This window comes from Halosimplex halophilum (genome assembly GCF_004698125.1).
GTDB lineage: Archaea > Halobacteriota > Halobacteria > Halobacteriales > Haloarculaceae > Halosimplex > Halosimplex halophilum.
The window spans coordinates 168,396-399,081 of the sequence record NZ_ML214298.1 but is presented as its reverse complement, the minus strand read 5'-3'; the positions used below and the strand labels follow the sequence as shown (position 1 = coordinate 399,081).

Here is a 230,686-nt window from a genome sequence, read left to right as displayed (position 1 = left end):
CGCGCGCTCGCCCAGCCGGTCGAGCCGGCCCGGCCGGTAGCGGTCGAGGCTCGACAGCGTCACGGGGACCACCCCCGGGTCGGGGGTCGCGTCGCCGACCGAACCCTGTTCGTCGTCGCTGGAGGGGACAGTTCGCTCAGGTGATCGACTCGGACCGGCATCAGGATAGGCGATGCCCCTCATCTGTGACCTGAATTTATATTGTGTGGGGCGTGCGGACTGGCCCGGGCGCGTCGGAACCCTTTTGTCCTGGGAACGCGGCCGGTCGCTCGTGTCACGGAACGCCGGACGGAGCCCGGAGAGCCGCGGGGGACGCGGCGAGGATGGCGGCGACGCGGGTGGCGGGCAGCCGGTCGCGCTCGTCACGGGCGCGGGCAGCGGGATCGGTGCAGCCATCGCGCTGGCGTTCGCCGACCGCGGCTGGCGGGTGTACGCGACCGACGTGGCGGCGCCGCTGCCCGAGCGGGTCCGCGCCGACTGCGAGACCCGCGCGCTGGACGTGACCGACGACGAGCAGTGCGAGGCCGTCGTCGACGCGGTGGTCGCGGAGACCGGGCGGCTGGACTGCCTGGTGAACAACGCCGGCTACGCCGAGGCCGGGCCGGTCGAGGACGTGCCCGTCGACGCGGCCCGCGCCGAGTTCGACGTGCTCGTCCACGGCCCCCACCGGCTCGTCCGCGCGGCGCTCCCGCACATGCGCGAGCGCGGCCGGGGCCGGATCGTCACCGTCTCCAGCGTCATGGGGTTGGCCTCCTCGCCGGGACTGGGCGCCTACGCCGCGGGGAAGGCCGCCGTCGAGTCGCTGCACGACGCGCTCCGGGTCGAGCTGCGCGGGACGGGCGTCGACGTGAGCCTGGTCGAGCCGGCGTGGGTCGACACCGACTTCGCCGACGCGGCCCGCGAGCGGCTGGCCGGCCGCGAGCGGACGCCCGCCTACGCGCGCACCTACGCCGCGCTCGACGACGGCTGGGTCCTCGACGGCAACCCGCTGGCGGCCACGCCGGAGCGCGTCGCCGCCGCGGTGGTCAGGGCCGCCGAGGCCGACGACCCGCGCGCCCGCTACCCGGTCGGGGCCTTTGCCCGGTTCGTCCGGTGGACGACCTGGCTCCCCGCCCCCGTGATCGATGCCGTCCAGGCCGGCTACGAGCGAGCGACGACCGCCCTCGGCCGCTGGCTGGGCTAGGGTGGACCACCGGGGACACCGGGCCGTCCGACCGGCACCGCGACGGGGCGCCGCCGGGCACGTTCCCCCTTGGACTTTCCGTTCTGATACTGGTGCCCGTAGCTATTTCAGGATCCGTTGCCAGGGGCGCGTATGGAGCAGTCGATCCGTGTGCTCCTCGTCGACGACGACCGGGCGTTCACGGAGACGGCCGCCGAGCGACTCGCAGCCGCGGCCGAGTCGTTCGACGTGACCGCGGTCGGGCGGGCCGACGAGGCGCTCGACGCACTCGACGGACGGCGGGTCGACTGCGTCGTCAGCGGCTACCGGCTGCCCGAGCGGGACGGGCTGTGGCTCCTCGACGCCGTCCGCGAGCGCGACCCGGGCCTCCCGGTGATCCTCGCGGCGCCGGCCGACGAGTCCGTCGCCGAGCGGGCGCTCGACGCCGGCGCGGCCGAGTTCCTCCGGAAGGACGAGCCGGGGCAGTACGCCCTCCTGACCGGCCGGGTCACCGCCGTAGTCGAGCGGGCCGGGGACGCCGGCGACGGCCCGACCGGGGACGCTACCGGGTGCGACGGTGGCGGCGCGGACGCCGACGGCGACGGGACGGGCGACGCCGGCGGCGGCGAGCCCGACTGGCCGCGGGTGGTGGTCGAGCACATGAGCGAGGGGGTCTACGTCGTCGACGGCGACTACCGGTTCCGGTTCGCCGACCACCGGATGGCCGAGCCGCCGGCGCCGATCGCCGACGGCCTGGCGGGGCGGCGACTCCCGGTACTGGCCGAGACGGGCGTCCTCGACCCGGCCGACGTGCGGCGCGTGACCGAGGCCGTCGACGCCGTGGTCGGGGGCGAGGCCGCCGAACGGCACGTCGAGTTCGAGTCGCCCGTCGAGTCGCCGACGACGGCGGTCGACCTCAGGGCGGTCCCGGTCGACCCCGGCGGGTCCGAGCGGTTCGCGCTGCTGACGACCCGCGACGTGACAGAGCGCCGCGAGCGCGAGCGCGAGCTGGCCCGCTACGAGACGCTGGTCGAGGAGGTCACCGACATCGTCACGGTCCTCGACGAGACGGGGGTGATCGAGTATCAGAGCCCCGCTGTCGAGCACGTGCTGGGCTACGAGCCCGACGAGCTGGTCGGCGAGACGGCGTTCGAGCACGTCCACCCCGAGGACCGCGAGCGGGTCGTCGATCGGTTCGCGGAGCTGGTCGAGCGACCGGGGGCGACGGAGGGCATCGAGTTCCGGATGCGGACCGCCGACGGCGACTGGCGCTGGGTCGAGTCGAAGGCGACCAACCGGACGGGGACGGCCTTCGAGGGGTACGTCGTCACCTCGCGGGACGTGACCGGGCGCAAGCGCCGCGAGCAGCGGCTGAGCGCGCTCCACGAGGCGACGCGGGCGTTCATGGAGGCGCCCGACCGCGAGTCGGTTGCCGAGCGGGCCGTCGAGACGGCGCGAGACGTGCTGGACATGCCCGTCAACGGCCTGTGGTTCTACGAGTCGGACGCCGACGCCCTCGAACCCGCGGCGATCACCGACGAGGCCGCGGCCCTGCTCGGCGAGGCGCCGACCTACGACAGCGGCGAGGGCCTCTCCTGGGAGGCCTTCCGCTCGGGCGAGATACAGGTCCACGACGACCTCTCGGCGGCCGAGGGGCTGTTGAACCCCGACACGCCGATCCGCAGCGAGCTGATCCTCCCGCTGGGGGAGTACGGGGTGATGAACCTCGGGGCGACCTCCGAGCAGGCCTTCGACGAGGTGGACGTGTCGCTGGCCCGCATCCTCGCCAACACCACCGAGGCCGCCCTGGCGCGGGCCGACCGCGAGGAGGAGCTGCGCCGGCGGCGGCGCGAGCTGTCCCGCCAGAACGACCGGCTGGAGGAGTTCGCGAGCATCGTCTCCCACGACCTCCGGAACCCGCTGAACGTCCTCGCGGGGTCGCTGGAGATGGTCGACGCCGACGACGACGACCACCTCGACCTGTGCGAGCGGGCGGTCGAGCGGATGGAACAGCTCGTCGAGGACATCCTGACGCTGACCCGCGAGGGCGAGCGCGTCGAGTCGACCGACCCCGTCGACCTCGAACGGGTCGCGCGGACCAGCTGGGCGACCGTCGCCACCGGCGACGCGACGCTGCGCGTCGCCGGCGCGAGAGTGATCGCGGCCGACGAGTCGCGGCTCCGCCAGCTGTTCGAGAACCTCTTCCGCAACGCGGTCGAACACGCCGGCGACGACGCGACCGTCCGCGTCGGCGTCCTCGACGACGAACCCGGCTTCTTCGTCGCGGACGACGGCCCCGGTATCCCGCCGGACCGACGGGACCGGGTCTTCGAGAGCGGCTTCTCGACGGCCTCGGGTGGCACCGGACTCGGCCTCTCGATCGTCGCGCAGACGGCCGACGCCCACGGCTGGGACGTTCGCGTGACCGACGCCGACCGCGACGGCGACGCCGGTGACGGCTCCGACGCCAACCAGTCCACCGACAGCACTGGTGACGGCGCCGACGGGGAGCGTCCGGGCGCCCGGTTCGAGGTCGTCGGCGTCGACGAGCCCTGACGGTCGAGCGTCGACGAGCCCTGGCGGTCACTCCTCGACGACGACCGTCCCGACCATCCCCTGGCCGGCGTGGGGGATGCAGACGTAGGTGTACTCGCCGGCCGTCTCGAAGGTGTGTTCGTAGGTCTCGCCCTGGGGGACCGTCCCTCCCACGTTCCCGTCCTCGTAGCTGGCGAACGGCTCGGCGCCGTCCGGCAGGGCGACCTGCGGGCTGTCGCCGGGGCGACAGCCGACGTTGTGGGTCGGGCTGTCGAAGTACCAGGTGACCGTCTCGCCGACCGAGGCGGTGTAGGACTCGGGCTCGAAGACGTAGGCGCCGTCCGGTCCGGCGACGATGTCGCCCGAGTTGGGCGTCCCGGTCGGCCCGTCGGTGTCGTCGTTCGTGCAACCGGCGACGGCGCCGGCGGCCGCGAGACCCGTCGCGCGAAGGAGCGAGCGGCGCGAACAGCGTGGCATCGTCGGGGCTGGGACCGGACGGGCCTTCAGTGACCCGGTCCCGGGACCCGGACCAGATCCGGCTCGGTCCCGCTCCCGGTCCCGCTCAGCCGAGCCGCTCGACGACGGCCGCCCCCTCGACGTAGACGAGCCCCTCGCGGTCGGCGTAGGCGCGGGCAGCGGCCGGCGAGCGGGCGCCGCCGCCCTCGTCGTCGAGCATCTCGCAGACGACCATCGCCGGCGGCAGGTCGGCGGCGCCGGCCAGCGCGACGGCCAGCTCGGTGTGACCCTCTCGGTCCGCGAGGAGGCCCGGCGCCGCCCGGAGGACGTGGACGTGGCCGGGCGCGCGGAACTCGGCGGCGAAGTCGACGTTCTCGGGATCGGCCGCGGCCGCCGCGAGTTCGGTGATCGTCAGCGCGCGGTCCTCGTCGGTGATCCCGGTGTAGGTGTCGCGGTGGTTGACCGTCAGCGAGAACGAGGACCGCTCGTCGTAGCCCAGGTCGTGGTCGGCCGCGGCGGGGTGGTCGAGCGTCTCCTGCAGGTAGGGGAGTTCGAAGGCGTCGGCCACTTCGTCGCCGAGCGCGACGCAGACCAGCCCGCCGGCGTCGTTGCGCATGCGGGCGACCGCGTCGGGCGTGACCGCCCCCGCGGGGTAGACGAGGTCCACTTCGCCCTCGCGGTCGGCCGCGTCGTGGACGAGGATCGGGTCGCCGCGGCGGACGGCGTCGACCGCCCGGTCGACGGTCGCCGCGGCGGTCGATGCGTCGCCGGTCACGCTATCGCTGTTCGGTGACATAGATGGTGAGCGAGGAGCCGTCGTCGAGGCCCAGTTCGTCGCGGAGTTTCACCGGCGCGATCACTTCCAGCTGGTCGTCGCCGTGGTGGGTGCGCTCGGGCGTGATGACGTGGGCGTCCTCGAAACGACCGGCGTCGCCGTCGTCCGAGGCGGCCGTCTCGCCCCCGTCGGCCTCGACGGCGGCGGGGTAGCAGTAGGCGGGCCCGTAGGTGCGCTCGTCGTCCTCCCAGCCCTCGATGGTGACTGGCTCGAACGACGAGAGCCGGCCGCGCTCGCGGACGCTCTCCTCGTCGAGTTCGACGTTGAGCGTCCCGAGGAACGGCTCGTAGCCGAGCTTGTCCTCGAACTGGCGCATGTAGCCCGGCAGCGAGATGTAGTGACGACCCTCGCCCATCCCGCTGGTGATCGTCCCGCGCAGTTCGACGCTGGCGTCGCGCTCGAAGATGCGGCGGTAGTCGGCGTACTCGCGCTGGAGGGCGCGCTCGCCGGCCGCCGTCACGGTCACCCACTGGCCGTCGCTGACGATCTCGCGTTCGACCAGGTCGGCCTCCTCCAGCCGCTGGAGCCGCCGGGAGGCCGTCTGCGTCGAGGCGTCGAGGCGCTCGGCCAGCGCCGAGCAGGACACCTTCTGGTCGCCGTCGAGCCCCCCCGACAGCGCCAGCGCCTTCAGCGTCGCCAGCTCCGCGTGGCCGGCCGACGACGCCGTGATTCCTGACATATCTCCCACTAGCGGTCACTCCCCGATAAGTATACCGAATACGGAACGCATCTCAGAAGTGGAACGGAATAAGGCGAGTCTCGAGCCGTCACGAGTCGCCGCCGGAACACCGGAAATTTGGGGTGGGTCGCAATAACGGCACCGGAGTCTCCCACGGCGTGATATCCGGGCGCGAACGGGCGAGGAAGCGCGAGGGATGGCCCAAGAGGGTTTGAAAGAGGGAATATCGGAGGGGAGCCAGCGCGCGTCAGTCGCCGGCGTCGGCGTAGGGGTCCCGCTCCCAGAACTCGCTGTCCTTCTGCAATTTGGGGACTTAGGTGTCCTCGTCTTTCGAGGGGAGGGTAACGTGCGAGACCGGCACGTCGTTAATGGAGTCGTGCTCGGGCATGTGTTCTTTCACGTCCTCGGTGAACGCCCGTACATCCACATGGTCGGGCATAGCCTCGCGGCCCAGCCGGCTGTGCGGGCCGACGATGCCTCGGAGCAAGAACCCTAGTTGGGGACTGTATATCTCGATCAGGGCCAGAATAGTAAATTTTCATAGTATTAGTAGAAACATATAGGTAATATAAATAGAACATCCACGGATCGTCATCTGCAGTCGCGATCCGCTGCAGATTCGATCTCAGCGGTCGTTTTCTCCATCCTACCGGCCAAAAGCGTGAGACCGAACCGAACCGCGAAATTCACGTCTACGCCGCACGATCTAGACGAGAATTGCAAGTATATTCATTATCTGTAGAAAATAAAAAATGTATTCTTGATATATGGGCAGAAAAATCCAGTATTTACCGATAAAGCCAATATATTCTAAAAGGAAAAGGTTCCGCACGGTATAAACTATCATAAGACAGTAACTATAATAATCCATACTGTTGTGGGTTTCCAACATTTAGATTATAATTAACCGCTAGAGAACTCCCTAAGCAGTGGAGCGGGGGGATTACAATCATACACGTGTTATATACCTGTTTTATCTCTATGTTCTACTACATAGTAGAACGATCCGGCGAGATAGTGGACTGTCGTCATCGGGATTCGAACTCACAGCGTCGGCTACCGGATTTGTCCCGAGCGGGCCTGAGCTCGCTATTTCTTCTTCGGATACACAATATATTTATGCTAGGTCAGACAACCGGTGTCCATGGCGACACGCGTATTCGGGGATCCAGAGCCGTTTATCCAACGCAAAGCAGCGACGGGACGACTCGTGATACCGACGCTCATCGTGACCACGGTGTCGGTCGCGATGAGTCTGCAAGCGGCAGCGGTGTTCCTCACGCTTGGTCCCGCCGTGTCGGAAGTCATCAACGCCGTCATTCTGCTAGGCGGGTACTACTTCCTCGAGGGCTTTCTCCTCTGGCTGGCCTTCTCGTTTGCGCTGTACGTCCTGGCGCTGGTAGCGGGCGGCCATCCCCTCTTCGGGCACATCACTCGGATCGTCGGCTGGGGAATGGCGCCGCTCGTCGGGACGGGGTTAGTCTGGACGGCTGGACGCTACTACGCGTTGCGGGATGCCACGCCCCCGGAACTGGCTATCAACAGCCGGATCGAACACGAGACGAACGGGCTGGCGGAGTTCATGAGTCACGCAGCGGGAGAACCGGCGTTCATCGCTGCGATGGTCGTCGGGGGTCTCTTTCTGGTCGTGAGCGGGTACCTCTGGACGCTCGGCCTCACGAAAGCGGGAGAACTCAGTAAGGCACGGGCGGCGGTCGTGTCGGCGATACCGCTGCTCGTCTTCTTCGGTTGGCGGTTTCTCAACAGCGCCGTCTGACGGACAGGACGAGCGGTCCGTGTCTCGACGACCGCGTGTTCCGAACGACGTTTCCGCCCCACGCCCGACGGAAGCAGCGGGCGAGTTCGGCCGCCGGCCGGTTGTTCACCGATGACAACCGTTAACCGAGTGTTATTCGTATTCCCGGCATGGGCCTCGTCCGACAGGTGTCGCGGATCGTCCTCACGCTGGACGTTCTGTTCGTCCTGCTGCTTGGGTTCTCGTACGCGTTCGGTACGTTCGACGCCGAAACGCGTGTCGTGACGACGCTCGCAGCGATCCCGATCGTGCTCTCGTTCGTTGCCGCGGCGGTCGTCGTCGCGGTCGACTGGGACCCGTTTTGACCGGAAAGAAAGCCGAGAAACGCCTTCTGGGGGCAGTGCGATCTATCGCGCCGAAGTCCCCGTCGAACTATCTCGATCCGATTCGAGGAAACAGGCGACGCCGCGTGCGGAACCGTTCTCGGTGACTGACACCGTCTCCGGGCGCCGGGTCTGACACACCGTCTCGAACTCGGTTCTGAACAGCTCGTCCGCGGCATCGGTCCGGCCCTCGGTGATGTGTTCGAGCGCCGTCGACAGCACCCGTTCGGCGTCGGGGTCGCTCAGTTGGTCGGGGATACCGAAGTGATCCCGCATCGCTGCTGGAAGGGGGTCGGCCGACCCGTCGGCAGTCAGTTCGCCGTTCGCGTCCTCGAGAATCCGTGTTTCGGCCTCCGCGCGGTCGAACCCCTCCCGCTCGACAGCGACTTTGAGGTCCATCACCGCGTTCCACGCCGATTGCTCGAAGTCGTACTCCGCCGGGGGGATCACCTCCGAACATCTGGTGTGATACCGACACCCGCGGGGTGGGTCGGTAGGATCGGGAACGTCGATACGGCGCATCGGTCCGTCGCCAGCCTCGACCGACTCCCGTGACCCGAGATCCAATTCCGGCGTTGCCCACCGCAGCGCCCGCGTGTAGGGATGTCTCGGGTCGTTCATGATCTGGTCGACGGTCCCGACCTCGACGATCTCGCCGAGGTACATGACCGCGATCCGCCCGTCGGTCTTGCCGGCGATGTACCGTGCGTTCGAGAGGTCGTGCGAGACGAAGAGATACGACGTGTCGAACCGCTCCTGCAGCTCTATCATCAGGTCCATGATCTCCACCCGCAGGCTCACGTCGAGGGCGCTGACCGGCTCGTCGGCGAGGATGACCTCCGGGTTCATCAGGAGCGCACGGACCAGCGCGACCCGCTGTTTCTCGCCGCCGGAAAGCTGGTGGGGGTACCGATCAACGTAGTCTTCGGGAGGCGCCATGCCGACGTATTCGAGCATCGAGAGGATGAGTTCCCGCCGCTCCTGTTCGGACTTGTCACGCTGCCAGCGTTTCAGCGGCGCTTCCAACATCGAACTCACCCGTCGCATGGAGTTGAGCGAACTGCCCGGGTCCTGGTGGACGATCTGGAGCGACCGGCGGATCTGTCGGTACGGCGTCTCGATCTCGCCGAGGCGCTTTTTCGCCCGCCAGATGTCTTGTCCCCTGTACTCCACGCGTCCGCCGGTCGGCTCCTGCAGCGCGACGCCGACTTTCCCGAGCGTCGTCTTCCCACAGCCGCTCTCGCCGACCAGCACCAGCACGTCGTTCTCGAAGATGTCGATGTCGACGCCGTCGACCGCCCGGACGACCTCCGGGTCCGAGAGGATCGACCCCAGCGGGCCGTCGTCCTCGAAGTGGACCTCGACGTCCCGCATCGAAACGACTGGGTCCGCCGACGGTTCGCGTCCGGGTCCCCCGTCGTCGCGTTCGATAGGCGTGCGCTCGTTCGCGTGATCGCTGGCATCGCCGTCATCGGTCGGCATGGAGACTGCATCCGCCGCGTCCTCCCAGTGATGACAGGCGACCACGTGATCCTCGGACACCCGGTTCCCACCGGGGTCCTCCCGTTCACACCGCTCGTCGGCGAGCGGACACCGCGGGTGATACGAACACCCCGTCGGCGGGTCGACCGGGTCCGGGCTCGACCCCACGATCGGTTCCATCGCGTCGAGCGGCATCGACGGGTTGGGCGTCGACTTCAACAGCGACCGGGTGTACGGATGGGACGCGTCCCGCAAGAGCGTCTCGAGCGGCGCGGTCTCGACGAACTCGAAGCCGTACATGACCGCCAGCCGGTCGACGAGCCCCGCGACCAGCGGGAGGTCGTGCGTGATGAACACGATCGCGAGGTCGTACTTGTCCTTCAGCTCCTCGATCATGGAGATGATAGAGCGCTGCATCAACAGATCCAGCGCGGCGGTCGGCTCGTCCATCACGAGCACTTCGGGTTCGAGTACGAGCGACAGCGCGATGAGCGCGCGCTGTTTCATCCCGCCCGACAGCTCGTGCGGGTAGGCGTCGAGCACCCGGTCGGGGTCGAGATAGAGATCCGAGAGCAGCTGGCGCGCCCGCTCCATCCCCTCCGAGACGGGCTCGTCGTGAGCGCTCAGCGTCTCGACGAAGTGGGTCCTGATCTCCCGGACGGGGTTGAAGGAACTCATCGCCCCCTGGAACACCATCGAGACCTCCTCCCAGCGGTATCGATTGCGCTCCTGTTTGTCGAACTCGAGCACGTCGACCGGTTCGCCGGAGTCGGGATAGTACGTGACGTCGCCGGTCACCACGCCCGGGTCGACGACCGCATCGAGCAGCGAATCGGCGAACATCGACTTCCCGCTCCCGGACTCACCGACGACACCGAGGATCTCGTTTCGCCCGATCTCGAGGTTCACATCGTCGAGGACGCGCGACACGCCCCGGTCCATATTGAACCGGACCGTCAGGTCGCTGACCGTCAGGATCGGGTCGGACACCGACGGCGACTCGTCGGGGTCCGTCTGGGAGACCGTCATAGCGACCCCCGCTGGGCGTCGCCACGGGCGGTCCGCGGATCGATCCACCGACGCGACGGAACGACCGCGCGCGTCCGGCACGGGCGTCCGCTTCCCGTCCCGAGACGCCGCCCCGGGAACCGGCCGCGGCTCGACCGCACTGGGCGCAGATGACACTTGGCCGTAGTACGCTGTCGGCGCTCGTTCATTCGTAACGTGCGAGTGGTAACTTGGACACGGTTTAACGGTTTCGGGACCCCACGGTCGTCGCTCCGCCGCGACCGGCGGACCGCTACCGGGGAGCCGCAGTCAGAACCACGAGGACGCGGACGTGTCCGTCTGGTCGACATCCTCGGTCGATCCCTCGTCGGCCGTCTCGGCGTGGCTCGCCCTGACACGGGGGTTGAACACGCGGTCCAACGACTGTGAGAGGAGGATCATCCCCATCGAGAGCCCGGTGACGGCCACGATGGGCACGATCAGCCAGTGGACGGCCTCCATCCGGTAGTGGGCGCCGTACTGGTAGGCGAGGTTCATCGTGACCCCCCAGTTGGGGTCCGAGAACGGGAGGACGCCAATGAAGTACAGGCCGACCGCGCCGAAGATCACGTTCCGGCTCGCGTGGACGAGGTTGACCGAAATGTACGTCATGAGGTGTGGCAGGATGTCCTTCGTGATGATGGCGCTCGTCGGGATCCCCATCGCCCGCGACGCTTCGGCGTAGGACTCCTCGCGGATCGTGAGCACCTGCGACCGGATCGAGCGGGCGAGGCCGGCCCAGGACGCGACCGAGAGGAGCAGTCCGATCAGCCACGGGCTCTTCGGGGAGAAGATGGCCGCGAGCACGATCACCAGCGGGAGACCCGGAAGGTTGATGAATACGTCGGTGACCGTGCTCAGCAACGTGTCGACCAGCCCGCCCTTGTACCCCGCGACGGTGCCGAAGAGCGTGCCCACCGTCACCGTGAACAGCCCGCCGGCCGTCATCATCTTCAGGATCGGCGCCGTCGAGTAGACGGTCAGCGACAGGAGGTCCGACCCCGTGTTGTCAGTGCCGAGCGGGTGCTCCCAGCTCTCGAACGGCCCAAGCAGCGGCTCACCGTCCATGACGGTCGTCGGTTCGACGACTAGCGGGCCGAAGACCCCCATGGCGAGATAGAAGAGGATCAGCGTGCATCCGATACGAGCGCGCCAGTCGTCCCACAGCACCGAGACGGGCGCGTAGACGTAGTACCGGTAGAGTGTCTCCAGTTGGTCTCGTCGCGTGTTCTCGACGGTGTGGTCCGACGCCTCGCCGAGCGCATCGAGCGGCGAAGCCGTCCGTTGTCCGCCGTCGCTCCGGGGACTCGCAGCGCTCGTCGTTTCCGCTCGGTGCGACTCGCCCGTCGTTTCGTCAGTACGTGTCACTGTTCGTGCCCTCCACGCGGGGGTCGATCTTGCTGTAGGTGAGGTCGGCGACGAAAAGCGCCACCACGACCGCGATCGTGATCACCATGAAACAGCCCAACATGACCGGATAGTCGCGGTGGTCGACGCTCTGGACCAGGATGAACCCCATCCCGTAGTAACTGAAGACCGTCTCGAGTATCACCGCACCGCTGAACATGCTCCCGAGGGAGATCATGAAGCCGGTGTACATCGGGAGCAGCGCGTTCCGAGCGACGTACTGGACGGCGATCGTCCTGTCGGAGAGGCCCCGCAGTCGAGCCACCCGCAGGTAGTCCTCGCCCAACACGCGGATGCTGTTCCCGCGCATCGAGAGTGACGCGATCCCGCCCGAGAGAACCAGCGAGAATACCGGGAGTACCGCGTGGTTGATCACCCCGGAGATGTACGGCCAGGTGAACCCCGGTGTCATCCCGTCCGGGGCGCGTCCGCTGGTGGGGAATATCTGGTACCGGTAGGAGAGGAACAACACCAGCAGGACGGCGAAGACGTAGTAGGGGATCGACCCGGCGACCATCGCGTACGACGTGAGCCCGAGGTCGAGCCGTCCGCCCTCGTAGTACGCCATGAGCGCCCCGAGCGCGATCCCGACGAAGAAGCTCAGGAACGTCGCCCAGCTCAACAGAAAGACCGTCCAGGGGAGCGTGTCCGCGATCATCACGCTCACTTCCTTCCCCGACCACAGCGAGGTTCCGAGGTCGCCCCGCAACACGTCTGTCACGTAGTCGATGTAGGCGATGTGGATCGGGTCCTCGGGGTTGATCCCCGCGAGGTTCGCCACCTGCGCCTGAATCTGGCTCGCCTCCACCCCCTCCGTCTCCAGCTGTGCGATGAGCGCATCGACGACGTTCCCGGGCATCAGCCGGATCAAAACGAACGACAGGGTGATCACCACGTAGATGGTTATCACCACCTGTCCGAGCCGCTTGAGCAACCATCTCATGTACCGACAGTCCAGAGCAATACTATTTGAAGGTTACGCTAGACGCCCGGGTGCTGCCGATCGATCACCTCGTTAGCAGTCGAGCGGCGGCTGTGTGCGATCGACCGTCCCGAGATGCGGGCTGCTGTGGGTTCGCGCCGTGGCCGACAGCCGAGGCTCGGGACCGGAAATTCGGCTCACGGGTCCCCTATTGGGTCGTCGCGATGTGACCCTCTCGGAGGAGCCACCAGTTGGCACTCGGGCTGTCGCGGGGCGCCGGCTCGTCGGTCGTGATCTCGAACCCGTCGTTGTGCAGCGCACCCATCCAGGGCCGCGAGCAGACCCAGGTGGCCATCTGATACTGGTTCCAGACCCACCCGAGCTGGGTGAGCACCTCCTGCTGTGTCGCCGTGTCCGTCGTCGACTCCATCGTCCCGATCACCTCCGAGAGGTCGACTGTCTGCAGGGAGCCGTTCTCGGGGTCGAGTACCGCTTCGCCGACGCTCGGAACCTCCACTTCCGTCGGGTAGTGGAACCGTCGCTGGTCGTACCCCAGCATGGCTCCGGACTTCCAGTTCTCGAGCGAGTCGTCGATGCTGCTCGGGTCGATGTACGTGTCGAACTCGCCGTTCCTGCGCCGGTCGACGAAGGTCGGGTCGTCGACGATGTCGAGGGTCACGTCCCAGCCGAACGAGTTGAGGTCCGAGGCCATCGACCGCGCCGCGGGCACGCGCGACGGGAAGTCCGCGGTCAGCAGCACTAGTTCGGCCTGCTCACCGTTCTCGTTGAGAACCGTCCCTCCCTCGTAGGAGTACCCCTCGGAGGCGCGGACCATCTCCTCGGCGCGGTTGAGCTTGGGTTCGCCGTTGTCGTCCGAGTGGGCGGTGAACTGGTCGGCCGGGAACCAGTCGCTCTCGATGTCGTTGAAGTGCAGGTTCGAATCGACGTGCGTCCAGGGCTCCCAGATGCCCTGCCCCTGTGCCGCCGCGGCGTTGGCGCGGTTGATGGTGAACGAGATGGCGTGCCGGATCTCCCGCTCGAAGGTCGGCCGGTTCTGGCTCTCGGGGAGGTTCGCGCCGGAGTTCATGACGAGCCGCAACAGTCGGTTGTTGTCGCGACTGTAGTTCTGGTACCCGTCGTCGGCGGGCATCTGGTTCTGCAGGTCCTGGCCGAACGGGAGCCCGGTGTCGACCATGTCGACCTGTTCCTCGAGCCACGCGAGCCGCTCGTCCTCGTGGGTGTTCCACTCGATGCGGTCGTACTCGATGTCGTCCGCGAAGCGGTGGTCCTCGTACACCGAGAGTTCGAGGTAGGTCGGTTCCACGGTCTCGAACTTGTACGGACCGTAGCCGACGAACTGCTCGCCGTCGACGGTCACGTCGGTGTGTTCGCCCAGCTCGGAGAGGACCTCGCCGAACTCGTCGGTCCCGGGACCGGCGCTGTCGAGGCGGTCGCGCCACTCGTTCCAGTGCGACGGGTGGAACGGGTAGAGGTACTCGTCGAGCAGGGCCTTCGCGAACCACCGGGGGTTCCACTGCTGGGTCAGGTCGAACCGGATGGTGTAGTCGTTCTCGACCTCCCAGTCGGTGAAAAACCGGTCCATGTTCGTCTCCTGGTCGTTGTGCTCGTTGATCATGCTCTGGATGTCGTATCGCAGAGCGATCGACTCGGCCGTGTAGGGGTCCCCGTTGTGCCAGGTCTGCTCGCGCAACTCGACGTACGCCGTCTGGCCGTCGATCTCGAAGTTATGCGCGTGGACCGGATGGATCTCGCCGGTGTTCACCGAGTACTTCACTAGCGGGTCGAACAGGATGCGCCCGAACCGAGCGCTGTTCGTGATAGCGTTCGCCGGGCCGAACGCCCCGTTCATGTGGAACTGGTCCATCTGGTTCGTCCCGACTCTCACGATAGCCGTCGATTCGTCCGTCTCGGCACTCCCGCCACCGCTGCTACCGTCCTCGTTAGACCCATCGCTACTGCTATCGCCGGAGCCGCCGCCACCGCCACCGGACCCCGCGTCACCGTCGCCGCCGTCGCCGGACGTGCCCGCACCTGAACTGTCGTTGCCACAACCCGCGAGGAGCCCCGCCGCAGCCGCCCCGGTACCCTGAAGCATCCGCCGCCGGGTCAGATACTCGTTGATCTCTGCAACTCTCGGATCGTCGGACTCGGGAGCCACAGCCGGGTCTTTCCCCCGTTAGTATATAAAAATTTCTAACTAATAAATACATAACTAGCAGGAATGAACCGGTGACGATCCGACAAGCAGTTCGTCCGCACTCGCGCCGGGAGGGCGGCGAGTGCGGCGGCGCCGGTCCCAGCGACACTCCCGACGATTACCGTCTCGTCCGCCAGATTAGCGCGTAGCCGACAGTCCCGACCAACAGAAGACCGACTCCCCAGATCGGGAGAAGCGCCGCGTAGACGCCGGTTTGAAGGTGAAACCCCGACAGAACGAAACAGAGGCCGGCAATCGCGAGTTTGAGCGAGAGCGACCGCCGGACGGCCCCCACCACTGCGGTCGTCGCTTCGACGGCACGGTTCGACGAGTTCGCGTCTGGTACTGCCATCTCTCGATCGGGCGTCGAATACTAAATATAAATAAGTTTCCCCGACGATCCCTCGCAGTCCTCCGGGTTCGATCCACTTTCCGGACCTGACAGCAGAAGGCGATCGGATGGACTCTCGGCGGGCTGGCGAATCGCCCCCTAACCGACGGGCGCTGCAAGTCCGGGTGACAGGGGCGTTTCCGATCGACTCCGCCGGCTGTCGAGGGTACACGATCGCATGGGATCTCCGGGAAGCGTCCGTCGCAACGCCGCGGGTCAGTCGGACACACACGACGCCGGCACCGAATGACACCCCCTGATTACACTCCTACGACTGTTATGTAGCGCTATAGGGAGGTGGTGACGAGAAAGTCCGGGACATATAAAGGACGGAGGGGCGGTTCGTCGCACGAGGCCCGGTCGAAGTCGGTCAGGTCTGACGCCGTCGCGACCCAGTTGGGAACCGTCTGCCCACGAGAGTAGCGTGCACCGCTCGAACGCCGGTCGTAGCCGCTCGTCGATCCCTCGACGACACGGCGAAGCGCGCCGTTGACCGTCGTCGCCCCAGATCGTGACATATACCATATATAAACCGACACACTTTTCAGTATTGCTTTCGGACCCACGACTTCATGATCGGACAGCAGTCGAACGGAGAGATCAGAGAGGGCTGTACAGTCGTCCACGAGTTAGTCACGGGTTCACCGGAGCTCTCGTCACTCGTCGACGGTGTCGACGCGGCCGAAGAGGTAGTTCTCCTCGGGTGCGGGTCGTCGTTCTGGACCGGGGTCGTCGGGAAACACGTCCTCGCCGATGCCGGCGTCCCGGCGCGGGCGGAGTACGCGTCGGAGTTTCTCTTCGGGAACCACCAGGTCGACGAGGGGACGTTGGTCGTCGGCCTTTCGCAGTCCGGGGAGACGACCGAAACGGTCCGGGCACTGGAGCGGGCCGAGCGACTAGGAGCGGAAACCACGGCGCTGACGAACACGGCGGGATCGGCGCTACCCGAACTCGCGGACCGGACGTACGTGACCCCCGCGGGCCGGGAGCGGGCAGTCATGGCGACGAAGTCGGTCGACGCGGCGGTCGCGGCGCTGTATCTTCTGGCGGACGCCGTCGGCGACGACGGGCCGGCGCTGTCGGGGGTCGGCGATCGGTGTCGCAACGCCCTGGCCCCGGACCTCTCCGGAGCGCTGTCCGTGCTGACGGGGACCGACTGCCTCTACACGCTCGGGACAGGGCCGTTCCACGGCCTCGCTGGGGAGGCAGCGACGAAGTTCACCGAGGCGACCCGCCACCACTCGACACCGCTGTCCACCCTGGAGATCGGTCACGGCCCGCTCGCGAACTGCGACGGCGACGCCGCGGTGGTGTTCGCCCTCGACGGCGAAGCTGCCATCTATCGACACGTCCTGGCGCGGCTCACCGATGCCGGCGCGGAGACGGTCGCGGTCTGTCCAGCAGGTGCCGAGTACGACGCGACGGCGACGGTCGAGGTCCCACGTCCGGTCGAGACCGTGTTGCCGGCGCTGAAACTCGTCCAGCGGCTCGCCCGCGAGGGCGCCGTCGAACTGGGATACGACCCCGACGACCCGCCGGCGCTGTCGAAACACGTCGAGGTGCCCGCGATCGATGAGCGGACGCTCCCGTGAACGGGACTGTCGACGTACACGTCGGCACCATCCTCTCGCCGGCGGACCGCTATCGGGACGCCGTACTCAGCGTCGTCGACGGCGAGATCGTCGATATCGGACCGCCGGAGGGAGCCTCCCCCGACCTGTCGTTCCCGGACGGAACCGCGATCCCTGGCCTGGTCGACGCGCACACACACGGCTACGGCGGGCACAGCGTGACATCGGGCGACCCCGCCGATATCCTCGGAATGGCCGAATCCGTGACGGCACACGGCGTGACGGCCGTGGCCCCCACAACGATGTCGGCGACCCGCGGGCGCCTCCTGGAGGTCGCGGGGGCGTTCGCCGACGCGAAGGCGGCGACATCCGAGGGGGCGGCCCTGACCGGGCTCCACCTCGAGGGCCCCTACTTCGCCGACAGCAGACAGAGCGGGGCGCAGGATCCGAGCACGTTTCGCACGCCAGATACCGACGAACTCGACAAACTCGTCGAGCGATCCGACGGTGGCGTCGCCAGGATCACGATGGCGCCGGAGGTCGACGGCGCTCTCAAGTTCGTCCGGGAAGCGAGACGGCGAGGGATCGCCGTCTCCGTCGGGCACACGGACGCGGACTACGAGCGCGTCCGGGCGGCGTTCGACAGCGGCGTCGCCGCCGTGACGCATCTGTACAACGGCATGGCTCAGTTCCACCATCGCGATCCCGGTCCCGTCGGCGCCGCACTGGTCACCGACGGCGTCTCTGTCGAGCTGATCGCGGACGGGGTCCACCTCCATCCGGCCGCCCTGGAGCTCGCGATCCGCGCCAAGGGCGTCGAATCGGTCGTCCTCGTCTCAGACTCCGCTCCCTGTGGCGGCTGCCCGGACGGCGAATACGACTGCGCCGGACATCGCGTTCTCGTCAGCGACGACGCGTGCCGGACCGTCGACGGTGGGGATCTTGTCGGCAGCGCGGTCACACTAGACGAAGCGATCAGGACGCTCGTCGGTGAGCTCGGCGTCGATCTCGCCGACGCAGTGCGAATGGCGGCGACGAACCCGGCCCGGGAGCTATCGCTCGACGATCGCGGCCGGCTAACGGAAGGGTACCGCGGAGACATCACCGTTCTCGACCGGGACCTCCGTGTGGTGGCGACGGTCGTCGCCGGGACGGTCCGCTACCGTCGGTGACTCGCTCCGCCACCACGCGGCGGCGTATCGTTCCGTTCTTCCAGGCGTCGACGCAGGTTCCCGGTGGACAAATCGAGCGGGACTGGTCCCCCGACCGCACCCGAAACCCGGGCTAGCCCATCACCGTCGTCCGGCCAATATCCCGCTCGACGATACAAAACCGACGACTGCGGTTCGAAACCGGAGGGGCCACGAACAGTCGATACAGGGAGCTGACGCTCGAACGATGGCGGTCCTGCGAAGACCCGGAACTGTCCGTCTCCGACACCCCGGATTACAATATTATGGGTGTTATGTATCGCTATAGCGATCTGGGTAGGTGGGGTGTCCCCGGTTATAAAGGCGCCACTCACATGACACCGTGGTTGCGACAGGCGGATAGCCGCGGCCGACGAGCGAGAGCGCAGCTACGCTACGTTCGGAGAACCGAGAACGGGTCAGCGCGATCGGTACCGTGATGGCCGGACGCGTCGGGAGCGGCCGTCGGTCAGGCGAACGGGGTGAACCGGGAGTACTCGATCAGGTCGACGGGTGACCGCGACTCTGCCCACGGTACGCCGATCTCGGAGGGGAGCGCTCGCTCGGCGAACGCGTCGCTCAGGAGGTCGACGATCCCGTCGGCGACGTGATTGACGGCGCCGCCGTCCGTGGTCTCCGTGTGGACCGCGTCGTCCGGGAGGGAGACGACGGACCCCGACGACTCGAAGGAGCCGTCGACGGCGACGACGAACTCCCGGGTGTTGTCCGGCGTGCAGTACAGCTCGTCTCTCAGACCCTGCTCGTATCGGGCGGCCGTCCGGAAGACCTCCTTCCCGAGGTCAACCCCCTCGTCGTCGAACTCGAACCGGTTACCGTCGGCCGTCCGGACCGTCGCCGTCCCATCGTAGTGCCACTCCGCGGTCCCGTCGGTACCGGTGATCTGTATGCTGGGATCGTGTCGCTCGGCCGATGCGTGGGTGACGTACAGGCCAATCTCGACGTCGCGCTCCGTCGTCGCGTGGACACACGCGATGTCGGCAGCCCGGATCGCCGGGTTCGCGCGGTATCGCTCGGCGGTGATCTCGGTCAGCGAAGCGGTCTCGTGGACCCCGTCGCCCGCGAGGAACAGCATGTTCTGCAGGAAGTGCGCGAAGGCGTTGTTGACGGGGCCGTCCAGCACCACGTCGCCCTCATGCAGGAGTTGCCCGGCCCAGGGGTTTCGCTCGTAGTACGCGTCGGCCCGCGGCCAGCAGCCCTTGCAGGCGATGGATTCCAGTTCCCCCAGGCTCCCGTCGAGGATCGTCCGCTTCAGTCGTCGGATCGACGGGGCGTGGAGGTGCTGGAACCCGATCGAACAGAAGTTACCGGTCCGGTCGGCGGTCCGGCGGATCGCGTCGAGTTCGTCGATGGTGGGAGCCGGCGGTTTCTCCAGCAGGATGTCGTATCCGTGAGTCATTCCGGCGATGCTGAGATCCGCGTGCGCGGGTATCGAGACGGGGAGCCCGATCACGTCCACGTGGTCGTGTCCGGTGCGGAGCAACTCCTCGTAGGAGTCGTAGATCCGGAACCCCTCGGACCTGAGCTCCCGGGCGCGCTCGGCTTCGCCTTTCCCGTCGGCCACGACGACACCCGTCAGCCGAAGGCCTTCGTCTCGGAGCGAGCGAACGCGCGAGATGTACTCCGCGGCGAAGTTCTGTGCGCCGACGACCGCAAAACCGGTTCGGTCCATTGGTTGGGTCCCAGTGGGACGATCCGCGGGTACCGGTATCAAGATTCCGGCTGCGCGACCCGAACGAGTTCCGGCCGGGGGCACCGCTCGCACCTCACGACGAATTCAGAAAGTCGGTCCCGCCGCGGAGGTTCCCGTTCGTGGCAACGATGTCACCGTCCAGGAGCGTCTGTTCGGTCGCGTTCCCGTCGAAGTCGGTGACGGTCCCGCCGGCCTCTTCGACGATGAGCGTCCCCGCTGCGACATCCCAAGCGCTCAGATTTCGGTGGAGGAACCCCTCGAAGGTCCCGTCGGCCGTGTAACACAGCTGGAGCGCGGCCGACCCGTACCGGCGCACGCCCAGCGTTTCGTCGAGGAGGTATTCGAACGCGGACCGGAGCGTTCGGTCACCGGTGTCCTTCCGCGAGAAGCCGATGCCGAACAGCGACCGGTCGAGTGCCGTCTCCGTCGAAACGGAGATCGGGTCGCCGTCACGGTACGCGCCTTCCCCCCGCACTGCCGCGTACGTCGTGTCGGACTGGAGGTGGTGGACGATGCCGACCTTCCGGGTGCCGTCGACGACAAGCGCGAGCGAGATCGACGAGTGGGGCAGCCCGTAGACGAAATCCGTCGTCCCGTCGATGGGATCGATATACCAGACCGCGTCGGAGTTCCCGACGACCCCCTCCTCTTCGCCCACGAACGCGTGCGTCGAGAACTGCTCCGAGACGTGTTCCTTGATGCGTTGCTCGACCTCGAAGTCGACCTTGGTCACGAGCTGCTGTGGGGATTTCAGGTCGGCGCTGTCCCACTCTAGGTCCCGATGGAGGACAGCCGCCTGCTCCACTGCTTCCAGTCCAACACGTAGCGGATCGCTACTCTGCCGAAGCGACTCCATGAGGGGTAGATACCGTGAGGTGTTTAAATAACCTGTGACTTGGTACTTTTGTGTTGTCCTTCGAGTTGGGGAACCGATAGCGAGGATCCCACCGGAGCCGTCGGTTCACCCAGATTCGACGGCACAGAGTGGCTGGGGTCTCGCGTCGAGCGGCCCGCTCTCGCAGATCCTGTCCGGATCGCGAGCGACTGTCGACCCTGCCCGTCGAGCGGTCAGGGCTGGTCGGAAGCGAAAGTGACCCCGGATATATTCTCTCAGTACCCGAAGGAAGTGTATCGACGTATCGTGTCTACAATTTATAAATATTATAAAATAACTTCACCAAAACCGGAAACCCTGACATGCGGACAACGCATGACAGACAGCACTGAAACGACGGTTACCAGGCGAACAGCTCTGAAAGCGGGAGCCGGCGCCCTCGGCGGCGGCGCCATCGGGATCGCGGGATCGAACGGGACCGTCCGGGCGGCCTCGGAGTCGTGTCAGTTTCTGTGGGTGAACTCGTGGCTGACCGACGGGATCGAAGGCGTCCTCGGGCTCCCCTCCGACGTGGCCGCGAAACCGGCGTACCAACAGCGGGCGGAAGAACTCGGGACGCGCCTCGGCGAGGACGGGTACGACATCGTCGGCCTGGCCGAGGTGTTCAACGACGAGCAGGACACCGTCGCGGACAACTACATCGCCGCCGCGGGCTCCGGGGAGTCCGTTCCGGGACCGGAAGCGGACGGCGGTGAGAAGGGCGCCGGCCTCCTGGACCTCGTCTCCGGGGCGAGCGTGACCGACCAGGCGACCCTCGAGTACGCGGCGGAGCCGTCGGACAACCTGACGTACGTCGACGCCCACGTCGGTAAGGGCGTGAACTACGCCGAGGTGGACCTCGGACCGGGGAAGATCGACCTGTTCTCGACACACCTCGTCACCGGGTCGCTGCTCCCCTGGGCCGACAGCGGTGACGAGGACATCCCGGCCCTGCGGGAGGACCAGGTCGACGAGCTTGGCGACTTCATCTCCGAGCAGGCCAGCGACGAGAACGTGACTGTCGTGGCCGGGGACTTCAACATCGAGCCGACCGAGGACGCGTTCGACGCGGTCGCGGACCTCAAGTCGACGGTCGGCCTCTACGACGCCTGGGAAACCCACGGGACCGGACACGGCGGCACCCAGGACAGCGCCATCTTCAACGGCTGTGACTTCCAGCCCAGCGAGGCGCCGCCGGCGTACTGCCCGAACGACGACGCCGGCGATCGGATCGACTACGTCTTCATCGAGGAGGCGACGTCCGCACACGCGATGTCGCTGACCATCGACGACATCCGACGGCGCGTCTTCTGGCGGGAGCTGGCCCCGCCGGAGCAGTTCTACGTCGACGACGACGAGACCGAACCGAACTACCTGACGGACCACGTCGGTCTCGACCTCTCGCTGAGCGTCGCCGCCGACTGAGTCCCGGTCCCCTCCGTTCCCCCTTCTTTCGAGACCCCGGAGCCCGGTGTACTGAGTGGCCGGACGGGGCCACCCCGCGGTGTCGGGCGGAAGAGCGCTTTACAGCGGGTCTACTGATAGCTCTATACCGCACATAGCAATTTAATTACGCGAGAGTCGACCGATCCCGCGTATGGTCGAGCCGAAAAACGGGGTTCTGTGGACGGGCGTTCGGGCCGCGCGTCTGGCTGGCGACTTGCTGTCCGAGGAGTTCTTCGACCGGGGGAACCCGTCGACCGTCGAGACGGACGACCGGGATATCGACCGCTGGATCGAAGAGCGAGTCATCGCGGTCATCAACCGGGAGTTTCCCGACCACAACATCGTGTCCGAGGAGAGCAACCCGGAGTTCGCGGTCCAGCCGCGGTGGATCATCGACCCGCTCGACGGGTCGATCAACCTCAGGAACGGGATCCCCCACTTCGCCATCTCGATCGCGTTTCAGGGCGCCCGGGAGCCGGATGTCGGGATCGTCTATCACGTCCCCAGCGACACGATGTACACGGCGGTCGAGGGCGAAGGCGCCTACGCGAACGGCCGGCCGCTTTCCACGTCTGACACCGCCGACGTGTCCGAAGCGGTGGTCGTGACCGGGTTCGACCCGGCCACTATGCGTGCAAGTGACTTCCAGCAGTTCCAGTCCCTACTGGCCGAGACGGGCGGCGTGCGTCGGTTCGGGTCGGCGGCCAGCGAGCTCTCGATGGTCGCGGCCGGGCAGTTCGACGCCTTTTTCGAACGGATGCTCTCGATGTGGGACACGGCCGCCGGGACGATGATCGTCGAGGAAGCCGGCGGGAAGGTGACGAGGGTCGATCTCGTCAACGACAACAACGAAATGATACTCGCGTCGAACGAGGAGCTCCACCGGGACCTCATCGTCCTCATCTCCTCGAAGGCGAAATCGAAGCAGTGAGGCGCCATCCCGATGGAACGAGCTACGCAGCCAGGTGGGAGACCTCCGTGGGATTCGCTGAGAGGACTCGTGTCCACCGCTCTCGACCGGACTCGGCGACCGACTCCGAAACGGGTGCGGCTGAGATAGATTTATTTGGGAACCGGATTTCTGGGAACACATGGGATCCGAGCCAGACTCCCCTGGAACCAGCGCCAGCAGTGCGCGGATAACGTGCAAAACGATCACCGATGAAGCCGGCCGCAAGGCCGCTCACGACAAGCAGAACCCACAGGGCGTCTACAGAGCCGAACGGGACACGACCTACGTCGTGTTCCGCGGCGACGACGCCGACCCGTTCGCGACCGAGTACGACCACGCGGCCGGCGATTTCGGGCCGCTGACGCGGATCGGCCGGAACCCGATCCCCGACGACGACACGCACGGCGCTCCCGCCCTGACCGTCGACGACGACGGCTACCTCCACGTCTTCTACGGCGTCCACAACGACCCCATCTCGTACGCGAGAAGCGCCTGCCCCTACGAGACGACCGAGTGGGAGGTGCGCGGCGACCCGGTCGACCGCGAGGCCGACGAGGTGCTCGCCTCGCCTGGGTGGGACACGGACCGGGCCCTCCTCTCCGTCCCCGGTGGCACGTACACGTTTCCCCTTACCTATCAGAACAATATATATCTTCTATTCCGAACAGGAACCGAGCCAAACGCCCACGGAGTGGACCCGGAACAGGACGGGGACCGAACAACCTACCCCTCCCACGAGTTCGCGACGATACTCAGGAGCACCGACCGCGGAGAGACCTGGGAGGACCTCGGCCCGGTCATCGACACGCGCGGGGCGCGCGATCGCCCGGAAACAGACGCGTACGTCGAAGACTTCGACGAGCGAGACGGGAAGCTCCACATCACCTGGACGGTCGCGACCGGCGATGCCGGATCGCAACCCCCTCGCGGACACGACGGGCCACGAAAAGGCGGGTTCCACGTCTACTACGACGTATCCGGCGACGAACTGTACGATCTAGCGGGGAACAGGTACACGACACCGATCACGTGGGAAGACCACAACCGCGGTGCCGTTCGCATCGCGAACGACGAACACGTCACTGAAAGCGGGTGGGTGTACAAGCACCTACTCGCGGATAGCGAAGTATACGTAGTCTTTCAGTCACAGAGTAACATCGGAAATTCGATAGACGATCCACAGCACGTGATCGCCACCTACGACGACGGCTGGCAGTTCGAACCGATCCCGGGCGGGAAGACTGCGAGCAGTCACGGCCACATTCGGATCAGCGACGCCGGGGACCTGGAGGCACACCTCGTCGAACGGAACACCGAGCGGGGCGACGGGGCGAACTACACGCGTTTCGTCCGTCGCGACGGCTCCTGGGAGCATACGCGCGTCATCGAGAACGAGGCCATCGAGGGCATCAACACGGTCCGCGACGGGACCGACGAGTTCGCCGCCATCGCGAACGAGTGCTCGGGCGAGAACGACGAGTTCTCCGAGCGACTGTGGGGCGTGGGAAGCTTCGAGACCTGAGACGGGGTCGCCCGTCTCGCGGACAGCGGGCTCGGAGAGACCTCGGGGGAACGCATCACGGCGGTTCGCAGGGGTCGTCGTGGCGGACGGGGCCCCGCTCGACGAGCGGTGGTCCGCGGGCGATCAGTTCACGGTCGCGTCGATGGGCGACCGGAACGTGCTAGAACCGTCGTTCCGATAGAGAGCGCCGATGAACAGGAGAGTCGGCGCCTCGACAGCGGGTGCGGAGTAGTCGATGCCGTCGACCTGCGCGACCGGTCCCGCCGGAATGGTCGACACCGGTGCACGATGCTTTCAGCCCGACGGGCGCCCGCCACTGGGACGGCGCCGACGAGTTCGCCGAGACACACGAGCGCATGGATCAGGTCTAGAACGTGTTGCGCGACCCCGACCGGACCGAATTCCGGGTCGTGACGACCCCCGAGACGATGGCCGTCCACGAGAGCGAGCGTCTGGGCGCGAAACTGCGGGAGTTCGACGTGCCGGTAGCGACGCTGGTCGTCAACAGGGTGATCGACGACTGCGACTACGACCGGGCACAAGAAAACGAGCCGTCCAGACGGAAATGCTCGCGGCGCTGGGCGGGTCGCTCCTTGACCTCGATCTGTGGACAGTCCCCGACGAACCGGACGAGGTGACCGGTCTCGCCGCGCTCGAACGAGTCGGCGAACATCCGCCGGTCGAAGGGTGACATGAGCGAAGACGGCCGCGGAACGGTCGCCGCCGGTCAGTCGCCGGCGTCGGCGTAGGGGTCCCGTTCCCAGAACTCGCTGTCCTTCTGCAGTTTGGGGACCCAGGTGTCTTCGGTCTTCGACAGCAGTGTGACGTGGGAGACGGGCACCTCGTTCATGTAGTCGTGCTCGGGCATGTGCTCTTTCACGTCCTCGGTGAACGCGCGCACGTCCTCGTGGTCGGGCATGGAATCCCGATCGAGGCGGCCCCGCGAGTGGCCGACGTGCATGTACGCCTTCAGCTCGATGAAGTCGGGGTCGGCCCGCTGGTACATCGACGCGTACCACTCGGGGTGGTGCATGTTGTTGCCGTCGACGAGCGTGGTGCGGAGGACAGTTCGGGTCTCGTCTTTCTCGGCGAGCACGTCCAGCGTGTCGATCAGCCGCTCCCAGGCGTCGTCCTCCACCGCTTTGACGGTCTCGTCGAACGTCCAGCGGTCTGGCGCGTCGACGCTGACGTACAGCTGCGTCGGATCACACTCCGCGAGCACCTCGGGTTTCGTCCCGTTGGAGACGAGGAACGTGGTGATGTCGCGCTCGCGGAACTCCTCGATGAGTTCCGGGAGATAGGGATAGAGGGAGGGCTCGCCGTCCAGCGAGATGGCGACGTGGCGAGGCTCCATCGCCTCCTCGAAGCGCTCGCGGGGGACCTCGTCGTTGCCGCCGAAGCCCGAGAGCAGCTTCTTCTGGAGTTCGAGGGAGGCGTCGGCGACCGCGGACGGGTCGTCCCACTCGACATCTCCGAGCTCGTACGCATGACCAGCGTGATCCCGCCAGCAGAACACGCAGCGCTCGTTGCACTTGACGACCGGCGTCATCTGAATACAGCGGTGAGACTCTATCCCATAGAACGCATATTTATAACAGCGGCCTTCCCCGCGCAAGGCATTTGCCGTCCAGCCACAAGTCTGGGCGGCTGTGTGATTCTCGCTGTGGTACTCCGGGTCCGACACCTGCTTTGGACCGTCCGATTCGCTCATTAGAGGAAGGGATGGTAGCCGCTCGTATACATCCTTTCCTCCGACCGATGACTCCCCGTACAGCTACCGAGTGATCTGATCGCCCACATCGGGCTGCGTGACCGGGAGCCTACGGTCCGTATGCCACCCCACAGACGGGGCAATGAGTCCAATGGGACTCGAGTGTTTCATCGCAGTTATCGCACTGGTCGGGTGTAAGCGGTTTCGCGATACGGCCGTCTTGCTCCCCGAGCTTTCGGAGCGCATTCTCCCGGACCGTCTCGTCTGTCGCGTGATTGTAGACCCGGTTGAGACCGTTCCATTCTCGCTTGTGACCAAGGAGCATCTTCAGTTCTTCATCATTCAGCCCATAGTGCTGTTTCATCGTTGTCGTCCAGAAGTGCCGGAAGCTGTGGGGATTCACCGGTTTGTCGACGCCCGCGAGATCAGCGGTCGTTTCGAGCATCCGCCGGATCGTTCCCTGGCACAGCGGTTCGTCGAGATTCGTGTAGTGATGAGATGGGTCGCCGACGAAGACGTATGCATCGGGATCATCAGCGAGCGGATGAACGTCCAACCGCTCGGAGAGGTACTGCTGCGCTCCCAGAAGTGGACGCCGTTGGCCCCGTGCATCCGCACCTTTCAGTGCGCCACGGTCAGTATTGAGAGAGAACCATCCGTTGTCCGTGTCGATATCCTTGATCCGCAGGCCCTGGATCGCGCTAATGCGCTGTCCGGTGTGAAGCAGCATTTCGAGCAAGGCACGGTTTCGAGGCCCATCGACGTGTGCCCTGAGAGCCTGGATATCGTCTCTCGTGAAGACATCGCTCTCGTCGTGAGACGACTCTGCAGGGGCGTTGTATATTCGAATCGCCTCGGGGTCTGCGATGTCGAAGTACCAGACGAATGTTCTGGCCGCGGACTGTGTTACGGTGAGAGTGCGCTTTGCGAGACCATCCGATTTCACATTCGGATTCTCGCCGCTGTGCATCGCGTCTATTTCAGCATTGAACCGCTTTGGATCGAGCTCCAGGAGATTTGAAATGGCACGTTCGGCCACTTTTCGCATCTCTCGAAGATATGTCTCGACAGTTCCGATGGCAAATGTGGTTGCCTCACCGTCCGGTGAGACGTATTGCACCGCCGTCTCTTCCGGATGGAGTGCTGCAGACCACTCAAGTAGTGCCTTCGTCGTTTCTTCGGGCAGCGTGCCGTCAGTACCGTAGCGCTCGATCCGGTCTCGCTCGCTGCGTAGCTTCTTCACGGGCCCTTGGGCCATCAGATTTCACCCCCGTTTAGGTCGTTCTGGTATCTGAACTGTTGTCCTGCTTCTTTTCGGCTATCCCGTCCGGACCACGTATCTCGAATTGTACTCATTTTGTCTTCCAGAGAACGCTGTTAAATGCGCCCTCACCTCTCAGGGGGCGATAAAAACACGTGCGGAACCACTATCCGGTCCAAGCAGCTCTGTAGCCGCTAAGTCCTCGACGAGGCCGGCCAGCACACTCGTCTCGATTGATTTGCTTGGCCTGCTTGAGGCTTGCCCAGTATGGTGACCGACAGCGACGTCGTCTAGTGAGGTTTGGTGATGGTGGATGTCTTCAGAATCCATCTATACGCGAGATATTCGAATCAAATCGCTGTACGCAAGCGGGAGTAATTGACGACAATCTCTGATGTACGTTGTAAGTACACTCAAGATGGCCTCTATTGAGCATGCCACCAGAGGATACTGATGTTTCGTGATCAGTCACTATTTGAATACATACACAGCGCGTGGACTGTCGGTATCCAGTCTGGCGATCTTCCCAGTATTCTCGGCCTTTGGATCGTCGTGCAGGTAGTCCGCTGTCCGATGGTCTACTGGTCTCCCGATATCGCTCGGTGGATTAGACGACTTCGGCGAAAAATCCGCTCAGAAACGACTTCAGGCACTTCTGATATGCACTCGAGTTTGACGGACGTTGGGCCACTCACAACGGCTACGCTCAAAGAATTGGAACAGCGAGATACGGCTAGCAGCTACGAGATGATTCGCCGGGTCGCCAGACTATTCTTTTTTGTCCTCTTCGAGGAGTTGATCTTTCGGGGTCTGCCCTTCTACGTGTCCACTCACTATTTCGGGTATACGCTCGTCTGTATGGTCCTCGCGACGCTGCTGTGGGCACAGCTGCACGTGTCTGTTGGTCGATCCCGAACACTGCTTCCCTACCTCCCCAGCGGCTTCTTTTACATGTACCTCTGGTTGAACGGATTGGGATTGCTCGCTATCGGATTTCACGCCCTGAACAACCTCGTGGCAGTGAATATCCCAACGCTCCGTCGGCTCTATCGAACGGTGAATCCGAACCTGTTCACACCCGGAGAAGAACACTTCGTGACCGTGAGATCTTCCTCCTCAACGAATCCTCGGAGATGCACCGCAGAGACGGGGGATGGGAGATGGGTAGTGGTTACCGACGTACGTCCTGAAACGGTTTGCCGTGTCCGCATCGTCAAAGGAGGCAATCCAGGATATGGATATCCGCTTGCCGTTGCCGAGACGACTGACTGGACGGAGATTGAATGGTAGTCTTAGTCAACAAACTACTGGATAGTTCTTGACGAGTTCGGCCAGCGCACCTGCCTCAATCGATTCACTTGGCTTGGTCGAGGTTTGCCCGGTGCCGTGGTCGACGGCGAGATCGTCCAGTGAGGCTTGGTGATGGTCTGTGTCTTCAGAATCCATCTAGCCAGGGTTCCCCTGTCTCCATATTTGAATCTAGCCAGGGTGCGATCTTGTACAGCGGAGTATCCGGGTAGTCTACCATGGGTTCAAGAACAGCAGATAATTTTCTCACGAAACTATTTATTCGTCGGAAACGTAGCCGGAAACATGCCTGCTGAAGAATGGGACGACATCAACGAACACGTAGAGGAGGAGTGGAAGGCTGAGACGACGCCGTTCGAGCGGGTGTATGAAATCATCGAGCAAACACACGAGGGACAATCAGCAGCGGAGCTCGCCGAGCGAGCGCTCGTTAGCGAGCCAACCGCCCGGCGCCACTGTAAATCCCTCGTGAACACGGGTTTTGCCGAAACCGAGCAGGACGGCCAGACGACACTCTACAAACGCAATTCGGATCGCGTGCTCATGACTCGGATTCGCGAGCTCAGAGAGGAAGCCGATCGCGAGGAACTCCTCGAGGGGATCGAACGGATGAAAACCGAGATCCGTGGCTATGAGGATGACTACGGTGTTCTTTCACCTGAAGAACTCGCTCGAGAACTCGACCCCGACGATACTGAAGGCTGGGACGACCTGACTGCCTGGAAGACGACACGGCAGAACCTCGCGATCGCCCAGGCCGCACTCGCGTACGACGAAGCCAACCACCAGCTCGTTGCATGACTGAGGGCGATCGCGCTGGTGAGTTCGGGCCGATCTATCTTCCTGCACTTCGTCGGATCCGGTCTCTCTGGGTCGAACTCGAACCGCTAGTCGAAGATACTCGATACGACGACTCTGTCTCGCCAACGGAATTGCAGATACAACTCAGCGATGGGGTAGCTGCCGCAGACATGGCTCGCCTGGATGTCCAGTGGAGCGAACTCGATATGTACTCGTTCCATTACACGGATAGTGAAGACGTTAATTGGCGATTCGACCGGCATCCGAATACACATTCCCCAGAGCGTCACTTCCATCCACCATCGCCGGGGACAGCTGCTACTGCTGAACCATCCTGTATCGAGGTTGTGGAGGTTTCACTCGTGACTCGGGCGGTCCACGCAATGTGGCGAGCGGCTTACGAAGCTAGAGACTTCGAACGGTTGAATACGATGTCGAATCCGCCGTAGTACTTCGACTCAGTAAACACCAAGTCAGTCCTGAGGAGTAGGGGAATTCAGGTTGCTATCTAGAAATAGTAGCATCCTGAGGAACGATCAGGGGGTCAAGTCCGTTGTATTCCCGGACAACAGAGTAACTGAAGTAGGTGAAGAGATAGAGAAACTTCCATCTCCAAGACAAAGTCAGCTATTCCGAGTTAGAACCATTAGGCCATCTCTCACGGATTTCACGCAAAATTTGCTGTTCTCGGACATCGATCCGATCAACATTCCAATCATCCTTGTCGAAAATCTCTTCAAGCATCCTGAATTTCGAGCCATCAAAGTTCTGTTTCTTTACACTGAATGGATCATTCCCTTTCGCAGCATTATCCTCCCGAGTCATAAGCGCGAGATTCCCTAACCGGTGCTTGTGTTCTTCAATCTGTGCCTTCGTCTCTTCCTCAAATTCATCACTTGGTGTCTGCGGCCAGACGTGTTCAATAGATATTCGGCCGTTATCAGATTTAACGACTTTCTCTGCATCAAACTGAAGATCTTCTTTTGCTCGTTCAAGAGATGCTTCATAGGCGTATAGCAAGAGCCGTAGCTCTTTCAAGCGATTAGAGCCACTGTAATATTTGTAGACGTTAGACTTAGCGAGAGTTGATTCAAGCTGGTCATCGTCGCAGTAATTGTCAATGTAGCTCTCTAGTTTGCCAATCACCTCCTCAATGCCGAGCGGATCGATTGATTCAGGAACTGCTTCTGTAGAACTATAATATAGTCTTCTAGAGAGAGGATATGCCCTTGATCGACCAGTATCCGCACTTTTCTGCTGGATGATGTATGTTCTTACAATAAACGTCTCAATCCGCCGTAACAGTCTACAGAACTGGTCTTCAGTCACTTGATCTTTCTTAAATTGGTCGTATGCGACCATCAATAGCGGGTAAAAGTTACCCAAGCGGCCCGCGATAAATAGACTTTCAAGCCGATCTTTTACTCGACTGCTTTCAACCTTGGTTTCGAAATTAATCAGAGTATCTAGGCGACCAAACATCGTCTCAAGTTCATAGACATAGTCCATCACCTCCTCCGCGCTCGATACCGATCGGAAGTGCTCCTTGACGTGATCTAGATGATTCTGATAGTACCGGTTATCCCAGCCAGTCGTCCACTCCGGATTCCACATAATAAAGTGGTATCGCTGGATCTGGTCTTCGCTTGGCCCACTAATATTCTCGATACTATCGTAAATCTCACTGAATTCCTGTTGTATCTTCCCGATGAGGTCATCTGCTTTCGCTCCGTCTTCAAGCAGGGATACGCGATGCATAAGATAGCTCTTCGTAATCTCAAGTGCAGTGAGATCTTTACCTCGATCGTTGACCGTCTGGAAGATCCGTGCGGCCTCGCTCCGTGATTCAACCGAATACTCAAGTAAGGGTAACGATTTCACCGTCTCATATAGATCGCGGTAAAACACTGACGGCTCGTCATGAGGGATCTGATCAGGGACCCCCTCTTCAAGTCGGGACCGTAACATTTGCTTGGCTTCCAATAGACGCTCTTGGGACGGGCTATCGGTGTCAACATCTGAAACGGAAACCTCATTCTGACCAGACCGGTCGTCATCGGCCATATTCTCAAGGATTTTGCGCTCGTAAAACGTCTCGTCGTCTCCTGCGAGGGTTAGCTTTTGGGTCCCGTAGCGGGCGATGTACTCGCCTCGGATCTTTCGGGCAGTAATTTCTTCTCCGAATTCGTCAAGCCGTTCTTGCAGCTCAAACAGGAGGATTATCAGTGTGGTAATGCGCTGTTGGCCGTCAATAATCTGGAGGACTGTTTCATCGTCGCGTTCCTCTTCCATGAGGAGGAAGGTTCCAATGTAATGGTCACGGTCCATTTCTACAGCCTCAATCAAGTCGGACCAAAGGTCATCGACCTGTTCACTCTCCCATGAATAGTTCCGTTGGTACGGTGGGATCTCGAATCGTTTGTCACCCGTGACGAGCCCACTGAGAGTCTGAGAATCAGTATTTGCCATGTTATCAAACAGGAAACGGGAGACAAATAAGAATAACGTTCCAGAGAATAATCCTCAAATTATACTATTTCAAAAATTCACTATCGCCAAATTTCTGATTTAGTCTCTATCGTTTCTCCCTCTACGACGGAGTGACGAAGCCTATGAGTGCCGTGACCGCACAATTACGGATATTTCATTTCTCTCATGTACCACAGAACGGTAAAGTGTGGCCGTAGCGCGTAGCCACACTCCCAAATTGATGTGCAATGCAGAATCTGTGCCAGTATGAGCGTCTTCCTCACCCAGACGAACGGGCGCGAAATCAGTGACGCTGCGGAGCCCGAATAGAAGGACCGATCACTGGAAGACGCGGTACTGGGATTGATCGCATAACCGTGTGGAATCTACGTCCGGATTCGTGAGGGACTACAATGTCGCGAGATCCGCAGCGAGTGTTCGGAGTTCGTCGTCGTGGGACAGCTCGGAGCACCACCGTTCCGGGAGGCCAGCCACACCGAAGCGCGCACCGGCGACTGCGCCAACTACGGCACCCACGGTGTCCGTGTCGTTGCCCATGTTGACTGCCCTAATGATCGCGTCCTCGGCGCTGTCGGCCGTCAGCCCGTGATAGAGGCCGGTCTGCAGCGTGTGGACGACTAGCCGCTCGACTGGAGGGCCGACGGGTCGATACCGCCGGGGATGGCTTCGAGCGCGGTGACGAGTTCGTCGGGTGCCTCGCTCCCGAGGGCATCGAGTGCGGCTTCGAGCGGTCGAGACTCGCCGGTGAGCAACCCTGCGAGCGTCCGGTTGAAGATCGCACAGCCGGACGTGCATCGCGGGTCGGCGTGGGTGATCGCCGACGACTGGCGACTCACGTCGGCGAGTCGGTCGGGCTGGTCGGCAAACGCGATGGCGTAGGGTGCACACCGCATCACGCTACCGTTGCCAGCGTTCTGGCCTTCGGGCCGTGCTTCCCAGATGGCCTGGCCGGCCTCGTCCCAGCTGGCGCCATCGCGGATCTGACGAAGGGCGTCCATCGTCATCAGGCCGATGTCGAAGGGATCGCTCTCGTACCACTCGACGAACCGGGCGGCGACGTCTTCGGCGACGAACTCGCCGTGCTCGGCGAGACTGCGAGCGATACAGAGGGCCATCTCCGTGTCGTCGGTGATCCGGCCAGCCGGCTGGCCGTGGGTTCCGTCGGCCAGCATCTCCGTGACGCGGCCGTGGGTTCGTTCGATCTGAGCGGCCGACTGGAACTCGACCGGGCGCCCGAGGGCGTCGCCACAGGCGAGTCCGAGCAACAGACCGAGTCCGCGCTCTCTTTCAGTCACACAATCACCATCGTACAGCATCGACGTGTTTCTTGCCCTACTGCAGAATCATTTGCTCGATCGGTCTTCAGTAGCGAGTTCCCGGTGTAAGTCTTCATCCAGGATCTGGGACAGCATCTCTGTGCCACCGACCGGATCCTCGGCGGTATAACTCCCGAAGAGTCCAACCATTCCACCGAACAGTCCACCGAGATGTCGGTCTCCACCATGGGCAGCGGCAAAGGACGCCCCATGCTCGATCCCGGCCATCATTGCCTCGTGGTCGGCTTCAACGACCCACTCCGCATATTCTTCCGGAGCGAGTACCTCGCCTAGATACGAAGTAGCTCCAAGGAACATACCAACGGCTTCACCGTCGATTTCCTCGAGTTCTGCACCGACGCCGGCTATCGCGCTGGCGTGCCGCTGCAATTCCGTCGGATCGATCCTGTCGAGAATATCGCTATCACCGGTATTTGCAAACACACCAACCCCACCGCCGACAAATAGACTTCCGAGCAAGAGAAGCGTTGTCGATGGATTTGCGGAGGCGGCAAACGGCCGAGCGATTCTCGCGGTCGAGAGAGCGTAGTTAGCAACAGCCCCACGATCAGCACGTCCGATTCGATCCTTCATTTGTTCAGCACCAGTAGCTGCTGTCGTCTTCGCTTCGCCGACTTTCTGTTCCATCGGGCTTCGGACCTCTTCACGGAGGTCTTCGACCGATTCTGCTTCGGCTACGACATCGTCGATGGTCTCCTCAGTGTTCTGGCCCTCGTACTCCTCTATCAATTCGTTCAGTTTCCGAAGTAGACGGTCGGCATTTTCTTCGGCCGCGATCAGTTCGTTGGCTTCATCGATAGCAGCAGGCGGGAGTTCGTCTATCACCGCTCGGACAGTCTCCCGATCAGGTTCGTTCCGTTCTACGCCACCAAGAGTGAATCCACCGGCATCAGGATCAAGTGGAGCCGCCCGCGGTCGAGCGTCCGCAGTTTTACGGAGATATCCGAGAAGTACAACGAGATCTCCCTCTTCGTACTCGTTGGATATCGGAATCTCGTAGTACAGCGACTCGGTCTGAAGGACGATACGATTGTTAGTGAGCTTATCTGGGATCTTGGACGAGAGTTCGCTCTCTGTATCGTAATTTGTCGCTTCGATCTCGGAAAGTTCGATCTCTAACTTTTCTTCACCATCAGCCGTTCCAACCAGTGTAAGCCACCGCTCATCCGTTACTATATGAAAGATATCGCTCAGTCTCGACCGTTCTGGAACGAGGGGTTTGTCCTCTCCATAGACGTTCGGAGTTTCCTTTTCGGCAATAAAGATGAAGTGGGGTTGTTCATCCTCTCGAATGTAATAGTCGACCGTCCTGCCGTCTCCTCGGCCGATTTTTGACGATAGTCCTGAACTGGGACGACTGTCGAGTCGCTCGACCGTTACAGAATCGTGAGTTGCATCCTCGACCATCCGGCGAAGGACCGCCTGTCGCGAGTCTTCCATTTTCCCCACAACTGGACCAACATTACTAATATATTTTCGTAGACGAAAAACGGCGTCAGCTGATCAGGTGGGAACAAGGAAACACCCAATAGACCCCATTTAGTCCAAACTTACAAACGCGTTCATGCGGTGTATGTGCTGTGTCACTCGCGACTGCGAAGTCGATCGACGACCTCGCCACGGAGGTCGCCGACGCCGACGTGACGATCTCCGCCGACGCCCCGCTGACGCTGGCGCTGGACCGTCGGGCGACCGAACCCCGGATCGGTCGGATGGCCGCCACGCCCCGCAGCCAGGCGACCGGCGAGTTCGCACCCGACGACCGGCGCGACTTGTTCGCCGCGTTCGTCAGCGGGACCGACCTGTCCTGGAAGACGGCGACGCGCGCACTGGAGTTGACCCTCGACTGCTGGGACCGGACGGGCGAACGGGACGGGATCTGCAACTACCCCAGCTTCGATACGCCCCCGATCCGGGCTGCCGTGGATCTGCTCGAATCGACGCCGAACAGCCACCGCACGCTCGCCGAGACAACGCTCGACCCGGGCCGGGAGATCGCCGTCATCGACGAGGGGTCGCTGAGCCCGCTCGACCGACGACTCCTCCCCGACGACGACGCGGCCTACCGCTCGGTCGATCCCTTCGCGGCGGGAACAACGCCGCTCCCCCGGACTCACCTTTATCCGTCCGCGACCGCGGTCGTCGAGGCGGTCTGTGACCACATCGACCCGGCGACCGCCGACCACGTCGGGGTCGTCCTCGACGAGGGAACGATCTACAGTTCCCTCCTGGAGGCGAAGCTCGAAGCCGCGAACGTCCCCTACCAGGGCGGTCCGGGCTTCGTCGACGACGACGAGATCCGGCTCTTTCTCCGGCTGCTCCAGACGAGTTTCGCCGGCGACGGCTTGACCGTTGGCGAGGTCCGCCCGCTTCTCGTCGCGGCCGGACTCGACGTGTCGCGGGAGTACGACGACCGTCGAGTGGCGACTGTCGACCTCGGCGACGACGAGGTATGGAGCCGGATCGAACGGTTCCGGCGTGCCGTACAGGAGGGGACGTTCGCCGACACACTTGACGCGTTCGAGGACCTGGTCGGGACGCGACGCGACCAGTTGCGGACGGAACTCCGGTCGCTCGGCCGGCTGGACGCCCGCGTGACCGAGCCCGCCGTGAACGAACTCGTCTACTATCTCCAGTCGTTCGAGGTGCCCGTCGACCGGGAGAGCGAGGGCGTGTTGCTGGTTGACGCCGGTGCGACCGCGACCGTCGACCGCGAGATCGTCTTCTATCTCGGCCTCGGCGAGGGGTGGGCCCGAACGCCGCCCGAGTACCCCTGGGTCGACGCCGAAGCCTTCGTCGACCGCGACTTCCGGCGCTTCCAGCGACTCCTGCAGAACGGCGACCAGCGATTTATGCTCGCCCAGGCGACGATGGCCGGCGACGAAGTCACGCCCTGTCCCTATCTCCGGGAACTGTTCGACGACCGGACCGTCGACGGGTTTGACGACCTCCCGGACGTGACCGACCACACGGGCCAGGCGCACGACGGCGGCCGGGACCGGCGCTGTTTCGAGGCGCCCACCGACGCGGCCGAACCGGAGCCCGACCCGGTCGAGACCGTGAGCCAGTCGACGCTGAAGCAACTCGTCAACGCGCCGCGGGAGTACTACTTCGACGAACTGCTGGCGTCGCCGACCAACCTGGCGATGGAGCGCGGGCAGGTACTCCACGACGCCGCCGAAGTCTACGTCAACGCCCCCGCAGTCGTCCGCGAGGAACGCGAGCGCGTCCTCGACGCGATGTGCGACCGGCTGGCCCCCTTCGTCACCGAGCCGCGCCTGCGGGCGCTCAGGACGCGCCTGGACGTTGGACTGGACGTACTCGTCGCGTACCTGGACGACTGCCCGTCGCCGCCCGCCGACGGCGCGTTCACCACCTACGACGACCCCGCCCACGACAACGACCTCGCCGAGACCCTCGGTGTGGCGCTGGACGCGCACCACTGCGAGCGGTGGTTCACCGCGACGGACCTCGGCCTCCACGGGGTCGTCGACTTCCTGCAGGACGAGGGGACACTCGTCGACTACAAGTCCGGGAGCGTTCGCGACGCGAGCACCGTCCAGCGGAAGGCGGCGCTGGACCCCGTCCACGACCGGCCCGACTTCCAGGCGAAGGCGTATCTCGCACAGCACCGCCGGGAACGGCCGGGAGAACGTCTCGAGTTGCGCTTCGTCTACGTGCTCGGCGCCGTCGACGAGATGGTGAAAGGCGCCGACCCCGACCTGGACGAGCTGGTGACGCCCATCACCTACGTCCCGAGCACGTTCGCCGAGTTCGTCGCCAGCCGTGCGATGTTCGACCAGGTGACCGACTACGCCGACTCGAACGACCGTTGCAAGGTCCTCGACACGCTCGGCTACGAGCAGTACCGGACGTTCTTCGAAGCCCACGAGCTCCCGCGGGAGGGCGACGACCCCGAGCGCCGGGCGGCGATCAGAGAGTCGTTCGCGGCGCTCGCCGAATCGGAGGTCGGCTCTTACAAGTACGTCGCCAACGGGGTCGACAAGATCTTCGGCGACCTGACCGAACCGACGGGCTACTTCCTCGAAGACGACCTGGATGCCTTCGAGTCGTTCGTCGACGACCGGATCGCGGAACTCGAGCGGTATCACGACGACCGCTTCCCCGTCGCATTTGACGACGACGGGCCGAACTGGGACCGGGTGGACCACCGGGATCTCATCCTGACAGGGGGGACGACCGATGCTTGAGCCCAACCCCCGCCAGCGCGACCTGATCGAGAGTCTCGACGGGCCACACCTCGTCGACGCCGGCGCCGGCACGGGCAAGACGTTCGCCGTCACCCGCCGCTACGCGAACATCCTCGACTCGACCGCCGCCGACCCCGACGACATCCTGCTGGTCACCTTCACGCGCAACGCCGCCGCGGAGATGCGAGACCGGATCGTCGCCCGGACCGACTACGACCTGACGCAACTGCAGGACGCCCCCATCAGCACGTTCCACGCCTACGCCTACCAGATTCTGCGCCGGTACGGCCACGAGGCGCCGACGCATCTCGGGCTCGACGAGCGGATCCCCCAGTCGCTGGATCTCGTCGAAGACGAGGTCCAGGAGCGAACGCGCTTCCGGACGTTCGTCTCGCAGTTCGAGGACCGCCATCCCGAACACGAAGACGTGTTCGCGGCGCTGTCTGACCCGGCGTCGCTGCGGTCGCTGATCGCGGAGCTGGCCGCGAAAGGGGTGATCCCGACGACCGACGGCTGGTTCCGCGGGTCAGGGGCCCTGCTCAATGGCGACCGCGACGCGTTCCTGGAGGCGTTTCGCGAGGCCAACGAACCCATCGAGGGGGCGAACGGCTACAACCAGTCGGACGCCCGGAAGGGGATCGCCAGCCGCCTCGACTCGGAGATGGGGCCATACGGACCGGACGCGCCGGCCTACGACGACATCGTCGACTACCCGCAGGTGGACGAACAGTGGGTCGCGACGGCGTTCGACGAGGACCGCTCGGCACTCCGGTCGTTCGTCCACGACCTGTACGTCGAGTACCTGGCGTTCGCACTCGGGCGCAACTACCTCACCCAGAGCCTGTTGCTCGTGCTCACCTTCGTCCTGCTCTGCGAGGACGACCGGGCCCGGGCGGAGGTCCGCCACGAGTACGTGATGATCGACGAGTTCCAGGACACCAACGAACTGCAGTTCAAGCTGGCGTTGCTGCTGTCGGGGACCGACAACATCTGCGTCGTCGGCGACTGGAAACAGAGCATCTACGGGTTCCAGTACACGACCGTCGAGAACATCCAGCGGTTCGGGGAGCGGATCGATCGCTACCGGGCGGCGCTGAATCGCGACCGCGAGCGCGTCCCCTACGAGGTCGGGGACATCGAGCGGATCTCGCTCACGGAGAACTACCGCTCGACGGCGTCGGTCCTCGAGTTCGCCGAGGACAGTCTCACGATCCCCGCGACCGACGGCGAGGACCTCGATGTCGAGGCGATCGAAGCCGAGATGACGGAACTCGACGCGACCAACCACGTCGACAACTCCCGGATCGAGCTGGTCACCCACGAGCGGGAGCTGGAACTGGTCCTCGACCGGGTGCAACACGTCGTCGACAACCCCGACTACGCCGTCGAGAAACACGACGAGCCGACGGTCGAGGACGATGCATCGGAGGAGGCCAAGGCCGAAGCCGAACGGGCACGTCTGGACACGCCCGACTACGGCGATATCGCAGTGTTCACGCGCAAGCGAGCGTTCGCACGCGACCTGATCGAGGCCGCCGAGGACCACGACGTGCCGGTCGGCTACGAGGGCGGGATCGAACTGTTCGACACCGACCAGGCGAAGCTCCTGCTGGCCTGGCTGCGGATCGTCGAATCCGACGACGACCGCGGCTGGGCGGTCGTCCTCGAAGAAGCGGGCTACACACTCGCCCACGCCGAGGAGCTGCTCGACAGCGGGGCCTACCCCGAGGCGATGGTCACCTTCCGGGAGGAGCTTCGCGCGACCGAGACGCTCGGTGGCCTGGTGCGTCGCGTGTTCGACCGCTACGGCTTCGACGGTCCCTACGCCGACGGCCTCGTCGAGGAGCTGACGAACCTGCACGGGACGACCGTCTACACGCGCGGCGAAGCCATCGAGTTCCTCGAGGCGAACCTCGACGCCGGTACGACGCCGGAGATCGACGCCAACCCCGGCGAGGACGCGGTGACGCTCCAGACGATCCACAGCGCGAAGGGGCTGGAGTATCCGATCGTCGTCCTCGCGAACCTCAACGAACGGGCGTTCCCCCACTACGGGCACCCCGACGCGAGCCGGATCCGGTTCGACGATACCGTCGGGCTGCGACAGACGCAGGTGCTCGATACGTCGCTTGATCGGCCGCACGTCTTCGACAGCTGGCAGTACGACGTGCTCTCGGGTGCGCTCCCGTCCAGCTACGACGAGGAACGACGACTGCTCTACGTCGCGATGACCCGCGCCAAGCGCCACCTCCTGTGTACCGCCGGCGACGAACCGAGCAACTTCTTCACCGAACTGGACCGGGAGCCGACGACGGTCGACCCCGAGGTGACGCCAGTCGAACGGGATCCGCCGACGGAGACTGGGCTGTCTGTTTCACCACCGAGCAGGGAGGGGCCGGTGCAGGCGGGCGTCCACGACATCATGGACGACAGCGTCTACGAGGAGATTACCGAGGGCGAAGGCACCGAGTTCGGGACCGCCGTCCACGACTTCGCCGAGGCGTACGCGCTGGGCGAGGACGTGGACCCGTCCGGTCCCGGTGAGGACGAACAGGCTGGGATCGCAGCGTTCATCGATGAGCTGTCGGGGACGCTGTCGCCCGAACAGACCGTCATCTGTCCACTCGACGGCGACCCGCGGATCGTCCTGTCCGGGATCGTCGACCTGCTGCACGTGACGCCCGAGCGAGTCGACATCGTCGACTACAAGACCGACCGCCAGCGGGTCGCCCACGCGGAGTACCGGACACAGTTGAGTGTCTATCACCACGTGCTCTCGGCGGAATATCCCCGCCGGGAGATCCGGCCGATCATCTACTACACGGCCGACGACGAACGGGTCGAGATCGAGCCGCTGTCGGAGGCCGAACTGCGGGAATGTGCTGAACGGGCGCTGCTTCTGTGACGGCTGACTGTCTGTCAGGTGGCGTATGGATTAATTGCCAGGCCCATTTCTTGGCAGAAAGACATCCGATGTTCCGTCACCGACTCCGATGACAGATCTATTTGGCTGAATGGGATCCGCTAATTTTGTATTCAGTCATCGGAAACGGCTTCATCGGCACCGGCGGAATCCGCTTCCATCACCGGTGATTCTACAGCATCAACTACAGCGTTAAGCGTCTTCCCGATCTGTTTTCCTGCAACGGGAGGGACCGCGTTGCCGATCTGTCTAAACCAGCTCGTGAACGTTCCGAGGAAGATGTAGTCATCAGGGAACGACTGTAACCTGGCAGCCTCCCGCGGGGTAATTCCCCGGTTTCGCTCCGGGTCGGCGCGGGCAGGATCGGGTCGGGCGTGCTCATAATAATCGGGTAGCACGTAGCCGTTCGCGTCTTTGGCCAGATGGGCCACAATCGTCGGCGAGGGCTCTGACCATTCAAGCATCCGGTACTTGTCACCAAATCGCTGGTTATCAGCGGTTCCGACATCGTATTCGACATATTCTGCATATTCTCCATCGGAATCGTATTTGACATCCCAGCCAGTATCACCAGGGCTCAGCGCCTCGTCAAACAGGATCCGATCTTTCTCCATCGGGTGTTCCCGTGCTTTGTGGTTGAAGCAGAGATCGGTGTCTGAATCGAGATCGTGTTCGTAGACGTAGTCGCTCTTTTGCCCCCTAACTGACTTCGTCAGTACTCGCCCTCCTGCTCCACGTCGAAGGCGAAGGAGCCCAGACAGTCCCTGTTGGATGGTCCGCGAATTGTCTGCTACTGGAAGGTCGGTAAGCACCTCTTCAGCAGTCGATGAACCCTCTACAAGATCCTCTCGGATTCCGATCAGAAGGACTCGTTCCCGTTTTTGTGGGATACCGAGTTCTGTCATGTCCTGTAACCGATACTCAACATCGTACCCGGGCCCCGTTTCACTGAGTAATTCAAGATCTTCGAGCACCCAGTCAATTACGCGTATATCAGTATCTCCTACCTCGTTGACCATGCCCTCAACGTTCTCCATTACAATGGCTTTCGGGCGAAGCTCATCAACGGCGTTCACATACTGGGTATAGAGGTTCGTCCGGTCATCGTCGAGGATGCTATATTCATCGTCGTTCGATCGGCGTGATCGATACCCTGCCTTCGAAAGGGACTGACATGGTGGTCCCCCGACGAGCAAGTCGGGTTCACCGGCGGCTTCCTGAATCCGTTTAGCAAGCTCGATTTCACGGACATCCTCACAGACGACATTTTCGTGGGGGATTCCTGGATGATTCAATCGGTAGGTAGCTACCGCGTCAGAGTCGATATCGATTGCCCACTGGACGTTATATCCTGCCTCTTCTAGCCCGCATGAGAGTCCACCAGCACCTGCAAACACGTCCACTGCTGTCGGTCCTGTCGGTTCTCCCTGCTGTTGTCGAAGTCGATGGGTTAGTAGGAATTTTTTGATCTCACAATCTTCACCGCAGACATCTGTCTTGGCAGCGACGGCATGTGTTGCAAGTGCTCGGAACAGGGGGGCAATAAGCCGGTCTATCAGTTCATTCTCAAGGTCATGCCGGCGACCAGCATCATCGTGAAGATCGGCTGGTTTGATGAGGCCGAGTGAACAGAGCAACTCGTCGATCTTGGGGTCTGCGGGCCATACCGGCTTGTCGAAAGCCGTCTGGAGCAACCACCAGCCGTCACCCTCCTGAATTCCTGGTAGAGTAGCAAGGAAATCTACATAGGTCTGATACTTCACTCGGGAGAAATCTCGAAGCGTAACCCCATCTGTGTAGTGTGTTTCCCCAACAACTTCAAGAAGATCTTGGAGCCGAGCGGCACGCGTCCGTCCTTTGCCCCTGCCACGGGTCATCTCCTTAAGAGAATCAGCGAGTTGCTCCTGATCCATCGAGGCGATCTCTTCCCAGCTCCCGTGTTGATCTCGCAGCGCCTGGACAATTTCTCGAGGATATCGCTCGAAGAATCGTCTCGCTGGATATTCGACGGCCCCACTGAGTACAGCTGCAGCTACCCCATCAAGCGGGTCGTCACTCCCACAGAGGGGATCATTGCATGGGCATGGAGAGTCACTGTCGACAGTATATTCGCGGTTGATCAGTGCGTAACGGCAGTTTGCTTCCTGCGTACTCCGTTTTCGTGCGATCTGTTCCGGCGTTGCACCTGGACATCCGACCGGCGTTATTCGTTGTCTCCGCGAATGGGCAGCAGTCAGTGTATCAATGAGAAAATCAACATTCTCGAAGAGCAACTTTCGATGGATATTCCGCTCCGTATTCGACGCTGAACGAATTAGGCCCAGTGGTAGATCGGAAGACGTGACCGGGTCAGGCATACCACCTGTTAAACCGCCACCAGGGATAAACTCCAGGGTGAGGGATCACTCTTTCTTCCGGATACTCCGTACAGCCACTCAACCACCTCTCTTGATAGTAGGATCGGATTAACACACATATTATCCTTCATTTGAGCAGATAACTGAAGGGGATAGCCATGTGATTTCGAACCCGATGGTCGATCCCCTGTTCCCATTCGGACGGACTCAGGTTACTTCCGAAGAACTTCGGGACCACGTAGACGAACACGCCGCACTTGACGTGCTTCAGGAGGTCGGCGTTGACTCGGCCGGCGAGAAGGTCGATGAGTTTCTGACGACATTACCTCAACTCCTCAGCTGGCTCGAGACCTATGGACGAGAGTATCCATGGCGGTATGCGACGGATCCCTGGCGGATTTACGCGACCGAGATACTGCTACAGCGAACCCGTGCCGATGCGGTGGAGGAGATCTATGAGGAGTTTTTCTCAACTTTTTCGCGACCAGGAGCAGTCCTCGAAAAGAGCGAAACAGAGCTTCGAGAGTGTATCAGATCCCTTGGATTCGTCAATCACCGTGTCCGTTCGATTCAGGAAGCTGCGGAACTTTGCGTTGTCAATCATGATGGAGCAGTCCCGACTGACTTGGAGGCACTACAGCAACCGTGGCGAGTTGGGCCCTACACCGCCCGGGCATGCATGCTCTTTGCGTTCCAGGAACCGCTCGCACTCGTTGATGCGAATACTGCACGCATTACGGGGCGGGTGTTCGAATATCCACTACCAGATCAACCCCACAAGAGCGAGGTCGTCTACCGATTCCTCGACTCCCTTGTTCCTGCTGACGGAGCCATGGCACGAGCATTCAATCTCGCACTCCTCGATCTTGGCGCGCTTCGCTGTACACACGCGCACCCTATCTGTGAGGAGTGTCCACTCAATAGCGGATGTACGTATTCCTCGGTATAGTCGGTTATCGCGGCTGGTTAGCAGTTTTGGGGCCCGAAACGTCCCGTAGTGTTCCGTAGCTGCTGCACGCGAGCGCGCGCGTTGCGCGCGAGCGCTCACGCGCAACGGGCGCCCGCGAGCGCGTTATGCTACTACAGATGCCCGTCCGAAGTTTTATGAGGACGGGCATCTGTGTTGACAGGTATGGCCACCATTCCCAACGGCCACCACAGCGCCGCAAGACCGTCGCACAGCCGATTGACCGACAGTTCCGGCCTCCGGCCCATGGAGCGTGGGGTCGCATGAGCCAGCCTGCACGCCTGTCTGGGGCCACTTCCAAGAGGTACGCTGAACGGCTACTCACCGCAGATAGCCCAGACGAGGTCTGGGAGATTCTCGCTGAGCTGGAAGAGACTCTCCTCAAGCTGGGGGCACACGAAATGAACTGGGTGCCCCTTGGTGAGGACGAGAACAACTACTCCGATGTCTACACGCAGGCGAGTTCTCCGATGGCGGCGTTCTCGGAGCTGCCACTGAATGCGGAGGACTCGCTCACCCTTCGCTTCTACGAGGAGGCTTGCGCGGTCGGTGACGATCCGACTGCTTCCTCGATGAAGAAGGCCGCACAGTCGGGCTGGGTCGACCTCGACGATGCAGAACTCGAGATCATCGCCGACGGCTATGCGCCCCAAGAGGGGAACCTGCTCAACCTCACGGTCCGTGACAACGGAAAGGGGAAGTCTCGCCCGGAATTCGACGACTTCGTCGGGCTACACGCACCCGGGCTAAAGAAGCAGGAGTACGACTTCCTGCAGGGACAGTACGGCATGGGGAGCACAGCCGTGATGAAGTTCGCTGGGAACGTCGAGGAGGAGTACAACGAGCGGGCGTTCAAGTTCATCGCCAGTGCCTCCGTCCACGAGCCGGGCGAGTGGTCGTGGACGCTGATTCACGACAAGCCGCACAAGAGTCAGGTGGAATACCTTACGGTGAACGGCGAGTTCCCCATCTTCGACGGGACGTTCGGAGGGGCTCTCACGGAGAAGTTCCGTGAAAGCTACCCTGAGAAGTACGACTTCGAGAAGAACACGACGACGCCAGATCCCCAGAGCCACGGCGCTTTCGTCAAGGTGTACGACTACCAGACGAACGCCTCGCGAACGATGATCAGTGGCGACGAGGGATTCCGCCACAAGCTTGAGCGATCGGTCGTCGACTCGCCGTACCCCATCCAGCTGACCGATCTCCGGTACAACTCGAAGTTCCCGCAGAGCTACACGCGGGGGTTCCGCCAAGAACTGGAGGATGGCAACGAGCATCTCCTCGTGGACAAAGAGCACCTCACCGTCGACACGGGCTCGGAGACGTTGGGCGAGCGCGACATCACCGTGTTGCTGTTCAAGGACGACGACGAACTCGAGGAGGCCAGTGAGAAGCAAAAATTTGTCTCCGGTACCTCGGCACACAAGGACGCTCATGGACGCACGGGGGTCCAGAAGGACCACGCCGTGATGCTTACCATCAACGGCCAGACCCATGCAAGCAAGGGAGAGTACTTCCTGAAGTCGCTGGGGTACTCGAAGATCGCCTCTGACACCGTTGTCATCGCGGAGTTCGACGACCTCGCGAACCTCGGGATGGTGAGCATGTTCAGCCCGTCCCGAGATACACTGGAGGATTCACCGCAGGCCAACAAGTTCCTCAGTGCGCTGGAGGACGCTCTCGAGGGAAGCGACCTGCTTACCGCGGAAGAGGAACGCCGACGAGCGCAGCGTGGAAACGCCGAACCGGCGACCGACACCGAAACGTTCGCCGAGTTCATCGAGCGGAACCCGGAGGTCGGTAACTTCATGGCCACTGGTGAGCGGATCCGCGCACCGCGCATCCGCCCGAGTGGCAATGGGAGCGAGTCCCCACCAGAGTCCGCCGACGGCGATCTCTCCGACCACACGGATACCTCGGCTGGTGACGAGAGCGGAAGCGACAGGCCCCACGCACCGAAGCTCCCGACGTTTCTCACACCGATCGAAGAGTACAACCCCGGGAGTGAGGAGCACGTCCTCTGGGACGATGACGAGCCTCTGCCCGTCGAAATACCCGTCAGCGGGGCGACGACGATTCGGTTTGCAACCGATGCCCAGAGCGACTACCTCGCCCGGGACGTTCTCTCCGGCTCGCTGGAAGTCTCTAGCCCGGACCAGCTACGCGCGGTCGAGCTCCAGAACGGTCTACTCACGCTGACCATCGACCCTGCTGACGACGCCGACCCGGGGGACGAAACAACGCTCTCGGTCGATCTGACCCGTCCGGACCCACGCGATTGTCCGGAGATCGACGATCCAGCCGACGCCTATCCGGGACACGCAGAGACTGACCTCGCAACCGATGGTGGCGTGGATGTCGATACCGGCACGCTCACCGCACGCTGCCAGCTCGAATACGTGGAGGGGACAGACAGCCATTCTTCAACCGGGAACGAGAGCGACGGCGACACTGATACCGCCGATGCGTCTGGTGACGACGAAGCCAGCGCGAGCGACCGTGATGGAGACACAGGCGACGACGGCGGGACCGACGACTGGGGCTTCGAGATGCCCGACATCGGGTACGTTCACGAGGAGAACTGGCGAACCGACGATGACAGTGACCCGGTCGACCCTGAGAAGTTCAATGTAGCCGATGCGAGGCACTTCGACGAACACACGCTGATCCACCTCGATCCGAGTCAGGACGGAACCATCAGTGGCCTCTCGCTTACGATCAACATGGACGCCGCTGCGCTCCGGTCGTTCATCGTCGAGCGCAACGTCAAGGACAACTGGAAAGAGTTCGTCGAACAGCACTACGAACTCGCGATGGTGTTCTACACCATCACCATGTACCGCGACTACGTCGATGAGTACGGCACGAGTTTCGAGGACACGGGCCTTATCACAGCCGAGGTTGTAGCTCGCAGCATCAACGCCCTCGCCCCCACGATCATGCCGACCATCATCCCGGACGATCAGCTCGACCGAATTACAGAGTGAGCAGGATGTCCACAGGAAATACCACCGGGACTGAAACCCCGGCCGACGACGAACGCATCGCCCGGCACCTCCGCGAGACGGTGCTGAAACAGGCCCGTGGCGACATTGACAGGCGGGTCCAGCGGGACTTCCCTAGCGAGCGGTTCTTCGCGGGCGCGCTGGCGCCTGAAAGCGAAGAGCAACTTGACGACCCGGATGACGACCTGCAGTCGAAGATGGAGCCGACCGGCCTCGGTGCCACCGTCCGCGTCCGGGGAGGCACCGACGACGACGACGCGCTGGTCCTCTCGGTCAACGCGAGCGTATGGGTGCGCGTCAACCCCACGTACGACGAGATGGTGAACCGGGATTCCTTCGTCGCACTGGGTGACCGCGACGAGGATGACGAGGGCGATACCCTGCTCCCGGTCTTCGAGCGGATCGAGCTCGACATCCCCCCGATCGAGATCCCGGCGCAGGTCCTCAAGACACCGAGTCGGACCACCCCGGATGTCGTCCAAGAACGTGCCCGCGATGCGTTCCAGACAGCCTTCGCTGACGCGCGCGAGCACGCCCAGGAGAACTACGACCTCTACGCCGAGACGGAGGGTGACGACAAAGTCCCGACGGCTGCCCTGGAGGACAAAGAGAGCTTCCGTGGTTACCTGGCTGAACGCGCTGCCGAGGGGGATCCGGTACTCCCCGACTGGCACGCCACCCTGACCGTCGAAGTGATGGCTGACCAGGAAAACGATGACGACAGTACCATCGTTGATCTTGAAGTCGCGAACGAGGCAATACAGTCGCGTGACGACGCTATCTACACAATTCGCGACCCAACTCTGTTCGAGGTGGGACTCGAACTGGAGACGACAGGCGATCTCGAGTTCGTCCCCTTCACTTTCGACCCACTTCCCGAGGACTTCCGGTATAACCGTGACCTCTGGGGCCATGGGCGCAACTGTACGGTGACTGCACCCGAGCGCAACGATCAGCAGGTGGATGAAAACGGTGTCCCGCCGGGCCGCCGTGCACCTGCTGCAGCACCGACGGCCAATCGGCTGGAGACGCAGTTCATCCCACAGTACCGCCAGCTCGTCTACGAATCCGCAGATCGAAATGTCGACGCGACGTTCGAGGTGCTTGCGGATCTAGAAGACGGTGGCCTCGATACCCTCGACGACATTGCTGCCGAGATGCGGCAGTACCTCCGCGAGGAGTACGATGCCGCGCTCGAACAGTATCGAGAGCGCGAAGACTGGGATGACGACCCCAAAACTGGCGATCTCGCCGACTTTAACGACGATCGCGACGCGTTCGAGCGCGAGATCAAGCGCTTCGAGCGCGGGATCGAATGTCTCCGTCAGCACCCCGAGACAGTCGGACGCGCGTTCGAGTTGATGAACGAGGCGATGGATAGGATGCACGAGTTCCCAGGCTGGCGCCTTTTCCAGCTCGTGTTCATCGTCATGGAAGTCCCCGACGTTGCGAGCCGAGAGTACGAGGAGTGGTCGGAGGTCAGCTGGCGCGATGGATCGACTGAAGATCGAGCCGAGGGCGCTGATTCTCCCCTCGATGTCGTCGATGTGCTCTGGTTCCCGACAGGCGGTGGCAAGACCGAGGCGTTCCTCGGTGTCGCAGTCTGGAGCATGTTCTTCGACCGGCTTCGCGGGAAGAACTTCGGGGTTACGGCCTGGACAAAGTTCCCGCTTCGGCTCCTCTCGCTCCAGCAATTCCAGCGGATGACAGAGACGGTGATGTATGCCGACCTCGTCCGCCGCGAACAGTCGGATATCGGGACCCATCCGTCCCGTCCATTTTCCATGGGCTACCTCGTCGGCAAGGGAAACACGCCGAACGCCCTCACCGGGTATGACAATAACAACCACCAGCGGTACCAGGGCCCATCTGGAGAGAGTCTCCGCCGTGAGGCAAAGGTCGTTCCCAACTGCCCGGCCTGCGGTGCGGATATTGAGGTCCGGATCACCGAGGACGACCATCGGCTAACGCACTGCTGTACAGGCAGTAGCTTCGAATGCCCGTGGCAGTCGCGCTCGCTTGACTCCAGCGAGACCTACGCGGAGGAGGAACTCCCGGTCCACGTCGTCGACAACGAGCTCTACCGGTACGCGCCGACGATCATTGCCGGGACGATCGACAAGATCACCGCTGTCGGCTACCAGCGCAAGTTCGCCCACCTCATCACGGGCGAGATGGACCTCGAGTGTCCGATCCATGGGTTCGCCAGTCTCGGTGAATGCACCGAGAAATACGGCTGCCCGATCGATAAAGACGATTTCTCGGATATGGCGCGTCCGGTCGAGCCCTACGACCCTGCGCCATCGCTGATGGTTCCAGACGAACTCCACCTGCTCGAAGAGAGCATGGGGAGCTTCGACGGTCACTACGAGACGGGAGTTGCCGAGTTGCAGGAGCTCGTCGAGGCCGGGAAAACGAAGGTCATCGCTCCGACGGCGACGATCACCGGATTCGAAGATCAGGTGCATAACCTGTTCATGCGGCCGGCTGAGCGCTTCCCCTCCCCGGGCCCCTATCTGCGCGAGAACTTCTACGCACAGGAGCGCGCAGAGACCCAGCGCTACTACATCGGGCTGGTCCCCCACGGGAAGACCCACATCAACTCCATCATCGATCTCCTGTTCTACTACCATCGGGAGATCCAGAACCTGTTCCGCAAGTCCCTGAACGAGCCGACTCAGGTGCTAACAGGTGCTGCACTCGAAGGAACAGACACGACGGCTCCGCTCGAAGCTGACTCGATCGACGAGGTGCTGGCGCTGCTCAGCTACTACAGTACCAGTATCACCTATCTACTGTCGAAGAAAGACGGCGACCGGCTGGACCAGTCCATCGTCTCACAGCTCGACGCCTACCTCCAGGAAGATGGGCGACCCCCGCTGGCCTCCGAGCGGATGACCGGAGGGACCGGCTTCGAGACAATCATGGAAGTGCTGGATATTGTGGAGGACCCCTGGGACGAGGAGGCTGACAAACAGATCCTCAACCGGCTGATTGATCGAGGGGTGCTCGAAGAGGAGGTAACAGATTCCGTTCTCTCACTCCGAAGCACACTCGAGAACAGTCTCGACGAGGAGAACGAGGTCGTCGACAGCGATCAGTTTGATGTCGAGCGCGCCCGAGCAAGCGAGGACACGCGTGAGGCGCTCGCCTGGCTGCTGGCGAGTCGGCTCAACACCATCACGGCGACGAACATGATCGCACATGGGGTCGACGTCGACCGGTTCAACATGATGACGTTCTTCGGAATGCCCCGCGGGACCGCTGAATACATCCAGGCGAGTTCCCGGGCAGGTCGGTCGCGCCCTGGCCTCGTGTTCAACGTAGCACATCCCATCCGGGAACGCGACCTGAGTCACTACCACTTCTTCGAGAAGTACCATGCATTCCTCGACCGACTGGTGGAGCCGGTCCCGATCAACCGCTGGGCGAAAAACAGCGTCAAACAGACCCATCCAGGGCTATTCATGGGGCTTCTCCTGAACCACTACATGTACCGCGAAGGCGCCGGGAACCTCTACTTCGGAGACAACGCCGAGGAGTTCGCCGACTCTGTCGACGAGGGAGAACTACGCCAGCAGATGCTGAGAATGTTCGGCAATCCAGACGACCACGAGGAGTTCCGGGGCGACATCGAAGCCCTCACGAAAGAAGCACTCTCGCAGCTCCGCCTCGACGACGATCAGTGGACAAGCGAGCGGATCAAGCGTTCGCCGATGCAGAGCTTGCGGGACGTCGATGAGCAGCTCCCGATCCGATCTGAGTACCGTTACCGAGAGATCTTCGAGACGATGGACAACCGGTGATCAACAATGAGCATGGAACGTAGCCGTCAGCAGATCCTGTATCAGTTCCTTCCCGGGAACACGTTCGATTACAGCGACAAGCGCGGCATCTGGCAGGTGAACCGCCTCGAAACAACTGACGCAAGCGGCCAGGTCGACCGGGAATACATCGTCGACCGCGTGTTCGCTCGGGCGAAGAACTGGGATGGTGGTGAACAGGGCTTCACGTCAAACAAACCCAGCCATTACGACTTCGCTGCCCCCAAGGAGGTGCGCGCCCGCCCCTTCCCAACCACCTTCTATTGCAGCAGCTGCCAGAAGGCCCACGAGTACTACTCCGCGGATGACCTCAGCGGAAAAAACCAGGCACTGAAGTGCCAGCGCTCGGGCTGCAACGGCGATCTGAAGCAGTATCAGTTCGCCAGCGTCCACAGCTGCGGTGAAATCAGGCGACTCTACACACAGAAGTGTCCTGAGCACGGCGATCAGCACATCGTTCTCGATACGCAGGACAGCCAGCGTGCACAGAACTTCAAATGGCGCTGTAAGATCTGTGGATGGAATACCCGGGTGAGCTACTACCAGAGCTGTGGCTGTGACTACGTTCCGCCGGCCTATGAGGACAACCCAGACGACGACAGTATGTACACCACGGTCCACCGTGCCGGCTCGACGTACTACCCGCATTACCTGACGACGGTAAATCTACACACTTCCGGAATTGGACACCTCCGCGGGAGCGAGGACGGGTCCCGGAAAGCACTCGCCAAACATCTCGGACTCACCGACTCCCCGCTCCAAGCCGTCGATATGAATGAGGGGATCGAGGGGGCCGAAATCGATGACGACCGGAAGATCGAGATCTACCAGAGCGAACCCGAGGTCGAGTCACTGGCCGAGGCTGAAGAGTGGCTCCGCGAGCATGGCGAAATCGACAGCCAGACTATCGGTGAAGTCATCAGAGACCTGATCGACCTGAACGCTGGCGAGAACGCTACAGAGATGACCGACGCTGGCGACGAACTCCTCCAGTATGTGCTCAGCCTCGAGGAACTCACCGCCCACACGATCGACGAACTGGAAAAAGACGCTCGTGCCGAGGGGTTCCCACAGAAGGCTGACAAGATTTCGACCTACTTCGATGACCTCGAGCGTCTCGGGTTCAGAGACGTTCGCGTCATCGAGGACTTCCCGGTCCAGACGTTCGTCTACGGTTACACGCGAGGGGGGCGTGAGGAGGATGAGGCCCGGCTGAACGCTTTCTCACAGAACGCAAGCAGTGGCGACGGGACTCCGATCTTCGTCGATACCTCGGAAACCGAGGCGACGCAGTTCGACCTCGACCCGGCCGCGGTGTTGCTCTGGCTCGCCGTCAACATTCCGGGAACCAGCAACGAAGATGCAGTTCGGGGGAGTATCACGCTTCCCGAGATCCCGGAGAATCCGGGAGAGGCCGATATCGAGCGGGCCCGGGCCGCTATCGAAGATCTCTCAGAGGGCGAACAGTGGGCGTTCCTGCTGAATCACCTCGACCCCGTCGACCAGTATGGTCGGTTCGACACCACCACCGACGACACCGTCGAGGGGCAGGTGACGAAGTACGTCTTCGAGATGCTGCACACGCTCTCGCACATCCTCCTGAAGCAGGCAAGCACCATCAGTGGATTCGACCGGACGAACCTGAGCGAGTTCCTCTTCCCGCGTGCCCTCTCGCTGGTAATCTACACCAACAACCGCGAGGAGTTCAACATCGGTGGGATGACTACCATGGTCGAACAGCAGCTTGACGATCTCCTCGGGCAGGCGAAAGCACACGGGAACGAGTGCATGATGGACCCGGTGTGCTCACAGCGCGATGGGGCCTGTCTGTCCTGCCTTCACGTGAGCGAGATCAGCTGTTCGTACTTCAACCAGGTCCTCTGTCGGGACTACCTGTTCGGCAGTCGGCCAAACACTGACCGGTCTATCGAGGGCTTCTGGCGACTGTAACGGGCGGCAAGACACTCCCTCTTTCATACGATGGCTGAACACCGATCGACGACTGACCGACTGCTCGCAATCGCGGACATCGTCGACCAGGAAGAAGACCTCATCGACGAACTGGAAGGTCTGCTTCTCCTTGCCGCTGGTCGATCGCAATGGCTATCTCCTGCTGCGGTGGCACGGGATACACATCTGAGCCGTGAATCCGCGACTGACCTGTTTCGGCAGCTCCACGAATGTGGCGCCGTCCAGCGAGAAAGCTATGATACTGGACTCGTGGAGGCGCGCTTTACTGTCCACGGCACTCAGACGCGGGAGATCTTTGACCGGACCCGTGAGGCGATCAAGATAGTAGCTGCTCACCGCGACCGTGTGCCCACCACGACGGTGACGCCGCTGGTCACGTTTCCCGACGATCCAGCATTCAATGATGCGACCGCAGCCTCGTTCGGGATGGACGGCCTGCTCTCGACGCTCGCAAGCCAGGTGAAACGCTGTGAGAGTGAGATCGTTCTGCTTTCCCCGTTCTTCGAGGGCGAGGGATTCGGTCGGCTCGCGGATGTCCTGCTCGATGCTCTCGAACGAGGAGTCGACCTGACGATTGTGACACGGTACCTCACAGACACGGACTCACACAACCACAGTGTGATCAAGTCGTTCGTCGACCGTGCTGTTGAGCGCGGTGTCTCCGCAGAAGTTTCACTCGTCGATTACACGGTCTGGGATGAGACCGTGCCAGTCGATGAGCGGACGCAGAACGGATCGAATCCTCGGTTCACTCTTCACGCAAAAGTGATGCTGTTTGATTCGGATGCAGCATACGTCGGAAGCGCCAACGTCACTGACTACGGCTTCGACCGGTACCTCGAACTGGGCGTCTTACTGGAGGGCGCGAAAGTGGCTCCCTACCGCGATCTCTGCAGGTTCTTGCTTGACTCAGAGGGTGCGGTTTCAGTCTCTCTGTGAAGCGCTACGGTCTTCAGAACCCGGTAGTGCGCTAGATGTTTGTTCTCTGGAATCGCCTGAAGCAAGTCTGGTCGGCATTCGGTGGGAAAGTACTAATTACGTGGAAGGTACCCGGTACAGTATAGCTGCCGTACCCCGTCTGACGGGGCCTCGCTAACCATCAATGACAGACGCAACCATCTACCGGACTAACCGTGACCTGTTCTCGAACCATTACCTCAACGATCATCTCCGTGAAACCGAACCCTGGAACGAGGTTCCTGACGCGGAGGTAGAAGCGGCCTTCGAGGAGATCAGCGACCTCCTCGACGAAAAACGCGATCGTGTCGAGGACTACAACGAGGCCCAGCTTGAGCGAAACCTCATCCGTCCGATTTTCGAGATCCTCGACATCTCCTTCGAGATCGAGGAGACGGTCATGCGCAATGCTCGGCGGCCGGACTACGGGTTCTTCCCGGGCGAGGAGGCCGCCGATACCGCGTTCGACCGTGAAAACTTCTATGAGGAGGCCATCGCAGTCGCGGACGCGAAACGATGGGGTCGAAAGCTCGACACCCGGGGTGAGGAAAAGCGCGACTTCGAAAATCCGAGCTACCAGATCCACCGCTATCTCCAGGAAACCCCGGCCCAGTGGGCAGTCCTTACGAACGGAGAGAAGTGGCGACTGTACTACGGGCCGACGAGCCACCGTCTGGACTCTTTCTACGAGATCGACCTCCCGAAGCTCCTCGACATCGTCGACGAGAATGGAGACCTTGAGGCGTTCAAGGAGTTCTACCTCTTCTTCCGGCAGGACGCGTTCCTCCCGGACCAGTCGGGTGACTGCTTCCTCGACGACGTGTATGACGAATCGAGCGTTTTTGCCGAGGAACTCGGTGAGGACCTGCAGGAGAATATCTACGAGGCAATTCGCGTCCTCGCAGAGGGGTTTCTCGATACCAACGAGGACTTGGACGAAGCGGACCTCGACCTGATTCACGACAGTTCGCTCATCTATCTCTACCGGCTCATCTTCGTGCTCTACGCCGAGAGTGAAGGTCGGAACCTCCTTCCAACGGACAACGAGATCTACAGCGCGAGCTACAGCCTGAACGAGCTCAAACAGATCGTTGTCGAGAACCGGAGCAAGACCCAGCAGGAGTACCAGTCGTGGCAGACGGATCTCTGGGACCGGCTCGAGGAACTGTTCGTCCTCATCGACCAGGGGAGCCAGGGGCAGGGCATCCCGAAGCAGGACCTCTACATTCCCGCGTACAACGGGGGGCTCTTCCGCACGGATCCGGACGAGGACGACAGCGTCGAATCACAGTTCCTCTCGGAGTACGAGGTTGGCGACGCCTATATCGCGGAGGTCATCGAACTCCTCACGCGACACGAGGCCTCGGAGGGCGATGGCAAGGTCTTCGTTGACTACTCCTCGCTAGACGAGCGGAATCTCGGCTCTATCTACGAAGGGCTGCTCGAGTATAAACTGTCCGTCGCTGACGAACCCCTGGCCATTGATGACGGTGAGTACGTCGCTGCTGGTGACGACGACACAGTTACCGTCGAGACGGGAGAGGTCTATCTCCGCACTGACGACGGAGAGCGAAAGGCGACGGGGTCGTACTACACCCCCGAGTACGTCGTCGAATACATCGTCGACGAGACGCTCGGGCCACTCGTGGAGGAGATCCGGCAGGATCTCATGTCACAGGGGGCGGACACAACTCACAGCCGTGAGGGCGGGTTCGCCGAAGAGTTCGCCGAGCGAATTTTCGACCTCACTGTACTAGATCCGGCAATGGGAAGCGGCCATTTCCCGGTCAATGCTGTCGACTATCTTGCCCGCGAGATCATCGACGCCCAGGAACGCCAGGACCGACAGGCGCTCGACACCGAGGGCGAAGATGTCCGTTCCCCGAGGACGGAGGAGGGGGAGCTACGGGACATCAACTGGGCGCGCCGGAAGGTTGCCCAGCGCTGTATCTACGGTGTCGACGTCAATCCGCTCGCGACCGAGCTGGCCAAGGTCTCTCTCTGGCTACGGACGCTCGCGGCAGAGCAACCGCTCGCATTCCTCGACCACCACCTCAAAACAGGCAACTCACTGGTCGGAAGCGACATTGAGGATGTGCTGTCCAACGGCGATGACGAAACCACAGAGGACGGCCAGCTAACACTCCAGGAGTCGCTCGACCACACGCGAAAGCGCGCAATGGAGCACGTCACCGACCGCTTCCAAGACCTGCTCGATATCGACAATGAGACTCTGGAGGACGCAAAGGAGATGGAGGCGGTCTACGACGAGGTACGTGACGACCCTCTCTATCAGAAGCTCCTCGCGATGGCTAACGTCCACACTGCCGGCACATTTGGGCTCGATATACCTGACGACGCTGACGAGCGGATGGCTAGAGCGCTCCACAGTGACGCGTGGGAGAACATTAAGGAACAAGACTGGTTCAAGAGCGCGCAGGCTATGGCTGAGGAGGAGCGCTTCTTCCACTGGGAACTTGAGTTCCCGATGGCGTTTTACAATCAGGATGGGGAGCGGAAGGCGGATGCTGGATTCGATGCGATAATTGGGAATCCTCCGTATGTGCGCCAAGAACAATTATCAAGATCCAAGGATTTCCTTTCACTCTCGTACGAGGGTTACGACAGCGCTGCAGATCTTTATGTGTACTTTCTTGAAATCGGACACTTAATTCTTCGAGATGGTGGTAGACTAGGATATATTGTCTCAAACAAGTTCGTGCACGCAGACTATGGCCAGAAAATCAGAGAGATTCTTTCGAAGGAGAACCGTATCGAGAAGTTAATTGACTTCCACTCTTTGCCAGTTTTCTCAAGCGAAGTGAGCGCATATCCTTTGATAATGCTGGCAGAGGGCGTAACGCCAAGTGAAAGCCAGAAAATAGATATAGCAGTGCTGGAAGATCTAGATTTTACAACTCTCCGCTCTGAGATTAAGAGCCATTCTTACGAAATACCCCAGTCATCGCTGGACGAGGAGTCGTGGAACCTCCAGTCGAACGAAGTCCGAAAAGTTCTACTTAAATTGGAGGAGCTGTCCAGGCCATTGGTTGATTATTTGCAGGATCCCCTGTACAGAGGAATTTTGACCGGTCTGAATGATGCATTTATTCTATCAAAGGAAGAGAAAGAGCAAGTGGGGTATGAAGGAGAACATATCAAGCCTTTGTTGCGGGGGAAAGACGTGCATCGGTATCAGATTAGCTATGAAAATAGATATCTGATCCGTATACCCTCTGGGTGGACAAGAAAACATTCCGGCGCTCAAAACGAGGAAGAAGCGTGGAAGTGGTTTAAATCAGAGTTTCCTAAACTAGCGGAGCATCTTATTCAATTCCGAGACGATGCGCAAGAACGTTATGATCGTGGGGATTTCTGGTGGGAACTCCGGCCCTGTGATTATTATAATGTGTTTTCCGAGCCAAAGATAGTCTACCCTGTAATATCGAAAGGGCCCAATTTTGCGTATGACCGAGACGGCCACTATATAAATGATAAATTGTATGCAATTTCCGGAGAAAACCTTCCTCTCTTAGGAATACTCAACTCGGATTTAATTCATTTTTGGATTCAAGCAGAACTGTCTGGGCTACGGGGCGGGTATCAAGAATTCCGTGCCACACACGTAGAAGACGTTCCAATACCTTACAATATATCTGGGAACGACGAACTTGGGGAACTTGTATCTAAAGCAACCGACCTGAGAGAGGAGTTGGCTAATCTCAATCTCGATCTACTCGACTACCTTGGCAACTACTGCGGAGGCCCCAGTCTCCCCGACATCGGTCTCTTCCAGCCTACAGGTTCAAATATCCTCAATGAGACTATAGAAAACTACGAGAAACTCCAGATCGAACGCGCCCGCACGAAGCGGGACGGCCAAGCAGTCACTATCGAGGCGACGGCACGCTACAAGCCCGAAGACGAGGACGAGTTCGAGACCGATACCTACGGCTACACAGAGACGGAGTTCTACGAAGCGTTCACGCTCACAGACTTGGCCGACGAGGAGGCCACACTCGTCGAGGAATTCGTCCCTGTCGCCGTCGAGGAAGAAATCGGCGACTTCCATGACAACGCTACGAAAAATATCTCCCTGATCGACCGTCTGAAGGCGATGACCCTGCCCGACCCCGACGACGTGGCTGACGATCTCCGGCGCTACATCGAGACGAAGGAACGCGCTGACGAACTCGATGAGAAGATCGAGAGGACGGATCAGCTCATCGACGAGATCGTTTACGACCTCTACGACTTGACTGAGGAGGAGATCGAGATTGTAGAGGAAGCTGTTAAAGAGGAGTAAGACAGATCAGGCCCTCTCAGAGAATTCCCGTAACATATCGTGGAGATCAGTCTTCGAACTCTTCTCGCATGCTTCTCCGTGTATAGATGGGGTCCGGGGTGCCAGGGTGATGCTCTTCGAGGAATTCCTCATACTCGAGGGCATCGCCCCATAATTCGTCTTCAGACAGCCCCGGATCCAGTCGGATAATCAGCGTTCCCAGAGAGATACTTTCCCTGTTCTGCTTCCCATAGGTCAGTTCAAATTCAGTCACCAGATACTGGAAAGGGAGCGTGCTTGCCAGCTCACGTAGTTCGTCTTCGGTATACCCGATCGAGCTATCCTCTCCAAGTGACCGTTCTCTGAATATCTCTCCGTAGCTCCGGTATTTGCTGAATTCCGAGTAGTGCTTCTCGTCTTCCCCGACGCGTTTGTCGTATACGGCTGCCTCGATAATGTCACTCGCAGGGTAGCGGCCGATCGGATGATCCTGTTTGAAATTGCTGTTTTTTGCTGGTTCGAATTCCACGACAAAGTCGAAATCCTGGTTGGTTTCGCCCTCCTCAAGATACCGTCCTTGAGAGATGAGCGTGGAGTCATCATCAAGACTTTCTCGCCGACTCAGGGAGGTGGGTCGAGATTCGATTTTCCACTCCTGACTTTCCTTTTCGACTATTTGAGGGTTTTCTTCGGTTCCTTCCTTCTCAAAGCCAGTTAATAACTTCGAGCGAGTGGCCAGTTCGAGGTCAGTCGCAGCGTCCGACCCCAGATTTGAGAGAGATACGGTGAACTTCGGTCGGCGGGGAGTGTCGGTCCCTGTATATCTCAGTTCCTTGAGGTAGACGTCTGGGGAATTGAGATCTTGCAGGAATTCATGTTGTTCGTCCTGCGCCTGACTCATATCGATATACACCACTAACAGGAGTAGACTGAGGAGTAACCCCCCTATGGTGCCCAGCGCCTGGATCTGTTTATCAACTACTGAATTTGGGTCATAGGCAACGTATCCTAGTAACAGAAACAATAGGACAATTGCTGCGAATGATCCGAGAAACAGCTGGTTAATCCGCTTTTTGGAAATGAAGCCGATTCGCTCTCCGATCATGCGTCCCCTGATACATCCACCCCAGTTAACTCTACTTTTTCAACGTTTCTTCAAACCGTTTCGGCCGTAGACGGTATTAAATATCAGAACCCATCTACATCCACGACAACCCAGCGTTCAATTCTTCCAAGAACTCCGGGTGTATCTGAGCGTTAGTGGGGAACGAAAGCTGGTTGCCCTCCCGTTCGACGATCGTCTCGCGAAGGAAGGGATGTGCAGGCTCGAACGATGGGCTCGTCCGAATCCGATACTCACTATCGACTGTGAACAGCGCGGCATCGAACGCCCGGTGATGGAGTGAGTTCAGTACGAGTACGTTCTCCGCGTGCTCTGCGAGATCGGGATGCTGGCTCCGCGGCAGGATGTGTGCCAGATCGAGTAGCGCCCCCTCACGAATACCGGTCATCGCGCAGGCATGCCCGTACCGTTCAAACGTCTTTTCCCGGAATGCTTCACTCACCGTCGTCTCGGTCGTTTCGTAGCGTCGAATCTCTCCTTCCGTATCGAGGAGTTCGCCAGTCGGCCACTGGGAGACCTTTCCTTCCCTGACCCACTGCTTCCAGACTTCGGGCGCCTGGTCGTCATCGTTCGCCTGCGCACGCCTGTGGAGCCACGAGACCGGGACCGCCTGTGTGTTGAGGATAGAAAAGTGAAAATGGTAGTTCGGTATCTGTTCTCCTGAATGGTCCTGATAGGCACGCACCTCTAGGTGGTCGGGAACACAGAGCCCACAGAACTCGACGACACCGCTCTCGGGTTTTCGGAACACCAGCACGGGAGGCACCTCCTCACGTCGTCCCGAGGCTGCCCTGTCGAACGCATCCTTGATTTTCCGATTCTGTGCCGACTCGTCATACCGGAGATCCTTTTTCGCATCGCCCCAGTAGCTCACGTAACCAGCGTTGACCGCAAGCGTGTCCTCCCAGGGATCGTCGTGCTGGGAGATTCCGGCATCGTTCGAGATGAGGAAGAGGGCTGCGGGTATCTCCGAGCGATTTGCACCAAGGTCACGGATTCCGCCTGTGTTTCTGATCCCGCTACTCAGCGGACCGCGGATCCACCGCAGAAACTGGTCTTCCGCGTTCCTGAAGCTTCCCGTGTCCCGATAAGTCTCACCGACGCGGAAGGCTCGCTGCATACCATCTCTCTGATGACCAGCCTTTGAAATACATTTGCCTGGTAGCTAGTCAAGATCCTTGGAGTTGCAGTTCGAATATTACCACTAAGTCTGGTCTGTAACCCATAAATACATTATATGCGACAGTACTATATCCGGCAATGAGTTCAGATCCCCAGAATCTCGCGGCATTTCTCGAACAGTACGCCTTTGAGCCGTCTGTGGACTATACGTTAGAAAGTGCGGAGAGGGGGGTAGAAAAGCTCGAATCAGGTTGCACAACTTTTCTCGAGAAAGTGGGTTATGATCCGGATCGAATTGAGCACCGAGTGTATCTGGACCCAGGAAAGTCTTCGGGACTCGATCAGTTTGTCGCTGATTTCGTGATCCGGCAACGAACGACCGAATCAATCCGTATCCTCGCAAGCACGGGGATGGGTGAGAGGCATGATATTAACCACGAGAGGAACTCTGTAACTTCAATGGATATTTCTTCTCGGTATTTCGATTATTTCGATGCTCTCGATTACCGCTTTTTCATCATATTCACAAACCAGTATCTACTCATAGCAGAGCCGGACGGGTCTCTTGATGCATACGCCTATGACCGATTGACGGAGTCAGAAGCTGAAGAAATAAAGACACAGATCAGTCCTCTTCGAGAGCACGGTGACTAGTTTGCCGAGAAGTTAAGTTGGGCCACTACATCTTGATGTAGCAGTGTCTGGTTGCGCATGCGGCTTCGATATCGGGGACCGCGTCAGCTTCGCGGGCGGTGAAGGCGAACTCGTCAAGGCCAATCATCGTCCATCGGGTCAGTGTCTGCTCCACATCTTGACTGATGACGATAACTCGAAGAAGCTTCCTGCTGCAGTTGTTGACCTGATAGACAGCAGCGACGCGCTGCTTGAGAAGGGTGAGTTCGATGAGCCTGAGCGGTTCCACCTTCGTGCCCGGGCAGCCGAACTCGATCTCGCCCATCGCCAGGACCGATTCGTCGCGCTGGAGAACAACCGCATCGACATCGCCCCCCACCAGGTGAAGGCTGCACACGAGATTCTCACCTCTTACGACCATCGCTACCTCATCGGCGACGAGGTGGGGCTGGGGAAGACGATCGAGGCAGCGATCGTCATCGAGGAACTTGCCGCCCGGGGGCAGGCCGACCGTGTGCTCATCGTCGCCCCGGCGCCGCTTACCACCCAGTGGCAGGAAGAACTCCGCGAGAAGTTCGACACGAACTATGTCATCTACGACCGCGATTACGTCGAGGCCAAGAAGGACGCCTACCCTGCCGAGAATGTCTGGTCGCACGAAGACCGAATCATCACCTCCATCGACTTCGCCAAGCAGGAGGACATGCTCTCCGCCCTGAAGAACGTCCAGGACGACTGGGACATCGCACTCTTCGACGAATCCCACCATCTCACCGCACGCCGTGAGGGAAAGCGCGGCATCGATAAAACTGACCGATACCGGGTCGGAGAGGCGGTTTCTGAAACCTCTGATGGGTTGCTGTTCCTCACCGGAACTCCGCACAACGGGAAGCGCGACCAGTTCTACTTCATGATCTCGCTACTCGACCCCTATCGGTTCCGCGACGAGCACGATGTCGACAAAGAAGGACTGCGAGACCTGATGATCCGTCGACTGAAGGACGAGATGTACGAGGCGGACGGGTCGCCGATGTTCCCCGAGAAGAACATTCAGACGCTCCCAGTCGAGTTCACGGAGGAGGAACGGCAGCTTTACGACGACATCACGGAGTACATTACCGAGCACTACAACCTCGCCAGCCGGGAAGAGAACGATGCTGCGGGGTTCGCCATGGTCCTCTACCAGAAACGCCTCGTCTCCTCGATCTACGCGATTCAGCAATCCCTCCGGAACCGGATGGAGTCGATCAAGGCAGGCGGTGCCGACCCGGGCGACCTCTCTCCAGTTACGAAGAGCCTGCTCGACGAGTACCGAGAGGACCCCGAGATGCTCACGGAGGCACAGCGCGAGCACGTCGAAGAGGAGCTTGGTGGTGCCGTAGTCTCTAATGATCCGGACAGGATCGAAGAAGAGCTCTCGATAGTCCGTGACCTCTACAACCAAGCGAAGGCCATCCCAGTGGACTCGAAGGCAGAACGGCTGCGAGAGTACGTCAATGGGATTCTGGAAGAGGATCCGGACGAGAAAATCCTCATCTTTACCGAATATACAGACACACTCGAGTACCTCAAGGGGCGAGTGTTCGGAGACAGGGATATCGCGGAAATTTATGGCGACCTCTCCCAGTCGCAGCGCCAACAACAGTTCAAGAAGTTCGAAGGCCCCGCCAATGTGATGCTGGCAACAGACGCCGCCCGGGAGGGACTGAACCTCCAGTTCGCCCACATCATGGTGAACTACGACCTGCCCTGGAACCCGACACGGATCGACCAGCGTATTGGACGTCTCCACCGCTACGGACAGGAGGAGACTGTCGAGATTCGAAACCTGTTCTTCAAGGACACCCGGGAGAGCATCATCCTCGAGCGACTCCTCGAGAAGATCGACGAGATCGAGGAAACGCTTGGGATGAGCTCGGATGTCCTTGGGCTCGTACTCGAAGACGTCGACCTGGAGGAGCAGATCATGTCCGCACTCGCGACCGGCCAGAGTCCAGATGCCGTGGTCGACGACCTTGAGGCCATCGTCGAGGACCAGGAAGAGGCTGTCCGTCGCGTCGACGAAGAACTCCTCATCCGGGATAAATTTGACCTGAGTGAGGAAGACAGAGATATCCTCGACATCGTCGAGGAGAGCGCTACTGATACGGTCAGCGACGAAGACATCGAATATCTCGTCAGAACAGTCTGTCAGGAGTTCGGTGGTGGCCTCGAAAACGTTCGTCCTGGTCCCGCCGAAGACGGTGCTGACGTGTTTGATCTGGTCGTTCCTGACCCGGTTACCAGTGAGGATGTCGCGAGGCGATATGACGGTGCAACCTTCGACCGGGAAAACGCGCTTGCAGACGAGACTCTCGAATTCATCACACTTGACCACCCAGCTGTCCAGGCAATGATGGCGTACTGTCTGGACACAGACGCTGTTGGTGGACAGACAGCTGTTCTCACTGGAGGGGCGGAACTGAAGACACCGGGACTTCTCTGCCACTACCGGATTGGCTATCTCTCGGGATCAGGTGATACAGTGACTGAAAAACTCGCGCAAGTCTACGTCACTCCTGATGGTACGACTCAAACCGAGAACATCCACATCACGGGTGGGCTGCCCCCGTCAGCGATCGACGAGTATCCCTCGATTGGCGCTGTAACCGCGCAAGCTGAAGAACTCGTCTCGAAAGCAGACGACGTGGCATGGAAACTCATTGACGACCTTGCCCAAGAAGCACGCGCAGACCGAGAGCGGGAGGTCCGTATTCGCCGAGAGCACGCCAAGAACTATTTCGAGTACCGGATGGAAGACCTCGAAGAACGAATCGAGCAGTTCGAAGAGCGTGACCGTGCGGGCGAAGATATGAGCGCAGTACTCGCGAAACACCGCAGTGAGCTTGCCGAATTACGAGAGCAGAAAAATGCAGAGATGGCCCGGCTTGACGGGGAAGAACAGGTCGTTCCCGATGAACCCGACCTCGTGAATATGGCCGTTGTCATCGACGCCTTTAAGAACTGATCACGGTTCCGAACGACTTTCATCATTCCCACCCATCCGTTCGCACAATGGATTCGGGACCATCTGCGATCGATCTCTTCTGTGGCGCTGGGGGGCTTACTGAAGGGCTCCGACGGGCCGGCTATGACGTACGCTGGGCAATCGATTATGACGAGTCAGCAGTTGAAACCTACCGCGAGAACCACGATGACCACGCCATTCGGGCGGATATTCGTGATACGGACCCTGCCGAAGATGGACCCGATATCGACCCGGGCGACCTTGACCTCGTGGCGGGTGGCCCACCCTGTCCATCGTTCTCCACGATTGGTCGTTCAAAGCTAGGCTCTCTTGAAGATCGCTCCGTTGACGAAGACGATCGAAACGTTCTGTATCTCGATTTCCTTCGGTACGTCAGGTATTTCCAGCCACAGGCGTTCGTTATGGAGAACGTTCCCGGGATGCTGACTGATACAGTCACTGTCGAGTCGGATACAGTCCAAGAATCTCTTCCGACGGAGACAGAACAGGAGGTCGAGCAGTCGCCGGTTGGTGAGGATGTCCCTGTCACAGATGTCATCCTTGAAGAAATGGAGGGGCTGGATTATACTACAGACTGGTTTCTCGTTGACGCAGCGGACTTTGGCGTTCCACAGCATCGAGAACGGCTCTTCTTCATCGGCCGGCGAACTGGAGAGACTCTACCGGAACTCACCCAGTGGTTCACCCATCGAGAGCCGACCGACCGAGAGAAAGACCAGCGGATGCAGATTCGTCCTGAACTGAGGGACGACAGTGATGAATCCCAGGAGACGCTCAAAACTGGATCGTCCGCTGTCTTTCCTTCCTTAGAGCCCAACCGAGAATACAGGCATCCCTATCTCACCGTTGCAGACGCGATTATGGACTTGCCGCCGATCTCCCCTGATGGGGAGATGCCACCGAGCCAGGCGACTGAGTACACGCTTCCTCCCGTCTCCCCGTATCAGGAATGGGCCCGAAATCTCTCAGATGGCGAGGACTGGGAAGAGCAGACACTCCGTAACCATGACGCACGCTGGCACAATCACCTTGACCTCTCCATATACAAGCTGCTTGGTCACGGCGTCGGGTGGAACATCGGTCAGGTAAGTACTCGACTCCAACCATACCGCGACGACGTGTTTCCCGATAAGTACAAGAAGCAGAATCCTGCAGAACCAGCGTCAACGATTCTCGCACACATCCAGAAGGATGGGCACATGTTCATCCACCCGACAGAGGCACGATCGCTCTCTCCTCGAGAAGCGGCTCGTCTGCAGTCATTCAAAGACACATACTGGTTCCCAGAGAGCCGTACAAGCGCATATCGCTTGATTGGAAATGCAGTGCCGCCTCGGCTGGGGGAGGCAGTCGGTGTTGCGGTTCGGGAGACAATTCTTTCAGGTAAACACGTTACTGATTGAGGGCCTGTACTACAGTACTCATTTCCGCCCGTACTAGAGGACCTTGCTTAGATGCGTGGATGGTCGATTTGACGGTCCTGTCGAAAACTTCCGGTATAGCGGTTCGTCACAACGGCTCACTAAATCGCATATCCGAAGAATTGCTGGATAGCCTCGGAACCTTCGGACGGGAGGTCTGTAAGAAACGGCCCGGACGCTTTACTACTCTCGACGTGTGGCGCCCCATAGACTGACCAGGTGTGGATCGGGTCTGGCGCGAGCAGGTCCATCACCACATATTCAATAGGTGCTGCGTGGGTGACTGATCAGCGGTCACCTGTAGAAGAGGTGTTTGTCCCATTGTTCACCGCGAATGCTGCCTGTGTGACTGCTATCACTGAGTTGCGTGGCTAATTGCTTTACAGGCTTTCACCGGGGTTATTATCTCATTGTATGTTGTGTCGAGTTAGGCCGCTGTTTGGATATCGATGTGATTTCATGCCGTGATTTTTCGCTGTTATTCAAAGGGAAGTTTCTTGGGCAGTCCAAGGTACAGGTTCAGGGTATGCCGCAATCGTGGAGTATTGCGCAGGCTGTTGATCGGGTGAATCGCTCGATTTTGTTGCCTGCGATTCAGCGGGAGTTTGTTTGGGATGCGGATCAGATTATTCGGCTGTTTGATTCGTTGATGCAGGAATACCCGATTGGGGCGTTCTTAGTCTGGCATTTGAATGGGGAGGCGGCACAGGATGAGATGAAATATCAATTCATACAACATTATATTGAGGATAGTGTCCACCCGGATGAGCCAGAGTTTGAGCAGATGCGGTATCACAATAAAAAGATACGGGAGGAAGATGAGATTGATTTGCCGAGTGAGCAGGATCTTATTTTGGACGGGCAGCAACGGTTGACGGCGTTTTATATCGGGTTGAAGGGGACGTTCACGGAGAAGCAGAAATATGCACAGCGAAAGAACGCAGATGCGTGGAATCAGAAGCGGCTGTATCTGAATTTGTTGTCGGGTGACGATGAGACAGTTGATGATGAGCTCGGGCTGCAGTACGAGTTTTCGTTCCGGGAGCCGGACCCATCGAATTCGGAAGGGACGTACTGGTATCGTGTCGGTGAGGTCCTGAACATCGACCAGTCGGATGATGTGATGGATATCGCGTCGGAATTGGATGTACCGGATGAACAGCGATGGTCTGCTGGGACGACATTGAAGAAGCTGTTCGATGCGGTGCATAATGACGATCTGATCCAGTATCATGAAGAGAATACGACTGATCGGGAGCGGGTACTGGATATTTTCATCCGGATGAACGACGGTGGGACGCCGTTGAGTAAGTCTGAGATTCTATTGTCGATGGCGACAGCACGGTGGGGTGAAGGGGAGGATTCAGTAGATGCGCGCGAGCAGATTACATCGTTCGTTGACAATCTGAATCGACGACATCCGGATAAAAACTTCAAATTCGGGATTGACTTCATTCTGAAGGCGTTGTTGATGTACGGGACGGAATCCATCCCGCAGTACCGCATTGGGAATTTTTCGAATGAGAATCTCGATCGGATGCAGACCGTGTGGGAAAACGGGACCTTCCAAGACTCAATTGAGCGAGCGATCGACCTGATCGTTGAGTTCGGCATCGACAATCGCAGCCTCACCAGTCACAATGCGTTGATCCCGATTTCGTACTACATTTACCGGCATAACCCGTCGCTGGATTGGACGTCACAGGACGGGTTGGAGACGCGGAAACGGATTCATTACTGGTTGACCTCAGCGTTGCTGAATGGGACATTCAATTCACGGCCGGACGAAGTCTTGGACGATGCGCGGACCGCAATCGATGAGGCCGACAGCGGGTACCCGTTAGAAGAGATTCACAGTCGAATGCGTGGCCGCGGAAAAGTCGTTGGGTTCAGCGCGGAGGTCCTTGACACGCTATTGGAAGAAACGACATACAGGTCCAAGAAGTCGTTCCTGTTGTTGTCACTGCTGCATTTCGGTGACGCGGTCAGAGAGGGTGTCGAGTACCAGCAAGATCATATTTTCCCGCAAAATCGGCTTGACGCCGAGGAGTTGGTCAAGGAACATGAATTCCCTCGCCCCCAGGCGGAACAGTTAGAAGACGCCTGTGACCGTGTAGCGAATCTGCAGTTATTGACTGATGAGGAGAACGCGCGAAAACAAGAACTCCCATTCGAAGAATGGATCCGGACGCGGACCGACGATTACCGAGACCGTCATTGCATCCCCCAGAATGATTCACTGTACCAGATCGAGAACTTCTTGCAGTTCTTGGATGCCCGAGATCAACTGATTCGAGAGCGCGTCGTAGAGACGTTCCAGGACTTCACACAGGAACGAACAGAGATCACTCAAGATTGAGTTCTGGAGAATCCGTTTTCTGTCAGCCAGACAGAATCAAATTCTCATGAAAGGTTGGGCCCCCCTCATTTCAGTGTGTTCCTAGGTGCAAAAGCCGAGTGTCTAATCTCGAGACACGCTCTTCCAAGGGGTAGGCTAGTCTTCTCGGTTTCACTCCGGGAGGCGGCATACCCTTCTCGGTTTACATGCCGGAACGACAACCCCCGTAGGAACCCCTCCGTTCCGCCTATCGACCCATCGCGCTAACGGGGGTGAGCGCGGTTGCAGCTGGTAGAGAGCGCGCCCCACGAGTTCGCCGCGCACTTCCTGTTCGCGGAGCACGGGCTGTCCCCGTTCTTCGCGTGCGACCGGCGGATCAAGGAGGGCGGTGGAAGCCAGCGCGCGACCTTCCAGTACGAGAGCGAGGAGTGGGAGGCATCGCTCTCCTATCGAGACTCTGGACTCGCTCACCCCGGCGCGACCCTCCCAACGGGCACCTCCTTCGAGTTGGACGAGATGCGCGAGTTCGATCTCCACATCCACAGCTGCGACGACCAGGTAGGCCAGCGCTCGATGCATGCCCACATCGCACCCCGCTGGCAGGGGATGGAGAGCAAAAGCGGGAAATCGATCTCCGTCCCCGACGATCTCGACGAGGGAGTGAATCTCCACGTCCAGGGTTCGAACATCGAGTTCGAGCGCTACCAGCCTCTCATTCGGAAGGCGGCCGCATCCGTCGGAATCAGTCTCAGCTACTTCCAGGAACTTCACGAGTTCTCGACGATACTCGATGCGGAGCGGTACGTCCGTCTCCACGAGGACGTGAGCGGGTCAGTCCACGCCCGCGACGGTCCGATAGCACAGTTAGGACACCTGCTCGAAAACGACCGTCAGGGCCGTCGGAAGCTCGTCCAGTACGACAGCGACGAGCGGGGTCGGAACCAACCCGGATACTATCACACGGCCACACTCGGCCCGAGACGCATCCGCGAGGCGTTCCCCGAACACGAACTCCCGAAAGAGATCAAGCACTACTACGCGAGAGAAGCGGCCGGATTGGATAGCAACCGCTCGCTCTCACATCCAAAGGTCGGCGTGTCTTACCAGAAGTCGTTCTGGGATGACCAGCTTGGAGCAACAGACGGCGCTCTTGAGCAACTCACCGTCGAGTTAGAGGAGACGCTGTTCAGCGTTCTCTCGGAGGCGAACGTCCCGCTCCGCCCGGGCATGGGAACCTACGTCAGTGACGAATACTTCACGCCCACAGAATCGGAGCGAGACCGCGACATCGTGGACCCGGACTTCACGCAGATTAAGCACAGGCAAGAGTCGGTCGTCATCAAGCACATCGCGGACGGACTGGCACCGACGGCCTAGGACGCTCTCCGAGTGCTCGTGACCGATGGGGGCGAGATCAGCCCGCAGGAGATCGCCGAAGAGACCGATCGGCACCCGGGAAGTGTCCGACGGGCGCTCGACCGCATCCCAGAGCTGGTAGAGCGGGAATACGGGAGCGTTTCCTTGCGCTCGAAGTACATCGCGGATCTCGTCCACGATGCTGTAAAGGAGGCGAAGGAAGCGACGAGACGAGCGGCAGAAGCGGGCGCCAAGGCCATGGAAGCGGCCGAACGTGGCGTCGACGAATCAACGAGCGCGTTCATTGCCTGGGCGGCAAAGCACGACATCGATGTGCAAGACCGAGGCGGCGGTGATCTAAAACTCGAATTCGGCAAGGTCGACGACATCAGGAAGAAGCTACGCGAGGGCTTCGATCTCTGGACTTCCGCGGACATGCCGGAAGAGCGGTACCGGATGGCGAAGGTCCGCTACAGAGAAGACGTTGGTTCGAAGGGCAACTATCTCTCGACATCCGAGGTGAAATCGTTTGCAACGAGGGCTTGGCGACTCCTTGACTGAAGCGGCCCGAGTAGTGGCAACACTATCGACCGGGGCTAATTCCCAGTAATATTCGCTGTTTTCACCCTCGATCTCAAGCCGACAACTCCCTGTGGGGGGTTGCGAGAAGGTGTGTTGTGTTTTGATTTCGTCCCCTTAGGGACACGCCTAATGAGGAATCGAACTGTACCTGATCATCATACATGTGATGTGGCTAATTAATCGACGTACTAAGTGTATTTCCGGATTGAATTGGCGTTATAAGGGTTCTTGGAATAGTGCACGATATAATTGGCGCCGATTCCCTTCCGTGTCTTTGTACCCATTACGGCCATGAGATATCTTATGATTCGCAACAATTAGCATATCACCTGGAGCTAGTCTGAATTCCGTGTAGAAATCGCTATCAAGAGAGAGTCTATTTTCCATCCAATCAAGTGCTTCTTGCAGGTGCTCAACTTCGTCTAAATTCCACTCAGAGGTATTATCCAAGGAGAATCTGGTTACAAGCCCCGATTCATTAATATCAAATACGGGTCCAGTTTTTGAGTTCCCTGACCGATCAACATCACTCCGTGTAAGCGTTTTAGTTGAACAGAGCGCGTTTGCAAGTTCAGGATGTTCCTCTACAAGTTGAGTGAAAGCCCCCACAGAATTGAAAACTCGGCTTTCGCCACCGCTTTGTGCCTGAGACTGGCACAACATTATCGTTGTTGGGACCGATCCAATCGGTTCTAAAGTGCCGTCAACGTGTACTGACTGTTCTTCGTTAGAAAGGAAGCCTTCGTGATCCGATTCTGATCCACCATCGTGTGAGATCTCATTGATGCCAAAATCGTTGTGGAGTCCATCACTATCAGAATATTGGGGAGGTACAAATGCAGAATCAAATCCAAATCCTCGCGCGACTTGTTCAAGCAGTTCAAAAGGTTGAGAGAGGTCCTCGAATTGCAAACGGACAAGCCCCGACTCTTTATAGTACTCCTTGGCAGTTTGGTAGAATTCACTCGAAAAAACCTCTACTCCATCAACCGTGATATCTTCCGGAAGAGAGCTATCATAAACGGTGTCACAGATAGCGTCTAATTCCGCATCCGTCACGTCCGCAGCTGTAATACTCATGACTCACTAATTTCTAGCGCTTGCAATGCATTAGCTCTTGATGCTACCGCCAAAGCACGCACAGATATCTCATCGTCTTTATCTACAAACGCATCGATCCGGTCAGAAGTTATCGCGAGGACGCCAATTCGGCCTGGCAGGGGAATAGCGAGGACACTATCGTAATATTCGCCCAAATTCTTTTCTTGTACGTGTTTCGGCTGACTATCCTCTAAAGCTTGCCAAACAATCGATGGATTCCCACGGGCTTTGACCCAACTACTTCCTCGAGGCCGATCACTGGCCGCAGGATATTTTGTAAAACTAGTCAGAACTTCTATATTTTCATCACCGCACACTTCCATTTTCGTCCGGAGATAGAGTTTTGCGGTGAAATTTCCTCCCGTGAATATGTAGGGACACAGATCTACAATCTCCTTTGTCGCTCTATTAAGCCGCTCCGCAGATTCATTGCTTATTTCTAAGTCGTCTAGCGCGATATTCGTTTCTCGGGAATCCTCAAATATCCGGTCATCGTCCAAACAATTCTTGATTGTACTCTTATCCTCTTCAGATAATGAGTCGTATGGTGGGAGATTCTTAGATAAACTGTCGATGATTCGCTCTTCATCCTCATTTTTGAATTCTTCATCATATATCAGATCAAAGAGGGCCAGTTGACCAGCAAGCCTCTCACAAAGGTTGACTAACCGAATCCGGGTTACCTTTTCATTTAATAATCTTAGCTCGCTCGGAACCAGACGGAGCGTTAATCCAACAAAAAATAGAAGTGTCAAATAGAACACCCAGACTAACACCTTAGTCGATGTGTCGATGAATTTGAACGATAATGCAAATCCCAGAAGCGCGCCCACTGCTAATAATGAGATCTCAATTACTTTGAGGCCAGCTTGAATTTGGCCAAAACGTTCTCCTCCTATTTCTTGCCGGACATCTAAGAGAAGACTCTGATATCTCTGGAGGACAGATGAATCGAATTCGTGGGAGACATCATCTGATTGAGATGCTCCGGAGAGTATCTCTTGTACCTTGTCGCTCATTACCGGCTCAATCATTCCCAGACCACAATTATATTGGGAATCTTGCTCCGGAAGGCATTCCACTTAGCCAAGCGGTTGTTTAGCTAATGTTGCTCAATGAAAGAGGGGATCGGAGTTGTTGAAGAACTACGATATGGGTCCGGCGGTCTCGGGCCAATGACCACTGCATTTTGCCAGCCGATCGCATGATCTGTCTTAGTTATCATAGAGAACTATATGCACGACCTATCCCGAGCCCCTGATCTCTGTACTGGGGCCTAGTAACAAGAGATACAGTCCGTTATATTGGTACACAACGGAGTTAACTCCCGTCTCTGCACCCATTGAACGGCCCTCACCGAAGATCCGAGAATCGACGACTCCGTAGGCCCCTCATCATCGGCTGATCGAGCCTCAGGAACGACTCACCGGATCGTACGTTCGAGGAACTGCTGGATGGCCTCGGGCCCCGCGGGTGGAAGATCCGCGAGAAGCGGCTTGGGTGACTCGCCCGCTTCGACGTGTGTCGTCTCGTAGACTGACTGGGCGTGGGTCGGGTCCGCCGCGAGCAGGTCCATCGCCACACGTTCGGACTCGATATCGTCGACATCGTCGACCCAGACGTGATTCAGGTCGTGTAACTCGTAGAAGACCGCGTTCACACCCGCGTCCTCAAGCGCATCGAAAAAGCGGCGACTGTGTTCTACATCCACCACTTCGTCTTGGCGACCGTGCATCAACAGCGTCGGTGGACTCTCGGGCGTGACGTGCGTGACGGGACTGGCCTGTGCCCACCGCTCGGGGATTTCGGACTGGGGACCGCCCATCAGCAGTGGGATGAGCCCCTCAACGTCATCCTCGACGAGCGTGAAGTCGGCGGCGCCGTACCAGCTGACGACAGCCTGGACGGCACCGGATTCCTCTGGGGCGACGGTCTGCTCAAGTTCGTCGGCGAAAGCATCCCCGAGGTCAGTGACATCGTCGACGACACCCGCAAGCAAGGCGAGATGCCCACCCGCCGAGGAGCCCCACGCGGCGATCCGCTCGGCGTCGTAGCCGTACTCGCCGGCGTGGGCGCGAAGCCATCGGATCGCGGCTTTCACGTCGACGAAGTGGTCAGGGAAGCTCCCACGTGGAGTGGGGTTTGCTGGGTCGTACATCTCCTTGACGGCCGCCCCATTGGGAGCTTCCTGGAGGCGGTAGCTGACGCTGGCGATTGCACAGTCCCACTCGGCAGCGTACTGCTCGGGATCGGGGATATTCGAGCGCGTCTCCGCGATCCACCCGCCGCCGTGGACGTAGACGACGAGTGGTGGATCCTCCCTCTCCGGGAGATAGAGATCGAGTTTCAGCTCGCCAGTCTCGCGATCGGCGTACGTGACCCCCTCGTGGACGGAGCTATCGCTCGTCATGATATCCGAAAGGGTGGAGCAGTCGGTATAGAGCTACGGTTTCCGGAACGTGCCTCGGTTGCGGTGGGCCCACTCAGCCCCGATGAGCCGCCGCGCGAGCAACAACGCCCCTCTCTGAACCAGCAACATCCGGTCGGCCACTTTAGAACGGTTGGAGAGACACAGCGGAGACAGCCATTCCAGAACAGCGAATCGAACGCCCTGGCCCACAGAGACACACACCACTGTCGCGGATGTAAGGGTCTGTAGAGGTAACAGATGAACAAAATATAAATAATTCCATACCACACGCGAATACATTCGCGACGGTGGTGTGTCTCCCAAGCAAATTCACAATTCTGGCAGCTGATTTCGAGTGGGGATGGTTCTCGGACACACCCCGTGTGCAAAGTGAAATTCGGTCTTGAGGTTCAGTACGGAAGCCACGTGAACCTATCGCGACATCGACCGTTCAGCGAGGCGACTCTGGTGTGCGGTCCGAGAGATATGCGGGCGTCCTTTTCCTTCGCTGACCGTCAGTGTGCTTGACCCCTCCCGATCAACGTGCCGTAGCATCGCCAATCGGACCCAATTCTGGGTAGTATTGGCCTCTATCATACAGACTGCCACTTGAGACTCCCCGTCTGCGAGATGAATTACCGAGCCAGCCAGTACCTCACCCAGACAAACAAATTGAACGATTCAGGAGACGCCAATCAATCCCCGAATCAGCCAGAACCCCCCGTTTGCGAAATGAAATTAGCGCTGGTTGTGCGGACCCCCCGCATGCAAGATGAAATCAGCTGCAAGAGCAAGGCCGTTCAGGATCTCGCTTTGGTCACAACAGAGAAGCACGAAGGTTACAGTGAATCTGCGATAGATTCCCGTCGAAATGACATCGTCCCGGCCGCGGATTAATCAGAATACATACCTTTTCAAACTCAATGATAGCTACTGTATTACGGACTAATTTTAACTATTCATATATAAATACCACTGGTTTCAGAACAGATTGTACAGAGCCAGTATAGTACCCGTTTGGTGGAGATCAGGTGGTTGGTGGCAGCGATGGCCACTATTCTGGCCACCTGTCCCTCTCCTCATTCGCGATTTCATATCGCAAACGGGGGGAGGGTGTCCAGCTGAGCCTCGATCTGCTGGACAACAGAGAAGCAGGTATCGCCACGATTTCTGAGCAAGCGTGCTCCCAAGAATCGACATCGAATCCCATCTTCTAGAATCGATTCCGCTACTCGGGCAGTTCTTTGCGGCCAGTTCGAACACACTCCCAGCACGGGAACTCACCGATGCATTCCGAGCACTCCTCCTCGTCACGAACGTCTCTCCCGTCCTGCAACGGGTCTGTATCGGGTTTCTCCCCTGCCTGCGTGGTAACGCGCCCACCGTCCGGCGCGACCGGCTGTGCGCCATCTGCTGTGCCAGCGGCATTGAGCACTGGCCGGCGAATCGCGACCGCGACCCGATGTTTGCACGCGCCCTCGTAGTGCTCGTCAGCTGGGCAGTCACAGACCACAGGAATGCCATCCTCGATTCGGACGAGATATTCGTGCTCACTCGGGTTGGCGTGACTGCCGTTGCGAACGGTGATGCCACCTGGAGACAGGGAAAACTCGAAGGCTTCGTACTGTGCGCGCTTTGCGACGCGGGTCGAAACGTCCAGTTGTTGCAGTGGATGCATGGATTGCTGGAGCACCCGAACGCGAGCGCCCCGCCCCTCGGGGCGCCAATAAACGAACGTGCGGAGCGTCTATCCGACCTCGTAGGTCGCAATGCCTGCCCGTCCACAGACTGGACACGAGTCGACCATCGAGTCCACGGTTTCTCCACAGTGGCGACACTCGTGGATGCACTCGCCGCTCGATCCGAACTTTGAGAGGAACGCACGAACACCGGAGAGCCGCATCAACACCACCCACCGCGCGCTGCCTCGATGCGGTCGCGTTGGGCACGCACGGTTACCGGTGTCACGTCCGCGGCTTCGGCGAGAGCCAACTGCGTGATGTCCACGCCGTGGTCCCGACAGGCGACTTCGAGACAGCCCGCTGCGAACCCCGCAGGATGGACACCGATGCTCTCACCGGCGTCCCGCGCACGTTCGGCGAGCGAGCGCGCAACCCCCTCGGTTTCCGGTGGAACGTCCATCGCCGACGCGAGCGCTGGGATGTACTCCCGTGGTCGCTGTGGGGGTGTCGGCAGGTTCAGTTGCTCGTTGAGCACGTCGTAGGCGTTGATCACTCGCTCATGGCCGACCTGAGCGACTGACACCACCTCACCGCGTGTTCGAGTCGCGGCCGTACATCGACACACCGCGTAAATCGAGGCTGCCGCGAATGCCTCAATCGACCGACCGGGCAGGAGGCCTTCATCTTGTGCCGACCGGAACAGCGCACTCGCCTGCTCGCGGTGCGCACGATCGAGGTCGAGTGCCCCGACCAGCCGCGCGATCTCCGTACAGCCGTGGGCGAGATTCCGCTCGGCTTTGGATTGCCATTTTGCCCGGGTGTGCTCGCGACGCAAGCGGGTGAGCTGCCGTCGTTTCTGTCCGGAGAGCGCGTTGCCGTTCCCATCGAATTTGTATCCGATCTCCGTCGACAGCCCGCGGTCGTGTCGCGCTTCAGTTATCGGTGCGCCTGTGCGTTCTCGGTTGGTGTCGTCTTCGGCGAAGGTACGTGGGCCGCGTCGATCGACACGGCAGCCCTCGACGACCAGTCCACAGTCGGTACAGCGAGTTTCCCCACTGTCAGTGGTGAGTCGCCCGTCGCATTCGGGACACTCGGTCGTCTGGATCGTTTGGCCGATCTCCTCGTCGAACGTTCGCTCGAAGTGTTCTGTCGTAGCCATCGAAGGTCAGCGCGAGGCCTTGTAGTGCCCCCCGCACCCCTCAGGGGGCAATAAACACACGCAGCGACGCACACCGGAGTTCGAGCGAATCCCGATGGATCACTCGACGACGTGCGGTCGTCTGACGATGAGTTCTTGATCTTCGCCGACCCACTCGTCGAGTTTCTGCTCGATGTATTCGATGGCCTCAGAGTGCGTGAAGAACCCCCGATCGATGAGGTCGCCGGCGACGGCTTTCAGCGCGCGGAACTCACCCTGTGCGAACCCGTCGCCGACTGGTTCGCCGTCATACCACCGGACGGTTCTGAGCGCCCCGTTGCCGACTGTGGGTGCAGTTTCGATTGCAGCACAGTCGTACTGGAGTCCGAACCAGTGCGTTCGGTAGGCAGTCACCGCAAAGTCACGATCGACGACATAGAACGCTTCGTGGTGTAGGAAGTCCAGCTGCTCGGTGATGATCTCCTCGAGCGTGCAACGCGTCGCCCACGGATCGATATCAACCGGGAGCGACGGTGATTGACGGCTGTCCAGGGCGTACTGAATTGCTGTCTCGGTCGTTGCTTCGAGGAGTTGCGTACAGATGGATTGACTCGTTTCGTTCGGTTGCTCGCCACCGAAGGGCGTCTCGCTGGTAATGGCTTGCTTGAGCCTGAGATGCATCCCACCCCAGTGGGTGTAATGGCAATTGTAGGTACTGTCCGACCGTTCGTAGGCGATGAGTGCACGATGTCCCATTGTACTCGCGGAGGACTCAGTAGGTACCCCCGCGCCCCTCAGGGGGCGATAAAATCACCCAGTATCGCTATCAGATAGTTGTTGAACTGTCTTCGATTCGCCCATCAGCGGTCGTAATTTCGGGCTGTTGAGGACGAATCCTCTGCTCAGTATACGAGCGAAAAGACCATCGGCTGGAACCAGGCTGGTGCTGAAAAGGATTAAATCAAGGCTGCTGTTCGTCTATCGTATGTCCATCGAGGTAGTCGCTGTCACCGGAGGGAACGGCCGTATCGGCGAGCGCGTGCTGGTCGAGCTGAACGAGCACGGCTACCGAACGGTCAACCTCGAACGAGCGGAGCGACGAGAGGCGGTCGCCGATCAGTACATCGCGATCGATCTCGAGGACGCCGGCCAGGTGTACGGGGCGCTCGCCCGGAGCGATGCGGACGCAGTGATACACATGGGGACGGTTCCCTCGCCGCGCCACCAACCGGGGTACGTCACCTACCGGAACAACGTGATGAGCACATATCACGTCCTGGAGGCCGCCACCCAACTCGGGCTCGAGGCCGTCTGCCTGCCATCCAGTATCAACGCTATGGGAGCGTCGTTTCAGGACGTTCCCATCGAAGTCGAGTATCTCCCGGTAGACGAGGACCACCCCACGACTCCCCGGGATCCATACGCGATTGCGAAACGCGTGATCGAGGTGACCGCGGATGGATTCGGTCGGGACGCGAACGCATCCCCGAGCATCGGGTCGCTCCGTTACCCGTGGGTCGCCGACGGCGAGGAACTCGACTCCTCATTCGTCCGGAGCGACCGGACACTCGAGGCCGGGGTTCCGGACGCCCCCGGCGGCAGGCAGGAACTCTTCGCGTACGTCCACGTCGACGACGCCGCAGCGGCCGCCCGTTGCGTCATCGAGGCGGACTTCGACGGTCACGAGACGTTTTGGATCGTCGCCGACGACACGACCATGGAGACTTCGACCGACGAGCTCATCGAAGAGTGTTACCCGGACGCGGCACTCAGACGGGACTTTTCGGACCATGAGAGTCTCGTCGAGAACACAAAGGCCAAGGACCGACTCGGTTGGGAACCAGACCACTCCTGGCGAATGGGCTGACGGTCTCGTCGCCCGTACTCACCCGAGCAGGCCACACCGCACTCACTACCGGTATGCGAGCCTGCCGTCACGACATTCGCTACCAATCCGTAATACTGCCGTCCCGTCGCGTTACGATCGGTGCGTCCCACGCGTCTTCGGTGGTCATCTCGCGGACGTACCCCTCGTCGACGTCGATTCCTAATCCCGGTCCCTCCGGGATGTCGATGTACCCTTCGTCGTCGTGGTCGAAGACGCTCATATCGGCAAGGTAGTTCGGCACTCGGTCCTCGTGAACGATCTGTTCCTGGATGATCGCGTTCTGCGTGCAGGCGTCGACCTGCACACACGCGGCCAGCGCAACTGCACTGAGTGGCGAGTGGGGTGCGACGGCGACATCATACGCTTCTGCCATGGTAGCGATCTTGCGCAGCTCGGTGATGCCCCCCGCGTGTGAAACGTCCGGCTGAATGACATCCACGGCCCCGGCTTCGAGGAGCGGCTTGAAATCGAACCGGCTGTACATCCGTTCACCGGTCGCGAGGGGAATATCCGTGTGGGCCGCGATTCCCGGGAGGACGTCATTCTTCTCCGGGACGACCAGTTCTTCGTAGAACATCGGATCGAACTCCTCCAGGGCAGTGGCGAGTCGCTTGGCCATTGGTTTGGACGGGCACCCATGGAAGTCGAACATAAGGTCAATCTCGTCACCGACTGCGTCTCGAACGGCGCCCACGTGAGCCCGTGCCTCATCGAGCACGGCCGGGGTATCGAGATGTTCCCAGTCTCTGCTCCCGGGAGCCCCTTTCAGTGCCGTAAATCCCTCCTCGACTCGCTCGACCGCGTACTCTGCCGCTTCCGTCGGCGTCTCGCCTCTGATGTGCGCATACAGTCGGATCTGGTCACGCGCTTTCCCACCGAGGAGCTCGTACACGGGAACCCCCAAAGATTTCCCCTTGAGATCCCAGAGCGCCTGATCGATCCCCGACAATGCGCTCATCAGGATCGGGCCCCCGCGATAGAAGCCGCTGCGGTACATCTTCTGCCACAGCCGTTCGATCTCGTATGCCTCTTCGCCCACGACGTAGGTGTCCAGCAGTTCCCGAACTGCCGCGGCGGCAGTCTGTGCTCGTCCTTCGAGGATCGGTTCGCCCCACCCGATGAGGCCGTCCGACGTTTCGACTTTCAGTAACAGTGACCGAGGTGGCACTTCGAAGAGTTCGTAGTCACGGATCTCCATATCCACCGTTCGATAGAATGCGTCATAATGTCTCGGGACCCCTTCGCTTTACTCGAGATGCCTATGGAGGCCACATCCACCCTGTTCTCGGTAACTCTGCCTCGATTCTATACTGCCACTGCCGAAGAAGAGACGTGCGGTAGCGTACAGCGCGCTGCTCGCTCAGTAGTGGGGCGTTCGCGCGTGTCACCTCCGATTCTCTAGGAGGTCTCGGATCGCGTCGTACGCGGGCTTGGGGTTGAAATTCTCGTCGAAGAGCAGTGGGTCGCTCGTCACGTCGTAGCGATTCTGGAGCCAGGTTCCCGCGTCGTGGACGCCCCAGGTGATAAGCGTGTCACAGCCGTTGTCGAGGCACGCCTCGAGGACATCTCGATAGTACTGTGCTTGGTGTTCGAGACGATCGTCGAACTCCTCGTCGGGACCGTACGCCACGTCCATCTCGGTGACCTGGACATCCAAGCCCAGATCTTTGAAGCGACGGATGTTCGCGCCGACCGCTTCGGGATCCTCCCGGCTGTGCTGATACGACGGAAGGGAGTGCATCTGGATCCCGACGCCGTCGATCGGCACGCCACGGTCGAGCAGGCGCTGCAGAAGGTCGTATACAGCGTCGGCCTTGTCGTTGTCTGACGCGATCTCGTAATCGTTGTAATAGAGATCGGCGTTCGGTGCGACGTCGTTTGCCCACTCGAAGGCCTTGTCGAGATACTCTTCGCCCATCGCCTCGTACCACATCGTCTCGCGCATCGACCCGTCATCGGCCACCGCTTCGTTCACGACATCCCAGACATCTACCTTGTCGTGATAGCGGCCGGCCACCGTGTGAATATGATCCCGGACAAACGCTTCTAACTGGTCGTCGGTATAGTCCCAAGCGAGGAACCACTCCGGGGTCTGCTTGTGCCAGAGTAACGTGTGTCCCCGGACGGTCATGTCGTTCTTGACACCGAAGTTCACGATCGCGTCGGCGTCATCGAAATCGTAGACCTTGCGTTCGGGGCGCAACGGCCCCATTTTCAGCGCGTTCGCTGTCGTAACCGCGTTGAACTCCCGCTTGAGCGTCTGTGCGAGCGTCGGGTCGTCGGGATACTGTCTGAACGATCGAGCGGGAACGCCTGCCCCGATCGTCACGCCTTGTTCGTCGGCCAGTTCGCGGAGTGTCTTGTCACTGGACATTCGCAAATACGGGAGCGCGAGGCGAGAAAGTCATACCGATCCCGGAAACATTCTGTTGAGTGAGCGGACACAGATACCGCCGAATTCAGAGCGATTCACCGTGCGAGATACGCGCCCTGTACTGAGCAAAGCGAAAGAGAGGGGATGGGATGAGAACCGTTTATGACACCCCTGTTGCTGGAGGTTGTGGCTGCGCGCGCAGCGACTGGCTGAGAGCGAGCACGGAGCGGTGGGTGGGGAGGCGGGGTCGGGCCGGTCTGGCGTTAAAAAAGAGAGAGAGTTCGCGCCCTACTCGGTCCACCACCGGTCTTTCTCCGGGAACTCCACCTCTGACCAGCCCGTCACGGCCACCGAGACGCGCCCTTGATACCAGCTCTTCTCGACGTTTCGCAACCGCACGCGTTCGCCTTCACTCACCCACGGCTGCCCACTTCGCTCCCAGATGGTGAACTTCGTCCGTCCCGACTCGTCCTCGATGAGTCCGACCGACTGAATCTTCGCGTTATCCGGCTCCCACAACTGCACGATTTCGCCCTCGATGTCCACCGCCGAGCGAGGCACGGTTTCGAGCGTCTCGATCGGGACTGGCACGCCCGGAGATGCGTGCAATTCCTCTTTGACCAGCAACGCCGCGTTCAACATATCCACGCCTTCGCGCACCTTCTTGGCGAGTCGATACGCTGCCCCTGCCCTGGAACGGTCTTCGAGGTCATCCGCGATCTGCGCCGCGCGCTTGTTTACTTCCGCCAGTTGCTCGCTACTGAGACGTTCACGCGGATCTTCAGGGGGTTCTTCCGTCGCATAGCGCGTCTGTCCGGTCACCACGTCGCGCGTTCGTTCTTCACGATCGGAGGACTGCCTTCGATCCATCCGCTGGCGCGTTCGTCGAATTTCATCCTCCCGCGCTCGGAACTTCTCCTCGCCTTTCAGGGTCATGCCCTCTGGCCTGGCATTCGGATGATTCGTATCGACCTTCCCCTGTATCTCCTGGTCGACCGACCGCCGCAGTTCCGGCCCCTCATCGAATGCCGCATCGACTTCCTGGTCATCCGCCTGTGCGTCCGAAACTTTACTACCGAATCGCGTTTCACTAGACATTGGAATCACACTGGTTCCAGAAGGCGCTCACGCGCCGCCACCGCGATGCTACTACATCGCGGTTTTCCGACGACACGTCCGACGAGACACAGCTGCGCGCGCTCGCTCGCGCCTTCGTTCGCGCCCTCCGGGCGCGACGAGCGCGCGCTTCCGAGGATCCCACAACCAGCACCGCGCGCCGACCCGCCCTGAGCGCGCGTCCAGCACACAAGCCGGTTTCGTGTCCGTCGGCCTGTGGCCGACGCAACCGAAAGCGCGCTTGGTGCTGGCGCGAGGGCACATTCACTGTAGCCCGGTACGGGCGCTCGCGGTGCGGAGAGCGCCCGCACGCCCGGAATGGTCAGTCGCGAGCGGCGCTCCGGGCGGTACGCGGCGAGCGGGGCGGGCCGTCACGACACACCGGCCGGTCGATAGCGAAAACTGATGACACACTCGTGGCAGACGAAAGGACGAGGCGCACCCACCCTGCCGCCTTCACTGGCTTGTGAGTACTCAATCGAACGCGCAGATTCCACAGAGGAAGCTTCCAATTGGTGGTATCTGAACGTGTCGAAAGGAAATAAATAGTCGGGAAATTCAGTGACGCCCGATTTTATGCATCAGACAGACAATCGTGGAGTAATGGGTCGGGAGCGGATCGACTCGTATCTCGATACGATCAGCAGTGACGGGTTTGAATACCTCGTTGCTGAGATCTGGCAGCAACTGGGGTACGAGACGGAGGTTACCCAGGGGTCGCACGACAGAGGCGTCGATGTAATTGCAAAGAAGGACATCCCGGTCACGGAGACGATACTGATTCAGGCAAAGTACTACTCTGGAGGGAATACGGTCGGGAGCAGTCAAATACAGCAGTATTCAGCGCTCAAACATCAAAATGAAGGTGCCGATCGGGTCATACTCGTCACCACCTCCTCGTTTACCGCACCCGCCATCGATCTTGCAGAAGAGCTCGGAGTAGATCTGATCGATAGAGCGGATCTGATATCGCTGATTGAGGACGCTGAGATCGAGATTAGCTCAGAATCCTCCTCAGGGACTTCGAAGGGCCGAACGAAACACCAGTCACAAGCCGACGAATCTATCAAAGCTATCGAAGAGGAACTGTCTGGAACGTGTTCGGCCTGTGGCGCTTCTGATGTTGTTACTGCCACGTGCGCCGCCTGTGGCGAGGACTACTGCACTGACTGTCGAAAGCCGTTCCAGCATGGCTGCCGGGATGAGCCGAAAACGCACCAAGGCGACCGTGTTGGCACCAACGGAGATGCAGGTGAGTACACGATAGACGAGTCTGCGGAAATGCAGTCCGGTGGTGGCGGCCTGAAAGATCTCACCGCGAACGCCGGAGACGCTGATTCCAACCCGTTACGAACCCAAGCGAAAGTCGCCACCCTGGTCCCGATGTGGGTCGGTCTCGTGATTGGCCTGGCCTCTGATATCCGAGTCGCGGTTGTGAGCATCCCAGTGGGGCTACTGACTGGATACGTCTGGGCAGCAGTCCACGACGTTGAGTACTCTGACCTGTGGTTTTGAGTTGAAACCGGAGGAATCTCAGACCACAGGTAACTGGCGGCATCCAACCATCACCCTGGCGGACTGAAAGGGCGAGGCGGGCTCGCGTCGTGAGTCGCCTGAGCGGGCCACTATCCGCGCGGGCGGTGCGGAGAGCGCGGATATCCTGCTCAGCGACCGCGAGCGCGCCGAGGGCTTTCACCGCTTGCTGTCGAGTACAACCTCTTCCCCCAAATGAACCACCCGGAGTGATCACACCAAGACATGCCCACAGACCGGACACACCAACGCAGCCACAAACAAAATCGGTACCCAACCGTAGGCACCTCGCAACAAGATTCAGGCGGCCCCTCCCGGTCCAGTACATCACTCACTAATGGCATCTGACCGGGACGCACCCGAAACTAATTCAACACCAACTTATTCTCCGCTCGATCTCGAACCGAACTCCGAAAACAACCCAGAGACAGACCTACCCGTCGCACTCGATATCGACACCGAAGAACTCCCCGAACCGCGCGACCCGCCCGAGCCGCGGACGTATATCGAGATTCGCCCGACGACCGACTCGCTCCAACACCGCAACGTCTCGCGGGCGATGAACCGGCTGTATGCTGCACTCGACCGAGCGACCAAAACCGGGCTTCGCCACCGCCTCACCGGCTCGACACAGACGCCGCTGGTCGAATGGCTCGTCGTCTCCGATGGCCGAGCCGACCCCACAGTCCGCTATCTCGTCGGCACGACACACGAAGAACTCCGCGAGACGCTCGTCGAAGTGCTGCGGACGGCACTGCCACGAACCTACGAACTGAACGAAGTGTCCTACCACCCACGCTTCGTCGAGGATCACTTACCCGTCCAAGCGGAAACGACCGCCGACGACGAACCCACAGGCGGAGACCCGTCCCCATCCGAGACATCGACCACGCCTTCCGAAACCCTCACCCAACGAAACGACGCCGACCGGCAGGCACCACCGGTCGACCCGGACTATCTCACCCACCCGTACGTCGCCGGCGTCGAATACGAGGCCACGGCGACCTACCGACAGGACTGGCTGACGCCGCTCTCAGCACCAATCTCATCCACCTCACGAACGAACGGCCGACGCGACCGCCCGAACACACGTCGCGGGACACAGTCACGCGACGACGGGGCCACCCAGACCACACTCACGGGCGTGCTGGAGGCGATGAGCGATGCAGAGGTGCCGGTCGTCTACCAGGCGGTCTGTCGATTCAATGGGAGCGCCCGCGACGCCGCCGAGGAATACATCTACGACCTCGAACACGGGAACGGCAACATCGCCGATATGCTCCTGCGAGAACTCGTGCCGGAACTCGGCGACGATCCCTCGGAGTACGTCCCACCGCCCGCAGACCAGGCACGTATCGACGACATCAAAGAGCGCAATTGCCACCAGACGATGACCGTCTCGGCACGGGCAGTTGCACTCACTCGCCACACCCCTGACCAGGCCGACCGCGTCGCCCGCCGTCTGGCGAGCGCCCTCAGCCCAGCCAGCGGGCCTGATCACGAAGTGACCGGCCGCGTCCACACTGACGAAGCCAACGGCTGGCTGCAGACAGACGACGCCGGGACGCAAGTCTACGAGGACCTCTGTGAGCGGATGATCCATGATCCCGCCTACGAAGCCACCAGCTCGCGCCTCCCCTGGCGCTCGAATTCGAGTCGCGGCATCGTCCTCACACCCGAAGAACTCCCGGCGGTGTGCCTCCTCGACGGCGCAGGATTAACCGTCCAGGGCGAGCGCGCACTCGCGACGCGGCCAGCCGAACAGACGGCGCTGGCGCTCCCGTCACCGAGCATCCTCTTGCAGTATCGACCACCGGGCATGGCACTGGGGATGCCGCTGACGAACGACCGCCAGCCATCGGGCGATCCGATCTATCTCCCGCCGGACGTCCAGCCCACCCACCAGTTCATCATCGGCGGGACCGGCAGCGGGAAGACCGTCGCGATGCAGACGGCCGCGCTCACGAATCACGGTGCCACCGACGGCCCCGATCTCCACTTCTATCACAAAGCCGGCGCGGCCGAGGACTACCTTCGCGCCCACTACGCGACCCACGGCACTCTCGAGAACGTCCAGTATTTCGACCTCACGCAGGTCCTCCCAGCACTCTCGTTTTTCGACATCCGACCCCTGCTCGAGGCGGGCATTCCCCGCGAGGAAGCCCGCTCGCGCAAGGCCGGCCACTACGCCGAGATCCTCGAAGGGCTCATGGGCAGCGAACGCTACAACCAGGCCCAGGAATCGACAAAGCTCATCTCAAACATGGTCCGTGCGCTCTTCGACCCGATCCACGGCGCGGACAGCTACTCCCACAAGGACCTCCACGAACGGCTCGAACGGATCCAGACACACGAGGAACCGCCGGCGACGACGACCGAGGGGCTCACGCGGTCGTTCAACGGCCTGGTCGAGCGCGACCGCGATGTCTTCACGCGCATCGTCGGCGGCGCACTCGGGCGTATCGAGACCATCGCCACGGACGGCCGGCTCGCACCGCTGTTTAACCACACCACGGGACAGTCCCCGACCACAGACCGCACTCGTAACGACGATGGCGCGAGCAATCCATCGACAGCACCCACAGGCGCGCCTGCTGGCGATGGGGCGGCACACGAGAGCCATTCCCCATCCGCTGGCCCGTCTCCGTCTGAAGGCACGCAGGGCGCCCAGACTGACGAGGGGGCGGACCCGAGCAGGGACGGCGAACCCACGCAGGGCCAAGAGAGTGCGCCCCGGTTTTCGTTCACCGATATCGTCGATGACGACCAGGTGGTCATCTTCGACTTCGGTGGGATGGACGAGCGCGTCAAGCGGGCGTTGACGCTCGTCCTCTTCTCCGATCTCTGGAGTGCGCTCAAGGCACGCGAAGAAGACGAGCGGATCGAGGAGTCGCCACTGGTCAACTGCTACGTGGACGAGGCAGGCGGGGTCGCCGATTCGAGTCTCGTCGATACGTTCCTCTCGGAGGGGCGGTCGTTCGGCCTCGCGATGTGTCTGGGCGTCCAGTATCCCAAACAGCTGGATTCGCCCGACCCGGAGGACGATACGTATCTCGAAGCGCTCAACGAGATCGCGACCGTCGTCGCCGGCCAGGTCCGCGTCGACGACGACCTCGCCAGCGTCTTCACGACCGCCGAACGCTCGCAGGCCGATATCGAAGCCCGACTCGCGAGTATGCCAAGCGGTGAGTGGCTCGTCCGGCCGGGAGCGGGCTTCGGCCAGCCGATTCCGCGGCCGTTCCTCGCCAAATCACTCCCCGCGCTTCCCGGCCACCCCGCGGGCGAGCAGCCACTCGATGGCGCCACGAAATCGGCGTATCGAGCCGCGCGAACGCTCATGGTCGACACGACGCGAAACCAGCACGGCCTGTCGGTGTCGTCACTGACACACGTCGATTCCGGTCGGACCGACAAGACCCAGCCCGGAGATGCCCACAGCGACCCGGAACCCGATGGGGAGCACCGAGCGGATGAACCACACGAACCAACCCAGACAGAACCCGCTGGGCGGACGGATTCGCTGTTGCCCTACACCGCACGGCTGCCCGACTGTCTCGACTACGACGCCGAGCGCCACGCCATCGAGTGTACGACCTGTACGACCCGATACGACCCCGATATCGACGGCGTGCAAGCGGCGATCGAGTGCTGTCACTCACTTGAGGAGGTCGACCGCGACGACATCCCCGTCTGTTCACCCTCGCTCAAGCGCTCCGCAGCAGAGATCGCCGAGTCTGAATGGTCGGTCGAAGAGCTGCTGTTCGTCCAGGCAGTGTGGGACGCTCAGCAACGTCGCACACACGACCTCGAATACGACCTGCAGCGTGATTCGATGATCCGCCTGCGAGAGTACGCCGGCCTCGACGCCTCGGCGATGGTCGACCTCATCGATGCCGACATTCTCCGCAAGGATACGACCCACCCCCACTTACTCTACAGCGTCAGCGCCGAGGGACGGGCGGTAATCGGCGAGCACAACCGCGAAGGGATCGACCACGGGGCCGGCAAGGGCGATCTGGGTGAGTCGTCCCATCACGTCATGCTCGTCGCCTTCGCCGAAGACATCGCCCACACCTATCGCCAGGATCCGGACTCGGCAGTCGACACCGTCGAATCCTATTACGAACGCGACGATGGTCATCGCCTGGACGTCGTCGGCCTCGATAGCGAGGGCGATATCGTGCTGACGATCGAAGCCGAGCGCGTCAACCACGATGTCGCCGAGGCCGCCGTCACCGATTTCGACAAGATGGCTGCCTGCGACCCCGACGATGCGCTGTGGGTCGTCACTAGCCAGTCCGACGCCGTCGATATCATGGAGGCGCTGCACGACCCCAGCGACGGCGACCCCCGGATCGACCGCACCTACAGCCACACGACGCCGACAAGCGATTACAAGATCGACGCGCCGGGCATGACCGACGTGTTCACCGTCTCGGACGCACAGTCGCTGCTCGAGGAAGTCTCAAAATAGCGACTCTAACTACTCGATCCCGTGAGGTGCTGCCTGCGATGACGCTCCAAGGGGTTGCTGTCCACCCGCCGACTATGTCCATGCTGGACCTGAAATGCGACCTTCAGTGGAGCCACCCAGATGAGGGTGGGCAAGCCATCGAGCCGCCAGACGGCTAACCCCTTGATGCACCACTGTCGCTCACCATATCGAGTTTTCCTGGAAGCCATACCTGCATAGCCGTCGCTGGGCGGTCTCGATAGCGCTCCGTGGGCCCATACTCGTCGCTGAGCACCGGAAGGGGATGGATAGGTTCCGTTCGGTCCTGTGTATGCACGTACTGGGTAGCGCGTAGCGTTGATGAGATCGGTCGCACAGTGTTCCTGCGCAATAGCGAATGGCTGTCAGTAGGGGGAGATACGGAGAGACTCGATTTGACGCCAACCTGATGCACCATGCTGTTCCATAACCCAGCAGTGCTCGTAGACCAAGCGCGCTGTCAGCCCGGTGTCAGCAGCCACTGAACGGGCTGGTCGACCCCGAGTGGAAGCCACCTGCAGAAGCCGCGCACAGAGTGAGGGAGAGGATGGTCTGCCCAGGAGCGTGACACTCGGGCGTCTCACTGACGAGCCACCCGTTCGCGGATAACGGGTGTCGATCCCCCAGCGTCGGTCTGGAACGAGCTGAACGTCATCCCATGTCATCGTCGAGACTAGCTCGTCGCTCCATAGCTCCATACCCATCCGCTTGCATGCGATTCTGGACGGCTATGGATCGTGATTGGAGAGTAACTATCACTGTTCGCGTCTCCAGGAATTCCCGCCAGCGGACGCTACTGGGACAGACCGAGTCTTGTCGCTCGGTGGCTTCCCCGGCAGGCTCCGCCCACTGGAGATTCAGGTGAGAACAGCTTGATCAACACAGACAACTTTCGGAGCTTCGCGAGAGACATGGACACCACTAGAATGGAGGATGTCGTCTAAGCGGCCGCCCTCCTCCTCCAGTGGTGGCGTAACTGTCTATGCTGACGCGGATATCGAAACAGAAGCGAAGCGATCGAGCGGTGAGTTGAGGCGGCCAAACGAGGGGTGCGAAAATCTCTCACTGGCCCTGTGATACTGAAAGATAGTCTCCCGTGTCACTGCTGCAGTCAAGGGGTGTCGATTCCCCCTCCCCCATAGCGAGTTGCCGCTCACGTCGGACCAGAAACAGCCGAATCGTCGCCTCAAACCGGCTCTCGACGGCACAGCGTCGCGACCAGGAGACAATACTTCAACAGGACAGCACTTGATAAAGACTCTTCAGAGGGCCCTCTGATCGCCTACAGGATCGATGACCGAGGCTAGTATCGGGGAATCACCGGAGATAGCGGCCGCAAACCGGTGTCGGCTCTCGCGCCGGGTGGCCGACGACCTGGAGAAAACGGAAGACGACCACGTCAGAGTCGAGTGTGAATCGTCGAAGGCGTACTTTATCGTCGACGGGATCCACCACGACGCGCCCGGACTCACGGTCAACGCGGACGGTCTAGAACGGATCGACGCACAGACCGGGCAGACAGGGACAGTCGAAGCGACGGTCCCGATCGAGAGCCGCGATCGGGCGTTCGTCACGGGCGATATCGCCGAGACCCTGTGGGACCGAGCGGACGCCGACGTGTTCATCACCTGTCCGCACGGCGGCGACATTGAGTACAACACCGACGAGATGGGGCAGTACCTGTTCAAGAAATTGCGGACCCGAGGGATCGCGGCGACGGCGTGGATGCTACACGGGTACTACACCGGACAGGAAAAGGACGCCTTCAAGCGCTGGCACGTCAAGAAACCCGTCAAGGCGTACGACGCCTATCCGGGCCTGCGACAGCTGATGGAGCGGGCGTTCGCCTGTCGGTACGCAGTCGGGTTCCACATCCACAAGTACGACTACGTCGCCGTCGGCGGCAGAGCCGACGACGACCTCCGAGAGCGGGTCGGTGACGCTATCCGGGGTCCGGTGCCGTCGAAGTACGACGTCGAGACGGACTACAACGAGATCGCCCTGGCCGGCAGGAGCAAGCAGGCCTCGATGAACTACTTCGCCGAGGACGACCAGGGCATCCAGATCGAACTGCCGACACGGGTCGCCTACAACAAGTTCCACTCCCTTCCCGAGGCAGTGGCCGACGTCTTCACGGAGATACTTTAGGCGGTCGCCGCACTCGATGGCATATGGACCTCGGTCTGATCTCCGACATCCACGGCAACCGCCCTGCGCTGGAGGCCGTCCTCGCGGACGGGGCCGACGACGTCGACGAGTTCGTCTGCCTCGGCGACATCGTCGGGTACGGGCCGTGGCCGTCCGAGTGCGTGCACCTGATTCAGCAGCACTGCGAGACGGTGATCCAGGGGAACCACGACCGGGAAGCGCTCGATCCGGAGGGGTACACGGACAACGAGACGGCGATGGCCGGCCTCCGATACGCGGAGGAGGAGCTGATCACGGCGAATCTGGTGTGGTTGCAGAGCAGGCCACGCAGGACCGACCTGCTGGACGGCGACGCCCTCCTGGTCCACGACCATCCCGAACAGGTCGACCGCTACGTCATGCCCCGGGGGTTCCCGGAGGTCAGACCGCACCTGGACGACTACGAGGCCTGTTTCCTCGGCCACACGCATATCCAGCACGAGGCGGTGATCGACGACCGCCTCATCCTGAATCCCGGGTCGGTGGGACAGCCCCGTGACGGCGACAGCCGGGCCGCGTACGCTGTCGTCGATACCGACACCTGGGAGACGGATCTGCGCCGCGTGGAATACGACATCGAGACGGTACAGAGAGAGGTCGCGGAAGAGGGGCTACCCCCGAAATCGGGGAACGCCTGGCCAGCGGACGCTGACGGGCGAACCGGAACGGCTCCACGAGGCCCCCTCACCGGCCGGGCGATCCGTCGTCGTGCAGTAACTGGCGCATCGTCTGGCGGTCGGTGTCGGCGGTAAGGACCCGTTTGAGATGCGCCCGCTCCCGATACCGGGGGCTGGTTCGCGGGTCCCAAAGGAAGGCGGCGTCGTCGGGTCGCTCGTACTCCCGTACTTTGGTCTCCACGGCAGGAGCGGGGTACGGGCCGTCGTAGCAGACGAACAGGAGCACAGCGTCGGGAGCGTCGAGCCGGGGTCCGGGTGTGAGGTCGCCCAGCTGGCTCGTGTCCGCCCAGTTGTCGACGAAGACCTTCCCCACCCTGTTCGTCCCGGCGACCGCCGCGACGTCTCCTTTGCCCAGTTCCCGAACCGTCGGCCGCAACATACACTCGAAGCAGTCGGCGATCGCTGTGGAGACGAACTGGCGGCCATCGCCCTCGGTCACGGCGACGGGGAAGAGCAGGTTGACCGCGTCGACGAACGCCCCGGGGTCCCCGGTACGGCCTTCCGCGAAGAACACGACACAGGTATCATCGCCAGCGGCCGCCAGGAGGTCCGAAACCCGGTCCGGGACGCCGGACTCGCGGAGGTCCGCCGACAGAAACAGGAAATCGCTGTCCGCGACATCGCCGGGACTCGGTGACGAATAGATCTGGGCGGCGCTTCCGGTGTCGATAGCGCCGACGGTTTTCGCGCCAGTCGGTCCGACGCCCGCGACGGCGACGGCGGGTTCCCAGGACGGGGTCTCGTCCAGTTCCACCTCCCCCGAGGGCGTCCGCTCGGCTTCGAAGGTGTTCCGTTCAGGGGTTGCCTCCGTGTTCCGGGTGGTGACGGCGAGGTTCGGGGAGAGCTCGGGGATGTCGAAGACGGTCTGCATGTCCACGTCGCTCTCCCCGTCCGCCAGCAGGTTCTCCGATTCCCGCCGTGTCTCCGCTCGAAAGGCTCGCCAGTCCTCGATCCGGGACCGGTCCGCCTCCGCTGCGTCCAGCAGCTGGATGACCTGGCCGGTGAGGTCGGCGGCGTCCCCGAACAGCTCCCCGGCTTTCGCGGGGTCACCGCCGTTTTTGGCCTTCGTGGCCCGGTTGCACCGGTCCAGGATCCTGTCCGCGAGTTCCTCGATCCGGTCCTGGTACTCCGACTCTGTCATGTCTGTCACGGCTTCTCCGGCGCCGACCCTTCAAGCTCTTCATGTCCGCGCCGGGGGCGCCCCGTTGGTTTCGAGCGGTCTCCGTTCCCCGGTCAGCGTCCTCGCCACGGTTCGAACCACACGCTCCCGATCGCATCTGAGAGTGTGGTCTCCCTCAGGAGTCGAAGTCGGGGTTTCGCAGGTTGTCCTGCAACCCGACGTCGCTCGGCGTGCCGTGGAGTTCGATGCGTTCCAGCCGGTCGACGAGCTCCTGCAGTGTTGCGTGGACCTGCTCGAGGTCCTCGTCATTGGCTGCGACGATCGCTTCGAGCTCGTCCAGCTCCTGTTTCAGCTCCAGGTCCGCCCGCTCCGTGCGGTCCCGTTCGTCGTCCAGGACCTCGATACGGGTGCGCAGCCGACCGATGTACCGTTTCAACTCCGCCTCGCTGTCGAACTCGTCCGGGATCTCGGGTAGTTCACTCATGGATCGTCGGTGCCGGTGGTGTCGTTGACAGTCTCAGCCACAGACGTGCCGGGACGCCTCGGTTGCTGGTATCGATACCGTCGATTTTCGTCTGGACCCTGTTAAGCGTAGCCTCGACCTGGCCGAGCCCAGCCGCGAGTCGTCGAATCACCAGGGAGCCGTTCGTCCGGAGTTCGGATTCACAGCGGTAAGCATCAACAGCCACCCTCGCGTGAACGCGGATGGATTCCCGAGCGGTGAGCGTTTCAGACCCGGAGTACGACGAGCACTGACCGAACTGCTCGCCGAGAATCGATTCCAGTCAGCCTCCCGATAGAGACGATGTCTTGCCGCTCAGAGAGAGAGACCGAACGGCATCGAGAACCGACAGCCGCCCGAACACGGAACGGGAGTACCCTAGCGACCGATCGTGCCCTGGCGCGTGACCGGCGCGTCGGGGTTGATAACGAACGCGACGAGCGTCGAGTCCTCGGTCGCGGTGACGGACACGTCGCCGTCGCCGGTCACGAGTGCACTCTCGGTGTAACCCACTGATTCGTCGCCGACGTCGACGGCACCGTCGAAGACGTACAGATACGTGTGCCACCCGGACCGGGCGGGCAGCGTGGTCGTGGCGCCGGCCCCGAGCCGGCAGTCGTAGAGTTCCACGTCGTTGCGGACGGACAGCGGGGCGTCGGTGCCCTCGGGGCCGAACAGGTGGCGCCACTCGCCGGCGACCGGGTCGGGGATCGGCTCGTGCTGGATGCCCGGTTCGAGGGCGAGGCTGTGCGGGCGGACGAAGATCTGGAGCATCCGCAGCGGCGGGTCCTCGGCCAGCGTCTCCTCGGAGTGCCAGAAGCCGCTGCCGGCGTTCATCACCATCAGGTGCTCGGGGTCGGTGACGAGTTCGTTGCCCTGCCGGTCGTCGTGGCGCATCACGCCCTCGGGCACCCAGGAGACGATCTCCTCGTTGCGATGCTGGTGCATCCGGATGAGCGTCCCGGGGTCCATGAACGACTCGACGACGGTCGCGAGCGGGCCGTAGCCGTGGTCGTCGTGGTCGGGGACCGCGCGGCCGGGGAAGTTGAGGTGGATCCGGAACGTGCCCTGGTCCTGCGAAACGTCCGTTCGCGGTGCCGTGTGGATGCGGGGCTGGGTCCGTGCCGCGGGCGAATCGTCCATCACCCATCGTAGTCTCTCAACGGGGATATGGGTTCCGCGCGAGTCGCCGCGGGTCGCGTCCGCAGCGGGTCCGTCCGGTCACTGACGATCCGGACCAGCGGCAAGGCCGTGTCGGACCCAAACATTCCTGCCGCCTCGCCCCTTCTGTCCAGGGATGGCAGACAACCACAACCACCACGAACACGTCGACGAGACAGTCGCGGAGCGCTCCGACTGGGCTCGCCGCCGTCGCGAGGGGATCCCGACGAACGAGAACCTCCTCGTCGTCGCCTGCATGGACGAACGGATCCCGGTCGAAGAGGTACTCGGACTCGAACTCGGCGACGCCCAGATCTATCGCAACGCCGGCGGGAAGGTCACCGACGACGTCATCCGCTCGGCCGCGCTGACGACGAACTTCTTCGACACCGACGAGATCATCGTCGTCAACCACACCGACTGTGGGATGATGAGCGCCCCGGACGACGCCGTCCGCGAGGGACTCGAAGCCCAGGCCGGCGACCTGTCGGATATCGATCTCGACCCGTCGCTGCCCGAACTCACCATCGGTGACGCCGACGTCATCGACTGGGTGAAGATGACCGACGACATCGACGAAGCCTGTGCGGCACAGGTCGAGTACCTCCGACAGTCCGACCTGATTCCCGAGGAGGTCACCGTCTCGGGGTACGTCTACGAGGTCGAGTCCGGCGAACTCCGGGTCCCCGGCGACCGCATCGCCGGCGAGATCAGCGAACGGCAGACGTAGCACGGCGTCCGGCCAGTCAGTCGCCCGATCCCAGAGACTGCAGGACGCCCGGGACGATACCCTCCCGGGGTGCTTCCAGAAGTTATTTTAGGGGAGCCTAAAATATCCGCGTGATGGTCGACCTCTCGCAGTACTTTCCGCTCTCTGTCGCGGCGGTGTTCGTCTCTGCAGTATTGGCGGTGCTGGTCGCCGTCCGGCGCTCGGACGATCCGAAGGTCCGGAAGTCGTTCCTGGCGTTGTTCTTCGTCGGCCTCCTGACCGTCAACCTCCTCCCGTTCCCACCGCTTCTCCCGTTCACTCATCTCCACAAGTACACGGAATCGAGTTCGAATCCGACGGCGTATTACGAGATATACGTGGTCGACGCGAACGGGAACGAGCTGCGGTACGACGGGAACGCCGCTCGCCCTGCGGGGACGCTCACGAGGTTCGGTGGCGGCATCGCCACCGAGTACAGCGACGCCGAAGCGAAGTCCACTGCCGCGTACCTGCTGGACCGCGCCAGACGCTATCGTCAGCGCGTCCGCGACGGCCGCGGCGTGCGTTCGCACGTAGACTTTCCGCCGCACGCGCTGGGGGATCGCTGGGACGGCGAAACACTGGCGAGATACGACGACTTCGTGGGGTTGCGGGTCTATGCCGTCGAACTCCGGTACGAGGCGTCCGGCCGTAGCATCGACGAACGCGACCGCACACTCGTCGCGAGTCTGCGGCGCGAGGGCGAATTCATCCGCAACGGGACCGCCCGGTAGCATGTTCGTGAACTACTACGACGGCTCGAACGGGTCGGTCGTGAACGTCGCAGTCGCGAGAGTCCTGGTCGCGGCGCTCGGGGTCTGGAAACTCTGCTCCTACGACTGGGCGTCTATCTCCCGGTGGGAGGTCTACGCGACCGACTACTACCTGCTGGTCGTTCCCGAGTGGGTCCAGCCGTACCTCGTCGTGGAGAAGTATCTCGCTCTCGTCGGACTGGTCTGTTTCGCGTTCGGCGTCTCACATCGCTACCTGACGCCGGCGACTGCCGTCCTCGTCGCGCATCTGGGAGCGGCTCGGTTCACACTCGACCCGTCCGGCGCGTCGCAGGCGCTTTTCACGCTCGTGTACGTGATGGTGTTTTTCGCGCTGTACCGGTCGGAGGACCGCATCTCGGTTGACGGGATCCGGGCCACTGGCACCGCCGGTCCGGCGGAGTTGAACGCCAGCCTCCAGTCGTCGCGCGACGCCGACCCTGAACCCGCCGGTTCGATACTGAAGTGGAGCCTGCTCACCGTCGGGATCCTCTACTTCGGAGCGGGCGTGACCAAGATCGTCCAGGGTCCGGCCTGGGAGTGGGCGACCGCTCGGAGCCTCGGCCAGTACATCCTCTGGGCCCAGACGTACTTCGGCGTCGATCCCCGGCCCGGCCGCCTCCTGCTGCAGTATCCCTGGTTGCTCCAGTCGGCCGCGATCGGCACGCTGATCCTCGAGACCGGGTTCCTGCTCTGGATCCTGGCCAGGCGGGATATCACGCCGTTCGTCGTCGGTCTCCTCGGGATGCACGTCGTCGTCGCGGTCGTGATGGGGCCGTTCTTCTTCGACCAGATCGTGTTCCTGCTCCTGTTTGCCGACTGGTCACGCCTGCTGTCGCGGGTCGAGAACGACGCCGAACTGGCGGTCGTGTACGACGAGCACTGCGAGTTCTGCGCCCGGACGCTGTCCGTGTTCGAGTCGCTGGACGTGACCGACACGATCGAGTTCTACTCCCAGTCGACCGCGCCTGCGGAGTACCGCGACCGACCCGGCGTGGCGTTCGAGACGGCGATGTACGCGTTCCGGGGCGGCCGGAGCCACGAGGGATACGACGCGTTCGGAGCCCTGTTCCGCCACTTCGCGGTCTTCTACCCCGTCGCCGTCGTGATGTCGCTCCCGGTCGTGCGGACCGTCGGCGAGCGAGTGTACGCGTGCGTCGCGGCGAACCGCGACCGCCACGTCACGTGCACGGTCGACGCGAACGCCGACGAGTAGGGCCGCCCGTTGGGTCCGCTCGACGGCCGCCCACGTCGGACGGGCGTCGAGTGGGGCTCGAACGACCACAGGTCGGGCTCGCTCGTTCGTCGACGCGAGCGGCCCCCGCAGGTATCCCGAGTCAGCGACGGCCCGCACAGCGGCCCGGGCAGAGGTTATCCCCGTAGCGGCCGTAGGGGGCCCATGGCAACCACGAACACCGGCTCCGGAGCACTGCGGGCGCGCTCGCTCCCGGTGCGTGCGGTACTGGCGGCGGTCCTCGCGGCCGCCGCCAACGCCGCGCTGGTCGCGGCCGTCCAGTGGGTCGGGATCGCACCCGGCTTCCGGGCGCTCACCTACCCGCCGGTCGTCTTCCTCTCCGTGCTCGGCGCGCTGGGGGCGGCCGGCGTCTACGCGCTCCTCCGAAATCGGGTCGCCGAGCCGGCGGCGACCTTCCGGAAACTCGCCCTCGCGGTCCTGGTCGTCTCGTTCGTCCCGGACCTGGCGCTTTTGGCCGCCGACCCCGCCGCGACGGTCGCGGGGGTCGTCGTCCTGATGGGCATGCACGTCGTCGTCGCCGCGATAGCGGTCGAGCTGCTCGTCTCCTGGCGGGGTGAGCGATGACGCGAGGTGAGGTGCGGTGACCGACCGGATCCTCGTCACCGGTGCGACCGGGACGGTCGGCCCCCACGTCGTCGACGCCCTCGGGGAGCGGGACGCGGCCGTCCGCGTCGCGTCGCGGGACCCCGAGGCGGCCCGCGAACAGTTCCCCGACGCGGCCGAGCACGTCGCCTTCGACTTCGAGCGGCCGGAGACGTGGGGCGGGGCGCTGGCCGACGCGGACGGTTGCTTCCTGCTGCGACCGCCGACCGCCGACAGCGGGCGGATCGGCGAGTTCGCGGCGGCGGCCGACCGCGTCGGCGTCGAGTGGGTCGCGTACCTCTCGACGCTCGGCGCCGGGAAGAACCCGCTGATCCCTCACCACCGGATCGAAAAGCGGATCGCCGGGACGGACCTCGACTACACGTTCCTGCGGGCCTCCTTCTTCACGCAGAACCTCGTCGAGGTCCACCGCGAGGATATCGTCGAGCGCGACCGGATCTTCGTCCCGGCGGGCGACGGCGCGACGAGCTTCGTCGACGCGCGGGACGTGGGCGAGGTCGCCGCGGTCGTCCTGACCGAGGACGGTCACGCGGACCGCGCCTACGACCTCACCGGTCCCGAGGCGCTCACCTACGACGAGGTCGCCGCCGTCTTCAGCGATGTACTCGACCGGCCGATCACCTACGCCGACCCGTCGGTGTTCGCGTTCGTCCGCCGAATGCGCTCGCGGGGCGAGCCGCTCCCGTTCGTCCTCCTGATGGTCGGGATCTACACGACGGCGCGCGTGGGCCTCGCCGACCGGGTCACCGACGACGCCGAACGGATACTCGGCCGACGGCCCCGCGACGTGGCGGCGTTCGTCGCCGACTACGCCGAGGAGTTTCGGCCCACGGGGGCGGCCGGTCGCGACCGCGTCACGGCGTCCGAACGGTCGGGACCGTAGCGTCAGCGGCCGACCCGGTCGCGGGCCCGTCGGTCGGTCGTTCGGCGAGCGCGGTCCCGTCGCCGCGGTCCTCGTCGACGCCGGCCGCCCGGTCGAGCCGGCGCAGCCGGTCGGCGACCGAGCAGATGGCCTCGCCGGTGCTGTAGGGGGCGACGTGGACCAGCTCCTCGTCCTCGTACTCGGCGAGGCAGGTGACCGGCAGCCGGAGCGCGGTGTACTCCTCGCCGGTCAGCGACGCGGAGACCGCCCGTGTGTCGAAAAAGGGAGCCATCGAGACGCCGCGCTCGTCGGCCCACGCCCGGAAGGCGGCGACCCGGTCGAGGACGCACTTGCCCGCCGGCGTCCGGCGGGCCCGGGCGGACAGTTCGACCTCCGACCCCCAGACGGCGACCGAGGCCTCTGCGACCCGACCGCCGGCTTCGAGGGCCCTGACCCACTCGGCGTGGCGGGCCGCGGGCGACGCCGACGGCGACAGCGAGCGGACGAACAGTGCGACCGAACGCGGCTGGGTACTGGCGGTGACCATGGGTGGGCGTCACGCGGCGACTCGCCCGCCGCTCCCTAATAATTTCCTTCGATCGATACGTTACGTCACAGGAAACTATATAGACTCGACGCGGACCGGACCACGCTCCTGCGCGGTCGCCCCTTTTGGGGCTGCGAGCACTACGGGAGCCGACGCGACCGATGGACGACAGCATCGAGCGCGAGCGGCGCGAGTCCGAGGAGCCGGCGGCCTCGAACGGGGGGCCGACCGCCGAGGAGGCCGGCCGGGGACTCGGCCGGCGCACCCTCGCGAAGGTCGGCGTGGGGTTCGGCGTCGCCGTCGCGTTGCTGTACCTGTTCGGGCGGGTGATCGGCTGGGGGGAGATCAGCCGGACCTTCGCCCGCGCGGACCCGAAGTGGCTCGCGCTGGCGATGGCGTCGTCGGTCGCCGGCCTCGCCGTCTGGGCGAAGGTGTGGGACGAGCTGCTGGAACTCGTCGGCGTCGACGCCGCCTATCCGCCGCTGGTGGTCACCTACTTCGCGGCGACGTTCGGCGACTACGTGACGCCGCTGGGGAAGGCCGGCGGCGGCCCGCTGATCGCCTACGTCCTCTCGGCGGACGACCGGATCTCCTACGAGCAGGGGCTGGCGAGCGTCACCTCCGCGGACACCATCAACCTCGTCCCGTACGTCGGCTTCGCGCTCGTCGGCTTCGGAGGGCTCGCCCTGGGAGGGGGACTCCCGCGGCGGGCGAACCTGCTGGCGGGGACGCTCGTCGCGGTCGTCGGCACCGTCGGGGTGGCTGGCGCCGTCGTCTGGCGCAAGCGCGACCGCGTCGAGGACACCGTCGCCGTCGCGGTCGGGTCCGTCGGCGACCTGCTCCCGTTCGTCGACGTGGGGTCGGTCCGGGCGACGGTCCGGGAGTTCTACGCCGAGCTGGAGCGGATCGCCGCCGAGCCGCGGACGCTCGCGTACGCGCTCGCCCTCTCGGCCGTCGGCTGGGTGCTGTTCGCCCTCCCGCTGTACCTGGCCGGTCGGACCCTCGGCGTCGAACTCGGGCTGTTCGTCGTCATGTTCGTCGTCCCCGCCAGCACCGTCGCGGGACTCGTCCCGACGCCGGGCGGGCTGGGCGGCGTCGAGTTCGCCCTGGTCGGGTTACTCGTCGCGCTGACGGCGGTCCCGGCGAGCACCGCGGCGGCCGTCGCCCTGGTCTACCGGCTGGCGAGCTACTGGCTGGTCGTCGCCGTCGGCGGCCTCGCGGCGCTGTACGAGATCTACGGGGCGTGACCAGTTGACCCGGTGATCTCGTCACGAGGGGTATCGTCTATTCGACTCTGAAACGAACAGCACAGTACTACGACATCCCCCGGGCGTAGCTTCAACCCCGCGAGGGTTCGTCTGGAACACCATGGCCGGTTCACCGTCCTCACGCATGCTTTGGGACCGTTCTCACTTCGTTTCCGTCGACCCTCGATACTCCGCTGACCCCCCGGAGGTCGACGACCGAGTCGCGTGGGAACGGGTCGATCCCGAACGGTCGCGCTGTACTCGGTGGCGATCACTCGTGGGTCTCAAGAAGGCTCGATAGAAGCGCTACGGTCGTCGGCCCGAACGCGGTCGATGGAGACGCTCACGTCCGACGAGTCAAGCGGGAGACGCTCACGGACGGCCACCTCGTGGTCGCTCTCACCGAGATCGACCGTGACATCGGCGCTCTCGGCGTCGTCGACCGACTCGCCGTCCGTCCGGTCTTCTACCGGGCTGTCCCCGACGACGGACGCCTCGTCGACGCCGGTGACTGCGACGGTCAGCGTCGGCCAGTCGTGCGCTTCCAGTTGTTCGCGGACGATCTGGCCGACGGTCTGTCGGTCGTTGAGGGTTTCTTGGGGGCCATGGAACACCATGCCGACGCGCTGTGCCACTTTCTCAAGTTCAGCCAACGAAGAGCGTGGTAATCCGGAACTGAACGGTAAACACATGGTCCAGATGCTTTCGCTAAGCAGCTGGACATCAACCTATTTACAGTGTTATCATTATCTTCTCTATCGCTGTCTTTTATCGGCGAATATTTATCTCTAACTTCTTGTCAGAGTCCTCGGGATGGTAGAAAATTATGTCTCTCGGCTGCCCACCTATGAATCCATCATTGTCCATGGGATCGACAGTCCCTTCGGCTGGATTGCCGGATTCATCTTGGCCATCGTCTGTATATCTCGGATGATCCCGCACTGGATGATCGTAGGTTATTTCGTAATCATATCCCGGCCAGTCTTCGTTTGTATCTCTCGTTATACCAGTTGCTTTGCCGAGGTCGGTCCCTGTTACCTCGAGTTGTATAAATCCGTAATCTGCAAACTGGACGTAGACCTTATCAACGTTATCGTCGGCATCCATCCAATAGTTGTCTGTCGAATTACCTTCGATTGTTCCCAATAGATATTCTCCGTTGGAGGCGATTTTGTCATTGTCATCGGCCAGAACGCCCTTTTCTATGGAGTCCTCGCCGTAACCAGTATAGATGCGATAATCCCAAGTTTTCTCCCCGCTATGCCATACAAATATCTCGACCTGATCGTCATCCGCTGTTGCTGTCCCACTCGCAGCCATTCCGCCCGAGATCCCGAGCGTTGCGGCGGCGGTCGATTGCAGGAACTGTCGTCGGCCAAATTTGTTTCCTTTCATCAGCAATTGACAATCATAGTTGTTGATTAATATGTTTTCCGGTTGAATGATGTACGACAATAGTTAAAAATATTATTTTCAATAGGTTGGGGGCGGGATCGTCTCTTCCAACACATTTCAACGGTTCCTGGGATGACCAATCAGTCCATGGCCATAGCCCGACAGCCGCAGCTCCGCTCGTCGACGAGCGGTGGGGCCGCCGCCGTCTCCCGATCGACACTGGACTATATACCGCTCCGTACTGACCCCTGCAAACTGTTGGCACACACAGCCGACAGTACCGCTCAGAGGGGCCTCGTACCGGGGGGTACCCCTATTATAAACCCGTTTACTTGGGTCCCGACTGGTCTCGGGTGATGACGCACGATTCGGAGCGTCCGGCGGACAGGGTAACGCGGCGCAAGTTCCTGCTGACATCCGGCGCGGTCGGCGCGGCCGGGCTCGCGGGGTGTGCGGGCGGGGGCGACGAGGAGACGGCCACGCCGGAGCCGGAGAACGAACCCGACAGCGGTTCCTCCGACGGCTCCTCGGGTGACGGCTCGGACGGCTCCTCGGGCGACGGGTCGGACTCCTCGGACGGCTCGGACGGGTCGTCGAGCAGCCCGAACGAGCCGTCGCTGCTCACCGGCGAGGGGTCGTCGACGGTCTACCCCATCGCGAACAAGGGCGCCTCCTACTGGAACGGCAACGCCCCGCCGAGCGACGGCGAGTACTGGGGCAGCAACGACGAGGGGTCGGTCCCCGGCTGGTCGGAGATCGAGACGGACCAGCACCTCGCCGACTACTTCGCGAGCCAGTACGGCTTCGAGCCGACCGGCGAGCGCTCGAACCCGCCCTACCGCGCGACCATCGGCCTGAGCCACTCCGGGACCGGCTGTGAAGCGGTCACGAACGGCCTCGTCGACATCGGTAACTCCTCGGGCCCCATCACGGCCGAGCTCGGCTGGAGCGAGGAGAAGCGCGACGAGGAGGTCGTCGACCACGTCCTCGGCCGCGACGGCCAGCCGATCGTCGTGAGCAAGGACATCTACGACGCCGGCATCGACCAGCTCACCGCCGAGCAGGTCCGCAAGATCTACCAGGACGAGATCACCAACTGGTCGGAGATCGGCGGCCCCGACCAGGAGATCTTCTGCATCGGCCGCGCGGTCGGGTCGGGCACGGACACCTCCTTCCGGCTGAACATGCTCGGCGACGCGGAGGCCGAGATGCCGGGCGTCGACACCCGCCAGGGCCAGAACCAGGGCGTCGCCCAGCTCGTCCGCCAGAACGAGGGCGCCATCGCGTACATGGCGCTCGCGTTCACCGGCGAGCAGGTCCAGCCCATCGCGCTGGAGTTCGACGGGACGGTCTACGAGACCAGCAAGGACGCCGAGAACACCATCTTCGACAGCTCCTACCCGCTGAACCGCGACCTGCACATGTACACGAAGATCACCGAGGACACCCCCAGCGGCACTGACAACCGCGAGGGCGCGTTCATGCGGATGTTCCTGACGCAGTTCGGCCAGCAGGTGTTCGTCGAGGACAACAACTACATCCCGCTGCCGACCGCCGACCTCGAGGCCGAGCTGGAGAAGCTCCCCGAGACCGCCTGAGGTTCGTCCCCGGACGCGGCCGGTCTGGTGCTCCCGGTCGCGGTCCACCTTTCGCATACAATCATGGCAACAAACCAACAGCGAGACTCCGACGGGTGGCAGTCCCGACTGGCGTCTCGGTTCGCTCGGTTCGCGGCGTTCGTACAGGACACGGATAACGACGCGGTGGCCGCGGGTGCGCTCGGGGCCCTGTCGCTGGCGGGCGCGTTCGCCGGCTTCCTCGCGACCTCGCCGTACACCTCGGTATTCCTCCTCGGGTTCCTGGTCGCGGTCGCGTACGGCTGGGTGGCCCACCGGGAGCTGGCGGCCCGCGGCGTCACGCTCGCGATGACCGTCTCGACGGTCGTCATCCTCGCGCTGATCACCTTCTTCATCTTCTACGAGGCCTGGCCGATCCTGGCCGACCGGAGCGGGACGGTCTTCGGCGTCACGGTGCCGGGCCTCAAGATGTTCACGACCACGGACTGGAGCCCCGCCCAGGGGACGCCCCGCTACTCGATGCTCCCGATGATCCAGGGGACCGTCCTCGTGACGGTCATCGCGACCGCGGTCGCCGGCCCGCTCGGGGTCGCGGCCGCGCTGTTCCTCTCGGAGATCGCCCCGCCGGCGGTCCGCGAGGTCGTCAAACCCGGCGTCGAGATCCTCGCCGGCATCCCCTCCATCGTCTACGGCTTCCTCGGGTTCACCGTGTTGAGCCCCTGGGCCTCCGACGCGTTCGACCTGGTCGGCCAGGGGACGTACCTGTTCGTCGGCATCGTCGTCGGCCTGATGGCGCTGCCGACGGTCGTCTCGGTCGCCGAGGACGCCATCAACAGCGTCCCCGAGTCGATGAAGAGCGGCTCGCTCGCCCTGGGGACGACCGACTGGCAGACCATGACGACGGTCACCCTCCCGACCGCCTTCTCCGGCGTGTCGGCGGCGGTGTTGCTCGGCGTCGGCCGGGCCATCGGCGAGACGATGGCCGCGACCGCCATGGTTCGGCGCCAGCCGACGATCGCCGAACCGCTGTACAACGTCTTCTACGGGTTCGATACGCTGACCTCGCTGATCGCGGCCAACTACGGGTCCTCCAGCGGCTACCAGGAGGACGCGCTGTTCGTCGCCGGCTGCATCCTCTTCGTCTCCGTCCTCTTCCTCAGTATCGGCTCGCAGCTGATCGAACGCCGCATGGACCGGAAGGTCGGGGGTGTCGAGTGATGGCGAGCGCCGCCGAATCCTCGGTCGTCCGCGGGGACACCTCGACCTACGAGACGGTCGCCGCGCTGACCGTCGGCCTGGCCGCCGTCCTCTTTTTCCTCGGGCTGGCGGCCACGGTCGAACTCGTCTCGATCACCGGCACGCTCGCCGGCCTCCCGACGCTGACGACGCTGGGCCTGCTGCTGGTCCTCATGGGCGTCGCCGTGGCAGGGTTCGGGCTGGCCTCCTACCGGGGGATCTTCCCGACCGACCCGCGGGCGAGCGCCGGCTTCGTCGCCGCGGGGCTGTTCTCGGCGCTGTGGGGGCTGATCGGCGCGCTCGTCGCCGCCGAGACGCTCGGGCTCGGTCTCGCGGGCGGGCTGGTCGGCGGGCTCGGCCTCGCCGCCGTCGCCTTCTTCGCGACCGCCCTGCCCCGGGAGGACATCGGCTCGACGCTGCCGGCCGGGGCGCTGGCCGCGTTCTTCGGCCTGGTCTTCCTGCTCGGGATCGTCGGCCCCGAGTGGTCGTGGTCGCCGTCGAACTTCCCGGACGCCCAGTCGGTGACCTTCTTCGCGCGCACGGTCGCGCCCTTCGCTGTCATGGCGTCGTCGCTGGTCGTCGGCTGGGCGGCAGCGAAGGCCTACGGCGGCTTCGGCGCCCGCGGCCGCCACCTGGGCGCGTACCTGCTCGTCTACCTCAACGCCCTGGCGATCATCGCCGTGCTGGTCGCGCTCGTCGCCTTCGTCGTGTTCAAAGGCGCCGGGCCGGTCACCGAGGGGATCGCGGTCGGCCTCGGCGTCGGCCCGACGACGACGATCGGACTGTTCGGGTTCGGATTCGACGTGACCTGGCCGGTCTACTGGCCGTTCCTGATGAACGGCGCCTCCCTCTTTACCGACATCACGGGCGTCTTCCCGGCTATCGTCGGGACCGCCTGGCTCGTGATCGGCGCGGTCGTCCTCGCGGTGCCGCTGGGCGTCGGCGCGGCGGTCTTCCTCACCGAGTACGCCGAACAGGGTCGGTTCACGAACGTCGTCGAGGTCGCCACGAACGCGCTGTGGTCCACGCCCAGCATCGTCTTCGGCCTGTTCGGCGCCACGTTCCTCGTGCCCCGCTTTACCCCCCAGCCACAGAAGTCGCTGCTCGCGGGGATGATCACGCTCGGGTTCATGCTGCTGCCGCTGGTGGTCATCACGGCCCGCGAGGCGATGATCGCGGTGCCCGACGAGTACCGCGACGCCAGCGCGGCGCTGGGCGTCTCGAAGTGGGGGACGATCCGCAGCGTCGTCCTCCCGGCGGCGATGCCGGGCGTCGTCACCGGCGTCATCCTCGGGGTGGGCCGCATCGCCGGCGAGACCGCGCCCCTGCTGTTGACCATGGGCGGCGGCTCGTTCGTCGGCGCCGGCCAGCGGGCGAAGGTGCTGAACAGTTTCCAGCTCTCGTGGTCGCCGCCGTTCGTCACCAATCCCGAACTCACCCAGGCGACGACCGCCCTGCCCTACCAGCTCTGGCAGGTGATCCTGACCGGCACCGGCGGCAGCGCCGGCGTCGAGGACATCACCGCCTTCGGCTGGGGGACGGCCTTAGTCCTGCTGGGCGTCGTCCTCGCCTTCTACGCGGTCGGTATCGCCACGCGACAGTACTTCCGGAGCAAACTGAGCTATGAGTGAGACAGAATCGAAGACCGGAGGCACAGCACGCTCGTCGGAGACGACGACGGGCGAGACCGACGAGCGGATCCGCGAGGCGTGGCGCGAGTACGAGTTCGCCGGCGAGGCCAAACTCAGCGTCGAGGACCTGGACGTCCACTACGGCGACGACCACGCGCTGCAGGGCGTCTCGATGGACATCCCCGAGGAGAGCGTCACCGCGCTCATCGGCCCCTCGGGCTGTGGCAAGTCGACGTTCCTGCGCTGCCTGAACCGGATGAACGACCGGATCAGCGCCGCCCGCGTCGACGGCTCGGTCGAGCTCGACGGCCGGGAGATCTACCAGGACGGCGTCGACCTCGTCGAGCTCCGCAAGCGCGTCGGCATGGTGTTCCAGGCGCCCAACCCCTTCCCCAAGTCCATCCGCGACAACATCACCTACGGACCGCGCAAGCACGGCGACCTCGACACGGGGCTGCTCGCGCGGCTGACCGGCCGCGACGACAGCGAGGAAGCCGACCGGCTCGTCCGGCGAGCGCTCGAACAGGCGGCCCTGTGGGACGAGGTCAACGACCGGCTCGACGACAACGCCATGGGGCTGTCGGGCGGCCAGCAACAGCGGCTCTGCATCGCCCGCTGTCTGGCGGTCGACCCCGACGTGATCCTCATGGACGAGCCCGCGAGCGCGCTGGACCCGGTCGCCACCTCGAAGATCGAGGACCTCATCGAGGACCTCGCCGAGGACTACACGGTCGTCGTCGTCACGCACAACATGCAGCAGGCCGCCCGCATCTCCGACCAGACCGCCGTGTTCCTCACGGGCGGGCAGCTCGTCGAGTACGACGACACCGAGAAGATCTTCGAGAGCCCCGAGAGCCAGCGCGTCGAGGACTACGTCACCGGGAAGTTCGGGTGATCGCCGTGACGCGCGAGACATACCGGGCGGCGCTGGACGACCTCCGGGCCGACGTGCGCGCGCTGGGCGACGACGCGCTCGCCCAGCTGGACGACGGGCTGACCGCCCTGGCGACCGGCGACGACGACCTCGCCGAGGAAGTGATCGACGGCGACGCCGCGATCAACGACCGCTATCTCGCCCTGGAGGGCGACTGCGTGGACCTGCTGGCGCTCCAGCAGCCGGTCGCGTCGGACCTGCGCTTTGTCGCCGCCTCGTTCAAGATCCTGACGGATCTGGAACGGGTGGCCGACCTGGCGACCAACCTCGGCCGCTACGCGCTGGCGGCCGACCGGCCGGCCGACGAGGTGGACGTGCGGGCCATCGGCGACGACGCCCGCGACCAGGTGGCCGCGGCGCTGGACGCCTACGAGGACGGCGACGCCGACGCCTGCCGGGCGGTCGCCGCGCGGGACGACGATCTGGACGCGCTGTGTCAGCGCGCCAGCGAGCGGGTCGTCCGCGACCTGCTCGAACGGGAGGCCGGCGACGACTCGTGGGCGGCCGAACGGGTACTGGACGACGTGTCCCGGCTGCTGCTGACGGTCCGGGACCTCGAACGCGTCGGCGACCACGGGGTCAACGTCGCCGCGCGGACGCTGTACATGCTCGAAAGCGACCCCGAGTTGCTCTACTGATGCAGACGCGCAAACTCCAGCAGGTCGGCGGCGGCACGTACACGGTGTCGATCCCCAAGGAGTGGGCGAACGACCACCAGCTCGAGGCCGGGATGGAGCTGTATCTCACCACCCACGGCGACGACTCCATCGTCCTCCGCGCCGCCGAGAAGGACGTGGACGAGCTGGCCACCGCCACCCTCGCCGTCGACGGGACGGAGCCAGCGCTGGTCCGGCGCGCGCTCCGGGCGGCCCACGCCGCCGGCTTCGAGACGGTCACGCTCGACCCGGCCGGCGAGTTCACCGACGAGCAGCGCCGGGCGGCCCGCTCGGTCGTCCGGAACCTCGTCGGCACCGACCTCCTCGTCGAGACCGAGAGGGAGATCACCGTCCAGCACCTGCTCGACGCGGCGAGCGTCTCCGTCCGGCAGTCGGTCGTCCAGCTGCAGTTCACCGCGCTGTCGATCCACCGCTCGGCGACAGACGCGCTGGTCGCCGCCGACGCCGAGGCCCACGAGCGGCTCCGCGGGCGCGCCGACGAGGCCGACCGCCTCTTCCGGATGGTCGCCCGTCACCTCTCGCGGTCGCTCGTCTCCCTGGAGGAGATCGACCGCCTCGGGCTCGCCCGCCCGACGCTGTTCGACTACTACGTGACCGCCCGGGCGCTGGAAGGGGTGGCCCGCCAGGGGGTCGGCCTCGCCGACGCCGCCCGCCGGCTCCCCGAGCCGCTCCCCGATCCCGTGGCCGAGAACGTCCGCGAGGCCGCCGAGGCCGCCCGGTCGGTCGTCGACGACGCGACGACGGCCGTCCTCGACGACGCCGACGTGGACCAGACCGCGGTCGCGCTGGACGGCCACGAGCGGGCCGTCGCCGAGGTCGAGGCCGTCGACGCGGCGCTGTTCGACGAGGCGACCGACCCCTTCGACGGCTCGACCGCCGCGACCGTCGCGCTGGCGCGCGCGCTCGACCGCATCGGGCGGACCGCCGACCGCGGCGCCGCCGTCGCCGACGTGGCCGCCCGCGCCGCCGTCCGCGAGCGGAACCGCTGACCGCTCGCCCTCCGACCCGCCGACCGTTTTCCGCACATCCGTCCCTCTCGGCCGCGAATCCCTCGAAGAACGTCGGTCCGCACTGGCCCGGACCGGGGCGCCCCGGGCTACGCGTCCGACCCGATGTCGGCGCGGTGCTCCTCGACCGTCGACTGCACGACTCCCCAGTCGACCGGCGGAGCGCAGTCTGCCAGGTCCGACTCGACGGCGGCGACCGCCTCGCCGAACCGGTCGGTCCACTCGGGTTCGGCCGCCGCGTCCAGCCGCTCGCCCAGCGCCCCGTGACGGCCGTCGAGGTCGTCGAGGCGGGCCGCCAGGTCGTCCAGCCCGCCCTCGCCGACGGGGTCGGCGCCCTCGCGGTCGGCCCACGTCCGCAGATCCCCGAGCTCCGCCCGCAGGTCCGCGACGGTGAGGCCGGTCGCCCGGTGGCTGCACGTGGCGTCGAACCAGGCCCGGGCGGGATCGTCCACGCCGGCATCACTGTCGGCGGCGGCGTTCCCGCCGGCCTCGCCGGCAGCCGTCTCGACGGCGTCGCCGGTGGACGCCGCCTCGATAGCGTCGACCGCGGTCGCCAGGTCGTCCAGCGAGGCCGCGAGCGCGTCGAGGTCCTCGCCGAGGTCGCGGACGCGGACGGCGTGGCTGTCGAGCCACCGCTCGAACGCCTCGAGGTCGAACTGGATCTCGTCGGCGGTCCGCTGGACCTCGCGTGCCCGCTCGTCGACCTGCCGGAGGCCGTCGGCGACGGCGAACCGGGCGGCGGGATCGGCGCGGTCGTCGACGACCGCCTGGAGGTCCTCCCCGAGGGCGGCGGCGCGGTTCTCGACGGCGGCCACCTCGGCCGCGAAGTCCTCGAGGCGGGCCTCGACGGTCGGGAGGTCCGGGACCGACTCGGCGGCCTCGCGGGCGTCGTCCAGCGCGATGCCGGCGAGTTCCACCCGCGTCTCCGCGGTCGTGAGCACCTTCGAGGTGAGTTTCAGCGACTCGCGGAGGGCGTCGCGGCTGACGACGCCGTCCTCGGCGACGAACCCGAGCGCGGCGCGGACGGTCTCGGGGTCGCGGTCGGGCTCGCGGGCGCGGACGCGCTCGACCGCCTCGTCGACCGCGAGCCCGTCGAGTTCCGCCGGCTCTCCGGCGCCCTCGACACTCGTGGTCGGTCGGTCGGCGTCCCCGTCGCTCGTCGCTGTCCCCTCGCCTGCCGCGTCGGTGTCGTTCGTGGTGTCGCTCATGGTGGCTGTCGACGCGCCGAACCCGTCGACTCGGCCGCGTCGGTCGTCCGTCGCTACCGGAGCGACGGACAAGACCGTGACTAAGTTCGCTATAGCGATCCGGTGAGCGATGGGGAGCGCTACCGAGAACTATGTATCCGTGTCATCTGACGCTGGCCCAGCGCCGTTCCCGTCGAAGCCGCCGGGGCCGTCCGGGAGGCGGACGGTGACCGTGGTGCCGTCGTCGGTGTCGAAGGAGACGGAGCCGCCGAGCGCGTCGGCGCTCCATTGGACGACCCAGAGGCCGATGCCGGTGGCGTGGTTCAGCTGGGTCTCGGCCCCCGCGTCGAGGGGCGCCAGCTCCGCCTCGGGGATGCCGGGGCCGTCGTCGGCGACGGTCACCCGGAGCTCGCCGGCGTCGACGGTCGCCGTCACGGAGACGGTCGGGTCGTCGACGTGGTCAACCGAGTTCTCGACGAGGTTGGCGACGACCAGCCGGAGCAGTCGCGGGTCGGTCGCGGCCGTGGCGTCGCCGTCGACGGTCACGTCGAGGCTCGCGGCCGCCTCGCGGTAGTCGGCGACCGCCCCGGAGATGACCTCCGCGACCGGGGTCGACCGGTAGCGCGGGCCGTCGCGGCGACACTGCTCGAACGCCCGGGCCTTCTCGCCGATGTCGATGAGCTCGCGGGCGCTGCCCTCGATGATGTCCGCGCTGTCGACCAGCCGGTCGTCGTCGCTGCGGTCGGCGATGAGCTCGGCGTTGCCGGCGACGGCGGTCATCTTGTTGCGCAGGTTGTGCCGGAGGACCCGGTTGAGCACGTCGAGCCGCTGCTCGCGGCGCCGCTCGCGGGTCACGTCCTGGAAGACGAGCGTCGTCCCGACGGCCGCGCCCTTCGGGTCGGTCAGCGTCGACCGCGAGACGAGGAACTCCCGGCGGCGCCCGCCCGAGCGGACGGCGACGAGTTCGTCCGCCGCGCCGGGGTCGCCCGCCGACCCGACCGGGTCCGCCCTGCCGGCGACCGCGCCGTCGGCCGCGCCCCCGTCGGCGACCGGGTCGGCGTCGAGGTCGACCAGCTCGGAGATGGGGGTGCCGAGCAGCGTCGTCCCGTCGCGGCCGGACTCCAGCAGCGGGTCGGCCGCGGCGTTGTAGTCGACGACGCGGGCGTCGGGGTCGACCACGAGCACGGGCGTCCCGATGTCGTCGATGGCGGTGCGGTCGGCGGCCCGGCGGGTCGTCGGGTTCGTCTCGAACATCCCGCTCTCGACGAACGCGTAGGCGTCGAGCAGGACGTGCGGGACGAACAGCACCGCGACGAAGGCCAGCGAGGGGTCCGGCCCCAGGTCGAAGACCCACATCGTCACCCCGAGCGTCGGCGTGACGGTGCTGAGCGCGACGGCGGCGGCCTCGCGCCGGTAGAGGGGCCCGTAGCTCAACACGGTGTCGAGCAGCAGGGCCACCGCGACCCCGGCCATGCCCGTGCCGAACGCGACGGCGAACAGCCCCCACGGTTCGAGCGCGTAGGACACCGTCGCGGCCGCCCCCGTCGGGTCGACCCGGAAGTTCCGCAGGACCACGTCGTTGACCGGCGCCGTCGCGACGACGAGCGAAGTCAGCGCCGCGACGGGCACGACCGTCCAGCCGTCGAGCAGGCCGCTCCGGCCGGTGTACTCCAGCGCGAACGCGAGAAAGAGCGGGCCGACCCACGTCAGCGCCGCCCAGGTCAGTGCCTCGAGGACGAGTCGCGCACCCGGGTCCCCGACGGTCAGCGACAGCCCCGCCAGCAGACAGAACAGCGTCTGCGCGACCAGCGTCGCGACGAACCAGCCCGCCCCCGGCTTGCCGAGGTGGCGCCACAGGTAGGCGACCAGCGCGGCCGTTCCCCCCGCCGCGGCCAGCGACCCGACCGCCAGCCACGACGAGAGCGCGGCGAGTCCGCTCACACTCGACCCACGCGCCGACCCGCCCTCAGCGTCGTACCTAACCAGATAGGTGCCGGTCGGCGAGAGCGCGGCCAGCAGCTATTAGTCAGTACGCTGTGAATTGATCCGGCGATGGCAACGACTCGGCGGAGTCCCGCGAGCGCCGGCGCCGTGGTGATCGGACGATGAGCGCGCGCGACGGCGCCGACGGCGACGTGCCCGGCTGGTGGGTGTTCGTCTTCGTGGTGCTCGCGCTGGCGACGCTGGCGGGCGTCCTGATCGCGCTCGGCGGGCTGTGAGCGGCGACAGACCGAGACGGGCGGCGAGGTTCCCGGCGGCTTACATCGAGTCCGGCGCGGCGACGCCCAGCAGGCCGAGGGCGTTGCCGACCGTCTCGCGGGCCGCGGCGACCAGCGCGAGTCGCGCGCGGCGGGTCGGTTCGTCGTCGGCCGTCAGCACGGGACACTCCCGGTAGAAGGCGTTGAACTGCTCGGCGAACGTCCGCGTGTAGGTGGCGACGCGGTGCGGTTCCAGTTCCTCGCCGGCCTCCTCGACGACCGCGGGGAAGCGGGCGATCGTCCGGAGGAGGTCCCGCTCGGCGTCGGTGGCGAGCAGGTCGGGGTCGACCGCGTCGGCGGGGTCGAGCCCCTCGCTCTCGGCCTCGTCGAGGATGCCGCAGGCGCGTGCGTGGACGTACTGGACGTACGGCGCCGACTGCGCCTCGAAGTCCAGCGCCCGCTCCCACTCGAAGGTGATCGACTTGGTCGGCTGCTTGGAGACGATGTCGTAGCGCACGGCGCCGGTCCCGACCTGTTCGGCGATGCGCTCGACGTCATCGGCGTCGAGGTCGTCGTCGCGCAGGCGGTCGTCCAGCCGGTCCTCGACCTCCTCGCGGGCGCGGTCGATGGCCTCGTCGAGCAGGTCGTCGAGGTCGACGCCGGTCCCCTCGCGGGTGGACATCCCCTCGCCGCCGGGGAGGTTCACCCACGAGTAGAACACCTGGTCCAGCCGGTCGGTGTCGCGGCCCAGCAGCTCCAGCGTCTCGTTGAGCTGGTCGAAGGTGAGCTTGTGGTCCTCGCCGATGACCGTCACGGCGCGGTCGTACTCCTCGAACTTCCACTCGTGGTGGGCGATGTCCCGCGTCGTGTACAGCGTCGTGCCGTCCGAGCGCAGGAAGACGAGGTTCTTGTCGAAGCCCGGCAGGTCCAGTTGCCAGGCGTCGTCCTCGTAGACGGCCTCGTCGAGGGCCTGCAGGCGCTCGACCACGTCGCCGGTCGACCCGTCGCGCATGAACCGCGTCTCCTTGACGAACTCGTCGAACTCGGCGGGCAGCCGCCCCAAGGTCTGGGTCATCCCGTTCAGCACCCCGTCGACGACCTCGCTGACCCGCTCGTAGGTCGCCTCGTCGCCGTCCTCCAGGCCCTGCATGATGGCCTCGATCTCGGCCTCGGCGGCCTCGACCTCGGAGTCGGGCGCCTCGTCGAGGTAGGCGTTGCCCTTGCGGTAGTAGCGGACGAGGTCGTAGTCGGGCTTGTCGCGCTCGGGCTCGGGCAGGTCGCTCTCGTCGAAGGTCTCGTAGGCCCAGGTGAACACGGCGACCTGGCGGCCGGCGTCGTTGACGTAGTAGTGGGTGTCCACGTCGTAGCCGGCGAACTCGAGCACGCGGGCGAGCGCGTCGCCGACGATGGGGTTGCGGGCGCGGCCGACGTGGACCGGACCGGTGGGGTTGGCCGAGGTGTGCTCGACGACGACGGAGGTGTCGCGGTCGTCCAGCCGGCCGTACCCCTCGGCCTGGGCGCGCTCGACGGTCTCGGCGAGGTAGCGGTCGCTGGGGAAGAAGTTGACGTAGGGCCCCTGGGTGTCGACCCGGCCGAGGTAGTCGTAGTCGGCGGGGTCGATCTCGCTCGCCACGTCGGCGGCCACCTGCGGCGGCGGCGCGCCGACCTCGCCCGCCAGGCGGAAGGCGACGCTGGAGGCGACGGCGGCGTCGACGTCCTCGGGCGGGCGCTCGATGCCCAGGTCCTCGGTCGGCAGCTCGAGGGCCGACAGCGCCGTGCGCAGGGCGTCCTCGACCTCCGAGCGCAGGGAGAGATACATACTCCCCGGTTTTCGAGCGGCGGATATAGGAATGACGAATGTGGCCGGGCGCGGCCGGCGCGTTCGAGCGGAGGCGGGTGCGGCGGGACGGGTGGGTTCGCCGGCCGCGGGCGGTGGGCCGGTTCGGACGGCCGGTCAGCCGAACAGGCCGAAGCGGCCGCCGGAGTCGTCCTCGTCGTCCTCCTCGTCGTCCTCGTCGACGAACCACTCGCGGTCGACGGCGGTCTCGAGGTCGTCGATCTCCGCCCCCTCGAAGAAGATGCCGAGCAGGTGTTCGGTCAGGCGCACGTAGGCGTCGGCGGCGGGGCTTGCGGGGGCGTTGAGTACGAGCGGTTCATCGGCGGTCGCCTCGATGTCGTCGGGGACCACCGCCAGCAGCTTCGAGTCGAAGCGGTCGGCGATGGCCTCCACGTCCGTCTCGGTGGTCGTCCGGTTGAGGACGGTGCCGATGACCTCGCCGTCGACGCGTTCGGCGAGTTCGGCGGTCTTGATGGCGTCGCCGACGGCCACGTCGTCGGGCGTGGTGATGAGGACGACGCCGTCCGCGAGGCCGAGCGGAACGGTCGTCTCGTGGCTGAGGCCGGCGCCGGTGTCGATGAGGACCACGTCGTAGGCGTTGCGCAGCGTCTTGATGACCTTCTTGAGCTTCGCCGGGTCGGCGTCGGCGAACGCCTCCAGGCTCTGCTCGCCGGGGATGATCGTGATCCCGCCCTGCACGTCCGTCAGCGCGTCGCTGACGGCGCGCCCGCCGGCGAGGACCTGGTGGATGCTGGTCTCGGGTTCGACCCCCAGCATCGCGCCGAGGTTCGCCATGCCGAGGTCGGCGTCGACGACGACCACGTCGTAGCCCTCCTCCTCCATCGCCGCGGCGACGTTGACCGCCGTCGTCGTCTTGCCGACACCGCCTTTCCCACCGGCGACCGTACAGACGTAGCCCGCCATTGTGTTACTCCAAATCACGGGGACCACATAAAGGCGCCGTCCGTTCCGACGCCCGTCGGACGCCCGTCCGTCGGTCAGACCAGGGCGAGGACGTTCGAGACGTGGACCGCGACCAGCTGGAGCCCGCGGGCGGCCGCGACCGTCGGGACGACCAGCCGCCACGGGTCCCGCGGCATATCGCCGACGGTCGGGTAGTACCGCCAGATCCCGGCCAGCAGCGCCACCGCCAGCGACTTCTGGACGACCAGCCCGGCGTACCCGAGGTGCGCGAGGAACGCGCGGGCGACCGGGTTCGCCTCGAACCCGCCGAGCGCGAGGACGACCGTCGTCAGTCCCGTGTCGCCCACGGCGTACGCGAGGAGCGCCAGCGCCCACGCCCCGGCGGTCACCGGCCGGTAGCGGGGGCCGACGCCCAGGTACCACGCCCGCAACCACGCCCCGACCGGCCCGGCGACGCCGCCGACAGCACCGGCTACCCGCCCGTAGATCCGGCCGTGCTCGTCCGCTGTCGTATCCGTGCTCACGTCACCCACCCGCGGGTCCGCGTCCCGCTCGCGGCCGGTCGTCCCGCCCACCACGGGGAACGACCCGGCCTGTCGCGTCCGTACGGGAACCTGCCGGTCCCGCCCTCTTAGGCGTTGCGGCCGCCACAGGTCCGGTTCCCGACCTCCCGGCCGTCGCGGCCGCCACGAACCGGCCGCCGCCGCGGCCACCGCAAACCGGCCTCTCGGCGCCCGGGATCGACACCTCGGGCGGCGGCCCTCCGGGGAGGTCAACACTTACTTAGCCCCGAGCGCCCCACGTTTGGACAATGAGTGAGCAACAGGAACAGTCGGACAAACAGAAATACGAGTTCCGCAAGGTCATCGAGGAGCTGAAGGGCTACAGCGGGTCGGGGACGCAGCTGGTCTCGATCTACATCCCGGAGGACCGGCAGGTCAGCAGCGTCGTCGAACACGTCACCCAGGAGCACTCCGAGGCGTCGAACATCAAGTCCAAGGACACCCGCACGGCCGTCCAGGACGCCCTGACCTCCATCAAGGACCGGCTGCGCTACTACGACACCTACCCGCCGGAGAACGGGATGGTCGTCTTCTCGGGCGCCATCGACACCGGCGGCGGTCGGTCGGACATGATCACCCGCACGCTGGAGAGTCCGCCCCAGCCCATCGAGTCGTTCCGCTACCACTGCGACAGTGATTTCCTCACCGAGCCGCTGGAGGAGATGCTCGCCGACAAGGGCCTGTTCGGCCTGATCGTCCTCGACCGGCGGGAGGCCAACGTCGGCTGGCTGCGCGGCAAGCGCGTCGAGCCCGTGAAGTCGGCCTCCTCGCTGGTGCCGGGCAAGCAGCGGAAGGGTGGTCAGTCCGCCCAGCGGTTCGCCCGCCTGCGCCTGGAGGCCATCGACAACTTCTACCAGGAGGTCGCGGGGATGGCCAACGACCTGTTCGTCGACGAGCGCCACGAGATGGACGGCATCCTCGTGGGCGGCCCCTCCCCGACCAAAGACGAGTTCCTCGACGGCGACTACCTCCACCACGAGCTCGGCGACATGGTGCTGGGGAAGTTCGACGTGGCCTACACCGACGAGTCCGGGCTCCACGACCTCGTCGACGCCGCCCAGGACGTGCTCGACGAGCACGAGATGCTCCAGGACAAGAAGTACATGGAGCGGTTCTTCGACGAGCTCCACGACGGCGACCTGGCGACCTACGGGTTCGGCCCCACCCGCGAGAACCTCAACATGGGCGCCGTCGAGACGCTCCTGCTCAGCGAGGACCTCCGCCAGGACGTGGCCGTCTACGACTGTCCCGAGGGCCACACCGAGCGGGAACTGCTCGGCCAGTCGGAGAGTCTCGACGACGAGCGGACCTGCGACCGCTGCGGCGAGGAGATGGAGGGCGACCGCGAGGACGCCATCGACCACCTGATGGAGCTGGCCGACCAGCGCGGCACCGAGACGTACTTCGTCTCGACGGACTTCGAGAAGGGCGAGCAGCTGCTCTCGGCGTTCGGCGGCATCGCCGGCATCCTGCGGTACTCCACGGGCGTCTAGGGACCGACGCGCAGTTCGCGCTCCCGGATTCTCCCGGTCTCGCTTCGCCGATCAGCCGCGCCGCTGTCGAACCCGGCGTACTCGCGTGTACCGCGACGGCGTCGAAAGGCAGAGAGTGTCGCCGGCGGCCCGGGAGGCGGGGGGATGCCTCCGCCGGGCCCGGCCGGCGACGCGAAATGGGTGCTGGTGGTAAGGGGGGGATTGGGGGGAGACGACGACGGGTCCTAAGTGTCGTCGCGGCGGCACCTGGCATCGATGCCGCGGATCGGTGTACTACCCCCTGATGTAAATGCAGTATGCCTAACAGAGTAGGGACCGAGCGGAGACGGCGAGCGGGCATGGGCTACCAGGGTCGGATCGCCCGACGCGGCGGTCACAGCAGCTGTTCGAGCTGACGGCGGCGCCCCCGCAGGTCGGCCGCGGCGTCGACGGTCGGGTCGTCCGCCAGGCGGTCGAGCGCGAGCAGCGGGTCGGTCCCGGCCCGCTCGACGGTCGCCAGCAGTTCCGATATCTCCGAGCGGTTGGTCGCCAGCGACGGGATCAGCCCGACCATCAGCACGAACGGGACGGCCGCGTCGTCGTTCGACGGGACCGCGTCGCTGATGGCGGTGAAGTCGGGGACCTCGTCGGGCGGGTCCGCCACGGGCCGGAGTGCGAGACAGCGAGTGCAGACCTCGGCGGCCGCGTGCTCGCCCGGGAGTGCCTCGCGGTACCGCTCGGGGACCGGGAAGGAAAGCGTCGGCGCGCCGCAGTCGGGACAGGTCATGCCCGTGCGTGCGCGCGGGACGAACTAAACGGTGCCGGGGACGACGGAGCCGACGGGACGTATCGGTGCTGGGGAAACGACCGAACGGACGGGAACAGGAGGGGACGGAGATACCGGAACCGGGGAGAACGGACCCGGGAGCGTCAGTCGTCGGCCGGGACGGCGTCCTCTTCGGCTTCTTCGTCCGCCTCGGCTTCCTTCTCTTCGTCCTCCTCGGCCTCCTTCTTGTCCTTGATCTTCTTCATGCGGAAGATCTCCTCGCGCTCCTGCTCCTCGAGTTTCTGCTCGATGTACTCCTGGTTGGAGCGCAGTTCGGGCAGCAGCTTGAACTCCAGGGCGTTGACGCGGCGCTTGGTCGTCTCGATCTCGTCGAGCATCTTCTTCATGGCCGTCTCGACCTCGGCGGCGAGGATGATCTGGTCGAGCAGTTCCTCGTAGGCCTCCGCCGCCTCGTCGATGCGGGCGCTGGTCCCGAGGACGCCGTAGCCGCGTTCGTCGAGGCTCTTGGAGACCTTCGTGGCGTCGATCTGGGGGATGTAGACGCCCATGACGCTCTTGGACTCGGTGGTGATCTCGGGGTGTTCCTTGAGCGCGGCGGCGGCGCCGCGGACGGCCACGTCGCCGTCCATCGCGCGGGCCATGTTGATGGCGTTCTGGGCCTCCTCGTACTTCTCGTCGAGGTCGGCGCGCACGTCCTGGGCCTCGTCGAGGATGTCCATGAACTCCATGATGAGGCCGTCGCGCTTCTGCTCCAGCGTGTCGTGCCCGCGCTCGGAGAGCTCGATGCGCTCCTCGATCTGCATGAGCTCCTTGCGAGTGGGTTTGACGTCCTCGGCCATTTGATCCCGGGTTGTCGGCGTAGGCAGTTAACCGTTTTCAGTCTCGTCGGCGGTCGTGACCGCCCCGCCCCGAACAGAGAGCGTGAAAGAGCCCCACGCGGGGCAACGCGAGTGGAGCGAGTGTCCGTCGGTGTGGCGAGCACAGGTTTTTACGCCGAGACGACGGATCGGTACCCATGAGCGAGATCGTCGCGACGGAGGACACCCTCGGCGGCGAACCCCGCATCGAGGGCCGTCGGATCGGCGTGTTGCACGTCGTCGACCGGGTCCTCGACGGCGAGCAGTCCCCCGAGGCCGTCGCGGCCGAGTTCGACCTCGACCTCGCGGACGTGTACCGCGCGCTCACGTACTACTACGACCACCCCGACGAGATGCGGGAGTGGCGCCGACGAAAGCGGGAGGCCGCGGAGACGGCGCGGGAAGCACAGCCGGACCCCGAAGAGTCCCAGCGGCGAGCGTGAGAGTTCTCTGCGACGAACACGTGCCGCCCGCGCTCGTCAGCGCGCTCCGGAGCGAGGGGTTCGAGGTCGAGACGGTCGGCGAATCGGTCGAGCTGGGGAGCCCCGACGCGGACCTCCTCGAGTTCGCGAGCGACCGGGGCTACGCCGTGCTCACGAGCGACAGCGACTTCGTCGACAGGAAGGGCCACAGCGGGGTCCTGTACTACGAGGACCAGAACGTGTCGACCCGCGAGCTGGTTCGTGCGGTCCGGATGGTCGACGACCTGCTCCCGGACGACGCCGTCGAAGGGGAGACGATCTTTCTCCCGGACGGGTGGACGTAGCGCCCGCTGGACCACGGGGTCCGACACCCCGTTCACCAGTACCCGGCGAATCGGTCGAGCCACGTGACGACGACCACGTGGGGCAGCGTCAGCACGGCGACGGCGACGAGGTAGACGCCAGTCGCGCCGGCCAGCGTCGGTTCGGGCGCCGGCGCCGCCCACCACAGCGCCCCGCAACCGACCAGGGCGACGAGCGTCGGCAGGGCGGCCTCGCGGGCGAACCGGCCGAGTGCTGGCGCGAGCCGGCCGCGTTCCAGCGCGTCGACCGCGCGGTCGTCCAGCGCGAGGACCCGGGCGACGTGGCGGGGCGCGTGCCAGCAACAGAAGTACAGCCCGACCGCGAAGACGGGCGGGACGACGAGGAAGTACGTCCACAGCAGCCCCGTCTCGCCGGCGTCGACCGCCCACGCCCGCCGGTCGCCGGCCGCGCGGTAGCCGACCGCGAGCGCGAGGAGCGTCAGCCCAGCGAGCGCCGCGCCGACGGCGAGTCGGGCGTCGGCTTCGAATGGCCAGGCGGGCACCGACCCGCCGAAGGGGGCGACGAACGATCCGAGGACCGCGCGGTAGCGGCCGGGGAACGCCACCAGCGGGACGCCCATCGGCAGGGCGCCGCGGACGGCGAGGGTCAGCGCGCGCCGCGGGCGGGTGTCGAGGTGGTCGGCGTCCAGTACTTCGCGGAGCGGGTGGAGTTCGCCCTGGCCCCAGTGGAACCACGTCAGCGCGAGGAAGGCGGCGGCCGCGGCGAGCGGCGCCAGGAACCACGCGGCGGCGTAGGCGCCGCCGGCGACCAGGTAGACGGCGCCGACGACCGCGAGCCATCGGGTGGTGAGTCGGCCGGCCGCCGCCCGGGGGAGCGCCGCCCAGTCGACGGCGCCGTGAGGCAGGCCGAACGCGACGACGCTGGCGACCAGCGGGACGTACCGCCACGCCGGCGGGACGGAGAGGCCGGCCGCGAACGCGAGCGTCGCGACGGCGATGGGGACCCACGGGATCCAGACCACGAGCGCGCGCAGGGGCGCGCGGGCGGCCGGCGGGACCCGGGCGTCGGTCCGCTCGCGGGCTAGCGCCATCGGCCGACCACCCAGCGGAACAGCACCACGCCCTGAACGACGAAGCAGTTCGTCACGACGAAAAACAGCATCTCCTCGACCGGGAGCCCGGCGACCGCCAGGCCCGTGGTGTAGGTGTCGGAGATGGTCCACACGCCCGCCCGGATGGCCAGCCGGTCGACCGCCCAGAGGTACGCCGACGGGACCAGCACGGCGGCGGCCACGCGGGCGCGCACCCGCCAGAGGTACCGCCAGCCGACGCCCCACTGCAGGGCGAGCACCGGGCCCGCCCACGCGAGGATGGCGCCCGCGTACGTCGTCGCCGGCGCGGTCAGCGCGAGCAGGCCGACGAGTCCGACGGCCAGCCCCGCCGCGGCGCCGAGCAGCCGGTCCCGCCGGGTGTGGGTGACGCCCTCGACGACCGGGCCGGCGACGTGGAGCGTCCACAGCGTCGTCAGCGCGGGCTGGAGGACGAAGAAGGCGATCTCCTCGTAGGGGACGCCCCACAGGCGGCCCGCGACCGTCCCGGCGCCGTAGGACCACACCCCCATCGAGATGAGCAGGCGGTCCCACGGCAGCGTGTACGCCACCGCGAGGACGGTCACGACGACCAGTCCCGCGGCGCCGACCCGCCAGTCGACGCTGTCGCGGCGGTGGTGGACCGTCGCAGTCAGCGCCGCCAGGACCGGCAGGACGTACAGCGCGTGGAACTGGACGTAGGTCAACGAGCTCATCGGTGTGGTCTCCGGAAACCGCGACCGTAGTTCGTTCGGGCCGATTCTCGGCCGTGATACTCCGCGGCTGCGACGGTGGCCCGCGGGAGCGGGCCCCACCAGCTACCACCAGGTCCGCGTCGTGCTACGTGGTATCGGCGACGGGGTGCCCGGTCGCGGCGCCGGGCCGCGACGGGCGGTCGCGTCAGTCGTCGGCGGTCGCGGCGGCGCCGGTCCCGGTCGCGGCCGAGACGTCGTCGAGGACCTGCCGGCTCGACAGCAGCAGGAACCCGAAGCCGACCTTCGCGACGAGGTCGAGGACCATGAACCCGGCCGTCTCGACGAACAGGACGCTCCCGCTGACCTCGGGGAGCAGCCCGAGCCCCTCGGTGCCGGCCAGCCACCACACCGGGTAGACCAGCCAGACCGCGACGATCAGGTTACGCAGCTGTGCGAACTTCGCGCCCACGTCGCTGCCCAGCTCCTGGGCCTGCTCGGTGAGCGTCCCGAACAGGAAATACAGGAGTACCAGCAGGAAGCCGGTGCTGATACCCCACCAGACCAGCCGGCGGGCGCCGTCGCCGAGGCCTCCCGCCACGAAGTTGCCGCCGGCCAGCGTCGCGACCGCGCCGGTGCCGATCATCAGCGCGTCGAGGCTGACCAGCGTCGTCAGCTGGTTGCGGTTGGCCCGCGCCAACAGTCCGAGGTCGATCAGCAACAGCGGCGTCGTGAACAACCAGTCCGTGTACCGCGCCCAGTAGATACTGAGCTCCTCGCCGGCGACGTTGACCGTCGTCAGCCCGAAGCCGGTCGCCATCGCGAGGTAGTTGACGAACGCTATCGCCGTGATCAGTATCGTCACGATGTAGAACTCCTGGCGCTTCTGGTCTTCCTCGCCCCAGCCGCGGGCGATGAAGTACAGCATGCCCAGGAACATTCCTGCCGTCCCGATCCACAGCCAGATTTGCTCGCTCCCTGGTGCTGGCATGACTACGATCAGTACTGGGGATTTTTGCCCCAAAAGAAAAGTACCAAACTAGTTGGATCGGATCGATCGGCGCGCGTGTGACCGTTACGCATCCCGGTATCGGGACGTACGGAGCTGTTTAGCCACCGATCCGGCAGACTGCCCGGTTCCAGTCGGGCGATGGGACGTGTCCGGGGGCGTGGTGGGTATAAAAACCAAGGGGGACGGCGGCCCGGTCAGCCGTACAGTTCCTCGAAGACCTTCCGCTGGGCGGCCCGGAGGTGCTGGTGGAAGGTCGAGCGGCCGATGTCCATGGCGGCGGCCAGGTCCTCGCCGTTGGTCTCGCGGGGCCACTCGAAGAAGCCGCCGACGATGGCCGTCTGCAGCGCGGTCGACTGGCGGTCGGTCAGGCGGTCGTCGATGCGGGCGCGCACGTCCTGGCGGCTGTCGGCCGGGCGCTCGTGTTCGCGGTAGGCCGACAGGTCGGCGCCGTCGACGCGGTCCTCGACGGCCTCGACGACCGCCCGCGGCTGGGCCTCCGGCGGGATCTCGACGGTCAGTTCGCCGGTGCCGTCGCTTGCCGACATCGCCCCGACCCGCCCGCCCCGGTCGAGCAGGAGGTCGACCAGCGGCGACTCGCCGACGGAGAACTCCACGACCGCCCGCCCGTCGCCCGCCGTCACCGGCGTACACGCGGTCACGTCCGCGCGGGCGGCGGCGGCCTCGGCGACGGCGTCGGGGTCGGCGTCCGTCTCGAAGAAGAAGGTCGTCGGCCCGGCGTCGCGCGTGACCGTGCCCGTGTGGACGAACTCCGCGCCGAGTTCGCCGGAGAGGCCGACGAAGAAGGGGTCCGCGCCGGTCAGCGAGAACGCCAGCTCCGTCACGTCGTCGGAGCCCAGCAGCCGCTGGGAGGTCAGCGCGTGCAGCGCCATCGCGGTCGACTGGGCGACCGCGGCGAGCACGCGCTGTTCGGGCTCGGGCAGGTCGGCCTCGGGCCGCAGCGCCACCACGAGCACGCCGTAGCTCACGTCGCCGTACTGCAGCGGCAGGGCGGCCAGCCCGCCCGCGCCGCCGTCGACCAGTCCGTCGTAGACCGCCGGCACCGCGTCGGCGTCGACGAACTGCGCGTCGCCCGTCCGCGCGGCCCGCGCCGCCGGGTCCGCGCCGTCGACCGGGAGTTCCAGCGACGGCGGGTCGGCGACCCCGGCCCACGTCCCCGGGCGGATGGTGTCGGTCGCGGGCTCGGCCTCGCCGACCCACGCCAGCGCGTACTCGTCGGTCTCGACCAGCCGGTCGGCCACCGCCCGCTCGACCGCCGACCGGGTCTCGGCGCTCAGCAACTCGCTCGTCACGTCGGTCACCAGCCCGTCCAGACGGTCCAGCAGCGCCTCGACCGTCTCGCGTTCGGCCCTGGCCTTCTCGGCCTGGCGCTGGGCCTCCCGCTCGGCCTCGACCCGGTCGGTCACGTCCTCCTGGAAGCCGACGTAGTGGGTCACCTCCTCGCCCTCGCCGTGGATCGGCGCGATGTGGACCCGGTTCCAGAACTGCTCGCCGTCGTCGGTGTAGTTGACGAGCTCGACCGAGACGGGCTCGCCGGCGTCGATCGCCTTCGCCATCTCGGCGATCTTCGCCTCGTCGGAGTCGTCGCCCTGCATGAAGTTGCAGTTGCGCCCCAGCACGTCCGCCTCGTCGTAGCCCGCCAGCTCCTCGAAGGCCTCGTTGACGTAGATCAGCGGCGTGTCCCGCCGTTTCCCGTCGGCGATGGTGATCCCCACCGGCGCCTCGTCCATCGCCCGGTCTTTCAGCTCCTCCGTGACCCGGGCGAACCGGCGGTCGCCCTCGGTGATCGCCGCGTCGAGGGCGTCGACCAGCGCGCCCAGTTGCTTCTCGGGCGGGTCTCTCGGCACGTAGTCGGTCACGCCCGCCGCGATGGCCTCGCTGGCCAGGTGTTCGTCGCCGACCGCGGTGAAGATCAGAAAGGGCAGGTCGTCGGTCCGCTCGCGCACGTCGCCCAGCAGGTCCAGCCCCGAGCTATCGGGCAGCCGCCGCTCGCTGACGACGGCGGCCGGCGGGTCGGTGGCGACCGCGTCCAGCGCCGCCGCCGCGTCCCGCGCCCGTTCGGGGGCGTAGCCCGCCTCGCGGAGCGCGTCGGCGACCGGCGCCGCGCGCTCGTCGTCGGGGTCGACGTACAGCACCCGCCGTCCCGCCCCCGCAGTGGAGCGAGTCATGCACCGACATACCGGTCGACCCGTCAAGAGCGTTGTCCTCGTAGAGTGGCGCAACGACGACTCGAAGGCGCGTCCGTACACGACGGCGTGGCCGCTGTGGGACGAGCGACGCGCGGAAAAAGTGCGTTCCGGGCGGGAGCGTCAGTCGGCGGCGACTTCGGCCTCGACGTCCTCGCGGTAGTACTCCTCGATGTTCTCCTCGTCGATGCGGTTGAGCTCCTCCTTGGGGAGCATCGAGAGCAGGTCCCAGCCGATGTCGAGCGTGTCGTCGATGTCGCGGTCGGTGTTGTACCCCTGCTCGATGAACTCCTCCTCGAAGGCCTCGGCGAAGTCGAGGTACTTGTTGTCCCGTTCCGAGAGGGCCTCGCGACCGACGATGTTCACGAGGTCGCGCAGGTCCTCGCCCTCCGCGTAGGCGGCGTAGAGCTGGTCGGAGACGCCGCCGTGGTCGCCGCGGGTCAGCCCCTCGCCGATCCCGTCGTCCATCAGCCGCGACAGCGACGGCAGCGGGTCGATCGGCGGCTGGATGCCCTGGCTGTTGAGGTCGCGGTCGACGAGGATCTGCCCCTCCGTGATGTACCCCGTCAGGTCCGGGATCGGGTGGGTGATGTCGTCGGACGGCATCGTCAGGATGGGGATCTGCGTGATAGAGCCCTCTTCGCCCTTGATGCGGCCGGCGCGCTCGTAGAGCTGGGCGAGGTCGGTGTACATGTACCCCGGGTAGCCACGGCGGCCCGGGACCTCCTCGCGTGCGGCGCCGATCTCCCGGAGCGCCTCACAGTAGTTGGTCATGTCCGTGAGGATGACCAGCACGTGGTACCCCTTGTCGAAGGCGAGGTACTCGGCGGTCGTGAGGGCCAGTCGCGGCGTGACCGTCCGCTCGACGGCGGGGTCGTCCGCGAGGTTCATGAAGACGACCGAGCGTTCGAGCGCGCCGGTGCGCTCGAAGTCGTCCATGAACTCGTTGGCCTCTTCGGCGGTGATCCCCATCGCGCCGAAGATCACCGCGAACTCGGTGTCCTCGTCGTCCTCGCCTTCCTCCTCCGGGACGGAGGCCTGGCGGGCGATCTGCAGCGCGAGGTCGTTGTGCGGCAGCCCCGACCCCGAGAAGATCGGGAGCTTCTGGCCGCGGACGAGCGTGTTCATGCCGTCGATGGCCGAGACGCCCGTCTGGATGAAGTCCTCGGGGTACTCCCGGGAGTAGGGGTTGATCGCGGCGCCGACGATGTCGCGTCGCTCGTCGGGGACGATGTCCGGGCCGCCGTCGATCGGGTTCCCGGAGCCGTCGAGGACGCGACCGAGCAGGTCCTCGGTGACGGGCATCTTCATCGTCTCGCCGAGGAACCGGACCGACGAGTCGGTGTCGATGCCCTCGGTGCCCTCGAAGACCTGGATGGCGACGTGGTCCGACGAGGAGTCGAGCACCTGGCCGCGGCGCGTCTCGCCGTCGCCGGTCTCGATCTCGACGATCTCGTCGTAGCCGATCGGTTCGTCGGTCTCGACGTGGACCAGCGGACCGCTGATTTCCGTGATTGTCTGGTATTCTTTCATCGTTAGTACAGGGAGCGCAGTTGTTCGGTCATGTCGTCCTCGAGGTCGTCGACGAACTCGTCGACCTCGTCGTCGGGCGTCGTGCCGATGCGGTTGAGCCGCGGGACGGCGTCGATGTCCGTGATCTCGTCGATCGGGACGCCCGCGTCGAGCGCGTCGAACGCCTCGTCGTTGAACGTCCGGATCGCGCCGAGGATCCGGTAGGTCTTCTCCGGCGGGCAGTAGCGGTCGACGTCGTGCAGGGCGTTCTGCTGGAGCCACGCCTCCTTGATGTAGCGGGCGACCTCCAGAGTCAGCTGCTGGTCCTCCGGCAGGGCGTCCTTGCCGACGAGCTGGACGACCTCCTGCAGTTCGTCGTCCTCGTCGAGGACGTCGATGGCCCACTGGCGCTGCTCGGGCCAGTCCTCGGCGACGTTGTTCTCGAACCACTCGTCGAGCTGGTCGCGGTACAGCGAATAGGACTCGTTCCAGTTGATCGCCGGGAAGTGCCGGCGCTCGGCGAGGTCCGAGTCCAGCGCCCAGAACGTCTTGACGATGCGCAGCGTGTTCTGGGTCACGGGCTCGGAGAAGTCACCGCCGGGCGGCGAGACCGCGCCGATGGCGGAGATGGAGCCCTCGGTGCCGTTGATGTTGTCGAAGTAGCCGGCCCGCTCGTAGAACTCCGAGAGGCGGGCGGCCAGGTACGCCGGGTAGCCCTCCTCGCCGGGCATCTCCTCCAGCCGCGAGGAGATCTCCCGCATGGCCTCGGCCCACCGCGAGGTGGAGTCGGCCATCAGCGCCACGTCGTAGCCCATGTCGCGGTAGTGCTCCGCGATGGTGATCCCGGTGTAGACGCAGGACTCCCGGGCGGCGACGGGCATGTTCGAGGTGTTGGCGATGAGGCAGGTCCGGGCCATCAGCGCGTTGCCGGTCTGGGGGTCGGGCAGCTCCGGGAAGTCGTCGATGACCTCCGTCATCTCGTTGCCCCGCTCGCCGCAGCCGATGTAGACGACGATGTCGGCGTCGGCGAACTTGGCGAGGCTCTGCTGGGTGACGGTCTTGCCGGACCCGAACGGACCCGGAATGGCCGCGGTCCCGCCCTTCGCCAGGGGGAACAGGCCGTCGAGGATGCGCTGGCCCGACGTGAGCGGCTCGGTCGGTGTCTGCTTGTCCTCGGTCGGGCGCGGCTCGCGGACCGGCCACTCCTGGCGCATCTGGATCTCGGTGCCGTCGTCGAGCTCGGCGACGGTGTCCTCGACGGTGAAGTTGCCCGACTCGATCGAGACGATCTCGGCGGTCTCGCCCTCGTCGAGGGCGCCCGGCGGGACCATCACCTTGTGGTCGATGCTGGGCGTCTCGGGGACGCTGCCGACGATGTCGCCGCGGCCGACCTCGTCGCCTTCCTCGACCTCGGGGGTGAACTCCCAGGTCTTCTCCAGGTCGATACCGGGGGCGTCGACGCCGCGGTCGAGGAACGCCGACCCCATCTTCTCCTCCAGCACGTCCAGCGGGCGCTGGACGCCGTCGTAGATGGAGTCCAGCATGCCCGGGCCGAGGTCGACCGACAGCGGCGCCCCGGTCCCCTCGACGGGTTCGCCCGGGGCGACCGCGGAGGTCTCCTCGTAGACCTGGATCGTGGTGATGTCGCCCTCGATCTCGATGACCTCGCCCATCAGTCCCTCTTCGCCGACGTAGACGACGTCGTTCATCTTCGCGTCGAGGTCCCTGGCCGTGACGACCGGGCCCGACACGCTCTCGATGACGCCGTCCTCGCGAACGGTCGTGTCTGTTGCTTGGCTCATGTTAGTCTTCCTCCATCAGGTCGATGCCGATGGCGCGTTTGATCTGCTCGCGCAGTCCGCTGGAGCCGGCGTCGCCACCGAGGGTGACCAGCACCGGCTCCACGCTCGTTTCGACGTCCGAACGGACGCCCCGGGAGAGGTGGTCGAGGTCCTCGTCGTGCATCACGAGGATGCCGACGTTGTCGTCCTCGAGCATCTCCCGGACCGCGTCGTCGAGCTGTTCGTCCTTCTCGTCGTCGGGCACGTCCGCGAACTCCCGCACCCCGGCCAGCCGGAAGCCGGTCGTGAAGTCCGGACTGCCGACGACGGCGATCTCCTGGCTCATCGTACCACCAGTTCGTCCCGGATCTGTTCCGGCGGGAGGCCCGCCTCGCGACCGCGCGCGACCGCGCGGATGTTGTTGACCTCCCGCTCCTTGGCGAGCACGTACGACAGCACCGGGCACACGGATAGGGGATAGCGGTTGGAAAGCGTGTCGGCGTACGCCAGCAGCGCCGCGTCCAGCGCGTGGTCGAACTCGATGAGGCTGTCGGCCTCCTCGAGCACCCGCAGCGCCTCGTCCAGGTCGTCGCCGTAGGTGCTGTCGCGGATCCGCTCGACCAGCGCCGCCTCGTCGTCGACCAGCTGGCGCAGCTCCTCGGCGTCGAACAGCCGTCCGCCCTCGATGAAGTACTCCGCCGGGTCCATGTCCGTGTCCGTCCGCGCGAGCCGCAGCACGTTCCGGACGTTCCGGAAGTCGATCTCCGCCCGCAGGAACTGCACGTACAGCCCCGTCGGCCGGTCGGGGTTCTCGGGCAGCCCCTCGATGAGCGTCTCGTAGAACGTCCGGTCGACCGCGTTCTCCAGCGGGACGAGCAGCCCGGTCGACTCGTAGTCCTCCATGGCCGCCTCGAGGGGCTCCTCGAAGATGGTCCCCTCCAGGGCGGCGACGACGTCCTCGACGGACTCGGCCTCGACCAGCCGCCCGAGCAGGGCCTCGGAGAACTCGCCCGCGCGGATGAGGTCGTCCTCGACGTCGGCCGCGTCGGCGCCCGAGTAGACGCCCCGCAGCACCGTCTTGACGTTCCACGCGTCGAACTTCCGGAGGTAGCGGACGACGTAGTCGTACAGTCGCCCCTCCGACCACCGGAGCAGGTCCTCGAAGTGCTTGGCGAGGTTCTGGTTCAGCGCGTACTCGATGAGGTCGACCCCGTCGTGGCGGGCCCCGAGGCGGTTCATCTCCGTCTCGTACTCCGACTCCTCCATGAAGCGGGCGATCTCGCCGGGCCCCATCCGGACCAGTTTCCGGTAGTCGTCGTCGTCGAACAGCGACGCCCGGCGGGACCGCACCCGGGCGTTGACGTACTCGTAGTTGCTGGTCTCGTAGTCGGGCGCGCTCATTGGTCTTCGAACAGGCGGGCGCTTATCTCCCGGAGGTTGTCCTCCCAGACCTCCTCCAGCAGCGAGTCGAACGTGTTGTTGACCCGGACCCGCGAGGACTCGCTCTCGACGACGACGCCGCCGAGGCACTCGCGCTCGCCGCCGTACTCGTAGCCGTACTCCTCGGCGAGGTCGGTCAGCAGGTCCTCGTCGTCGGCCCGACCGTACACCCGCACGTCGTCGGCGTCGTCGAACTCCTCGCTGGCGGCGTCCAGCAGGTCCCGCGTCAGCTCCTCGCGGCGGTCGCCCTCGAGGGCGGCCAGTTCGTCCTCGACGGCTCGGCGGACCTCCTCGAGCACGTCCCGGCGGGCGCCGAGCCGCTCCTGTTTGGCCTCGAGGTTCGCGCTCGACAGCATCTGCTCGCGCTCCTGCTCGATCGTGGCCTCGACCTCCTCGGCGCGCTCCTCGCGGATGGCCTCGGCGTCGGCTTCGGCCTCGTCGATGATCTCCGTCGCCTGTGCCTCGGCGTCGGCCCGAATCTCCTCCGCACGTGCGCGGGCCTCGTCTCGAATGTCCTCTACGACTGTATCGAGGCTCATGTGTAGTGAAAGGGGGTTCTCGGTGCGGTTACTGCGCGATGAAGATGGTGACGAACGCGATAATGATGAGCGTCTCCGGGAGCGCTGTGAAGATCAGCGCCGGGACGAACATGTCGTCGTCCTCCGCGACGGCGCCGACGGCCGCCGACCCGATACCGCGCTGCGCGTAGCCCGTCGCGAGCGCCCCGAGACCGACCGCGATCGCCGCTGCGCCCTGGTTGTTGAGTGCGGGACCGCCCTGCTGCAGTGCGACTTCCGCCAGCTGTGGAATGTTGTCGATCATTGTTGTGGTGAGTTCCGGGGTTGGTTTCCGTACAGGGAGACGTTTGCTCTATGCAGGTCATAAAGGTTCTCAAATCCGACGGCAGATGCGCCCAGTCCGCACATCTTTCGCCTCTCGCGCCGCCGGACGAGCGGCTACCGGGACGGGAAACCACACGGCAGAAAGGCGAACGGCCGCGGCCTACTGGTCGCGGGTGTAGACCCGCTCGCGACCGAACGGCGAGTACGTCTCGCCGTTGCCGTCGTAGAACTTCTCGAAGAACTCGAAGTACTCCAGACGGATCGACTGGATGCCCGAGGAGGTCACGCCGAGGATGAGCACGACAAGGTGCCCGAGGATCAACACGAGCACGCCGAACACCAGCATCGCCGGGCTCCCGTGGAACATCCCGTTGAAGATGATCGCGCCCTCGCCGTAGTTCTCGACGACGTACTCGGGCCCGTGAGCCGTCATGTAGTGGAACGTGCCGTGGTCGTTGTAGGCGCCGAAAAAGAGGAGGTTGACCGCGAAGGCCATCCCCGCCTTGGCGAGCAACACCGCGGCGATCCGCAGGTACGACAGCGCGTGGGCCAGCACGACGTGGATCTCGATGAGCTCGTGGGCCGCCGGCCCGAGCGCCAGCAGCGCCATCCCCGCGAGCACCATCCCGCCCCCGACCATCCCGACTTCGGCCGGGAACCCGGTGAACCCGAGGTGGAACGCGGCGTTGTCGCCGCTACCGAACACCTCGAAGAGGAAGTCGGGCTTGGCGCCGTCGAACGCGCGGCTGAAGATGAACAGCCAGAGGCCGTTCAGCGCGAGGATCCACGAGCCGCTCTCGAAGACGGCCTCCTTGACGCCGTGGAGCGTGTAGTTCTCGATGAAGTTGAGCACGTACGCCGTGTTCAGGTGCAGGATACCGAACAGCACCGTCACGACGAACCACGCGCGGGCCCAGTAGCCGGTGGCCGGCGACAGCCCCTTCTCGATGGGCGGGTGGCTCATGCCGACGAGGTCGATCCACAGCTTCTCGCCGAGCACGTGCAGCCCGAATATCTCGCCGTAGAGGATACCGAACGCCGCCGTCGACAGCCCGGCGGCGACGGTGATGATACCGAGACTCTCGAAGGCGTCCGAATCGAAGTTCGCGTAGATGTAGTAACCGATCGCGGTGTAGATGGCGCCGTAGCCGAAGTCGCCGATGATGAACCCGAACATCAGCGGGAACGTCAGGAACAGGAGGAAGGTCGGGTCGAACTCCGAGTAGTTCGGTCGGCCGACCGCCCGCGTCAACAGCTCGAACGGCCGGATCGTCGAGGGGTTGTCCTGGACTGACGGCGGCTCGTCGTCGCTTCCCATCGTCACGGTGCCACCGTCGGCACGCGCCTGCTGGGGTTCGGCGTCCGCCTCCGAGTCCTCGTCGTCGTCCAGCGCCTCGCCCGGCGGTTCGGCGTCGACGGCGCCGGCCTGCTCGGTCTCGGGCGCCGAGTGGTCGGTGTGGCCGTGGCCGTGACGGTCGTAGGCGGCCACTTCGAGCTCCTCGACGTGGACGTGCCCGTCGACCGCCTCGTTGACGGTCCGCTCGAACTCCTCGACCCGCTCGGTCGGGAGCCACCCCTCCGCGACGAAGGCGTTGTCCGTCGTCGCAAAGGAGAGTGGCGCCTCGGCCTTCTGGGCCTCGACGGCGAGTTTCTCCTCGGCGGCCAGCAGGAACCCCGCCACGTCGTAGCGCAGGTCCTCGAGCTGGCCCTCGACCGTCGAGAGCTGGGACTCGAGCTTCTGCTCCTCGTGGCGCAGCTCGTCGAGGTACTCCTCGGGGTCGCCCTCGCCGTCGGGCACCTCCAGCGCGGAGACGTCCGCCTCGACCAGCGCGCTCTGGAGCGTGTCCTCGTCCGTGCGGGCGAACGCGGCGACGACGCCGTCCCCGGCGAAGACCTCCGAAGCGGCGTCCAGATCGTCGAGCGCCCGCTCGACGGACTCGGCGTCGCCCTCGCCGACCTGGACGGCCAGCGAGTCGTACCCGTACAGCAGGTCGAGGTCGATGCCGAGCGCCGCGAACGGCTCCATCGCGTCGATGCGCTCGCGCACGTCGCGGAGGTCGTTCTCGATCTCCGAGCGGCGGTCGTCGAGCTCGTTGACCTCCGTCCGGACCTCCTCGAGTTCGCTCTCGAGCTGTTCGTCCTTCAGGATCCGGCTGGGGCCGGCGTCGTCGTCCTCGACGCCGAGGATCGACTGCAGCGACCGGACGGTGACGAGCTTCTCGGAGGCCTCGTCGCCGCCCTCCATCGGGTCGCCGTTCTCGAAGCCGTCCCAGTGGCCCTCGTACTCGCTGAGGTGGAGGACGTTGAGGTCGTGGGTCGCCTCGACGACGTCGCCCATGACCGAGCGCGCCCCGGTCACGGACACCTTGCTCATCCGCTTAGGTCTGAGCATGCACCGCCTCCTCGAACTGTGTCACCACGTACTCGACGACCTCCTCCTTGCGTTCCTCGGCGCGCGCCTCGAGGGCCTCACGCTCCTCGGCACCCTCTTCGAGGATGCGTTCGCGCTCGGCCTCGATCTCCTCGCGCGCGTCTTCGAGCCGCTCGTCGGCCTCGGCTTCGGCCTCTTCGCGGGCCCGCTCGCGGATCTCGTCGGCCTCCTCGCGGGCCTCCGCGACCGTCTCCTCGGCGTCCTCCTCGGCCTCGGCGACGATCTCGTCCGCCTCCTGTTCGGCGTCTTTGACTCGGTCGAGAACCTCTGGCCTTGGCATTTGCTAATCGTGGGGAGATCCGTTCAGGGCCTATTTGGTAGTTGCGAAGTGGCCCCGGTCGAGCGCCGCCGGAACGTGGTCCTCGCGGGCGCGCGACGGCGGTCGACAGCGCCGGCGACCCGACCGCGCGCGCCGTCCCGGCGCCGCGAGGCGTCGGAAAACGGGGGAACTATGCCGATCTGGCCCCAACCACCGCCAATGGCCGTCCAGGACAAGACGCGCGCCCGGATCTTCTACAAGTACCTCTCGAAGGTGTACGACCAGGTCAACCCGTTCATCTGGACCGAGGAGATGCGGACGGAGGCGCTGGATCTCGTGGACATCGCTTCCGACGACCGCGTCCTCGACGTGGGCTGTGGCACCGGCTTCGCCACCGAGGGCATCCTCGAACACACGGACAACGTCCACGGCTTAGACCAGAGCGTCCACCAGATGGAGAAGGCCTGGGCGAAGCTCGGCAAGCACGACCCCGTCAGCTTCTACCGCGGCGACGCCGAGCGCCTGCCGTTCAAGGACGACACCTTCGACGTGGTGTGGTCGTCGGGCTCGATCGAGTACTGGCCCGACCCCGTCGCCGCGCTGGCGGAGTGTCGCCGCATCGCGAAGCCCGGCGGGCAGGTGCTCATCGTCGGCCCGAACTACCCCTCCAACACCGTCTTCCAGAAGCTCGCCGACGCGTTCATGCTGTTCTACGGCGCCGAGGAGGCCGACCGGATGTTCCACGAGGCCGGCTTCGAGGAGTTCCGCCACGTGACGATGGGGCCCTCCTACAGCCCCGAGGTGGCGATCACCACCGTCGCCGAGGTCCCCGAGTAGCTCCGCGAGCGGAGCGAGCGCTTTTTCACCCACGTTTTTGCGCGAGCGGTACCCGCAGGGATCGACGCGGACGGCGAAGCCGTGCGCGGAGTGACCGAGGACACCCGAGCGGAAAAAGGTGGATGCAGGTCCCTCCTACAGCCCCGAGGTGGCGATCACCACCGTCGCCGAAGTTCGGAGTAGTCGGCTCGCGACCGCAGCGAGCGGGTAGAGAGGCCGGCCCGGTCTAGCGGGCGAAGAACCGTTCGTCGACGGTGCGACCGCCGGCGGTCGTGACCTCGATGCGGACGGCCTGTTTCGGGGTGAGCGTCCAGAGTTCGCCGTCGGAGCCGGTCGAGCCGACCCGGTGGCCGTTGACCGTGACGTTGGCGGCGAGTGGGTCGCCGGTCAGTTCGTCCCTGACGAGGATCTGCATCGGGCCGGTCGCGTGCGTGCGGTTGACCGTCAGTTCGACGCCCTCGCTGGTGTTGGTCGTCGCGGTCCGGGGAACGTCCTCCAGTGACTTGGTCTGGAACTCGCGGAACGACGACTCCGAGCGGCCGTCGAGGTACGTGCCGAGCGAGCCGTGGGGGTGGCGCAGTTCCACGTAGTAGATGGATGTGTTGCCGATCCCCTGGACGTCCGGTCCCGAGCGGGCGTTGGCGCTGGCCCACGGGTACAGCTCGGTCATCCGCCGGACGGCGGTGCCGACGCCGTTGGGCGACTCCTCGGTGACGAACTGGTTGGGCCCGACCTGTTCGCGGTTCTGGCCGAGGTACGCCTCGCGGTGGAACTGCGACCCGTCGAGCGACGAGAGGACGATCCCCGTCCCCGACGTGACGGTGTAGACGGGCACGGGCGCGCGCTCGCCGGCCATGGCGTCGCCCAGCTGGGCGCGGACGGGCCCGTACAGCGTGAGCAGGTCCCCCTCGAGGTTGTTCATCCGCGTGTCCAGGTCCGAGGGCAGCTCCAGCCCCGCGGCGCTCCGGATCCGGACGAACCGGTCGCCGACGGCGCGGGCGCTCGCGTCGAGCGCCGCCAGCTCCCGCAGGAACTCGCGGGTCCCGATCTCCCCGCCGTTGTATTCGTCGATGAGTCGGTTGCGCCGGAGCTCCAGTTCCTGGACGCGCTCGCCGAGGCGGGCGATCTCCTCGTGGAGCAGCGCCCGCCGGGCGCGCTCGCCGGTCGTGTTCCCGTACCGCTGTTCGAACGTGTGCGACGCGTACTCGCCGCGGAGGGCGGCCACGTCGCGCTGGAGGGCCCCGCCGACGTTCAGCCCGGCCCGCTCGTGGTCGGCGCCCTCGACGGCCTCGTCGCTGAGCCCGAGGTAACCCGACGTGTTCGTCCCCGGGGCGAAGGTGGTCGTGGCGTCGGTCCCGACGGAGACGCCGGTCGGTGACCCACCGGACAGTTCGGGCGCGCGCTCGGCGGCGTCCGGGCCGACGGCGAGCGACCCGGCGGCGACCGCCTGTGTCGCCGGTGCCGCGACGAGCAGGGCGAGGACCGCGAGGAGGAACGGGCGGTTCGAAGGCATCGCCTGTCCTCTTTCGTCCCCGGTTACAAAAACCCATCTACTCCCGATACCGCCGCGAGACGCGGAGAGGTCCGTAGACGTTTCAAAAGCAACGGAGACGTTTTAATGAAAAGCGTTTTCCGCTCCGCCCGAAATGGGTCGAGTATGTCCCCGCGGTCGTTCGCCGTCGTCGTCACTGCCCTCCTGCTCCTCCCCATCGGGGCCCTCGGGCTCGTCCCGGCCGCGGTGTCCGGAGGCGGGACAGCCGCGAGTCCCGCCGACCACCCCGGGGCGGTCGGCGCGAGCGTCGCCCCCCACGAGGGGTCGCTCGACGAGGGGGACATCGAGATGCGGGTCGAGGTGGCCGCCGACGGCGACGCCCGCTGGCGGGTGAAGACCGTCGTCTCGGACTCGATCGATACCGCCGACGAGCGGGCCGCCTTCCGCGATTTCGTCGACGCGTTCAACGAGAGCGAGGACCCGCTCGCCCTCGACACGTTCGTAGAGGGGGCGTCCAACGCCAGCCGGGTGACCGGCCGGGAGATGACCGTCAGGAACGTCGAGCGCCACCACGCGCTGCACAACGGGACCGGCGCCGTCTGGGTCACGTTCACGTGGACGAACTTCGGGGCGACGAGCGGCGACCGCCTCGCCGTCGACGACGCGTTCAACACCTCCTCGGGCGTGTGGCTCCCCTCGCTGACGCCGAGCGAGACGCTGGTCGTCGTCCCGCCGAGCGGGTACGGCGTCAGCAGCGCGCCGACCAGCGGGCCGGCCGCGGCGTCGGACCTCTCGGCCGGGGTCGCCAGGTGGGAGGGGCCCCAGGACTTCGGCGACCGCGGCCCGTGGATCGTCTACTCCGGCGACGCCCCGACGGCGACGCCGACGGACGGTCGGCCGCCGACGGGCACGGCGACCGGGACGCCTGGCGGCCCCGGAACGGGCACCGGAACCGGGGGAGTCAGCCCCGGCGGTGACGGCGACGGCGACGGCGTCCTCCCGGGCGCGCTGCCGTTCGTGGCCGTCGTCGTGGTCGGCGGCGCGAGCGCCGCCATCCTCGTCGCGTACATGCGCCGCGAGGACGACGACGGCCTCGGCGGCCTCATCGGCACGGGCGACGGACCCGACGCGGGCGCGGCGACCGCCGACGGCGCCACGGCGGACGCGAGCGCCGGCGGGGCGAGCGGCGGCGGATCCGCCGACGGTACGTCGTCCGCGGCGGCCGGTTCGGCCGCCGACGGAGCGGCCGGGGACGCCGGGGCTGGAGCCGGAGCCGGCGCCGCCGCGGGAGCGAGCGGAGCGGCCGCTGGCGACGACGCCGACACCGACACGGAGACGGACGACGGGGCCGACGACGAGGACGATGGGATCGACGAGGAGCTGCTCAGCGACGAGGAGCGCGTCGAGCGGCTGATCGAGGAGAACGGCGGGCGGATGAAGCAGGCGGCCATCGTCCAGGAGACGGGCTGGTCGAACGCGAAGGTGTCGCAGCTGCTCTCCGCGATGGACGAGGAGGGCCGGATCGACAAGCTCCGGATCGGCCGGGAGAACCTCATCTCGTTCCCCGACGAGGACGTGACCGACCTCGACTCCGAGTAGGGCGACCGTTCTCCCGGTAGGGGCGCGTTTCGCGGCGAAAACGCCGAACAACGGCCCGCCCCTCGGAAACGTTTAACCGCCGACCGGGCCAATCGTCGGGGTATGAAAGTCCTCGTCACAGTTACGGACGTGGCGGTCGTCGACGACGAGTTCGAGATCGACGGGCTCGACGTGGACGAGCGGTACCTCACCTACGAGCTCAACGAGTGGGACGACTACGCCGTCGAGGAGGCGGTCCAGATCGCCGAGGCGAGCGACGACGTGGAGGTCGTCACCGTCACCGTCGGCCCCGAGCGCTCGGAGGAGGCCATCCGGAAGGCGCTGGCGAAGGGCGCCGACCGGGCCGTCCGGGTCTGGGACGACGCGATCGCCGGGCGGGACCTGCTCGACGCCGAGACGAAGGCCGACCTGCTGGCGGCCGTCGCCCGCGAGGAGGACCCCGACCTGATACTGTCGGGCGTCCAGAGCGGCGACGACAGCTTCGCCGCCACGGGCGTCACGCTCGCCGAGAAGCTCGGCGACGAGTGGGCCGCCGTGGTCAACCAGCTCGACCTCGACACCGAGGGCGGCGTCGCCTCGGTCCACCGGGAGCTGGAGGGCGGCGTCGAGGAGCTGACCGACGTGGAGCTGCCCGCCGTGCTGACCATCCAGACGGGGATCAACGAGCCCCGCTACGCCAGCCTGCGGGGCATCCGCCAGGCCCAGAACAAGCCGCTGGACGTGAAGGGCCTCGCGGACCTGGGGCTCGACGAGACGGCGCTGGAGACGCCGCTGCGGCGGACGGCCACCTACGAACCGGAGAGCGAGGGCGAGGCGACCGTCTTCGAGGGCGGCCCCGACGAGGCGGCGGGTGAACTCGCCGCGATCCTCCGCGAGCAGGGGGTGGGCCAATGACGGTGCTGGCCGTCGCCGAGCACCGCCGCGGCGAACTGCGCGACGTGAGTCACGAACTCGCGGGCGCCGGCCGCGAGGTGGCCGAGGCGACCGACTCGGAGCTCCACCTCGCGGTCGTGGGCGGCGACGTGGAGTCGTTCGGCGAGGAACTCGTCCGCGAGGGCGTCGATCGGGTCCACACCGTCGACCGCGGCGAGGAGTTCAACCACGACGTGTCCGTCCAGGCCGTCGAGCAGCTGGCGGCCGAACTCGACCCGGACTACCTCCTCCTGCCTCACACCGTCAACGGGCTGGACTACGCGCCGGCGGTCGCCGAGCGGCTGGGCCTGCCGCTGGTGACCGACGCCGTCGACCTGGCGGTCGACGGGAACCTGGTCGTCACCCGCGAGATGTACGGCTCGAAGGTCGAGACGACCGTCGAGGTCGACGCCGACCGCGCGGCCGTGACGCTCCGGCCCGCCGAGTGGCCCGCCGCGCCGAAGGGCGGCGACGCGGCCGTCGAGCCGTTCGACGTGACTATCGACGAGTCGGCCGTCCGCTCGACCGTGACGGGCTTCGAGGAGGCCGCGGGCGGTGACGTGGACATCGCCGAGGCCGACGTGCTCGTCTCGGTCGGCCGGGGCATCGAGGAGGAGGACAACCTCGACATCATCTTCGACCTCGCGGAGGCGCTGGACGCCACCGTCTCTGCCTCCCGGCCCGTCGTCGACAACGGCTGGCTCCCGAAGAATCGCCAGGTCGGCCAGAGCGGGAAGGTGGTGACGCCGGACGTGTACATCGCCGTCGGGATCTCCGGCGCGGTCCAGCACGTAGCGGGGATGAAGGGCGCCGACACGATCATCGCGATCAACAAGGACCCCAACGCGCCCATCTTCGACATCGCCGACTACGGGATCGTCGACGACCTGTTCGACGTGGTGCCGGCGCTGACCGAGGAGTTCGGCGGGTAGCGGCCTGCGGTTGCGGACCCGTCCACCGCGTCGAGCCACGGCCGGTCCTTCCGCTATGCGGACCGTTTTATACCGAGGTTCGCGATGAGGTGACATGCCTGTCCCCGAGGACGCACGGGACGTATCGATCACGGACGTACAGACGACGAAGATCGGGACCACGTTCGAGTGGACGCTGGTCCGGGTGTACACCGACGCGGGGGTGACGGGCACCGGCGAGGCCGTGCTGGGGCCGGCGGCCGACGCCTACATCGACTTCGCGACGGAGTTCCTCGTCGGGAAGAGCCCGGTCGACATCGACGCGCGGCTGACCGAGCTGTACGAGCGGACCTCGTATCTCGGCGGGATGAACGGCGTCGGCGTCACGGCGCTGTCGGGTATCGACATCGCGCTGCACGACCTGGCGGGGAAACTGCTGGACGTGCCGGCCTACCAGTTGCTCGGCGGGAAACACCGCGACGAGGTGCGAGTGTACTGCGACGTGCACGCCGGCGAGCACCTCCACGACGCGATGGAGGGCGGCGACGAGTCGGCCTACCGGCCGGAGGCCTACGCCGACGCGGCCGAGGAGGTCCTCGACGAGGGGTGGGACGCCGTCAAGTTCGACCTCGACAGCCCAGACGCCCACGTCCAGGACCCGCGGAACAAGCACCTCAACGGGCGGGCCATCGAGTACCGCGCGGAGATCGTCGACACGGTGACCGACCGGGTCGGTGACCGCGCGGACGTGGCCTTCGACTGCCACTGGAGCTGGACGACCGACACCGTCCGCCGGCTGGCCGACCAGCTCGACCCGACGGACGTGTGGTGGCTGGAGGACACCGTCCCGCCGGAGAACGACGACATGCAGATCAAGGCCGCCGACGAGTCGGCGGTGACGATCGCCGCCGGCGAGAACGTCTACCGCGTCGAGGGCGCCCGGCGGCTGATAGAGGACCAGGGCGTCGACGTGTTCCACCCGGACGTACCGAAAAACGGCGGGATGCACGAGGTGAAGAAGATGGCGAACATGGCCAAGGCCTACCACATCCCGCTGGCGCTGCACAACGTCGCCTCGCCGGTCGGGACGATGGCAAGCGCCCACGTCGGCGCCTCGGCCTCGAACTTCCTGGCGCTGGAGTACCACGCCCGCGACGTGGACTGGTGGGCGGACGTGGTCGAGGAGGACATCCTCCACGAGGGCCGGATCGAACTGCCCGACGAGCCCGGCCTCGGCGTGACCCTCGATCTGGACACCGTCGCCGAGTACGCGCTCGACGGCGAGACGGTGTTCGACGAGGCCTGACCGGCGGCCGGAGCGGCGAGCGCGTCGGCGGCCGCGCGGTCCAGCGCGTGATTCACAGAAGACACTTACCGGCGGTGGGCCACCGGGTCGACATGTCCCGGCGTCTCGTCGCCGTCGGCCTGCTCGTGGTACTGGCGGCCGTGACCGCCGCGGGGGCGGTCGCCAGCCCCCAGCCGGACCCGGTCTGTCGGGCCTGCGGGGCGAGCTTCGCGGACGCGGCCGACGACCGCGGCTACGACGTGACCGTGGCCAACAGCACGGCGACGGTCCGGGTCCACGCGAACGGGTCGGCGACGTGGACGGTGACCAACCGGCTCGACGGGGCGGACGCCGACGCGCTCGCCGAACCGAACGCCGCCGAGTCGGTCGCTCGCGCGGCCGTCCGGGAGGGTCGCGGCCTGCCCCACGTCTACGAGGAGGGGGCGCTGACCGTCGAGTCCGTCGCGGTCGAGGGCCGGTCGGTCACCGTCCGGTTCACCGACCCCGACGCGGGCACGCGCCAACTGGGAACGCTCGTCGTCGACTACTTCCACTCGGACGGGGTTCAGGGCGGGTGGATCCTCGACGTCGACGAGTTCACGCTGGTCGGACCGCCGGGCACGACGGTCCTGAACGACCCCGCCGCAGCGATCGACTCGGAATACGCGCCGCCCGAGGCGACGCCGACCGTCGACGGCGGGCGCGTCACCTGGCACGGGTCGCTCGACCAGGAACACGGACCGGTGTTCTACGAGGACCTCTACGTCGTCTACGGCGACTCGGAGACCGCCGGCTGGCGCGTGGCCGGCGCGACGGCGCTGACGACCGCGCCGATCTGGCTCGGCAACCTCGGCAGTTTCGTCGTGCCGACCGCGTTCGTCTTCGCGGGGGTGCTGTTCGTCGTCGTCGCGGGGATCGACGGCCTGCTGTCGTCGGGACGGGGCGTGCATCCGAAGCAGGTCGCCGCGCTCGGCGGACTCGCGGCCGTGGCCGTCCCCGTGGTGTCCCCCGGAGAGTGGCTGGTCGGTATCGCGGTCGTGTATCTCGTCGCCGGCGGAGCCGGGACGCTCGCGCCGCGACTGCTCCGGACGGCCCGCGGTGCGACCGCCCTCGGGGCCGCCTCGCTGGTCGCCGTCGGCGGCGCGTACGCCGCGCTGGAGGCACTGCTGGGCGACCCAGTCGTGTTCGAACCGGCGGTCGAACTGGCGGTCTATCACCTCCCCCTCGCCGGGGGGCTGCTCGTCGGGCGCGCGCTCGCGGCGTACCGCGCCGGCGGCCGGCTCCGCCCGGTGCTGTTCGGCGCCGCCGCGGCGCTGACCGGCTGGTTCGTGGCGGGGGCCGCCTACGTCCCCTTCGCGTCGACCCCGTTCGGCCTCGTGCTCTTCGTCATGGGCTTCGCCGCCGTCGCGGGTGCGATCGCTGCGGGACCGCTCGTCGCCCTGACCGCACAGAGTTCCGGGAGGCGAGCGGCCGGGTCCGGAGCGGCCGGCGCCCCCGGCGGGGCCGCCGCCGAGTCGTAGCCCGGACGGGAGGACTGCCGAGTCGTAGCCCGGACGGGGAGCCCGGGTCGGCCCACCGGGCGCACAGCGGCGGTTTCGTCAGCTACTTGCGGGGCTGTTCCTAAGCGTGGGGCGATGGAGTACCTGGAGTCTCGTCGGGAGCGCGTCGAGGAGCGGCTGGAGGCGGTCCTCGACGGCGTCGAGCCCGACGAACTCGGCGACGAGGTTCGCCACGTGGTGCTGTCGGGGGGCAAGCGGGTGCGGCCGACGGTGACGGTGCTGGTCTGCGAGGCGCTGGGCGGCGACGTCGACACCGCCGTCGAGTTCGCGGTCGGCATCGAACTCGTCCACAGCGCGTCGCTGGTCGTCGACGACATCATCGACCGGTCGGAACTGCGCCGCGGGACGCCCTCGGCGTGGGCGGAGTTCGGCCACGGGCCCGCCATCATCGCCAGCGACGGGCTGCTCGGCGAGGCCTTCGCCCTCTTCTCGGCGAACGAGCGCGCCATGCAGGCCGTCTCCGAGTCGATGGTCGAACTCGGCGAGGGCGAGGCGACCGAGCTCGTCGCCCGGCCGACCAGCGAGCAGGAGTACATGGAACTCGCCCGTCGGAAGACCGGCGCGCTGTTCCGCGCCGCCGCGGAGCTGGGTGCCATCGCCGCCGAGGCCGACGCCTACACCGTCGAGAACTTCGGCAAGTACGCCGAGCGCGTCGGCGTCGCCTTCCAGATGCGCGACGACGTGCTGGACGCCACCGCCGACGCCGAGGACCTGGGCAAGCCCACCGGCCACGACGCCGCCATGGAGCGGCCGTCGCTCGTGCAGGTCGCGGACCTGACCCCCGAGGAAGCGAACGATAGGGCCCACGAGCAATCGCAGGTGGCGCTGGACGCGCTCGCCGCCGTCGACGCCGCGGACTCGAAGGCGATGGACTACCTCCGCGATCTGGCGGAGTTCGTCGTGGTTCGGGAGCGATAACCGGCTTTCTCGATCTCCGTTCTCAGTCGCCCGCGAGCGGCAGCGAACCGACGAGCCGTTTCGAGGCCCCCGGCGACGAGGACCAGGACCGCTCCGAGCACCGTGAGGTAGCCGGCGGTGGTCGGCGCGCCGAACCCGAGCAGGACGGCAGGTACCAGCCACGTGACGCCGGCGAGGCCGCCCGCGAGTGCGACCGGACCGCGGACCCGCGGCGGCGCGACCAGCCAAGCGAGCGCGACCGCGACCGACCCGAGGCGCAGCCCCCAGGTGACGAACGGGCTGACCTGGATCGCGACCTGCAGGTTCGTGTCGTTGTATATCAGCGTCCGCCAGCCGAACCCCACCACCAGCCCGAGCCCCGCGGCCAGCGCGACCGCTGGCGGGGACCACCGGCGCGGATCCACGGCCGAGGGCGACACCGTCGCTGGCACGCTCGACGCGTCTCGCGGCGGCCTGATAAAATCACCTCCAGCGACAGGAACGGCGCCGCGGCTACTCGTCGTCCGTCGCTGCCACGACCGCCTCGGCGCCGCAGTCGGGACACTCCTCGTACTCGGTGGAGAAGCGCGCGTCGCAGGCCTCGCATCGGTAGTCGTGGCGCTCCTCGGCCGCCTGCTTGGCGCTCTGTTTGAACTCCTCGACCTCCCGGCCGAGCCTGTTGAAGATGCCCATCGGTCTGTTCTAACGAGGTGGCCGACCGGGATAAGCCTCGTGGCGCACTCTCACCCTCCCTCCCGCTCGCTAGCTGGTGTTTCGACAGCAGGAGACAGCAGGCGCTGAAAGCCCTCGGCGCGCTCGCTAGCAGTGACTGCAACCGCAGGAAACGGGAAGCGTTGAAAGCCCTCGGCGCGCTCGCTAGCAGTGACTGCAACCGCAGGAAACGGGAAGCGTTGAAAGCCCTCGGCGCGCTCGCTAGCAGTGACTGCAACCGCAGGAAACGGGAAGCGTTGAAAGCCCTCGGCGCGCTCGCGGTCGCTGAGCAGGATATCCGCGCTCTCGGCACCGCCCGCGCGGATAGTCGCCCGCTCAGGCGACTGAACTGCACGCGAGCGCGCCTCGCCCTTTCAGTCCACCAGGGACCGCGACCGCACAGCACCGCGACCACCCCGCCCCGCACAGCATCGCGGACAGCCTCACACCTCTCCAGCCTCTTGCGCTCCGCGCGCCTGCGGCGTGCGGTGCTCATCCGCCGTTAGAGCACGCTCTGACGGGCCTTCGCTCGCAGGCTCGCGGAGACCTCGCGCAGTTCCGTCGCGCACACGAGAGCGCGCGACAGCGCGCGCCACTTCGTCTGTCGCCGGAGTCCGATCAGTGAGCCTTACCGGGGCGAGTTCCAATCCGGGGTATGGACGATTCAGCGGACGCGACGAAAGTCGAGTGGCGCGAGTGGGGCGAGGAGGCCTTCGCGACCGCCGAGCGGGCGGGCAAGCCGGTCCTGTTGTCGCTGTGGGCGCCCTGGAGCGAGGACTGCCGGGAGATGGACGAGACGACCTACTCGGAGCCCCGCATCGCCGCGAACGTCAACGACGGGTTCGTTCCGGTGCGGGTCAACGTCGACCGCCGACCGCGCGTCCGCGACCGCTACAACATGGGCGGGTTCCCCTCCACCGTCTTCACGACGCCCGACGGCGAGGTCATCACGGGCGCGACCTTCCTCGGCATCGACGGGTTCCGCGAGATCTTAGACGCCGTCCGGCGCACCTGGGACGGCAAGGGCGCCGAGGCGGGGTCGATCCCCCGGCAACTGGGCGACGCCGAACCGCCGGGCGGCGAACTCTCCGCGCGGGTCGAGGAGCACATGGTCGAGCAGCTGCTGGCGGCCTACGACGAGGAGTACGGCGGGTGGGGGACCGATGTCAAATTCCCGCTCCCGCGGACCATCGAGTTCGCGCTGGTGCGGGCCCGCGACCAGGCGACCCGGACGCTCGAAGCGGTCCGCACCCGGCTCGCGGACACCTACGACGGCGGCTTCTTCCGGTTCGCCCACGACCGAAACTGGGGGTCGCCCCAGCGGGAGAAGCTCGTCGACGAGAACGCCGCCCTCCTCCGGGCGTTCGCCCACGGCTACCGCTACACCGGCGAGGAGGCCTACCGGCAGACCGCCGAGGACACCGTGGAGTACCTGACGACCGACCTGTGGACCGGCGACGCCTTCGCGGCGAGCCAGGGCGGCGACGACGCCTACTACCGGCGGGAGGCCACCGAGCGCGAGGACGCCGCGGCGCCGCCGGTCGACGGGACGGTCTTCGCCGGCCACAACGGCGTCGCCGTCGACGGCCTGCTGACCTTCGCCGCCTACACCGACGACGAGCGCGCCCGCCGCTACGCCGAGCGCGCCCGCGACCACGTCCTCGCCGAACTCGTCGGCGAGGACGGCGCCGTCGTCCACTTCGGCGACCCGGAGACGGGGGAGGTCGGCGAGACGGGCCTGCTGGCCTCCCAGGCGCGGGTCCTCTCGGGGCTGACGACGAGCGCGTCGGTGCTGGGCGAGCCCGGCCCGATGGAGGCGGTCGCCGACTACGCCGTCGAGGAACTGCAGGGCGAATCGGGCGCGTTCCGCGACGGGCCGACGGCGGGCGCGGGCCTGCTCGACCGGCCGCTGTACCCGCTGGACACGAACGTCGACGTGGCCGACGCGCTGGTCGAGACGTGGCTGCTGACCGACGACGACCGCTACCGGGCCGCGGCCGAGGACGCGCTGTCGGCGTTCGCCGACGCGACCGACCGGATGGGCGTCGAGGTGGCGACCTACGCATCGGCCGTGGCCCGCCTGCGCGACCCGCGGGTGGTCGCCGTCGGGGCCGACGCCGGGAGCGACCTCCACCGCGCGGCGCTGCGGCTGGCCGACCACGAGACCGTCGTCGCGCCCGCCGACGACCGCGCCGACGACGGCGCGGCGGTCGTCCTCGCCGACGGCGACGTCGAGGACCGGGCGAACAGCCCCGAGGAACTCGAAAGCGTCCTGACGGGCTGACGCGGGCGGTAGAGCAGGGGGAGACGGGCGGCGGCGATGCCTCGGCGGAAACTCACCCGTTGTTTTTTGTTTGGGCGGCGCGAGACGGGGATAATGGCGAGTCTGAGAGACCTGGGCCTCTCGGAGTACGAGGCGCGGGCCTACCGCGCCCTGCTGGAGTCGGGGCCCACGACGGCGAAGGAGCTCTCGCGGGCGAGCGACGTACCGATGGGGCGGATCTACGACGTGCTCAACAGCCTGGAGACACAGAGCCTGGCGCGCAGCCAGACGGCGAGCCGGCCGAAGAAGTACGTCGCCGTCGAGTCCGACACGGCGCTGGACCGGCTGCTCGACAGCAAGAAACGGGAGCTCGAACGGCAGGCCGAGCAGTACGAGGACATCGTCGACGACCTGACCGACGAACTCGACGGGGCCGAACCGGTCGAGGAGCCGTTCTGGACGGCCAGCGTCGGCGCCGCGGAGGCGCTGGATCTCCTGGTCGAGCGGCTGACGGCGGCCGACGAGCGGATCGTCGTCGTCGCCTCCGCCCCGGTCCAGCAGTTCGACATCGACGACGTGGCCGCCCGCGTCACCGCCGCGCTGGAGGACGCCCTCGAGCGGGGGGTGTCGGTGTCGGTCCTGCTGACCCCGGAGATGGTCGACGCGCTCCCCGAGGCGGTCGGCGAGCGCTACCGCGAGGCGCTCCAGCCCCACGCGAACTTCGAGACGCGGACGAGCGCGAACGTCACCGGCACCTTCGAGATCGTCGACGACACCGAGGTCTGCATCGAGGTCCCCCACCCGCTCACCGAGGACGAGACGCTCGCGGTCATCGACCTCAAGGACCCCGAGTTCGCGGCCGACATCGCCGCCGAGTTCGGCCCCCGCTGGGAGGAGGCCCGCGAGTTGCGCCTCTGAGACGCGCGGACCTGCCGCTCGCTGCGGTCCCGTCGCCGGCGAGCGGCGCCCGGCGGCGCCCACCACCTGTCGGGATCGCAACCAATGCTTAAGTCGCTCGGCTCCGCGGACGGGACACATGCGGCTACTGCACACTGCGGATCTCCACCTCGGGCGCGGCGAGCGGTCGCTGGCCGCGCTCGACGCCCTCCTGGCCGCGGCGGAACGCGAGGACGTCGACGCCCTGACCGTCGGCGGCGACTGCTTCGAGTCGGCCGGCGACGCCGACGACCACCGCCCCGAGCTGCGCGAGCGGTTCGCCGACAACGACTTCGACGTGCTGGCGGTCCCCGGCAACCACGACGCCGCGGTCTTCGGCGGCAACGTCGAGTTCGGCCCGGACTTCCGGGCGCTCGCGACCGACCCCGTCGAGGCCGCGACCGTCGGCGACGGCGAGGTCGTCGGCGTCCCCGCCCGCGAGCGGCTGGGCGAGGAGCTGTTCTTCGACCTGCGCGAGCGCGCGAGCGAGGAGGCGGTCCTCTGCCTGCACTGCACGCTCGACGCCGGGTTCGGGACGGGCGCGACCGGCGACGAGGCCGAACCGGCTCACTGCCCCGTCCAGACCGAGACGCTGGGCGAACTCGGCTACGAGTTCGTCCTCGGGGGGCACGTCCACGCCGAGCTCTACCAGCGGAAACTCCCCAACGGCGGCCTGTTCATCTACCCGGGTTCGCCGGTCTCGCACTCGTGGGCCGAGACCGGCCGGCGCCACGCCGTCGTCGTCGACACGGACGACGCCAACGTCCAGCCGGTCGCGCTCGACACCTTCTACCGCGACCGGCTCTCGGCGACCGTCGCCCCCGGCGACGGCTACGACGTCATCGAGCGCGTCGAGGGGTGGGTCGACGGCCAGGAGACCGACCGCAGCTCGCTCGAAGTCCGGGTCGACGGCTTCACCGAACTCGACGAGTCGACGTTCGACGAGCGGCTGCACGCCGCCGCCGGCCCGGCGACGGTGGTCAACGAGACGCGGGGCGTCGCGGCGGTCCTCGACCACCCCATCTACGCCGACTTCGCCGACCGGCTCGACGACCTGGACCTCGACGAGTTCGACGGGGTCGACGGCGAGGAACCGGTCGAGGAGCGACTCGTGGAGACGCTCGCGGAGCTGCTCGCGGCCGGCGAGGTGACACACGCGTGAAGCTGCGCGAGGTCCACGTCGACCGGTACGGGCCGCTCCGGGAGACGCTCCGGCTCGACGACGCGCAGGTCGTCTACGGCCCCAACGAGTCGGGCAAGACCCTGCTGGTGGAGGCGCTGTTGCGGTCGCTGACGGGCGACCGCCGGGTCGCCGACCCGCGGGTCGACGAGCGCCCGGAGGGGTACGTCGCCCTCGACGGCGAGGGCGAGCGGTTCGAGCTCGCCGACGACGAGACGCTGCTCGACCGCTACGCCGAGCGGTACAACTTCGAGCCCACGCCGGCGGAGTTCCGCAACGTGTTCGTCGTCCGCGACGGCGACCTCCGCGTGCTCGACGAGCGGGCGTTCTACCGCCGGGTGACCGACCGCGTCGTCGGCATCTGGACCGGCGACATCGAGACGGTCCGCGAGCGCGTCCTCGAGCGCGGCCGGCTGGCGCCCGACGACCGGGCGCTGTCCGACCAGTACGACGACGCCGCCGAACAGCGCGAGCTGGCCGCCGACCTGCTCGCCGACGTGGCGGCGTACCTCGACCGCGCCGAGGCCGAGGACCTGGACGCAGTCGAGGTGGCCTGCTACGAGGCCGCCCGCGAGCGCCGCGAGGCCGAGGCCGAGGTCGCGGCGCTGGAGGCCGCGAAGGCCCGCGAGGACTACGAGCAGCTCGTCAAGACGAAGGGGTCGCTGGAGCGCAGCCTCGAGGAGCGCGCCGAGCTGCCCGACGAGCGCGAGCTCGACGAACTGGCGGAGCGGCTCGACGACCTGCCGACCGGCAGCGAGGACGAGCTGGAGCGGCGCAAGCGCTGGTACCGGCGGGCGACGCTCGCGGCGCTGGTCGCCGGCGTCGTCGCGGGGGCGGTGCCGCTGGGGCTGGGGATCCGCGAGCCGCGGCTGGTCGCCGCCGGGCCCGCGGCGTTCGGCGTCGTCGCGCTCGTCGGGCTCGCGGCCTACCGGTCGGCGAGCAACGCCGTCGCCCGGCTGGACCGCGAGCGGGCGGCCATCGTCGAGCGCGCCGCCGAGGTCGGCATCGACGCCTACGACCCGCCGGCGGTCCGCGGGGCCATCGCCGACTACCGCGAGGACCACGACAACCACGCGGAGGTCATCCAGGGCAACACGGAGGTCCTGCGGCAGTGGCTCGACATCGACGCCGACGACCCCCGCGAGGTCGTCGCCGAGGCCGAGGACGCCCTCGACGCCCGGCGCGCCGAGATCGACTTCGACGCCGACCGCGAGTTCACCGAGGAGAAGCTGGAAGCGGCCCGCGAACGCGCCGAAGACGCCGCCGAGCGCGAGCAAGAGCTGCGCGAGCGGTTCCGCGAGCACCGCCGGCAGCTGGAGCGGTTCGGCGAGCGCGCCACCGGCGTCCGCTTCGAGGCGTTCACCGGCGAGCCGCTGGATCTCACCGTCACCAACCTCGGCGCGCTGGGCGATCTGGCCGACCGGCTACGGGCGGTCGTCGACGCCATCGAGGCCGACGCGGACGCCTCGCGGGCCGCGGCCACGGTGCTCGACCGGATGGCCGCCTCCGAGAACGAGAAGATGACGACGCTGTTCGCCGACGGGGAGGCCGCCGACGTGTTCCGGCGGGTGACCGCCGACCGCTACGTCGACGTGGGGCTGACCGACGACTCCCGGCTGGCCGTCGAGCTGGAGAGCGGCGAGCGGCTCTCGCCCGACGAGCTCTCCCGCGGGGCGCGCGACCAGCTGTATCTCGCCGTCCGCGTCGCGCTCGGCCGCCGGCTCATGGAGGGCCGCGACGGCTTCTTCCTCATGGACGACGCGTTCCTGTCGGCCGACCCTCAGCGGCTCCGCCGGCAGGCCGAGGTGGTCGGTGACCTCGTCGACGCCGGCTGGCAGGTAGTGTACCTGACCTGCAAGCCCGACGCGAGGGACACGCTGGCCGAGACGGCGGGCGCGGACGTGACCGAGCTGACGCCGCTGTAGTCGACCGGGGTTCCGGCCACGGAGCGAACGGGGAGCCTTTGGGCGTCAGAACCGTACCCCGATCCGATGGCCTCCAGGGGAAAGACAACCGGGAGCGGCCGCGCTCGCTCGCCGGTCGCACCGCTGAAGGAGTGGTTCCTGCTCGACGGCCGGCGGGTCGTCGTCGCCGCCCTCGTCGCGGCGGCCGCCTTCCTCGCGCTGACCGCGGCCGCGCTGTCGCCGCTGAGCCCGCTCGACGAGCGACAGCCGCTGTTCTACGTGTTCGGGTCGCTTGTGAGCGGCAACATGACGATCATCACCGTCGTCGTCTCGATCAACCAGCTGTTGCTCTCCCGGGAGTTACAGACCCCCAACGAGCTGCGGTCGCAGATCGACGGCGTCGTCGACTACCGCCGGGGCGTCGAGGACGCGGCCGGCCAGGTGGCGCCGGTCGAGCCGCTCGGGTTCCTCCGGCTCCTCTACGAGAACACGCGCCAGGAGGCCCAGCGGCTCGGCGGGCTCTCCTCTACGGAACTCGGGGACCGCCCGGAGGCCGAGATCCGGGCCGTCGTCGACGACGTGACCGACCACGCCGACCGCGTCGACGGCCTCCTGCGGGGCGGGTCCGCGTCGACCTTCCACGTCCTCTCGATGACGCTGACGACCAACTACGCCCGCGACATCAACCGGCTGCGCCGCGTGCAGTGGGAGGGAGGCGAGGACCTCCCGGACCACGTCGCCGACGGGATCGACCGCCTCATCGAGCGGCTCCAGGACATCGACATCGCGCGGCAGTACTTCAAGGCGATCTACCTCCAGAACGAGCTCGCCGCGCTGTCGCGGCTGCTGTTCTACACCGGACTGCCGTCGATCGTCGCCGTCGCCGCCGCGTTGTTCCTGTTCACCACGCGGGACGGCGCCACGGTCCCCCCGCAGTTCCTGCCCGTGCTCGTCGCCGCGACGGTCGCCGTCGGTCTCCTCCCGCTGGCGGTCCTCTTCGCGTTCATCCTCCGGACCGCGACGGTCACTCGGCGGACCGCCGCGACGCTGCCGTTCACCGCGCCCGCCCAGGAGAAGTGAACCCGGGCGCGCGCTCCCGTCGCGCATCCCTGCCCGCCGCCGCGCGCCGTCACTCGTGGTTGGTCAGGCACTTCGGGAGACCGATCAGCTCGACCGGTTCGGAGTTGTCCGGCGAGTAGACGACCTTCTGGCCCTTCTCCATGTAGGGGACCTTCTGCTCCAGGTTGGCGGGGATGTTCACCGCCGAGATGGCGTCGTCGTCGCCGAGGTTGAGGACGACCGTCGTGTTGATCTGCTTGAACACGGGGTCGGCGATGTCCTGCGGGTCCTGGGTGATGAGAAAGAGCCCCAGTCGCTCCTTGCGGCCCTGTTTGGCGGCCTCGGTGAACTTGCCGATGATCTGCTCGCCCTGGACGCTGTCCACCTCGGAGAGGAAGTTGTGTGCCTCGTCGAGCCCCAGGACGAGCGGCGTGTTCTTGATGCGCTCGTAGTCGGGGTCGTTCGAGAGTTTCTGGTCCACGATGAGCGCCGCCAGCGCGAGGACCACGGTCACCGTGGTCCGGGAGTTGTTGATGTGGTAGGTCGGGACGACGGAGATCCCGCCCGCGCGGACGAACTCGTGGACCCGCTCGGTGATCGGGCGGGCGTCCTGGTCGAAGATGCCGTCGAAGCCCAGCGCGCGGCGCTTGACCGCGTTGAACGTGGCCTCGTGGACCCGCCCCGTCTCGTCGAGTTCCTCCCGCAGCGCCGGGTCGTCCATGAACGTTTTAAATTGCTGGTAGGTCCCGTCGGGGCCGTAGTCGCGGGAGAAGCGATTGAGAAGCAGCTGGAGGGCGTTGTACTGGTTGCCGTTCAGACTGGAGCCGGCGATGAGCCAGGGGTTGTCCTGGACCATCGAGAAGGGGATGGTGAACTCGACCTGCTCGGCGCGGTGGTCGCCGGTCGCGTAGGACGCCCCCTGGACCTTCGGGACGAAGGCGATGGTGTCGTCGACCCCGCCGTGGGCGATGCCCTCCCGTTCCAGCCGGCGTTCGAACTCGGCGTCGAGGTCGGGGTTGTCGTCGTGCATCTGGGCGTACTCGTCCTGCGGGTCGAACATCACGAGCCCGGGCGACACGTCCCGAGCACCGTCTTCGACGGGGTAGGTCCGGTCGTCGGCGAGGTACTGTCGGAGGACGTTCTTGGCGCTGTGGGTCTTGCCCGAGCCCGTGCCGCCGGCGACGAGCGTGTGCCGGAAGACCAGCGGGTCGCCGTCCCCGTAGTCGTCTTTCAGCCGGTAGTCGATGTGGGGCGGGTCGGCGGCGGTCTTCACCTTCTCGCCCCCCACGGAGAGGTGGCCGAGGAAGACGCCGTCCTCGGGGATCTTGAGGCCGGTCTTGATCTCGGACTTGTCGGTCGCCTCCCGGACGACGGTCTCGGGCTTGGGCACGCGGTCGGTCATCCGCCGTTTGAGTTCGCCGTCCTCCGAATAGAGGACCGCGACGGGGTCGAGCGTGGCGACGAACTTGAAGTCCTGTTCGTCGATGTCGCCCCGTCGCATCGCGCGGCGGGCGTGGATCTCGGTAGCGTCGTCGGCGCGGAACTCCTGGGCGTACTCCAGGGCGGTGATCCGGCAGAAGAGACGCTCGTCGTCCTGGTAGGGGATCAGCAGGTACTTGCCGATCCGCACGTCAGAGCGGTTCTCGACGGTGACGTACGCCCGCAGTTCCGTCTCCTCGCCGTCCTCGCTGATGCGCAGCCCCTCGGTCGCGGAGACGACGCCGACGCCGCGGTCCTCGCCGGCGGGCGTCACGTCCATCGCCTCGAAGTCGTCGTCGGCCTCGCCCGCGTCGAACGTGTCGGCGCCGGTCGGGTCGGACGCCGACGCGTCGGTTTCGGTCCCGGAATCGGCGTCCGTGGCCGCCCCGCCCGCGTCGCCCTCGTCCTCGTCGCTCCCGTCGAAGTCAGTGAAATCCCCGAGATCGGACATACCCGCCACCTCGTACTGCGAGGGCATGGGTGTTTCCCACCGGCGACCCCTGCCCGGACCCCGGCAGCGGGTTTATCCTTTCGCGCGTCCTACAGGAACCCATGAGCGACTCCACCGATCGGCAGGAACTGAGCGCGCCGCGGAAGGTCCTCCGGACGGTCACGCCGGGCCCGAAGGCCCGGCCCGACGCGGAGATGGACTCGATCGGCTGGGCGCTCTTTCTCGGGCTCGTGATCCTGCTGGTCCCGCTGTTGCCCTTCCTCGCGATCGTCTGGCTGCTCTCGAAGGCGCTCGACTTCCTCGCGCGACAGCGGGGGTCGTGACCGCGGCGAGCCCGCTACCGTCGCGCGGTACGGGACCCCCGCGCCCGCGACCTACTCCTCGGTCTCGCGGACCGCCGCCCGGACGCGCTCGCCGGTCAGCGGCATGTCGACGTGGCCGATCCCCAGCGGGTCGAGCGCGTCGCAGACGGCGTTGACGACGGCGGGCGGCGCGGCGATGGTGCCGGCCTCGCCGATCCCCTTGACGCCCAGGTCGTTGGTGGGGCTGGGCGTGACCGTCGCCTCGGTCTCGACCTCGGGGACGTGGAACGACCGCGGGACGGCGTAGTCGAGCATCGAATCCGTTTCGAGACGGCCGTCGTCGGCGTAGACCGCCGCCTCGTAGCGCGCCTGGCCGACCCCCTGGGCGACGCCGCCCTCGACCTGGCCCTCGACGATGGTGGGGTTGATCCGCTCGCCGCAGTCGTCCAGGGCGACGTAGCGCTCGATGTCGACGGCGCCGGTCTCCGGATCGACGGCGACGGCGGCGACGTGCGTGCCGAAGGTGTATGCGGTCTCGTCCTGCTCGAAGAACGTGGTCGCTTCGAGCCCGGGGTCCATCCCGTCGGGGACGCCCCAGCCGTAGGCCGCCTCCGCCACGTCGGCGAAGGTGCGCGTCTCGTCGGTGTGGTCGGGCGCCGCGAACTCGCCGTCGTCGTAGGTCACTGCATCGGCGGGCGCGTCGAGCAGGTTCGCGGCGAACGCGCGGGCCTTCTCGCGGACGGCGCGGGCGCTCTCGGCGACGGCGTTGCCGCCGGTGATGGTCGAGCGGCTGCCGAAGGTGCCGGTGCCCTGCGGGACGGCGTCGGAGTCGCCCTCCCGCACGTCGATGTCGTCGTAGTCGACGCCGAGTTCGTCCGCGACGATCTGGGCGTACGTCGTCCCGTGGCCCTGGCCGTGGGAGTGGGTCCCGGCGGAGACGGTGACGGTGCCGTCCGGGTGGGCGCGGACGACCCCGCTCTCCATGCCGCCGCCCGTCGACTCGACGTAGCAGGCCAGGCCGACGCCGAGGTAGCGACCGTCGTCGTCGCGGTCCGGCCGGTCGCGCAGGTCCGCCCAGCCGGCGGCGTCGAGCGCCTCGTCGAGCCCCAGTTCGTAGTCGCCGCTGTCGTAGGTGGCGCCCACGGCCGTCTCGTGGGGGAACTCCGCGATCTGGTTGCGCCGGCGCAGCTCGGCGGGGTCGAAGCCGAGTTCCCGCGCGGCGGCGCCGACGAGCCGTTCGGCGACGTAGACGGCCTCGGGACGGCCCGCGCCGCGGTAGGAGTGGATCGGCGTCGTGTTCGTGAAGACCGCGCGGGTCTCGCAGAAGATGGCGGGAACGGCGTACTGGCTGGAGAGCAGCGAGCCGTACCAGCCGGGCATCCCGAGGCTGCCGCCGAGGCCGTAGGCGCCGACGTTGGCGTCGGTCTCGACGCGCAGCGCTCGAATAGTTCCGTCGTCGTCGACGCCGATCTCGGCGGTCGTGCGGTGGTCTCGGCCGTGGGCGCCCGCGAGGTAGTTCTCGCTCCTGGTCGCGGTCCACTTGACCGGCCGCCCGGTGTCCATCGCGGCGACGGCGGCGGCGGCCTCGCCGGGGTGGTGGTGACCCTTGTGGCCGAAGCCGCCGCCGACGGAGGGCGCGACGACCCGGATGTCGCTCTCGGGGAGGCCGAGGGTGGTCGAGAGCTTCCCGCGGTGGCCGTGGGGCGACTGGCTGGTCAGCTCGACGGTCAGCCGCCCGTCGCCGGCGTCCCAGCGGGCGACCGCCGCCCGCGGTTCGAGGGCGTTCGGGATCAGCCGGTTATTCGTCAGGTCGATCTCGACGGTGTGGTCGGCGTCGGCCAGCGCGGCGTCGGTCGCCTCGCGGTCGCCGAGTTCCGATGTAGCGGCGACGTTGTCGGGGGCGCCGTCGTAGAGCGTCGGGGCGTCCGACCCCTGGGCCTCGCGCTGGTCGACGACGGCGTCCCGTTCGTCGTACGTGACTTCGACGGCGTCGGCGGCGTCGCGGGCGCGGTAGCGGTCCTCGGCGACGACCGCGGCGACCGGCTGGCCCTGGTAGCGGACCCGGTCGCGGGCGAACACCGGGTGGCCCGGCAGGTCGCAGTCCAGCCCGTGCGTCGAGACCGGGAGCACCCCCGGAATTTCGGAGGCGGCCACGTCCGCCCAGGTGTAGACCGCCAGGACGCCCTCCATCGACTCGGCCGCGTCGGTGTCGACGGCCTCGACGGTGGCGTGGGCCGCGTCGCTCCGGACGAAGGTGAGGGAGGCCAGGTCCGGGTGGTCGATGTCGTCGGTGAAGGTCGCGTTTCCGGTCAGCAGGGCGGCGTCCTCCCGGCGGTCGACGCCCTCGCCGACGAGCCGCTCGGCGTCGTCGGGGTCGTCGCCTGGATCGTCGGCCGCGGTCGTCTCCGTCGGTGGACCCGTCCGCGCGTCGTCGGTCATGCCGATCCCATCCGGCGACAGCGGCTAAACTGTTGTCCCGGTCCCGGGCGGCGACGCGGGCGGGCGCCGCCCGCTCACGCCGCGGCGACGGCGGCGAGACCGACGTAGACGTTGGTCACCACCACCGCGGTCCCGAGGCCGATGACACCCAGGAACCAGGCGCGCCAGCCCGGGACGCGCTCGACGACGGACCGACACTCCAGCAGGACGACGCCGGCGTACAGCACGACGGCGGCCTTCAGCGCGACCACCGACAGCGGGTGGTGGACCAGCAACAGGCGGATCCACGGGTTGGCCTCCAGCGAGGGGCCGGCGAAGGCGGCCGCCACCAGCGTCGACGCGGCGTCGCCGAACCCCCAGATTATCACCAGCGAGAGCACCAGCTCGACGTAGCCCGGCATCTCCAGCCGGACCGCCGAGAGGTCGAGCGCCTCGCCGATCGTCTCTGCCTCTGACATCGTTCCGGAGCGACCCGCGCTCTACCCGCCACTCTCGAATACTCGCTCATAAATCCTCGCGATGGAGTATCATCACTGAGATTCAGAATCGGTGACGTGATCGGACGGGCCGGATCGCGTGGTACCGAGTCGGGCGGGGGGTGGGGCCGGATCGCGCTCAGTCCGCGGGGACGGCGCAGCTGTCGGCGTACTCCACGTCGTCGACGGAGTCGATGGGGTCGTCGCCGCAGACCGGACACGACGGGTTCGGCCGGACGGTCACCTCCTCGAAGGACATGTCGGCGGCGTCGTAGACGACCATCCGGCCGTCCAGCGACTCGCCGACGCCGACGAAGTGCTTGACCGTCTCGGTGGCCTGGATCGCGCCGACCGTCCCCGGGAGGACGCCCAGCACGCCCGTCGTCGCGCAGTCGGGGACGGCGCCCTCGGGGGGCGCCTCGGGGAACAGACAGCGGTAACACGGCCCGTCGCCGGTGAAGGAGGTCACCTGCCCCTCGAAGCGGTAGATGGCGCCGTGTGAGAAGGGGACGCCCGCGAGCGTGCAGTAGTCGTTGACGAGAAAGCGGGTCGGGAAGTTGTCGGAGGCGTCGACGACGAAGTCGTAGCCCTCCACGAGGTCCGCGACGGTCTCCGGCGAGACGGCGACCTCGCGGGGTTCGACGGTCACGTCGGGGTTCAACTCGTGGACGAACTCGGCGGCGCTCTCCACTTTGGGACGGCCCACGTCGGCGTCGCCGTGGACGACCTGGCGCTGGAGGTTCGAGCGCTCGACGGTGTCGTGGTCGGCGATCCCGATGCGGCCGACCCCCGCGGCGGCGAGGTACTGGAGGACGGGCGAGCCCAGCCCGCCGGCGCCGACGACCAGTACCGCGGCGTCCAGCAGGTTCGCCTGCCCCTCCGGCCCCACCTCGTCCATGATGATGTGCCGGGAGTAGCGGTCGAGCTGCTCCGGGTCGAGATCCGGCCCTGCCATACCCGCGTCTACCGGACCGAGCGGGTTAAGCGGTCCGCTCCCGGGCGCGCGGCTGGAGGACGACGGGAGGCGCGTCTCACAGCCCGGGCGATCTGCCGGGGCAGAAGACTTACCAGCCACACGTGACACCGCCGAGTATGGCGCCCTCCACCCCGCTCGTTCGCCCCTCCGAGTACTTCGACCGCTACGACCGGCCCTCGATGACCGTGGCGTTCGCCGTCGTCGGGGTCCAGGCAGTCGGGACCGCCGTCGCGATGTGGCTGTTCCTCCAGCGCGTGATCGCCCACGTCGACGCCCCGCCCCAGGAGAAAGCCCAGGTCCAGAGCGCCCTGGGGGGGGCGATCGTCGGTACCTTCGTCGCCATCTTCGTCGGGTGGCTGCTGCTGGCCGCCCTGTTGCACCTGTTCGTGTGGTTCGCCGGCGGCCAGCGGTCGTTCGGGACCACCCTCGCGGTCACCGGCGAGGCCGAGGTCGCCGGGATCGTCCTGCTCCCCGTGACCACCGTCGGGCTGATCAGCCTGCTCGGGCAGGCCCCGAGCGATCCCCAGGCGTTCGTCGACTTCTTCGAGCGGGCGGCCTCGTTCAGTTCGCCCGTCCTGCTGGTCTCCAGCCTCGTCGGGGCGCTCTGGAAGGCCGCGATCCAGGGCTACGGCCTCGCCGTCGCCCACGACCTCCCGGCCGGGAAGATGCTCGCGCTCGCCTTCGGCGTCGGAATCCTCGGCTTCCTGCTGAACCTGGTGTGAGCGGCGCGCTCCTGTCCGCCGCTCAGAGGTCGTACAGATCGCCGAACTTCCCGGTCGCGTAGTCGAGGAAGTAGTCGGCGGTGAACCCCTCGCCGGTCGCCTCGCGGACCAGATCGTCGGTCTCGTAGCGGCAGCCGTGGCGGTGGACGTTCTCGGTGAGCCACTCGTGCAGCGGGTCGAACTCGCCGCTCCGTACTTTCCCGTCGAGGTCCTCGATGGCGTCCTCGGCGCTGGCGTACAGCTGGGCGGCGAGGACGCTGCCCAGCGAGTACGTCGGGAAGTAGCCCAGCGAGCCGTGAGTCCAGTGGATGTCCTGGAGACAGCCCTCGCTGTCGGTCTCCGGGCGCACGCCGAGGTACTCCTCCATCTTGTCGTTCCACACGCCCGGCACCTCCTCGACGTCGAGGTCGCCCGAGACCAGGTCCCGCTCGATCTCGAACCGGAGGATGATGTGCATGTGGTAGGTGAGTTCGTCCGCCTCCACCCGGATCAGGTTGTCCGGGTAGATCTGGTTGGCGGCCTGGTAGAACTCGCGCGGGGAGGCGTCGGTGCCGAGGTTCTCGTTCACCGTGTCGGCGAAGTCGTCCCAGAAGGGTCGCGAGCGGCCGACGTGGTTCTCCCAGAGCCGGGACTGGGACTCGTGGACCGTCAGGTCACGGGACTGGCCCAGCGGCGTCCCGTAGTGCTCCTGCGGAAGGCCCTGGGTGTAGGTGGCGTGGCCGAACTCGTGGATGGTCGAGCCGATGGCGCCCATGGGGTCCTCGGGGTCGAACCGCGTGGTCACCCGGGCGTCGAACTGCGTCCCCGTCGAGAACGGGTGCGGCGCGGTGTCGAGCCGCCCGCGCTCCCAGTCGTAGCCGAGGTGGTCCAGCGCCGCCCGGACCGTCTCCTCCTGGGCGTCCTCGTCGTACTCGCCGTCGGCGAAGGGGTCCGCCAGGTCCGCGTCGCTGTCCTCGATCGCCTCGATCAGCGGGACGAGCTCGTCGCGCAGCCGCTCCAAGACTCGCTCGGCGGTGTCCAGCCCCAGGTAGGGCTCGTACTCCTCGAACAGCACCTCGTAGGGGTCCCGGTCCGGGTCGATGGCCTCGGCGTAGTCGCGCTTGAGTTCGACCATCTTCTCCAGCGTGGGCGCGAACGAGTCGAAGTCGTCCTCGGCCTTGGCCTCCTCCCAGACCGGCAGCGCGTTCGAGGCCGTCTCGGAGATCTCGGTCACGAGGTCCTCGGGCACCTCGACGGCCCGCTCGTGCTCGCGGCGGACCTCGCGGACGACCGCCCGCCGGTCCCCCGAGAGGTCGGCGTCGTCGAGTGCGTCCAGCCACTCGCCGACCCGCTCGTCGGTCAGCTTCTCGTGGGTGACCGCCGACAGCGCCGAGGACTGCTTCGACCGGGCGGGCGTCCCGCCCTCGGGCATCGTCACCTGCTGGTCCCAGCCCAGCACCCCGCCGGCGTCGTTGAGGTAGGTCAGCTGTTTGACGTGCTCCTCGAAGGCCGGGTAGGGCTCGGGCGCGGACTCCGACTCCGAGTCGGGGGATTCCGTCGACATACCCCACGATTGCGGCCGATACCGTATCAATGCCATCCTTCGCCACCGCCGCCTCGGCGGGCGGCGGTCCGCCCCTCGATCGCGGCCGGCGGTCACGACAGGTGGCGGTAGACGTCGTCGCCCGTCAACTGTTCGAGGACGCCAGCGAGATGCACCTGGACGCTCTCCCGAAACGCGTCGTCGGGGATGTCGTCGTCGGAGGCGACCCGGTTCGCGTTCGCCCTGGCCGGCACGAGTTCGACCTCGTAGTCGCTGACGAACAGCAGTCCCTGGTCGCCGACTTCCCCCGGGAGCCGACACCTGAGAGACGGCAACTTCGTCCGGCAGATGTGCGGCGAGTCCGCCTCGTCGAACTCCATCTCGCTCGTCGACAGCGCGTGGTACTGCGTGAAGTCGTCGCCCATCACTTCCGCGACGAAGACCGGGAGCCTGACCGCGACATCTCGGGGCTCCTCGCCGGCGGTCATCGCCACCCCGTCACCGACTTCGTCGTAGGTCCGCCCCGTCGTGAACCAGACCGCGACATCGGCGCGTGTCGCCGCCGCCGCCGGGCGAAACTCCCCGGACGCCGCGTCCGGCCGGATGCCGAGATCCGTTCGGAACTCGACGTCGGCACCGGCCTCGACGCCGGTGCAGGGGAACTCCCGGGCGGCGATCCACTCGGAGAGCGTCCGGTCGACCGCCGGCTCCGTCAGCAGCTCCTCGGCGGCGTCGACACAGAGGTCCTGCAGTTCGGCCCTGGTCGTCATCGACAGGCGTCTCCGGCGCGGCCGTGAAAACGGCGGCGGTCGGTGTCGGCTCTCGGCCCCTCGCAGCTCGGAGTGAACCACGTCGCCGGTCCCGACGCCACCACGGTGGTCTGTCCGCGGGTCGCTGCCAGCACGACCGTACCGCGGCCCGGATCGCGGCCCCGGGCGTCCGCACTCGCTGTACCGGAGCCGGCGGACACGCCGACGAACCCGACCGGTCAGAGATCCTCCTCGCCGAACTCGTCGATGCGGTCGTGGACGTAGGCGGTCCACTCGTCGAGCGTCTCGTGCATCAGCTCGCGGGCCTCGGGCAGCGGCGTCGCGGAGTACTGGTAGACGTGGCCCCCGCCGTCCAGCAGCCGGCGCTCGCGCTCGGCCAGCCCCTTCTCGCGCAGCGTCGACAGCGAGCGGTTGACGTTGCTGCGGTCGCGTTCGAGCTGGTCGGCCAGCTCGGCGACGGTGCTCCCGGGGTGATCCTGGAGGGTCAGGAACGTCCGCACCTCGTGTTCCTGGACGTTGAAGACGCAGGCGAGCACGTCCTCGAAGCCCGGCTGCTCGTCGAGCATCAGCTCCCGAAACCGCTCGGGCGAAGGGTCCGCCTCGACCATGGTATCGGGCCGTAGGTCCCCCCGCCGCTTAAACGGAGGCGGTCACCCGACCCTGCCGCGCGACCGCCCCCACGCCGCACGGTCAGCGGCCGTAGCCCTGCTCGACGAGACAGGTCCGCATCGCCGACTCCGAGTCGTGTTTGTGCAGCCGCGTCGGCGTGTCGCAGTAGAAGGTCTCGCCGTCCCAGCGGAGCGTCACCTCGTGTTCGGCGTCGAGAAACTCCGTCCGGACGCGGACGCGCCCCTCCGATTTGATCCGGTCGAGCAGCTCGTCGGCGTCCAGCGCGCCGGCGTCGACGACGGGCGGGTCGGCCATCACCGCCCGGTTCGACCGCCGCGATAATCAGTGTTCGCTCCGGCCGCGCGACGGTCGCACACGCGCGACCGCCACGACCGGGCACTCGCAACCGGGCTCAGTGCCAGTTGCGGTGGGGGTGGGGCTGGTTGTCGCCGCGGTCGTCGTAGTACTTCAGCCCGATGAACGAGTCGTCGAGGTTGCCCATCAGCGCCGTGTACGCGTCGTCGGCCGACTCGTAGGTTCGGACGTTCGACCGCGCGAGCACCGTCTCGACGGTCGTCGTGTCGCCGGTCGGCGCCTCGATCTCCACGTCGCCGACCCGGTCGGCGACCGTCGCCGCGTCAGTCGGGTACTCGCACGATTCCGTGAACAGCTGGCGCGTCTCTGTGATCCGCATCTGTACGTCACGATTATTCTACTGCATTATAAATCATTAGGGTTTGTGAGTGTCAATCTCTCGCACGCGATCGGGGTACCCTTCTGGACGAACGTAGACGGCGCCGCGGGAGAACTGGAGAGTCCGGTGTCGCCGGTCGGTCCGGCGTGCCCGCGAGGGGAACGCTCAGTCGGCGGTCGACTCGTCGCGGTCGGGTCTGTCGTCGCCGACGCGGCCCTCCTCGCGCTCGCCGCCGTACTCGTCGGGTCCGTCCGCGTCGCGGTCGCGGAGCTGGCCGCCGATATAGCCGCCGAGCGCGCCGAACCCGCCCGAGAACAGCGCCGCGAACAGCAGCGACACGAGCACGACGCCGACGACCAGCAGCGCGACGCCCACGGCGTCGACCCGGAGGGCCCCGACGGCGACGCCCCCGGCCACGAACAGAAGCGCCACCGCCAGCGGCAGCACCGACAGCAGCCCCGACAGCGCGCCCACCCGCGTCGCGCTCGTCCGCTCGTTGCGGTGGAGGTATCCCCCCGCGAACCCGCCGAGCATCGGCGCGAACGGCAACAGGAACGAGGCGACGGCCGTCACCACGCCACCGGCGGCCGCGTCGGTCCACGCGTACGTCGGGTCGGGTCCCGTCCCGCTCTCGCGGGCGCGCTCGCGCCGTCGATGCGCGACGAACGCCAGCGCCGCGGCCCACGACAGCAACCCCGTCGCGACGAGGCCGATCCCGCTCCAGCGCGCCGTCGCGAAGCTCACGTCCACCAGCGCCGCGTCCGTGAACACGTCGGAGACGATCATCCCTTCGGCGACCAGCTCGGCGATCACCGCCCGGTCGGCGGCCGCCGCCAGCGCCGCCCCGCCGAAGCCCACCGCCAGCCCGTACAGCCCCAGCAGTATCGGCACCGCCCAGTCGACCACCCGCCGCGCCCGCTGCTCCCCGCTCGCTCTCGCCGCTCCGCGCTCGCTCGCGTTCGCTGCTGTCGAGGCCATACGAGACCTTGGCCGGTCGACACCTTGACCACCGTAGATCGTTCTCGCCGGTCGAAGCGCCTTACCGGCGATAACCCGAGCTTAGGGAGGCGAGCGCTCGTGACACGACGTTCCGTTCGCGTGAGTAATACCTTTAAAACCATCCGTTGACCATCATTTGTATGATCGGCGTGCTACCGTACGCGCTGGCCGTCCCGGTCGCCCTCGCCGGGGCCGTCGCCGCGCTCTTCCTCCACGAGGCCGCCCACGCCGCGCCGGTCCTGCTCGCGGGCGGCAGCGCACACGTCTCGATCGGGAGCGCTTCGGGACGGACGGTTCGGCTCGGCCCGCTGACGGTGACAGCCGGGTTCGATGGCGTCCGGAAACTCGTCGCCTACGGCTACTGCGATCGGGAGGGGACGCGCTCGAAGCGCGTCCGAGCGGTCTCCATCGCGGCCGGACCGGCGGTGACGGTCCTCCTCGCCGCGTCGCTGGGACTGGTCGCGTTCCGCGCCGGAGACGGTCCGGCGTCGTTCTGCCTGACGGCGGTCTTCTACAGCGAACTCTTCCGGGCCGTCCAGACCGTCGTACCGCGGACGTACTCCCGGGGCGCCTACGCCGGACTCGACAGCGACGGCAAGCAGCTGCTCACCCTCCTGCGATCCTAACCCACCTTTTTCCGTGCGGGGGTGTCCTCGGTCGCTCCGCTCCCTGCGGGCACCCCCGACGCAAAAAGATGGGGAAAAAGCGGGCCTCGCTACGCTCGGCCCGGAGAACCGCGCGCCCTCGGCGCGCGGACGATCGCTACTCCTGATCGGCCAGCCACGCCGACAGCCCCTCCGTGGACCACCTTTTTCTCCTCGGGTATCCTCGCTCGCTCCGCTCGCTGCGGGTACCGCTCGTCGAAAAACGTGGGCGAAAAAGCGGGCCTCGCTACGCTCGGCCCGGAGAACCGCGCGCCCTCGGCGCGCGGACGATCGCTACTCCTGATCGGCCAGCCACGCCAGCAGGCCCTTCTGGGCGTGCAGGCGGTTCTCCGCCTGGTCCCAGACGATGGCGTTGTCGCTCTCGATGACGGCGTCGGTGACCTCCTCGCCGCGGTGGGCGGGCAGGCAGTGCATCAGCGCGCGGTCGCCCAGCAACTCGGGCGTGATCTGGAAGCCCTCGAACGCGTCCAGTTTCTCCGCGCGCTCGTCCTCCTGGCCCATGCTGACCCACACGTCCGTATAGACCACGTCCGCGTCGGCGATGGCGGCCTCGGGGTCGGTCGTCGTCGCCGGCGCAGTCCCGAGCCCGTCGGCGCGCTTCAGCACGCCCTCGTCGACGCCGTAGCCCTCGGGGGTGGCGACGGTCAGGTCGAGCCCGGACATCGCCGCGCCGAGGACGAACGACTGGCAGACGTTGTTGCCGTCGCCGACCCACGCGACGGTCGGGTCCTCGAAGTGCTCGCGGATGGTCAGAAGATCCGCGAGCGTCTGGCAGGGGTGGGCGTCGTCGGTCAGCGCGTTGATGACCGGGACCTCGGCGTACTCGCCGAGTTCGACCACGTCGGCGTGGTCGTAGACGCGCGCCATCACGAAGTCGACGTAGCGACCGAGCGCCCGCGCGATGTCCTTCACCGGCTCGCGGCCGTGCAGGCCGATGTCGTCCGGACCGAGGAAGACGGCGTGACCGCCGAGCTGGGTCATCCCCGTCTCGAAGGACACCCGGGTTCGCGTCGACGGCTTCTCGAAGATCATCCCGAGTGTCTGGCCGTCCAGGAGATCCGTCGCGCCGGTCTCGCGGTAGTCGGCCTTGATCGCCGCCGCGCGGTCGAGGACGGCCGCCAGTTCGTCGGTCGTGAGGTCGTCGACGTCGAGGAAGTTCATTGTAGTCGCTCCGTCGCGGTCTCGAGGACGGTCACGGCGCGGTCGTACTCGGCGAGCGAGACGTGCTCGTCGGGGGCGTGGTCCAGATCCGAGTCGCCGGGCCCGTAGGTCACCATCGGACAGTCCCATTCCTGTGCGTACACGTTCATATCACTTGTGCCGGTCTTCCGCAGGAGCCGCGGGTCGCCGCCGACCTGCCGGACCGCCGCGCGGAAGGCTCGGGCCGCCGCGGTCCGGGGGTTCATCATCACCGGCTCGACCGCGTCGTGCCAGTGGACCGTCCCGTTCGCGAGGTGACCGTCGGCGATCTCGCGGACCTCCTCGGTGGTGTACTCCGGCGGGACGCGCAGCTGCACGTCGGCCGTCGCCTCGACGGAGAGCCCGTCGTCGGTGATCCCGCCCTCGAAGCTGATGGGCTTGGCCGTCACGCGCTCGAAGACGGGCACCCACTCGTCGTGGCCGAACTCCTCCTCGACGGCCGACCACCAGCCGATGGCGTCCTGGATCGCGTTGTTCTCCGGCCGGGAGGAGTGGCCCGACTCCGAGGTGGCGACGTAGGTGCCCGCGAGCAGCCCGCGGTAGCCGAGCGTGATGCCGTCCCAGCCCGAGGGCTCGCCGTTGACCACGGCGTCGGGTTCGGCGTCGCGGTCCTCGACGAGGTACCGGGCGCCCCGCGAGTCAACTTCCTCGCCGACGACGCCGACGAACGAGGCGCCGGTGCGGACGGCCGCGACGGCCATCGAACAGAGCGGGCCCTTCGCGTCGACGCTCCCGCGGCCCCACAGTTCTTCCTCGCCCGCCTCGTTCTCCTCGACGCGGACCGGGATGTCGCCCGGCACGGTGTCGATGTGGGAGGTCAGGAGGACGCTGTCGTCGGCCGGCGCGCGGACGTTGCCCACGTCGTCGACCCACACCTCGCGGTCGTGGCTCTCGAAGAAGTCGACGAGCACCTGCGCGGCGTCCGCCTCCTCACCGGTCACGGAGGGGGTGTCGACCACGTCGACCAGGAGGTCGCGGGCCTCCTCGTCGACGGGCACGTCGGGCGCCGGCTCCTCGCCGTCGCCCCCACCGCCGCCCTGCTCGCCGGCGCTCTCACTCATCGCCGACGACCTCCGCCATGGCGTCGACCACCTGGTCGACCTCCGCCTCGGTGACGGTCAGCGGCGGGAGGAACCGCACGACGGTCCGGCCCGCGGGCAGCGCCAGCACCTGGTGGTTCATCGCGAGTTGCTTCAGCGCGCGGTTGGCGCCGCGGCCGACCTCGACGCCGACCATCAGCCCCTCGCCGCGCACCTCGCGCACGTCGTCGCCGATCCGCCCTTCCAGGCGCTCCTGCATGTACGCGCCCACGTCGCCGGCGTGGCCCGGCAGGTCCTCCTCGACGATGGTCGAGACGGTCGCGCCGGCCGCCGCGGAGACGACGGGACCGCCCGAGAACGTCGAGGCGTGGCTGCCGTAGTTGTCGGCGATCCACTCGCGACAGAGCGTCGCGCCGACCGGGAAGCCGTTCCCGAGGCCCTTCGCGGCGGTGATCATGTCCGGGACGACGCCGGACTGCTCGGCCGCCCACAGCGTGCCGGTCCGGCCCATGCCGGTCTGCACCTCGTCGAATATCAGCGCCGCACCGGCGTCTTCGGTCTCCTCGCGGGCCCGCTGGAGGAACTCGGCGGAGGCGGGGTTGATGCCGCCCTCGCCCTGCACGGGTTCGACGATCACGGCCGCGGTCTCGTCGTCGACGGCCTCGGCGAGTTCCTCGCCGTCGTCGTAGGGGACGAACTCCACGTCGCCCATCAGCGGCTCGTACGGTTTCTTGTACTTGCTCTTCCAGGTCGTCGCCAGCGCCCCCATCGTCCGGCCGTGGAACCCCTGCATCGTCGCGACGATCTTCGAGTTGCCGGTGGCCGAGCGGGCGAACTTCAGCGCCGCCTCGTTGGCCTCCGTCCCCGAGTTGCAGAGCCACGTGTAGTCGATGGGGTCGGGCGCCGTGTCGGCGAGCCGCTCGTACAGCGCCGTCCGCGCGGCGTTGGGGTAGGAGGCCTGCACGTAGGTCAGCTTCTCGAACTGCTCGGTCACGGCGTCGTGGACCGCCTCGTGGCCGTGGCCCAGCGGGACGCAGGCGTAGGAGGCCCCGAAGTCGAGGTACTCGGTGCCGCCGTCGTCGTACAGGACTGTGCCGTCTCCCTCCTCGATCTGGATCGGTTTCTCCGAAAAGACGAATCCGCTCATGTGTCTCCCTCCGTCGTGTCCGCGTTGTCGTCCGCAGTCGTCTCGTCCGCAGTATCGGAAAGCGCCGACGCGTAGACGTGCGTGCCGCCGCCGTCGAGCGCCGACAGGATGGGGTCGTCGGCGTTGGCGTCCGCCACGACCACCTCGTCCGCACCGCCCTCGATGGCCTCCTGGATCGCCATCACCTTCCGCTCCATGAAGCCCTCGGCGGCGTCCTCGAGGGCGGCCCACTCGTCGGCCGTCTCGACGGACTCGATGAGGGTGTCGGGGTCGTCGGGGTCCGCGTAGATCCCCGCCACGTCCGTCAGCAGGACGAGCGTCGCGTCGACGGCGCCGGCGATGTGCGCAGCCGAGCGGTCGGCGTCGGTGTTGACCGGCACGATCTCCTCGTCGTCCTTGCCGGCCATCGGCGGGCTGGCGACCGGAGTGTAGCCGTCCGCAAAGAGCGTCTCCAGCAGATCGGAATTGACCTGCTTGATCGTGCCCGAGTGGTCCCCCCGCTTGATCTTGCGCTTGCCGTCGTCCATGACGCGCACGGCGGACTTGCGGGGGCCGTACAGCAGTTTGCCGTCGACGCCGTTCAGCCCCACCGCGTCGACGCCCTGGCTCTGCAGCCCCGCGACGAGTTGCGTGTTGAGGTGGCCGAACACCATCTCGAACACCTCCATGGTGTCCTCGTCGGTGAACCGGCCGACGACGCCCGACGGCGTCTCGACGTACTCCGGTTCGATGCCGAGGCGTTCGAGCGTCTCGTCGACGGCCGTGGAGCCGCCGTGAACCACGGCGACGTCCTCGTCCTCGTCGGTAAGCGATGCAACGTCCGCCAGGGCGCCCGCGGGGTCGACCGCGCGGGCGCCGCCGATCTTGACGACTGTAGTCACGAAAAATCACCTGCTCAGGGGGCGCCGACCGGGTGGAGGCCCCCGAACTCCAGCCCCGCCCGTTCCTCGATGCCGAGCGCGACGTTGGCGGCGTGGACCGCCTGCCCCGCCGAACCTTTCATCATGTTGTCGATCGCCGAGAAGACGACGAGGCGCCTGTTTCCGGGGTCGAGCTCGAACCCGACCTCCGCGCGATTCGTCCCCGCGACCGCCTTCGGCTCGGGGTAGCGGTAGACGCCGCCCCCGCCCGCGACGAGCTCGACGAACGGCTCCTCGTCGTACTCGCCGCGGTACGCTCCCCACAGGTCGCCCTTCGAGACGGGCTCGCCCGGGAAGACGTGACAGGTCGCGCTCGCGCCGCGGATCATGTCCACCGCGTGGACGGTAAAGGACACGTCCAGGCCGAGGAACTGCTCGATCTCGGCCTCGTGGCGGTGACCCGTCGGCGCGTACGGGCGGACGACGCCCGAGCGCTCGGGATGCGAGGAGGCCTCCCCGCCGCCGGCGCCGCCCTCCGACGAGCCGACCTTCACGTCGACGACGACCTGCTCGTCGCCGGTGAGGATGCCCTCCTCCACGAGCGGTTTGAGTCCCAGGATCGTCGCCGTCGCGTTACACCCGCCGGAGGCGATCAGCTCCGCGCCCGGCAGTTCCTCACGCGTCAGCTCCGGGAGCGCGTAGACGGCGTCGTCCAGCAACTCGGGGCGCGTGTGGCCGTCGTACCACTCGTCGTACTGCGCCTCGGTGTCGAGGCGGAAGTCCGCCGAGAGGTCGACGACGGTGTCGGCCGCGTCCCGGAAGCGGTCGATCTGCTCCATCGAGACGCCGTGGGGCGTCGCGGCGAACAGGGCGTCGACGCTCTCCAGGTCCTCGGGCGAGGAAAAGCGCAGGTCGAGGTCGCGCAGGTTCGGGTGGGCGTGGCCCACCGTCTTGTTCTCCTTCGAGCGGCTGGTCGCCTGGACGACCTCGAACTCGGGGTGGCCGGCGAGCAGGCGGAGCAGCTCCCCGCCCGTGAAGCCCGAGCCGCCGACGACCGATGCTGTGTAGCTCATAGCTGTGTCCTCATGTGGTCGCCTCGACCGCGTCGTCGGCCGCGGCGGTGGTCTCCAGCCAGTCGACGACCGTCGCCGGCACGTCGACGTCGGTGACCTCGTTCAGCGCCTTGAACTCGACGGTGTGGTTGACCTCGTGGACGGTGTACCCCGAGGGCTCGCCGTCGTCGTCGACGCCGGTCTCCATCAGGTCGATCCCCAGCAGGCCGCCGCCGACCGCGTCGCTGGCCTTCTTCACGAGCTCTTCCATCTCCGGTGTGATCTCGATCTCCGCCGTCTCGGCGCCCTTGGCGGCGTTGGTCAGCCAGTGGTCCGACGAGCGGACCATGCCGGCGACCGGCTCGCCGTCGACCGCGACGATGCGGATGTCCCGGCCCGGCTTGTCGACGAACTCCTGGATGTAGAAGACCTTGTGCTCGTAGTGACCGAGGGTCTCCTTGTGTTCGAGGATCGCCTCCGCGGCCGAGCGGGAGTCGATCTTCGCCATCAGGCGTCCCCACGACCCGATCACGGGCTTGAGGACGCACGGGTAGCCGAACGCCTCGATGCTCTCGAGGGCGGCGTCTTTCGTGAACGCCACGTCGGTCGTCGGCGTCGGAACGCCGGCCCCCTCCAGCGCGAGGCTGTTTTTCACCTTGTTCGCGCAGACCTCCGCCGTCTCGGCGGCGTTGACGACCGGGATGTCGTAGGCCTCGGCGAACCGGGTGGCGTACAGCGAACGGCTCGTCGCCAGACAGCGGTCGACGAGCACGTCGACGTCCTGCATGTCCTCGGGCGCGTCCGAGAGCCCGAAGCGCTGCTTGCGAACGTCGACCTTGACGACCTCGTGGTCGCGCTCGCGCAGCTCGTTCAGCAGGAGCTTCTCGTCCCGGCGGATCCGGGAGTAGAGGATGCCGACGTTCACTCTCACTCACCCCAGTCCTCTTCGAGCTCGGGGGCCGTCTCGAGGACTGGAGGTTCGGTGTCGACGACTTCCAGCTCCGCACCGCAGGTGCCACAGTCGACGATCTCTCCTATCTCGATGCCGTCGTGCAGGGTTACCTCCGCCCCGCACTCGACGCATTCTGCCATCGTAGTCCCTACTCACGCTGGGATACACTTAAAGGCTTCGAACCTATCAGACGAGAAGTATACGCGTACGCTCCGCTAAGCGCGTCGCGTGCCGTATTTCGTGGACAGTCCGTTCACTGTATCAGGTATATGGTAGTTCCCCTCGCGGGGGTCGTGGGAGCGGCTGCGGTCGGTGGTGGGGCGTGCGGTACGGGGCCGCCGGGCGGCCGACCTCAGACATAGTCGGCCACCGCCGTTTCGAGTCCGTCGAGCGCGCCGGTCACGGCGTCGCGGCGGCCGGCGACCGCCGCCTCGTCGGCCGCGAGGCGTTCCCGGGCGTCGTCGATCTGTGCAGTCACGGCCTCGGGGGCGGGTCCGCCCGGCGAATCGCGCATCGCCACGCTCTCGACGGGGTCGAGCGTCGCTTCCAGCGCCTCCTCGTCGACGTACGCCGTGAGCGGTTCGCCCAGGATCCTCTCCGCCGCTGCCTCCAGTTCGGCGATCTCCGGGGTATCCTGGCCGGGGTCGAGGTTCTCGGCGACCGACGCGACGACCTCGTGGGCCGTCCGGAAGGGCACCCCCGCCATCGCCAGCCGATCCGCCACGCCCGTCGCCGTCGAGAACCCGGCCGCCGCCTCCGCTTCGAGCACCTCGTCGTGCCACTCGGCGGTCGTGAGCGCGCCCGTCGCCACCTCCAGCGCGGGCGGCACCGAATCGACCGCGGTCCAGGCCGGCGGCGTCGCCTCCTGCAGGTCGATGTTGTACGACCGGGGCAGCCCCTTCAGCGTCGTCAACAGCCGCTGGAGCGCCCCCTGGGCCTCCCCGGCCGTGGCGCGGACGATCTCCAGCGTGTCGGGGTTCTTTTTCTGGGGCATGATCGACGACGTGGAGGCGTAGTCGTCGCTGATCTCCAGGTAGTCCCGGCCGCTGTAGACCACGAGATCCTCCGCCAGCCCCGACAGCGTCGTCGCCAGCGTCGTCAGCGCGCCCGTCGTCTCGACGAGGAAATCCCGGGAGGACGTGGCGTCCATCGAGTTCGCGACCGTCCCGTCGAAGCCCAGCAGTTCGGCGGTGCGCTCGCGGTCCACGTCGAACGGTGTCCCGGCGAAGGCGGCCGCACCGAGCGGCGACTGGTTCGTGGTGTCCAGCGCCGCGAGCAGCCGTTCCGTATCGCGGGCCAGCGGCCCCTCGTAGGACAGTATCCAGTGGGCCACGGTCACCGGCTGGGCGTACTGCAGGTGCGTGAACCCGGGCAGCAGCGTCTCGGTGTGGTCGGCGGCCGCGTCGAGCAACTGCTCGCGCGCCCCCACGACCGCCTCCAGCGCCTCGAAGAGATCCGAGCGCAGGCGATACCGGATGCAGGTCGCCACCTCGTCGTTGCGCGAGCGGGCGGTGTGCATCCGCCCGCCCTCGGGGCCGACGCGCTCGATTACGGCGGTTTCGATGGCCTCGTGGACGTCCTCGGCGTCGGGTAACTCGCCGTGGCCCGCCGCCTCCACGTCGTCCAGCGCCGCCAGGATGGCCGCGGCGTCCTCGTCGTCGACGATGTCCTGCTCGGCCAGCATCACCGTGTGGGCGCGGTCGACCTGCAGGTCGGCCTCGAAGATCCGCTGGTCGGCGGCCAGCGAGGACATGAACCCGCGCGCGGGGCCGCCCGAGAAGCGGTCGCGGCGGACCGCGGTCCCGCCGGTCGTCGCGTCGGTCTGGTCGGCCGCGCCGCTCGCGTCGGCCGCCTCGTCCGCGCCGAGGGTGCCCTCGCCGTCGGTCATCTCACTCGTCCGTGTCCTCGCCGCCGTCCGTGGCGGCCTCCGCCTGTTTCGCGGCCACGTTCTCGGCGACGCGGTTGGCCAACCGGGACTGGAAGCCGTGGTACTTCGCGACGCCCGTGGCGTCGTTCTGCTCGATGTCGTCGGTCACCGCCTCCTCGTTGAACGAGGCGGCGGACTCGCTGTAGACGGCGTACTCGCTGTCGCGGCCGACCGCGCGGGCCTGGCCGCCGTCGAGCTTGACCGTCACCGTGCCGGTGACCTTCCGCTGGGTCTGCTCGATGAAGCTCTCCAGGGCCTTCGTCAGCGGCGCCTCGACCAGGCCCTCGTAGCCCTTCTGGGCCCAGCGCTGGTCGACCTGCTGTTTGAACGCGCGCTCCTCCTGGGTCAGGACGAGCGACTCCAGGGCCTCGTGGGCCGTCAGCAGCACCGTCGCCGCGGGGTGCTCGTAGTTCTCCCTGACTTTCAGCCCGAGCATGCGGTCCTCCATGATGTCGGAGCGACCGACGCCGTGCTTGCCGGCGCGCTCGTTGAGGTCCTCGATGAGCGAAACGGCGTCCTGGTCCTCGCCGTCGACGGCGACGACCTCGCCCTGCTCGAACTCGACCTCGACGGTCTCCGGCTCGGCCGACCCGGGCGCCTGCGTCCAGTCGTAGATCTCCTCGCCGGGGACGTGGTTGGGGTCTTCGAGCTCGGAGCCCTCGACCGAGCGGCTCCAGAGGTTGGTGTCGATGCTCCAGCGGCCGCCGTCGCCGCCCTCGACGGGCAGGCCCTTCTCTTCGGCGTACTCGCTCTCCCACTCGCGGGTCAGGCCGAGTTCGCGGACGGGCGCGAGCACGTCCAGGTCGGAGGCGCGCCAGACGGCCTCGAAGCGGAGCTGGTCGTTGCCCTTCCCCGTGCAGCCGTGGGCCAGCGCGGTACAGCCCTGCTCTTCGGCGACTTCGAGGATCGCGTTGGCGATGACCGGACGGGCCAGCGCGGTCCCGAGGGGATAGCCCTGGTAGGAGCCGTTGGCCTTGACGGACTGCAGGCAGAGGTCGGCGAACTCCTGCTTGGCGTCGACGACGTAGTGGTCGAGGCCGAGTTCCTCGGCGGTCTCGCGGGCCTCGTCGAACTCCTTCGCGGGCTGGCCGACGTCGACGGTGACGCCGATGACGTCGTCGTAGCCGTACTCTTCTTTGATGAGCGGGACGCAGACTGTGGTGTCGAGCCCGCCGGAGAAGGCGAGCGCGACGGTGCCGGATGGGTCGGATGTCATGTGTTGTGTGGTCGCTGTCGGGTGAGATGTCCGCCCAGGACCCGACGGTGGCGGCAGTTGGAAACGAGACGTGGCGACGTGGAGAGGAGTAGTATCGGGCCTAACGGCCCGGTCGTCGTCGCCGCGGTCGTCGGGCGTCGACGCCTGCCGGCGCCGCCGTCCGACGCGCGAAAAGTCGGTCGGCGGACCCGCGGCTCGCCGCCGTCAGCGCGCCGGGAGCGCGGGTCGAAGCCATGTATCTGCTACTACCGACAAGTCGCTACTAAAAGGTTGCGAACCGCCGCTGTGGGCCCCGTGAGTCCGTCACAGGCGTCCGCGGCCGCGGCTCACGCGTCGGGCCCGTCCCCCTCGGCGTCGCCCCCTTCGACATCGTCCCCCTCGGCGTCGTCGGTCGCCCCGACCGCCCGGTCGTGCGCGGGCGCCTCGACCGACGCCACGAGCGAGACGCCGGCGGGCAGACCCCCGCCGCCCCCGCCGGACGTCCCCGCCGGCCAGCCCCCGCCCAGGCTATCGGGCGCGTCGGTCGGATCCGCCGTATCCGGCGCGTCCGTCGGATCCGCCGTATCCGGCGCGTCCGTCGGATCCGAGGTGTCGGGCGGGTCCGTCGGGTCCGGCGTGTCGTTCTGGTCCCCCGTCGGGGTCGAAGTCGGCGTGGCCGTCGGCGTCGGGACGGTCGTCGGAGTCGCTGTGGGTGTAGCAGTCGGTGTCGGGGTAGCAGTCGGTGTCGGGGTAGCAGTCGGTGAGGGTGTAGCAGTCGGTGTGAGTGTAGCGGTCGGTGTCGGGGTAGCAGTCGGAGTCAGAGTGGGGGTGGGCGACGGCGTCGGAGTGGGGCTCGCCGTCCCGCCCGATGAATCCGGCGCATCGGTCGGGTCCGGCGTGTCCGGCGCGTCCGTCGGATCCGGTGTATCCGGCGCGTCCGTCGGATCCGGCGTGTCCGGCGCGTCCGTCGGATCCGGTGTATCCGGCGCGTCCGTCGGATCCGGCGTGTCGGTAACTGTCGGTGTTGGTGTCGGCGTGGGGGGCGCGGTCGGGGTCGGGGATGCCGTCGGCGTCGGAGTCACAGTCGGCGTGGGAGACGCAGTCGAGGGCGTGTCGTCTCTGTCAGACCGGTCGTCGTCGTCCCGTTCGTTCGCTTCCTCGGGCGTCTCCGTGCGCCCCGGCGGTCCCGTGTCGTCAGGTGGACCGGCGTCGTCAGGTGGCCCGCCGTCGTCTCGCGGGCCAGCGTCGTCCGGCGGGCCGGTCCCGTCCGGCGGCCCCGTGCGGTTCTCGACGAAGGGGGGCGGCCCACCGAGGCCGGATCCGGCATTCCGTCCGGCGATCGTCCGCGCGATGGCGGCCACCTCCGGGCCGCTCAACTCGGCGGCCTGCGAGCGGAGCCGCTCGATCGCGCCGGGGTCGATACCGCGGGCCTCCAGCGCCGCGTCCGGCAGTCGCCGGGCGACGGAGTCGGTCCGGTTGATCTGCCGCTGGAGCGCCCGCTGGTTGGCGTGGACGGCCGCGATGCGCGCCCGGAACTCCCCCTCGCTCAGCGTGCCGTTCTCGTGAGCGCGGCGCAGTTCCGCCGCCCGTTCGTCGAGCGCGTCCAGCCGCGCCGCCAGGTCGTCGACCTCGGCGGCGACCACCGCCGCCGCCGACTCGTTCGAGCGCGCCGCGGCGACCCGCTGCCCGAACGCCCGCGCCTCGACCTCGCTCTCGAACTCGACCGCCTCGACGCCGACCACGCCCGCGAACCGCTCGCCCGGCGCCAGCGAGTCGTTGCCCGTTCCCTCCGCCGTGGCCTGCTGTGCCCCGGCCCCCGCGTCCGTCAGCGCCGCGACCGGCACGCCACCCACGGCTCCGAGGACCACCACGAGCGCCGCCACGGCGGGCGATACTTCGGCCATCGTTGTCCCCTTGTGCCGACGGCCCCATATAACTCCTCGACTTTCAACCCGGTTCAATCCCGATCAAGCCGGATTACCGCCGTCGGTCGTCCCGCCGCCGTCCCCCGGTACTCCTCCCCGATCCCGATAGCATCGGCGTGAAAGACCGAAAGCTACAAGTCGCTCTCCTCGGGCAGGGCGACGACGTTCTCGCGGCCGATGCGGAACGTCTCGACGGCGTCCTCCTCGCGGAGGGTGCCGACGACCTGGCTGGTCTTCGCGTCGGTCCAGTCGAACTCGCTCGCGATCTGCTGCTGTTTGATCCGCCCGCCGTTGTCCTCGACCAGCCGGATCACCCGCTCCTCGTTGCTCAGCAGTTCCGCCGGGGGTTCGTCGCTGTCGTCGGCCGCCTCGCCGTCGTCGGTCTCCTCGGCGGCGTCGCCCGCCCCGTCGGCGGCCCCGTTCTGGTCCGCCGCTGCCCCGCTCGCTCCGCTCGACGGGTCGGTCCCGGTCGCGCCGCCGATCGGGACCCCGTCGCGCGAGCGGTAGAGCCACCCGACGGCGCCGGCCGCGGCGACGAGCAGGAGCAGCGCCGCGGCGACCGCGGCCGTCGGCGGACCGCCCCCGGCGGGCGCGGCGACCACTCGCGGCTCGTTCGACCCGAAGTCGGCGGGGCCGCGCCAGGTGGCCGACCCGTTGCCGGTCTCGTCGGGGTCGGGCGTCACCGACTCCGGCTCGTAGCCGGCCGGCCACCCGAGCACGAGCGAGGACTCGCCGTCGAGGAAAAAGCCCGACAGCGAGTCGCCGATCCGCAGCCGGTCGCCGTCGGTCGCCGCGAAGTTCGTCCACGTGAACCGGTAGGTCAGGACGCCGTACTCCTGGGGGAGTTGCTCCCTGGTCGCGGCGACGCGGACGCCCTCCAGCGCCATCTCGCGACCGGTCCGGTTCTCGGCGCTGGCGACCGTCCGGCGCATGCCCGTCGCGAACTGGTCCGTGAACGACGACGGGTTCTCGCGCACGTCCGCCCGGACCGACTCGAAGGCCTCGGTCGTGTTCTCGTCGTCCAGTCGCACCCGGAACTCGACGGTCCACGCCGCGGTGCCGTTCTCGTCGACGGTCGCGCGCATCACCACCACGTCCGGGTCGACCGCCGACTGGAAGGCCGGCGGCGGCTCCGCCTGGGCCGCGATACCCCGGTCGGTCAGCGAGGGGTACCCCCGCTCGCCGGCGGCCCCGACGGCAGGCCCGACTGCCGACAGACACAGCAGCGCGACGGCGACTGACACCACGGCCCCCCGCGACGCGTCTCTCATCGTCACTCGCGTCGGAGCGAACCGCGGAAAGTCTTTCGTGGTCGCCCGCGCGTTCGGTTCGAGCGACAGGTTCCCGAAGACACTTGCCGGTCGCTCGCCACCGGGCGCCCATGGACACACGGGCGGACATCGAGGTCGAGACGCTGCTGAAGGTCGTGCTCGTGCTCGTCGTCGTCTGGCTCGCGCTGGAGGTCCTCGACGCCCTCACGGACCTGCTGCTGGGCGCGCTACAGCCGGTCGTCGGCCTCGTCATCGCCGCGCTGATCGTCCTCTGGCTGCTCGACCGGATCTGAGCGGGCCGCGGCCCGCGAGCGGCCGGAACGTATCGCCGCCCGCGAGCGACGGCCTTTTCGGCCGCTGGCCCCTCCTGACGTGCGTGTACAGCCTGAACGTCCCCGTGCCCGGGACGGTCGCCGCCCTCGCCCGCGACCTGGGGACCCGCCTCGGGACCGCCGACCTTCGCCAGCGCGGCGAGCACACCCTCGTCGCCAAGCGCCTCGGCCGCGGCGACGCCGCCCGCTACCACGAACTCGAAGCCCGCGCCCGCGAAGCCCTCCGCGGCGAACCCCCCTTCGAGGTGCGGGTCACCGGCGTCGACGTCTTCACCGACGTACCCCGCGGCGAGGGGCCCGTCGTCTACCTCGCCGTCGAGAGCCCCGGCCTCGTCGACCTGCACCGGCGGCTCTGCGAGCGCTTCGACCCCGTCGACGACGTGGAGGGCGACGACTACGTCCCCCACGTCACGGTGGCCCGGGGCGGCTCCGTCGAGCGGGCCGCGGGCCTCCGGGACACCCCCTTCGACCCCGTCGAGTGGACCGCCGAACGGCTGGAGTTCTGGGACGCCGAACGGTCCCAGTCCGTCAGCTCCGTGTCGCTGGGCTGAGTCGCCGCCCGGCGACCCCGCCGCGCAGGGGGGCCGTTCTCGCTACGGCTCCCCCGCAGCGTCTACGCCGCCGGTTCTTCCCGCTTCGCCGCGTCGACGGGCAGTTCGCGCGCCACGTCCTCGGGCGGAGCGTCGAACCGGTCGGGGTGCAGGAGGCCGGCGAGGTGTTCCAGCGTGTCGACCAGCCTGGGGCCGGGCCGGTTCACGTAGTAGTGGCCGTCCATCGCGTAGACGCGGCCGGACTCGGCGGCGGACAGATCCGCGAACCCCGGCCTGGCGGTCAGTTCGCCGGCGCTGTCGAGCGTCTGGTCGAGCCCGAACCCGCACGGCGCGGCGACGACGGCGTCGGGGTCGGCCTCCCGGACGCTCGCCCACTCGCGGGGCGTCGAGCGGTCGCCGGTGTCGGCCATCGGGTACGTGCCGCCCGCCGCCGCGACGAGTTCGGGCATCCAGTGGCCGGCGACCATGACGGGGTCGAGCCAGTCGAAGACGGCGACGCTCGGCCGGTCCTCGGCGGGGATCCCCTCCGTCCGCTCGCGGACGGCCGCGACCCGTTTCCGGAGGTCCGCGACCAGTTCGTCGGCCCGCGGCTCGCGGTCGAACACGTCGCCGAAGCGCTCGATGTCGGCGTAGAGGTCGTCGAGGCTGTGCACGTCGGTCGTGAGCACCTCGGCGTCGACGCCCGCCTCGGCGATGGCCTCCTCGACGAGGAGCGTGTCGACGGCGCACACGTCGCAGACGCCCTGGGTGACCACCACGTCGGGGTCGACTTCGGCGAGCGCGTCCAGATCGATCTCGTAGACGCCGCCGTGTTCCTGCTCGGCCTGTGCGACCTGTTCGTTGATCGCGGCACTCGGCTGGTCGGGGTCGACCCGCGAGCGGTCCAGCGTCGGTAACTCGGCGGCCGCGGGCGGCCAGTCGCACTCGTGGGAGACGCCGACGGGTTCGACCCCGAGGGCGTAACAGATCTCGGTGGCCGACGGCAGGAGGGAAGCGACGCGCATATCGGACGGTGGGAGCCGTCGGACGTAAAACCACGGTGGCCGCCACAGCGGGGGCGACGGGGGGACAGTCCGCCTCCCTCGGCCGTGTGTCTCCCTCCCAGCGAAGGGAAAGCTATAGCAACGTCGCTGTCCGACGTACGCGCATGACTGCCGGGACCGGAGAACAACGCGAGCGAGAGCGGGGGTTCGACCACGCGGAGATCGAGCCCCGCTGGCAGCGCACGTGGGACGAGGAGGGTGTGTTCCGCATCCCCGACGACGCCGAGGACCCCGAGTACGTCCTCGCGATGTTCCCCTACACGTCGGGCGATCTGCACATGGGCCACGTCCGCAACTACACCATCACGGACGCCTACGCCCGCTTCGAGCGGATGCGCGGCGAGAGCGTCCTGCACCCGATGGGCTGGGACTCGTTCGGCCTGCCCGCCGAGAACGCCGCCAACGAGCGGGACACCAACCCCCGCGACTGGACGATGGACTGCATCGACTCGATGAAGACCCAGCTGAAGGCGATGGGCTTCGGCTACGACTGGGAGCGGGAGGTCACCACCTGCGAGCCCGACTACTACCGCTGGAACCAGTGGCTGTTCAAGCGGTTCCGCGAGGAGGGGCTCGTCGAGCGCCAGGCCGCCGAGCTGAACTGGTGTCCCTCCTGCGAGACCGTCCTCGCGGACGAACAGGTCGAGGAGGGCCCCGGCGGCGCCGAGATCTGCTGGCGCTGTGACACCCCCATCGAGCACCGCGAGATGGACCAGTGGTTCCTGACGATCACCGACTACGCCGAGGAACTGCTGGAAGCGCTGGACGACCTGGAGGGGTGGCCGAACAACGTCCGCGAGATGCAGCGCAACTGGATCGGCCGCCAGGAAGGGGACAGCGTGGAGTTCGACCTCACGACCGGCGACACCGTGGAGATCTTCACCACCCGTCTGGACACCATCCACGGCGCGACGTTCTTCGCGCTCTCGCCGGGCCACGAGGTCGCCCAGCGACTCGCCGAGGAGAACGACGACGTGGCCGAGTACGTCGAGCGGGTCGAACACGCCGACGACGACGAGGTCGACGAGACCTCCGGCGTGTTCACCGGCGAGTACGCCGAAAACCCCGCGACCGGCGAGGAGATCCCGGTCTACGTCGCCGACTACGTGCTGGAGGACGTGGGCACGGGCGCGCTGTACGCCGTCCCCGCCCACGACGAGCGCGACCACGCCTTCGCCGAGAAACACGACATCCCGATCAAGCAGGTCGTCGAGCCGAAACCCGACGCCGAGACCGATCCCGAGGGCGTGGACGTGCAGGCGGAAGCCTACACGCCCGACGGTGTGCTCGTCAACAGCGGCGAGTACGACGGGCTGACGAGCGAAGAGGCCCGGGAGAAATTCGTCGACGTGTTCGACGGCGAGCACCGCGTCGAGTACCGCCTGCGCGACTGGGGGATCTCCCGCCAGCGCTACTGGGGCACGCCGATCCCGATGGTCCACTGCGAGGAGTGTGGCTTCGTCGAGGTGCCCGACGAGGACCTGCCCGTCGAACTGCCGGAGTTCGTCCACACGACCGGGAACCCACTCGACGCCGCCGAGGAGTGGAAGGAAGTCGAGTGCCCCGACTGCGGTGGGCCCGCGAAACGGGAAACGGACACGATGGACACGTTCGTCGACTCCTCGTGGTACTTCCTGCGGTACGTCTCGCCCGACGCCGACGAGGTCCCCTTCGACACCGAGCGGGCCAGCGACTGGATGCCCGTCGACCGCTACGTCGGCGGCATCGAACACGCCGTCATGCACCTGCTGTACGCCCGCTTCTTCACGAAAGTCCTCGACGACATCGACCTCGTCGACGGAGTCAGGGAACCGTTCACGAACCTGACCAACCAGGGGATGGTGCTGGGCGAGAACGGCAACAAGATGTCCAAGTCGAAGGGCAACGGCGTCTCGCCCCAGCGGATCATCGACGAGTACGGCGCCGACACGGCGCGGCTGTTCATCATGGAGGCCGCCCAGCCCGAGAAGGAGTTCGCCTGGAGCCCTGAAGGCGTCCGTTCCAGCTACCAGTTCCTCCAGAACGTCTACGGGCTGGCCGAGGAGGTCGCCGAGAGCGAGGGCGGCCTGGGCGCCGGCGACGCCGCCGACGCGGCGGGCGCCGTCGACGAGGACCCCGTCGCGGCCTACGTCGACCGGGAGATCGCCGCGACGGCCGCCACGGCCACCGCGGAGTTCGAGGACTTCCGGTTCAACCACGCGCTGCAGGCGACCCGGGACGTGGTCTCGCTGCTGCGCCGCTACCACGAACGGGAGGACGCCGACCCCGCCGTCGTCGAGCGGGGCGTGCGGACGGTCGTGAAGCTCCTGGGCCCGGTCGCGCCACACGTCGCCGAGGAGGTCTGGGAGCGGCTGGGCGGCGAGGGTCTGCTCGCCGAGGCCGAGTGGCCGGAGGCGGACCTGCCCGCCGACTACGAGGTGGCCAGCCGCCTAGTCGAGGACACCCGCGAGGACGTGCGCGACATCGTCGACACCGTCGGCATCGAGGACCCCGAGCGGATCACGCTCGCGGTCGCCCCCGAGTGGAAGACGCGCGCGCACGAACTCGCCCGCGAGTCCGACGCCGACAACCTGATCGGCGACCTGATGAGCCACGACGAGATCCGCGAGCAGGGCGACGCCGCCGCCGACTTCGCACAGGACCTGCAGGCCGAGCGCGAGGCGCTCTCGGACGTGCTCGCACCCGGGGCGGAGAAAGCGGCGCTGGAGCGGGCCGCGTGGCTGATCGAGGAGGAGTTCGACGCCGAGGTGGTCGTCCGGTCGGCCGACGAGGCCGACGACGACCTGGCGGGGAAGGCCGCGCCGGGCCGACCCGCGATCAACATCGAGTAAGCGGTCGGCCAGTGAGTCCCCGGCCGGCGACCGGGCCGCCGCCGACATGCGCGGCTGCCGCTCGTCCGTCTTCCGGGATCTGTGAGAAGTTCGCTCAGTGCCGACTCAGACGTCGTCGACCAGGTCCAGCGACGCGTCGGCGTCGTCGGTCAGTTCGACGGTGTCGCCGTAGGTGACCAGCCCCGCGTCCTCCAGTTTCGGCAGGTGGACGTGGTGGAGCGCGATGCGGGCGTCCTCCCGGGAGCGGTCGTCGTTCCACGTCGCGAGCGCGCCGGCGAGGGGGTCGAGGGCCGGCGGCGTCTCCCGCTGGGCGAGATGCGAGAGCACGAACCGGCGGTCTGCGTTCGAGAGGACGGCGAACAGCGCGTCCGTCTCGTCACTCGCTGTGGCGTCGGCGGCCGGTTCGAGGGCCTCGTGGTGGTTGCGTCCCATCTGTATGGGAGCATACCCCCGTACGGTATTCAGTCGCGTGGCTAAACGGTTAGTGTCACTCGTCCGTCGGCTCGTCGCCGAAGCGGGCGGCGAGTAGCTTCCGCTCGGCGACCCTGAGATGCCTGTGGAAGGTGGGCGCGGAGACGCCCAGCGACTCGGCGACCTCCTCCCCGGTGGACTCGCGGGGCCACTCGAAGAAGCCGGCGTAGTAGGCGGTCTCCAGGGCGGTCCGCTGGCGTTCGGTCAGGTCGGCGTCGAGCGAGGTCCCCGAGGGGACCGAGTCGGTCCCCGCGCGTTCCCGGTCGCGCTGGGCGCGGACCTCGATGCCGTCGAAGGCCTCGCGGAGCGCCTCGACGACGGCGCGTACGTCGGCCGCCACCGGGAGTTCGGCCACGATCTCGCAGCTGCCGCCGGTCGCCGACGCCGACCGGACCGCGCCGCCGTGGCTCGCGACGACGCCGAACGCGCTCCCGGCGTCGAGCGTCGCCTCCAGCAGGCACTCCCCGTCGGGACCGACGCTGACGACGCGGGCCGACTCGACGCCCGCGAACCCGTCGGCGAACCCGAGCACGTCGTCCGGGTCCGCCCCCGCGACGGTCAGGTAGTAGCGGAACGTCTCGTCGGCCTGGACGGTCGCGCCCTCGAAGGCCACCTCGCAGTCCAGCGCGGCCGACAGCGCCGAGAAGAAGTGGCGGTCGTCGTCGACCGCCAGCCGCAGTTCCGTCACGCGGTCGGCCACCAGCGCCTGTCGGGTGGTCACCGCGTTGATCGCGTGGCCGATCGTCGCCCCGAGCTCGCCGAGCACCGCCTGCTCGGTGGCGTCGAAGACCCCCGGTTCGTCCGCGTAGACGGTCAACACGCCGTAGATCGTCCCGTCGTACACCAGCGGGACGCTGGCCGCCGAGCGGACCCCGTGGGCGGCGGCGGCCGCCCGCGCCCCCTCGAAGGCCGGGTCGGTGTTCACGTCGTGGGTGACCTGCACCGACCGCGACCGGATCGCACGGCTCGCGGGCCCGGAACCGACGGGTTCGGACGACCGCGTGACCGAGATCGCGTCGAGGTAGTCGGCCACGTCGCCGCCGTGGGCCCGCGGGGTCACCTCGTCGCTGCCGGCGCTCACGTCGCCGATCCAGGCCGCCAGGTACGGGTCGGCCGCGGCCAGCGCCTCGCAGACCGCCTCGTCGATCTCCCGGCGCGTCGTCGCCCGCACCAGCGCCTGGTCGATCCCCCGGATGACGGCGTTGATCCGGTCGAGGCGTTCGAGCTGCTCGTTCTGCTCGCGCAGGCGGCGCTCGCGCTCCTTCTGTCCGGAGATGTCCTCGACGACCACCACCACGCGGTCGCCGCCCTCGCCGTCGGTCAGCGGCGCCGCGCTGACCCGCACCCAGACGCGCGAGCCGTCCGCCCGCTCGACCCGCTGTTCGACCTCCGTCACCGGCCGCCCGGCGTCCCGGGCCCGCTGGAACACCCGCTCGTCGGGCGGGACGGGGTCGCCGTCGGCGTCCAGCAGCCGCCAGGCGTCGGTGTCCCGGTCGTCGCCGACCACCGTCGCGGGGTCGACGCCCAGGATCTCGCCCGCCCGGTCGTTCATCCGCTCGATGACGCCCGCCGCCGAGAGCACGACCAGGCCCGTCGGGACCGTCCGCAGCAGCTGCTCGGTCAGGTCCCGCTCGCGGCGGCGCTCGATCCGTTCGGCGTGACGGTCGGACACGTCGCGGACGACGGCGGTCAGTAACTGCCGCTCGCCGTCCCGGTGGGCCCGCAGCGACAGCTCGACCGGGACGAGCCGGCCGTCGCGGTGCCGACAGACGGTCTCGATCCCCTCCCACTCCGTCGGCGCCTCCGGCCCCGACCGCAGCGCCTCGAAGGCCTCGCGGACCCGCGGCCGGTCGCCCCCCGGCAGGAACGCCGTCACCGACCGGCCGACCAGCGACTCGGGCTCGTGGCCGAACACCTCCGCCGTGGCCGGGTTGGCGAAGACGATCCCGCCCGTCTCGTCGACGGTCACGACCGCGTCCGACGCGCTCTCGACCAGCGCCCGGAAGAACCCCTCGTCCGCGACGACCGACGGGTCGCAGGCGCAGTCCCCGCTCGTCCCCGAACGCTCCCCCTCTGTCCGTGTCATTCCTCGGCCGCTACTGGTCGCCCCGCCCGTAAATATGTCAGGTTATTAATTGGTTGGTGGAGGTGGGCGAAGCCGCACGTACCCGACAAACGTGCGGAACGCGAGAGCGGCGTGGACGCCAGCGGGCGCGCTCGGAACCGCGTCCCGACGGGTCAGGCGGAGGGCGCGGCGTCCCGCGGTTCGCCGGCCGCGTCGTCGGCGGTGTCGCCCGCGGGGTCGGTAGCGTCCGCGGCGTCGGTATCGTCGGTCACCTGCGGGCGCTGCGGGGCGATGACGGTCTCGCCGCCGTAGAGCCGGTGGCCCACGTCGACGGTGAGGTCGTCGGGGTCGTACTCGGGCGGGAACACCATGTCGAAGCGACTGCCGAAGGAGATGTGCCCGATGCGCTGGCCGCGAGCCACATCCTGGCCGGGGTCGACGTAGGAGTAGGTCCGGCGGGCGAACGTGCCGGCGATCTGTTCGAGGGTGTAGTCCTCGAACTCGAAGCGCAGCCGCTCGTTCTCCTCGGCGTCCTTCGTGAACGCGAGCTTGTTCGCGCCCGGAATGTGCTCGACGTTCTCGACGGTCCCGTCCATCGGCGCGCGGTTGATGTGTACGTCCCAGCCGCTCATGTAGATGCCCAGCCGGAGCCCGTCTTCCTCCTCCCGAACGACGGTCACCTTGCCGTCGGCGGGCGCGACGACCCCCTGCGGCGGGACGACCCGCGCGGGGTCGCGGTGGAAGTAGACCACGCCGACCGCGGCGACGACGCAGACGCCGCTCGCGACCCGGGAGAACGGGAAGACGACGGCCGCGGCGACGACCGCGAGGACGGCGTACCTGAGGCTGCCGTTCGCGACACTCATTGGCGGTACTGCGGTCCGTTCCGGTGATAAGCCTTCTGAACGGCGGGGTCGGCCGCCGGTCGCGGCGGGCAGTCTATCGGCGGTCCTCTCAGTCCTCCAGCGAGACGACGCCCGTCTCGACGAGGTCGGCGAGGACGTTCCGCGCGTGGCCGTCGGGGTCGACGCCGGTGTAGACCGCCTGGACCGACCCGCCGACGACGACGAACGTCGTCCGGCTCGCGACGCCCCGCGTCCGCTCCACGTCGAAGGCGTCGACGACCGCGCCGTCGGGGTCGGCCAGCAGGTCGAACTCGATCCCGTACTCGGCGGCGAACTCCGCGTGGGAGTCGGCGTCGTCGACGGAGACGCCGTAGACGGTCACGCCCGCGTCGCGGTAGGTCTCCAGCTCCGCCTGGAACTGCTCGGCCTCGGTCGTGCAGCCGGGCGTGTCGTCCTTCGGGTAGAAGTACACCACCGAGACGCCCGACCAGTCGGGTTCGACCGTCTCGCCGTCCTGGTTCGGGGCCGCTACCTCGGGCGCCGGGTCGCCGGGTTCGAGTACCATACCGGCGACTCGGCCCGCCCGCGAAAGCCGTTTGCGGTTCCGGCGGCCTCGCGGTTCCGGCGGCCGGCCGCGTCGCCCGCACCCGCGGGCGCTCCGCGGCGGCCGGGCGCGGCCGCGGCAGTGCGCGAGCGGCGTCAGTTGACGGGGATGTCGGTGCCGTCGTCGTCGCTCGTCGTCTGCTTCGGGAGCGTGACGGTCAGCACGCCGTTCTCGTAGGTGGCGCTGGCCTCGGACTCGACGACGGGCTCGGGGAGGCCGACCCGTCGGGTGACCGACTCGCTGTGTCGCTCCCGGGTGACGTAGCGGTCGGCCTCCTTGACGGACTCGGTCTCGCGGCTGGCCGACAGCGAGAGCGTCGTCGAGTCGGTCAACTGCACGTCGATGTCCTCGCGCTCGTAGCCCGGCAGGTCGGCGACGGCGACGAACTCGTCGCCGGTGTCGGCCACGTCGACCGCCAGGTCGCCCGACGGTTCGAGCCCGCCGGTCATCACGTCGATCAACTCCTCGATGTCGCCGAACGGGTCGGTGGATCGTGTCATCTCGCCCAGGACTACGCGGGGAATCGCCTTAAGCCCGTGGCGGAGCGCCGTCGGCCAGTCAGTCCAGCACCGTCTCGCTGTCGTAGGAGCCCAGGCGGCGGACCCACCCCTCGTCGGCGATGGCCTCGATCTCCGAAAGCGCTGCCTGGGTTCGCTCCTCGTAGAGGCCGGCCTCGACGTCGATGTGGAAGACGTAGTCGCCCAGCCGCTCGCCGCTGGGGCGGGACTCGACGCGCGTGAGGTTGATGTCCCGGTCGGCGAACGGCTCCAGGAGTTCGAGCAGCAGCCCGGGGTAGTCGACGTTCGGGTAGACGATGAAGGAGGTCTTCGAGCCGGCCTCGCTGCGCTCGCTCGCGGGCGCGACGACGAGGAATCGGGTGGCGTTCGACGACTGGTCCTGGATGTCCTCGGCGACCACCCGGAGTTCGTCGTCCGCGTTCTGCGGGTGGCCGATGGCGGCGACGCCCGGGTCCTCGCGGGCGCGCTCGACGCCGGCGGCCGTCGAGGTCATCGACTCCAGGGTGGCGCTCGGGTAGTTCCGATCGAGGTACTCGCGACACTGCGCGAGCGCCTGCGGGTGGCTGGCCACCACGTCGAACTCCGGCCCCTGTGCGATGAGCGCGTGGCGGATGGGCGTGATGAGCTCGCGGACCGCGGCCACGTCGAACTCGGCGAACGCGTCGAGCGACTCCGTGACGGGCCCCTCGGTGCTGTTCTCGACGGGGACGACCCCCCGCTCGTACTCGCCGCTCGCGACCGCCTCGACGATGGCCGTCTTCGAGTCCGTGAAGACCACCTCGTCGGCCACCGCCTTCGCCGCCCGGTGGGAGTAGGTCCCCGCCGGACCGAGCGTCAGTGCTTCCATTACCCCCCGGTTCGCCGCTCGCCGTGAAAAGCGTCGTGGTCGGTCGCGGGCGGATTACAGACGACCTGAGCCGAGCACTGTACGCGTCACGTCCCTTCGTGTCGTTCGAGGTAGTCTTCCACGTCGACGACCGCCGTCGTCGCCTCGTGCGTGAGGTCGCCGTCACAGGAGACGACTGGCGCGTCTAACTCCTCACCTGTCGCGGCGACGAGCGCGTCGACGTCGTCGAGATAGGGGCCCTGCGACCCGATCTCGTCCGCGATTCGCGCCGCCGAGATGGCGAGTCGGTCGTCGACACCGTATACGTCAGTCCACGCCAGTGCCTCGATAGCTTCGTCGACATCGCCCGTCGGATGATTGCCGACGCCGACGAGAGCCTCCGCGTACGCCGGTGCGGGTGCGATCCAGCGGTTGTCGGAACCACCGTTCGCCTCGTAGTACGACTTCGCTTCCGGGACCCCGCTCAGATAATCGATGAGGTAGTTCGCGTCGAGGACCCTCACGCGTCCTCCAGTCGGCGCATCCGGTTCTTCCGTTCCTCCTTGGCTCGCTCACGTCGCTCTCGGATCTCGTCACCGGTCTCGTCCGAGAGAACGCCGAACCCATCGTCGAACGAGGTGTCCGCGTTCTCCGGAAGCAGGCGCTCGAGGACGTCGTTGTAGCTTTCCCCTTCGCGCCGACGCCGGTCGAGTTCGCGTTTCACCCGGTCGCTCACCCGGATCTGCTCGTCCGCTGTCGCCATTGTCACGTTGACATTCGCGTTGACAGCGTTTAATCGTTGGGCCGGAATCGGTACTAGCCTCGGTCTCGACGGCCCGTGGACGCCTCACTCCTCGTCGGCGGCCTCGACGCGGCCGGCGTACTTCTCCAGTTCGGCGGCGAGTTCGCGGGCCTGCTCGGCCGACAGTTCGACGTGGTCGGCGTGGGCGGTCACCTCGTCGAGGTCGGTGTTGTCCATCTCGACCTGCAACTCGACGTGGTCGGGGTCGTCGCGGCTGTCGGTGGTGACGTTCAGGACGGTCAGCGCCTCCTCCTCGAAGCCGTGGCCCTCGACGCGGCCGTCGAGGAGGTCGAAGGTGGTGTAGGCGTTGACCTTGAGGATGCGGTCGACCATACCGTCGGTCGGCGGGCCAGCCACTTAAGCGACCGCGGGTCGGTCGCCGCGAGCACGGCGCGGGGCGTCGGCCGCCGTGGATCGGCCCGCCCCACCGACCGCGACCCCGCCGGTCAGCCGGTCCACTCGCCGGCAACGTCGTCGGCGATGTTCGACCGCCACACCTCGAACCGCTCGCGGCAGGTGTCGCTCTCCTTCGTGTGGTCGATGAAGCCGGCGCCGCCGTCGGGGAGTCGCTCGCCGCAGAACGGGCAGAAGTCCGGGTTGTCCCACTCCGTCGAGTCCGCTGCTGGATGGGTGTACTCCTCGGACATGTGTGAGTGTAGGCGTTCCGCCCTCAAAAACGGATCAGGCGCGATGCCGAACGAGGTCGACGGCCGCTCAGTCGTCGGCGGGCGCGAGCGGCTCGCCGTCGCCGTTCGTCGGCGCGGGCGAGTCGCTCATCTCGTCGTCGTCGGTGTAGGGGTACCACGTCATCTTCGTGTTGTGCATGTACGGGTCCTCGTAGTCCGTCTCCTCGGGCTCGACGAACTCGGCGAGGGCGTCCTCGTCGTGGCGGGCGACGAACTCGCGGAACGTCTCGGTCCCGTCGCGCTCGGCCTCGTAGTTGGCGACGAGATTCTTGATCGCGCCGGGCACCTCGTCGACGGGGACGCGCAGTTCGACCCAGTCGGCGAACCGCGGTTCCTCGCCGAGGCCGCCGCCGAGGCCGATGTCCAGCGCTTCCACGGGCTCGCCGTCCTTGCGCGTCTTCATGCCGCGCAGGGAGATGTCGGCGATCTGCGGCTGGGCGCAGGAGGCCGTACAGCCCGAGAGGTGGATGTGGAAGTCCTCGACCTCACTGGGCAGTTCGACGTTGTCCTTCAGCCAGCGGGCGTAGCGGACCTGGCGGTTCTTCGTCTCGACGATCGACAGCGAGCAGAACTCCGTGCCCGTGCAGGCGATGGAGCCGCGCATGAACGGGCTCGGGTCCGGCGAGTAGTCCTCCAGCAGCGGCTCGTCGAGGAAGGCGTCGAGCTCCTCGTCGGGCACGTCCGTGACGATGACGTTCTGGCGCTGGGTCAGCCGGACCTCGCCGGAGCCGTACTCCTCGGCGAGGTCGGCGAGTTCCAGCACGTCGTCGACGCCCATCCGGCCGACGAGGACGTTCAGGCCGACGTAGTTCTTCCCGTCGGGCTGGTCGTAGACCCCGACGTGGTCGCCGTGTTCGCCGGTGCCGGCGTTGTAGGTGTACTGGTCGCGCATGTCCTCGCCGGCGGTCGGCAGCTCGAAGTCGACGAACTCCTCCTGGAGGACCGAGCGGACCTTCTCCGGGCCCCACTCGTCGACGAGGAACTTGATGCGGGCGTTGAAGCGGTCCTCGCGGTCGCCGTACTCGCGGAACAGCGCGGACATGCCGCCGGCGACCTCGTTGACCTTCTCCGTCGGTACCCACACGTCGATGTCGCGGGCGAAGCGGGGCTCCTTCCGGGCGAGGCCGCCGCCGACGCGGACGTTGAATCCGAGTTCGCCGTCCTTCTCGGCCGGCTCGAAGGCCAGATCGTTGATGTCGCCCTGGCCACAGCCCTGGTCACAGCCCGTCACCGAGACCTTCCACTTCCGGGGGAGGTTGGTGTGGTCGTCGTCGCCCTTGAAGGTCTCGTGCAGATCCTGGGCGACCGGCCAGGCGTCGATGTGCTCGTGTTCGTCCTTGCCGGCGACCGGACAGCCGACGATGTTGCGCCAGGAGTCGCCGCAGGCCTGCTGGGTGCTCAGCCCGTTGGCCTCGAGCTTCTCGAAGATCTCGGGGATGTCCTCCAGTTTGATCCAGTGGAGCTGGATCGACTGGCGGGTCGTCCAGTCGCAGTAGGCGCCGCCGAACTCGGGGTTGTCCACCGGCCCGCGGGCGTACTCGTCGGCGATCTCGCCGACGACCCGCAGCTGGCCCGGTTCGAGGACGCCGTTGGGCGTCCCGATGCGCATCATGAAGTACGACTCCTGGCCCTTCCGCTGGTGGTACAGCCCCCACCACTTGAACCGCTCGAACCAGGCGTCGTGCTCGTCCTCGGGGATGGCGTCCCACCCCTCCTCCGCGAACTCCATCAGGTGTTCGCGTATCTCGTTACCGTAGACCTCGCTCTTCCAGTTCTCGACTTTCGTCGGCATTCGTGTCTCCCCCGAATAGCTCCGCACTTAAACGCACGCGCATCTCGACAAACCGCCCCACCTCTCCCGAGAAGCGGATGTTGTTGCCTATTCTTCGGGGCGAGCGAGGCGACGGCGCTGTTCCGGTATCTGGACGCTCGCGGTGTCGACGGGGTAGAACTCGCCGTCCTCGGGGTCGATGACGCGGCCGACGGTGAGCCAGCCGGTGATCCCCTCCCGGCCGCAGGTGATACAGCGGCCGGCGACCTTCGCCTGGATATCCGGGTGGTCGACGCCGACCTCCGCGAACCCCTCGACGAGGAAGTCGGCGGTCTCGCAGTCGCAGACCTCCTGGCGGGCCAGCAGCCACAGGTCGCTGACGTTGACCTGCCGCTCGTCGTTGACGCTGATCCAGGCACCGTCGTCGAGCTGGTGAACGTCGGTCGTCACTGGCCCCGGCTACGCGCTCGACCCTCCAGAGGCTGTCGACCCGGACAACACTCGCCGGTGGGGAGCCCGTCCAGCGGGGGGCGGACGGACCCTCGACGCCCCACGCGCCCGTCGGAGATAGCTGAAGGGATTGCCGGTAGGTCGCAGCCCGGGTAGCAATTACGGGAGCGCGACCGGTTAAGGGCGTAGGGGCGATACGAGGGTGTACGACGAACCGATGACCCAGGCAACAGACACCCACGACGACGAAGCGCCCGAGCCGGACACCAGCCACCTCGACGACGTGGAGGACGGGTGCGGCTGCGCCGAGGTCTGGGAGCACCTCTCCGAGGAGCGCGCCGAGGCGTCCGACTGACGGCCGTGGCCGAGCCGCGACCCCGACCGCGGGGCCGCGACGGCATCGACGGCCGGTCGGCCGCCGGGCGCGTGTGCGCCAGTCGTACCGGCAGACGGGACCCTTTTGAGAGACCGTTCCGAAGGGACGAGCGATGAGCCACGAGGGGCCAGGGGATCCGCCGACGGACCGGGAGTCGCCGGTCGGCGCGCCGGTCATCCGCGGCGACCCGAGCGTCACCGGCCAGCGGCCCGAGGAGGCCGTCGAGTTCGACCCCGACGACCCGGAGAGCCTCGAGACCGCCGCCGAGACCGTCCGCCAGTTCGCCAGCGACGCCGCCGGCGAGGCCGACACCGTCTTCATGCTCCGGGGCGCGGCCGCCTGCGCCGCGCTGGTCCGCGGCGAGGGCTCGTACAAGGCCGCCGCCGAGCGCGCCGGCGGCGAGGCCACCGTCGCGTTCATCCGCAAGTGGTCCCGCGTCCACGACCTGCCCCGCTCGATCCGCAAGCACGTCGCGATGGGCGAGATCGCCCCCACCGCCGCCAAGCACATCGCCCGCGTCGCCGGCGCCGCCCGCCTCCAGCTGGCATGGGCCGTCCTCGACCACGACATGACGGTCCGCCAGGTCCGCTCGGTCGCCAGCGACGTCAACGACGGCACCCCCGTCGACGAGGCGCTGGCCGCCGAAGGGATCACCCTCGGCGAACTCACGATGGAGCTCCCGCCGGAGGTCTACCGCGAACTCCGCAGGCGCGCCGCGCTGGAGGACGTCGAACCCGACGAGATCGTCGCCACCGCGCTCGAACGCCGCTTCGAACGGGGCTGATCGTAAGTACTTAATCGCCGTCCCCCTCATTCACGGACGAAGGGCCGGTAGCTCAGTCAGGCAGAGCGTCTGGCTTTTATCGCGGCTACGCGTTCGACCCGCGTGGTTGCGGGAGAGACCAGATGGTCGGGGGTTCAACTCCCTCCCGGCCCGTACAGTGGACCCGTGAGCGGCGCGAACGGGTCACGAACCGGCAGGAGGAGTCGAAGTAGACCGGGCGCGCGCAGCGCAGTGCCCGCGAGCGAAGCGAGCGAGCACTGCTCGGCGGAGCGAGCACGTCCGGGCGTAGTCCAACTCCCTCCCGGCCCGTTTTCGCGACGGACTGGACGGCCAGAACGGAGTCCGCCGGACCGACGCCACAACCGTTAAACCGGCTTAATTCGCGAAAAACCGCGTTCACGAACGGGGCCCTATAATCGGTCGCGGCCCCTGGGCTCGCCCGTAGCCATGAACCTCGACACCGACAGACTCCGGAGCGCCGTCGGAACGGACACGGTCGAATCGGCGAGCAGGATCGTCCTCGGGACGGGGGCGCTCGTCGCCGTGCTCGCGCTGGCGTCGCTGTTGCCCGGGCTGGACCTGCTGGTGCCGCGGACGCCGGTGACGCTGGCCGCCGTCGTCGGCGCGCTCGCGACGCTCGCCGCCGTGGCGCTACTGGTGTATCTCGCCTCCGCGCTGGCGGCGCTGACGCGGCTCGCGCTCGACGGGCCGGCCGAGCTCGTCGAGCACCTCGCGTCGGTCGTCCACTGGCTGGTCGTCCTCGCCGCGGTCCTGGTCGCCCACGCCGGACTGGCGGCGGCCGTGACGCCGCTGCTCGGCGACGCCGCGTGGGCCTACGACGTGGCCTTCCTCCTGCTCGGGCTGGGGCCGCTGGTCGTCGTCGCCGCTCGCCTCTACGTCGCCGTCGGCCCGCTGGCCGAGCTGGTCGCCGACGGCGTCGCCGGCGGGTCGGTCGACGACGGGGTGGACGCGGACACCGCGGCGGACGCCGAGGCGGTCGGGGCGGACGCGGGAACGACCGACACAGATACCGACGAAACCGGCGCGGCCGCCGACGAGTCAGACCCGTCCGCCGGAGCCGGGGACGACCCGGACCGCTCGGCGGACTGAGCGGCGTCGCGAACCACGAAGCTTACGGTAGTGAGCCGCGAGGGGTAGTGTATGAACGTCACGGACCGTTTCGAGGACCGGCTGGAACCGGTCGGTATCGCCGTGGGCGCCCTGCTCGTGCTGGTCGCGCTGGCGACGCTCGCCGGCGCCCCCTGGACGACGAAAGGCAGCGTCGGCGCCTCGGCCCTGCAGGTCGTGGGCGCCGTTGCGACCGCCGGCGTCGGCGCCGGCCTCGTCTGGCTCAGCCGCGCCGACTGACCCCGTTTCTCGGTCCGTCTCGACGTCGCTTCACCCCCACTCATCGACAGCGCCGGCGCTGTCCCGTCTGGTCGCGTCGGAGAATCGTCGTCTCGAAACGGGTCGTTTCGAAGGCGGTCGTCCCGAAGGCGGCCGTCCGCGGCCCTCCGTGACCGACCGGTCGCGGTCGGTCAGCCCCGGACGGGCAGGAAGGCGATGGCGATGAGGACGATCGCGGTGACGAGGCTGATCTCCGCGATGCCCCACAGGCCGTTCATCCGGTCGTTGTACGACTCGACGGTGTTCTCCTCGGCCGCGTAGTCGTCGTAGCGCTCGGCGGTCTCGAAGAAGTACACCGACGAGTTGTCCGGGAAGTGCGCGAAGTACTGCGTGTCCGCGACGGTGAAGTTCGACCCCTCGGTGAAGCCGACGGTGACGGTCTCCTGGCCGGGGCGGGTGAGTTCGACGCTGGTGTTGGTCACGGCGTCGACGGTCGTCTCGTTGCCCTGGTAGGTCAGCGTCTCGCCCTCGGCGACGGTGTGGCGCTCGACCGGCGGGAAGTACTCGTCGACGGGGACGTTGGTGTCGTTCGCGCGGAAGGTGACCTTCCGGACGCCGTCCTGCGTGATCGTCTCGTTGTACAGCGCGGGGTCCTCGTCGACCATCTCGCCGATGTCGCGCTGCTCGACGAACGTCGCCTCGGTCGGGTCGGCCACGCCCTCCGCCTGGACGACCAGCAGGTACGGGCCGCCCCAGACGATGGTCGCCGCCTCGCCCGTGACGCTCGTGACCGTCGCCTCGTTGCCCCGGTAGGTCACCGTGTCGCCGACGCCGTAGCTCTCGTTGACCGACGCGTCGCTCGCGAGCGCGAGGGTGAACGTCCCCGCGCTCTCGTTGACGCCGACCTCGTACTCGCTGCCGTTGTACTGGACGGTCGAGCCGGCCTCGAAGACCTGCTCCATGCGGGCCGACTGGTCGTCCCAGCGCACGTCGGTCACCGGGACCTCGGTGTCGTTGTCGATGGTCGTCGTGACGACGGCCGACTCGTTGACCCACGCGAGCTCGCCGTTGCCGGTGTCGGCCTGGGCGACCTCCCAGGTCCGGTCGCCGAACGTCACCTCGTCGCCCGCGGAGTAGGCGTTGTCACCTTCCAGTGAAACCGTCGGTTCCTCCGTCGTCTGGATGAGGCCGTACGCCCCGGCCCCGATGACGAGGAAGAACACGAAGTAAATCGCCGCGGCTCGTCGTTGCATACCCGGGTGGTCGGGCGGCCCCGCGTATAATGATTACCAATTCCGCCGATACGGCGCCGTCTGGCCCCCCTCGGAACGGCGGTCCCGCGCCGGTCCGGGACCCGGCCCGGCGGCGGCCGAAACCCCCTTCTCGGTCCGCTCGTTATCGGCCCACATGGTCCCCGACCTCGACCGCGACCTCCCGCGGAGGGCGTTCCTCCGGGCGGCCGTCGCCGTCGGCGGCGCCGGCGCGCTGGCGGCCTGCCAGGAGCGGACCGACGGCGACGCCGTCCCCGCGGGCGACCCCGAGGCCAAGCCCGCCCGCCAGCACGCCTGGCGCGACCACGTCCCCCGCGACGACAGCGGCAACTCCCTGCTGCCCGAACACCAGGTGCTCCTGTACGTCGACTTCGACGGCGACGGTCCCCCGGGCGAGGACGCCCGCGCGACGCTCGAAACCGCGCTGTCGACGCTCGACCGCGCCTACGAGTGGAGCGCCGACGGCCTGCTCCACACCGTCGCCTACTCCCCCGCCTACTTCGACCGCTTCGAGAGGGGCCTCCCGTCGTCGGTCGAGCTCCCCGAACCGCGGGCGCTCTCGGCGTTCGAGGACCCGACCTTCGACACCCAGGACGCCGTCGTCCACCTCGCGAGCGACCGCGCGGACGTGGTGCTGGCGGCCGACGAGGCGCTGACCGGCGACCGCGGGGCGGTCAACGGCGAGTCCGTCGACGCGCGGCTGACCGACGTGGCGACCGTCGACTCCCGGCGCACCGGCTTCGTCGGCGCCGGCCTCCCCGCCGACCGCCAAGACGCCGCGGGCATCCCCGACTCGAACCCCGTCCCCGAGGCGTCGCCGCTGTTCATGGGCTTCAAAGCGGGCTTCGTCGGCAACCAGGCGACCGAGGACCGCGTCACCATCGAGGAGGGCCCCTTCGCCGGCGGGACGACGAAGGTGATCGCGAACCTCCGCCAGCGGCTCGACGACTGGTACGGCGAGCAGGACTACGACGAGCGCGTCGCCGAGCTGTTCAGCCCCGCCCACGCCGAGGCGGGGCTGGTCGAGGGCGTCGGCGCGAACCTCGGCGACGACAGCGGGATCGACCGCTTCCTCGACGATATCGAGGGGCGGGCGCGCGAGGCCGGCCGCGTCGGCCACGCCCAGAAGGCCGCGCGGGCCAACCGCGACGACGACGGGAACGTCCGGCTGCTGCGCCGCCACTTCGAGTCGACCGACGACATCGGCTCCGACCAGGCGGTCGCGAGCCTCCACTTCCCGTCGCTGCAGCGCCGCGTCTCCGAGTTCGAGCGCGTCCGGGAGGCCATGAACGGCGCCGATATCGCGGCCGCCACGCCGGCTGTCCGACAGCGCGTCAACAACGGCATCCTGGAGTACATCTTCGTCCGTCGCCGGGGGAACTTCCTCGTCCCCCCGCGACGCCACCGGGCGCTGCCGACCCCCCGGCCCGACGACTGAGGACGGGACAGAGGGAGCGACCTCACACCGACGGCAGCGCCCCGTCAGCGTTCCCCTGCTCGGCGTCGCGGCGAATCCATCGCCTCGCGACCGGTGACCCCGTCCGCGCGGAGCGCCGTGGATACTTGTGCCGGGCCCCACTCCGTTCGGTATGGCACCCTCGCACGTGCTCGTCGCGCTGGACGGGTCGCCGCTGGCCGGCGACGCGCTCGCCCACGCGCTGGAGACGTTCGACTGCCGGGTCACCGTCCTGAACGTCGTCACGCCGCTCGACGCCTCGATGAGCGAGGGCGGTGTCCTCGAACCCGGCGAGGACCGTCGCGAGGAGGCCCGCGAGCGCGCCGAGCGGCTGGTCGACCGCGCCCGCGACCGGGCCGCCGAGGCCGACCGGAGCGTCGAGACCGTCGTCGAGACCGGCGACCCGGCCGAGACCATCCTGGCGACCGCCGACGAGCGCGGCGTCGACCAGATCGTCGTGGGCGGCCACGGCGGCGACCGCTCCGGCATCGGCCGCCGGCTCCTCGGCACCGTCGCGACCACCGTCGTCGGCGAGGCGCCCGTGACCGTGACCGTCGTCCGGTGAGGCGGTCCTCACCCGCCAAGAACGACCGCGAACACCCGGTACAGGCCGAACCCGACGGCGATCGAGGAGACGAGGGTGACGACCCAGAAGGCGAGGGTGACGCCGATCTTCCGGCGGGAAACCCCCGCCGACCCGCCCGCGAGCCCGCCGCCGATGACGCCGGAGATGATGATGTTGTTGAACGAGATGGGGATGCCCAGGGCGATGGCGACCTGGGCGATGATGAACCCCGGGACGAGCGCGGCGATCGACCGCCGGATGCCCAGCGAGGCGTACTCCCGGGACGTGGCCTGGAGGAGTCGCGGCGCGCCCATCCAGGCGCCCCCGAGGATGCCCGTCGCACCGATCGCGAGCAGGACGATGCTCGGCAGGCCCAGCTCGGCGCCGTAGAGGTTTTCGAGCGGCCCCGTGGCCAGCCCGACCTGGCTGCCGCCGCTGGAGAAGGCGACGACGCTCCCGAGGACGACGAGGAACGTCCGGATCCCGCTGTCGACCGACTCCCGGGTCCGCCGGCGGATGAACTGGAAGCTCACCGCGGCGAACGCGACGGTGACGACGGCGACCGTCGGCTCGACCCCGGCGACCGGCGACAGCCCGACGATATCGCCCCCCAGGCCGGCCAGGGAGTTCTGCGTGGCGCCGGGGCCGGAGGGGATGACGCTCAGCTCGACGTTGGCGACGATGGCGCCGACGACGGCTGCCAGTAGGGGGACGCCGACGGTCTCGGGGATGTCGTCCCGGCGGAGGATCGTGGCGGTGAGGTAGGCGAGCCCGCCCGAGACGGGAGGCACGAGCACCCAGAAGGTGGCGATCCGGCGGTAGGTCCCGACGGCGGGGTCGCCCTCCAGCGAGAGCCCGACGCCGACCATCGCGCCCGTCGTCGCGAACGCGGCGGGGACGGGGTAGCCGCTGTAGACCCCGAAGGCCATGAACGCCGTGGCGGTCAACAGACCGGCGGTCGCCGCCAGCGAGGTGATGGCGACCCCGTCGATGAGGCCCGCACCCACAGTCTCGGAGATGCTGCCCCCCTGCGTGAGCGCGCCGAGGGCGGCGAGGATGCCGATGAGGAAGGCGGCGCGCATCGTCGAGATGGCGTTGGCGCCGATGGCCGGGGCAAAGGGCGGGGAGTTGCTGTTGGCGCCCAGCGTCCAGGCGGTGCCGAGGCTCACGACCGTCGCCAGGACGACCAGCGCCCAGAAGCCGACGGTGGCCACGCTCACGACCCCCGGTCGGCGGACGACCCGGTCATGTGGGACTCGTTGTGTCGGTGCGCGAATAAACGTTCGCGCTGCGGCGGGCCGCGTCACAAGACATTTCCGCCGCCGTCCGAATACCCGGCAATGCGATTCCCGGAGGCGCGACCGCCGACCACCCCGTCGGCGGGACGGCGGCCGCTGACCGTCCGGACGACGACGCGGGAGCCGCCGACGGGCCGGCGCGGCTCGGCGGTGAGACGGTGACCGACGACGGGCCGGTCGTCGACCGCCGGACCGTCCTGGGGGCGGTCGCCGGCGCGGCCGCGCTGGCCGGCTGCGGCGCCTTCGAGCGCGGCGCCGACGGGGCGACCACCCCCGTCCCGGCCGACCGCGCCCGCGACCTCGCCGAGCGGTTCGCGCCGACGCTGTACTTCGACGCCGCCGAGCGGTGGTTCCCGACGGACCCGCGCCCCTACGAGCGCGACCGCGACGGCGAGACGGTCGTCGACGGCTTCGCCGCGCTGGACGGCTACACCGAGCGGTTCGACCCCGAGGCCCCGCCCGACCCCGCGGTCTTCTACAGCGTCGTCGCCTACGAGGACTCCCCGCTCGCGGTCGTCCAGTACTGGTTCTACTCGGCGTTCGACCAGTTCACCACCAACTTCCACTGGCACGACTGGGAGGTGCTCCACGTCTACGTCGACACGGCCGGGGCGGCGCCGGACCCGCAGCTCTACGTCGCCAGCTCCCACTCCCGCAGGGTTCCGAACAACGAGTACCTCGACCCCGACCCGGACCGCCGGCCGACCGTCCTCGCCGAGCTGGGGTCGCACTCCAGCGCGCTGTCGGTCAACGACGCCGTCGACGAGTTCCAGCGCTTCTCGGTCGCGGACCTGGCCGCCGACATCACCAACAGCGCCATCGAGGGCGTCGGGGACGTGGCCGAACTCCCGCTGGCCTACGGGCTCCCGCGGGACGAGGGCGGCCGGCTCCCCTTCGCCGTCCCGGAACTCGACGGCGACCCCCTCCACGAACACGAGGACCTCCCGTCGGTCGCGGCCGGCGACCTCCTGCCGGAGAGCCACACCGTCCGGTCGTACGACGCGCTGGGGTCGCCGCCGACGGACGTGCCCGAGCGGTCGACCGGCCTGGTCTTCGGGCCCGCCGCGGACGCGCCCGACGAGGCCGACGTGGGCTACGCCCTCGAACCGACGGCGGATCTGGAACACGTCGCCGAGTTCACCGGGCCGCAGCTGAGCTTCGAGTTCCCCGTCCCCGGACCGGTCGAGGACGCCGTCGCGAGCCACCTCACGGCGCCGGGCGTCCCCTGGGACCAGACGCGCTACGAGAACCCGGCCGACGATATCTCCGACCCCGCCCACCGCCGGGCGCTCGCCGACCGCTACGACGCCGTCGGCGACCCCGCGCCCGCGAACACGCTGCTCGCGCGCGCCGTCGAGGCAGTCCCCTCGCCCGACGCGCCCGACGGGGAGGGGCTTACCACGCGGGACTCGCGGGTCGAGGCGGTCGCGCTCGTCGAGAGCGAGCCCGTCGCGGTCCCGACGTTCGGCGGCGTCGCCGCCGTGCGGGACCTGCCGGCCGGCGAGCATCGGGTGACCGTCAATGGCGCCGGGCTCGCGCCCCACAGCGAGACGGTCGCGGTCGGCGACGGCGGGACGGGAACCGCCGACGGGACCGAGACGACGGCGGGGACGGACACCGCCACGGACGCCCCGACCGACGACGGCGACCACGCGCCCGCCGGCGTGACGCTCGCGGGCGCCGGGGGCGAGATATCGCTGGTCGCCCGCGAGGACGCGACGAAGCTCGCGGTCGACCCCGCCGAGAGCGACGCCGACCTGACGGACCTGGCCGTCGAGGACGACTTCGCGGGGCGGCTCTACGACGCGCCGCTGTCCGGCCCGGACGCCGTCTACGTCCACCGCGGCGGCGCCTACACCACGGAGGTCCGGGACAGCGACGACGCCGTCGGCGCCGTCCGCGTCAACCCCGGTCGCGGTGGCGACGACGACGTGGAGCGCGTGACGGTCGACCGCCCCGAGACCGGCAAGGCGTCGCTCGCCCGCTATCTCGCCGACGTGGCCGAGGAGACCCGCGCCGAGGTCGCCGCGGAACTGGACAGGGACGACGACGGCGACAGCGACGACGATGACGGCGATCCGCCGGGACAGGGCAACGGCGGCGGGGGTGGCGGCGGTCCCGGCAACGCCCTGCGCGGCCTCGTGCAGGTGCTGGCGGCCATCGCCGAGGCGGCCGACCGGGCCGCCGAGCGCGCCGAGGCCGGCGACCGCGGGCGGGCCGACGCGGGCATCGAGGCCGTGGCCGACCGCCTGGAGCGGGCGACCGACCGGCTCGAAGCCGCGCGCTCCGACCTCCCGCCGGGGCTGGCCAACGCCGCCGAGAACCGCTTCGACCAGATCGACCGGCGGTCGAGACAGGCGAGGGACTCCGAGAAGCTCTGAGCCGGTCGCTCCAGCACCGCGGTCAGGCGGAGCCGTCGTCGGACCCTCGCGCTCAGGCGGCGTCGGCGTCCGGGTCGCGCTCGGGCGCGGCCGCCTCCTCGCCGCGCCGGACGACCAGCACCGGGCCGACCGTCTCCGCGGCGACGCGCTCGGCCTCGTCGCCGAAGAGGAAGGACCTGAGCGACGGCGCCCGCTCGCCCATGACGACGGCGTCGTGGCCGGCGGCCGCGTCGACGAGCGACTCGAACGGCGGCCCGGTCGCGCGGCTCGTCTCGACGTCGATGCCGGCCTCGCGCAGCGACGCCGCGGCGTCGTCCAGCGCCGTCTCGCCCGCCTCGTCCTCGGCGTCGGTGGCGACGAACAGCGTCACGTCGACGTCGCGGTCGCCGACGAGCGTGACGACGAACTCGGTGACGCGGTCGGCGGCCACCGCGCCGGTCAGCGGGACCAGCAGGCGCTCGACCGGGCCGGTCGCGCCCCTGACCGCGACGGCGTCGGCGTCGAGTTCGTCGGCGATGCGCTCGACCGACTGCTCGCGGTCGTGGGTGAACACGAGGCGGCGCTCGGCGGCGCCGCCCGCGGCCGCGAACTCCTCGGTCACGTCGTCGAGCGCCTCGTTGGCCCGGTCCTCGTACTGGAGGCGGGCCTGGTCGGGCGGCGTCTGCTCCGGGACGACGTGATAGCCCAGCACCGTCACGTCGACGGTCCCGAGCAGGTCGATCAGCCCCGGCGAGACGCTCTCCCCCGCCAGTATCGCCAGCGGCACGAGGACGCGGGTCATAGTGCTCCCCGGAGACTAACGCCGCGAGCGTAATAGAAGTACCAGCCCGCGGCGGCGAGCATGACGGCGAGCCCGACGACCTGGGAGAGCCGTTGCATGAAGAGGATGAGCGCGAAGCTCGACAGCGCGCCCAGGACCGGCACGACGGGGTAGCCGGGCACCCGGAAGTCCGGGTCGTACCACTCGGGTTCGTCCCGGCGGAGCGCGATCAGCGCGACGCACATCAGGCCGTAGAGGACCAGGTGCAGGAAGGAGGCGACCTCCGCGAGCACCTCGACCTCCCCCGTCCCGACGAGCACGAGCACCGGCCCGCCGGCCAGCCCCAGCGCGACGTGGGGCGTCCCGTACTTGAGGTTGATCCGGCTGGCCCACCGCGGGAGGATGGCGTCGCGGGAGACGGCGTAGATGGCCCGGGAGGTGCTCAGGATCGAGGCGTTGGCGCTGGACATCGTCGCCAGCAGCCCGCCGAAGACGATGGCGAGCGCGCCCGCGCCGCCGAGGTAGTGCCGCCCCACGTCGACCATCGCCGTCTCGCCGAGGGCGGCCAGTTCGCCGCTGGGGATCGCGCTCGTCGCGACGAACACCGTCAGCACGTACATGACGCCGACGATCACGACCGAGCCGACCATCGCCAGCGGGAGGTTCCGCCCCGGTCGCTTCATCTCGCCGGCGACGGTCGCCACCTGTGCGAACCCCAGGTAGGAGGTGAACACGAGCGCCGCGGTCGTCAGGACCGGTACCGGACCGAACGGCATGAACCGCTCGGGGGCGCTCGGCGCGCCGACGACCCCGAGCGCGTCGAGCGCGCCGTACAGCAGGAACACAGAGAGGATCGACAGCAGGAGCGCGACGACGCCGTTCTGGAGTTTGGCCGCGTTCTCGGTGCCCGTGACGTTCAGGGCGGTGAAGCCGGCGCCGAACAGCAGGGCGATCGGGACGGCGAGGCCGTCGCCGACCGCGACGCCCACCTCGGCGAGCGTGTCGACGGCGTAGTAGCCGAAGCCGACGAGGTAGAACGCCGTGGCGAACACGAGGCCGAACCACAGCGAGAGGCCGACGACCGTGCCCGCGAGCGTCCCCAGCCCCCGGGAGATGAAGTAGTAGCCGCCGCCGCTTTTGGGCATCGCCGTCGCGAGCTCGGAGGTCGGGAGCGCCACGAGGAGCGCCACGACCGCGCCGATGGCGAAGGATCCCGCGGCGGCCGGCCCCGCCTCGCCCGCCGCCAGGCCGGGGAAGACGAAGATGCCCGCGCCGATCATCGTCCCGATGCCGATGGCGAGGCCGCCGCTCAGCCCGAGCGTCCGCTCCAGTTCGGCGTCGCCGGTGACCGTCGCCTCGTCGGTCTCGACCGTCTCCTCGATCACGGGCGCCTCGCCCTCGACGTTTCGGCCGCCGCCCTCGGCGTCGGGACTCACAGGCCCCGATGTCGGACGCCGGAGTGATGAGTGTACCCCCGGACTGGCGGGTCGAACCGCTCACCAGAGGACCGCCGGCCAGACGAATTTGAATAGCAGCCAGATCAGCCCGGTGAGGACGGCGGTCATCACGAGGTTGAGGAGGACGCCGGCGCGCATCATGTGGCGCTGTTCGAGGTAGCCGCTGCCGAAGACGATGGCGTTGGGCGGGGTCGCAACCGGCAGCGCGAACGCGAAGCTGGCGGCGATGGCGCCGCTAGTCGCGAGGAAGACCGCGGACGCGACCTCGGGCAGACCCAGCGTCGTCGCGAAGACGCTCCCGACGCCGATGAGCAGCGGGATGACGATTGCGGAGGTGGCGGTGTTGGAGGTCATCTCGGTGAGGAAGATGATCAGCAGGACCACTGCGGCGACGACGAGGACGATCGGCGCGCCGGTGAGCGAACTGAAGACGGAGTCGGCGAGCCACTCGGTCGCGCCGGTCGTCGAGAGGCCGCCGGCCAGCGAGATGCCGCCGCCGAACAGGAGGATCGTCCCCCAGTCGATGTCGACGAGTTCCTCCCACTCCATCGTGTCGGCCAGCACCAGCGCCGGGATGGCGGCCATCCCGACCATCACGTAGTAGAGTAGCCCCTGGTGGCCGTCGACGCCGAAGACGCTCGTCCCCTCGCCGCCGAACAGCGTCACCGCGACGGCCGCCGGCAGGTACTGCGAGAACAGGTCGGCGAACCCGCCGACGACCCACAGCCCCGCCGTCGCCGTGAAGATGACCGCGACCCGGCGGCCGCGGGTGCTGAGACTCCCCTCCTCGCGGAGGTAGCGCTCGGCCTCGGCGCGGGCGTCCTCTACGTCCGTGATCTGCGGGGGATAGAGCCGGTAGGTCAGCAGGTACCAGACCAGCGGGAGCGTCACGACGACGACCGGCAACCCGATGGCCAGCCACTGTGCGAACCCGATCTCGTAGCCGAGCAGCTCGTTGAGCTGGGTCGCGAGGATGGCGTTGGGCGGCGTGCCGATGAGCGTCCCGACACCGCCGACGCTGGCGGCGTAGGCCGTCCCCAGCAGCATCGATATCTGGAGGTTCGTGAATCCGTCCTCCGCCCCGAGTCCGGCGATCGTCTCGCCGTCGGCCACCCCGCCGTCGGTCGCGGCGTCGTCGGCGCCGGAGTCGGTCTCGATGTCGTCGATAGCCGCCTCCGCTGCCGAGGAGGCGGCGGCGATCCCCTCGGCGCCGATGACCTGCGAGAGCACGCCCAGCGCGATGGGCGTCATCATCGCCGCCGTCGCGGTGTTGGACACCCACATCGAGAGGAACGCGGTAGCGATCATCACCGCGCCGACCAGCCGCCGCGAGGAGGTCCCCATCCGCGACATCAGCCACAGGGCGATCCGCCGGTCGATGTCGTACTTCTGCAGGGCGTTGGCGAGCATGAACCCCGCGACGAACAGGAAGATGAGATGGTCAGCGAACCCTCTGAGCGCGGCGTCGAGATCGGCGTAGACGCCGAATCCCGTCAGCATCACCGGGATCGACAGCGCCGTCACCGCCAGCGGCAGGGCGCCGGTCACCCACAGGACCCCGGCGAAGAACATCGTCGCGAACGCGTACTGCGCCCGCGGGTTCAGCCCCGCCGGCGACGGCCCGAACGCGATGACCGCGGTCCCGACGACCGCGACCGCGAACACCAGTAACGTCCCGCGATTCCCGCTGAAACGCCCTCGTATCATTGATACACGGGCTTGTGACGACGATATACTTAATGATTTTCCTTCCGGTACCCGGGTCGGCGGGCAAACTCGGAAGCGTTCGCCGCAGGGATTCAGAAGTGTTCGACGAGCGCGTCGACCTGTTCGGCGGTGAGTTCGGCAACGTACAGGTCCAGCAGCTGTTCGCGTCGGTCGACCGAGAGGGCGCGGGTCCCGCTCTCCAGCATGGAGATATGCGCCTGCATGACCTCGTCGACCTCCCGTTCCACGTCGCGCTGGCTGAAGCCGGCCGCGACCCGCAGCAGTCGCCAGGCGTCCGGGGAGATCGCTTCCACGTCGGGTCGCGCCCGCTCTCCCATCGGTTCCGATGGGTGCGTGCCGAAAGATAAGTGCCGCGGTAGCGGGGGCGGCCGACCCGGCGGGGCGGGTCCCCGGTCCGGCGAGAGGCAGGCGGAGCCCGGTCCGGGCGCGTCGCCGGTGGTGGCGAGGAGCCCCGCAGTCAGTCGTCCCCGTCCGGTCCCGGGGCGTCCGCCCGCGCCGCCCGGTTGCGGGCGATGCGTGCGGCCACGTCGACGGCGTCGACCATGCTGGCCTCGCTGGCGACGCCCTCGCCGGCGATGTCGAAGGCGGTGCCGTGGTCGACGCTCGTGCGGACGATCGGCAGGCCGACGGTGACGTTGACGCCGGAGACGGCGTCGTCGCTGTCGAACCCGAGCATCTTGATCGGGATGTGCCCCTGGTCGTGGTACATCGCGACCACGCAGTCGTATGCGCCGCCCGCGGCCTGCGCGAAGACGGTGTCCGGCGATTCGGGGCCGACCACGTCCAGCCCGTCGGCCCGGGCGTCCGCGACGGCGGGTTCGATCTCGCTGCCCTCGGCGACGCCGAGGATGCCGCCGTCGCTGGCGTGGGGGTTCAGCCCCGCGACGGCGATGGTCGGCTCGTCGATCCCCAGGTCGCGAAGCCCCTCGTGGGTCACGTCGACGGTCGTCCGGACGCGGCCCCGACAGACGCGGTTGCACGCCTCGGTCAGCGGGACGTGCGTGCTGACGTGGGTGACGATCAGGTCCGCGTCGACGCCGCCGTCCGCGGCCCCGTCGACGGAGTCGCCGGCTCCGTCTGCCCGCGGCGTCTCCGACGCCACGCTGTCCAGCCCCTCGACCAGCATCATCGCGTACTCGTCGGTGTCGGTGCGGTCGGCGAGCAGCCCCGTGTGGCCGGCGTACGTACTCCCCGCACAGCGGGTCGCCTGCTTGTTGATCGGCGCGGTCGTGATAGCGTCGACGGCCCCGTCGATCGCCAGCTCGACGGCCCGCTCGACGTACTCCAGGCTCGCCGCGCCGTAGGCCTCGCGGACCTCGCCGTAGGTCAGGTCGGCGGCGTCAACGTTGTCCAGGTCCAGCACCGGGATCCGCTCGGGGTCGGCGTCCGCGGCCGCCGGCGAGTCGACCGGCTCGACGACCGGGTCGCCCCCGCAGACCTCGACGGCCGCGCGCAACACGTCGGCGTCGCCGACGACCAGCGGCACCGCGGCGTCGCACAGCCTCGGGTAGGCCTCGACGACCACCTCGGCCCCGACGCCGGCGGGGTCGCCCATCGTCACGGCGACGGTCGGTCGCTCCATGCTACCGACCCAGCGCGTCCAGACAGTTGAGGATGACCCTTTCCGTCCCGAAGCCGCCGGCCTTCGTCGCCACCCGCGTCCCCGCCGCGGGACCGTCCGCGACCGCCCCGACCGGCACGCCCGCGGCGACCGCCTCCCCGGTGAGCGCTATCTCGCCCGCGTCCAGCGCGTCCAGCACTGTGCCGGCGGTGTCTCCCCCCGTGAGGACGAGCCCGGCGGGCGGAGACGCCTCGACGGTCGCCCGCGCCGCGGCGGCCAGCGCCGCGGCGACCCGGTCGGCCGCGAGGCTGTCGGCGGCCGTCCCCTCCCCGGCGATCTCCCCGGTCGCCCGGTCGGCCGCGAGGCTGTCGGCGGCCGTCCCCTCCCCGGCGATCTCCCCGGCCGCCCGCTCGGCCGCGGCCACGTCGTCCGGTTCAGTCGCGGCCGTGACGACCGCCCGGCCGTGCCAGTCGAGCAGCGCCCCCAGCGACTCGGCGGCCGCGCGGCCGGCCGACGCCGGGTCGCGGACCGCCGCCGCGGGGTCTACGGCGACGACCGCCCCGTCGTCGACCGCCTCCAGCTGGGCGAGCGTCCGCTCGTTGACGCTCCCGACGACGCCCAGCACGCCCGACCGCCGGGGGTCGGTCGATACGTCCGGCGGCGGGTCGGACGGGTCGCCGGGCACGCTCACGTGGGCCGCGAGGCCGCCGCTCCCGACGTGCAGCGCGCTCGCCTCCAGCGACGCCGCGCCCGTCGCGATAGCGTCGAGGTCGCCGTCGCTCCGGGCGTCACAGACCGCGAGCGTCGGGCGGTCGGCCGCGGCGAGGTCGGCCAGCCGGGCCGCGACCGCCGACGGCCCGGCGTCGACGGTGTCGCCGTCGAGGCGCGCGACCGGGTACTCCGAGCCGGCGAACAGCCCCCGGAGGTCCGACTCGGCGACGCCGTAGCCAGCCTCCGAGAGGGGAGTGCCGTCGACGAGGTGGCGCCCGCCCTCGGTGGTGCGGCCGGTCGCCGGGAACGCCGGCGCGACGACGGCCAGGGCGGCGCCGGCGGCCGCCAGCGCCGCGTCGACCTCGGCGACGACGTTCCCGCGCAGCGTCGAGTCGACCTTCTTGTAGACGAGGGGGGCGGGGCGGGTCTCGACCGCGCGGGCCACCGCCGCGGCGGCCGTCCCGGGGTCGGCGTCGCGGCTGTCGGTGTCGACGACGAGCACGTCGGCGTCGGTCTCGGAGACGGGGTCGGCCCCGGGGGCGGGGTCGCCCCCGGAGCCAGCGTCCGCAGTGTCGGCGTCGACCGACCGGCGGACGCGGACGCCCCGGCCCCGCGCGGCGAAGCCGTGGCCGGTGTCCGTCGCCCCCGTCAGGTCGTCGGCGACGACCAGCGCGTTTCGCATTGCTCCCGGTTCCGCCCGCTCGCACTTAGTCGCGTCCGTCCGCCCGTCGGGGTCGGCCGCGAGTCGGCCGACGGCGACCGCGCCCGGCGCCCACCATTCGCTCGCCGGCCGGCGGCTTATTCGGTCGAGGGCCGAACCGGCCACGTGACCGAACCGAACCAGGCGGCCGTCGAGGAGGCGGTCCGCGAGGGGGAGTCGATGGGCGGGCGCGACCTGGTCGAGCTGATCGAGCGCCACCACGACGGCGCGGGCGTCGAACGCGGGACCATCGAGGCGTACGCGGAGGAACTGGCGGCCCGCGACGACTACGCCTTCGACAGGCAGGCGTTCCTGGCGGACGTGGACGAACACACCACCGACGCCGACCGCTGGGAAGGCGGCGGCTACTACGAGATCGGCGACGCCGTCGACGACCACCGGATCAGCCTCTTCCCGGAACTGTGGCACGAGGAGCTCGGCGGGTCGACCGACGCCGCCGAGTACGTCCGGTTCATCCAGGACGAGGAGCCGGAGTACCTCGCGGACCTGGAACTCGGCGGCCCCGGCGAGGGCGTCCCGAAACCGGCCCTCCTGCAGGCGCTGGAGCTCGTGGGGCGAGTCGACCGCCCGACCGCGCGAGAGGCGCTGGCGGCGGCCGGCGACCGCGGCGACATCGTCCAGGACGCCGACCAGAACCCCGACGCCGACATCTACCTCGCCGACCGCGTCTCCGAGGACACCGCGTAGCGGCCCGCGTATCGAGTCACTGCCCGACGATGGCCGGCGAGGACAACGCCTCGCCCGGGTACCACGACAAGGGGCCGGCTGTTCGCCGTGGGGTATCTCAAGGGGCTGCGCGACCAGTATCGGCCGATTGACGGCGAGTAGCGGCCGGGGCGGCGAAGGGCTTTTTGCGCGCTGCATACGACTGTATGCACATGTCCAAGAGCATCCGGCTCTCGGAGGACGCCTACGAGCGCCTCGCCGCGCACAAGCGCGAGGACGAGACGTTCTCGGACGTGGTGCTCCGGCTGGCCGGCGAGCGCTCGCTGCTGGATATCGCGGGCGTCCTCTCCGACGAGGAAGCCGACGCCGTCCGGGACGCCGTCGAGGAGCGCCGCGAGCGCCGGAGCCGGGACCTCGAAGCGGTCGCCGACGAGCTGGGTGGGTCGTGAGTGCTACTCGACACCGCGTTTCTCATCGATCTGCTGAACGGGGGCGAGGCGGCCGTCGAGCGGGCGCGTGAACTGGAAGCGAACCTCGTCCAGCAGCGGATCTCCTCGATGACGCTGTTCGAGCTCTACTACGGCGTCGGCCGAGCGGACCAGTCGGAAGCCGAACGCGAGGAGATCGAGACGGTGCTGGAGTCGAAGCCGATCCATCCCGCCGACACGGCGGTGATGCGGAAGGCCGGGCGCCTCGCCGGCGAACTGGCTGCCGACGGGGATCCCGTGGCCGACGGCGACGTGATCATCGGCGCGACGGCGGTCGTCGTCGACGAACCGGTGCTCACTCGCAACCTCGACGACTTCGAGCGGCTGCCGGGCGTCGAAGTCGAGACGTACTGATCAGTCGTCGGCGGGGTCCGCGGTACCGGCCGACTGACGTGTCTCCGCTCCCCGTCCACGCTCCAGCGCGTCCAGACCGCCGAGGACGTACCCGACCATGTACGTCCCGAGGACGACGACGAGCAGGCCGACCTCGTCGGCGAACTCGACCGGGGCGGCGAAGACCGCCTGGAACGCGACGAGGATCACGAACACCTGTCCGGCCGCGCTCCACCTGTTGTCGCGCCAGTTCCCGCTCGCGCTCGTGAACTCGGGATGGTCGCGGACGAGCCGCGAGGCGACCAGCCCGAGCACCAGCAGGGCGATCCCGCCGGCCGCGGCGACGCCGAGTTCGGTCCCGAGTCGCCAGAGGCCGCCCCCGGTGGCGGCGCCGAGCGCGAGCGCGAGTACGCGATGGAGGGTCGTTCGCTTCATACGGCCGGGTACGAACCCCGGAGTGAAAAATCATCTGTCCGATATGTCGGCGCCGATCGACGGTCCGTCGAGCGCCCGGAGAGAACCGACCGGCTCGGCCGGCCCCTCCGCGGCCCACCTATCGGCCATTCTACAACAGTGGTCGAAGCCGTCGGAGTCGAACGACGAACTGCGCGCACGAGCGCCGAACGGCCCGGACACCGGCGATACGTGGTAGCTACCGTCCGGCACAGTACCGTGGCGTCTCGGGGTACGGCCGTCCAGTTATCGCCGCCAGAACTTCTGTCCCGTTCGCTGAACTGGTGATCGGAGCGTATCCGTCTCGTTTGACGGGACTCACTCGATGTTCGATCAGTTAATTGCCGGTTACTCCGGGTACGGCGTATGATTTTTCACGATCAGTGTGTAACGATCACGTGTATGGGGTTCGGGAGCTACGACGAATCGGAACAGGAGAATCAGGAGTTAGACGCCGACCTCGAGGACGACGACGACGGCGTCAACACGGCTGAGAACACACACGACGGCGACGTCGAGTACGAGTTCGACGCGTCGAACGACGAGTTGCTCGACAGGCTACAGGACATCAAAGAGAACACGTGAAACCCGGGGTTCGCGCCATCGGGGTGGCCGAATCCTACCGGAGCGAGGACAGCACGCTGGCGGCTGCCGTCGTCCGCGCGAACCGCGTCGTGGACGGGCTCGCGTTCGACACCTGCACGGTCGGCGGCACCGACGCCACCGAGACGGTCGTCTCGCTGGTCGACCGGCTCGACCGCGAGGACGCGCGGTACCTCCTGCTGGCGGGCGTCGCGCCCGCGTGGTTCAACCTCTTCGACCTGCCGGAGATCCGCGAGCGCGTCGACCGCCCGGTCCTCTCGGTCGCCTTCGAGGACAGCGACGGGCTCGAAGGGCCGCTCCGGGAGGCCTTCGACGGTGACGCACTCGACGACCGGCTGGCCGTCTACCGCCGCCAGCCCGAGCGCCGCCCGGTCGAACTCGACGACGGGACCGTCTACGTCCGCGCCGCCGGCCTCGACCCCGACGAGGCCGCCGCCGTCGTCCGCGGGTTCACCCCCGAGGGCGGTCGCCCGGAGCCGCTGCGAGTCGCCCGCCTGGCCGCCCGCGCGGCCGACCGGCGGTTCGTCGGCGGCGAGGGCGGCGGCGATGGCGACGGCGGCGCGGGCGACGACGCCGACCGCTGACCCGTCCGTCGCCGAGACCGACCCGGTTATGGTCGCGGGCGGCGACCCCCGGGTATGAGCGACGGCGAGATGGACGGACTCGAAGTGGTCGCCTGCGAGCGCTGTCCCGAGCTGGTCGACAATCGGGGTCGCATCGTCAGCGGCGTCGGCCCGGCGGACGCGGACCTGCTGTTCGTCGGCGAGGCGCCCGGCCGGTACGAGGACGAGGAGGGCGAGCCGTTCGTCGGCCGCAGCGGCGACGTGCTGGACGACGGCCTCCGCGACGCCGGCCTCGACCGGGGCGACGTGCGCATCACCAACTGCGTCCGCTGTCGCCCGCCCGACAACCGCGACCCGACGGACGACGAGCGCTCGAACTGCCGGGGCTACCTGGAGACGGAGATCGACCGCGTCGACCCCGCGGTGGTCGTCACGCTCGGCAAGGTCCCCGCCGAACACCTGCTGGAGCGGGACGTGGCGGTCACGAGCGAGGCCGGCGACGTCGTGGAGGCCGAGATCGGCGGCGAGCGACGGCGGGTGCTGGTCTGCGTCCACCCCGCGGCGACGCTGTACGACCCCTCCCAGCGCGAGACGTTCGCCTCGACGCTCGAACGGGCCGCCGACTTCACCGACGAGTCCAGCGGCCAGTCCCGGCTCGGCGACTTCTGAAGCGAGTAAATCGCGAAGCGAAGTTCGACGAGTACGGCCCGGCGGAGGTTTATCCGCGGAAGCGAGCAACACGCGGGTATGGCGTCGGTTCCCGTCGACGAGCGGACGAAGGCCCGGATCCGGGAGCTGTGCGAGGAGATCGAGCGCGAGACCGGCCGTGCGGTGTCCGAGCGCGCCGTCGTCGAGCGGATGGTCGAGCGGGAGTTCGCGTCCCGCGAGGCGCTGGTCGACTCGTTTCGCGAGGAGGCGAGCGACCCGGTCGACGACGACTTCGAGGGGCTCTCCGAGGCGGAGATCGAGCGGTTCTTCGCGGGCACGAGCGACTGGGGTATCGATACGGCGGCGGACGATATCGACGAGGTCCTCTACGGGGACGAAGCGCTGTCCGAGTTCGACGACGAATGAGCGTCTTTCTCGACACCGGACTCTACTACGCGCTGCAGAACGAGGGGAGCAGCCGCCACGAGCCCGCCAGAACGGCGTTCGACGCCGTGTTGCGCGGTCGGTTCGGACCGGCGTTGACGAGCGAATACGTCTACGACGAGGCCGTCGCGCTCGTGCGGAAACGGACCGGCAGGTACGACGAGGCGAAGACCGTGGGGGATCGGATCCTGGGACGGGACGGATACCCCGACGCGGTCGACTTCCACTTCGTTTCCCGAGCGGAGTTCGACTTCGCGGTCGAGGCGTTCGGCCGCTACGACGATCAGCCGCTCAGTTTCACCGACGCGACGACGGTCGCGCTCGTCGAAGCACACGACGTCGACCACGTGCTCGCGGTCGACGACGACTTCGACGGGGTCGTCGACCGAGTCGACCCGCGGTCGCTCTCGGGCGAGTGACTGTCCCGGCGTCTCAGTCGTCCGCCGGCGACGCCGCGGGACCCGTCTCGTCGCCCGCGACGCCGCCCGTCTCCCGCACCTCGACGGCCTCGACCAGCAGTTCGGCCACGTCGACGACCTCGATCTCGTCCTCGAAGCCGCCGGTCTTGCGGCCGTCCTCGAACATCGTGGTACACATCGGGCAGGCGACGACGAACTTCTCGACGGCGGGGCCGACGGGGGTGTCCTCGACGGCCTCCCGCAGGCGTTCCTCGCTGGGCTTGGGGTCCTCGTCGAACTCCATCCAGAGGCCGCCGCCACCGCCGCCGCAGCAGAACGAATCGTCGCGGTTCCTGGGCATCTCGGCCAGCTCGCAGCCGGTCGCCTCGATCAGGTCGCGGGGCGCCTCGTACTCGCCGTTGTACCGGCCGAGGTGACACGGGTCGTGGTAGGTGACGGTGTAGTCGAGTTCGTCGCCGCGCAGGCCCAGGCGGCCCTCGTCGACGAGGTCCTCGACGACCTGCGTCCAGTGGAAGACCGGCGCCCCGTCCCAGTTCTCCTCGGGCACCTCCAGCATCGGGTCGTCGGCGAATTCCTCGAAGTCGACCTCGGGGTACTCGTTGTCGAAGGTGTTGAACGCGTGGGGGTCGGTGCAGACGACCTTCTCGAACTCGCAGTCCTCGAAGGCGTTCACCATGGTCGCGGCCTGCTCGACGAAGAGGAACTCCTCGCCGACCCGCCGGACGTCGTTGCCGTCGTAGACCTCGTCGTCGTACAGGATGCCGTAGTCCACGTCCGCCCGCTCGAAGAGGCGGGCGAGCGAGCGGGCCACCCGCTGGTTGCGGTCGTCGAAGCTCGGGTAGTCGCCGACGTACCAGAGGTACTCGACCGACTCCTCGCGGGCGTCGGTCGGGTCGGCGTCCAGTTCGTCGGCCCAGTCGGCCCGCTTGCGCTGGGACTCGCCGAAGGTGTTGCCCTGCTGCATCACGTTCTGGAAGGCGTCCTGGACGTTCCGGTCGAGGTCGCCCTGGTCGACGAGCTGGCGGTTCATCCGGGTAAAGGAGTCGAGGTGTTCGATCTCGACGGGGCAGGCGTCCATGCAGGCCATGCAGGCCATGCAGGACTCCATCGTCGCGGCGTCGATGACAGACGTGCCCCCATCGGCGACGATGTCGACTTTCTCACCGCCGGCGTCGCGGGCCTCGCGGTAGTTCTTGAGGTCGAGGATCACGTCCCGCGGGTCGAGCGGGCGGCCGGCGGCCTTCGCCGGGCAGGCCGCCGAGCAGCGGCCGCACTTGGTGCAGGCGTCCTGGTCGAGCAGCTCCTTCCAGGTGAAGTCGTCGATGGACTCGGCGTTCGTGGCCTCCAGGTCGGCGGGGACGCCGGGGAGCCGCCGGCCGGCGTCCTCGTCGCGGGCGACGACGTTGGCGGCCGAGGCGAGCATGTGGAACGGTTTCCCGAGCGGGACGGCGGCGATAAAGGCCAGCGCGAGGATCGCGTGGCTCCACCAGACCAGCGGGTAGGTCGCCTCGGCCATCGCGGGGGTCACCCCGACGCCGTCGAGCGCGACGGCGACCGCCCAGCCGACGAAGCTCACCGTCTCGAAGTCGGGGAAGCCCTGCCCGAGGATCCGCCACCCCTCGGTGAGGTAGCCGCCGACGCCCAGCAGGAAGAGCGCCCAGACGAAGAGGTCGTCCTCGGCGGAGGTGTGGCGGCCCCACAGGCGGCCGTCGCGGGCGGCGTAGCGCCGGTACAGCAGGACGCCGAGCCCGACGACGAAGAGCAGTCCCATCGCGTCGACGACGAACGAATAGGAGAGGTAGAAGTCGCCGACGAAGAACGAATCGCCGGTCAGCGGGCCGTAGACGTCCATGTCGATGCCGAGGATCGTGGTCGCGATGAGCAGCGTCAGGAACCCCCAGAGGACGAAGGCGTGGGCGAGGCCGGCGACGAGGTCGCCGTCGCGCAGCGTCCGGTTCGAGAGGACGACCCGCGCGGCGTCGACGACTCGCCGGGGCAGGTCGTCGAGCCGGTTCAGCGGGTCCTCGCGGCCCTCGGCGTAGCGGGCGACCCGCCGGTACGACCCCAGCAGGAAGACGGCGATGGCGACCGCGGCCAGGTAGTAGAACGCCGCCTTCCCGACGGGGCCGATCCCCCAGAACGTCGGGCGGGTCGGCGCCTCCGCCTGGAGCACGAGCATACCCTAGAGGCGGGCCACGCCGCGCTTAAAGCTTGCCACGAAATCACACGACAACGGCTCACAACCGCCGTCCCGTTTGTCGATTTCGCGCCCGGAAGTGTACCGGTCCTCGGGGTGGTGGGTCGTACCCCCCGACCGGTCGTTCGCCGCAGGTGTCAACAATTATTTAGGTGTGCGGCCCTCGACTGGGGCCCAGGAGATGGACGAAAAGACAGAGGAACTGCGGGACATCTTCATGGACGTTTCCGACGAGGAGACGGTCACGGAGACCCAGGCGGAGCAGCGGGGCTCCATCGCGGACCAGCCCGACGAGTCGACCATCCGCGAGCGCCTGCGGGGGGTAATCGAGGCGCTCGGCGACCGCTACGAGTTCGACTCCGACCTGGGGACGGAGACGTACGTCGCCCTCGTCCGGGGGTTCTACGACGACAGGTCCGACGAGGCGATCGCCGAGGACCTGGATATCTCGACCGGGGAAGTGTTCCGCGCACGCATGGACCTGCACCTGTTCCGGGAGGCGGACACGGCGGCGCCGTTCGACATCTGCGAGCTGCGCCGCCGCCGCGAGGAGAGCGACGCCGCGCTCGCCGAGGAGTTCGGCGTCGAGGAGTCAACGCTGGCCCACTACCGCCGCGTCGTCGACGCCCAGGACGCCGCCCGGGCCGCGAACCACCGCTACCAGACCGAGTTCGACGAGATCCTCACCGACGCCGCCATCTCGGGCCAGCTCACCGAGAGCGTCAAGGAGGACGGCCTCGACGAGGCCGCCGAGGACATCGAGACCGACGTGTCGTTCTGAGCGGCGGCACCGACCTCGATTTTTCCGGCATCGGAGCCTCAGCCCGTGCCCGACTCGTACTGACGGGTTTCGCGTGTGAGTCGAGTCGTTGTTTCTGGTGGGTCTGCCGTGGAAGTGTTTCGAGCGCGACCGCACTCGATAGTGTGCGCTGAACGCCCTCGGCGCGCTCGCGGTCGCCCGTTCAGTCCACCAGGGACCGCACAGCACCGCTCGGCACCGCGCCCGCCCCGCACGACACCGCAGACAGCCACGGGCCTCCCCAGCCGATTCGCGACCCGCGAGTCGCGAATCCACCGTCGGAGCAAGCTCCGACGAGCCTTCGTTCACACAGTTCACGAAGACCTCGCGCGGTTCCGTCGCGGCACGGAGGCCGCCAACGTCAGAGCAAGCGCTGACGGCCCATCGGAATCGCAAGCGATTCCGAGACGACAGCGCGCGCCAACAGCACCGCAACCGCTCGACGCAACGGCCGTAACCTGTACTGAGCATCCGGCGCCTGCGGCACCGGTTCACCGCTCGCGCCGGCGGCGCGAGCGGCCTTTTCACCCCTGTCTTTGCCACCGGGTTCCCCGCAGAGAGCGCAGCGACGAGGAAACCCGGGTGGCAAACAGATGGCGGCGCAAGAGTTTAAGACCGAAAGCGGGACCACCGCCGGGTATGCACACGTTCCGCGACGTGGCAACGGCGGCGTACTGCCCGCGGAAGCTCTACTACCGCCGGCGCGACCCGGCGGCCGACGAGGATGTCCCCCAGGAGGTCCGCGCCCGCCGGGACCTGGCCTTCCGCTACCCCGAACTGCTCGACTCCGACCCCGAGATCCAGGCCGCGCCGATCGAGATCACGCCCACGCAGTACCGCTCGCGGCTCGGCCGCCTGCGGGCGAGCCTCGACGCCTGGGACGACCTGGTCGACCCCGCGGGCCGAGAGGTGCTGCTGGAGGGGCGGGAGTGTCGCGGGGTCGCGCACAAGGTGCTCGACGGGCCGCCGCGGCCGTCGCTGGTGTTCGCCGGCTCCCCGCCCGAACAGGGGGTCTGGGAGCCACAGACCGTCCGGCTGGTCGCCGCCGCGAAGGCGCTGGCCTGGGAGCGCGAGACGACCGTCGAGACCGCCTTCGCCGAGTACCCCGCCTTCGGCGTCGTCCGCGAGGTACCGCTCACGACGCGCCGGAAAGCGACCTATCGCTCGGCCGTCCGCACCGCCGCCGCCGTCGACGGCCCGCCCTCCCGGACCGCGAACCGCGAGAAGTGCTCGCCATGCGAGTACCAGGGCCAGTGCGGCGTGACGACGCGGTCGCTGAAGTCCATGTTGTGAGACGGGGCACGGGCCGAACGGGCGCCTTCAGGGAGAGGCGGTCACGCGGAACTGCCCTCGGGGTCGGCCCGCTCGCGGATGATGTCCCGGAGTTCGTCGGCCTCCTCGATGTTCTCCATCTCGGCCTCCTCGACGATGGCGGTGCCCTCGACGGACTCGCGGGTGGCGCGGTCGACGACGTACACCGACCGGGTCCGGGTGACCCGCCCGACCGAGGACATGATGCGGGCGCGCTTCTCTGCGGTCTTGGTGAGCTCCGAGTGGCCCGTCAGCATCTCCTCCTCGCGGCGCTCGTTCTCGCTGACGGTCTTAAATGGCGCCCGGTCCGTCGGGTGGACGTCGAAGCCGACGCGGGTGAGGACGGCGACGATGGGCTCGTCCTCGGGGTCGACCTCGGGGTCGTCGGGGGTCTCCTCGTCCTCGCGGACCTCCTCGGCGCCGTCGAGCACCTCGACGGGCGACGTGAGCGGCGCGTCGAACAGTTCCTGCAGCTGGCTGGCGACCTCGACGGAGGCGTCCATGCCGTCCTCGTACTTCGAGACGGTCCGCCGGGAGACGCCGAGCTCGTTGGCGAGGCGGCCGAGCGACCAGTCGCGGTCCTCGCGGGCGTCCGCGAGCACCTCGCTGTCGATGTTGACGTAGAGGCCGCCCGGCGCCGCGTAGATGAGCGGCGGGACCTCCTCGACGAAGAGATCCATGGCGGTGTCGGGCGAGAGCACCGGGACGCCGTGGCGGAAGTAGGTGACGCCCGGTTTGAGCTCCTCGTCGCGGGTGCGCAGGCCGATGACCAGCGGCGTGGCGCCCAGGTACTTCCCGAGGCGGCGCATCTCGGCGCCGGTGTGGCCGTCGAACGCGTCGATGTTGCCGAGGATCTTCACGAGGAGGACCTCCTCCCCGCGGCGGGCCGCGACGTCGAAGCTCTTCGGCCGGATGGCGCAGCGCTCGCTCACCACGAAGCCCGCGTCCTCCAACATCGCGGTGACGTTGCCGACCAGTGCCGACCGTGACATGGTGTGAGGTAAGTAGGTCTTCGCATATATGCGTTGTGCCCCCGTAGACCCGCCGTGCCTCCCGTTTTTTCACGCCGACCGATAGATTGATATAGAATTTCCCGGTCGAAACCCGTTTGCCCGCCCTCGCGTTATGGCCCGTGTGACCGTCATCGGGCTCGACGACACGGATTCCCGCGAGCGCGGGATGTGTACCACCTTCGTCGCCGCCACCCTCGCCGAGCGGATCGAAGACGTGGGTGGAACCGTCGAGCGGCGCCTGCTGGTACGGCTCAATCCCGGCGTCGAGCACAAGACCCGGGGTAACGCCGCGCTGGCCGTCCACACCGACCTCGACGCCGACCGCGCGCTCGAACTCGCCCGCGACCACCTCGACCTGGCCGAGACCGCGGACCCCCGGACGAATCCGGGCGTCGTCGTCGCGCCGGGCGACCCCGGTGCGGTCCCGGAGGAGGTGGCCGCGTTCGCGCGGGCGGCGGTGCGGGATTACCACGGGATCGACGACGCGGTCGACCTGGCCGCGGAGGCGGGCTACCGGAGTGCCCACGCCGGCAACGGCCGCGGCCGGGTCGGCGCGCTGGCCGCCGTGGGCGCGTGGCGGGCCTTCGACGAGTGGACCTTCGAGTGTATCTCCTACCGCGAGCGCGACCGCTGGGGGACCGAGCGGGACGTGAACGAGGAGTCGGTGTTCGCCGCCGCCGGGCGCGCCTACCCGGACGCATGGGACACCGTGGACCGGGGCGAGAGCTACCCCGTCTGCGCCCCGCGGACGCCCTGCCCGATCCTCCACGGGATCCGCGGCGACGACGCCGAGACGGTGCGGTCCGTGGCGAGGGCAATCGACGGCGAACCGGTCGCGAGCCGGGCGCTGTTCGTCACCAACCAGGGGACCGACGCCCACCTGCGGCAGGTCGACGGATTCGGGAGCGCCGCCGACGGACGGGCCTACCGGGTCGACGGCGAGGTCGTCGCCGACCCGGAGACCCGGGAGGGCGGCCACGTGTTCACCGCCCTGCGGAGCGACGACGGCGAGACCGCCGAGATCGCCGCCTTCGAGCCCACGAAGCGGTTCCGTGACCGCGTGCGGGCGCTGCGCCCTGGCGACCGGCTGACCGTCTGCGGGGAGCTGAGCGACGGGACGCTGAAACTGGAGAAGTTCGCGGTCAGGGAACTGGTGCGGACCGAACCGGCGAACCCGGAGTGCCCGGAGTGTGGCCGGTCGATGGGGTCGGCGGGCGCCGGCCAGGGATACCGCTGCCGGGACTGCGGGACGAGCGCCGACGGCAAGGTCGATGCCCCCGTCGAGCGCGACCTGGAACTCGGGTGGTACGAGGTGCCGCCCTGCGCCCGCCGGCACGTCGCGAAACCGCTCGTCCGCGGCGGGTTCGACGCGCCCGTCCACCCCGAGCGATAGACCCGGCTCACTCCGCGAACTGCGCTTCCAGCCAGTCGAACTGCGACTCCAGCTCGTGGCGTCGCTGGCGCTTGATCACGGTCGCGTCGAGCACCTGCCCGACGAGCGCCACGTCGAGTTCGAAGTCGGTCGTCGCCGTGACCTCCGAGCCGCCGTCGACGGCTTCCACGCGGTACTCGGTGTCCATCGTCTCGAAGAAGCCCTCGGCCTGCTCGTAGGCCAGGTCGGCCTCGGTGTCGACCAGGCGCAGGTCGAGCGTCACCGTGGCGAGCCCGACCTGGTTCTCCAGGTGCATGTCGTCGCCGTCGACGGTCACCTCGGTGAATCCGGCGGCGAGCATGAACGCCTCCAGGTCCCCCATCGCGTCGCGCACGCGCTCGGGCGGGGCGTCGACTCGTCGCGAGACCGTGACCGTCTGCATACGCGTCCGGACACGCTCCAGCCCCGTCAGTGTCACGCCGCACCGGTTCGGCGAGGTCGCCGCTCGCGGCCCGAACCGCGCGACCCGACCGACCGCGGCGTCGGCTCCCAGGCGGCGACGACCCGCCCGAACGTCTTCGGGACAACGCGCTCGCCCGCGGACCCGCAAGTACGGGTATGGCCGACGTATCGAGAGAGGCGACGCGGACGCTCGACGCCCGGGAGATCGACGGCGAACCGTTCGGCGACATCATGGCCGCGCTGGACGACCTCCCGGTGGAGGGGACCCTCGAACTCGTCAACAGTTTCGAGCCGGAGCCGCTGTACGACGTGCTCGACGACCGCGGATTCGACCACGAGACCGAGCGCGTCGCCGACGACGAGTTCCACGTCTACATCACCCCCGCCGAGTGACGGCGCGCCTGCACGCGGCCAGTCGCCCCCGCACGCTCGCTCCTCCGGGAGGGGGCGAACAAGTTCGGGACGGGACATAGCGGGATAGCGACCCGACTGTCGGTATGGTCAACGTTCCGTCGCCGTTCGGCGGGAGCGACGACACCTTCGACCCCTACGACGAGTTCGTCCCCGGGCACGCGCCGGCGCCCGGTGACTTCCTCGCCGAGCACGACGTGCTCGACGGCCGCGAGCACCTCGCGGTCCACCGGCTGGCGCGCGAACTGTTCGAGGAGCGGGCGGTCTACGACATGACCTTCGGCTACAACCTCGCGCGGCTGAACAACGACCAGCGCCACCCCGACGCGGGGTACCGCTACGCCGTCGAGCGGGCAGAGGCGGTCGACGACGACCTGCCGACGCCAGACGGGTCGGGACGCGAGGGGGACGAGCCGGCCCGCGTCCTGCGGGCGGAGTTCACGCCGACGACCGCCTTCTGCCCGCAGAGCGACACGCTCACCAGGGGGTCGCTGCGCGCCTGGAACGGCCTGGCCGACCGCCACGAGTTCGACCTCGTGCGGGTCCGCGTCGCGCCGATGCACCAGCGCGCGAGTCAGATCAACGCCGCGCTCCGGGACATGGAGGCGACGCTCGTCGAGACCGGGGAGCTACCCGACCCCGACGACGGGAGCGACGCCGGAACCCCCGGCGACGGGTTCGACGACGACGCCGTCCCGGGGTCGGCGGGTCGCGACGGGTCCCGTGCGCCGTTCTGAGCGGGCGCGGCCTCCGATACGGACCCTTCCGTCGCATCGGTTCCGACAGTAGGATATCCCACTGGTCCCTTAGCCCCGGTCGATGACGGGCTCGCGCGACCGCGCCTGGCTCGCGGCGATGGTGTTCGCCGTCCTGCTCGCGCAGGTGCTGCTGTACCCGGGCGTCGACCGGCTGGTCGGCGCGCTCGGCGCGACGACGGACCTCGACGCGAGCATGTGGTTCCTCGCGGCGGAGTTCGCGGCGTTCGTCGCCTTCGCCGGCGTCTGGGGCGCCGCCAGCGACCGCGCCGGCCGGCGGACGCCCTTCATCGCCGCCGGCGCGCTCGGGGGGTCGGCGGGCTATCTCGCGCTCGCCGTCCTCCCGGGGTTCACCAGCCTCTCCTTCGAGGGCGTGCTGGTCGTCCGCGCGGCCCAGGGCGCAGCGACTATCGGCGCCTTCTCGCTGGCGATGACGATGCTGATGGACCTGGAGGGCGGCCACGGCCGGAACATGGCCGCCGCCGGCGCGGCCATCGGCGGCGGCACCGCGCTGGGCGCCCCGCTCGGCGGCCAGCTCTACGAGGTCGGCCCGTTCGTCCCGCTCTATCTCGCGAGCGCGCTGCTGGCGGCCGTGGCCGCCCTCGCGCTGGCGGTCGACGACCGCGCGCCCGACGGCGAGCGCGACTCGCTGGCCCGCGCAGTCGCGAGCCTCCGCGGGACGCCGACGCTGGCCGTCCCCTACGCCTTCGGCTTCCTCGACCGCCTCACGGCCGGCTTCTTCGCCCTCGTCGGCACCCTCTACTTCCGGTCGGCGTTCGGCCTCGGCCCCGGCGCCACCGGGCTGATGCTCGCCCTCTTTTTCGCCCCCTTCGCCCTCCTGCAGTACCCGATGGGCATCCTCTCGGACAAGGTGGGGCGGACGGTGCCCATCGTCGCCGGGTCGGCGTGTTACGGCCTGGTCGTGATCGGCGTCGGCCGCGCGCCGACGGTCGCGCTCGCCGGCGCCGGGATGCTCGCCGTCGGTATCCTGGGTGCGCTGATGTCGCCGGCGACGATGGCGCTTGTGACCGACCTCGCCGCCGACACCGAGCGCGGCGTCGCGATGGCCGGGTTCAACGTCTTCGGTAGCCTGGGCTTCCTAGCCGGCGTCGTCGTCGGCGGGGGCGTCGCGAGCGCCTACGGCTACCCCGAGGCGTTCCTCGTCGCCGGCGGCCTGGAGATCGTCGTCGCCGCCGCGACGCTGCCGGTCTTCCTGCGGCTGGACATCGGCCGGACCGCGACGTTCGTGGAGTGATTCATTCCTCGGCGACGCAGTAGAGCGAGCCGTCCGCCGAGCCGACGAACAGCCGGCCGGCCGCGACGGCGGGCGAGGAGTCGACGTAGTCGTCGAAGGTCACGCGCCACCGCTCGGTCCCATCGTCGCGAGCGACGGCCAGGACGCCGTCCCCGCCGCCGACGTAGACGCGGTCGCCGGCGACGGCGGGCGACGAGCGGAAGTCGTGGTCGGTCTCGTGGGTCCAGTCCTCGCTCCCGTCCGCGCGGTCGAGCGCCGAGAGGACGCCCACCGTGCCGGATTCCTCCGCCGTAGGTGTCTCCCCGCCGGTCAGCGCGGCGCCGCGGTAGCCGTACGACGCGACGAACACCCGGTCGTCGGTCACCGCCGGCGAGGACTTGACGTTCGCTTCGGGGAGCGAGACCCGCCACTCCGGCTCTCCCGATTCGGCGTCGAGCGCGGCGACTCGTCCGGCGGCGTGGACGGCGACGTACACCGAGCCGTCGTCGTACGTCGGCGGAACGAGGACGGTCGCGCTGTCGTCCTCGGCCGCGGTCGCCGACCGGGACCAGCGTTCCTCGCCGCTGGCCGCGTCGAGCGCGAACACCTCGCCGGTGTGGTTGCCGACGTAGACCCGCCCGTCGCCGAGCGCCGGGCCGGTGAACCAGTCCTCCGGCCCCTCGAACGACCACAGCTCCTCGCCGGAGTCGGCGTCGAGCGCGAGGACTTTGCCGGCCTTCGACTTGTCCGTGTCGCCGCTGACTACCATCGGCATGTTCCCCGCGGTTCCGACGTAGACGGTCCCGTCGCGGACTGCGAGCGTCCTGCTGTGGAGGTTCTGCTCGGTCTCGTGGCGCCAGGCCGCTTCGCCGTCGGTCGTCAGCGCGTAGACGACGCCGTCGGCGTCGGCCGTGTAGACGCGCCCGTCGCGGACCGTCGGCGCCGTCTCGACGTAGCTGCTCGTGGGGAACTCCCAGCGGGCCTCGCCCGTCTCCGCGTCGAAGGCGTGGACCGCGTCCGCCGCGCTCCCGGTGTAGACGACGCCGTCGGCGACCGTCGGCGGACAGAGGACCGTCGGCGCGTCGCCGATCGCTGACCACGCGATCCGCCCGTCGACCGGCCCCGCGCCGTCCGGGCGGTACCCGGTGTGTCCGTCGTCACCCCCGAACGTCGGCCAGTGCGCGTCCGACGCCTGGGCATCTCCGGACGCCGTCGTCTCGGCCGCGTCACTGTCCGTCGGCTCGTCCGTCGCCTCGGCGTCCGTGGCCGTCGCGGTTTCCGTCGCGTCGGTCCCCCCGGCAGCCCTCGGCGCCGTCGCCGTCCCCGGCTCGTCCGGCCGGCTCAGACAGCCGGCCAGGCCGAAAGTACCACCGAGTGCGGCCAGCCGCCGGCAAAACGAGCGTCTATCCATGTTCCGACAACACCCAACCGAAACAATAGGTCTTGTGGGGGCGTGGAGACGAGCGCCGCCACTGTACCGCGCGAGCGCAGCGAGCGCGGTTTCCACCGAGCGCGCGGAGCGCGCTCGGCCTTTTTCGCCCACGTTTTTGCGGCGGGGGTGCCCGCAGCGCCGCTCCGCGGCGCGAGGACACCCCCGTCGGAAAAAGGTGGTACGCCAGGACTGGGATTTGAACCGGAGGAAGACGTTCCGGGCGTGCGGCCCTCCGGGCCGTTCCGGGGCTGCGACTTCCAGGGGTTCAAATCCCGGTCAGAGACAGTTCGCGCGCTCACGATGGCGAGCACACGAGGTGCTCGCCGAAGTTGTTCGCGTCAGAAGCGCCAGGACTGGGATTTGAACCCAGAATCCCAAAGGGAACACGCTTTCCAGGCGTGCGCCTTACCGTTCGGCCATCCTGGCTCAGGTGGAAATACCGCGGTCGGGTGGTTAAGGGCTTTCGTTCTCGGTCGGCAGCCGGTCCCGGGTCAGGTGGGTCGCCGTCGCCGCGGCGACGGCGACGACCGCGGCGACCCCGAGTTTCGGCGCGAACCCGACGCCCAGGTCGCCGAGGAGCTCGTAGCCCTGCGCGAGCACGAGGAAGGAGAGCCCGCCGACCAGCCCCCACAGCAGGCTCGACTTGGCGGCGGGGGCGACCAGCGGTTCTCGCGGAGCCGTCGCCGCCGCGTCCGGGCGCTCGTCGGACGCGCGGTCGCCGGGGGAGTCCGCCTCGTCGGCCATCACTTCGTCGCGATGGCCTCGATCTCGACGCCGACGCCCTTGGGGAGTTCGTCGACGCCGACGGCGCTGCGGGCGGGCGGCTCGTCGTCGAAGAAGGTCTCGTAGGTGTCGTTCATCCCGTCGAAGTCGTCGATGTCGTCGAGATAGACCGTCACCTTCAGCACGTCCGCCATGCCCGCGCCCGCCTCGTCGAGGACGGCCTCGACGTTCTCCAGCGCCTGCTGAGTCTGGACGTCGATGGCGGCGTCGTCTAAGAGTTCGCCGTCAGGGGTCAGCGGGATCTGGCCCGCGGTGAAGACCAGATCGTCGGTCTCGGTCGCCTGGCTGTACGCGCCCACGGCCGCGGGCGCCGCGTCGGTGCTGACGATGCGCTTCATACCGGGAGGGGCGACCGCGAGCGGCTTAAACTCGGTGACGAGCGGACGGGCGACGGTGTGCCACCGGCGGGGCCCGGTCTTACGTCGGCAGATAGTAGAAGACCATCGCGACGAACGGCGGGACCGTCGTCACGACGGCGTACCAGACGGCGCCGGCGAACAGCAGGGCGCGCGTGACCACGGGGTCTTCGAGCCAGTCGTAGCCGAGCGCGGGGAGGCCGAAGGCGGCGACGGCCCAGCAGGCCAGCGCGATGAGCGGGCCGGTGAAGATGACGATAGTGGCGACGGCGTCGTCGCTGGGGGCGTTCGTCAGCGCCGCGAACAGGAACGATACCTGTAGCGTCGCCAGCGCGAGGAAGGCCAGCCCGTAGTTCGCCGCCCAGTGGCCCAGCGGGCCGACCGCGAAGAGCGCACGGACGCGCCGGGATATCAGGAACGGGAGCCACAGCGCCGCCAGCCCGACGCCGGCCGCGACGAACACGGCGAGGAGGAAGGCCAGTCCGTAGAACGTGTCGACGATCTCGTCGACCGGGGAGGCGAACAACGGCGGAGCCACCGCCGTCGGTACCGGGGACGCCGGTGACGGATCCGCGAACGGCGGGAGAGGGACCATGCGGGCGGGTGCGTCCACTCCCGAGAAAGGTCTTGTGGAGGAACTAACGGGTTCGGTTCGCCGGTGAACCGACGGTCTCGCGGTCGGGCAGCCAGGCGGTCAGGCGGTCAGTTTCGGTTCGAGGTCGCCCCGCTCGTCGAGCTGTTTGAGGATGTCGCTGCCGCCGACGAAGTCGCCGTCGACGAACGTCTGGGGGATGGTCTCGCGGTCGCTGTGGCGTTCGAGCGCGGCGCGGAACTCGTCGAGCGACTCCAGCGTGTCGACGACCTCGACGTCGTCGCGGTACTGTTTGAGCAGCGTCAGCGCGCGGTCGGAGTAGCCGCACTGGGGCATGATCTCCGTGCCCTTCATGAACAGCACGACCTCGTTGTCCTCGATGGCCTCGTCGACGCGCTGGTCGACCTCCTCCTGCGGGAGGCCCTCGTCGGGTTGGAACGTCATACCCGTGGTCTGGGTCCCCTCGTGGATACCTCTTGCGACGGGCGGGGTCGCAGTCGCCGTCCCGATCGCGATGCAGGTGGCCGGTCGGCGTGGCCGGCGTCTACGCGTCGAGGACCTCGATCAGGTTGCCCTCGGGGTCGCGGAGGAAGAGGATCGTCGTGCCGGTCGAGGAGGTCTGGGGTTCGCTGACGGTCTCCACGTCGTCGGGTAGTCCCTCGTAGAAGGCCTCCACGTCGTCGACGCCGAAGCCGAGGTGTTTGGCGCCGCGGTCGTTGACGGCCTCGGCGACGGCCTCGCCACCCTCCGGGTCGTACTCGACGAGTTCGACGCGGGTGCCGTCGCCGTCGAGGTGGGCGAACCGACCGGTGGCGTTCTCGACGCCGACGCCCCGGGAGAAGTTCTCGCCCGACGATTCGAACTCGGCGAGGACTTCGAGATCGAAGACCTCGGTGTAGAACTCGACGGCCCGGTCCAGGTCGGCGACGGTCGTTCCGGTGTGGTGGACGCTTCCGGTCATGGGCGGGTGGGCGCGGGCCAGCGCCGAAACGGTGTCGGTCCCGAGCGGGCGCCCGAACCGATCGAACTCCGGCGAGACGGGGTCGACCCTCCGGGCCGGTAGGGACGGCCGAATCAGCGGTTATACGCCCCTGATCGCCGGTAACTGACCCGTAACAATGATCGGGGACGGCGTAGGCCCGGTCGTGCGAGAGGAACACTCCGACCCGCCGGACGGGAGAGTCATCGTCGGGCCGCCGCCGCCGCCGGCCGCCGCGCCCGCGGACGTGCTCCCGGCGGTCGTCCGGACGCGCAGCGACGACAGCGAGCGGTACATCTGTTACTCCGCCGCCCCGGAGTACGACGGCGTCGCCGAGACGCGGCTGTCGGTCGACACCGACGCCGTCGTCGAGCGGGAGCTGTGGCGGTAGTTCACTCGCCGAAGCGAACCGAACCGTCCCGCAGCCGGTCGACGGCGGCCTCGACCCGCCGGCGGTCGACCGAGCGGATCCAGGCGTCGGTGGCCGACAGCTCCGCGAACGGCCACCAGCGCGCGTCGGCGGCCTCCGGACCGGGGTCGAGCGACCCCGTCGTCGCGGCCCGCTCGACGGCGAAACAGACCGAGAGATACGAACCGTCGGCCGGGTCGGCGACCGTGAAGTCGGTGCGGACGAGTTCGAGCGCGTCGGGGTCGACCGCCAGCCCGGTCTCCTCTTCGAGTTCGCGCGCGGCGCCGGCGCGGGCGGACTCGTCGACTTCGAGGATCCCGCCGGGGACCGCCCAGGCGCCCCGATGGGGCTCGTTGGCGCGCTCGATCAGCAGCGCCGCGTCGCCATCCTGTGGCTTCGCCGCACTGCCCGGGGCACTCCGTCCCCCGCTGTCGAGGACGACGACGCTCCCCCCGGGCGTCGGGTTCTGGAAGATTATCTCCTCGCAGTCGGGACAGTATCGGCGGTCCCGCCCCTCGAAGACCGCCGTCTCCAGCGCGGTCCCGCAGTACGGACAGTAGTCGGCTTTGCGCTTGGTCATCAGTAGGATTCGACCGGGACGCCGAGCGCCTCGAAGTCGTCGACGTTCTCGGTGACGACCGTCGCACCGCGGTTCTCGGCGACGCCCGCGATCAACACGTCGCCAGCCAGCGCGTTGATCCGGTCCTGCGCGACGGTATCGTCCGCGTGGAGGTCCGCCTCGATCCCGGCGGCGGCGAACGCGTCGTCCGGACTGAACGGGAAGACGGTGAGCCAGCCCAGCTCCGCGAGGATCGACTCAAGCGACGGATCGTTTTCGACGGCGTGAACACCGACGGCGATCTCCTCGACGTTGACCGTCGAGGTGACCAGATCCTCCTCGTCCTCGTGGGCTTCGAGGAACGACTCGATGCGGGCGTCGCCGCGGTAGTAGTGGGCCAGAAACGTCGTGTCGAGCAGCTTCACGCGTCGCCCTCGTCGTCGTCCCGTCGCGGACTCTCGTCGCCCTCACCGGCCAGCGCGTCGAACACGTCGGACTGCCTGGCCGCGAGTCCTGCCCCGCGGCGTTCCCGACTCTCCCGGGCCGCCCGCTCCAGTCGTTCGCCGTCCGCGTCCTCGTACTTCCCGAAGCCCCGTCGCCAGTCGGTCCGAACCGCTTCGGTCACTCGCTTGACCACGTCGCTGAAGCTCTCACCCTCGCGCTTTTCGGCGCTGAGTCGCTCGTAGGCCTCGTCGTCGAGCCCGATCGTCTTCGTTCCCATGTATTGTGTTTGTGCACACAGACACAAAATCGTTCGGTCGGTTCATCCCTTCAGTCCCGTCCCGGTGAGCGCGACGACCACGTCGTCGTCCGGCGCAAGGACGCCACGCTCGCGGTAGTCGGCCAGGGCCGCCGTGGCTGTCGCGCAAGTCGGCTCCACGTGGAAGCCTGCCCGGGCGAGGCGGTCGTGTTCGCGCTCGGTGGCCTCCGGACCGACCGCGACCGCGTCGCCGTCCGTCTCCTCGACGGCCGCCAGGATCCTGTCCAGCCGGGCGGGCTCGCGGATCTGGATGCCGTCGGCGGCGGTGTTCGAGGGCGCGTTGTCGGGTGCATCCCGGCCGAGCGCGTCGGCGACCGGCGCGGCCCCGGTCGCCTGCGCGCCGAGCAGCCGCGGCATCCCGTCGGTCCAGCCGGCCTCGCGGAGCGCCCGGAAGCCGCGGTAGGCGCCGAGAAAGAGGGTCCCGTGGCCCAGCGGCGTGACGACGGCGTCCGGGACTTCCCAGCCCCGCTGGGCGGCGAGTTCGAGCGCGAACGTCGCCGTCCCGCGGAAGAACGCGGGGTTCCAGGCGTGGCTGGCGTACCAGCCCTCGCCGCGTTCGACCGCCTCGACGCAGGCGTCGGTCACGTCGCCCCGGGTACCCTCGACGCGGACCACGTCGGCGCCGGTCCGCTCGATGGCCCGGAGCTTGCCGGGTTTGGCCTCGGCCGGGACGTAGATCTCGGCGTCGACGCCCGCGCGGGCGGCGTAGGTCGCGATGGCGAGGCCGGCGTTGCCCGAGGAGTCTTCGAGGACCCGGTCGACGCCGAGCCCGGCCGCTCGCGATATCGTCAGCGCCGCACCGCGGTCCTTGAAACTCCCGGTCGGGAACACCGATTCGAGTTTGAAGGCGGCGTCCCACGCGGGCGCGTCGACGACCGGCGTCCACCCTTCGCCCAGCGTGACCGCGCGTTCGGTATCGAGGAACGGTTCGAACGCCCAGAGGCCGCGGTCGCGGTCGAGGTGGTCGGGTGGGGTATCGGCGTCGGGCAGGGGCCGGTCGGCGTAGTCCAGTGGGCCCCCGCACTCGCAGCGCCAGGGGGCGTCGGCGCCGTCGGCGTACTCGCGGCCGCAGTCGCCGCAGGTGAGCATGGGGGAACTATCGACGCGGGCGGTCCAGAAGGTGTCGGTCGCGGCGGCTCGTTCACTCCGGTCGGGGCCGCGCTACCGCTCGTCGAGATCGGGGAACTCGAGGTCCTCGGGGCCGGTGTAGCGGGCGCGCGGGCGGATCAGGCGGTTGTCCTCGACGTACTCGGCGGCGTGGGCGATCCAGCCGGCGGCGCGGCTCATCGCGAAGATGGGGGTGTAGATGTCGACGGGGATGCCCATCTGGTAGTACGTCGACGCCGAGTAGAAGTCGACGTTGGGCGCCAGGCCCTTCTCCTCGGCCATGAACTGTTCGATCTTGGTGGAGTACTCGTACCACTTGGGGGTGCCCGCGGCCTCGCCGAGTTCCTGGGAGCGCTCGCCGAGGATCTTCGCGCGGGGGTCCTTGACGTTGTAGACGCGGTGGCCGAACCCGGAGATGCGCCGCCCCTCGTCCAGGGCCTTCTCGACCCAGCCGACGGGGTCGCGGTCGCTCTCGTCGACCTCCTTGAGCATCTCCATCACGTCCTGGTTGGCGCCGCCGTGCAGCGGGCCCTTCAGCGTCCCGATGGCCGAGGTGACGGAGCTGTGCAGGTCCGAGAGCGTCGAGGCGGTGGTGATGGCGGAGAACGTCGAGGCGTTGAACCCGTGGTCGGCGTGGAGGACCAGCGCCATGTCGAACGTCTCCGCGAGCACGTCGTCGGGCTCCTCGCCGTTGAGCATGTAGAGGAAGTTGGCGGCGTGGCTCAGGTCCTCGCGGGGCTCGACGGGGTCGTCGCCGTCGCGCATCCGGGTGAACGCGGCGAGGATCGTGGGGATCTTGGCGGTGATGCGCCGGCCCTTGCGGAGCGTCGCCTCGCGGTCGGTGGCGGGCTCGCCGGCGTCGGGGTCGTACGCCGAGAGCATCGAGACGGCCGTGCGGAGCGCGGCCATGGGGTTCTCGTCGGCGGCGGCCAGCTGGCCCACCGTCTCGAGCACGTCCTCGTCGACCGACCGCTCGGCGACCATCGAGTCGGTGAAGGCGTCGAGGCGGTCGGCGTCGGGCAGCTCGCCGTGCCACAGCAGGTGGATGACCTCCTCGTAACTCGCGTGTCTTGCGAGGTCCTCGATCGCGTAGCCGCGGTAGATGAGTCGCCCCTCGTCGCCGTCGATCTGGCTGAGATCGGACTCGGCGACGAGCACGCCCTCGAGGCCCTTCCGTAGCTCGTCGGTCATACCCCACTCGTTCGCCTGGACCGGCCAAAAGGGTTACCGTTCTCCGGTGGACGCGTACGGAATCACCGAACGTTCACTGGACGAACGTACACCGCCGCGATCGCGACACCGCACACGGATCGCCGCCCTCCGAACCGCAGCCCCCGACGAACCAGCGATCCAGTCGTCGATATATGTTTCGTCGATCGTCGTTATCGCGGCGACGAGAGCCGGAGATGTTCGATTCTCGCGAACGCCCGTGTTGCGGCGGGCCGGACCGGTCGCACGGACCGGTTTCGCGGCGGTTCGGGGTCGATTTACGGGCATCTGGCGGGTCGTCGGGGCGGTCTGGCGCAGTGAGACGGTCGCGTCGGGGAGAGCGGTCACAGCCGCCGCGAGAGGCGGACGGCCCGGCCCAGCGTCAGGAGGAAGGCGACGAGGCCGGCCGTCGACATCGCGAGGACGAACCCGAGACCGACGTACAGCGCGGGCGAGCGCCGCGACCCGGGGAGGGCGACGAACAGGACGAACGCCGCGAGCGCGAGCGCGAGGCCGGCAGCCAGGCCCCACTTGGCGTTGCGGCGGACCCGGAGCGCGGCGACGAAGGCGGCCTTGCCGCTGTCCGCGTCGGCGGCTTCTGCCGGGACTGCGTCGGCTGCCCCGGGCGGAGCGGCGTCGCGGTCCGGTCGGTCGCCGGCCATGTCCGTCCGTTGGGCCACGACCGGCAAAGTCGCGTCGATCGACGGCCGCCGCGACGCCCGGGCGAGGCGGAGCGCCGCGGCGGCGCCGGTCCCGGCGGCCGGGAGACACCGAACCGCTAAAGAACGGGCGGTCCCGCAGTGTTGGTAATGACGACGCTCGGTACGGCCCAGGCGGCCCCCGGCGAGATGGACACGGGGCGCCTGTCGGTCGGCGAGACGCGCGACGGGACGGAGGTGGGGCTCCCGGTCGCGGTCATCAACGGCGCGGGCGACGGTGACACGCTCTACATGCAGGCGGCCAGCGACGGCGACGAGCTCAACGGCGTCGGCGTCGTACAGCGGGTCGTCCCCCAGCTCGACCCCGCCGAGCTGTCGGGGACGATCCTCGTCGTCGGGGTCGTCAACTACCACGCCTTCCAGGTGGCCGAACACCGCAACCCCATCGACGACACCAAGACCAACCGCGCCTACCCCGGCGACGAGACGGGCACCTCCACCGAACGCATCGCCGCCGCCACCTTCGAGGCCGCCCGCCGCGCCGACCTGATCCTCGACCTCCACCAGGGGTCGACCTCCCGGATGATCGACGAGTGTCGCGTCCGCTGCGGGAAACGGCACCGCCTCCACGACGCCTGCCTCGAACTCGCGAAGGTCTTCGACTGCGGCTACGTCCTCGACCAGAAGGGCCCCGACGGCCAGCTGGCCCGGGCGGCCCCCGACGAGGGCATCCCCACTATCGACCCCGAATTGGGGGGGTGTGTCGGCTGGGACGAGGAGTCCATCCAGGCCGGCGTCGAGGGCGTGTTCAACGTCCTTTCCTACTACGGGTTCGCCGACGGCTCGGTCGACCTGTCCCCGCAGACCCGCGCCAGCGGCTTCGAGCAGTACGGCGCCCCCGCCGGCGGCCTCGTCTCCATGCAGGCCGAACTCGGCCAGCGCGTCTCCCGCGGCGACACCCTCTTCGAGGTCACCGACACCTTCGGCGGCGTCAAGGAGACCGTCACCGCCGACTCCTCGGGCGTCTTCTGGCGCGCCCGCCGGCTCCCCCAGGTCGCCACCGGCGAGTACGTCTGTTCGGTCGGGACCGACGTGGACAGCTACTAGACCATCTTTTTCCACCGGGGTCTCCTCGGCGCGCGGAGCGCGCCTGCGGGAACCCCGGCGGCAAAAACATGGGTGAAAAAGCCGGAATCTCGCTTCGCTCGATTCCGGTGAACCGGCGCTCCGCGCCGAATGCTTGCCCGCACCGCCTCCGCTACTCCTCGTCTTCCCCTCGTCGCTCCCACGTCTCGACGGTGAAGTTCTCGTACTCGTCGGTCTCGACCAGCCGCCAGTCGGCCTCGTCCCACTCGGGGTAGTAGGTGTCGCCCTCGTACTCGCCGGGGACCCGCGTCAGGACCATCCGGTCGAGGTGGGGCTGGAACAGGGCGTAGATGCCGGCGCCGCCGAGGACGTAGGCGCGGTCGGCCCCCAGCGATTCGAGGATTTCGACGGCCTCCGCGACGGAGGCGGCGTGATGCGCGTTCTCGCGGTCGTATCTCCGCTCCGTCCGGCTGAGGACGACGTGCGCCGACCCCGGCGGGTCCGAGAACATCTCGTAGGTGCGTCGCCCGTAGACGGTCGGGTGGCCGGCGACGCGCGCGCGGTACTGCTCCTTGTCCGCGGGGAGGTCCCAGGGCACCTCGTCGTCGCGCCCGATGACGCCGTTCTCGGCGACCGCGGCGACCGATATCAGCTCCATACCGGTCGTTCGGGTGCGACGGTCATAACGGCCCCCGTCTCCCCCGCGGCCGCTCAGTCGGTCGGATCAGGGTCCGGCGGCTCGGTGTCGCCGTCGCCGCCGCTCGCGCTCCCGCGCTCGTCCATCATCGCGGCGGCCTTCTCGGCCCAGTCGCCGCGGGCGAACCCCCAGGTGACGACCGCCAGCGCCCAGAACTGCTGGAGCGCGACCGCGGCGTAGATGCCGGGGACGCCCCACCCGAGGACGACGCTGGAGAGGTAGCCGAACCCGAGCAGGAAGCCGAACATCCCGGTCGTCCGCGCGACGAAGGGGGTCCGGGTGTCGCTGCCGCCCTGGAGCGACCCCGAGATAGCGAGGTAGGCGCCGATGGCCGGCGCCGCCACCGCGTAGGCGCGGGCGAACCCGACCGCGTACCCCGCGGTCGGCGGGTCGCTCGTGAACAGCGAGACGAACCAGTCGGCGCCGAGAAAGAGCGCGACGGCGATGGCGCCCATCGTCAGGACCGCGAGGGCGGTCGTCGCCCACCCCTGGAAGCGCGCGGCGGCCACGTCGCCCTCGCCCAGCGACTGCCCGACGACGACGCTGGCGGCGGTGTGGTAGGCCCGCCCCAGCGGCGAGGTGACCTGCTGGTACATCCGCCGACCGATCTGGTAGGCGGCGTTCACGTCCGTCCCGAACGTCAGCAGCAGCGCGTTGAACGGGAACTCGGCCAGCGTCGTCGCCAGTCCCTCGCCGATCCGGGGGGCGCTGACGGCCAGCAGCTGCTTGGCGATCACGAGGTCCCGCGGCCGGGCGAACGACGCCTCGGTCCGGTCGCTCCAGATGGCGACGGAGAGGACGCCCGCGGTGAACGCGTTGCCGACCGCGGTCGCGATCCCGACGCCGACGATGGCGAGCCTGGGCGCGCCGAACAGGCCCAGCCCCAGCACGAGCGAGCCGACGATGTTGAGCATCGAGGAGGTCACGTCGACGTACATCGGCGTCCGGGTGTCGCCGGTGCCCTGGAGCGCACGCGCGGCGACCAGCGCGACGTGTCGCGCCGGCGCGCTCGCGAAGACGACGGCGAGGTAGGTGCCGCCCATCGACGCTACGTCGGCGGGCGCGCCGAGCAGCGCGATGGCCTGCTCGCCGAACAGGAAGCCGAAGGCGACGAACGGGACCCCCGAGAGCAGCCCCAGCAGGACGGCCTGGGTGACCGCCTGGTCGCGGTTCTCGACGGCCGCGCTCCCCGTGTCCTGGCTGGACAGCGCGATGGCGCCGCTGCCGAGCCCGAGGCCGATCCGCAGCGGGAAGCGGGCGTACAGGTCCGCGAGGCCGACCGCCGCGACCGCCGCCGGCGAGAACAGGCCGGTGACGACCACGTCGGTCGTCCGCATGAGCGTGCGGAAGACGTGCTGGACCATCATCGGCCACGACAGCGAGAGGACTCGCCGCCAGACCGCCAGCACGCGCTCGCGGGCGCTCGCCGCCGACATTGCCCGTGCTCCGGACTCGGCCCGATTCAAGCTATCGATGGCCGATAGGTCGTCGCGGTCCTGTCCCGCGACCGCCGGGGCCCAGACCACCGCAACGCCGATACGGCTCGCCGGCTATCCACCCGCCAATGGACGTGTTCGTCTACGGGACGCTCACCGACCCCGAGCGCGCCCGGACGGTCTTGGACGACTTCGAGTTCCGCGAGTCGGCCGTGCTGGACGGGCTCCGCCGCGTCGAGGGGGAGTACCCGACGCTCGCCCCCGGCGGGTCCGTCGAGGGCCGGATCCTCCGGACCGACGACATCGCTGCGCTCGACCGCTACGAGGGCGTCGACAGCGGGCTGTACGTCCGCGTGTCGGTGCCGCTGGCGGACGACGGAGCGGACAGCGACGGGAGCGGCGAGGACGCGACCGTCGAGACCTACGTCGGCGACCCCGAGCGGCTGGACGCGCCCGCGGAGTGGCCCGGCGAAGACGGGTTCGCCGAGCGGGTTCGGCGGTACGTCCGGAGGAACGATGTGACCATCCGACAGCGAGACGGTACGTTCACCGATTTCGACGGGTACGAGGGGAACGAGTCGACCGACGCGACCGCGAACCACGACAAGTGGGGGATCGAGTAGACGCTGGGAGCGCCCCCGGGACGACGGCGGTTCCCTCCGCAGTCCCGCGGTTTCACTTTCACTCCGGGTGGCTCGCCTTCAAGTACTATCGCGCGGTAGTCGGTGGTGTCACACGCTCTTTCCCCCACATCTAACTCCCGTCGAG

The 230,686-nt window shown here is 67.0% G+C and carries 206 protein-coding genes, 2 tRNA genes and 2 pseudogenes (1 of these 210 running past the window's edge); 90 read left to right on the top strand and 120 right to left on the bottom strand.

Translation table 11 applies throughout. The features are described 5' to 3' along the window. A protein-coding gene (locus E3328_RS12970; RefSeq protein WP_209452200.1) for an FAD-dependent oxidoreductase crosses the window boundary here: on the bottom strand, window positions 1-63 show its start. It extends 1,443 nt beyond the left edge of the window; 63 of the gene's 1,506 nt are visible here — the first part of the coding sequence; it begins with the start codon at window positions 61-63; its stop codon lies off the left edge, out of view. Between the two features lie 208 nt (window positions 64-271). On the opposite strand from E3328_RS12970, the gene E3328_RS12965 reads away from it, so the two are divergent. Further along, window positions 272-1,183, top strand: a complete 912-nt coding sequence (locus E3328_RS12965; RefSeq protein WP_281275791.1) for an SDR family oxidoreductase — start codon at window positions 272-274, stop codon at window positions 1,181-1,183. 132 nt (window positions 1,184-1,315) lie between these two features. Next, window positions 1,316-3,718, top strand: a complete 2,403-nt coding sequence (locus E3328_RS12960) for a hybrid sensor histidine kinase/response regulator (RefSeq protein ID WP_135365057.1) — start codon at window positions 1,316-1,318, stop codon at window positions 3,716-3,718. A 27-nt stretch (window positions 3,719-3,745) separates the two neighbouring features. Here E3328_RS12960 and E3328_RS12955 read toward each other — a convergent pair whose 3' ends face one another. From E3328_RS12955 to E3328_RS22740, 4 genes are all read right to left on the bottom strand, one after another. Next, window positions 3,746-4,174, bottom strand: coding sequence for a plastocyanin/azurin family copper-binding protein (locus tag E3328_RS12955; RefSeq protein ID WP_135365056.1), 429 nt, complete (start codon window positions 4,172-4,174; stop codon window positions 3,746-3,748). A gap of 85 nt (window positions 4,175-4,259) precedes the next feature. Further along, a complete protein-coding gene (gene ribB, locus E3328_RS12950) occupies window positions 4,260-4,949 on the bottom strand; it encodes a 3,4-dihydroxy-2-butanone-4-phosphate synthase (protein WP_135365055.1) in 690 nt (229 codons plus the stop codon). Beyond that, the gene (locus E3328_RS12945) at window positions 4,930-5,667 is read right to left on the bottom strand and encodes a DUF120 domain-containing protein (RefSeq protein WP_135365054.1); all 738 of its coding nucleotides are present in this window, start codon (window positions 5,665-5,667) and stop codon (window positions 4,930-4,932) included. The genes ribB and E3328_RS12945 overlap by 20 nt, the downstream gene beginning before the upstream one ends. A 313-nt stretch (window positions 5,668-5,980) precedes the next feature. Further along, window positions 5,981-6,154 carry a hypothetical protein gene (locus E3328_RS22740; RefSeq protein ID WP_342775095.1) on the bottom strand — a complete coding sequence of 58 codons (174 nt, stop codon included), beginning with the start codon at window positions 6,152-6,154 and terminating at the stop codon, window positions 5,981-5,983. Window positions 6,155-6,811: 657 nt separating this feature from the next. Here E3328_RS22740 and E3328_RS12940 point away from each other — a divergent pair. Both E3328_RS12940 and E3328_RS12935 read left to right on the top strand, forming a co-directional pair. Then, a complete protein-coding gene (locus E3328_RS12940; protein ID WP_135365053.1) occupies window positions 6,812-7,444 on the top strand; it encodes a YIP1 family protein in 633 nt (210 codons plus the stop codon). A gap of 149 nt (window positions 7,445-7,593) precedes the next feature. Beyond that, entirely contained in the window at window positions 7,594-7,788 is a 195-nt protein-coding gene (locus E3328_RS12935) for a hypothetical protein (RefSeq protein ID WP_135365052.1), read from the top strand. Between the two features lie 42 nt (window positions 7,789-7,830). Here E3328_RS12935 and E3328_RS12930 read toward each other — a convergent pair whose 3' ends face one another. From E3328_RS12930 to E3328_RS12910, 5 genes are all read right to left on the bottom strand, one after another. Continuing rightward, entirely contained in the window at window positions 7,831-10,317 is a 2,487-nt protein-coding gene (locus E3328_RS12930) for an ABC transporter ATP-binding protein (RefSeq protein WP_135365051.1), read from the bottom strand. 288 nt (window positions 10,318-10,605) lie between these two features. Continuing rightward, a complete protein-coding gene (locus tag E3328_RS12925) occupies window positions 10,606-11,703 on the bottom strand; it encodes an ABC transporter permease (protein ID WP_209452199.1) in 1,098 nt (365 codons plus the stop codon). Further along, on the bottom strand, window positions 11,690-12,685 hold the full coding sequence (locus E3328_RS12920; RefSeq protein ID WP_135365050.1) for an ABC transporter permease: 996 nt from the start codon (window positions 12,683-12,685) through the stop codon (window positions 11,690-11,692). Before E3328_RS12920 ends, E3328_RS12925 begins: the two co-directional genes overlap by 14 nt. Before the next feature lie 187 nt (window positions 12,686-12,872). Beyond that, window positions 12,873-14,843, bottom strand: coding sequence for an ABC transporter substrate-binding protein (locus E3328_RS12915; protein ID WP_135365049.1), 1,971 nt, complete (start codon window positions 14,841-14,843; stop codon window positions 12,873-12,875). Window positions 14,844-15,000: 157 nt separating this feature from the next. Next, on the bottom strand, window positions 15,001-15,234 hold the full coding sequence (locus E3328_RS12910; RefSeq protein ID WP_135365048.1) for a hypothetical protein: 234 nt from the start codon (window positions 15,232-15,234) through the stop codon (window positions 15,001-15,003). A 611-nt stretch (window positions 15,235-15,845) separates the two neighbouring features. Between E3328_RS12910 and E3328_RS12905 the strand changes: the two genes are divergently transcribed. Together E3328_RS12905 and nagA are read left to right on the top strand one after the other, a co-directional pair. Then, window positions 15,846-16,865, top strand: a complete 1,020-nt coding sequence (locus E3328_RS12905) for an SIS domain-containing protein (protein WP_135365047.1) — start codon at window positions 15,846-15,848, stop codon at window positions 16,863-16,865. After that, window positions 16,862-18,016 carry an N-acetylglucosamine-6-phosphate deacetylase gene (gene nagA / locus E3328_RS12900; protein WP_135365046.1) on the top strand — a complete coding sequence of 385 codons (1,155 nt, stop codon included), beginning with the start codon at window positions 16,862-16,864 and terminating at the stop codon, window positions 18,014-18,016. The genes E3328_RS12905 and nagA overlap by 4 nt, the downstream gene beginning before the upstream one ends. Before the next feature lie 487 nt (window positions 18,017-18,503). On the opposite strand, the gene E3328_RS12895 is transcribed toward nagA, so the two are convergent. Then, entirely contained in the window at window positions 18,504-19,724 is a 1,221-nt protein-coding gene (locus E3328_RS12895) for a Gfo/Idh/MocA family protein (RefSeq protein WP_135365045.1), read from the bottom strand. 94 nt (window positions 19,725-19,818) lie between these two features. Continuing rightward, entirely contained in the window at window positions 19,819-20,550 is a 732-nt protein-coding gene (locus E3328_RS12890) for an inositol monophosphatase family protein (RefSeq protein WP_167837395.1), read from the bottom strand. 405 nt (window positions 20,551-20,955) lie between these two features. On the opposite strand from E3328_RS12890, the gene E3328_RS12885 reads away from it, so the two are divergent. From E3328_RS12885 to E3328_RS22570, 4 genes and pseudogenes are all read left to right on the top strand, one after another. Beyond that, window positions 20,956-22,044 (top strand): endonuclease/exonuclease/phosphatase family protein, encoded by a 1,089-nt coding sequence (locus tag E3328_RS12885; protein WP_135365043.1) that lies wholly within the window; start codon window positions 20,956-20,958, stop codon window positions 22,042-22,044. A 172-nt stretch (window positions 22,045-22,216) separates the two neighbouring features. Further along, a complete protein-coding gene (locus E3328_RS12880) occupies window positions 22,217-22,996 on the top strand; it encodes an inositol monophosphatase family protein (protein ID WP_135365042.1) in 780 nt (259 codons plus the stop codon). A 160-nt stretch (window positions 22,997-23,156) separates the two neighbouring features. Next, a complete protein-coding gene (locus tag E3328_RS12875; protein ID WP_135365041.1) occupies window positions 23,157-24,539 on the top strand; it encodes a BNR-4 repeat-containing protein in 1,383 nt (460 codons plus the stop codon). Between the two features lie 428 nt (window positions 24,540-24,967). After that, window positions 24,968-25,012, top strand: a pseudogene (locus tag E3328_RS22570) (hypothetical protein); the annotation flags it as partial. 53 nt (window positions 25,013-25,065) lie between these two features. Here the strand turns inward: E3328_RS22570 and E3328_RS22565 are convergent. From E3328_RS22565 to E3328_RS12860, 3 genes are all read right to left on the bottom strand, one after another. Next, a complete protein-coding gene (locus E3328_RS22565; RefSeq protein ID WP_246023038.1) occupies window positions 25,066-25,233 on the bottom strand; it encodes a hypothetical protein in 168 nt (55 codons plus the stop codon). Between the two features lie 33 nt (window positions 25,234-25,266). Continuing rightward, the gene (gene twy1, locus E3328_RS12865) at window positions 25,267-26,250 is read right to left on the bottom strand and encodes a 4-demethylwyosine synthase TYW1 (protein WP_135365040.1); all 984 of its coding nucleotides are present in this window, start codon (window positions 26,248-26,250) and stop codon (window positions 25,267-25,269) included. A 109-nt stretch (window positions 26,251-26,359) separates the two neighbouring features. Beyond that, on the bottom strand, window positions 26,360-27,508 hold the full coding sequence (locus E3328_RS12860; protein WP_135365039.1) for a tyrosine-type recombinase/integrase: 1,149 nt from the start codon (window positions 27,506-27,508) through the stop codon (window positions 26,360-26,362). Between the two features lie 675 nt (window positions 27,509-28,183). Between E3328_RS12860 and E3328_RS12855 the strand changes: the two genes are divergently transcribed. Next, entirely contained in the window at window positions 28,184-28,801 is a 618-nt protein-coding gene (locus E3328_RS12855) for a CPBP family intramembrane glutamic endopeptidase (protein WP_167837394.1), read from the top strand. 6 nt (window positions 28,802-28,807) lie between these two features. Here E3328_RS12855 and E3328_RS22020 read toward each other — a convergent pair whose 3' ends face one another. Continuing rightward, window positions 28,808-28,957, bottom strand: coding sequence for a hypothetical protein (locus E3328_RS22020; RefSeq protein ID WP_167837393.1), 150 nt, complete (start codon window positions 28,955-28,957; stop codon window positions 28,808-28,810). A gap of 147 nt (window positions 28,958-29,104) precedes the next feature. On the opposite strand from E3328_RS22020, the gene E3328_RS12850 reads away from it, so the two are divergent. Next, window positions 29,105-29,620, top strand: coding sequence for a winged helix-turn-helix domain-containing protein (locus tag E3328_RS12850; protein ID WP_135365037.1), 516 nt, complete (start codon window positions 29,105-29,107; stop codon window positions 29,618-29,620). Further along, window positions 29,617-30,069 carry a toxin-antitoxin system TumE family protein gene (locus tag E3328_RS22845; RefSeq protein WP_135365036.1) on the top strand — a complete coding sequence of 151 codons (453 nt, stop codon included), beginning with the start codon at window positions 29,617-29,619 and terminating at the stop codon, window positions 30,067-30,069. Before E3328_RS12850 ends, E3328_RS22845 begins: the two co-directional genes overlap by 4 nt. A gap of 178 nt (window positions 30,070-30,247) precedes the next feature. On the opposite strand, the gene E3328_RS12840 is transcribed toward E3328_RS22845, so the two are convergent. The 3 genes and pseudogenes from E3328_RS12840 to E3328_RS12830 form a co-directional block, all read right to left on the bottom strand. Next, window positions 30,248-32,089, bottom strand: a complete 1,842-nt coding sequence (locus tag E3328_RS12840; RefSeq protein ID WP_135365035.1) for a DUF262 domain-containing protein — start codon at window positions 32,087-32,089, stop codon at window positions 30,248-30,250. Between the two features lie 408 nt (window positions 32,090-32,497). After that, window positions 32,498-33,426 (bottom strand): annotated as a pseudogene (locus tag E3328_RS12835) (ADP-ribosylglycohydrolase family protein). 27 nt (window positions 33,427-33,453) lie between these two features. Beyond that, on the bottom strand, window positions 33,454-34,887 hold the full coding sequence (locus tag E3328_RS12830; protein WP_135365034.1) for a GatB/YqeY domain-containing protein: 1,434 nt from the start codon (window positions 34,885-34,887) through the stop codon (window positions 33,454-33,456). 140 nt (window positions 34,888-35,027) lie between these two features. Here E3328_RS12830 and E3328_RS12825 point away from each other — a divergent pair, with 140 nt between their 5' ends. Both E3328_RS12825 and E3328_RS12820 read left to right on the top strand, forming a co-directional pair. Next, window positions 35,028-37,658 (top strand): PD-(D/E)XK nuclease family protein, encoded by a 2,631-nt coding sequence (locus E3328_RS12825; protein ID WP_135365033.1) that lies wholly within the window; start codon window positions 35,028-35,030, stop codon window positions 37,656-37,658. Then, complete coding sequence (locus E3328_RS12820; RefSeq protein WP_135365032.1) at window positions 37,651-40,563, top strand: UvrD-helicase domain-containing protein; 2,913 nt, start codon at window positions 37,651-37,653, stop codon at window positions 40,561-40,563. Before E3328_RS12825 ends, E3328_RS12820 begins: the two co-directional genes overlap by 8 nt. Before the next feature lie 131 nt (window positions 40,564-40,694). On the opposite strand, the gene E3328_RS12815 is transcribed toward E3328_RS12820, so the two are convergent. Further along, window positions 40,695-42,938: a DNA cytosine methyltransferase gene (locus tag E3328_RS12815; RefSeq protein ID WP_246023011.1), complete on the bottom strand. Its 2,244-nt coding sequence runs from the start codon at window positions 42,936-42,938 to the stop codon at window positions 40,695-40,697. A gap of 175 nt (window positions 42,939-43,113) precedes the next feature. Between E3328_RS12815 and E3328_RS12810 the strand changes: the two genes are divergently transcribed. From E3328_RS12810 to E3328_RS12785, 6 genes are all read left to right on the top strand, one after another. After that, window positions 43,114-43,887, top strand: coding sequence for an HhH-GPD family protein (locus tag E3328_RS12810; RefSeq protein ID WP_135365031.1), 774 nt, complete (start codon window positions 43,114-43,116; stop codon window positions 43,885-43,887). A 281-nt stretch (window positions 43,888-44,168) separates the two neighbouring features. Continuing rightward, window positions 44,169-46,895, top strand: coding sequence for a hypothetical protein (locus E3328_RS12805; RefSeq protein WP_135365030.1), 2,727 nt, complete (start codon window positions 44,169-44,171; stop codon window positions 46,893-46,895). A gap of 5 nt (window positions 46,896-46,900) precedes the next feature. Then, window positions 46,901-50,719, top strand: coding sequence for a helicase-related protein (locus E3328_RS12800; protein WP_135365722.1), 3,819 nt, complete (start codon window positions 46,901-46,903; stop codon window positions 50,717-50,719). A gap of 6 nt (window positions 50,720-50,725) precedes the next feature. Continuing rightward, complete coding sequence (locus E3328_RS12795) at window positions 50,726-52,687, top strand: hypothetical protein (protein ID WP_209452198.1); 1,962 nt, start codon at window positions 50,726-50,728, stop codon at window positions 52,685-52,687. 30 nt (window positions 52,688-52,717) lie between these two features. Beyond that, window positions 52,718-53,647 (top strand): phospholipase D-like domain-containing protein, encoded by a 930-nt coding sequence (locus tag E3328_RS22560; protein ID WP_135365029.1) that lies wholly within the window; start codon window positions 52,718-52,720, stop codon window positions 53,645-53,647. A gap of 163 nt (window positions 53,648-53,810) precedes the next feature. After that, the gene (locus E3328_RS12785) at window positions 53,811-57,971 is read left to right on the top strand and encodes an Eco57I restriction-modification methylase domain-containing protein (RefSeq protein ID WP_135365028.1); all 4,161 of its coding nucleotides are present in this window, start codon (window positions 53,811-53,813) and stop codon (window positions 57,969-57,971) included. 46 nt (window positions 57,972-58,017) lie between these two features. On the opposite strand, the gene E3328_RS12780 is transcribed toward E3328_RS12785, so the two are convergent. Then, window positions 58,018-59,055, bottom strand: coding sequence for a hypothetical protein (locus tag E3328_RS12780; RefSeq protein WP_135365027.1), 1,038 nt, complete (start codon window positions 59,053-59,055; stop codon window positions 58,018-58,020). A 94-nt stretch (window positions 59,056-59,149) separates the two neighbouring features. Further along, on the bottom strand, window positions 59,150-60,193 hold the full coding sequence (locus tag E3328_RS12775) for an HNH endonuclease (protein ID WP_135365026.1): 1,044 nt from the start codon (window positions 60,191-60,193) through the stop codon (window positions 59,150-59,152). 140 nt (window positions 60,194-60,333) lie between these two features. On the opposite strand from E3328_RS12775, the gene E3328_RS12770 reads away from it, so the two are divergent. The 6 genes from E3328_RS12770 to E3328_RS22555 all read left to right on the top strand — a co-directional run bounded on the left by E3328_RS12770 (window position 60,334) and on the right by E3328_RS22555 (window position 69,532). Next, complete coding sequence (locus E3328_RS12770) at window positions 60,334-60,849, top strand: hypothetical protein (RefSeq protein ID WP_135365025.1); 516 nt, start codon at window positions 60,334-60,336, stop codon at window positions 60,847-60,849. 43 nt (window positions 60,850-60,892) lie between these two features. After that, the gene (locus tag E3328_RS12765) at window positions 60,893-63,835 is read left to right on the top strand and encodes a DEAD/DEAH box helicase (RefSeq protein ID WP_135365024.1); all 2,943 of its coding nucleotides are present in this window, start codon (window positions 60,893-60,895) and stop codon (window positions 63,833-63,835) included. Window positions 63,836-63,882: 47 nt separating this feature from the next. Continuing rightward, on the top strand, window positions 63,883-65,259 hold the full coding sequence (locus E3328_RS12760; RefSeq protein ID WP_135365023.1) for a DNA cytosine methyltransferase: 1,377 nt from the start codon (window positions 63,883-63,885) through the stop codon (window positions 65,257-65,259). A gap of 544 nt (window positions 65,260-65,803) precedes the next feature. After that, complete coding sequence (locus tag E3328_RS12755) at window positions 65,804-67,636, top strand: DUF262 domain-containing protein (protein WP_135365022.1); 1,833 nt, start codon at window positions 65,804-65,806, stop codon at window positions 67,634-67,636. Window positions 67,637-67,897: 261 nt separating this feature from the next. Beyond that, the gene (locus E3328_RS12750; protein WP_246023010.1) at window positions 67,898-68,992 is read left to right on the top strand and encodes a DUF7845 domain-containing protein; all 1,095 of its coding nucleotides are present in this window, start codon (window positions 67,898-67,900) and stop codon (window positions 68,990-68,992) included. Window positions 68,993-69,004: 12 nt separating this feature from the next. After that, window positions 69,005-69,532, top strand: coding sequence for a hypothetical protein (locus E3328_RS22555; protein WP_246023009.1), 528 nt, complete (start codon window positions 69,005-69,007; stop codon window positions 69,530-69,532). 237 nt (window positions 69,533-69,769) lie between these two features. Here E3328_RS22555 and E3328_RS12745 read toward each other — a convergent pair whose 3' ends face one another. The 6 genes from E3328_RS12745 to E3328_RS12720 all read right to left on the bottom strand — a co-directional run bounded on the left by E3328_RS12745 (window position 69,770) and on the right by E3328_RS12720 (window position 76,640). Then, the gene (locus E3328_RS12745; RefSeq protein WP_135365021.1) at window positions 69,770-70,633 is read right to left on the bottom strand and encodes a TauD/TfdA family dioxygenase; all 864 of its coding nucleotides are present in this window, start codon (window positions 70,631-70,633) and stop codon (window positions 69,770-69,772) included. Next, window positions 70,630-71,673: a hypothetical protein gene (locus E3328_RS12740; RefSeq protein ID WP_135365020.1), complete on the bottom strand. Its 1,044-nt coding sequence runs from the start codon at window positions 71,671-71,673 to the stop codon at window positions 70,630-70,632. Before E3328_RS12740 ends, E3328_RS12745 begins: the two co-directional genes overlap by 4 nt. A 404-nt stretch (window positions 71,674-72,077) precedes the next feature. Next, on the bottom strand, window positions 72,078-73,064 hold the full coding sequence (locus tag E3328_RS12735) for an alpha/beta hydrolase (RefSeq protein WP_135365019.1): 987 nt from the start codon (window positions 73,062-73,064) through the stop codon (window positions 72,078-72,080). A 1,228-nt stretch (window positions 73,065-74,292) separates the two neighbouring features. Then, on the bottom strand, window positions 74,293-74,742 hold the full coding sequence (locus tag E3328_RS12730; protein WP_135365018.1) for an SWIM zinc finger family protein: 450 nt from the start codon (window positions 74,740-74,742) through the stop codon (window positions 74,293-74,295). Window positions 74,743-74,966: 224 nt separating this feature from the next. Then, window positions 74,967-75,905, bottom strand: coding sequence for a transcription initiation factor IIB (locus E3328_RS12725; protein ID WP_135365017.1), 939 nt, complete (start codon window positions 75,903-75,905; stop codon window positions 74,967-74,969). Between the two features lie 99 nt (window positions 75,906-76,004). Then, window positions 76,005-76,640, bottom strand: a complete 636-nt coding sequence (locus tag E3328_RS12720) for a DUF6735 family protein (protein WP_135365016.1) — start codon at window positions 76,638-76,640, stop codon at window positions 76,005-76,007. Window positions 76,641-76,869: 229 nt separating this feature from the next. Here E3328_RS12720 and E3328_RS12715 point away from each other — a divergent pair, with 229 nt between their 5' ends. After that, window positions 76,870-77,751, top strand: a complete 882-nt coding sequence (locus E3328_RS12715; RefSeq protein ID WP_135365015.1) for an NAD-dependent epimerase/dehydratase family protein — start codon at window positions 76,870-76,872, stop codon at window positions 77,749-77,751. A gap of 79 nt (window positions 77,752-77,830) precedes the next feature. Here the strand turns inward: E3328_RS12715 and dgoD are convergent, their stop codons facing one another. From dgoD to E3328_RS12700, 3 genes are all read right to left on the bottom strand, one after another. Then, window positions 77,831-78,970: a galactonate dehydratase gene (gene dgoD / locus E3328_RS12710; RefSeq protein ID WP_135365014.1), complete on the bottom strand. Its 1,140-nt coding sequence runs from the start codon at window positions 78,968-78,970 to the stop codon at window positions 77,831-77,833. Window positions 78,971-79,156: 186 nt separating this feature from the next. Beyond that, entirely contained in the window at window positions 79,157-80,146 is a 990-nt protein-coding gene (locus tag E3328_RS12705) for an endo-1,4-beta-xylanase (protein ID WP_135365013.1), read from the bottom strand. A 288-nt stretch (window positions 80,147-80,434) separates the two neighbouring features. Continuing rightward, window positions 80,435-81,244 carry a DNA-binding protein gene (locus E3328_RS12700; protein WP_135365012.1) on the bottom strand — a complete coding sequence of 270 codons (810 nt, stop codon included), beginning with the start codon at window positions 81,242-81,244 and terminating at the stop codon, window positions 80,435-80,437. A gap of 621 nt (window positions 81,245-81,865) precedes the next feature. Between E3328_RS12700 and E3328_RS12695 the strand changes: the two genes are divergently transcribed. The 4 genes from E3328_RS12695 (at window position 81,866) to E3328_RS12680 (ending at window position 90,226) form a co-directional block, all read left to right on the top strand. Beyond that, a complete protein-coding gene (locus tag E3328_RS12695) occupies window positions 81,866-82,777 on the top strand; it encodes a restriction endonuclease (protein ID WP_167837392.1) in 912 nt (303 codons plus the stop codon). A 355-nt stretch (window positions 82,778-83,132) separates the two neighbouring features. Then, window positions 83,133-87,269, top strand: a complete 4,137-nt coding sequence (locus E3328_RS12690) for an ATP-binding protein (protein ID WP_135365010.1) — start codon at window positions 83,133-83,135, stop codon at window positions 87,267-87,269. 1,311 nt (window positions 87,270-88,580) lie between these two features. Continuing rightward, window positions 88,581-89,435: a poly-gamma-glutamate hydrolase family protein gene (locus E3328_RS12685; RefSeq protein WP_135365009.1), complete on the top strand. Its 855-nt coding sequence runs from the start codon at window positions 88,581-88,583 to the stop codon at window positions 89,433-89,435. A gap of 23 nt (window positions 89,436-89,458) precedes the next feature. Then, a complete protein-coding gene (locus E3328_RS12680; RefSeq protein ID WP_135365008.1) occupies window positions 89,459-90,226 on the top strand; it encodes a metallophosphoesterase family protein in 768 nt (255 codons plus the stop codon). Here E3328_RS12680 and E3328_RS12675 read toward each other — a convergent pair. From E3328_RS12675 to E3328_RS12665, 3 genes are all read right to left on the bottom strand, one after another. Then, complete coding sequence (locus E3328_RS12675) at window positions 90,159-91,301, bottom strand: hypothetical protein (RefSeq protein WP_167837391.1); 1,143 nt, start codon at window positions 91,299-91,301, stop codon at window positions 90,159-90,161. The two genes, E3328_RS12680 and E3328_RS12675, sit on opposite strands and share 68 nt — an antisense overlap. A 145-nt stretch (window positions 91,302-91,446) precedes the next feature. After that, a complete protein-coding gene (locus E3328_RS12670) occupies window positions 91,447-91,755 on the bottom strand; it encodes a hypothetical protein (RefSeq protein WP_135365006.1) in 309 nt (102 codons plus the stop codon). 396 nt (window positions 91,756-92,151) lie between these two features. Then, entirely contained in the window at window positions 92,152-92,916 is a 765-nt protein-coding gene (locus E3328_RS12665; RefSeq protein WP_135365005.1) for a pirin family protein, read from the bottom strand. Window positions 92,917-93,070: 154 nt separating this feature from the next. Between E3328_RS12665 and E3328_RS12660 the strand changes: the two genes are divergently transcribed. The 5 genes from E3328_RS12660 (at window position 93,071) to E3328_RS12640 (ending at window position 97,193) form a co-directional block, all read left to right on the top strand. Next, window positions 93,071-93,664, top strand: coding sequence for a beta-class carbonic anhydrase (locus E3328_RS12660; protein WP_135365004.1), 594 nt, complete (start codon window positions 93,071-93,073; stop codon window positions 93,662-93,664). A gap of 113 nt (window positions 93,665-93,777) precedes the next feature. Further along, window positions 93,778-94,416, top strand: a complete 639-nt coding sequence (locus E3328_RS12655; RefSeq protein WP_135365003.1) for a hypothetical protein — start codon at window positions 93,778-93,780, stop codon at window positions 94,414-94,416. A gap of 1 nt (window position 94,417) precedes the next feature. Further along, complete coding sequence (locus E3328_RS12650) at window positions 94,418-95,668, top strand: DCC1-like thiol-disulfide oxidoreductase family protein (protein WP_167837390.1); 1,251 nt, start codon at window positions 94,418-94,420, stop codon at window positions 95,666-95,668. 183 nt (window positions 95,669-95,851) lie between these two features. Continuing rightward, on the top strand, window positions 95,852-96,271 hold the full coding sequence (locus E3328_RS12645) for a DUF6069 family protein (RefSeq protein ID WP_246023008.1): 420 nt from the start codon (window positions 95,852-95,854) through the stop codon (window positions 96,269-96,271). Between the two features lie 16 nt (window positions 96,272-96,287). Next, on the top strand, window positions 96,288-97,193 hold the full coding sequence (locus E3328_RS12640; RefSeq protein ID WP_135365001.1) for an SDR family oxidoreductase: 906 nt from the start codon (window positions 96,288-96,290) through the stop codon (window positions 97,191-97,193). On the opposite strand, the gene E3328_RS12635 is transcribed toward E3328_RS12640, so the two are convergent. After that, window positions 97,165-97,719, bottom strand: a complete 555-nt coding sequence (locus tag E3328_RS12635; protein ID WP_135365000.1) for an HTH domain-containing protein — start codon at window positions 97,717-97,719, stop codon at window positions 97,165-97,167. The genes E3328_RS12640 and E3328_RS12635 overlap by 29 nt on opposite strands. A 161-nt stretch (window positions 97,720-97,880) precedes the next feature. On the opposite strand from E3328_RS12635, the gene E3328_RS12630 reads away from it, so the two are divergent. Continuing rightward, on the top strand, window positions 97,881-98,966 hold the full coding sequence (locus E3328_RS12630) for a lysylphosphatidylglycerol synthase transmembrane domain-containing protein (protein WP_135364999.1): 1,086 nt from the start codon (window positions 97,881-97,883) through the stop codon (window positions 98,964-98,966). A gap of 284 nt (window positions 98,967-99,250) precedes the next feature. Here E3328_RS12630 and E3328_RS12625 read toward each other — a convergent pair whose 3' ends face one another. Together E3328_RS12625 and E3328_RS12620 are read right to left on the bottom strand one after the other, a co-directional pair. Then, window positions 99,251-99,658, bottom strand: a complete 408-nt coding sequence (locus E3328_RS12625; RefSeq protein ID WP_135364998.1) for a hypothetical protein — start codon at window positions 99,656-99,658, stop codon at window positions 99,251-99,253. 76 nt (window positions 99,659-99,734) lie between these two features. Next, window positions 99,735-100,361 carry a hypothetical protein gene (locus tag E3328_RS12620; protein ID WP_135364997.1) on the bottom strand — a complete coding sequence of 209 codons (627 nt, stop codon included), beginning with the start codon at window positions 100,359-100,361 and terminating at the stop codon, window positions 99,735-99,737. 356 nt (window positions 100,362-100,717) lie between these two features. Between E3328_RS12620 and E3328_RS12615 the strand changes: the two genes are divergently transcribed. The 6 genes from E3328_RS12615 (at window position 100,718) to E3328_RS12590 (ending at window position 107,405) form a co-directional block, all read left to right on the top strand. After that, window positions 100,718-101,959 carry a PstS family phosphate ABC transporter substrate-binding protein gene (locus E3328_RS12615; protein WP_135364996.1) on the top strand — a complete coding sequence of 414 codons (1,242 nt, stop codon included), beginning with the start codon at window positions 100,718-100,720 and terminating at the stop codon, window positions 101,957-101,959. 63 nt (window positions 101,960-102,022) lie between these two features. Continuing rightward, the gene (pstC, locus tag E3328_RS12610; protein ID WP_135364995.1) at window positions 102,023-103,156 is read left to right on the top strand and encodes a phosphate ABC transporter permease subunit PstC; all 1,134 of its coding nucleotides are present in this window, start codon (window positions 102,023-102,025) and stop codon (window positions 103,154-103,156) included. Next, a complete protein-coding gene (pstA, locus tag E3328_RS12605) occupies window positions 103,156-104,805 on the top strand; it encodes a phosphate ABC transporter permease PstA (RefSeq protein ID WP_135364994.1) in 1,650 nt (549 codons plus the stop codon). Before pstC ends, pstA begins: the two co-directional genes overlap by 1 nt. Beyond that, window positions 104,798-105,700 (top strand): phosphate ABC transporter ATP-binding protein PstB, encoded by a 903-nt coding sequence (gene pstB / locus E3328_RS12600; RefSeq protein ID WP_135364993.1) that lies wholly within the window; start codon window positions 104,798-104,800, stop codon window positions 105,698-105,700. The genes pstA and pstB overlap by 8 nt, the downstream gene beginning before the upstream one ends. A gap of 5 nt (window positions 105,701-105,705) precedes the next feature. Further along, complete coding sequence (gene phoU / locus E3328_RS12595; protein WP_135364992.1) at window positions 105,706-106,377, top strand: phosphate signaling complex protein PhoU; 672 nt, start codon at window positions 105,706-105,708, stop codon at window positions 106,375-106,377. Then, window positions 106,377-107,405 carry an AbrB/MazE/SpoVT family DNA-binding domain-containing protein gene (locus tag E3328_RS12590; RefSeq protein ID WP_135364991.1) on the top strand — a complete coding sequence of 343 codons (1,029 nt, stop codon included), beginning with the start codon at window positions 106,377-106,379 and terminating at the stop codon, window positions 107,403-107,405. Before phoU ends, E3328_RS12590 begins: the two co-directional genes overlap by 1 nt. A 107-nt stretch (window positions 107,406-107,512) precedes the next feature. Here E3328_RS12590 and E3328_RS12585 read toward each other — a convergent pair whose 3' ends face one another. The 5 genes from E3328_RS12585 to E3328_RS12565 all read right to left on the bottom strand — a co-directional run bounded on the left by E3328_RS12585 (window position 107,513) and on the right by E3328_RS12565 (window position 114,144). Continuing rightward, the gene (locus E3328_RS12585) at window positions 107,513-108,631 is read right to left on the bottom strand and encodes a hypothetical protein (RefSeq protein WP_209452197.1); all 1,119 of its coding nucleotides are present in this window, start codon (window positions 108,629-108,631) and stop codon (window positions 107,513-107,515) included. A gap of 129 nt (window positions 108,632-108,760) precedes the next feature. After that, window positions 108,761-110,551, bottom strand: coding sequence for a histidine kinase N-terminal 7TM domain-containing protein (locus E3328_RS12580; protein WP_135364990.1), 1,791 nt, complete (start codon window positions 110,549-110,551; stop codon window positions 108,761-108,763). Between the two features lie 318 nt (window positions 110,552-110,869). After that, window positions 110,870-112,627, bottom strand: coding sequence for an arginine--tRNA ligase (argS, locus tag E3328_RS12575; RefSeq protein WP_135364989.1), 1,758 nt, complete (start codon window positions 112,625-112,627; stop codon window positions 110,870-110,872). Window positions 112,628-112,762: 135 nt separating this feature from the next. Further along, window positions 112,763-113,569: a MinD/ParA family ATP-binding protein gene (locus E3328_RS12570; RefSeq protein ID WP_135364988.1), complete on the bottom strand. Its 807-nt coding sequence runs from the start codon at window positions 113,567-113,569 to the stop codon at window positions 112,763-112,765. Window positions 113,570-113,643: 74 nt separating this feature from the next. Continuing rightward, entirely contained in the window at window positions 113,644-114,144 is a 501-nt protein-coding gene (locus E3328_RS12565; RefSeq protein ID WP_135364987.1) for a DUF5658 family protein, read from the bottom strand. Between the two features lie 236 nt (window positions 114,145-114,380). On the opposite strand from E3328_RS12565, the gene prf1 reads away from it, so the two are divergent. Next, window positions 114,381-115,625, top strand: a complete 1,245-nt coding sequence (prf1, locus tag E3328_RS12560) for a peptide chain release factor aRF-1 (RefSeq protein WP_135364986.1) — start codon at window positions 114,381-114,383, stop codon at window positions 115,623-115,625. 373 nt (window positions 115,626-115,998) lie between these two features. On the opposite strand, the gene E3328_RS12555 is transcribed toward prf1, so the two are convergent. Further along, complete coding sequence (locus E3328_RS12555) at window positions 115,999-116,391, bottom strand: DUF6276 family protein (protein ID WP_135364985.1); 393 nt, start codon at window positions 116,389-116,391, stop codon at window positions 115,999-116,001. Window positions 116,392-116,534: 143 nt separating this feature from the next. Beyond that, window positions 116,535-117,230, bottom strand: a complete 696-nt coding sequence (locus E3328_RS12550) for a V-type ATP synthase subunit D (protein WP_135364984.1) — start codon at window positions 117,228-117,230, stop codon at window positions 116,535-116,537. Between the two features lie 176 nt (window positions 117,231-117,406). Here E3328_RS12550 and E3328_RS12545 point away from each other — a divergent pair, with 176 nt between their 5' ends. Both E3328_RS12545 and E3328_RS12540 read left to right on the top strand, forming a co-directional pair. Further along, window positions 117,407-117,691, top strand: a complete 285-nt coding sequence (locus E3328_RS12545; protein WP_135364983.1) for a DUF433 domain-containing protein — start codon at window positions 117,407-117,409, stop codon at window positions 117,689-117,691. Continuing rightward, the gene (locus E3328_RS12540) at window positions 117,688-118,014 is read left to right on the top strand and encodes a DUF5615 family PIN-like protein (protein ID WP_135364982.1); all 327 of its coding nucleotides are present in this window, start codon (window positions 117,688-117,690) and stop codon (window positions 118,012-118,014) included. The genes E3328_RS12545 and E3328_RS12540 overlap by 4 nt, the downstream gene beginning before the upstream one ends. 32 nt (window positions 118,015-118,046) lie before the next feature. On the opposite strand, the gene E3328_RS12535 is transcribed toward E3328_RS12540, so the two are convergent. The 12 genes from E3328_RS12535 to ahaH all read right to left on the bottom strand — a co-directional run bounded on the left by E3328_RS12535 (window position 118,047) and on the right by ahaH (window position 131,275). Beyond that, the gene (locus E3328_RS12535) at window positions 118,047-119,084 is read right to left on the bottom strand and encodes a Brp/Blh family beta-carotene 15,15'-dioxygenase (protein ID WP_135364981.1); all 1,038 of its coding nucleotides are present in this window, start codon (window positions 119,082-119,084) and stop codon (window positions 118,047-118,049) included. Beyond that, window positions 119,075-119,797, bottom strand: coding sequence for a lycopene cyclase domain-containing protein (locus E3328_RS12530; protein WP_135364980.1), 723 nt, complete (start codon window positions 119,795-119,797; stop codon window positions 119,075-119,077). The genes E3328_RS12535 and E3328_RS12530 overlap by 10 nt, the downstream gene beginning before the upstream one ends. 184 nt (window positions 119,798-119,981) lie before the next feature. Continuing rightward, window positions 119,982-120,764, bottom strand: coding sequence for a bacteriorhodopsin (locus tag E3328_RS12525; protein ID WP_135364979.1), 783 nt, complete (start codon window positions 120,762-120,764; stop codon window positions 119,982-119,984). 215 nt (window positions 120,765-120,979) lie between these two features. Beyond that, window positions 120,980-122,971: a bacterio-opsin activator domain-containing protein gene (locus tag E3328_RS12520; RefSeq protein ID WP_135364978.1), complete on the bottom strand. Its 1,992-nt coding sequence runs from the start codon at window positions 122,969-122,971 to the stop codon at window positions 120,980-120,982. A gap of 141 nt (window positions 122,972-123,112) precedes the next feature. Next, window positions 123,113-124,522, bottom strand: a complete 1,410-nt coding sequence (locus E3328_RS12515) for an ATP synthase subunit B (protein ID WP_135364977.1) — start codon at window positions 124,520-124,522, stop codon at window positions 123,113-123,115. Between the two features lie 2 nt (window positions 124,523-124,524). After that, the gene (locus E3328_RS12510) at window positions 124,525-126,303 is read right to left on the bottom strand and encodes an ATP synthase subunit A (protein ID WP_135364976.1); all 1,779 of its coding nucleotides are present in this window, start codon (window positions 126,301-126,303) and stop codon (window positions 124,525-124,527) included. 1 nt (window position 126,304) lies between these two features. Then, entirely contained in the window at window positions 126,305-126,628 is a 324-nt protein-coding gene (locus E3328_RS12505) for a V-type ATP synthase subunit F (RefSeq protein WP_135364975.1), read from the bottom strand. Continuing rightward, window positions 126,625-127,683, bottom strand: coding sequence for a V-type ATP synthase subunit C (locus tag E3328_RS12500; protein ID WP_135364974.1), 1,059 nt, complete (start codon window positions 127,681-127,683; stop codon window positions 126,625-126,627). Before E3328_RS12500 ends, E3328_RS12505 begins: the two co-directional genes overlap by 4 nt. Next, entirely contained in the window at window positions 127,680-128,261 is a 582-nt protein-coding gene (locus E3328_RS12495) for a V-type ATP synthase subunit E (RefSeq protein ID WP_135364973.1), read from the bottom strand. The genes E3328_RS12500 and E3328_RS12495 overlap by 4 nt, the downstream gene beginning before the upstream one ends. Window positions 128,262-128,289: 28 nt before the next feature. Continuing rightward, window positions 128,290-128,544 (bottom strand): hypothetical protein, encoded by a 255-nt coding sequence (locus tag E3328_RS12490; RefSeq protein ID WP_135364972.1) that lies wholly within the window; start codon window positions 128,542-128,544, stop codon window positions 128,290-128,292. 180 nt (window positions 128,545-128,724) lie between these two features. After that, entirely contained in the window at window positions 128,725-130,956 is a 2,232-nt protein-coding gene (locus E3328_RS12485) for a V-type ATP synthase subunit I (protein WP_135364971.1), read from the bottom strand. Continuing rightward, window positions 130,943-131,275 (bottom strand): ATP synthase archaeal subunit H, encoded by a 333-nt coding sequence (gene ahaH, locus E3328_RS12480; protein ID WP_135364970.1) that lies wholly within the window; start codon window positions 131,273-131,275, stop codon window positions 130,943-130,945. Before ahaH ends, E3328_RS12485 begins: the two co-directional genes overlap by 14 nt. 198 nt (window positions 131,276-131,473) lie before the next feature. Here ahaH and E3328_RS12475 point away from each other — a divergent pair, with 198 nt between their 5' ends. Next, window positions 131,474-132,091 carry a methyltransferase domain-containing protein gene (locus tag E3328_RS12475; protein ID WP_135364969.1) on the top strand — a complete coding sequence of 206 codons (618 nt, stop codon included), beginning with the start codon at window positions 131,474-131,476 and terminating at the stop codon, window positions 132,089-132,091. A gap of 226 nt (window positions 132,092-132,317) precedes the next feature. On the opposite strand, the gene E3328_RS12470 is transcribed toward E3328_RS12475, so the two are convergent. Beyond that, the gene (locus E3328_RS12470; RefSeq protein ID WP_135364968.1) at window positions 132,318-133,604 is read right to left on the bottom strand and encodes a DUF7096 domain-containing protein; all 1,287 of its coding nucleotides are present in this window, start codon (window positions 133,602-133,604) and stop codon (window positions 132,318-132,320) included. A 144-nt stretch (window positions 133,605-133,748) separates the two neighbouring features. Between E3328_RS12470 and E3328_RS22550 the strand changes: the two genes are divergently transcribed. The 6 genes from E3328_RS22550 to E3328_RS12440 all read left to right on the top strand — a co-directional run bounded on the left by E3328_RS22550 (window position 133,749) and on the right by E3328_RS12440 (window position 140,767). Continuing rightward, on the top strand, window positions 133,749-135,182 hold the full coding sequence (locus E3328_RS22550) for a helix-turn-helix transcriptional regulator (RefSeq protein ID WP_246023006.1): 1,434 nt from the start codon (window positions 133,749-133,751) through the stop codon (window positions 135,180-135,182). A 102-nt stretch (window positions 135,183-135,284) separates the two neighbouring features. Further along, the gene (locus E3328_RS12460) at window positions 135,285-136,076 is read left to right on the top strand and encodes an electron transfer flavoprotein subunit beta/FixA family protein (RefSeq protein ID WP_135364967.1); all 792 of its coding nucleotides are present in this window, start codon (window positions 135,285-135,287) and stop codon (window positions 136,074-136,076) included. Next, a complete protein-coding gene (locus tag E3328_RS12455; RefSeq protein WP_135364966.1) occupies window positions 136,073-137,026 on the top strand; it encodes an electron transfer flavoprotein subunit alpha/FixB family protein in 954 nt (317 codons plus the stop codon). Before E3328_RS12460 ends, E3328_RS12455 begins: the two co-directional genes overlap by 4 nt. A gap of 94 nt (window positions 137,027-137,120) precedes the next feature. Then, a complete protein-coding gene (locus E3328_RS12450) occupies window positions 137,121-138,311 on the top strand; it encodes a mandelate racemase/muconate lactonizing enzyme family protein (RefSeq protein ID WP_135364965.1) in 1,191 nt (396 codons plus the stop codon). A 92-nt stretch (window positions 138,312-138,403) separates the two neighbouring features. Next, window positions 138,404-139,810, top strand: coding sequence for a hypothetical protein (locus E3328_RS12445; RefSeq protein ID WP_135364964.1), 1,407 nt, complete (start codon window positions 138,404-138,406; stop codon window positions 139,808-139,810). Between the two features lie 114 nt (window positions 139,811-139,924). Further along, on the top strand, window positions 139,925-140,767 hold the full coding sequence (locus E3328_RS12440; RefSeq protein ID WP_135364963.1) for a polyprenyl synthetase family protein: 843 nt from the start codon (window positions 139,925-139,927) through the stop codon (window positions 140,765-140,767). Here E3328_RS12440 and E3328_RS12435 read toward each other — a convergent pair. Both E3328_RS12435 and E3328_RS12430 read right to left on the bottom strand, forming a co-directional pair. Next, the gene (locus E3328_RS12435) at window positions 140,722-141,198 is read right to left on the bottom strand and encodes a hypothetical protein (protein ID WP_135364962.1); all 477 of its coding nucleotides are present in this window, start codon (window positions 141,196-141,198) and stop codon (window positions 140,722-140,724) included. The two genes, E3328_RS12440 and E3328_RS12435, sit on opposite strands and share 46 nt — an antisense overlap. A 61-nt stretch (window positions 141,199-141,259) precedes the next feature. After that, window positions 141,260-141,439 (bottom strand): hypothetical protein, encoded by a 180-nt coding sequence (locus tag E3328_RS12430; protein WP_135364961.1) that lies wholly within the window; start codon window positions 141,437-141,439, stop codon window positions 141,260-141,262. Between the two features lie 673 nt (window positions 141,440-142,112). Here E3328_RS12430 and E3328_RS12425 point away from each other — a divergent pair. The 5 genes from E3328_RS12425 to E3328_RS12405 all read left to right on the top strand — a co-directional run bounded on the left by E3328_RS12425 (window position 142,113) and on the right by E3328_RS12405 (window position 148,820). After that, window positions 142,113-143,741, top strand: a complete 1,629-nt coding sequence (locus E3328_RS12425) for a DUF255 domain-containing protein (protein ID WP_135364960.1) — start codon at window positions 142,113-142,115, stop codon at window positions 143,739-143,741. 93 nt (window positions 143,742-143,834) lie between these two features. Continuing rightward, the gene (locus E3328_RS12420) at window positions 143,835-144,638 is read left to right on the top strand and encodes a TrmB family transcriptional regulator (protein WP_135364959.1); all 804 of its coding nucleotides are present in this window, start codon (window positions 143,835-143,837) and stop codon (window positions 144,636-144,638) included. Between the two features lie 118 nt (window positions 144,639-144,756). Beyond that, on the top strand, window positions 144,757-145,818 hold the full coding sequence (locus tag E3328_RS12415; protein WP_135364958.1) for a metallophosphoesterase family protein: 1,062 nt from the start codon (window positions 144,757-144,759) through the stop codon (window positions 145,816-145,818). Next, entirely contained in the window at window positions 145,815-147,761 is a 1,947-nt protein-coding gene (locus tag E3328_RS12410; protein WP_135364957.1) for an ATP-binding protein, read from the top strand. Before E3328_RS12415 ends, E3328_RS12410 begins: the two co-directional genes overlap by 4 nt. Window positions 147,762-147,827: 66 nt before the next feature. Then, complete coding sequence (locus E3328_RS12405; RefSeq protein ID WP_135364956.1) at window positions 147,828-148,820, top strand: DUF7972 family membrane protein; 993 nt, start codon at window positions 147,828-147,830, stop codon at window positions 148,818-148,820. A 49-nt stretch (window positions 148,821-148,869) separates the two neighbouring features. Here E3328_RS12405 and E3328_RS12400 read toward each other — a convergent pair whose 3' ends face one another. Beyond that, window positions 148,870-150,729, bottom strand: coding sequence for an ATP-binding protein (locus E3328_RS12400; protein ID WP_135364955.1), 1,860 nt, complete (start codon window positions 150,727-150,729; stop codon window positions 148,870-148,872). Window positions 150,730-150,830: 101 nt separating this feature from the next. Here E3328_RS12400 and E3328_RS12395 point away from each other — a divergent pair, with 101 nt between their 5' ends. Next, window positions 150,831-151,052: a DUF7535 family protein gene (locus E3328_RS12395; protein WP_135364954.1), complete on the top strand. Its 222-nt coding sequence runs from the start codon at window positions 150,831-150,833 to the stop codon at window positions 151,050-151,052. 51 nt (window positions 151,053-151,103) lie between these two features. Here the strand turns inward: E3328_RS12395 and E3328_RS12390 are convergent, their stop codons facing one another. From E3328_RS12390 to ubaA, 3 genes are all read right to left on the bottom strand, one after another. Further along, window positions 151,104-153,470 (bottom strand): xanthine dehydrogenase family protein molybdopterin-binding subunit, encoded by a 2,367-nt coding sequence (locus tag E3328_RS12390; protein ID WP_135364953.1) that lies wholly within the window; start codon window positions 153,468-153,470, stop codon window positions 151,104-151,106. Between the two features lie 74 nt (window positions 153,471-153,544). Beyond that, on the bottom strand, window positions 153,545-153,928 hold the full coding sequence (locus tag E3328_RS12385) for a DUF5658 family protein (RefSeq protein WP_135364952.1): 384 nt from the start codon (window positions 153,926-153,928) through the stop codon (window positions 153,545-153,547). 157 nt (window positions 153,929-154,085) lie between these two features. Further along, a complete protein-coding gene (gene ubaA, locus E3328_RS12380; RefSeq protein ID WP_135364951.1) occupies window positions 154,086-154,901 on the bottom strand; it encodes an SAMP-activating enzyme E1 in 816 nt (271 codons plus the stop codon). A 137-nt stretch (window positions 154,902-155,038) separates the two neighbouring features. Here ubaA and E3328_RS12375 point away from each other — a divergent pair, with 137 nt between their 5' ends. After that, window positions 155,039-155,644, top strand: a complete 606-nt coding sequence (locus E3328_RS12375) for a YIP1 family protein (protein ID WP_135364950.1) — start codon at window positions 155,039-155,041, stop codon at window positions 155,642-155,644. Between the two features lie 22 nt (window positions 155,645-155,666). On the opposite strand, the gene E3328_RS12370 is transcribed toward E3328_RS12375, so the two are convergent. The 6 genes from E3328_RS12370 to E3328_RS12345 all read right to left on the bottom strand — a co-directional run bounded on the left by E3328_RS12370 (window position 155,667) and on the right by E3328_RS12345 (window position 160,217). After that, on the bottom strand, window positions 155,667-157,187 hold the full coding sequence (locus E3328_RS12370; RefSeq protein WP_135364949.1) for a carboxypeptidase M32: 1,521 nt from the start codon (window positions 157,185-157,187) through the stop codon (window positions 155,667-155,669). A 92-nt stretch (window positions 157,188-157,279) separates the two neighbouring features. After that, window positions 157,280-157,936 (bottom strand): hypothetical protein, encoded by a 657-nt coding sequence (locus E3328_RS12365; protein ID WP_135364948.1) that lies wholly within the window; start codon window positions 157,934-157,936, stop codon window positions 157,280-157,282. Between the two features lie 218 nt (window positions 157,937-158,154). Beyond that, on the bottom strand, window positions 158,155-158,544 hold the full coding sequence (locus E3328_RS12360) for a helix-turn-helix domain-containing protein (RefSeq protein ID WP_135364947.1): 390 nt from the start codon (window positions 158,542-158,544) through the stop codon (window positions 158,155-158,157). Window positions 158,545-158,626: 82 nt separating this feature from the next. Continuing rightward, window positions 158,627-158,860 carry a DUF8001 family protein gene (locus E3328_RS12355; protein ID WP_135364946.1) on the bottom strand — a complete coding sequence of 78 codons (234 nt, stop codon included), beginning with the start codon at window positions 158,858-158,860 and terminating at the stop codon, window positions 158,627-158,629. Window positions 158,861-158,957: 97 nt separating this feature from the next. Further along, the gene (locus E3328_RS12350) at window positions 158,958-159,239 is read right to left on the bottom strand and encodes a DUF5789 family protein (protein WP_135364945.1); all 282 of its coding nucleotides are present in this window, start codon (window positions 159,237-159,239) and stop codon (window positions 158,958-158,960) included. Between the two features lie 165 nt (window positions 159,240-159,404). Next, a complete protein-coding gene (locus E3328_RS12345; RefSeq protein WP_135364944.1) occupies window positions 159,405-160,217 on the bottom strand; it encodes a DUF5518 domain-containing protein in 813 nt (270 codons plus the stop codon). A 161-nt stretch (window positions 160,218-160,378) separates the two neighbouring features. Here E3328_RS12345 and E3328_RS12340 point away from each other — a divergent pair, with 161 nt between their 5' ends. Continuing rightward, on the top strand, window positions 160,379-160,864 hold the full coding sequence (locus tag E3328_RS12340; protein WP_135364943.1) for a hypothetical protein: 486 nt from the start codon (window positions 160,379-160,381) through the stop codon (window positions 160,862-160,864). Window positions 160,865-161,176: 312 nt separating this feature from the next. On the opposite strand, the gene argF is transcribed toward E3328_RS12340, so the two are convergent. The 11 genes from argF to E3328_RS12285 form a co-directional block, all read right to left on the bottom strand. After that, window positions 161,177-162,064 carry an ornithine carbamoyltransferase gene (gene argF / locus E3328_RS12335; RefSeq protein WP_135364942.1) on the bottom strand — a complete coding sequence of 296 codons (888 nt, stop codon included), beginning with the start codon at window positions 162,062-162,064 and terminating at the stop codon, window positions 161,177-161,179. Next, window positions 162,061-163,164, bottom strand: coding sequence for a [LysW]-lysine hydrolase (locus E3328_RS12330; RefSeq protein WP_246023005.1), 1,104 nt, complete (start codon window positions 163,162-163,164; stop codon window positions 162,061-162,063). Before E3328_RS12330 ends, argF begins: the two co-directional genes overlap by 4 nt. Further along, on the bottom strand, window positions 163,157-164,290 hold the full coding sequence (locus E3328_RS12325; protein ID WP_135364941.1) for an aspartate aminotransferase family protein: 1,134 nt from the start codon (window positions 164,288-164,290) through the stop codon (window positions 163,157-163,159). Before E3328_RS12325 ends, E3328_RS12330 begins: the two co-directional genes overlap by 8 nt. Continuing rightward, the gene (locus E3328_RS12320; protein WP_135364940.1) at window positions 164,287-165,171 is read right to left on the bottom strand and encodes an acetylglutamate/acetylaminoadipate kinase; all 885 of its coding nucleotides are present in this window, start codon (window positions 165,169-165,171) and stop codon (window positions 164,287-164,289) included. Before E3328_RS12320 ends, E3328_RS12325 begins: the two co-directional genes overlap by 4 nt. A gap of 14 nt (window positions 165,172-165,185) precedes the next feature. Then, a complete protein-coding gene (gene argC, locus E3328_RS12315; RefSeq protein WP_135364939.1) occupies window positions 165,186-166,223 on the bottom strand; it encodes an N-acetyl-gamma-glutamyl-phosphate reductase in 1,038 nt (345 codons plus the stop codon). Between the two features lie 10 nt (window positions 166,224-166,233). After that, on the bottom strand, window positions 166,234-167,127 hold the full coding sequence (gene lysX / locus E3328_RS12310; protein ID WP_135365718.1) for a lysine biosynthesis protein LysX: 894 nt from the start codon (window positions 167,125-167,127) through the stop codon (window positions 166,234-166,236). A gap of 2 nt (window positions 167,128-167,129) precedes the next feature. Then, window positions 167,130-167,294, bottom strand: a complete 165-nt coding sequence (gene lysW, locus E3328_RS12305) for a lysine biosynthesis protein LysW (RefSeq protein ID WP_006882170.1) — start codon at window positions 167,292-167,294, stop codon at window positions 167,130-167,132. 212 nt (window positions 167,295-167,506) lie between these two features. Continuing rightward, a complete protein-coding gene (gene argH / locus E3328_RS12300) occupies window positions 167,507-169,042 on the bottom strand; it encodes an argininosuccinate lyase (protein ID WP_135364938.1) in 1,536 nt (511 codons plus the stop codon). A 1-nt stretch (window position 169,043) separates the two neighbouring features. Then, a complete protein-coding gene (locus E3328_RS12295) occupies window positions 169,044-170,297 on the bottom strand; it encodes an argininosuccinate synthase (RefSeq protein WP_135364937.1) in 1,254 nt (417 codons plus the stop codon). Window positions 170,298-170,623: 326 nt separating this feature from the next. After that, the gene (locus tag E3328_RS22545) at window positions 170,624-172,180 is read right to left on the bottom strand and encodes a DUF7096 domain-containing protein (protein WP_135364936.1); all 1,557 of its coding nucleotides are present in this window, start codon (window positions 172,178-172,180) and stop codon (window positions 170,624-170,626) included. Between the two features lie 152 nt (window positions 172,181-172,332). Beyond that, window positions 172,333-173,472 (bottom strand): helix-turn-helix transcriptional regulator, encoded by a 1,140-nt coding sequence (locus tag E3328_RS12285; RefSeq protein ID WP_135364935.1) that lies wholly within the window; start codon window positions 173,470-173,472, stop codon window positions 172,333-172,335. 110 nt (window positions 173,473-173,582) lie between these two features. On the opposite strand from E3328_RS12285, the gene E3328_RS12280 reads away from it, so the two are divergent. Both E3328_RS12280 and E3328_RS12275 read left to right on the top strand, forming a co-directional pair. Next, the gene (locus E3328_RS12280) at window positions 173,583-173,765 is read left to right on the top strand and encodes a DUF7554 family protein (RefSeq protein ID WP_135364934.1); all 183 of its coding nucleotides are present in this window, start codon (window positions 173,583-173,585) and stop codon (window positions 173,763-173,765) included. Window positions 173,766-173,848: 83 nt separating this feature from the next. Beyond that, complete coding sequence (locus E3328_RS12275) at window positions 173,849-174,355, top strand: 2'-5' RNA ligase family protein (protein WP_135364933.1); 507 nt, start codon at window positions 173,849-173,851, stop codon at window positions 174,353-174,355. Between the two features lie 62 nt (window positions 174,356-174,417). Here the strand turns inward: E3328_RS12275 and E3328_RS12270 are convergent, their stop codons facing one another. Continuing rightward, the gene (locus E3328_RS12270; protein WP_135364932.1) at window positions 174,418-175,359 is read right to left on the bottom strand and encodes an ABC transporter substrate-binding protein; all 942 of its coding nucleotides are present in this window, start codon (window positions 175,357-175,359) and stop codon (window positions 174,418-174,420) included. 143 nt (window positions 175,360-175,502) lie between these two features. Between E3328_RS12270 and leuS the strand changes: the two genes are divergently transcribed. Then, complete coding sequence (leuS, locus tag E3328_RS12265; RefSeq protein WP_135364931.1) at window positions 175,503-178,229, top strand: leucine--tRNA ligase; 2,727 nt, start codon at window positions 175,503-175,505, stop codon at window positions 178,227-178,229. 105 nt (window positions 178,230-178,334) lie between these two features. On the opposite strand, the gene E3328_RS12260 is transcribed toward leuS, so the two are convergent. The 12 genes from E3328_RS12260 to E3328_RS12205 form a co-directional block, all read right to left on the bottom strand. After that, on the bottom strand, window positions 178,335-178,661 hold the full coding sequence (locus tag E3328_RS12260) for a DUF7344 domain-containing protein (RefSeq protein ID WP_135364930.1): 327 nt from the start codon (window positions 178,659-178,661) through the stop codon (window positions 178,335-178,337). A 55-nt stretch (window positions 178,662-178,716) separates the two neighbouring features. Further along, window positions 178,717-180,786, bottom strand: a complete 2,070-nt coding sequence (locus tag E3328_RS12255; RefSeq protein WP_135364929.1) for a bacterio-opsin activator domain-containing protein — start codon at window positions 180,784-180,786, stop codon at window positions 178,717-178,719. 152 nt (window positions 180,787-180,938) lie between these two features. Continuing rightward, the gene (locus tag E3328_RS12250; RefSeq protein WP_135364928.1) at window positions 180,939-181,631 is read right to left on the bottom strand and encodes a protein sorting system archaetidylserine decarboxylase; all 693 of its coding nucleotides are present in this window, start codon (window positions 181,629-181,631) and stop codon (window positions 180,939-180,941) included. A gap of 88 nt (window positions 181,632-181,719) precedes the next feature. Next, window positions 181,720-182,175 carry a peroxiredoxin gene (locus tag E3328_RS12245; protein ID WP_135364927.1) on the bottom strand — a complete coding sequence of 152 codons (456 nt, stop codon included), beginning with the start codon at window positions 182,173-182,175 and terminating at the stop codon, window positions 181,720-181,722. Between the two features lie 134 nt (window positions 182,176-182,309). Further along, window positions 182,310-182,714 carry an Hsp20/alpha crystallin family protein gene (locus tag E3328_RS12240; protein WP_135364926.1) on the bottom strand — a complete coding sequence of 135 codons (405 nt, stop codon included), beginning with the start codon at window positions 182,712-182,714 and terminating at the stop codon, window positions 182,310-182,312. A 58-nt stretch (window positions 182,715-182,772) separates the two neighbouring features. Beyond that, window positions 182,773-183,579 carry a prephenate dehydratase gene (pheA, locus tag E3328_RS12235; RefSeq protein ID WP_135364925.1) on the bottom strand — a complete coding sequence of 269 codons (807 nt, stop codon included), beginning with the start codon at window positions 183,577-183,579 and terminating at the stop codon, window positions 182,773-182,775. Window positions 183,580-183,665: 86 nt separating this feature from the next. Further along, window positions 183,666-184,082, bottom strand: a complete 417-nt coding sequence (locus tag E3328_RS12230; protein WP_135364924.1) for a PIN domain-containing protein — start codon at window positions 184,080-184,082, stop codon at window positions 183,666-183,668. Continuing rightward, the gene (locus E3328_RS12225) at window positions 184,079-184,321 is read right to left on the bottom strand and encodes an antitoxin VapB family protein (protein WP_135364923.1); all 243 of its coding nucleotides are present in this window, start codon (window positions 184,319-184,321) and stop codon (window positions 184,079-184,081) included. The genes E3328_RS12230 and E3328_RS12225 overlap by 4 nt, the downstream gene beginning before the upstream one ends. 84 nt (window positions 184,322-184,405) lie before the next feature. After that, window positions 184,406-184,693, bottom strand: a complete 288-nt coding sequence (locus E3328_RS12220) for a DUF6360 family protein (RefSeq protein ID WP_135364922.1) — start codon at window positions 184,691-184,693, stop codon at window positions 184,406-184,408. 113 nt (window positions 184,694-184,806) lie between these two features. Further along, complete coding sequence (locus tag E3328_RS12215; protein WP_135364921.1) at window positions 184,807-185,007, bottom strand: DUF7501 family protein; 201 nt, start codon at window positions 185,005-185,007, stop codon at window positions 184,807-184,809. Between the two features lie 67 nt (window positions 185,008-185,074). Then, on the bottom strand, window positions 185,075-186,838 hold the full coding sequence (locus tag E3328_RS12210; protein ID WP_135364920.1) for a nitrite/sulfite reductase: 1,764 nt from the start codon (window positions 186,836-186,838) through the stop codon (window positions 185,075-185,077). 87 nt (window positions 186,839-186,925) lie between these two features. Further along, a complete protein-coding gene (locus E3328_RS12205; protein WP_135364919.1) occupies window positions 186,926-187,267 on the bottom strand; it encodes a DUF8134 family protein in 342 nt (113 codons plus the stop codon). Window positions 187,268-187,484: 217 nt separating this feature from the next. On the opposite strand from E3328_RS12205, the gene E3328_RS22005 reads away from it, so the two are divergent. The 5 genes from E3328_RS22005 to E3328_RS12185 all read left to right on the top strand — a co-directional run bounded on the left by E3328_RS22005 (window position 187,485) and on the right by E3328_RS12185 (window position 189,795). Beyond that, the gene (locus E3328_RS22005) at window positions 187,485-187,622 is read left to right on the top strand and encodes a hypothetical protein (RefSeq protein ID WP_167837389.1); all 138 of its coding nucleotides are present in this window, start codon (window positions 187,485-187,487) and stop codon (window positions 187,620-187,622) included. A gap of 133 nt (window positions 187,623-187,755) precedes the next feature. Then, window positions 187,756-188,427 (top strand): DUF7119 family protein, encoded by a 672-nt coding sequence (locus E3328_RS12200; RefSeq protein WP_135364918.1) that lies wholly within the window; start codon window positions 187,756-187,758, stop codon window positions 188,425-188,427. A 41-nt stretch (window positions 188,428-188,468) separates the two neighbouring features. Continuing rightward, window positions 188,469-188,580, top strand: a tRNA-Lys gene (locus tag E3328_RS12195). A 294-nt stretch (window positions 188,581-188,874) separates the two neighbouring features. After that, the gene (locus tag E3328_RS12190) at window positions 188,875-189,537 is read left to right on the top strand and encodes a hypothetical protein (protein ID WP_135364917.1); all 663 of its coding nucleotides are present in this window, start codon (window positions 188,875-188,877) and stop codon (window positions 189,535-189,537) included. 51 nt (window positions 189,538-189,588) lie between these two features. Further along, window positions 189,589-189,795 (top strand): DUF8123 family protein, encoded by a 207-nt coding sequence (locus E3328_RS12185; RefSeq protein ID WP_135364916.1) that lies wholly within the window; start codon window positions 189,589-189,591, stop codon window positions 189,793-189,795. 170 nt (window positions 189,796-189,965) lie between these two features. Here E3328_RS12185 and E3328_RS12180 read toward each other — a convergent pair whose 3' ends face one another. Next, window positions 189,966-191,027 carry a hypothetical protein gene (locus E3328_RS12180; RefSeq protein ID WP_135364915.1) on the bottom strand — a complete coding sequence of 354 codons (1,062 nt, stop codon included), beginning with the start codon at window positions 191,025-191,027 and terminating at the stop codon, window positions 189,966-189,968. A gap of 154 nt (window positions 191,028-191,181) precedes the next feature. Between E3328_RS12180 and E3328_RS12175 the strand changes: the two genes are divergently transcribed. Both E3328_RS12175 and E3328_RS12170 read left to right on the top strand, forming a co-directional pair. Further along, the gene (locus E3328_RS12175; RefSeq protein WP_135364914.1) at window positions 191,182-192,483 is read left to right on the top strand and encodes a DUF7405 family protein; all 1,302 of its coding nucleotides are present in this window, start codon (window positions 191,182-191,184) and stop codon (window positions 192,481-192,483) included. Between the two features lie 151 nt (window positions 192,484-192,634). Further along, a complete protein-coding gene (locus E3328_RS12170) occupies window positions 192,635-193,066 on the top strand; it encodes a universal stress protein (protein WP_135364913.1) in 432 nt (143 codons plus the stop codon). A gap of 8 nt (window positions 193,067-193,074) precedes the next feature. Here E3328_RS12170 and E3328_RS12165 read toward each other — a convergent pair whose 3' ends face one another. Next, window positions 193,075-194,280: an inorganic phosphate transporter gene (locus E3328_RS12165; protein WP_135365717.1), complete on the bottom strand. Its 1,206-nt coding sequence runs from the start codon at window positions 194,278-194,280 to the stop codon at window positions 193,075-193,077. A gap of 242 nt (window positions 194,281-194,522) precedes the next feature. Between E3328_RS12165 and E3328_RS12160 the strand changes: the two genes are divergently transcribed. Beyond that, on the top strand, window positions 194,523-196,745 hold the full coding sequence (locus E3328_RS12160; RefSeq protein WP_135364912.1) for a hypothetical protein: 2,223 nt from the start codon (window positions 194,523-194,525) through the stop codon (window positions 196,743-196,745). Window positions 196,746-196,797: 52 nt separating this feature from the next. Here the strand turns inward: E3328_RS12160 and E3328_RS12155 are convergent, their stop codons facing one another. The 6 genes from E3328_RS12155 to E3328_RS12130 form a co-directional block, all read right to left on the bottom strand. Then, window positions 196,798-197,526, bottom strand: coding sequence for a universal stress protein (locus tag E3328_RS12155; protein ID WP_135364911.1), 729 nt, complete (start codon window positions 197,524-197,526; stop codon window positions 196,798-196,800). After that, on the bottom strand, window positions 197,523-198,941 hold the full coding sequence (locus E3328_RS12150; RefSeq protein WP_135364910.1) for an APC family permease: 1,419 nt from the start codon (window positions 198,939-198,941) through the stop codon (window positions 197,523-197,525). The genes E3328_RS12155 and E3328_RS12150 overlap by 4 nt, the downstream gene beginning before the upstream one ends. Before the next feature lie 60 nt (window positions 198,942-199,001). Next, a complete protein-coding gene (locus tag E3328_RS12145) occupies window positions 199,002-200,669 on the bottom strand; it encodes an SLC13 family permease (protein ID WP_135364909.1) in 1,668 nt (555 codons plus the stop codon). Between the two features lie 92 nt (window positions 200,670-200,761). After that, a complete protein-coding gene (locus tag E3328_RS12140; RefSeq protein WP_135364908.1) occupies window positions 200,762-201,007 on the bottom strand; it encodes a helix-turn-helix domain-containing protein in 246 nt (81 codons plus the stop codon). A 140-nt stretch (window positions 201,008-201,147) separates the two neighbouring features. Continuing rightward, window positions 201,148-202,272, bottom strand: coding sequence for a 4-hydroxythreonine-4-phosphate dehydrogenase PdxA (gene pdxA, locus E3328_RS12135; protein WP_135364907.1), 1,125 nt, complete (start codon window positions 202,270-202,272; stop codon window positions 201,148-201,150). Window position 202,273: 1 nt separating this feature from the next. After that, window positions 202,274-203,644 (bottom strand): four-carbon acid sugar kinase family protein, encoded by a 1,371-nt coding sequence (locus tag E3328_RS12130; RefSeq protein WP_135364906.1) that lies wholly within the window; start codon window positions 203,642-203,644, stop codon window positions 202,274-202,276. 144 nt (window positions 203,645-203,788) lie between these two features. Here E3328_RS12130 and E3328_RS12125 point away from each other — a divergent pair, with 144 nt between their 5' ends. The 3 genes from E3328_RS12125 (at window position 203,789) to E3328_RS12115 (ending at window position 205,191) form a co-directional block, all read left to right on the top strand. Next, on the top strand, window positions 203,789-204,370 hold the full coding sequence (locus tag E3328_RS12125; protein ID WP_135364905.1) for a hypothetical protein: 582 nt from the start codon (window positions 203,789-203,791) through the stop codon (window positions 204,368-204,370). Between the two features lie 191 nt (window positions 204,371-204,561). Next, the gene (locus tag E3328_RS12120; protein ID WP_135364904.1) at window positions 204,562-204,798 is read left to right on the top strand and encodes an antitoxin VapB family protein; all 237 of its coding nucleotides are present in this window, start codon (window positions 204,562-204,564) and stop codon (window positions 204,796-204,798) included. Beyond that, on the top strand, window positions 204,799-205,191 hold the full coding sequence (locus tag E3328_RS12115; protein ID WP_135364903.1) for a type II toxin-antitoxin system VapC family toxin: 393 nt from the start codon (window positions 204,799-204,801) through the stop codon (window positions 205,189-205,191). It begins immediately after the preceding gene. Here the strand turns inward: E3328_RS12115 and E3328_RS12110 are convergent, their stop codons facing one another. Next, a complete protein-coding gene (locus E3328_RS12110; RefSeq protein WP_135364902.1) occupies window positions 205,192-205,605 on the bottom strand; it encodes a hypothetical protein in 414 nt (137 codons plus the stop codon). Between the two features lie 420 nt (window positions 205,606-206,025). Between E3328_RS12110 and E3328_RS12105 the strand changes: the two genes are divergently transcribed. The 5 genes from E3328_RS12105 (at window position 206,026) to E3328_RS12085 (ending at window position 208,300) form a co-directional block, all read left to right on the top strand. Beyond that, on the top strand, window positions 206,026-206,208 hold the full coding sequence (locus E3328_RS12105; protein WP_135364901.1) for a DUF5786 family protein: 183 nt from the start codon (window positions 206,026-206,028) through the stop codon (window positions 206,206-206,208). Next, window positions 206,205-206,810 carry an endonuclease dU gene (locus E3328_RS12100; protein WP_135364900.1) on the top strand — a complete coding sequence of 202 codons (606 nt, stop codon included), beginning with the start codon at window positions 206,205-206,207 and terminating at the stop codon, window positions 206,808-206,810. The genes E3328_RS12105 and E3328_RS12100 overlap by 4 nt, the downstream gene beginning before the upstream one ends. Window positions 206,811-206,864: 54 nt before the next feature. Then, window positions 206,865-207,458 (top strand): uracil-DNA glycosylase, encoded by a 594-nt coding sequence (locus tag E3328_RS12095; protein ID WP_135364899.1) that lies wholly within the window; start codon window positions 206,865-206,867, stop codon window positions 207,456-207,458. A gap of 78 nt (window positions 207,459-207,536) precedes the next feature. Beyond that, a complete protein-coding gene (locus E3328_RS12090) occupies window positions 207,537-207,863 on the top strand; it encodes a hypothetical protein (protein WP_135364898.1) in 327 nt (108 codons plus the stop codon). After that, window positions 207,860-208,300 carry a type II toxin-antitoxin system VapC family toxin gene (locus tag E3328_RS12085; protein ID WP_135364897.1) on the top strand — a complete coding sequence of 147 codons (441 nt, stop codon included), beginning with the start codon at window positions 207,860-207,862 and terminating at the stop codon, window positions 208,298-208,300. The genes E3328_RS12090 and E3328_RS12085 overlap by 4 nt, the downstream gene beginning before the upstream one ends. Window positions 208,301-208,313: 13 nt before the next feature. On the opposite strand, the gene E3328_RS12080 is transcribed toward E3328_RS12085, so the two are convergent. Beyond that, window positions 208,314-210,479: a heterodisulfide reductase-related iron-sulfur binding cluster gene (locus tag E3328_RS12080; RefSeq protein ID WP_135364896.1), complete on the bottom strand. Its 2,166-nt coding sequence runs from the start codon at window positions 210,477-210,479 to the stop codon at window positions 208,314-208,316. A gap of 199 nt (window positions 210,480-210,678) precedes the next feature. Between E3328_RS12080 and E3328_RS12075 the strand changes: the two genes are divergently transcribed. Continuing rightward, complete coding sequence (locus E3328_RS12075) at window positions 210,679-211,278, top strand: conditioned medium-induced protein 4 (protein WP_135364895.1); 600 nt, start codon at window positions 210,679-210,681, stop codon at window positions 211,276-211,278. A gap of 657 nt (window positions 211,279-211,935) precedes the next feature. Then, complete coding sequence (locus E3328_RS12070; protein WP_135364894.1) at window positions 211,936-212,589, top strand: CRISPR-associated protein Cas4; 654 nt, start codon at window positions 211,936-211,938, stop codon at window positions 212,587-212,589. A 41-nt stretch (window positions 212,590-212,630) separates the two neighbouring features. Here the strand turns inward: E3328_RS12070 and E3328_RS12065 are convergent, their stop codons facing one another. Continuing rightward, complete coding sequence (locus E3328_RS12065) at window positions 212,631-213,599, bottom strand: transcriptional regulator (protein WP_135364893.1); 969 nt, start codon at window positions 213,597-213,599, stop codon at window positions 212,631-212,633. 142 nt (window positions 213,600-213,741) lie between these two features. Here E3328_RS12065 and E3328_RS12060 point away from each other — a divergent pair, with 142 nt between their 5' ends. After that, a complete protein-coding gene (locus E3328_RS12060) occupies window positions 213,742-215,013 on the top strand; it encodes a tRNA(Ile)(2)-agmatinylcytidine synthase (RefSeq protein ID WP_135364892.1) in 1,272 nt (423 codons plus the stop codon). Window positions 215,014-215,020: 7 nt separating this feature from the next. Here E3328_RS12060 and E3328_RS12055 read toward each other — a convergent pair whose 3' ends face one another. Beyond that, entirely contained in the window at window positions 215,021-215,434 is a 414-nt protein-coding gene (locus E3328_RS12055; protein WP_135364891.1) for an SRPBCC family protein, read from the bottom strand. Window positions 215,435-215,610: 176 nt separating this feature from the next. On the opposite strand from E3328_RS12055, the gene E3328_RS12050 reads away from it, so the two are divergent. The 3 genes from E3328_RS12050 (at window position 215,611) to E3328_RS12040 (ending at window position 217,875) form a co-directional block, all read left to right on the top strand. Continuing rightward, complete coding sequence (locus E3328_RS12050) at window positions 215,611-215,847, top strand: DUF2249 domain-containing protein (protein ID WP_135364890.1); 237 nt, start codon at window positions 215,611-215,613, stop codon at window positions 215,845-215,847. Between the two features lie 104 nt (window positions 215,848-215,951). Beyond that, complete coding sequence (locus tag E3328_RS12045; protein WP_135364889.1) at window positions 215,952-216,602, top strand: DUF7998 family protein; 651 nt, start codon at window positions 215,952-215,954, stop codon at window positions 216,600-216,602. A gap of 82 nt (window positions 216,603-216,684) precedes the next feature. Then, window positions 216,685-217,875, top strand: a complete 1,191-nt coding sequence (locus E3328_RS12040; protein ID WP_135364888.1) for an MFS transporter — start codon at window positions 216,685-216,687, stop codon at window positions 217,873-217,875. Between the two features lies 1 nt (window position 217,876). Here the strand turns inward: E3328_RS12040 and E3328_RS12035 are convergent, their stop codons facing one another. The 7 genes from E3328_RS12035 to E3328_RS12005 form a co-directional block, all read right to left on the bottom strand. Continuing rightward, window positions 217,877-219,265, bottom strand: a complete 1,389-nt coding sequence (locus E3328_RS12035) for an outer membrane protein assembly factor BamB family protein (RefSeq protein ID WP_135364887.1) — start codon at window positions 219,263-219,265, stop codon at window positions 217,877-217,879. Window positions 219,266-219,631: 366 nt separating this feature from the next. Then, window positions 219,632-219,712, bottom strand: a tRNA-Ser gene (locus tag E3328_RS12030). A gap of 27 nt (window positions 219,713-219,739) precedes the next feature. Next, window positions 219,740-220,030: a DUF7981 family protein gene (locus tag E3328_RS12025; RefSeq protein WP_246023004.1), complete on the bottom strand. Its 291-nt coding sequence runs from the start codon at window positions 220,028-220,030 to the stop codon at window positions 219,740-219,742. Next, on the bottom strand, window positions 220,030-220,407 hold the full coding sequence (locus E3328_RS12020; RefSeq protein WP_135364886.1) for a Rid family detoxifying hydrolase: 378 nt from the start codon (window positions 220,405-220,407) through the stop codon (window positions 220,030-220,032). Before E3328_RS12020 ends, E3328_RS12025 begins: the two co-directional genes overlap by 1 nt. Window positions 220,408-220,486: 79 nt before the next feature. After that, window positions 220,487-221,020, bottom strand: coding sequence for a DUF8162 family protein (locus E3328_RS12015; protein ID WP_135364885.1), 534 nt, complete (start codon window positions 221,018-221,020; stop codon window positions 220,487-220,489). A gap of 99 nt (window positions 221,021-221,119) precedes the next feature. After that, a complete protein-coding gene (locus tag E3328_RS12010) occupies window positions 221,120-221,461 on the bottom strand; it encodes a glutaredoxin family protein (protein ID WP_135364884.1) in 342 nt (113 codons plus the stop codon). Window positions 221,462-221,561: 100 nt separating this feature from the next. After that, a complete protein-coding gene (locus E3328_RS12005; RefSeq protein WP_135364883.1) occupies window positions 221,562-221,978 on the bottom strand; it encodes a VOC family protein in 417 nt (138 codons plus the stop codon). A 184-nt stretch (window positions 221,979-222,162) separates the two neighbouring features. Between E3328_RS12005 and E3328_RS12000 the strand changes: the two genes are divergently transcribed. After that, window positions 222,163-222,387: a hypothetical protein gene (locus tag E3328_RS12000; RefSeq protein ID WP_135364882.1), complete on the top strand. Its 225-nt coding sequence runs from the start codon at window positions 222,163-222,165 to the stop codon at window positions 222,385-222,387. Between the two features lies 1 nt (window position 222,388). On the opposite strand, the gene E3328_RS11995 is transcribed toward E3328_RS12000, so the two are convergent. The 6 genes from E3328_RS11995 to E3328_RS11970 all read right to left on the bottom strand — a co-directional run bounded on the left by E3328_RS11995 (window position 222,389) and on the right by E3328_RS11970 (window position 226,720). Next, a complete protein-coding gene (locus tag E3328_RS11995) occupies window positions 222,389-222,985 on the bottom strand; it encodes an NUDIX hydrolase (RefSeq protein ID WP_135364881.1) in 597 nt (198 codons plus the stop codon). Further along, the gene (locus E3328_RS11990; RefSeq protein ID WP_135364880.1) at window positions 222,985-223,389 is read right to left on the bottom strand and encodes a type II toxin-antitoxin system VapC family toxin; all 405 of its coding nucleotides are present in this window, start codon (window positions 223,387-223,389) and stop codon (window positions 222,985-222,987) included. Before E3328_RS11990 ends, E3328_RS11995 begins: the two co-directional genes overlap by 1 nt. Further along, window positions 223,386-223,685 (bottom strand): antitoxin VapB family protein, encoded by a 300-nt coding sequence (locus E3328_RS11985; RefSeq protein ID WP_135364879.1) that lies wholly within the window; start codon window positions 223,683-223,685, stop codon window positions 223,386-223,388. Before E3328_RS11985 ends, E3328_RS11990 begins: the two co-directional genes overlap by 4 nt. A 42-nt stretch (window positions 223,686-223,727) precedes the next feature. Then, on the bottom strand, window positions 223,728-224,813 hold the full coding sequence (locus tag E3328_RS11980; RefSeq protein WP_135364878.1) for a threonine synthase: 1,086 nt from the start codon (window positions 224,811-224,813) through the stop codon (window positions 223,728-223,730). A gap of 72 nt (window positions 224,814-224,885) precedes the next feature. Continuing rightward, window positions 224,886-226,022 carry a citrate synthase gene (gene citZ / locus E3328_RS11975; protein WP_135364877.1) on the bottom strand — a complete coding sequence of 379 codons (1,137 nt, stop codon included), beginning with the start codon at window positions 226,020-226,022 and terminating at the stop codon, window positions 224,886-224,888. A gap of 362 nt (window positions 226,023-226,384) precedes the next feature. Next, window positions 226,385-226,720, bottom strand: a complete 336-nt coding sequence (locus E3328_RS11970; protein ID WP_209452196.1) for a DUF7536 family protein — start codon at window positions 226,718-226,720, stop codon at window positions 226,385-226,387. Window positions 226,721-226,849: 129 nt separating this feature from the next. On the opposite strand from E3328_RS11970, the gene E3328_RS11965 reads away from it, so the two are divergent. Next, window positions 226,850-227,806, top strand: coding sequence for a succinylglutamate desuccinylase/aspartoacylase family protein (locus E3328_RS11965; RefSeq protein WP_135364876.1), 957 nt, complete (start codon window positions 226,850-226,852; stop codon window positions 227,804-227,806). Between the two features lie 151 nt (window positions 227,807-227,957). On the opposite strand, the gene E3328_RS11960 is transcribed toward E3328_RS11965, so the two are convergent. Both E3328_RS11960 and E3328_RS11955 read right to left on the bottom strand, forming a co-directional pair. Next, a complete protein-coding gene (locus E3328_RS11960) occupies window positions 227,958-228,443 on the bottom strand; it encodes a dihydrofolate reductase (RefSeq protein WP_135364875.1) in 486 nt (161 codons plus the stop codon). A gap of 53 nt (window positions 228,444-228,496) precedes the next feature. Beyond that, entirely contained in the window at window positions 228,497-229,918 is a 1,422-nt protein-coding gene (locus E3328_RS11955; protein ID WP_209452195.1) for an MATE family efflux transporter, read from the bottom strand. Window positions 229,919-230,046: 128 nt separating this feature from the next. On the opposite strand from E3328_RS11955, the gene E3328_RS11950 reads away from it, so the two are divergent. Next, window positions 230,047-230,541, top strand: coding sequence for a gamma-glutamylcyclotransferase family protein (locus E3328_RS11950; RefSeq protein WP_135364874.1), 495 nt, complete (start codon window positions 230,047-230,049; stop codon window positions 230,539-230,541). Window positions 230,542-230,686: the final 145 nt, after the last annotated feature.

Coding starts and splice junctions, on each gene's coding strand:
- E3328_RS12960 (WP_135365057.1), top strand. CDS start 1,316: ATGGAGCAGTCGATCCGTGTGCTCCTCGTCGACGACGACCGGGCGTTC.
- E3328_RS12955 (WP_135365056.1), bottom strand. CDS start 4,174: ATGCCACGCTGTTCGCGCCGCTCGCTCCTTCGCGCGACGGGTCTCGCG.
- ribB (WP_135365055.1), bottom strand. CDS start 4,949: ATGTCACCGAACAGCGATAGCGTGACCGGCGACGCATCGACCGCCGCG.
- E3328_RS12945 (WP_135365054.1), bottom strand. CDS start 5,667: ATGTCAGGAATCACGGCGTCGTCGGCCGGCCACGCGGAGCTGGCGACG.
- E3328_RS12940 (WP_135365053.1), top strand. CDS start 6,812: ATGGCGACACGCGTATTCGGGGATCCAGAGCCGTTTATCCAACGCAAA.
- E3328_RS12935 (WP_135365052.1), top strand. CDS start 7,594: ATGGGCCTCGTCCGACAGGTGTCGCGGATCGTCCTCACGCTGGACGTT.
- E3328_RS12930 (WP_135365051.1), bottom strand. CDS start 10,317: ATGACGGTCTCCCAGACGGACCCCGACGAGTCGCCGTCGGTGTCCGAC.
- E3328_RS12920 (WP_135365050.1), bottom strand. CDS start 12,685: ATGAGATGGTTGCTCAAGCGGCTCGGACAGGTGGTGATAACCATCTAC.
- E3328_RS12910 (WP_135365048.1), bottom strand. CDS start 15,234: ATGGCAGTACCAGACGCGAACTCGTCGAACCGTGCCGTCGAAGCGACG.
- E3328_RS12905 (WP_135365047.1), top strand. CDS start 15,846: ATGATCGGACAGCAGTCGAACGGAGAGATCAGAGAGGGCTGTACAGTC.
- E3328_RS12895 (WP_135365045.1), bottom strand. CDS start 19,724: ATGGACCGAACCGGTTTTGCGGTCGTCGGCGCACAGAACTTCGCCGCG.
- E3328_RS12885 (WP_135365043.1), top strand. CDS start 20,956: ATGACAGACAGCACTGAAACGACGGTTACCAGGCGAACAGCTCTGAAA.
- E3328_RS12880 (WP_135365042.1), top strand. CDS start 22,217: ATGGTCGAGCCGAAAAACGGGGTTCTGTGGACGGGCGTTCGGGCCGCG.
- E3328_RS12875 (WP_135365041.1), top strand. CDS start 23,157: ATGGGATCCGAGCCAGACTCCCCTGGAACCAGCGCCAGCAGTGCGCGG.
- E3328_RS22565 (WP_246023038.1), bottom strand. CDS start 25,233: ATGTCACCCTTCGACCGGCGGATGTTCGCCGACTCGTTCGAGCGCGGC.
- twy1 (WP_135365040.1), bottom strand. CDS start 26,250: ATGAGCGAATCGGACGGTCCAAAGCAGGTGTCGGACCCGGAGTACCAC.
- E3328_RS12860 (WP_135365039.1), bottom strand. CDS start 27,508: ATGGCCCAAGGGCCCGTGAAGAAGCTACGCAGCGAGCGAGACCGGATC.
- E3328_RS22020 (WP_167837393.1), bottom strand. CDS start 28,957: ATGGATTCTGAAGACACAGACCATCACCAAGCCTCACTGGACGATCTC.
- E3328_RS12850 (WP_135365037.1), top strand. CDS start 29,105: ATGCCTGCTGAAGAATGGGACGACATCAACGAACACGTAGAGGAGGAG.
- E3328_RS22845 (WP_135365036.1), top strand. CDS start 29,617: ATGACTGAGGGCGATCGCGCTGGTGAGTTCGGGCCGATCTATCTTCCT.
- E3328_RS12840 (WP_135365035.1), bottom strand. CDS start 32,089: ATGGCAAATACTGATTCTCAGACTCTCAGTGGGCTCGTCACGGGTGAC.
- E3328_RS12830 (WP_135365034.1), bottom strand. CDS start 34,887: ATGGAAGACTCGCGACAGGCGGTCCTTCGCCGGATGGTCGAGGATGCA.
- E3328_RS12820 (WP_135365032.1), top strand. CDS start 37,651: ATGCTTGAGCCCAACCCCCGCCAGCGCGACCTGATCGAGAGTCTCGAC.
- E3328_RS12815 (WP_246023011.1), bottom strand. CDS start 42,938: ATGCCTGACCCGGTCACGTCTTCCGATCTACCACTGGGCCTAATTCGT.
- E3328_RS12810 (WP_135365031.1), top strand. CDS start 43,114: ATGGTCGATCCCCTGTTCCCATTCGGACGGACTCAGGTTACTTCCGAA.
- E3328_RS12805 (WP_135365030.1), top strand. CDS start 44,169: ATGAGCCAGCCTGCACGCCTGTCTGGGGCCACTTCCAAGAGGTACGCT.
- E3328_RS12800 (WP_135365722.1), top strand. CDS start 46,901: ATGTCCACAGGAAATACCACCGGGACTGAAACCCCGGCCGACGACGAA.
- E3328_RS12795 (WP_209452198.1), top strand. CDS start 50,726: ATGAGCATGGAACGTAGCCGTCAGCAGATCCTGTATCAGTTCCTTCCC.
- E3328_RS22560 (WP_135365029.1), top strand. CDS start 52,718: ATGGCTGAACACCGATCGACGACTGACCGACTGCTCGCAATCGCGGAC.
- E3328_RS12785 (WP_135365028.1), top strand. CDS start 53,811: ATGACAGACGCAACCATCTACCGGACTAACCGTGACCTGTTCTCGAAC.
- E3328_RS12780 (WP_135365027.1), bottom strand. CDS start 59,055: ATGATCGGAGAGCGAATCGGCTTCATTTCCAAAAAGCGGATTAACCAG.
- E3328_RS12775 (WP_135365026.1), bottom strand. CDS start 60,193: ATGCAGCGAGCCTTCCGCGTCGGTGAGACTTATCGGGACACGGGAAGC.
- E3328_RS12770 (WP_135365025.1), top strand. CDS start 60,334: ATGAGTTCAGATCCCCAGAATCTCGCGGCATTTCTCGAACAGTACGCC.
- E3328_RS12760 (WP_135365023.1), top strand. CDS start 63,883: ATGGATTCGGGACCATCTGCGATCGATCTCTTCTGTGGCGCTGGGGGG.
- E3328_RS12755 (WP_135365022.1), top strand. CDS start 65,804: ATGCCGCAATCGTGGAGTATTGCGCAGGCTGTTGATCGGGTGAATCGC.
- E3328_RS12745 (WP_135365021.1), bottom strand. CDS start 70,633: ATGAGTATTACAGCTGCGGACGTGACGGATGCGGAATTAGACGCTATC.
- E3328_RS12740 (WP_135365020.1), bottom strand. CDS start 71,673: ATGAGCGACAAGGTACAAGAGATACTCTCCGGAGCATCTCAATCAGAT.
- E3328_RS12735 (WP_135365019.1), bottom strand. CDS start 73,064: ATGACGAGCGATAGCTCCGTCCACGAGGGGGTCACGTACGCCGATCGC.
- E3328_RS12730 (WP_135365018.1), bottom strand. CDS start 74,742: ATGCATCCACTGCAACAACTGGACGTTTCGACCCGCGTCGCAAAGCGC.
- E3328_RS12725 (WP_135365017.1), bottom strand. CDS start 75,905: ATGGCTACGACAGAACACTTCGAGCGAACGTTCGACGAGGAGATCGGC.
- E3328_RS12720 (WP_135365016.1), bottom strand. CDS start 76,640: ATGGGACATCGTGCACTCATCGCCTACGAACGGTCGGACAGTACCTAC.
- E3328_RS12715 (WP_135365015.1), top strand. CDS start 76,870: ATGTCCATCGAGGTAGTCGCTGTCACCGGAGGGAACGGCCGTATCGGC.
- dgoD (WP_135365014.1), bottom strand. CDS start 78,970: ATGGAGATCCGTGACTACGAACTCTTCGAAGTGCCACCTCGGTCACTG.
- E3328_RS12705 (WP_135365013.1), bottom strand. CDS start 80,146: ATGTCCAGTGACAAGACACTCCGCGAACTGGCCGACGAACAAGGCGTG.
- E3328_RS12700 (WP_135365012.1), bottom strand. CDS start 81,244: ATGTCTAGTGAAACGCGATTCGGTAGTAAAGTTTCGGACGCACAGGCG.
- E3328_RS12695 (WP_167837392.1), top strand. CDS start 81,866: ATGGGTCGGGAGCGGATCGACTCGTATCTCGATACGATCAGCAGTGAC.
- E3328_RS12690 (WP_135365010.1), top strand. CDS start 83,133: ATGGCATCTGACCGGGACGCACCCGAAACTAATTCAACACCAACTTAT.
- E3328_RS12685 (WP_135365009.1), top strand. CDS start 88,581: ATGACCGAGGCTAGTATCGGGGAATCACCGGAGATAGCGGCCGCAAAC.
- E3328_RS12680 (WP_135365008.1), top strand. CDS start 89,459: ATGGACCTCGGTCTGATCTCCGACATCCACGGCAACCGCCCTGCGCTG.
- E3328_RS12670 (WP_135365006.1), bottom strand. CDS start 91,755: ATGAGTGAACTACCCGAGATCCCGGACGAGTTCGACAGCGAGGCGGAG.
- E3328_RS12665 (WP_135365005.1), bottom strand. CDS start 92,916: ATGGACGATTCGCCCGCGGCACGGACCCAGCCCCGCATCCACACGGCA.
- E3328_RS12660 (WP_135365004.1), top strand. CDS start 93,071: ATGGCAGACAACCACAACCACCACGAACACGTCGACGAGACAGTCGCG.
- E3328_RS12655 (WP_135365003.1), top strand. CDS start 93,778: ATGGTCGACCTCTCGCAGTACTTTCCGCTCTCTGTCGCGGCGGTGTTC.
- E3328_RS12650 (WP_167837390.1), top strand. CDS start 94,418: ATGTTCGTGAACTACTACGACGGCTCGAACGGGTCGGTCGTGAACGTC.
- E3328_RS12645 (WP_246023008.1), top strand. CDS start 95,852: ATGGCAACCACGAACACCGGCTCCGGAGCACTGCGGGCGCGCTCGCTC.
- E3328_RS12635 (WP_135365000.1), bottom strand. CDS start 97,719: ATGGTCACCGCCAGTACCCAGCCGCGTTCGGTCGCACTGTTCGTCCGC.
- E3328_RS12630 (WP_135364999.1), top strand. CDS start 97,881: ATGGACGACAGCATCGAGCGCGAGCGGCGCGAGTCCGAGGAGCCGGCG.
- E3328_RS12625 (WP_135364998.1), bottom strand. CDS start 99,658: ATGTGTTTACCGTTCAGTTCCGGATTACCACGCTCTTCGTTGGCTGAA.
- E3328_RS12620 (WP_135364997.1), bottom strand. CDS start 100,361: ATGAAAGGAAACAAATTTGGCCGACGACAGTTCCTGCAATCGACCGCC.
- E3328_RS12615 (WP_135364996.1), top strand. CDS start 100,718: ATGACGCACGATTCGGAGCGTCCGGCGGACAGGGTAACGCGGCGCAAG.
- pstC (WP_135364995.1), top strand. CDS start 102,023: ATGGCAACAAACCAACAGCGAGACTCCGACGGGTGGCAGTCCCGACTG.
- pstA (WP_135364994.1), top strand. CDS start 103,156: ATGGCGAGCGCCGCCGAATCCTCGGTCGTCCGCGGGGACACCTCGACC.
- pstB (WP_135364993.1), top strand. CDS start 104,798: ATGAGTGAGACAGAATCGAAGACCGGAGGCACAGCACGCTCGTCGGAG.
- E3328_RS12590 (WP_135364991.1), top strand. CDS start 106,377: ATGCAGACGCGCAAACTCCAGCAGGTCGGCGGCGGCACGTACACGGTG.
- E3328_RS12585 (WP_209452197.1), bottom strand. CDS start 108,631: ATGAGCGACACCACGAACGACACCGACGCGGCAGGCGAGGGGACAGCG.
- argS (WP_135364989.1), bottom strand. CDS start 112,627: ATGTATCTCTCCCTGCGCTCGGAGGTCGAGGACGCCCTGCGCACGGCG.
- E3328_RS12570 (WP_135364988.1), bottom strand. CDS start 113,569: ATGGCGGGCTACGTCTGTACGGTCGCCGGTGGGAAAGGCGGTGTCGGC.
- prf1 (WP_135364986.1), top strand. CDS start 114,381: ATGAGTGAGCAACAGGAACAGTCGGACAAACAGAAATACGAGTTCCGC.
- E3328_RS12555 (WP_135364985.1), bottom strand. CDS start 116,391: ATGACCTGTCCCGACTGCGGCGCGCCGACGCTTTCCTTCCCGGTCCCC.
- E3328_RS12550 (WP_135364984.1), bottom strand. CDS start 117,230: ATGGCCGAGGACGTCAAACCCACTCGCAAGGAGCTCATGCAGATCGAG.
- E3328_RS12545 (WP_135364983.1), top strand. CDS start 117,407: ATGAGCGAGATCGTCGCGACGGAGGACACCCTCGGCGGCGAACCCCGC.
- E3328_RS12535 (WP_135364981.1), bottom strand. CDS start 119,084: ATGGCGCTAGCCCGCGAGCGGACCGACGCCCGGGTCCCGCCGGCCGCC.
- E3328_RS12530 (WP_135364980.1), bottom strand. CDS start 119,797: ATGAGCTCGTTGACCTACGTCCAGTTCCACGCGCTGTACGTCCTGCCG.
- E3328_RS12525 (WP_135364979.1), bottom strand. CDS start 120,764: ATGCCAGCACCAGGGAGCGAGCAAATCTGGCTGTGGATCGGGACGGCA.
- E3328_RS12520 (WP_135364978.1), bottom strand. CDS start 122,971: ATGACTCGCTCCACTGCGGGGGCGGGACGGCGGGTGCTGTACGTCGAC.
- E3328_RS12515 (WP_135364977.1), bottom strand. CDS start 124,522: ATGAAAGAATACCAGACAATCACGGAAATCAGCGGTCCGCTGGTCCAC.
- E3328_RS12510 (WP_135364976.1), bottom strand. CDS start 126,303: ATGAGCCAAGCAACAGACACGACCGTTCGCGAGGACGGCGTCATCGAG.
- E3328_RS12505 (WP_135364975.1), bottom strand. CDS start 126,628: ATGAGCCAGGAGATCGCCGTCGTCGGCAGTCCGGACTTCACGACCGGC.
- E3328_RS12500 (WP_135364974.1), bottom strand. CDS start 127,683: ATGAGCGCGCCCGACTACGAGACCAGCAACTACGAGTACGTCAACGCC.
- E3328_RS12495 (WP_135364973.1), bottom strand. CDS start 128,261: ATGAGCCTCGATACAGTCGTAGAGGACATTCGAGACGAGGCCCGCGCA.
- E3328_RS12490 (WP_135364972.1), bottom strand. CDS start 128,544: ATGATCGACAACATTCCACAGCTGGCGGAAGTCGCACTGCAGCAGGGC.
- E3328_RS12485 (WP_135364971.1), bottom strand. CDS start 130,956: ATGCTCAGACCTAAGCGGATGAGCAAGGTGTCCGTGACCGGGGCGCGC.
- ahaH (WP_135364970.1), bottom strand. CDS start 131,275: ATGCCAAGGCCAGAGGTTCTCGACCGAGTCAAAGACGCCGAACAGGAG.
- E3328_RS12475 (WP_135364969.1), top strand. CDS start 131,474: ATGGCCGTCCAGGACAAGACGCGCGCCCGGATCTTCTACAAGTACCTC.
- E3328_RS12470 (WP_135364968.1), bottom strand. CDS start 133,604: ATGCCTTCGAACCGCCCGTTCCTCCTCGCGGTCCTCGCCCTGCTCGTC.
- E3328_RS22550 (WP_246023006.1), top strand. CDS start 133,749: ATGTCCCCGCGGTCGTTCGCCGTCGTCGTCACTGCCCTCCTGCTCCTC.
- E3328_RS12460 (WP_135364967.1), top strand. CDS start 135,285: ATGAAAGTCCTCGTCACAGTTACGGACGTGGCGGTCGTCGACGACGAG.
- E3328_RS12455 (WP_135364966.1), top strand. CDS start 136,073: ATGACGGTGCTGGCCGTCGCCGAGCACCGCCGCGGCGAACTGCGCGAC.
- E3328_RS12450 (WP_135364965.1), top strand. CDS start 137,121: ATGCCTGTCCCCGAGGACGCACGGGACGTATCGATCACGGACGTACAG.
- E3328_RS12445 (WP_135364964.1), top strand. CDS start 138,404: ATGTCCCGGCGTCTCGTCGCCGTCGGCCTGCTCGTGGTACTGGCGGCC.
- E3328_RS12440 (WP_135364963.1), top strand. CDS start 139,925: ATGGAGTACCTGGAGTCTCGTCGGGAGCGCGTCGAGGAGCGGCTGGAG.
- E3328_RS12430 (WP_135364961.1), bottom strand. CDS start 141,439: ATGGGCATCTTCAACAGGCTCGGCCGGGAGGTCGAGGAGTTCAAACAG.
- E3328_RS12425 (WP_135364960.1), top strand. CDS start 142,113: ATGGACGATTCAGCGGACGCGACGAAAGTCGAGTGGCGCGAGTGGGGC.
- E3328_RS12420 (WP_135364959.1), top strand. CDS start 143,835: ATGGCGAGTCTGAGAGACCTGGGCCTCTCGGAGTACGAGGCGCGGGCC.
- E3328_RS12415 (WP_135364958.1), top strand. CDS start 144,757: ATGCGGCTACTGCACACTGCGGATCTCCACCTCGGGCGCGGCGAGCGG.
- E3328_RS12405 (WP_135364956.1), top strand. CDS start 147,828: ATGGCCTCCAGGGGAAAGACAACCGGGAGCGGCCGCGCTCGCTCGCCG.
- E3328_RS12400 (WP_135364955.1), bottom strand. CDS start 150,729: ATGTCCGATCTCGGGGATTTCACTGACTTCGACGGGAGCGACGAGGAC.
- E3328_RS12395 (WP_135364954.1), top strand. CDS start 150,831: ATGAGCGACTCCACCGATCGGCAGGAACTGAGCGCGCCGCGGAAGGTC.
- E3328_RS12390 (WP_135364953.1), bottom strand. CDS start 153,470: ATGACCGACGACGCGCGGACGGGTCCACCGACGGAGACGACCGCGGCC.
- E3328_RS12385 (WP_135364952.1), bottom strand. CDS start 153,928: ATGTCAGAGGCAGAGACGATCGGCGAGGCGCTCGACCTCTCGGCGGTC.
- ubaA (WP_135364951.1), bottom strand. CDS start 154,901: ATGGCAGGGCCGGATCTCGACCCGGAGCAGCTCGACCGCTACTCCCGG.
- E3328_RS12375 (WP_135364950.1), top strand. CDS start 155,039: ATGGCGCCCTCCACCCCGCTCGTTCGCCCCTCCGAGTACTTCGACCGC.
- E3328_RS12370 (WP_135364949.1), bottom strand. CDS start 157,187: ATGTCGACGGAATCCCCCGACTCGGAGTCGGAGTCCGCGCCCGAGCCC.
- E3328_RS12365 (WP_135364948.1), bottom strand. CDS start 157,936: ATGACGACCAGGGCCGAACTGCAGGACCTCTGTGTCGACGCCGCCGAG.
- E3328_RS12360 (WP_135364947.1), bottom strand. CDS start 158,544: ATGGTCGAGGCGGACCCTTCGCCCGAGCGGTTTCGGGAGCTGATGCTC.
- E3328_RS12355 (WP_135364946.1), bottom strand. CDS start 158,860: ATGGCCGACCCGCCCGTCGTCGACGCCGGCGCGCTGGACGCCGACGAG.
- E3328_RS12350 (WP_135364945.1), bottom strand. CDS start 159,239: ATGCGGATCACAGAGACGCGCCAGCTGTTCACGGAATCGTGCGAGTAC.
- E3328_RS12345 (WP_135364944.1), bottom strand. CDS start 160,217: ATGGCCTCGACAGCAGCGAACGCGAGCGAGCGCGGAGCGGCGAGAGCG.
- E3328_RS12340 (WP_135364943.1), top strand. CDS start 160,379: ATGATCGGCGTGCTACCGTACGCGCTGGCCGTCCCGGTCGCCCTCGCC.
- argF (WP_135364942.1), bottom strand. CDS start 162,064: ATGAACTTCCTCGACGTCGACGACCTCACGACCGACGAACTGGCGGCC.
- E3328_RS12330 (WP_246023005.1), bottom strand. CDS start 163,164: ATGAGTGAGAGCGCCGGCGAGCAGGGCGGCGGTGGGGGCGACGGCGAG.
- E3328_RS12325 (WP_135364941.1), bottom strand. CDS start 164,290: ATGAGCGGATTCGTCTTTTCGGAGAAACCGATCCAGATCGAGGAGGGA.
- argC (WP_135364939.1), bottom strand. CDS start 166,223: ATGAGCTACACAGCATCGGTCGTCGGCGGCTCGGGCTTCACGGGCGGG.
- lysW (WP_006882170.1), bottom strand. CDS start 167,294: ATGGCAGAATGCGTCGAGTGCGGGGCGGAGGTAACCCTGCACGACGGC.
- argH (WP_135364938.1), bottom strand. CDS start 169,042: ATGACCGACGGCGAGGGCACCCTCGGCGCGGACGAGGCGGCCGACGCG.
- E3328_RS12295 (WP_135364937.1), bottom strand. CDS start 170,297: ATGACATCCGACCCATCCGGCACCGTCGCGCTCGCCTTCTCCGGCGGG.
- E3328_RS22545 (WP_135364936.1), bottom strand. CDS start 172,180: ATGGCCGAAGTATCGCCCGCCGTGGCGGCGCTCGTGGTGGTCCTCGGA.
- E3328_RS12285 (WP_135364935.1), bottom strand. CDS start 173,472: ATGAGAGACGCGTCGCGGGGGGCCGTGGTGTCAGTCGCCGTCGCGCTG.
- E3328_RS12280 (WP_135364934.1), top strand. CDS start 173,583: ATGGACACACGGGCGGACATCGAGGTCGAGACGCTGCTGAAGGTCGTG.
- E3328_RS12270 (WP_135364932.1), bottom strand. CDS start 175,359: ATGCGCGTCGCTTCCCTCCTGCCGTCGGCCACCGAGATCTGTTACGCC.
- leuS (WP_135364931.1), top strand. CDS start 175,503: ATGACTGCCGGGACCGGAGAACAACGCGAGCGAGAGCGGGGGTTCGAC.
- E3328_RS12260 (WP_135364930.1), bottom strand. CDS start 178,661: ATGGGACGCAACCACCACGAGGCCCTCGAACCGGCCGCCGACGCCACA.
- E3328_RS12255 (WP_135364929.1), bottom strand. CDS start 180,786: ATGACACGGACAGAGGGGGAGCGTTCGGGGACGAGCGGGGACTGCGCC.
- E3328_RS12250 (WP_135364928.1), bottom strand. CDS start 181,631: ATGAGTGTCGCGAACGGCAGCCTCAGGTACGCCGTCCTCGCGGTCGTC.
- E3328_RS12245 (WP_135364927.1), bottom strand. CDS start 182,175: ATGGTACTCGAACCCGGCGACCCGGCGCCCGAGGTAGCGGCCCCGAAC.
- E3328_RS12240 (WP_135364926.1), bottom strand. CDS start 182,714: ATGACACGATCCACCGACCCGTTCGGCGACATCGAGGAGTTGATCGAC.
- pheA (WP_135364925.1), bottom strand. CDS start 183,579: ATGGAAGCACTGACGCTCGGTCCGGCGGGGACCTACTCCCACCGGGCG.
- E3328_RS12225 (WP_135364923.1), bottom strand. CDS start 184,321: ATGGCGACAGCGGACGAGCAGATCCGGGTGAGCGACCGGGTGAAACGC.
- E3328_RS12220 (WP_135364922.1), bottom strand. CDS start 184,693: ATGGTCGACCGCATCCTCAAGGTCAACGCCTACACCACCTTCGACCTC.
- E3328_RS12215 (WP_135364921.1), bottom strand. CDS start 185,007: ATGTCCGAGGAGTACACCCATCCAGCAGCGGACTCGACGGAGTGGGAC.
- E3328_RS12210 (WP_135364920.1), bottom strand. CDS start 186,838: ATGCCGACGAAAGTCGAGAACTGGAAGAGCGAGGTCTACGGTAACGAG.
- E3328_RS22005 (WP_167837389.1), top strand. CDS start 187,485: ATGACCCAGGCAACAGACACCCACGACGACGAAGCGCCCGAGCCGGAC.
- E3328_RS12200 (WP_135364918.1), top strand. CDS start 187,756: ATGAGCCACGAGGGGCCAGGGGATCCGCCGACGGACCGGGAGTCGCCG.
- E3328_RS12190 (WP_135364917.1), top strand. CDS start 188,875: ATGAACCTCGACACCGACAGACTCCGGAGCGCCGTCGGAACGGACACG.
- E3328_RS12185 (WP_135364916.1), top strand. CDS start 189,589: ATGAACGTCACGGACCGTTTCGAGGACCGGCTGGAACCGGTCGGTATC.
- E3328_RS12180 (WP_135364915.1), bottom strand. CDS start 191,027: ATGCAACGACGAGCCGCGGCGATTTACTTCGTGTTCTTCCTCGTCATC.
- E3328_RS12175 (WP_135364914.1), top strand. CDS start 191,182: ATGGTCCCCGACCTCGACCGCGACCTCCCGCGGAGGGCGTTCCTCCGG.
- E3328_RS12170 (WP_135364913.1), top strand. CDS start 192,635: ATGGCACCCTCGCACGTGCTCGTCGCGCTGGACGGGTCGCCGCTGGCC.
- E3328_RS12155 (WP_135364911.1), bottom strand. CDS start 197,526: ATGACCCGCGTCCTCGTGCCGCTGGCGATACTGGCGGGGGAGAGCGTC.
- E3328_RS12145 (WP_135364909.1), bottom strand. CDS start 200,669: ATGATACGAGGGCGTTTCAGCGGGAATCGCGGGACGTTACTGGTGTTC.
- E3328_RS12140 (WP_135364908.1), bottom strand. CDS start 201,007: ATGGGAGAGCGGGCGCGACCCGACGTGGAAGCGATCTCCCCGGACGCC.
- pdxA (WP_135364907.1), bottom strand. CDS start 202,272: ATGGAGCGACCGACCGTCGCCGTGACGATGGGCGACCCCGCCGGCGTC.
- E3328_RS12130 (WP_135364906.1), bottom strand. CDS start 203,644: ATGCGAAACGCGCTGGTCGTCGCCGACGACCTGACGGGGGCGACGGAC.
- E3328_RS12120 (WP_135364904.1), top strand. CDS start 204,562: ATGTCCAAGAGCATCCGGCTCTCGGAGGACGCCTACGAGCGCCTCGCC.
- E3328_RS12110 (WP_135364902.1), bottom strand. CDS start 205,605: ATGAAGCGAACGACCCTCCATCGCGTACTCGCGCTCGCGCTCGGCGCC.
- E3328_RS12105 (WP_135364901.1), top strand. CDS start 206,026: ATGGGGTTCGGGAGCTACGACGAATCGGAACAGGAGAATCAGGAGTTA.
- E3328_RS12095 (WP_135364899.1), top strand. CDS start 206,865: ATGAGCGACGGCGAGATGGACGGACTCGAAGTGGTCGCCTGCGAGCGC.
- E3328_RS12090 (WP_135364898.1), top strand. CDS start 207,537: ATGGCGTCGGTTCCCGTCGACGAGCGGACGAAGGCCCGGATCCGGGAG.
- E3328_RS12085 (WP_135364897.1), top strand. CDS start 207,860: ATGAGCGTCTTTCTCGACACCGGACTCTACTACGCGCTGCAGAACGAG.
- E3328_RS12080 (WP_135364896.1), bottom strand. CDS start 210,479: ATGCTCGTGCTCCAGGCGGAGGCGCCGACCCGCCCGACGTTCTGGGGG.
- E3328_RS12075 (WP_135364895.1), top strand. CDS start 210,679: ATGGACGAAAAGACAGAGGAACTGCGGGACATCTTCATGGACGTTTCC.
- E3328_RS12070 (WP_135364894.1), top strand. CDS start 211,936: ATGCACACGTTCCGCGACGTGGCAACGGCGGCGTACTGCCCGCGGAAG.
- E3328_RS12065 (WP_135364893.1), bottom strand. CDS start 213,599: ATGTCACGGTCGGCACTGGTCGGCAACGTCACCGCGATGTTGGAGGAC.
- E3328_RS12055 (WP_135364891.1), bottom strand. CDS start 215,434: ATGCAGACGGTCACGGTCTCGCGACGAGTCGACGCCCCGCCCGAGCGC.
- E3328_RS12050 (WP_135364890.1), top strand. CDS start 215,611: ATGGCCGACGTATCGAGAGAGGCGACGCGGACGCTCGACGCCCGGGAG.
- E3328_RS12045 (WP_135364889.1), top strand. CDS start 215,952: ATGGTCAACGTTCCGTCGCCGTTCGGCGGGAGCGACGACACCTTCGAC.
- E3328_RS12040 (WP_135364888.1), top strand. CDS start 216,685: ATGACGGGCTCGCGCGACCGCGCCTGGCTCGCGGCGATGGTGTTCGCC.
- E3328_RS12035 (WP_135364887.1), bottom strand. CDS start 219,265: ATGGATAGACGCTCGTTTTGCCGGCGGCTGGCCGCACTCGGTGGTACT.
- E3328_RS12025 (WP_246023004.1), bottom strand. CDS start 220,030: ATGGCCGACGAGGCGGACTCCCCCGGCGACCGCGCGTCCGACGAGCGC.
- E3328_RS12020 (WP_135364886.1), bottom strand. CDS start 220,407: ATGAAGCGCATCGTCAGCACCGACGCGGCGCCCGCGGCCGTGGGCGCG.
- E3328_RS12015 (WP_135364885.1), bottom strand. CDS start 221,020: ATGGTCCCTCTCCCGCCGTTCGCGGATCCGTCACCGGCGTCCCCGGTA.
- E3328_RS12010 (WP_135364884.1), bottom strand. CDS start 221,461: ATGACGTTCCAACCCGACGAGGGCCTCCCGCAGGAGGAGGTCGACCAG.
- E3328_RS12005 (WP_135364883.1), bottom strand. CDS start 221,978: ATGACCGGAAGCGTCCACCACACCGGAACGACCGTCGCCGACCTGGAC.
- E3328_RS11995 (WP_135364881.1), bottom strand. CDS start 222,985: ATGACCAAGCGCAAAGCCGACTACTGTCCGTACTGCGGGACCGCGCTG.
- E3328_RS11985 (WP_135364879.1), bottom strand. CDS start 223,685: ATGGGAACGAAGACGATCGGGCTCGACGACGAGGCCTACGAGCGACTC.
- E3328_RS11980 (WP_135364878.1), bottom strand. CDS start 224,813: ATGCTCACCTGCGGCGACTGCGGCCGCGAGTACGCCGACGGCGCCGAC.
- citZ (WP_135364877.1), bottom strand. CDS start 226,022: ATGACCGACGAGCTACGGAAGGGCCTCGAGGGCGTGCTCGTCGCCGAG.
- E3328_RS11965 (WP_135364876.1), top strand. CDS start 226,850: ATGACGACGCTCGGTACGGCCCAGGCGGCCCCCGGCGAGATGGACACG.
- E3328_RS11960 (WP_135364875.1), bottom strand. CDS start 228,443: ATGGAGCTGATATCGGTCGCCGCGGTCGCCGAGAACGGCGTCATCGGG.
- E3328_RS11955 (WP_209452195.1), bottom strand. CDS start 229,918: ATGTCGGCGGCGAGCGCCCGCGAGCGCGTGCTGGCGGTCTGGCGGCGA.
- E3328_RS11950 (WP_135364874.1), top strand. CDS start 230,047: ATGGACGTGTTCGTCTACGGGACGCTCACCGACCCCGAGCGCGCCCGG.